The organism is Bradyrhizobium sp. 76 (assembly GCF_023073025.1).
In the GTDB taxonomy this organism is placed as follows: Bacteria; Pseudomonadota; Alphaproteobacteria; order Rhizobiales; family Xanthobacteraceae; genus Bradyrhizobium.
Map to the genome: position 1 here is coordinate 1 of NZ_JADPIS010000017.1, position 173,923 is coordinate 173,923.

The window sequence follows — 173,923 nt, forward strand, 5'->3', positions numbered from 1 at the left end:
TCAACGNCGCCGCGGTCACCGCCGGTCAGTTCGGCAGCAATTGGGTTATCCTCGGCGCTGAGGCGGTCTCAGGCGGCTATGATGTGGCCTGGAAAAACACCACCACCGGCCTTTCCAACATCTGGAGCACTGATACCCACGGCAACCACGTCGTCGATCTTCTTGCGGGTGCATCGTCGACCAGCAGCGCGCTGCAGTCCTTCGAGACCATCTTCCACCAGGACCTCAACGGTGATGGCACGATTGGCTTAGTCAAAACCACCATCGAAGCGCTTGGCAGCACCAGTCTCTCGCAGGTTGGACAAAACTACTTTCTCGATCCGGTCGGTGGCACTGGTGGTCCCGAGCTCAAGCTCAACGGCGCCGCGGTCACCGCCGGTCAGTTCGGCAGCAATTGGGTTATCCTCGGCGCTGAGGCGGTCTCAGGCGGCTATGATGTGGCCTGGAAAAACACCACCACCGGCCTTTCCAACATCTGGAGCACTGATACCCACGGCAACCACGTCGTCGATCTTCTTGCGGGTGCATCGTCGACCAGCAGCGCGCTGCAATCTTTCGAGACCATCTTCCACCAGGACCTCAACGGTGATGGCACGATTGGCCACACGGCGGGGTGGACCATAATGGCGTAGGGCTTCCTCAGGTAGCTCTTTATGCGCCGGTCGATCGCGTTGATTTAATGCCTTTCACGGGGGCGGCGTATTGTCGCGTCAACTTGGTACACAAAGATACCTCCCGCTCAAAGCTGCGGCGGGGATCCCATGACAATGCTCTGGTCCGAATCCATCAGCCGTTTCTACAAGCTCGAGGTAATCCATCGGCGCGGACCACGGCGCCGCTTAGAGGCCATCGGGTTCGCGACGCTGGAAAGCGGCTACATACCGCTGGCCGAAGCCGAGCAAGGCTAATAGACCATGCTGGATCCGACCATAGCGGCAGAAAATTAAACTCAATTACCCCCGGCAAGTGCGAGGCGGCTCATATTGAATGACTACCAGGGGCCATTAATGATATCAGTCCTACACACTTTTAAATCCATGTCCGAGGGCTTAATAGAGGGTTAGCCTCAAAGTCATTAGCAGCTTAGAGCCGCTCGGTTGTATCGCGTAGGACGGATCCAAGTCAGGACGATGATACCATCCCCTAATTGGTCGCGGCGCTTCGACAAGCCAGTCGAGCTTCCCGATGGGAGCAAAATTGAAACATTGCGAGAGGCAATTAGATGGCTGATCGATCGGACCCCGAGATCTGAACATGGCACGCCCGCCATCGCGAATGTAGCTCAAGCGATAAAGGACGCGGCCGAGAGCAATGGCTCCATGGATCTGGTGAGATCCGAAATCAAGCGCGTCGCGAATCGCTCAAACTTACTGTCTATCGGTCAGCCCAAGGAAGAACACGCTCATGTCCGGGCAAAGCGCCGCCATACGCGTGTCGCTCACTTAGACTTTAGCCGCTTCCTTGACGACCAGCGGCTGCTCTGGCGGTCGCGTCAACAAGCAGCCGCTCGTTTGAAGAACAAGGAACCGTCTCGAACAGATCCAGTCGTCGGGGAGCTTTTGGCAAAGCTTCGAGACGCGGAGGGAACTATCTACTGGAAAAGCGCTCACGAACCAACACTAGAGGGACTAGACATCGCATTACGGCTCGGTTTGGTTGTGAGGTTAAGTGGACCTTCTTATGAAGGACTAACGCTCACCAGGACCGGACGAACGGCTGTCGGGATCGGCGGACCGCTATCGGCCACAAATTGGGTCGCGCTTAAAATATCTCACCTGCAACAAAGCCGATACACGATTGCGAGCGTATATCAGCTTGCACGAGATGCGCTCGTAGTCGATTCCCTCCCACCCCTCAAAAACGTGTTAAGTGCAATCACCGATCCGTATGTAGGCCTGGTTAGTCGGTTGTTACGCCGACGCTTTCGAAAACCTTGTGAGAGTCGCCTTGGCGCAATTGGTACCGCTGCTCCGGATCAGCAACGCATCCAGCAAGAGAATACAACGTTTTAGCGCGCCACCAACCTCTGCGCTTCGTGGGTCCCTGATGCATTTGCGTCAAAGTATCCTCAATGACCTTCCGGCCTTTCCTTTCGCTCATTGCCATGAAACCAGCGCCATTCAACAACGGGTCTGATGACCCCTCAATGGTGGTTCACCGCCTTGTATCCTACTGTACGAATTCTGAATTCTCGAACCAGAATGTTCGACCTAAATCCACAAATGTGCGCCAACCGCATGGCACATCTTTGTGCTCGATCCGCTGCTCTGCACGGTCAAGTGACGTGATTCGGCCAAGCTGTCGGCGAGGCTCTTGACGAGTGGCTTCTACCGTCTTCTCGGTCGAGCATTGAGGGCAGCCGCGAGGGGTGACCTCTTCGGCGCTAAGGACCCTGAGGTCAGTGCCTTTCGGGAAGTACTGACGCAGCAAGCCATTGGTGTTCTCCTTAGTGCCCGCTGCCAAGGGCTTTACGGATCGCAGAACTAGACCTGTACCCCTGCATCGATTTTGAGACGATCGTATTGGGCCATTTCGGCTCCCTGGTCCTAAGTGAAAATGAACGGCGCAGTTCTTCCGGCAGGGTGATGATCGTGCGAGTGATCGCGTCGCGCACGGCTTCAGCGCAGCGCCCCGCGAGCGCAGGTTCGTTCTTGATTTGCGGAGCTTCGCCATGCCTCACGAGGCGGGGAAGATGCAGCAGCATCGTCAAGCCCGTTGTACGCTCGACCAATGTACCTATCGTTGAGCTCCCGAGACCAAGAACGAAGTCTCCCTCTCAGTGGCCCGGCACTGCTCGATCAGCTGCATCGGCGGGCGTTGACTGATCATGATCTCCGGCGAGACAACACTCTGGGCACTCTTAACACGCGCTCCGTTCGCAAGCAGGCCGTCAATTCGCGGCGGAGCGCCCCTCGACCTTGAACGAAGAGCGCCTGATAGATGGCCCGGTGGCTGATCGTCCGGGAAGTCGATCGGCAAGCGTTGGGCAATCTGCTCCGGCTGCAGGCCTTGGCTCACCGCCGATTTTCTTCGGGGTCTATGCCGGCGCTTTCCACGGAACGGCGGCCGGGAACGAGGGCGCCGCTCGGCGTCACGACGAGCGCCGTCTCTCATCCACATAAGTGCGCAAAGTCTTGTTGAGCGCAAGCTTGGTCAGTTTCGGCCGACAGGCCGATCGGTCCGCATGCCATTGGGCAGTTTGTCGCATATGCTAACTGACCCTTCGGGTGGTCGCGTTGCGCAGTAGTTCACGCGCGATTATCGCGGCGGACCGACCTAGGGGCGCGGATCTCACGTATAGAAAAGCCCCTGCCTTGAGGAGTGCGATTTCCTCGCGCTCTGCCGACAAGTACCCCCCGGGGAGCAGCTTTTGCCGAGAGCCTGAACATTGGTTGTGGCATACCGCGCGCCTCGGATTAATCTCGTTCTGACAAGGCTGCGATATGCCAGCTACGAGCGCATCATCTTCGCTGTCAAGTCCCGCGGCAATCCCTCCCGGCGACGGCAATGGCGCTCGTCCAGATCGTGCCGATCTCCGCCCTCAAAAGCTCATCGCAATCTCCAATTCCAGCGTGTTGCGATGACCGTTTCGATCCGGCCAATACGTCTCTATCAAATACACCGAGCGCCTGACTGAAGCTGACGTGGAGCCTTCGGCCGGCCATGTCGAAGATTCCTATGAAAATGCTCTTGCCAAAACCATTAACGGTCTCTGCGAGGCAGAGGTCATCCATCTGCGTGGACAATGGCGCAGCTTCGAGGCCGTCGAGTTCGCGACCCTGGAACGGGTGAACTGGTTCATCAACAGAAGCCTCCTCGAGCCCATCGGCCACATACCGCCGGCCGAGGCCGGCAAAGCTGCAGCGCCATGCTGGAAAAACCGGCTATGGCGGCATAACCTAAACAAATGGGCTCCGGCAAACCCGAGGCGGTTTGATGTAATGAGCGACCGGATCTCACTCCGTCTATCAACCCTTGGTACGAGCTTGCGCGTCGCCGATGAACGAAGACTACGAGCCCCGCGCAGTCGACCCGACAGTATTTCTGTCGCACTACTAAATTGTATTCCTTCCCGCCGATTGCTGTAATCGCTATTAGGATTGCATTCCACTGATCTCGCGCCCGAACGAGCCCGAGAATTGGATCGGCTTTTTTCAAACTACCGCCGTCTTCTTAAGGTAGCATGTGATGAGCCGGCCGGACGACCAGGCCTTCTTAGGAAACGTTCATGAAGGTGAGCTAGCTTTGAAAGAGGATCACTCCTTGCCTCGCGGAATAGTACTCTGTTCGATGATTGCATTCTCTGTGATAGCGATCGGACGAACCACAGAAGCCGCCGAAAGGACCACTGCCGAGACGCGGGGGAGCGCCCGCCCGGATGGCGTGCGACTTACGACGACCTGGCCAACCCCAATCATAAGGCAAGGCGAGACGATCGTTAACACGATCGATGTTTACAATGCGGTGGCAGGACACAAGATCCGCATTCAGAACAGCAACCACGGCGCAAGCTACTTCACGACAAGCTTTAGTGCCGCGGTACAGGCCGCGGTCTCCGCCATACCGGGGCTCTCGCAAACTCCGATAAATACGCAGCAGATGGAGATCACTCTAACTGCAGGCACTTACAAGATTGACATCGATCAGACCGTCACGATGCAGGGCATTCCGGGTAATATCGACGACGCCCCGTGGGCGCCTGGCACGCAGCTTCAGACCGACTGGATCCTGGCAAGCGCGCCGTCCAATGGCGCTCCTGTCGAGAACGGGTTTGCCGTCGACTCAAAGTGGATCACTTACACAAACCAGGCGGCTTCTCCCGGAGCCAATAACCAAGGCGCCAGCTCTGATGCGTCTCAGGGGCCAGTCCCTGAGGAAAAGCGGGAGAGCGCCGTGTCCGACGCACGGTGGTCGCTTCTACGCTCAGCTCCAAGCATTGGCACAGGGGGCGTCGTGACGTTCGAAATTCACAAGACCAATTACGCGCTGACGTCGCCCACGACGCTGCATATCGCCGTCGACAGCGCGAGCACGGCAACCGATGCGGACTTCACGCAGGGGCTTGATGCATCAGTTAGCGCCGCGTTGAATAGAAATGTCACCTACGACACACATACCGGCACCTTGACCTTTAGTGAAAAGGCGGTCTTTCCGTTCGTGTTCTCAATGACTGCCGCAAGCGTTAGCAGCAACAAGGATTATGTTCTCGCCATCAGCAACAGCCATGTTGGTGCGATCGACGTTGCACGCGCGGGCGTTCGACTTGGAACTCTTTCTATCCCTCCGACAAAGCCGCTGCTCGGCCTCAACGAAGCTTCTGGCGAGTTCGGCGTAGGCAGCCATAACTTCAAGTACACCTACCCGGGCAAAGACCGGCTCGCCTGGGCCGCGGCACAAGGTTTTGGCATCATCCGCGTGCCCTTCATATTTCAAAACGTTCAGGCCTCGTCGTCGGCCCCGCTCAACGAGGCCGCCATGCGTCCACTCGATTCGGTCATGAACGAATGCGCCATACAGCGCCTCGTCTGCCTTTTGGATCTGCATAATTACGGCAGCTACTTCTCCGATGCTTCGGCAGCAAGTCAGGGGTTACCGGGCACGGTCGGTGTCTCCAATGCGAGGCTCGCCAATTTTTGGGCGCAGATCGCCAGTCGATACAAAGACAACCCGAGCGTTTGGTTCGACCTCATGAACGAACCAAACAAGCAGTCTGCGCTCGAGTGGGTTAAGACCAGCAACGCCATTGCAGCCGCTATTCGAGCGACTGGGGCAACCAACAAGATTGTTTTCCAAGGCACCGCGTGGGACGGCGCCTGGACATGGTCGAGAAGCGGTAACGCGATGCACATACTGAAGGCTTACGATCCCCGCAACAATTTCGCGTTCGAAGCGCATCAATATCTGGACGGCGACGGATCGGGCACTTCGCCCAACTGCGTGCTTGGCTCTGGAGCAGAGCGTCTCGACCAGTTTACGACGTGGCTTCAAAAAAATGGTTTGCATGGCATCCTTGGTGAAGTTGGCTGGGCTGCCAATGATGCCTGCACGGTCGAAGCAAGGGCTCTTCTTGACGATTGGCGGAGCGCGGCTGCATCGGCTACTGCCGGTGGATATATCGGGCTAACCTATTGGGCAGCCGGACCATGGTGGCCCAATGATTATATGTATCTCGCTGAGCCACGGCCGTTCCCAACCGGTGCCGATCCAGCGCAACTCGAGACGCTTAAGAAATATCTACCAACTCGAAAATAAAGTGGACCGAGCTTTGCAATAGTGACCGTTGATCGAACGACGGAAAGCCTTCTAACCCAAAGCGGTTTCTAACATGGAAGAGACTAATTCTGACGATAGCCAACGCCGCCAGCATTCAAATTTTCTTCCAGCAGCATCATGTCATTTTTTCAATTGTGTAGCCGCCTTCATGGATTCACTGGTTCTGAGTTCGCCTTGACCGCTATATCGCGCCGTGGGTAGCAGCCGCTCGCCGCTTAGAGTTCTTATGAACCTCAGCTCTTAAAAGTCTCGAAGCTCGCCGATTTATCATCTAGTCACTGAGCAGCTTCTGAGCTTCGTTTCGGCCAGGATAAACTTTATTGAGAGTATCTTTAATTATTCCTTGCCCTTTCTGGTTTTCCCCTAAGGCGATCAAGACGGCCCCCAAATGGAAACGCAGTTCCGGGTTCGACGATTGATCAGCATTCGCGAGATCCAATAGATCCTTTGCCTTTTTATAGTCCCCAAGACGGTAGTCTGACCAGGCGAGCGTATCGAGGATCGCTTGATTTTTGACGACCGCATTTTTCAGCAACAGATCGCGGGCCTCTTGCAACGCGGCCTTGTCGAGGGGACTCTGGTCCGCGAGCATAGCTGCAAGCTCGTTGGCGGCGATAACCGACTTTGGGTTGATACGGAGGACACTCCGATAGACATCAAGCACAAGATCCCCCTGTCCATCAGATTTCTGAATTTCCGCGCGTGCGAGCAACAGCATTTCTTTCGGTGCGCCGGCCGCAATGCCGCGGTCGAGAATGGCAAGAGCCTTGGCAAAATCTTTCTTGCGTGCCAACTGTCCGGCCTGCTGAAGATACGGCCCCGGGGCTGCTGGGGCTATCTGAATAGCGGATTCAACTAGGGCCTGGGATTCGCCTAACTTTCCAAGACTGTTATTAAAAGCGGCAAGGCCTAGATCATAGGCAGCAAGATCGGCGGGCGGGACGTTTTTTGCGAACTGCGAAAGCGTCTCAAATCCTTCGGAACTTTGTCCCGCAGCGATCGAAGCTCGGACAAAGGATACAGCAGCCGAAACATCGAACTGACTGTTGCCATTCCAGACAATCAGCCGTCTATAAAGCCCCGCAGCGTCTGAATTCTGGCCCCGCGCCTCCTTGAGCTCGGCATCCAGAGCGACAGCCTTTTGTTCAGAGCCGGGAATTTGGCGGAGATTGGCAAGCGCAACATCGGCAGCAGAAAAATCCTTACTTTTGATTGCAAGCCTTATCTGCATAATCCGCCCGTCCAATGAAGCGGGGTTACGAACCAAAAAGTCCGAGACGGCCCGGCCTGCGTCGGTAGATTCCTCAAAGCTGCTTTGAATGTCGACAATTTGGCGAAGGATAGTCACATCGGAAGGCATCACGCTCAAAGCACGTCTGAGCGCAGCAACCGCTTCCTTGCGCTGGTCGTTTTCCAAGTACGCTTCTGCTAGCGACGTGAAGGCTGCCGCATTTGCAGGTTGACGGGCGATGATAGACAAAAAATCTCTGATGGCAGACGTCGGGTTATGCTCTTTCAACATCAGATGGCCGCGAACGGCAAGCACCTCATCGTCCGTCGGTTTCGCTTTGAGCATCGTGTCCAGAATAGACCCGGCGCCCGCAATGTCGCCATGCGCGAGCAGGAGGCGGGCGAGCGCCAATTGCGCAGAAGCATGCGCCTGCCCTGGCCGCGTGCGGGCCATGGCATCATTCAAGACTTTCGCGGCAGCGTCGACGCCGCCGGAACGCGCATAGACCTCGGCCAAGGCGATGTCATAGACAGTGGATTCTGGCGAGCCTGCGATCGCGGAAAGGAGCTCAGCCACCACTGCTTTCTCGTCCCGATGCCGGGCAAGAAAAGACACCAATTGCATATGCATGTCGACGCTGTCGCGCGCCGTCGCAATTCCCTCGCGGAGAACTTGCTCACCCTGCGCAACTCCCAAAGTTTTCACGAGCAATTCGGCAAGAGCTGCCCGGTAGCTGGATGTCGTTGGATCGGCTGCCACCAACGTCCTGTAAATTTCGATAACTTTTTCCGTCTGCCCACGTTCTGAAAATACATGGGCCTTCAACTGCAAAAGGGCCGAATTAGATGGATCTGCAGACAAACCGGCCTCGATCATTTTCGAGGCGTAGTCGAAATCATTTCGGGTAAGGGCCTCTTCAGCGAGGACCGCATTGGCAATTACGTTTCCCTTGTCTTCGGCTAAAATAGCTTCCGCGTCCGCCCGCGCCTTTCGCTTATCGCCAACGCGCTCTGCCAAAAGAGCCCGATAGGCTCTCATACTTCTATCGTTCGGCAGGCTGGCAAGGCATTTGGCAATCCATTCTTCAGCCTGGCTGTACGCACGTGCGCGAATTAACAAGGCAGCGACCGCAATTCGTGCCTGTTCGGAACCGGCCGCAACATACTCGTCGAGCGCCGTTTTCGTGTCACCCAACTTCTCCGCAATCTGACCGGCGAGTAAATGGGCCTCGCTCACCTTTGGTTCGGCCTTGATCGAGACCTCAACCTCGGTGCGCGCCGATTGAAACTGTCCCGCTTCGTAAAGCTTTCGCGCGTTGGCCAGAGAAGCGGGGGCGATTTTTGCATTATCCTGCGGTTGCTTTCCACACGCCGCCAGCAGCAAAAGAATGGCGCACATAAAAAAGCTAAAATAGAAACGCATCGAAAGTCACCCTCTCATCGAACACAGGCGCGCTTGTTCGCGAACGATCACCGGAAGATTGTTTCATACACTGAGATCTGGCCAACCTATCCAGATCAACCTCGCGTTCGGACCGACTATCAATTAGGATTCATTCCGATCAAACCCGGAGTTTTCGTGGAAGCCGTTAATCGTCGTGCCGATTGGCAAAATTTAGGTGGCGTATTTGCAGTTGTTGTCTGCACGGGCGCAATCACGGCTGTGTGGCGGTCACTTGATCCTCTTTTTCTCGCCTGGAGCCAACCAGAATACAGCCATGCTTGGTTTATTCCGCCCTTGGCCGTGCTCATTTTCATTCACCGGTTCAACTCGGCTCGCCTAGGGGGGGCGACAGCGCCCGGGGTCCTCGCCGCAATATTGTCGATTACGATCATGCTGTTGGCTTGGGCAACGGGTAGCTATACCGCGTCTATTTACGGGGCGATATTGGGTATTATTGGATTTGTCTGGTCATCCGTGGGCTCGAGGGGCATGAAGACCTTGGCGGCTCCCCTCGTCTATCTCTTCTCTATGGTTCCGCTTCCGGTCGCCATTTACATTTCCACGTCTGCGGAAATGCAGCTCTTGTCCTCGAAGCTGGGCATGGTCGCGATCTCGCTTTTTAACGTGCCTGCATCGCTTGACGGTAACATCATAATCCTACCCTCCGCGCGACTTGAGGTCGCAGAAGCCTGTAACGGCCTGCGCTACTTATTCCCCTTGGTCAGCTTCGCCTTCTTGGTCTCAATGGTGGTGGAGGACTGCTTTTGGAAAAAAGCTCTCGTGGTGCTGTCGAGCTTTCCGATCGCTATCATCATGAATGCAGGTCGTATCGCGATGATCGCTGTGATGCTGGACCGTTTCAATATTGATACGTCAACGGGGGCAGCCCACGCTTTTGAGGGCTTTGCGGTCTTCTTGCTGTGTATTGTGGTCCTGTTCTTGGAGGTTTGGTGCCTGATCGGCATTGGGAAGACGCGTGGGCGGTTCGTCGTGTCCGACTTGCTGATGTTCGATCCCGGTACGCTCCAGCGGCTAATGTCGTGGCCGATGTCACGGACATCGCTGCTGGCGGGCACCATGCTGTTGGTCGGAGCCAGCGCAGTCGGGAGCCTTCCGGCCAGGACGGAAATTATCCCGAACCACCAGCCGTTCGCGCTATTTCCCATGGACTTCGATGGCTGGCGTGGAACCCCACAGACGCTAGACGCGGACACCCTCAATGCCCTGAGGCTCAGCGACTACCTACTTGCGGAGTTCACCGGTAACGACCTAAGCGCTGAAGCTCCCCTGAGCCTTTACGTTGCCTATTACGCTTCGCAGCGGGCCGGGATACATGCGCACAGCCCACGGCTTTGCATACCCGGCGGCGGATGGAGCATCATCAGCCAATCGCTCATTGATATGCCGTGGGCGACGGGGTCCATAGCCGCAAATCGCGTCATTATCGAAAAGGGAGGCGTGAGACAGATCGTTTACTATTGGTTCGAGGAGCGAGGTCGTCACATCGCGGATGAGGGGGAACTCAAATATTACGCGCTTAAGGATGCGCTATTCGCTAACAGATCGGACGGCGCCCTTATACGCGTAGTAGCCCCGATCAACGACGGCGATGAAGCCGCTGCAGATTCAATGGCAAGGAAATTCGTGGGGCAGGCCGGCGCGCTTTTGCAGTATTTCGTCTCTGGTCGAGTTTCCTAATTCAAAGCACAGCCCGGGATAACAGAGTTCCGGTTTGGAGTATGGTTAATAGGGCCTTTGCTTTCTCCGTTCGGCGGGGTATGGTAAGCGCCAGAGGCGGAATTCAACTTAGTTCTCAGGGGCCAGAAATGTACAAGCTTTTCAAGGCGTTAGGGCTTTTGGCGGCATTAATCTCGTCGGTGGGCCAGGCCTCGGCTTTTTCATCGAGCATTTTTCCGGTGACACTTACGGGTACTCCCGAACAGGTCCTGATTTCGTACACGAGCTCCGGTACTTTTAACCTGAACAGTTTGTCGCTACAGTTAGGATCATCGGCTCCCTTTGGACCCAATGTTCTCCTCGGTGTCGTTGGCCAATTGACGCCATTCACTACGAGCGGTGGAGCGAGTCTCACCGGGTCTGGCCAGCTGAGCGAGATCATTACAGCACCTGCAGGCAACTATACTTTTTCGTTCAACACAGGTTCGGACTCTCTTCGTCTAACGGTGTCTCCCGTTCCTTTGCCAGCGTCCTTCCCCTTGTTCGCGTTAGCCCTAATTGGCTTGGGTGCGCTTGGCTACCATGCGGCGCGTAAGAGTGGCCGAACGAGCAGCATTCCGGTTTGAACTTCGAGCTTGACTCTTCGCTCGAATCCGTTCTTCAAAAGGGATAGTCGGAGACTCCGCGATTGCGGGGTCTCAAATTATTTTGGGTGTTCGGCCGATTTCGCCACGTCGCAAATATAGCGCGCATAGGCGCTCTTGCCGAGATCAACGCCAAGCTGTTCGAGCTGATCGCGATCGATGTACCCCTGGTTAAAGGCAATCTCTTCAGGACACGAGATTCGGAACCCCTGTCTTCGCTCAAGCGTCGCGACGAATTCGCCGGCCGCCAGGAGGCTGTCGGGAGTGCCAGTATCCAACCACGCAAATCCCCGTCCCATGCGCTCCACAGCCAGCTGCCCGCGTTCTAGATAGACCCGGTTTAGGTCGGTAATCTCAAGCTCGCCGCGCGCCGATGGCTGGATATTTGAAGCAATGTCGGCAACGTGCCGGTCGTAGAAATAGAGACCAGTAACGGCGAAGTTCGACTTAGGTTGGAGCGGCTTTTCCTCGATCGACGTCGCACGTCCATTCTCGTTGAAAGCGACTACGCCGTATCGCTCGGGGTCCGAGACATGATACGCGAATATCGTCGCGCCGGTGGTCCGATTGACCGCATTGGCAAGCAAGTCCGGTAGGCCATGCCCGTAGAAGATATTGTCGCCCAGAATCAGCGCGGAAGGGCCACCTTGCACGAATTTCGCACCGATAACGAAGGCCTGTGCCAGCCCCTCAGGCTTCGGTTGAACGGCATATGACAGCGAGATCCCCCAGCGATTGCCATCGCCCAGCAGCGTCTGAAACAGTGGCAAATCCTGTGGAGTCGAAATGATCAGAATCTCGCGGATGCCTGCGAGCATCAGCGTGGTTAGAGGATAGTAGATCATTGGCTTGTCGTAGACCGGCAGCAACTGCTTGGACGTCACCAATGTCATCGGATACAGGCGCGTACCGCTACCGCCGGCTAGAATGATGCCCTTCAAGCTGATTCTCCCATTCAGATCTTTAGAAGACAATCGAGACAATCCGCGAGCGAACGTTCCAGCGATGGCAGGCGGACATCAAATGCGGCCGCCAGTCTTGCGGTCGAAAGCCGCGAATTGGCTGGCCTCGCTGCAGGCGTCGGATAATCGGATGTAGCTATTGGGCTGACCCGAACGCCACGGCCACCGCGCGATGCTGCGCCACGGACGATTTCGTTTGCAAAGGCATACCAAGTCAGCGGCTGGGGGCCGGCGAGATGTGTCGCGCCGGCGAATTTTGGGTTCCAACCCTCACTGATTACCTTCTTCGCGACGGCGATGGTCGCCGCGGCGATATCGGGCGCATAGGTCGGGCATCCAATTTGATCATCAACCACGCGAAGGTGGTCCCGCTCTGCTGCCAAGCGGAGCATCGTACGGACGAAATTTGTCCCGAAGGGCGCATAGACCCACGACGTCCTCAGGACGATATGCCGGGGGTTTGCTGCAGCGACGGCCAGTTCCCCCTCAAGCTTGGATCGTCCATAAACGCTTCGTGGATTGACGGGGTCGCTTTCGACATAGGGGGCATCTTTAATTCCATCGAAAACATAATCGGTGGAAAAATGGATGACGGGCGCCCCCTGATTTGCAGCCGCCGCCGCGACGGCGCGGGCTCCGTCCCGGTTAAGGGCAAATGCCTGTTCCGGCTCGGATTCGGCTTTGTCGACCGCGGTATAGGCGGCGGGATTGACGACGATATCGGGCCGAAAGTCCGCTAGCGCCTGCGCAATGGAGGCCGGACGGAGCAGATCGACATCTGGGCGTTGCCCACAGCCGAAAACGATGTCGTTATCCCCTGCTGCGGCTTCCCGCAGTGACCGGGCGACCTGCCCCTGCCCACCGATGACATACAATCGCATCCGCGCCTCAGGCTTTCACGAGGCCAAGGCGCTCGCCGCTGTAAACCTTTTCCCGCAAGGGCTTCCACCAGTCGCCGCGATCCAGATACCACCGGACGGTCTTCTCAATCCCCGTCTCGAACGTCTCACGCGCGCGCCATCCCAGATCGGTTTCCAGCTTGGTCGCGTCGATCGCGTAGCGCTGGTCGTGCCCCGGACGATCGGTCACGAATGAAATAAGCTCGTGGCAAGGCGCGTCAGCCTGGTGAAGGCGATCCATCCACAGACAGATCTGCCGAACTACGTCGATATTGGCCCGTTCGTTGCGTCCGCCGACATTGTAGGTATGGCCAGGGCATCCCTTGGCCAGGATTACCCCCAGCGCAAGGGCATGATCCTCGACAAACAGCCAATCGCGGACATTCGAACCGTCGCCGTAGACCGGCAGCGGCTTGCGATCCAACGCGTTCAGGATCGTCAGCGGAATCAGCTTTTCGGGAAAATGATAGGGTCCATAATTATTGGAGCAGTTCGAGACGATGACCGGCAGCCCGTAGGTCCTCTGCCACGCCTTCGCGAGATGGTCCGAGGCCGCTTTCGTCGCCGAATAGGGCGAACTTGGATCGTAGGGCGTCGTCTCCGTAAAAAGACCGTCGTCACCGAGCGAGCCATAGACTTCGTCGGTCGAGACATGAAGAAAACGGAAATCGGCCAAACCCTTGTGGCCCGAAGCCACATATTTCCGCGCGGCCTCGAGCAGCGTGAAAGTGCCGAGAACGTTGGTTTTCACAAAGACGTCCGAGCCGGAAATCGAACGGTCGACATGGCTTTCAGCCGCGAGATGCACGACGGCGTCAGGCCGGTATTTCGCAAAAATCGCATTTACCGCATCGACGTCGCAAATATCATGCTTTTCGAAGGCATAACGCGGATCAGCGGCAACCGGCGCGAGCGATGCCAGATTCCCCGCATAGGTCAACTTGTCGATGACGACGACGTCATGACTGAGATCCTGGATGAAGTGACGGCACACCGCCGAACCGATGAAGCCGGCACCACCCGTGACGAGGACCCGCATCCCACAACTCCCTAGCGAACGAACTGAAAAGCCGGCGCAGCATCCGAAAGCCTCGGATGCTTTTTGTCCTTTTCCGACAAAATAATGCCATCGACCGGAATGCGCCAGTCGATCCCCAGAGCTGGGTCGTCCCACGCGATGCCACGGTCGCACTCCGGCGCGTAGTAATCCGTGACCTTGTAGACGACCTCACAATCATCCTGCAGCGTGACATAGCCATGGGCGAAGCCCGGCGGCAGCCAGAGCTGATGCCAGTTTGCCGCCGAGAGTTCGACGGCAACATGGCGGCCATAGGTCGGCGAACCGACCCGGATATCCACGCCAACGTCGAGGATGGCGCCCCGCGTGCATCTCACAAGCTTGCCCTGCGCGTGCGGCGGCACCTGGAAGTGCAGGCCGCGCAGCACGCCCTTCTGGGCTGAGAAGGCGTGATTGTCCTGCACGAAGGTCGCTTCCACGCCACGCGCCGCAAAGGTATCGGCGCGAAAGGTCTCGGAAAAGAAACCCCGCGAATCGCCAAGCCTGGCGGATGTCAACAGCAGGATGTCCGCAATTTCCAAACGTTCAATTTTCATGGCCGCATTCTGATCGAATTTTCGGTCTTTTATGAGACAGTGGAATACTCGCCTGTGGGGCTACCGGCGTCAACGCGGCGTAGCTTCCGCATATAACATCCCTCCCACAGAAAAGCGATTGCCTAAGCCGTGGTCGTTGCTGAGCAGAAAATAGACGTGCTCCCCCAAGCGCTCCGAATCAGAGAACTTCATGAAACGCTGCATGTCCGAGACACCTTTTGCCATTAATATGGTCGGCGCGATTTTTCCTCTTGCCGGCGTACCGACTGGACCCATTTTGGGCGCCACTTCAATTGTATCGGAATGATCATGGTCAATACTGAAGACCGATGAAACAGATTATTTCGATCCAGTATCTGCGAGCAGTCGCCGCGCTAGCGGTTGTGTATCATCACGCCTTTGAAAATCACCTTGCTTCAGACCTTCGTCCATATGCGTTCGGAATTTGGGGGGTCGACATCTTTTTTGTCATCAGCGGATTCATCATGTGGGTGACGACCGCAAATTCTTCCACGACTGCGCCATTATTCTGGCGCAAGCGAGCGATACGCATCTACCCGATCTACTGGGTGGCGTTGAGCATCTGGATCATTTGCAGATTTATCGCTCCAGACAGGCTGGCGAATGTAGATGTCACCGCAAAAACAACCATCCTTTCCTATTTTATCATCCCACATTATCATTCGGTTTTCACCAAGCACGTCTGGCCCATTCTCATCCCGGGCTGGACCCTGCAATACGAGCTTTTCTTTTACCTGATATTCGGGCTCGCTCTTTCCATCGTATCCAGACCCTTGCGAGCAGCCGCTATATTGGCCTGCCTTGCTTTTTTGGCTGTCGTGGGCTGCATAGTCGAACCGGCAAACGCTCTGCTGACAATCTATACCGATCCATTGTTGCTCGAGTTCGGCGGCGGCGTCATTCTCGGAATCATTTACCTGCGCGGCAGATGCTTGCCTCGATGGCTGGCACTCGCGACAGTTGTCTTTGCCATCCCGGTCCTCGTGATTAACGAATATCTGTTTTCGGAAAGCCGCCGCTTTCTCTTTCTGGGGGTACCGGCGCTCTTGGCTGCATTCGGGGCTGCTTCACTTGAGCCGGCGCTCGCCAGACGGCCTAACGCGCCAATGATCTTGCTCGGCGACGCCTCATACGCCCTTTATCTCTTTCATCCAATCGCAATGGGCCTCGTCGCCGCTATTTGGCCTCGGCTGGTGGACAACTCACATCCCGCAAGCTTCGTCTGCGTTGCGATCGGAGCGTCAATCCTGAGCTCCATCTTCGTCCACGTTAACGTAGAAAGGCCTTTGACTCGCTGGCTCTCCGAAGCCAGCGTGAAAGTGTCTTCGCAGATATCGGCTTGATTTCTAGGCAAGGTGATTGCCAAAAATGCCGATGGAGTCTCCAATTGCGGTTTGGGCGCAACGTACAGCGTGCGACGACCTGCGCCCGTTTCCTCAGGCTGCAATGAGGATCGAATGAAGCGGCGGGCGTCCTTAGCGGCTACTGCGGCGATGCTCGTTTGGCCACGGCTTTGCGGGCCCAAGGTACGCCTCGCCGGATTGGATGCTTTGGCATTTTGGACAATTTGCCAATTATTCTCGACGCGTGGCACAGCGGCTTGCGAAGTCGCCATCTCATTCGAGTGTCGTGTCGGCACGAGAGAACGCAGCGCCAGTGGATTTTGAAACCTAATCTTTTGGCAAACTACCGTGTGGGGATTGCCGCAAAGGATCAGAACGAGAATCATTTGAGCGTGTCAAACTTTTCGGCCAAGAGAGACCCGTGACGGGTCGAGATTAGTCTTAGCGCTCGCAAAGTAAGAGTGAAAGTTGCGCGCCGAAAATCCATAGAATTTATCAAGGCGAGAACAATCCCGACCAGTGCGGCGGCAGTGGCGACCGCGAAGCTGACCCAAAGATCCGATCCAAGATACCTGACGACGACGTGTGAGCCCACCAACAAACAAAGCGGTAGAACAATCGCCTGCAACAGCGCGCGTCGCGGGATGGCCGCCGCCCAAAACAGACACGCAGCATCCACAGCGCAACGCAGGCTCCAAGCCATTGCTGCGCCGTTAATCCCATAAGCCGATGTCAGTGCCCAAAGAATGCCAAGAAAGGGCAGTATTTCGGCAGCATGAAATTTGCCAGTGATGTCAGGACGCCCCTGGCTTTGAAGCAATCCGTAGGGCACAAAAGCCAGACCGTTGATCCAAGCCCCCAAAAATAGGATTTCTGCAACTGGTGTCGCCACCTCCGAGAAATCAGTCCCGATCCAATGCTGGAAGAATATCGGAGTTAGAATAATGGCTGGAGCACAAAGCGCGCCATAACCATAGGCCAGCAAAAGCAGTGCGCGCGAGGCCAAGCTGCGCGCTTCCTCTGGCTCAACGCTCGACATACGCGGAAACAGGGTCCGCGATAGGGCGCTGGCAAAAATCTGGCTGCGTGTGACCAAGGTCATTGGCACCGCATAATGGGTAACGGCAGACACGTTTAACACCGAACCGATCACAAGTTGGTCGAGCGAGCTTAAGATTGGCGAAATTATCCCGGACACGCTAATCCAGCCGCCATAGCTCAGAAGTTTTTTGACCTGATGTCGATCAAAATCAACAAGCGATAGCGGCCCCTCGTCGCGATAGACTGCTATTAGGATGGCCGCCGCAGTTAGGGCGCGCGCGATCGCAGCGATCGGGACTACGACGGCAAGCGACGGGCTGTGCATTACCGCAACCACGACTGGCGCGATCTGCCCTAGGCTCGAGCCGGATATCTGTAGAACATTCGCAAGAAGAAAACGTTCGCGAGATTCCAACGCACCAATGCCTACCCCAGATAAAAGTGCCAACGGGAACAAGCCGACGATCCAGGGGAATGCCTCCACTATCTCCGGCTGAAGCGCCTCTGGCATCGTGAGTAGATGCTGCAGCAGATAGCTACCGAAGATCGCGAGGCATAGGCCACCGAACAGTCCCAGTCCAAGATTTAGCAGGAGTGTAGTGACCAAAACCCGCGCTCGCGCCTCCTGCGGCGCGTTGCGCAATCGCGCTAAGGCATTAGCAGCCGCGCGCGAAAGCCCCAAGTCGAGAAAGCCCAAATAACCGAGCATCACCCAAACGATCGAGAGTATGCCGTATCGCGCCTCACCGATATGACGGATATAGATCGGTACGGTAACCAGTGAGATGGCGAGCGGCACGATGGCGCCGAACACGTTGATGACGAAATTGGTTTGCAATGCACGGGCTTTCATGACGTCCTTTTTAATGCACTCATTATTGGACGTCAAAGACGAGGCTGGCGCGCGCCAATTTTGGGCACTCATGGCGAATTTTCGCGCAGAAGTTATGGCACTCAAATGACAGTTCCAATTCTCTTGGAACTACTTGAGATCGCCAGGCAGCCATGCGACGATCATACCGGGAGAAAAATGCAGGTTGCCTAAATCGGCTTGCTCGCGTTGGCTCCAAGCTAAGGACGAAGCCCCCCCAGACATCCAATCCGAGTTTCTGCTATGGCACTAAGCGTTTCAATAGCGATGGCAACCTACAATGGGAGCAAATTCATAGCGGAACAACTTGGCAGCCTGGCCAATCAGACTATCCCCCCGTCCGAGGTGATCATCTGCGATGATCTTTCGACAGACGATACGCTGCAGACGGTCGCCAAATTGAGAGAAAGTTTGCCGTTTGTCGTACACGTCCACGTCAATCAAGAAAGATTGGGACACGCCGCAAACTTTATGAAGGCAGTGTCTTTATGCACATCCGATGTTATATGCACCTGCGATCAGGACGATATTTGGTTCCCGACGAAAATCGAGCGCGCGCTAACCGTTCTCGAAGACCCAGATGTGATGCTTGTTCATCACAATGCGATTGTTGTCCGTGATGGCGCCGAACTCGGAAACCTCCACTTGCAACCGTTTCCTGCGCGCACTGAACGACTAAAATGGAGTCCTTGGTGGAACGCCTATGGCTTCACGCTTTCTTTCAGACGCTCTATCACGCGCTTCTCTCACTTATGGTTGCAAACAATAGACGCGCACCTTGATGAAAAACGGATGATCAACCCAAGAGTTGAGTGCCATGATCATTGGCTTTCATTTATATCTTCGGTAGTAGGGGCCATAGTTTACATCCACGAACCGTTGGCCTTTTATCGGCAACACGGCAGCAACGCGGCGGGCTGGGGCGGGAAAATCACGCTTCTCCGTAAAGTTGGTCACATGCTGGAGCGCAGAGGCACAATTTACGCTCACTGTCATAGAGCAGCGGCCATCCGAACGAAGTTGCTAACTGACGCCTCATCTATTGCCACGAGCGATATCGAACGTGAGCAGCTTATTGAGGCTGCCGATCATTATGCCAACCTTGCGGAATTATATAACCTAAGGGCAGAGTGTCACTTAGGGAGCAGTATTTTTCATCGGGCTTCGTCTTTCTTCAAATTAGTTGCCATGGCAGGATACCGTTACACTGGATGGTGGACTTTTCATCCAAAAGGTCTCGTCAAGGATTTGGTCTTGGGGGTGGTGTGGGGAAAGGTGATGCGAAGATTTGGGCGAACACCGGCCGGAAGCGACCCAACCTGCTCTGCAGTATGAGTCTCGTAACGCTTCGTTATGAAGATTTTCGAACCAAGCCAGCCATCAAAACGGCAAATAAATGACGTTGTTTCTCTGATAATCAAACGCGTGCCTCACGCTCTAAGCGACATATAAACCTTAGTAGACGCTAAATACATGAGCAGAAAATACTGCAGAACAGACAATCGCTTGATGACGTGCCTTGCCGAAGAAGTTGGCGACAGCCAATACCGATGGGAAGGATCGACTTCATGGTCGAACTATTTTTGCAGCCCTGCGCGCCAGTCGTTGCGGGTAAGGAACGGGGAGCGAGCTCATGCGGGGCCTCCCAAATCTTATTAGCGAGGAAAGTTTGTATGCAGGCGCCCATTGAAGCTTGTCTCGCATGCGGTCACGATCACTTTGAAGAACCAATGACGCTGCGTGAAATGATGTTCGGATTTCGGGAAGAATTTAAATATCACGTTTGCAGCTCGTGTCGCACCATTCAAGCCTGCTTCGACATAGGCCCCGACCTCGCTAAGTATTACCCCGTAAACTACTATTCTTTCAATTCTCAAACCATTAGCGACAGCGCATTGAAACTTTTTCTTGTTCGCAGGCGGTCACAGTTGTTTTTCGCAGGTGGATTGTTCGCCGAATTAGCTAGGCGAGTCAAAGACGATGCATTCCTAAGAGAGATGATCGACATCGGCGTAACGCCCAAAATTAGGATTCTTGACGTAGGATGCGGTGATGGCTCGCGACTCAAGGAGCTTGCGCGAAGAGGCCTCAAAAATCTTGTCGGCATCGACCCATTTATCAAGAATGATATTTTGCTGCCGAACATTACCGTAAAGAAGGGCGATCTTACATCCGTGAGAGGTAAATTCGATCTGATAATGTTCAATCACTCACTGGAGCATATACCAGATCCAGTTGAGGCGATGAGGCATGTCAAAACTATCCTAGCGGATGATGGACAGTGTGTGGTCCGCATTCCGACATGTAGCTCTGATGCTTACGAGCGATATGGAAAAGATTGGGTCCAACTCGATCCACCCAGACACTACTTCATTCCATCACTGGATGGAATGAAACGACTGGGTCAGAGATCTGGTCTTAGGCAAACCAATGTGATCTTTGACGGTCGCGGGTGGACTTATCTAGCGAGCGAACAATATAAGCGAGATGTTCCGCTTTTTGGCCCAACGTCGCAGCACGACAATCCATCCGTAAAGCTATTTACTCAGGCTGAGATTGCAAATTTCGAAAACTTATCGCTAGCGGCAAATAAAACCTCTCGGGGCGATCAAGCTGCTTTCGTTTTCCGTCACTCCAATGACAGCTAGGTGGCTAACGACTGCACAAAGTGCTCCAAGGCGATGCCTAAAAAGGTGCGATGCCAATTTCGGCTCCTACCCCCTCAGGAACCGGATGAACGTGAGCGCGTAGGAGACCCCACGTCGCGCGGATTGTTTGAAGAGCAGAGAATCTCCTGGTGATTTGTCCAAGGAGACTCCTGTGAACAAACCTATGTCGGATAGCAGAAGCTTCGAAATTCTCACAGCGAGCCCTGTTTGGCGTATCCCTCCGGCGGCGGCCGCCTTGTTTAGTTTGGGAGGCGGCCCGAGGATTTGACCTTAAGTCTAGCTTTAAGGTCACGTGGCGAATGCAGGTCAATGTGTTGGGCGCCGAACGTCGGCGGCGATGGAGTTACGGCGAGAAGGTCCGCCTTGTCGAAGAGACCTTGCAGGCTGGTGAGACAGTCTGCGGCGTCGCGCGCCGCCACGGGATGGCTCACAGCCTGCTGTTAACGTGGCGTCGACAAACGCGCCAGGTCGGCTGGGCGGAGATTCCGTGCCAGCTCTCGTTCCCGTCGAGATCACGCCGGTGGCGTCTCCGATCTCGAGTGACGCAACCGGCCTCTTCCCCGCCGGCGCAGCGCGCAAGGACTGGAATCATCGAGATCGAGTTTGGCGGCGGCTGTCGCGTGCGCGTTGACCGGGACGTAGACCGAGACGCTGCAGCGGGTTCTTGAAGTTTTGAGACGACGATGATCCCGATCCCAAGCGGCGTCAGGGTCTGGATCGCCACTGGCCACACCGACATGCGTCGCGGCATGCAAAGCTTGGCTCTCACGGTTCAGGAGAGTTTGAAGCGCGATCCTCATGCCGGCGATCTCTACATCTTCCGGGGCCGCCGCGGTGATCTGGCGAAGATTCTTTGGCATGACGGGTTGGGCATGTCGCTCTATGCCAAGCGCCTGGACCGTGGCAAGTTCATCTGGCCCTCGGCGTCGGACGGTGGGGTGTCGATCTCGGCGGCCCAGATGGCTTACATGCTAGAAGGCATCGACTGGCGGAATCCGCAACCGAGCTGGCGGCCACAAAGCGCGGGCTGAGCGCCGAATCTGTAGCTTCTTGCATTTTGGGGAATCCCATCGCGTCTAATCTGTGATTCACTGCGTCGCATGCATGCTGATCGCGACGCTGTTCCGGATGAGGTTGCCGCCCTGAAGAAGGCGCTGGCAGTCGAGCGCGCGAAGGCTTTGGAGATCGCCGCCATGCTCGCGGTCGCCCGCGCGAAAGCGTCGGAAGACGAGGCGCTGATTGCCCAGCAGAAGCGGCAGATCGCCAAGCTGAAACATCAGATCTACGGACAACGGTCGGAGCGCTCGGCGCGGCTGATCGAGCAGTTGGCGCTGACGTTCGAAGAGCTGGAAGCTGACGCTGCCGAGGACGAGCTGGCGGCGGAATGGGCCGTGGCCAGGTCGACCACGGTGCGGGGATTTACACGCAAGCGCGCCGAGCGCCAGACCTTCCCCGAGCACCTTCCCCGGGAGCGGGTAGTGATCGACGGACCTACGGCTTGTGAATGCTGCGGCAGCAATCGTCTTCGCAAGCTCGGCGAGGACGTGACCCGCACGCTAGAAGTGGTGCCGCGCCAGTGGAAGGTGATCGAGACGGTCCGCGAGAAGTTCTCCTGCCGCGACTGCGAGAAGATCAGCCAGGCGCCAGTGCCGTTCCATGCCGTTGCTCGGGGTGGGCTGGTCCGAGCCTCTTGGCCATGATTATGTTTGAGAAGTTCGGCCAGCATCAGCCGCTTAACCGCCAGGCGGAGCGCTACGCTCTGGAAGGCGTGCCGATCGCACTGTCGACCATGGCAGATGCCGTTGGGGCGGTCTGTGCCTCGCTGGATCCTCTGCTGCGCTTGGTGGAAGCCCACGTCATGGCGGCCGAGCGCCTTCATGCTGACGATACGACGATACCGGTCCTGGCCAAGGGCAAGACCGACACCGGACGGTGCTGGATCTACATCCGCGACGATCGGCCATTTGGGGGCACGGACCCGCCGGCGGCGATGTTCTACTACTCGCGCGACCGCAAGGGCGAGCATCCCCAAGCGCATCTGGCCCGGTATGCCGGCATCCTGCAGGCCGACGCCTATGACGGGTACAACCAGCTCTATCTGCCGGGACGCCAGGCCGGGCCAATCCGGGAGGCTGCCTGCTGGTCGCATGGACGGCGCCCGTTCTTCGCGATGGCCGACATCGAAGAGAATGCCCGGCGCAGGGCCACCGGCAAAAAGGAAATCCCGCTCTCGCCGATCGCGATCGAGGTCGTGCGGCGGATCGATGCGCTGTTCGAGATCGAACAGTCCATCAACGGCAAGAGTGCCGAGGAGCGCCTTCGGGTTCGGCAGACGCTGAGCCGGCCTCTGGTCGAGGACCTCCAGGTCTATATGCGGGAGCAGCTTGCCAAGCTGTCTCGGGGGCACGACCTGGCTAAGGCGTTGAACTATATCCTGAAGCGCTGGGCGAGCTTCACCCTATTCCTCGAGGACGGCCGCGTGTGTCTCTCCAACAATGCCGCCGAACGGGGCTTGCGAGGCATCGCTCTCGGGCGGAAGTCCTGGCTGTTCTGCGGATCTGATCGCGGAGGGCGGCGCGCCGCAGCTATGTACAGCCTGATCGTCACAGCCAAAATGAACGGCATCGATCCGCAGGCGTGGCTCACGAATGTCCTCGCCCGCATCGCCGCTCATCCGGCTCATCGGCTGGACGAACTTCTGCCCTGGAATTGGACGTCAGCGTCTGCGCTCTCCGCTCGAGCGGCGGCATGACCACCCAGGTCAACAAGGTCCATCACGTCACCACCATCACCAAGGTCGCCAAAGACCTCGGCGAAGACGAAGATTGGCTGTGGGACATCGCCAACGAGATGGAGATCGAGGATGGCGTCATCTGGGTCTATGGCGTCGGAGAAGACGGCGTTCAGGCGTTCATCGACTTCGGCATCGACAACCTGATCGAGCTCATCAAGTTCTATAAAGAGAACCCTGGACTACTCAGGCGGTAGCCCTGCGGCCTACGCCGAATGGATACTGTTCGGCTGTCGTGCAGTCCGGCGGTCCGGCGCGCAGTGACCGGTCATGGTCTGATTAGGAGAAGTCCAAGGATCCTCGGAGGGACGTTGGGTTGCCGGCGTGAACGTGTCGGCGATTGCGCGGTCGAATGGGCGGATCCGTCGCAGATTTTGGCGTGGCGTCGCAAGGCGATGGGTTTGGGAGTGGCTGCGCCACTGGGCGGATCGCCGACCCAGCCGGTCAAGTCACGCGCGTTGAATCGATGCGGAGCGACACGGTTGTCGTCCGTGAAGGGCGGCTAAGCGAAATGAGCGGGAACCGCGTTCCAGCACGAGCGCTCGGACCTGAGCCACTGGCGCAGGCGGCTCGGCGACAAGCTGTTGCTCGCCGAGAGCCTTGCGGGTGGCGCACGAGGCCCGCGCGTTACGCAGCCAAGACCTCAAGCGGGTCTCGGTCGATACCACGATACCACCATACCACCGTGCAGCCGAAGGTGATCACCTTCCCGAGCGACGCCAAGCTGCTGCAAGTGGCGATCAAGAGGGCTCAACCGCCTGGCGAGGAAGCACGGGGTCAAGCTGCGGCAGTCCGATCTTCGCATTGGCAAAACCGCGGCAATGATGGCGGGATACTCCGCCCATGCCAAGCAATTCAAGGGCATCAGCACAGGTTGCGCATCCTGCGCAGCCGGCTGGGCCGGATCATCCGCGATATCCGCCGCAAGATCGAAGGTCAGGCTGTGCTCGAGAACGCGTTCGCCCTTTCGCTCAGACGGGCCTCGCAGATCCGCGCGCAGCAGCAGCGCCAGCGCGGCTGGAAGCGCTATTCCTCCCATGCCCCGGAGGTGGAGTGCGTCGGCCAGGGCAAAGCAGCCGCGCCTTACGAGTTCGATGCGAAAGCCTCTATCGTCACCAACAACCGCCGGGCTCCCGGTGGCCTGTTCGTGCTGCACGCCAAGGCGCCACCCGCTAACCCGTACGACGGTCACATCCTGCGGGAGCCATCGACCGCACCGAGACACTCACCGGCTGCGGGATCAAGCGGGCCTATGTCGACAAGGGCGCACAAACTCCCCGTCGCGTCTTCATCTCTCGCCAGAAGCGCGGCGTCTCCGATGTCATCAAACGCGAGCCGCGCCGCCGCTCCGCCATCGAACCCATCATCGGACACCTGAAAGTCGATGGTCACCCCGGCCGCAGCCACCTCAAAGTGTGCCGGCGAGCGGCCAACGTTACCCCTCCGCCGTCGGCTATAACTTCCGCCACATTCTCGCCTGGCTCTTGGCTCAGGAACCTCTTGGGCTTCGCCTTGATCGTCCTTTGGCGCGCCTTCGCAACCCCCCTCGCCCTCAATTCCGCTTGTTAACGGACGACACGGTAGAAATCGTTATCGGCGATGTGGTGGTGGGCGCCGGCGGGGACGTCGAACCTGATCGGCTTGCCGCCGTGATCCGGGCGGTTCGCGAGGCATGATCTCGGCTGCGGTGCAGGTGTATGTGGCGGGCATGCCGGTGGACTGGATGAACTCGCAGAGGCATCTCTCAAGGAGGCCGCAGGCGTTCGATCTCACCTTATTGATCACCCGATACTCTATCCAGGTCCTCTCGGACATCTAAAAAGCATCGCGAACACCAAGCTTGCCGCTCCACCCCTCTCGGATCGCCCGACTGAGCAGACTCAACCGCGCTCCGAAAGAGCGCATGGAGTGCCCCGCCGTGAAAGACCAAAAGAATAGAACTGTCAGAGCAACTATCATGTTAGCGACGTAGATCATCCGCGAGGAACATAGACGTTTTTCCAAGAACGTCTGATTGCGCACGCTGTAATAAACTCGCAGCGGCGGCGCGCTCGGGCTAAAAATAGAACGAGCTCCCGGGTCCTTCACACTCCAAGATTGATCAAGGTCCTCGAGTTCGCTCGTTGCGCAAAGATAGATTCGTCCCTGTGTATTTGTGATGCGATAGGTAAATTCATAATCATCTAAGTAAACAAAGAAGTCCGGGTTTGGTAGGCCAACTTGCTCGACCCAGTGCCGCGATAGCAGCAGTCCGCCGTACGGGGCACAATCAATCTCGACACAGGGAAATCGTACACGAGTGTTTTTAGAACGCGAGCGGAACTGGTTCAAGAGCTTGCGGGGTATGTTCCGGACATGAAGCCCTTGGAATGAATTTGGTATAATTCCCTCGAACCGCCCTTCGGTCGCGGCGATAACATACTGGTATCGATCACCGCGATAAGATTGAAGAAGGACGCTGGGATCCTCTCCCATCATTGAATAGGCAGACAGCAATCGATCGAGGGCACCTGGTCGGGGTCGATTGTCATCATCAAGCAACCAGAGCAAGCGAGCGCCTGTCTGCATCCCTGCCTGAAGGCCTGCTCCAAATCCACCCGCCGACCCAGCATTTTGGTTTAATCGGACTACCTTTACCTTCGGAGCCCAGCCGCTTTCATCTACAAGTTCAGAGATTGGCTCTGCCGAACCGTTATCAACGACGATTATCTTGCTAATTTTCTCGTGGTGGCTGACCAACTCATGGAGTACCTGTCGCAGCAGATGCCACCGTCGACCATAAGTTACCGTGACTACGCAAACATCTGGTTCAATCAATTGCTGTCCGTCCTTGGCTCATGCTTGATCGAAATCCCAGACGAACCGTCTCCGACTCCGAGGATATGCGTTGAAGAGGATTGGCTTCACTCGTCAGCCACCTCGGTGCCAGGTTGAATCGCCCCCTATAGGCACACGAAGTTTTCGTAGTGCGAGATTGGAATTGTGGCTCATTCTTGAACTGCCTAGGCGAGTACCGCTCCACGACGCTTAATCCTCGAACCCATAGCGTTCATAATAGCTGGTCTTGTAGTTATCTTGCGCATTGCGCGAATAGTTGCGCATCACTTCTAGATCCGCCTTGTTCAGAACAACCCCCATAAGATTGTCATAAACCAGGGGCGCCGATGACAACGCGCGTTCCACGGATTCGACGCTGGTCTGTCCCCATTCGATGACAAAGAGATAGGAATCGACGATCTGATTGGTGGAGCGGACGTCGACCACGGGCGTCAGAGGCGGTAGATCGATCAGAATATAATCATAGACCTCGCGCAGTGCATCGATGAGCTTTTTCATGCCAACGGAGGCCAATATCTCATTTGTGTGTGACAGGCGCGTTTTCGCAACCATGGGCAGGAAAGCGAGTGAAGTCGAAGGGTCGGTCCAGATGACGTCTGTCAGCAATCTTTTTCCCGAGACAACGTCCAGCAAGCCAAGTTCTGCGCCGGGCGCAAGCGCCCGGGTGAGAGATGGGTTCCGGAGATCGCAATCTAGCAATATCGCCTTTCCGCCGGCATGAGCGATCAACCGAGCTAGGTTCGCGGAGACCGTGGATTTTCCCTCATTCGGATGTGTTGACGTAATACCGATGGACTTGGTCAGCTTGGAAAGAGCAAATAGATCGATGCTGACCTTGATCGTGCGAAACGCCTCTGCAAATCGCGAGAAAGGCGCGCCAAGCACGCTAAACAACGCACCACCTTGTCCAATTTGCCTCGAACTATCCTGACCTGGCTTACGGGCAGCGCCAAGCGTCTCGGCCGCAAGCTTAATTTGGGGAACAACCGCCAAACAGCTCGTCCGCAATTCCTCTTCGACCTGCTCGCTTGTTCGAAATCCACTTTCCGAAATGTCGATCAGCAGAGCGACACCGAAGGCAAGCATCAATCCGCTCGCCGAGGCCAACATCATCACCATCAAGGAATTGGGCTGACTCTTCGCTCGCGGTGGGACGGCGTGGCTGATCACACGCGCTTCCGTATAGGGAAAGGATTGCTGCTGAAGCGACTCCATGTACTTTTGCACAAATGTGTCATGAATGGCCCGAAAGGTTTGGGCCTTGCTATCCAGACTCTTCAGTGAAATCTGGGCCTGATTGGTGTTTTGGCTTTGCGCGACCGTTTCCGCGAGGCTCTTTTGGACACTCTGCTCGCGCGCCAGCGCGATTTGATAGTCGCTCTTGAAGGTTTCTTCGATCCGTCTCAGCTCGTCGAAAATTGACTTGCGCATCTCGTACATTTGATTGCGGAGATTCACCACCACTAGATGGTCGCGGCCAAGCCGGGCCGAATAGATCGCCTCCTGATTCGCAGTATCCAGGAATTGGCTCCGGAGCTTGCTGATGACATCACTGCGAAGAGAATCTGCAACCGCCGGATCTGGCGACTTTATGACGTTGTCGATATTGGCAAGCCCATTCTTGGTGATTTCGCTGATGCGATCGAGGCGTGCTTTCGCTTCGGCCGTTGCTGTGCGCGCTATAACAATCTGGCTGTTCAACTCGGCAAGCTGCTGTTCACCGATCAGGCGCCCCCCCGTGTCAACGATGTTGTTCGCCTTCTTGAAATCCAACACAGCTTTCTCTGCGGCCGACGCCTCCTGCTGCAACTCTTGGATTCGTTCCTGCAACCAGACTCCCGCCCTTCGCGTGACCTGGTATTTGGCCTCAAGCTGATCATTGACGTAGGCATCCGCCGTTGCATTCGCTATCTGCGCAGCCCGTTGCGGACTGAGTGAGCTAAATCCAATGTCAACGACGTAGGTTCCTGGTACCCGCTTCGGCAAAATCCCGGCCCGAAAGACGCCTTGTGCCCTCTGTTCGAGATCAGCTTCTGAGGGAGGAGCAGTATTCGCCAGAAAGCTCAAAATGGATCCAAGAATGCCTGGCTTTGAGGCCCCAAACTCCGGGTCGTTGGTCAGGTGAAGCTGTTTGACCACGGCGGCGGCAATAGCTTCCGACTTCAGCACTTCGATCTGGCTATCAACGCCGGACGCGTCAATCGTGGAATCGCCCACCACCGATTGCTGCTGGAAAAGCTGGGTCTTCCGGGTGTCGATCAGAATCGACGACTGAGCGAGGAACTTCGGCGCTGCGACATAAAGATAAATGCCGCCACAAAGCACGCAGACAGAGAATATCAGCGCGATAGTCCCGAAACGCCTTCGGGCCAAGCTCGAGAGCGACGCCAGAAGGTCGCGCGGCGAGATCGCCGTTGTAGCCGCGGCACTGAATCTCGCTACCGGCTCGGGGTTACGAATCTGCAGCATGAGCTTTTTGGCCTCTCGATCCAGTTATATCGCAACCGGGTAATATCTGTGCCATCAAGTTCCCTTTGGATCTTCGTCTCAAACGCTTCGTTCTCTCTCGCCTCGTGCGACCTAATTCGGACCGTATAGTTCAAGAGGCATAGTACGCAAAAGACGTGCCACCCCGGAGTAACGGCTTCTGATTCAATAGCTTGCACGGTCCACTATGGCCAGTGATGATCGCAAGTTCCCAATCATCCGAATCGAGGTGAAAACTGGCGCCAAAGGGCACCCCAGCACCATTTTTCCCTTCAGCGAGGGTCGCCATGAGGGATCTACCGGCCAACCACCTTGAATTGGCCAGTAATGACGGTCCTAAAATTGCTCCTTCACCGCGTAACGGAACATCTGCATGGCGGGAAAGACGCCGATGACCTGTTCCTTACGTGATTTGCCAAGCACTTCCACATCCGTGCAATGATCCGTTCCGTAATAGCAGACCTTCGCCTTGATCCGGTCAACGCAGTGATTGTCGAGGACCACCGAGTGATTGAGGATCTTTGGGTTCGAAGCTAACGGACGCGACAGTCCCCTCGTCTCTAGGCAGGCCTTTCCGGCAAAATCCCGATGCTGCGGGCTAAAGCTGTCGCTCCCAACAAATCCCTGCGCCCTCAGAACCTCTGAACAAAACACTGCGACGAGCAGCACCACAGGGCAGGTCCAACGCATTTATATGCCCTCGCGACTGTGCTTTGCCGTCAGATAGCCGATAAGCGTGCCTGTTGCCCATACCAGCCTCGAAAGCCCGTAGACGAACCGCAATCGAGCAGCGGCCCAAACGGCACTGATGATAGAGCGCCCGATGCGATAGCAGCAGTACATAAAACCATATTCTTGCTTTTTTAAGACGTAGCCAAAGCCCAGGGAGTACATCCACGCTCGCTTCAACTCTTTGCGTGCTCCAGCGTTCTGGACCTGGTCATGACCAATCTTCAAGTAATTGACATACACCGGGCGGGCTTTGTTTTTCATCAGCCTCAATATGAAATCCGTTTCCTCTCCCGATTGGTAGCGGCTCGGTGCCCCCACGCCAATTTTTTCGTCAAATGCGCCGGTCGATGGAATCGCGTCTTTGCTGACAAACAAGGTGTTCGAATTGCCTGAAATCCAAATATTGCTGCGGGTTACAGTTCCGCTTTCCATCCTTAAAGGGTTAAGCGACGGCTGGTCGAATTCATCCACAGTCCTGCCCAGCAAAATATCAATTGTTGGGTTCTGGCAGAAAAACGACACGACTTGCATCAGCGTATCGGGAAAGTACCAGCAATCGTCGTCGGGAAAGCCGACAATACCGCCCGTTGCAGCGAGAAGCCCGGCGTTACGAGCGATAGAAAGACCTGGATCTGACCTGACGTGCCTGAGCACTAATCCACTGCACTCGGTTTTCAAGATCTCATCCAGATAGCCAGGAGGATTTTGGTCGACGAGAACCACTTCGAACGCTTTGAAGGTTTGATCGGCAAGCGATCTAATCAGTCTCGTAAGCTGTCTTTTTCTATTCCCTAATGTGCATAATATCAGCGAAATGGTGACAGCCGGTGCGTTTGCGGTTGACAGCTCGTTACGCAGGTCCGCACTTCTTGTTTCACGCAAATCCGGAAGAAAACAATCCGGATAGTGGTGCGGACAAAGTAACCGCTGCGCGAGTTCTCGCCACTCCAAGGGTTTGGCCGCAGGCACAAACTCACATTTCAGGGCGGCGCCGATAGCGCGTTCGATGCTTGTTTTGTCGGCTGGTATATATCCGAAACGGTTCCGGGAGTTCCCGACCGCGAAGGCGGGGCAAACAGCAGGAATTCCGAAATACTCGTATTGTTTAAGCTTGAGGCTGGAAGTCGCCAAGTAGCTCGCGTCTTCGACGGCACGATAAGGAGCGATGCCAAACGAGGCATACTCTATGTATCGCAGAGTGTCCTTGAACGCCATTTCATCGTAGAAGGTAACGTTTGGCGGCGCTTCGAAATCCCCTCCACATCCGATCACGTGGAACTGAATATCAGGAAAGCGAGTTGCAGCCGTTTCAAAAAACGATCGGTCGAACAACATCGACCCAACCGAAACCGCATTGATCGACGCGCTGTAAGGATTAGGCCCGTTATCCTTGAACTCGTCGGCGTCAATTCCCAACGGCACGCAAAACGTCTTTTCCCTTGCCCATGCGAACTCGCTCGCCATGTCGGCTGAGAGCAGACAGATCCAATCAAATTTTTCCGCATTTTTCTCCAGTTCGGATTGAAGGGTATTGGACGCGCCAATCGTGCTTAGTTTATCAGAGGCCCGATAGATGATTCTCGCTTGGGGATTCAGCCGCCTTGCTCTTTCTGAGAACAGGATGCCCTGACCTGACTCAATTACGATAAAGTCGGCACCGCGAAGTTGGTCATCCAAAAACCTGCTCTTCCGTCGTTTGTGAAAGAAATAATGGGGTCGAAGCAATGATTCAAAAAGCTTGTTTTTTGACTGAAAGGGGTGAACGACGGTAAACCAAAGATAACACAATACGCCATTTACTAGCTCCGGCCTGTTTGATCGTCGCAACAGGAAATTTCTTGAATCGCCTTTTATCAAGCTGAGTAAGCTAAATCTCAACGAGATAAACGTTACTGCATACCCCATTTTGGCCATAGCAGATGCCAGCGATTGGATGCTGCCGCGCTTCAGCATACGGAAATCATGGACGGCAGAGAGGAAGACAACCTTCTTCTTGGAGTCCAGACAAGCGCTTGGAGTCAACTGTCGCGCAGACGCCATGTTCGGGCTTGCGTTCGAGCTATCGATTGTCCTCTCGTTACGATCCATGGCATCGATCAATCTTGTCGCGAGACGCGAAATCAGTGTTCGCGTTGAAAACATCATGCATGGAGCCCTGCAAAGCAATGAACCCCGCAAATTCTTCGGGCTTTGCGAACCGACGTGCTCCTGGCACTGAACGGTCTCGGCGCTCGCCGACTCGCAACGATTTCAGACTAACCATGGAAATTGGCCTTCCTAAGGAGCACTCTTTGTCGGTGCGCATCCAGGAGCCCATTTTCCGTCGGAACGCGAACCTCAAGATCAGGAAGTGGCGGCGCTTCAATGGAAACATCTTTCAAAAAGAAATAGCCAAAGCAAAACCACATCAGGGATGCCACCTTTATGGAAAAGAAGGAATAGCTCACCATGAGGTTCAGCGGAATGAATATGGCGATCCCGTGCACATACAGCCGTGTAGAGTACTCGCGACCAGCAGGAAGCAAACAAACCGCGAGCCAGATGATGACCACCCCAATGAAAGACTGCGTCACGATGAAGTAGGTTATTCCGCTATCTCCGGCGAGATCTGACGACTGGGCGTCCAGCCCAAGAAGGCCGAAGAAATCCACTCGGGAAAGCGTGCCAATGCTCCCGGCCACTCTGCCAGAAAAATTATCTTGCGTAGGATCGACGTTGGAGTTCAAAACGAAGAGCACCGACAACAGCAAGACTATCGGCAGATAGAAGACTGACCATCGGCTTGATAACTGGCGAACAAAAAAGACGCCGATCAAGATGATCACGATTGAGGCTGCTGCGAGCCTACCATCGCAGCCAACGAGGAGAGCGAACGTTGAGGCAGCCAGATAGAGCCTGACGCCGTTGCCAAGCTGGCGCCAACAGGCAATCAGAAAAATGGCAACGATGACGCAATAATTGCCAAGCGAAACAGGCTCTAGAAATATTGAGGACAGGCGATGCAAATTGACAAATCCGAAGAATCTGTCGCCCGGCCGCGTCGCGCTGACAAACAACGTAGACTCGCTATTCCAGAATGACTTTTCGGCAAAATCCCGCGTGTTCACGTAATACTTCAGGATTTGGAAAATCTCCGAATAGGCATCGGGACGCGCTGCCTCCAGCAGGCCCACGGCGAATACGACGGATTGGAGAATGATGATGGGTCGTGTCAAGCTTTGAGCGTTGTAGGTCATTCCCAACATGATGAAGATTGGGATGACGAGTACGTCCCGCATATATTTTGGATTAAAAGCGCCATTACCCAAAGAAAGCAACAGGCCGTTCAGTACGATGAAAAACGCCAATAAAAACCACGGCAACATTCTTCTGTCGGCATTAAATACCAAAACCGCAAGTACAGCTGCGTAGGTTGCGATTTCGGCGAAAGCGACATGCCCGCGTTGCAACGTCACGCCATGGCCGTTGAGGATGGCGAGGATGGCATTGAAGCACACTGCCAGGATCAGAACACCTTCGGTGACCGCAGGGCTCATGTTTATCGCTCGGTTAGTAGATATCTTTGCGACCATCAAGCGAAGTTTTATTTGACCGATTACGCCCGAAATTCCTGCACACGACAGCGAAACGACGTTTCATAATTACACTCGAGCACCGGACAGCCACTGATTGAGGACGCGCAAAAGAAAGATTGGATTACCAAGCACGTAACGTCGCCAAAGCCGCCCAGGCTCGCGCAGCAAGCGATACCCCCATTCAAGGCGAGCCCAGCGCACCCAAGCCGGCGCTCGCGGTACGTCTCCCGACAGAAAATCAAATAGCGCGCCCACGCCAAACCCCAGCCGGCAGCCAGTGGTCCCAAGATTCTCGGCAAGCCACATCTCCTGCGCTGGATTACCCATCGCAACCAGCACGATATCCGCCTCGGAGGCGAGAATTTTGGCCACGATCGCCATGTTGTCGCCGGCACGAGTATAGCCATTTTGACAACCCGCAATCTTGTGGCGGCCGCACATCGCCACCAGTCTGCTCGCCGCGCGCTCTGCCACACCCGACGAACTTCCCAGAAAAAAGATTCGGTAGCTGTTCTTGGTATTCTTCAAATAGTTCGGCACAAAGTCAGTCCCGTTCAGATTCTGAGGGAAAGCGGCCCCAAACAGAATGCGGCTCGCAGCATCGACACCGGCACCATCGTTCATCACCAGGCATCGCCTGAGAACCGCACGAAATTCGTCATCTGCAGCCGCGACATTGAGCAAATTGGCATTTCCAAACGCCACGATCGTAGATACGCGCTCGTCATACCGGGCATCAAGGTGCTGGGTTGCCTCAGCTTCCGTGCCCACAAACATCGGGACATCCAGAATAGTCCGGCGTCGCGCACCGAGCACATCGTCGTACAGCGCTTGGTATAGCCGCGATACATTCTGCCAGCTGTAACGAGAGGCAGCCTCGATACATTGCGCCCGCACCCTCGTATGGTCTGGTTCGATCATTCGCCAGTGATCCAGAAAAGAAACCGCCGAGGTGTTGACGTCATCAAAATCCAGGTTCAATCCTACGCTAGTTTGAGTCACCAGCCGCTTGAAAGGCGCAATATCGCTGAGCAGCGGAAACAGCCCCGCTGACATCCCCTCGATGGCGGCAAGCCCAAAGCCTTCGTAGTCCGAAGCGCTCGCAATTACCGAGCATCCGCCCATCAGCCGTTTGATCTTAGCATCTTCAGGGGACTCGACCACCACCAAGCTTGTCTCAACCCCTGCTGCGACCGCGAGCTCCTTGAGCTGCGGCACGTCTAAGTCCCAAGGCTGTCCTGCAATTGTCAGCGTCCACTCTGGGTCGTTCCGATGTACCGCGGCAAACAACAAGATTAGCCGATCGAGCCGCTTGTTCTTTGAGAAGCGACCGATCCAAAGCATTGCTTTCATCGGTCGATTAGACGCAACATCGCCAAATTTGTGGATATTGACTCCGTTTTCGATGCAGACGAGACCGCGACGCCGAATCCGGGCGAATTGAGCCTGATCGGCGGTGCTGACGGCAGCGACCCCATCGTACCAAGCCATAGAAGCCCGAGTGACTATCGCGAAATAGATTCGCTTCAGCCTGGCGGCATAGTCGGTGTGAAAGAATCCGCCATGCGTCGAAACCACCAGCCTCTTGCGATGCAGCGGTCGGGTCCACGCAAGGAAATCGAAGAAGAAGTCGATAGCATGCACGTGGACGATATCGGCTCCTCCCAAATGCTTGAGGACCGAGACCGCCAGCGGATAGCGCGTTGAACCGAAGAACGGGACTCGAACAATCTGGATACGTTCAACGGTTTCCCTGGCCGCAAGCGTACCTAACCCCTTGTCCCTAAACAGGCGATCCAGCGTCACAACCCTGACTGTATGACCCGCATCGACTTGAGATTTCGCGAGCTCGTAGACGACGCTCTCGAAGCCTCCGACGGCTGGATAGAATTGTCGAACAACGTGGACGATGTGCATGCGTCGCCTAAAGCCTCACTCGGACCGCTTAATCAATCCTGCCCCGACCATCGCATAAACCAAACACGAAGATCAGATCGATTGAACAGGGACTAATAGGCATTTCTGCGACGAATGACTTCCGTTACGGTTCGAAAGATGATCAGGAGATCGAGCCCGAGGCTCCAGTTGCTGATGTACCAAAGGTCGAAATCGAGCCGCTTCTTCATTGACGCGACTTCGGCGGTCTCACCTCGGCAGCCGTGGATTTGCGCCCAGCCGGTAATCCCGGGTTTGACATGATGGCGAAACGCGTAGTCTGACAAAAGGCTACCGTAATATCCATCATGCGCGATCGCATGTGGACGAGGCCCGACCAGCGACATATTGCCGAGCAGCACATTGAGCAACTGCGGCAGCTCATCGATGCTGGTTGCCCTCAATAGACCACCGAGCGTGGTAATTCGCGGATCGTTCCGCGTGGCCTGCACGACCTCCGCTCCATTTTCCATGACCGTCATGGTCCGGAATTTGAAAATGGTAAATAGGTTGCCGTTAAAGCCCGTCCGCTTCTGCAAGAAGAACACGGGGCCTCGTGTTTCGAGTTTGATAGCAACAGCTGTCAGCACACATAGCGGAGACAGCAAAACTAGGCCGATGCCAGCCCCCAAGATATCGAGGAGACGCTTAGCGGATTGCTCGAGCCGCGAGAGCGGTGCGCGCTGAACCTCGATCGCGAACGAACGGCGCAACGAAAAGGCCGGATTGCTGGTGAGACTGCGAATCTTGTGGTCCGGCAGCAATTGAACCGGCAATGGTGAATTCCGGAATCGCTCGCGGATGAGATCGATGCTGCGGGCGTCAGTCCAGGAGACGGCAAGCACAATCTCTTCAGCGCCACCCAGGCGTGCAAGCTCAAGCGCACGATCAAGCAAAGCCAGTATGCTCTTGTTGGCGGCGAGCGACCAATTCCCGCTGCTAGGAAGCTCGATCCGCCCGACCTCCGTCAAGCCGAACCGCCGTAAGAGATCCATTTGGCTTAAGGCCGGCAGCTCATTGCGCAGCCCGACCGTAACAACACGACGCCCCTGGACACGTCCGTGACGGACGGCTGAAGCTAGAGCCATTTTCATCAGATCGCGCGATGCGAACAGCAGCGGCAGCGCGAGGATCGAGAAGCACATAATCGAGCCACGCGAAAATTCAACGCCGATTCGAAACAGGAAGGCCAGGAAGGCGAGCAGAAGGCTTGTCAGGAACCAGTACCAGACGATATCCCTGGTGTTCCGGCGGGGCGAGAACAGGGCATCGACCTGATAGAACCCAGACGACCGACCGATCAGGATGTAAAGCGTCGCGGCAGCAAGACCCGCACCGATGTGCAAATCGAGGTTGAATGGCACGCCTGATAGCAGGAGCTGGTACCCCCCCGCCCCGAACAGGCTCGCAACGACAACAGCCACCGCATCGGCTGCCGCGAAAAAGCCACCGACTGCGGCACATGGGATTTGCACCGACTGACGCGACGCCAGGTCGTCATTCGCAACCGAAGGGCGAGGTTGATCTTTGGGATCGTTCTTCGTACCGAGCTGGCCATCAACCGGAAGCGCACCAGCGGCATCAACTGGGAAGGCGTCAGCTCGGGATCTGGACTGCTCGGAATCGCCTACTCGGAGCGGCTTACGTCCCATGCGGTCAGCAAGAAGTGCCATAAGCCCCCTCCTCGACCAAAACCAGGGAAAACCACGCACGTGTTGATAGTACCGGGAACGATCCGCCAAGGCGGATTCCTCGCTGTGAAGGCCTCATCCAAGCCGACCCTTTTCTGACTTTTCGACTGCCCCACAACCCTCACAGGTTGAAATATATTCTTAAAGAAGAGGTAACCTTAAGGCACGTGCAACGCAACTTGAAAAATTGTGCGAGGCAAAATAACACGGGGCATTTGCACAGGTTCAGCGTATAACCAATTACAATTCATAAACAGGAACTTCAATGGTTAATCGTGCGAATTTCCGCTTAGTACTGCGGGTATTTTAATTGTGCAACGGCCAACGACATCGGCTAAATTTTGGACGGCGTCTTTACAATGTTTTTGCCCGCGCGAAAACCTGATACGGTTTGGAACGTGACGTTAGCTTTCCGCCTTTTGTCGCTTCTGGTGGCCGGAACCCCGGTGCTTGCGATGAGCTATGGTGGCGTAGGACCCCAGTTCCTGACAATCGTCGTCGCGGTCATCTTGGTGATGTTGCCGGCTGCACCTCGGCCTGACATTGCCCGCACGGCCGGGGTGTTTCGGGGTATCGTTCTCGCCGCCGCGTTTCCGGTGTGCTGGATTGTCGTACAGCTGCTGCCGGCCCCTTCTAACGAGCTGGGACACCCAATCTGGCGAAGCGCAGCAGCAGCACTTTCAGAGCAATTTGCAGGTCACATTACAATCGATCTTGGGATCACACTTCGTGCCCTTTTTGGCTATGTGACGCTTCTAACCCTTTGCTTTGCAACTGCGGTTTTGACACAAACTCGCGAACGGGCGGAGACCCTGCTGTTTGCTCTGTGTGCAATCACTACGTTCGGTGCCATTGAGCTGATTTTGTTTCGCGACTTGTCCTTCATCAAGCCTGGTGGCGATTACACCAGCCCACTTGTCGCATGCGCTGTTTTCGGCACGATCCTGAATGTCACTTTGATTATCCGAACGCTCGAACGGTATGAAACGCGCGGCAATCAGTCCGGCGGACCACAATTGCTTGCTTCGGTTCTGGGCGGAATTGCAGGAGCCGTGATCTGCGTCACAGCGCTCATCCGCGTAGCCTCCCTCGACATCGTGCTTGCGATGACATTAGGAATGTCGGTTCTTTTCCTTGTCGGCCTAATCCGCCGCCTGGCCTTACGACGCTGGACCGCAGCTGTCGTCGGCGCTGCTGTCCTGACGGCTAGCGCTGGGATAATAGCTGCTCGATTGTCGCTGAATGCTAGCGTAAGTCCGTTATTTCGCTTCGCAGGGGCAGACGTCGCAAGCGTGGATGCAACGGCGCGCATGTTGTCCGACGCAACCTGGTTTGGATCAGGCGTAGGAACGTACCCGGCGCTGGCCGCGATCTATCGAGATGTTGAAGGATTGCCTGGTGCAAATGCTCTCAATTCCGTCGTGGTCGTGGTGTTGGGTTGGGGCCGTTTAGGTCTCCTGATCGCTTTGGTTTGCCTGCTTGTTCTTTTCGCCGTGCTTTTCAAAGGGGCGATCTCGCGCGGTAGGGACTCGTTTTATTCAGCTGCAGCGGCAGCCTGTATCGTAGCCGGAGTAGGCGAAGCCTTTTGCGATACAAGTTTCACCGACTCGTCCATACAGATGCTCTCCACAATCATTGTCGGTCTGGGTCTTGCACAGACCGTCAGCCATGCGAGCAAATGATCCACCGAAAGCACCTGCGATGACGGCGCCACTGACGCTTCATACATCAGCGAAGATCGCTAGATCTCGTTTGGTATTCGCCGCGCCTTCCAAAGCTTTGGGGTACAACATCCGCCGAACGATGATCAGCCATCCTGTCGAGTTGAGATGGTGCTAGAAGCCGGGATGCAGTCGCGACCTAAGCCGAGATTGCCGGATGGAATTCGGATCTACGCCATCGGAGATGTCCACGGCCGGGCAGATCTGCTGCGAGCCGTTTTCGCAGCGATCGACCTCCACCTTTCTCGCTCAGGTCCCGCGCGGGCTTTGCACGTATTTCTCGGTGATTATATCGATCGCGGTCCCGAAACCGCGGCGACAATCGACCTATTGATCGACAGAAGTCAGCGCCATGAAACGGTGTTCCTAAAGGGCAACCACGAAGCCTTTTTTCTGGAGGTGGTTCAGGACCCGCCTAAATTAGACGCCTGGCGGGAATTCGGGGGGTTTCAAACCCTGATGTCCTATGGACTGAGGCCATCTATCAAGCCTGATCGAGACGAACAGGACTATTTGGTCAAGGGCCTGCTCGATATCATGCCACGTCGCCACCAGCACTTTCTATCCAATCTGAGACCCTGCTTTGCATGCGGCGACTTCTTCTTTGCACATGCTGGCGTCAAGCCAGGGGTTCCATTAAGACAACAACGCGAAGAGGATCTGCTTTGGATCAGAGACGAATTTTTGCAAAGCGAACAGAATTTCGGCAAGTATGTCGTGCACGGGCACACACCCGTTGCAAAACCTGACATACGTCCGAACAGGATCAACATCGACACCGGAGCATATGCCAGCGGCATTCTCACTCTGCTGACAATCCAGGATGAGCGCATGTTTGCGATCTAACACGTGAAGAAGCAATGATAGCGGACAAAGACTACAAATTGCCTCTCGATCGTCCTCGCCTGTTTGCGGCTGTCGTTTGGGCACTTGGGAGTGTGCTAGGATTGTACGCGGCCGCGACGATTTGCGCAGAGACGCTGACCCCTAAGACCCGCCCCTATTCCTTTGATCCCACAAACCAGACCCCTGTACGTCAAGGGTCGGCCCTATCCAACTTTGCGTCCTCCCTCGTGCCATTCCGTGGGGATTTGTTGGCGAATGTGGCCTTTGCCTCTGCGGGTCCGGCGGTCGACTTGCTCAGCCCGAAAGTCTCTCCAGCCACAAATCCGGACCGGGCTCTCAAATCGGCTGAGCATTCCCTTGCAGCAGCTCCGCATGCTTCCGACGTTTGGTTGTTGCTAGCCGCATTACAAGAGACGAACTCGCGATCCCGGTTAGAAGCTTTGAAGATGTCTTTTCTCACCGCTCCAGGCGACGCTGCACTGATGCCTGGACGCCTTCTGGTTCTAGCTACCTCGAGCTCGATTAATGACCCCGATTTGCAGAGCTTGGCACGAGGCGAGATCAGATTAATCCTAACCCGCCGTCCCGATCTGAAGCCCTCGATCATCCGCGCCTACCGAAGTGGCACACCGGATGCGAAGGCTTTTCTGGCCGACGTTACTAAATCGTTGGACATTGATTTCGCGGGAACGCTGCCGCGCGAATAAACTTCCTAGATCGTTTTCCTCGGCGGCACCCATCATTGGCGGAGGCAGGACCATCGGTTTTCGAACCGCTCCAGCCAGTAGCAATTTCAGTGCGCGTGGTCAGTTTGCATCATCGGCAGGACGCGCTGAAGTCTGAGTCAAAGGACGCAATGAACTAGTTGCTGCAGAGCTAATTAAGAGGCACGCGCTTCTTGGGACGTTCGAAGCCATGCCACCCAAGATAATGCTAATCTTCGAGAGTGTCGGATCTAGTTTGACCTGCCAAAAGACCTGTCGGCTAGGCCTCCTTCAAGACATTACTTAACAAGCTCGTCAGTTGGCACAGTGCGGGACTGCTCGGCTCTCGCAAGGATTTGCCCCGACCCAGATTTGACTGTAACACTGTAGGTGTAGACCCCAGGGTTACACGGACCAAACGTGCGGATTGTCCCAGTTGGTAGGACGCCGTTACTCGGAAGCGCGACATCTTGTCCACCCATGTCTGTTCCTTTTTCCGAAAGGGCTAGCCTGGCCGACGTTGCTCCCTTTGGGACATTTCGAAGACGCATTTCCGGGCTCTGAAAATACCCAGTGCACCCGTCTTTCGAGCCGCGGAATGAAAAGTCCACACTCATCGGTGCGCTGTCCTGCGCATTCGCCGAAGAGTAGGCAAATAGCACAAAAATCGATATCGAAATGAATTTCATATCACTTGATAGCATGTAATCGCAGCAGCATGCATGCATTTGGTTAGCTCACCCCCTTGGTCGAGCAGAGAAAATTCGGGATGCAATTCGGACATTGCAGCACGCAGGACATACTCTATTGCGATGCCGCTGTTCAATTTATCCGGTGGGAAAGGCTTTCCCTCTCGAACCTGCAGAGAACGAACGCGATCAGGGTGCCTTGTTCAAGCAAACGGCTGAATGGCAGCCGATCTTGCCCAATCGAGCCTGCCCATTGATGATGAGTGCCATTGGCCGCGGGGGACTTCCACTTACGGCATAAATCATCAAATTGGTGCATGATTTCGGTGCCAAGCCCGCTCGGTAAGCAGCTCCTTGCGACAGTCCGGCATCCCCCGCCGCTCACACTTCAATCGAAAAGCGAACCTGATCATGCGCCCTCCCCTGTCCGTGCTACGCTTCGAGATATTGCTATATGCCGCGCTTGCGCTCGATGCGATTTCGCTGGTTTTCGCGGATCGTAGGGCTACCACGCTTCCAGAAGCACTGACCGCATCGGCAATGATCCTGCTGCAGGCTTATTTTGTCTGGCTTTCTGCGCAGCAAAGATACGCATGGCCACGCCTGGCTCTGGCGTTGTGCCTTGTTGTTGCGATTTTCTCGCTGGTTCAAATCACCGCCCAGCAGGGCGTCGAGGTCAGTAGCGCAATTGGAGGCGTTTCGTGCGCACTCACCGTTGCAGGACTTTGCTTCGCGTTCTCTCGAAGCACAACCAACTGGTTTTCTGAATGAGAGCGTTACTTCGCCAGGATATTTCATCCTGCGCTTTCGCCGTCGTCGGTTGATCACGACAGACTTCACCGATTGAGAGTGTCGCCGTCAGCCCTCGGGCCTCCCCCGACCCGTGGTCAACCGGGGCCCCTCAGGTTTCGCTGAAACTGCCGCCTAGATTGGACGCGCGTCGTTGCCCCATTCCTGTCCCGGAGTGGTGGAACAGCAGCTCGCATTCGCTACCAGGCTCTTAGACGCGCCGGCGCGGTTTCCGGCGGCTACCTTGAACGGCGACAATGTTCGCCGAGCGCACCAACATGCGGTGGCTTTCGACCAAACCGCCAACAGAAATACCGACCTGCTTCCATGGAGCCCACGCGATGCGCCGGCGTAGCTGCTTGATGTGGTGTTGGCCGGAATACTATGCGGATAAGCGGCAGCTCTATAACACGGCACCGCTTACCAGTTGGCCAGCGTTTGACCCTGCTCTCACTCGCTTTCCACCACCGAACATTACCTCCAAGGTCAGATCATTGCGCCTCCAAAGATTGAGGCCTCAGCAGCCGGTAAACCGCGAGTCCGGTCCCTCGTGGAGCTCCTTCAAATAAGCTCGCGCAAAAACGACCAGCCGCCGCGGGTCTTTTTGCCCTGCGGACGCAATCGTAACGACGTATTTGGATACCTTTTCTCGCGCCTGAGCTATGCGCGCTCGATCAAGGGGATAGATGCGATTGTAGTCTTTGAGAACCTGATCAACAATTTCCTTCATGACAACCCTATCATGGTTGACGCCATGCAATAGCTGCACTGCAACATCCGTTTTCATGGCCGTCAAGTTGAATCTGACGGCGAAGAGTGGTTCCATTTTGGGCGTCATGACGCCGCAGAAGAACATTCCGCAAGCATTCCGCTAACAGCCGCAGCTCCTGACTTGCGGGTCATTCATCCCTGGTCAAGGTGTTGAGCATCGAACACGCCCTCGTGGAACTGCATCCAATCTAAGAGGGTAGCTGAGAAAAAGACAGCAGTCTCAACCTTCAGGCGCGCCACGGCAGCCTCCAACAATCTCTCGATCAGCTGGCTGATCATTCATCGATGAAAGTAAGTTTGTATCAAGGTTGCGACGTGCAGCGCGGCCGCCTCGACGTGGTTCAGCATGGATATGAAAGTCATCTGAGTTGACCTGCTACGATCGGGAAGCAGGCTTCGCAGAGCCGCCGTGCAACTAAGCGTCCCTTAATATATACCTCCTAAGCTGCGCGCTTATGTATGACCCTGCTCCTCGCTCCCCACGAAGAGAGGCGCGACGAAGCCGCCACCAATCCGCATGGATTATTCTAGTAGGTGGGGCTCATCGCGAATGCAGAGTAATGGATTTGTCGGAGAGCGGCGCTAAGCTGTTCGCAGTAGTTACGGTGGACCTCCCCACCAAATTCGAACTAGCATTCGTTCAAGGCGGCACTCGCCGACGTTGCGACGTTATGTGGCGGCGCGGGAAGATGTTAGGCGTTCAGTTCGCGTAGAGCCCACGACCCTCGTCTCATCCCGCCAGAACTGGACCGACCCTGCGGTCGTAGGATGGCACCAATTCTCGGGCACTGAGCCCAATTGATAACGCCAGCGAGGATGACGCTTATCCATGGCTCCATGGCTCCGGCTCGAGATCTCGGCCATTGAGCTGCTGCCGATTTGATTGACATCGAGATTGGGTGTTTCATGAAGCCGGAGGTAGGTGATGCAGAGACGGAAGTTCAGTCGAGAGTTCAAGGTCGAGGCGGTCAAGCTTGTCATGGAACGCGGGGTCTCGGTGGCGCAGGCAGGCCGCGACCTGGCGTCCATGAGAACGTGCTGCGCAAATGGGTGAAGGAGTTCGGCTCCGCCCTGGTGCAGGTCTTCCCCCGGCCACGGGCAGATGAAGCCTGAGCAGCAAGAGATTGAGCGGTTGCGGCGCGAAGTCAACAAGCTGAAGGCAGAGCGGAAGTTCTAAAAAGGCCGCTGCCTACTTCGCGAAGGAATCTACAATCCAACCCGACGTCAATCCACGATCGGATACATCAGCCCGTTGAGTTCGAACGCAAGGTGGGATTAGCTTAACCCGGTGTCCATCGAACCGGCAGCAGCTCACATTGTCGCAATCAATGCTGTCGCAGATGAGCTCTTCTACTGAGTGGTCCGAAGGGACGGAGGTATTCTTGCAAGGGAGGGCCGCCAGTCTCACCCGAACCGAAGGTTCTCGGCTGATGACTCCCCGTTCCTACCGGTGATGAGTTCGTAGCTCACCTTGGCTCCTTCAACGAGACTCGTGTAGCCCGCCTCTGGACCGCTGATTTGTGCACGAATACGTCCGGCCCCCCGTCTTGCGGCTGGATGAAACCAAAGCCCTTCGTTGCGATAAACCATTTCACTGTACAGTGAGCCACCGTCAAAAATCTCCAAAAGCAAGTGATGGATCGGACCATAGTTTCCCGCTACCCCGTCGACAAGCAAAACTCCGGTTCTTGTCGGGCGACTGGGAGAGCTCGCAGCGCTCACAATACCTTCTCATTCTCGGACGTAGTCTTCTAGCTTAGCTTCACGCGATCAATTACCGCCACCATTGAACCAAAGTGACTTCGTTACCCTCTCGAGGCAGGGACGAGTGCGATCGGCTGCGCTACTATCATTACGGCGGTCATCCCACATGTCGCGGGCGGGCATGTTGGAGAAGCGCGCGGTGCTAGCAAAGCTCGTTCGCGTAAATCGATCCGGTAATGCTCCAGACAGTTACCGATGCTTGACCGCTTCGGGCCGGGGAAGCTCAACGTCGCGCGGCCCAGTACGCCTCCCCTCGCTAGAGGTAATACAATACCAACCACCACTGCCGCGCGTTACCGTTCGAGAAAAGGCTGGCTGGTGAGCACTCATGGAACTCAATCTTCGGGCAGAGCGTTGTTCGGTCCTGGAGGCACTGGTGATGACGATTATTGAAAACATCATTGCAGGTTGGGTCTTTGCGAACCTGGCACTCCCGATTTGGCTGTTATGGCGGCGCTCGCCCCATTTCCGGCATCGCCTATACCTGTACACACTCGGTGGCCTTCATCCCTCCAGAGATCGGGAACTTGCACACGTCCTGATCGAGACGGCCCGTCAGCGAGGCAGCTTGCACCGATGTAAGCGGCCGGCTTAACGCGGTTTTCAAAAAGCGTTCCCACCGGACTTGAGACGCCGACCCGGCCTGAAACAGGAGCGGGTCGGACGGTTCTTTGTTTTTGCCGCTAGGCGTTGGCCGCTAGTCAATCGGGCTGCCCTGACGCCGACCACCAGGCTCGACGGCCGGTCGAGCTTGAGCCGACCATGACGCTTCCGCGAAGACCATTACTCTTTAGCCGCTTGCGGCCCTCCCCGGAAGCGCGTGAACGCGGTCCAGCGCTTGAGCATGTGGTCCAGGGACCTTGGCAACGTCATTGCCCCGCTAGAGCTTGGCGCGCTGTTCCCTATCCAAGACGATTGTTCCCGCAACATACGTATCAGGGCATAATCCCGCTGAGATCAAAGAGGCTATATCTGCCTTCGCCGAACCGCCATTCGCCACGTTTCGGTTTCCATTCACGTACCTGCACGCCGTCGGCACCGAGGAGAGGCTCAAGCGTTTGCGAAAGAGCGAGTCTAACAAATCAGGCCTCAGCGGCGTCCCTTAGACGAACAACATCCACATTTCTGTTGCGTCTTCCACGTGAACCACGTCGCGGCCTACATCACTGAATAGAACCAGTATAGGCTATTGCAGTACTAGGCGGCGCCGAGCGCTTACGCTAAGCTTCGCTTTTTGGGGTCTCTTTTGGAAATGGAAATTCGCTATCCTCTTGCTGCGGTTTTAACGGCAATACTTATAACTTATGTCGCCGGCGTGGGTGCGGCTCGTCTGATTTACCGGGTGGGCTTTCGGCCGCACGCGGGAAAGCGGATCGGCTGTATCGACGGTCTGCGCGGCTATCTTGCTCTGTCCGTGCTGATTCACCACTTCATAATTTGGGTGCAATTGACGCGTTTGGGAGGCGGATGGTCGCCACCGACGGTGAACCTTTTCAATAGTCTAGGGTCGGCGGCTGTGGCTCTGTTCTTTATGGTCACAGGATGTCTGTTCTATCCGATCGTCCAATTGGGCTTTCGATCGACCCCATGGTCCGCTGTCTACCTTAAACGGCTGTTTAGGATCATGCCGCTCGTTATGTTATCGGTAATGATGGTGTCAGTAGTCGTCCTGCTGCGATCTCCAGTTCCGAATATCGCGCTGAGCGATGCGTTACGATTTGCGAAGTGGGTCACCTCTTGGGGAGAGCCAGACCTTTTCGGTTATAGAGACACGGGTCGCATAAATGCTTATGTATTGTGGTCGCTATGGTTCGAGTGGGTCTTCTACTTGGCCTTGCTGCCGTCATGTGCTTTGGCCGCGGACTATTTGCGCGGGAAAGTTCCAAGTTTAGCTGTTCCTATACTATTCCTCGTAGTGGGGCTCGCGCTGCGCTGGGCGGATTTAGCGATCGCTCAATTCCTGCCCCTGTTCGCGATCGGGATGATCGCGTTTGAGATTCAGGAGTCGGCCCCGACTAGGCTACTCAAAAGCAATTCAGCCGGGCTTTTGGCCGCAATAGGAATGGTCGTCGCAGCCAACGCTTGGAGCTTTCCGTATGGAGTGCCCGCACTGTCGTTGTACGCCTTCTTCTTCATCTGCGTCGTGAGCGGCAATACATTCTTTGGGCTGTTGTCGTCACCTGCCGCCCAGGTATTAGGCGAGTGCTCCTTTGGAATCTATCTGCTGCATGGAATCATTCTCAGCGTTCTATTCACCGATGGAAGCAAGCTAGTTGCGCTTATACCAACTCCTATGTTGTTCGGAATTTTGCCTATCCTTTCATGTTTCGTCGTCTTCGTGGCGGCCATGGTTTTCCGCTTTGCCGAACGGCCGATGATTGGGCTCGGTGGAGATATAGCGAAGCAACTCCGTTCAAGCGTACTATTGCTCCGTAGGGGAGCACGTCCGCTCTCTTAAGGTTTGTAAAAAGTAGTTCCGTCGGTCATTCCCCGAAAACCCAGCCGTTCAGCTCGTCAAGTGCGTGGGATTGGTCGCATTCATTGGCGACGATAACCGGCTTGATGCTGCCGGGTCCGATGAGGGCGGTCGGCGTGCGGCTGCCGTCTACAGCCTCATCACCACCGCCAAGCTCGATGACATCGACCCACAGGCTTGGCATGGTAAAGTGCTGGCGCGCCTGCCGGATCACCCTGCCAAGCGCATCCAAGAACTCATGCCTTGGAATTGGCGACCTCAGAATATCTCTCACGCGCGTAAGCGCGGCTACCCATCCGCTCAAGAGCGCCCAACCAGGGGCCATCACCGGACGCGTACGGTAAAATCGTGTTGGTCCATATGCAAGCTTGAGGTTTACTTAACGATTAATCCTCATCGCGGTACTGGCAGCACGGATATTCGGATGTCAGCCTGCAGCATCGTAGCCGTTGGTTGGATTGGATCGAACGCTCTCCGCTATGGACGCGCAACTCGAGACCAGGTTTTCGGGCCAAGCTTTTTCGATGGGTTTTGCGCGAACGGCCACCCACATCTGGTCGAGCGCAGACACATCGCACTCGACACTTTGCGCAATGGCGCGAAACCGTTCTGTCTCTATACGGCTTAGACGAATCGAATTGAAAAGCAAACGTCGAAGCGCCTCATTCTCTGCTGCCTTGTAGGCGCCATAGGCAGCCATCGATAAACCATGCTTTGCGAAACTGACCATCCGGCCTTCTCCAGTCTAAGAATAGCAATTATCAAACTAGCGCATTAACATCCTCACCACTTGGACCAACATCCATTGATGCGACGCTGACCACTTTGAAAAGATGCAATGTCCACCTATCTAAAATCTACACAACCGAAAGCAATGCTGCTGGATTGGAGTGGCTGCGTCCCCGCGCTGAAACAGTCTGCAAAGACTCGCGCACCGGACGGGAGCGACCACTCTGCCTGGCTCCCTCATGCATTTTAGAAAAAGGGGCAGAAGGCCGAACTCAAAATGTCATCAAATAGGACGGCATTAGCCCGCTATTAGCGCGCACCGCGACCAGTTTTTTGCATTTACCAAGGGGGCACCATCGGCGCCCCTCGGACAGGGAGAGTAGCTTCTCGGCCGTGAAAGCCCTCCAAAGCGGGAGATTCAGCCATGTCACAGGATGGCGCTTCGGCTCCTGACCATGTACGACAAATAGTGTGCTCGGCCAAGCTGGACCTTCATCGCAGACCGGCAGACCGTGCGGACCCTTGCAGATGGGGCGCGTAGGCACCTTGCAATAGCTTCTGGTAGCCAAAGAGAAATGGACTCATTCAGGCAGTAGCGAGAAACCGATTGCGCCCTTCCAGTCTAGTGGGGTGGGATATTGAGCGATGACCTTTGATTGATGGCAGCACTTCGCTGCAACGAAGTCGGGAACTTCAGCAGAATTATCTGGTAGGTAGCTTAATGCAAACCGTTTCGATAGTTATGACCACCTACAATGGAGGAAAGTTTCTGGGCGAACAGCTTTCAAGCTTAGCTGACCAGATTTACCCAAACTTGGAACTGATCATATCGGACGACGGCTCAACCGATAATACGATGGAGATCGTTGATGAGTTCCGGCGAACCGCTAAGTTTCCCGTCGTCGTTCGCCGTAACAACGCGCGTCTGGGATATGCCGAGAACTTTCTTAGTGCAACAAAGCTTGCAACTGGCGAGTTCTTAGCGTTCTGCGACCAAGACGACAAATGGCGACCGGAAAAACTCGCAATCGCAGTTGAAGCTCTCATGCAATCGAAAGCCGATTTATTTGTTCACGCAGCAACCCTTATCGATGCAACGGGATCCGAGATTGGTTACTTTTCTCAAGGAATATGCAAAAGCGCAACCCTCGAGCCGCTCCAGCTGGGTCCCTGGGCCGTATTCTACGGCTGCTCCATGGTTTTTCCTCGCCAGCTTCTTGAACTGATCGATTCTTGCTACCGAGGAGCACACACTTTCGAATTCGAGGGGGCGCTTTCTCACGATCTATGGGTGTACTTTCTGGCGACAAGTTTGGGACGAGTGGTTGTAGATAGCCGCCCTTTGATTGCTTATCGACAGCATCCGTCAAACCAAACTCCACATGTACGAGCGTCGTGGCTTCGCGCATGGTGGTCAGCCGCCGGCGTCGCTGCGCATCCGAAGCTTGCAAGGAGCTCAATCGCCCATCATCGGGGTAGGCTTTTAGAAGATCTAAGTAAATCGACTAGCAGACCAATAGTACGGCAAGCCGCAATGCGCGCGGCTCAATATTGGAGACGTATTTCGAGATATGAACACATGAGAGTCGAATTTTATGCAGCGGCGGGACTTTCAAGGCGCACTTTTGGCTGGACTCGCTTAGTTTTGGAGGGTGGTTATTTGCGTTTTGAAAAAGGAGGACTTGGCTGGCAGCTTTCGGTGAAGGACCTTCTTGTCGGAGTATGGAGAGCGCGCCGTCCGAAGAGGAAGATGAATGTCGTCAACCAGCGCTAAAAATAACGCGTTCTACAACTTAGCTGGAGCGATCATACCGGCTGTTGTCGCAATTCTTACAATCCCACCCTACCTTCGAGAAATAGGTGAGTCGCGCTATGGGGTACTGTCAGTCCTTTGGCTGATATTTGGGTATTTCGGCCTCTTTGATTTTGGATTATCGCGGGCAACTGCGCATCGGCTCTCGACTCTTCGAAATAGCGATCCGCAAAGTCAAGCTACGCTCTTTTTCAGTTCGGTGCTGTTGAACGCTGGACTTGGACTATCTGTCGCTGCTGTGTTTTACGTTATTGCCATTCCAATCCTAAATATGAGTACTGACCTCGCTGGGGAGCTACATTCTGAGATGCTCCGAGCTCTACCATGGATTACAGGTTTTTTTCCAATAGCTCTCCTGAATGGAGTTTTGGTTGGGTGCTTGGAGGCGCGGGAGCGTTTCTTTCAACTCAACTTGCAACAGGTTGTCGGCGCGATTCTTCTACAGTGCTTGCCGCTTGCTTTCGTTTATGTGCTTGGATCGAATCTTGAATATGCAGTGGCTGGCGCGGTAGCGGCGCGTACATTAGCCGTTGCTTGGATGGCTTGTGATTGCCTAGGTTGGGCATTCACCTCCGGAAATCCGCGGATCAATCGCACGTACGTTAAGGAGCTCCTTCGCTACGGCGGGTGGATCACCATTTCAAACGGAATAAATCCAATTCTTGTTGGCGCGGATCAGCTTTTGATCGGCCTCCAACTAAATGCTGCTGCAGTGGCTAATTATTCCGTCCCGTCCAGCATGGCCTCAAAGTTGTTTATTTTGCCAGCAGCCCTCATGCGAGCCCTGTTCCCTCGCTTGGCAAATTCAAAGGCAACAGAGGCGCGTGACCTTAGCCACAAAGCACTAATAATCTTAAGTGCGACGATGACACTCATTTGTGTCCCGGCAATCCTGCTCGCCAACGCTGGACTTAGAATGTGGATCGGAAATGACTTCGCCCAAAGCTCGCACGTTGTTGCTGAGCTATTGCTGGTAGGAACCTGGGTAAACGGATTGGCGTTTGTGCCATACACCCTCCTGCAGGGGCAAAACAAGCCCGCAATCATAGCAAAACTCCATGCTGCGGAGGTTGTGCCATATATTTTGGTACTATTGTTGTCTATTGAGATATTCGGTGTTGCCGGCGCAGCACTCGCTTGGTGCCTGAGAGTTACGGTGGATGGCTGTCTCATGTTTTACTTTGCCGACTTTTATGCCGGCGACCTAAAACACTTGGTCGCCCCTGGTGCAGCGCTTTTGATTGCATTTTTGGTCGCCGAAGCTGCCGCACCGGGCTTACTTTCTGCTCTTGGTTGGTCTGCGGCTATCCTATCTTTGCTTTTTGCTTTTCTACTTACGCGGGATGAGATTATAATTTCGTTGATAAGACCAATGATCCTCAGAATGACCAAATAAGGCTTATTCATATAACGCCGAATATGTGAGCTGGTCCCAGTGGAGTGTCTGCCGCTGTTAGGCCGCTGTGCGGATTGGCGGCTCGTTGAATAGGATTCATTTGGTGTGCTGCCGTCAAAGCTCGAATGTCGACGTCGAGCATAGCAAAGTCCAGGGATCGAGGCGCGAGCGCCAGCGACAGTTCGTAGTCGCAGGTAGACCTCCTCATATTTTCCGGCTTTGCCAAAGCCGCTCGACGAAACACCCCCGCGGCTACTTACCGATCTCGCTTTAGCACGGGAGGACGGCCACCACTCCCGCTGCTGCTCCCTATCGACCGCGTCGCTCTCCTCATCTTCGAGGACTGAGGCCTCGAGCCGTGCGACTCCGCGGCCCGCTACAACCAGTTAGAGATCATAAGGAGCCGCTAGGGCAGCCGTAAGCATCCGGTGGCCGAAGATCGAAGACGGCGTGATGCGCTCCCCCAAAGTGGATCTTTTCGTCTTTAGACGCAGCCTGTCTCTGTGCTTTTATGACTTTTAACTCTTCCTCAATGCTCCGGGGCGCAAAGTCATAAGATTTTTAGGCATATCTATTAGTCGCTATTTTTCTTTTCTCTGTATGCAAACGACTCTGCTAAAAACTTGGGCCCTTTGACCAGGGACTGAAGCATCCATTTCTGTTCTTATTGCAACGGCAGCTTTTTTGCATAGCTCTTCTGACTCAAATGGTGCCACGAGCGTCGTCGTTGGCACGCCTGGGCTACCCAACACTATCCATTCAAGGGAAATCAAAAGAACCCATTCCACGCGAATACCTCAAAATTGTCTCGAAACTAAAGCAGCGCGCAGCTCGAGCTTGACGAGTTTGCTTTAGGAGGTCGGAGTAAGATAGGGCCGAAAGCTACAGCCCTGCCGGCACATAAGTTTATGTACGAAATGTTCGGGTGCGATCGCGAACGGGCCGACGTTCGCGCAAAACCCACCAGAAAAGCGTCGCCCGAAAACTCGGGCTAGAGCGCCGGGTTAGGAGCGCTCCGAATAAAAGGGCATTCGATCCTACCCATCCAATCGTTAAGATGCTCCAGGCTGACATACAATTGTCCTTGCTGCTGAGGCATCGATAACGGGCATTTCTTAAGCAATCTTAAAGGCTTGCCTTAGGTTCCTACTAAACGGATTATGAATTGATCCGCGGTGTACGTCTTCCAAAAACGGATTATAATCAATTACTTAAACTTCCGCCTGCTTCGCAGAGGGCGTTCACAGGTGGGTCTGAAACTCGGGACCATCGCGGAGAGCCAGCGGCGAGCACCTCATCTTCGAGGGCGAGGGCTTGGCACAATTGGCACGCCTTGCCTTGTCATAACCTGCGTTGTTCTGCTATTTCGGTACATCAGAAGGTGACCTCTGTCGATTTGACACTGGGTGCCTCCATTAGAACGTTCGCGTATACGCCAACGCTCTTAGCACTTGGAAGTCGCCGAAGAGATCCGGCTAGTATGGAAATGCAATCCCAGTTTTCCGATACGTGAAGGCGACTTTATGAAGCTCGTTTCTATTGTTATGGCTACATACAACGGAAGTCGCTTTTTTAGGCGAGCAGCTCGCGAGCTTGGCCGCTCAAACCTACCCTGCGCTGGAATTGATAGTTTCAGATGATGGGTCCACCAACGACACGCTGGCGATCGTTGAGACATTCAGACGCGTTGCGAGATTTCCCGTAGTCTTAAGGCGAAACGGGACGCTAAATTAAGCCGAAAACTTTCTCGCTGCTGCGACACTCGCCACCGGAGCTTATTTCGCGATGCCGGCACCAATGAGAGCATCCCAAATTGTGTCTTAACTATTCTCAAGCGTTGCCTTAACGACTAGTCGATCCAAAACGAATTGCGCGCCGTCCTGTCGCCTGCAATATTGTCAATCGTCTACATTTGAGGAGAATTTGTTGTATGACAAGCACCTCGATTAATCGTGATAGAAGTCTTGACGGACTGCGCGGCATCGCGGCTTTCTCTGTTGTCATCTTTCATTTTCTATCCGCATATTGTCCAGCGCTTATACCACGCGAGGGCTTCTCGTCTTGCTGGATTGCAGATACACCAATTGCCATTCTTTGGAACGGTCATTTTGCTGTGGCGATTTTTTTCGTCTTGAGCGGTTATGTCCTTGCACTCTCTTGTCGACGAAAAACAGTTAGCTTCATTCAACTCGTGGCTAAGCGTGTATTGAGGCTGGCAATTCCAGCCACAATATCTCTTGTGTTCGCTTGGTCCCTCCTGGTTGTATTTTCACCGAGCCTTGCTGAGTTACGGTTCATATCTGACGCCAGATGGTTGGAATACACCACCATTGATCCACCATCGTTTATTCCGGCAATCGTTCTCGGCGCGGTGGACGTCTTTCGCGGAGGTCACTCCGACCTCAACAATGTTCTTTGGACCATGAAGATTGAGCTTATCGGCTCAATTATGATTTACCTGATTTATTGCTTCGTCCCAACTCGTTTTCGGATCCGAGCCCTCGTCTGCCCGCTGATGCTCGCGGCCTTTAAACCAGCGTACATTGCGTTTCCTCTTGGGGCTTTGATCTGCGAGGCCAGAGCATCTAAATTTGAACCGAAAGCAGGCACTGCAACAGTCGAAATTGGGTTCGCAATAGGTCTTCTACTTGGGGGACTCTACCCGGGTGTCGGTGAGCGCGTATTTTCCGCGGCTATCATAGATCGCGCTGGCTTTGGCGCGCCGAATGGCGTCATCTCTGTGTGCGCGGCCGCGCTAGTTGTAACGGCTGTCGCCTTTTCGCATCATTTGAAGCGGCTGTTTTCGAGCAGGATACCCGTTTGGCTTGGCGACATTTCATTTCCACTTTATCTAGTTCACGTGCCGATAATCTGTACGATAGGGGCTGCTGTCTATGTTCACTACTTAAACACGTTTACAGCGGCGGCGATCGTCTTGGCACTGTCCCTTTCGATCGCGCAAGTCTTCAGGCTGCTAGTAGATGATCCCTTACTTAGGGTACTGCGAAGATTTGGACAAAACCCGATTCCGTCGACGGTCACAACGGCGTTTCCAAACTGATGCGACAGCGCAAAGCCACATCGCCGCCGAGAGGTTGTCGGAACTATTCCGCACTGGAACTTGACCGGGCCGTGAATCGTGGATGACCGACAGACCGCCAAGCTTTCTCAAAACCATTACCAATCGCTTTTGCGGGACTTTTTGTCTTCTATTTCCATTAATCTAAATCAACGCCGCGTCGTCGAAACCGGCAGCATTTTTCCATTATGAAAACTAGTCCGGCAGCGTATGATCTCGGAAGCCTAATAGGATGCCCCCCATTATGCGAATTTTGCATTTGCTCAATCATACCAAGCGCCTCAATGGGCACGTGCACGCAGCCGTCGATTTGGCGTGTGCGCAGGTTCAATTGGGACATAGCGTCGCAATTGCAAGCGGGGGCGGCGACTTCGATGCGCTGCTGACTAGCAAAGGTGTCGAAAGCAAATTCCTTAACCATGATCGAAGGCCATCTGCGCTGCCCGGGGCGCTAACCTCGCTTCGTCAGCTCGAGCGCCAATGGCGCCCGGACGTTATCCATGCCCACATGATGACGAGTGCAGTTTTGGCGTGGCCAATATGCAAAATTGCGCGCATTCCCCTTGTCACAACCGTACATAATGAATTTCAGAAGAGCTCTATCTTGATGGGTTTGGGCACCCGAGTCATTGCTGTGAGCGACGCAGTTCAACAATCCATGGAGAAACGAGGAGTTCCTAAGACCAAGCTCAGGGTCGTCCTGAACGGAACTATCGGATCTGCGCGCTTCGAAGGGAAAGATCGCAGTCCGCAGCGCCTGGATGGCCCCTCGATCTTGTTTGTAGGCGGACTCCATCCGCGCAAAGGGCTTCCAGACTTGTTTAAGGCGTTCGATATTGTAAGCGGACAGAATCAAGCTGCCCGACTGTACGTCGTTGGGGACGGTCCGCATCGAGCTGAGTACGCTCATTTGGTCAGCACTTTAAACTGCTCCACCGCGGTGACATTCTTTGGCGCACTAGACGAACCCTTTCCATTCCTGATGGGAGCAGATATCTTTGTGCTGCCCTCGCATGCGGACCCAGCACCGCTCGTTCTGTCGGAAGCCCGCGAGGCAGGCTGCGCGGTTATCGCAACAAAAGTCGATGGCATTCCACAATTGCTAGAATACGGGAAGGCCGGCATTCTCGTTGCAACGCGGGATCCTGACGCTTTAGCTCGCGCAATCTGTTCGCTCCTACAGTCGCCTCATGCCTTGCAAGAGTGGAGGGATAAGAGCCAATACAACATCGATCATCTCACGATTGCGCGTGTAGCGCGCGACACGCTTGAGATATACGCAGACGCTTCGCGCCAAGTGAGGGGAAGGTCTGAAATGCGAGCGAACCCTAATCAGGCATGACCCAAAATAGATCCGATAGTACCGTGATTCGTCCACTTCTTCGCGACGAAGTCCCACGTTTGGCGATCATTGTTACCTGCTACAATTATGAAACCTTCGTTCATCACGCTATTCAAAGTGTTCTCGACCAAAATCGAGCGGACTGTGAAGTTATCGTCGTTGACGACGGCTCGACCGACGGATCGTGGGATGTCATTCGACAAACCTCCGTTTCTGCGTTTAAGATCGAGAACTCCGGTCAACGCGCTGCCTGTCTGTACGGCTTCGATCAGAGTAGCGCGCCCTTCGTTTTGTTTCTCGATGCCGATGACGAATTGAAACCAGGAGCTCTCGGCAAGATCATTAGTCAACTCGATCCGGGGGTCGCGAAGCTGCAATTTCCACTTACGCAGATTGACGCAGACGGCAACGACATTGTCGGCACGCAGTCGTCACTCGAGACGTTTCGTAGTCGTGATGACTTGGCACATCAGGTCCTTAGAACCGGCGTTTACAAGACCCCACCAACTTCCGGCAATGTCTTTCGCCGCGATGTCTGTGAATTGCTCCGAGAAGTGGACTACGATCGCGCAGTTGATGGAGTGATCTTGTTTGCAGCGCCATTTTTTGGTGATGTGGTAAGTACATCAGAAGCGTTGGGACGCTACCGAATTCATGGCCATAACGACTCCGGATTGGGGCGGCTGCCGGATCCCTGCTCTCTGAGACGCGAACTTGATCGCTTTCTCCACAGAATGGATCATCTGCGCCGAATTTTGCAGCGCCTCGCCCCAGACGGAGGACTAGTCAACGCACAAGACACATTCTTTTTTCGTGATCGCACACTGTATCTCGAAGTAGCATCGGGTAGACGGCCAAGGCTGACCGCACTGCCGGGCTTACTCAAACAACTTCATAATGTTCCAATCCCGGCAAAAAGCAAAATTGCGATGGCCGTGTTCTATTTTCTCGCGACAATGTTGCCTAATAAGCGCAGCAACAAGTTGCTCGCTTATAGGCTCCAAACTGGCGAAAGATCAGCCTGGGGGTTCGCGAGCGCCATCTTCGGGCGATAAATGGGTCTTTTCTCTACAAATCAAGCGGCGAATACCTCGACGCCAGTCTCGACTAACTCACGCGAAGCGCAGCCTCTGCTTTGAGCGTCGTATCGCGAGCTGTCGGCTGGTAATCAAAGGCTCCTTGGCGGCCGAGCGATTGAACGCCGAAGTTGCGGAGCGCGGCAATGATTTCCGCCGCACGTTCATCCGCCCCATTGGTGTATATAGGATAAGCGTTCGAGACCACGTGACTCCCTTCAAGCTGTAAATCTCCCTTGAACAATCCGTTTTCCATCGTGTGCTGCCTAAAATCCTTTGCTCCAATTTCGGCAGAGTTAGAAACGTGATCTGCGTTGACCTCGACAGCAAAAAACTCCCGACCAGCCGCTGGACCGTAAAAGTCGGAATAAACAGTTAGGCGCTTCCAGGCCCCGCTATGAGAGAAATTATACAGAATCGAATTTTTAAAGCCTCGGTGGCCTGAAAAACTAAAAAAAAGAGTAATCAACGTTACCGTCCTAAGCTTCACATCCAACGCAATCCCGCAGAGCTCCTGAGCACGTTCAAGCGGAATCGTTGACACTACTCGCTGTGCGCGGATCTGCCGATCGGCAGTCTGCAAAACGAACCTTCCATCCGCTTTCGACAAGCCTTCCAATTTCGTGCCAAGCAAAAATTGAACCCCGCTTTGCTTCATCCGTCGTATTGCAGCATCGTACAGATGCGCAAAACCCTCCCGAGGACGGGCGAGTTGCCTGTTTGGACGGCCACGAGGATCGCTCCCCCTGGTCCAGCGCGGGAGATGGATATAGCGGCGGATCATTGCATGCTCCTTGATCCACAGCATCCGCTTCTCTGCGAAGCGGATATCAATCTGCTCCGGCGGAAGCCCGTAAAAACGCTCCATGTACCTCCCCAAGCCTGATCGATGAAGCAATCTGGCGCCTATCCAAAACTGGGCAAAGTCTTTTGCATTACTGAGACGACGCCTAAACAGGCGAGCAAAGGCAACTGAAAGCAGAACACGAACCCATTCGATTGGTCCGGCTGCGATCAAATCATCCTTGATGGAGATAGGATATTGCGTCACGACCCCCTGAGGATTTAAACGCCCCCAGGTCGGCTCGATCGGTACATACAATGGCAAAATCTCGGGCAAATGTACCAACAACGGCGAATCGTCTTGGAATATAAAACTACCGATGTCGAATGTGTATTCGCCCACGCTGCAATCGATGTGATTACCTCCGACGTGATCATACTCGTCGACGACAATGATGCTCTTATAACCTTGCTTGAGGAGCACAGAGGCAGAAACAAGCCCGCTGATGCCCGCACCAAGTATCACAATATCAATCCCATCTTCCATAATTCACATTATTTTAAATCGTAGACAATGCACAAGCCTAATATCTTCGCAGCTTAACCGAGCATAAATTATGGTAGTTTCGACGATTTCGGGAAAACAAAAATCGCCTTTCAATTTCATGAACTCACTAGCTTTTATAGTCGCGACTGTACGGCCTCCAACCGGTTCATAAGCCATAAAGCCTGTTTTAGGGGCCGAATAGCGCTTCCGATGCTGGGCGATCTTCGCCAACTTGGCTTCAGCCGAGCCGCTAGGCTGGTCCGTCCCCGGTGTTGGTGTAGCTCGGTAGAGCAAAGCCGCCTGTACGCGCGCCTTCACATAGCGCCGTAGCGGGCGGGCGGCTTTGCGATGGTCACCGGCAGTTCTCCGGTAAGATCGGGTTGCGACACGCCGACGCAACCGAGGAACCACCGATGACCGACGACATGATGAACCTGCGCACGCTCGTGGAGAAGACCCCTGATGCCGATCTGTGCGCGAGATGATCGGAGTTGCTGCTCAGCGTCTGATGAGTTGGAAATGGAAAGCCAGACCGGGGCAGCCGACGGCGAAAAGAGTCCCCGAGCGTCTGGCGCAGCACAACGGCTACCGCGACCGGATCTGGGAGACCCGCCCCGGCGCGGTCGCACTGCGCATTCTCAAGCTGCATAAGGTGTCCTACTTCCCTACTTCCCGGCTTCCTGGAGCCGCGCCGCATGACCGAGAAGGCGCTCACGGCGGTGGTGCGGGAAGCCTACGTGCAGGGCGTCTCGACCCGTTCGATGGACGATCTGGTGCAGGCGATGGGCATGACGGGCATCTCCAAGCGCCAGGTAAGCCGGCTGTGCGGCGAGATCGACGACAAAGGTGAAGGCCTTCCTCGCCGGCCGATCGAGGGCGACTGGCCATATCTGTGGATCGATGCCACGTACGTTAAGGTGCGCCAGAATGGCCGCATCGTCTCGGTCGCGGTGATCGTCGCGGTCGGCGTCAACAGTGACGGCCGTCGCGAAGTTCTCGGCATGGATAATGGCCCCTCCGAAGCCGAGACGTTCTGGACGGCCTTCCTGCGCAAGCCCGCCGGGGGCTACCCGGCGTCAAGCTGGTCGTCTCCGATGCCCACGAGGGCATCAAGACCACCGTCGCCAAGGTGCTCAACGCCAGCCGGCAATGCTGCCGCGTGCACTTCATGCGCAACGCGCTGGCTCATGCCGGCAAGAGCGGGCGCCGCGTCGTCTGCGGCTTCATCGCCGCCGCCTTCGCCGAGGACGATGCGGAGGCCGCGCGAAGCCAATGGGCGGAAGGTCTCCGATCAAGTCCCGGCCCAAGCTGCCGAAGCCGGCGACCTTCCTCGACGAGGCCGAGACCGATGTGCTGGCCTACATGACGTTCGCGCCGCAGCATCGCACCAAGCTGCACTCAACCAATCCTATCGAACGCCTCAGCGGCGAGATCATACGGCGGACCGAAGTCGTCGGCATCTTCCACAACGAGGACGCCGTCGTCTCCCTCCGCCGACGGCCGCCTTGTGGAGTTCGGCGGCGTTTTTGAGGATATGACCTTAAGTCTAGCCTTAAAGTCATGTGGGGAATGCAGGTCAAGGTGCTGGGTGCCGAGCGTCGGCGCCGATGGAATTACGACGAGAAGGTTCGTCTGGTTGAGGAGACCTTGCAAGCTGGCGAGACTGTGTGCGGCGTTGCGCAGCGGCATGGAATGGCTCAGAGCCTGCTGTTCACCTGGCGTCGGCAGGCGCGCCAGGGCCGTCTAGGCGGCGAGGCTATGCCGGCTCATGTTCCCGTCGAGATCACATCCACGTCGGCTCCGGCATCGGCGTGCGCACCGCCGCCGTCATCTTGGCTTCCTGCGCAGCGCGCAAGGGCCGGAATAGTTGAGATCGAACTTGGCGGCTGTCGCGTGCGCGTCGACCGTGACGTGGAAACCGAGGCGCTGCAGCGGGTCCTTGAGCTCCTGAGGCGGCGATGATCCCGATCCCGAGCGGCGACCGGGTCTGGATCGCCACTGGCCACATCGACATGCGCCGTGGGATGCAAAGCCTGGCTCTTGCGGTTCAGGAGAGCTTGAAGCGCGATCCTCATGCCGGCGATTTCTATATCTTCCGGGGTCGTCGCGGTGATCTGGTCAAGATCCTCTGGCACGATGGGTTGGGCATGTCGCTCTACGCCAAACGCCTGGACCGCGGCAAGTTCATCTGGCCCTCAGCGTCGGCCGGCACGGGGGTCGATCTCGGCGGCGCAGATGGCCTATATGCTGGAAGGAATCGACCGGAGGAATCCTCAACTAACGTGGCGGCCAGAGAGCGCGGGCTGAGCAAAAGAAAATTGTGGGGTGCCGGCCATTTTGGGGAATCACAACGCATCCAATCTGCGATTCACTGCGTCACATGGATGCTGAGCGCGAAGCGATTCCGGATGACATTGCCGCCTTGAAAGAGGCGTTGGCGCTCGAGCGTGCGAAGGCCCTGGAGTTCGCGGCAGAACTCGCGGTCACCGGCGCAAAAGCCTCAGACGACAGCACTGATCGCGCAGCAGCAGCTTAGGATCGCCAAGCTCGAGCGTCAGATCTACGGATAGCGCTCGGAGCGTTCGTTGCGGTTGATCAACCAGTTGGCGCTAACGTTTAGGAGCTTCAAACCGACGCCACCGAGGACGAGCTTGCGGCGGAACGGGCTGTCGGACGGTGCGCGGATTTACGCGCCAACGCGCCGGGCGCCAGACGTTCCCGAGCATCTCCCACGCGAACGGGTGGTGATCGATCCGCCGACCGCTTGCGAATGCTGCGGCGGCACCCTCGGGCGCATCTGGCGGGGGTATGCCGGCATCCTTCAGGCCGACGCCTATGACGGATATAATCAACTCTATCTGGCGGGACGCCATCCCGGACAGATCCCGGGAAGCTGCGTGCTGGGTCCATGCGCGGCGCCCGTTCTTCGCCATGGCCGATATTGAAGAGAACGCGCGGCGCAAGGCTGCCCGCAAAAAGGAAATCCCTCTGTCTCCGATCGCGATCAAGGTGGTGCGTCGGATCGATGCGCTGTATTGAGCTCGAGCGCTCCGTCAATGGCAGGAGTGCCGAGGAGCGCCTGGAGGTGCGGCAGACGCTGAGCCGCCCCCTGGGCCGCGGCAATGTACAGCCTGATCGTCACCTGCAAAATAAACGGCGTCGACCCGCACGCCTGGCTCAAAGATATCCTTGCTCCCATCGCCGCCCATCCGGCTCTCGGCTGGACGAATTGCTGCTCTGGAATTGGACGCCACCGACCGCAACGATCTCCGCCTAAGGAGCATGACCACGCACGTCAACAAGGTTCATCACGTCACCACCATACCCCTGTGGCCGCCGACCTCGGCGAGGACAAAGACTGGCTGCGGGACGTCGTCAACGAAATGGAGATCGAGGACGCGTCATCTGAGTCTATGGCGTCGGAGAAGATGGCATCCAAGTGTTCACTGAATTCGGCGTCGAAAACCTGATCGAGCTCGTCCGGATGTACGAAAAAAAATCGACATGGCTCAAGTGCTGGCAGCCAGAATAATCCAATCAGAATGCGGCCTACGCCGGAGGCGTCCCCATCGTCGCTCGCTACATGACGCTGGAAACCATCGCGCCATTAAGCGATGATCCGACTGTCAGCCTTCAGGCTATCGCCAGCTGATCAGCCCGGCTCCCGCCGGCGAACGCGGTGACCCGCCGCCAGCTACACCACGCTAGGGGACACGATCGCCAGGCTTTTGCGGAGGCTTGAGAATCGATAGTTTGAACATAGAACGCGACGTCAGCAATTCGAAGGATTATAGCGCCGGCCGAAGCGAACTTAGCCATTGTAGGCGCGTCTCCTGGCCCCTCAACTAAAAACATCGTAGAAAGCTCGAGGCCAAAAGTGCCTCAAATTGGTCGCATCACGGCTAATCTAGTGTCGTGGCAGATACAATCGACTTACATAGGAGGCGAAACGCTTTAGTTGAACTTGGCTATTCCGCCAGGACCATTAGGGAATACCCTCCAAGAAGTCGGACCGCCAAATCCGGATTCACCGCGAACATCATTTGCCGAGGAAACCGCATGATCTTGCTAGAAAGCGCCTGGTTTGGCAGCTCTAAGCGGCTCGCCGTGTAGAAATGGTCGATGATCTTGTAGCCACAATCTTCGAGCGTCGCTAACGCAGTCTGTTTGAAGAAATAGTGGATGTGTCCCACATTACGCCGGAGCTCAGAAATCGGCCAAGATCGAATGACCGACTGCGCGGAAATGTCGAGCGGAATGTGAAAGATCTTGTAGGTCCCAAATGATTTGAGCTTCTTGATGAATGAAATGTAGTCTTCGACATGCTCGATAACATCGATAATTAGTAACACATCGAATTGCGGACCGCCTTGAGCCAGCAAATCCTTGAGATAGAAATGTGTGCGCGCGGTTTCCTTCGCCTCAGCACGTTTAAACGCCTGCGGGGAAATCTCGTACCCGGACAGCGTCGCTTGCGGAAATGCCTTTTCTAAATTCAGCAAAATTTCGCCTGTCCCGCAACCGATCTCGCATATCCGGCTGTTTGATATATTATTCTTTTTGATCATCCTTTCGATGTGGCCTGCCTTCCACGGGGAATCTTCCTCGTGCCACGTGGGATTCTTTTCGGCGTAGACATCGCTCTCGTACATTTCCTTCATGACAGCCTCCTATCACCTTACTCTCGTAGCCGAATCGCTGGATGACGATGATGTTCGACAACTCTGGCATGACAACCCTGGAAGCACTGTCGCCAGACGGCCTGCGAGCATCGCGTCCTACTTTACTCCTGCTCCGTCCATCCGGGCTTCCGCCCGGCTACTTCACGGAGCGATCCCGCTAGACGCTCGTATAAGATCCTCTTGTCATAGTGGATTCTTACAGTTTTCGTCGCTTCGAAGCCTAATCGCTCGCGATGAGTCCAAGCATCGATGATTCCGGACGCCAAGCCCTTGACGTCGCCAACCTCTACAAGCCGACCGTTGACACCATCATCGACCAGTTGCTCAAACGCCCGGATGCGACTTAAAACGACCGGCGCACCGCAGGCCATTGCCTCCAGCACCGCCAACGCAACGGCTTCGTTGGCCGACGGCATGGCATAAACGCCGCAGCTACGAAAAAACTGACGCACTTCTTTGCGTCCGAGAAAGCCGTGAAATTTGACGCGCGACGACAACCCAAGTTCCGCAACAATATCTTCCAACATCGACTTATCGGGACCTGTACCAACGATGTCCAAGGTCCATTCCTGCGGCAACTCCGCCATCGCTCGTATCAGATCGCTCGTTCGCTTTTGTCTATTAGTGAGCCGCGTTACGGTCAAAACGGTCTTTTTTCTCTCGACACTCAGATCGGGGAAAAATTCCGAGACGTCGCAGCCGTTGGGTGCAAGCATAGCGCGCCCACCGTATTGCTCAACGATACGGCATTCGTCATTCGTCTGGGCATAACACAACGCGGTTTGCCTAAAGGCCGCCGGCTTAAACAATTTGACCACGCGATCAGACACGCCACCATGATCGGCGCCGACTATCGGCAAATCGATCCGAGCCGCAATGTGATCAAATCTACCACTCCAATATTCTTGCAAATACAGTAAATCGACCTGATCCTCAGCGAGTGCGTCTTGCAATGCGCTCATAAATGCAATGGTGTTAATACGCTCTTCCGCGTACAACGACCAACGTGTCCTGCGACTAAGCCGCTTGACCCAAACAGTTTCGAGAGGTCGATACCAATTACTAATCGGAAGAAATCGAACTGAGATCCCCAGATCGGTAGGGTATTTTCCCCTCTCGTGTAAGGCCGGTATGTAGATTATGGGGGCAATGCCGTTTTCTTTTAGACCCCGAGCATAATACCACGCGAAATCGTTCCGGTAAGTCTCAAGATAGCTTTCCCGGGTTTGCCCCTGAACCCATCCAAAGAACCCCTCAAACGAGCCGCAGCTAAGGAGCATGGCCACATTCAAGGCAGCTGGCATATTCGCCGCCCCCTTCTTAGAATCCTCGACCATTTTCCAAACCGAAAAAATATTGTCCAAGCAAGAATATCCTCAGGGGGCGCTTCGCGTAACAGTAAACTTCTTGTCCGACCAAAGATGAAAACACCGCCTGCCCGCCCGCTGTGTGACAGACCAGCAGCGGCGCTGGTGAAGTCTCCCAACTTTCGGGCAGCGAAAGTAGTTGTATTCGCGAGCCAGTTACGTACCGAGATCGTCCGAGTTAACTACAAAGCAGCTGCCGTGCTGTAACTGCTAGTGGGTTGGACTTCCAAGTGTCGATAAACTAAACTCTCTAATCAGCACCTGGAGCATATACCTATGCAAGCTTGGCGGCAGACTGTAAGATCTGAGCCCTAAACTTCAAGTTCATGGTTTGTCATCGCTTAGATGCTCGAGTAAGACGCTATGAGCGCATATTGTCAATCGCGCGGAGCCGAGGCTAGCGCCCTTCCTTCCATGAAAAACTTTCCGCTCGCAGTTTTGGTTAACCGCACCGACAACTTAGAAGCGATCTCGACCGATGTTTTTGACACCCTGCTATTGCGCAATAGCCGGTCGGAACGTGCGCGCATCGTCATGGGTGAGCGGCTCTTTTCCAGGCAGCTTGAACAAGAAGGTCGGACTGTCGAGACAGACCTTCTTGCAGAGGCGCGCATGCAGGCGCAGCGACTTGCATTTCGTGGATTATCGTTGCGACGAAGGCCAGGTGAGGTACGACTTGTCGACATTATTAGTCGTCAATTGGCTCTTCTTGGTCTGCCACAAACTCTCATCGGCAAGCGCTATCAAATTGAGTTGGAGGTGGAGAAAACCTCGCTCACGGCTAACCTGGAACTTGCAAAGTACCTAAGGACGCATCGGGACGCGGGGGTGCGGATCCTCGCCATCAGCGACACGACGCTTTCGACACAAGCCGTGCGTGAGCTAATCCATCATTTCCACGGGCCAGATCTCATAGACGCAGTTTATTCTAGCGCCGACGTCGGACTGACCAAACGCGCGGGAGGCCTATTCGCAGCCGCAATGAAGTCAGAGGGCATTTCGCCCCATCGACTGGCCCACATTGGTGACGATTTGCTGGCCGACGTTAAAATTCCATCTGCCATGGGCATTAATGCCTGCCATGCGCCGCGGCCTGTAATCCGCAAGTATATTCGGTATGCGAGCGGCATATCGACGGAAGTTGGCAAGTTCCTGCGTAGCCAATTAAGGGCAGCGAAACTTTCTACCTCGTATGGCGACAGTGCCGGTTCGTTCGGTCGACACATCTTCGGACCGATCATCACCCAATTCTGTCTGCTGATATGGCTGTACGTACTGGAAGCGGGAGGTGACAGTAATCCCTGCCTGATGTTTTGCGCTCGAGGTGGTGTGGGAATTCGAGAAGCTTTTGAGCGGGTCGTTCTTCGATTGGGTCTCCCGATTCAAGTGCGGCGAGAGAACATCATGATATCACGCTTGATAGCTGCGCGGGCCGCACTTCTAGCGCAAGACAATTCGGCCGCGGAGGAACTAGATCGCGAATTTAGCGGAAGCTCGATGGCCGAAGTAGCGGCGGCTCTCGGTGGAAAGACTTACGAACTTCCAACAGAGTGGCACCAGCCAATGTTCGGGCCGACATTTGTCAAATTGCTTTTCGACAAATCGGGAACGGAGGTGCTCGCCAATATTGATTTTCAGCATTCCTTGTTCGTTCGCCACTTCGAACAGTTGATAGGCGATTCCGATCGGATCATATTATGCGACACAGGACTTTATGGAAGCACGCAGCGCCTCCTCGCGAGCGCATTCCCCGACGTACGCTTAGAAACAATTCAATTTGCACGATCAAATTACAAAGGCCACAGCGAAGAGCACTTTCCTAAAGTTAGCGGTTTACTGGTCGAGCAGAATTTTTACAGCCCTCTCAATGTTCGCTCTGTCGTTTTGCGGTATTGGCATCTTATCGAAGGCTTGTTCGAGCCGGATGTGCCGTCGGTCCGTCTCTTTTTCGAAAGCGACGATGGCCAGATCCGAGCAAACTGCGGCGACATAACATTTGGCGTTGTTGATCCAACTACTAAAAATGCTCTGCTTGCTGGCGCTCTATCGTATATCGATTCCCTGGCCGTTTGTGATGGGGCTGTTGCGCTAAACGATGCTGAAAGTGCGTGGCGTCAATTAAGGCGTGCTATCACGCGACCAACAGAAGCCGATCTACGCTGCCTCGGCGTTGCTGATCGTTCAGTTGATTTTGGGCGCGCTGAAGTACTCTCTATCTTTGTAGCAGAAAAACAAGGAACGCTCGTTCATCGAATAAAATCACTGAGATCGCGCCTTTGGCGAGAGGGTGCGATCTCCCGCGAGTTTCCCATGCTGAGGCACGTGCTGCTTCCAATTTTATCGATTTCGCTGTCAATTAGAGGATTGATAGCTCGTGAATTCTGATGCGTCAGCCTGGGTCCCAGATCGTGGGTAGTGTGCACAGCGCGCCGCTCGAGATGACATTCAAATCATCTATCAGTTGAACAACAGCGGCCCGCAAATGGGAATTGCAGAATGAGTATAGAGCCAATCGGCCTTCTGACACTGCTCATCGGCCTGATTTGCTTGCAACTCGGGCATAGAGCAACCTTCACAGCGTTTTTGATAGCAGCACTACTTGGCTCTGCGGCTGCCCTGCTGATTGGGAGCGCAAATATACAACCCGCACACCTACTTCTTGGGTTTGTGGCCATCGCAGTCTTTCGACGCAAAGACGAGTCAGCCACTGCGATGCACGCCCTAGGTTTGCCCAAGCCGGGTTTCTGGTTAATGTGCTTAGCTCTATATGGCGTCCTGACTGCGATTTGTGTGCCACGATTGCTCGCGGGTATCACGTCAATCGTTCCGCTTGGTACTTCTGAGTACGCAATGACTAACTCCGGCGTTCCGCTTGGACCGGTCTCCAGCAACTTTACCCAGTCCGTCTATATGATCGGCGATCTGATCTGCTTCATGATGACTGCCGCGATCGCATCAACAAGAACCGGCTTCCTGGCGATAACAAGCGCGATGATTGCTTCCGCGGCCGCTAACCTCGCGTTTGCTGTACTGGACATTGCTACGTTTTCGACCGGCACGCAATTCACACTGGAGTTCATACGAAACGCTCAATACACTTTACACAACGAAGAGGAAATTAGCGGACTTAAACGCATTGTTGGTTCATTTCCCGAAGCATCTGCATTTGCGCGCGAAACACTTGGCGCCCTAGGATTTACCGGCACGCTATTTTTATGCGGCTACCGTCCTGCGCTGACTGGCGCTATCGCACTGGCTTCGCTGGTGGCCGTCGTACTATCGACGTCCTCGACGGGACTCGCAGGAACTATGCCGGCTCTCCTTATTTTATACGCTGTATTAGTCGGCCGAGGGTTTAATTTAGCTGCCCGTCCCTATAGCTCGGCCGCAATGATATGCGGCCCGCTATTTGTGGCTGTCTTGGGAACCGCCATACTCATCGATGACAAGAGCTCGCAGATCGTACGCGATTATTTCGACTTGCTCATTTTTAACAAATCGACATCCAACTCTGGCATCGAACGTGAGACGTGGAACAATTTTGGACTGCGTAATTTTTTTGATTCTTATGGAATTGGCGTGGGCCTTGGTACTGTCCGAACCTCTAGCCTACCGTATGCGCTGCTCGCAAACGTTGGAGTACCAGGCTCGCTTTTTTATGTTATCTTTCTAGTTTCTGCCCTGTTCAAGCGCCGCGGCGCGAATGGAACATTCCCGTCTGTTGTCCGTCTTGCATCGCGTAATGCCTGCCTTAGCCTCATAATTGGCGACTGTTTTGCCGCCCCCAACGTCGAACAAGGCTTGATATTTTACGTGCTGGCTGCATTGGCCTGTGCCGAGCCAGAACACGACATTCGAATTGCCACTTTCTCTGCTCGAAGACCGATTGAAGTCATAACATGATCGATTCTGCGTCTTTCGGGGTCAATGGTCGCTTTCTCACGCAACCCATAACGGGCGTACAGCGGTATGCCTGGAATGTATGTTCTGCGATGAACGCCTCGCTTCTGAACTCCGGAGCCCGTGCATCAATAATCGCTCCAACGTCGGCGCAGGATCCCGGCTTTGCCGCCATGCCGCTTATTGAAGCAAAGCCATTCTCGGGACAGCTCTGGGAGCAATCGGTGCTCCCCGCGAGATGGCAGGGCCGCCTGCTTAATCTCGGAAATTTAGGCCCCGTTTCAAAGTCTGATCAGGTCATTTGTATCCATGACGCCAATGTTTTCGTTAAGCCCGAAAGCTATGGGCTGTCATTCCGTCTGGTCTATAGCGCCCTGCAACGCTTGCTTACCAGGCGCGCAGCTCGGATCACTACAGTTTCCGCAGATTCGGCACGCCAAATAGCGCGATTTTTGCCAATTCGCGCTGAGGAAATAGCGGTGCTGCCAAATGGTCATGAGCACGCGCTTGCATGGGATCCCACGCTGGCCCAGAGGGCTCGTTTAGCTATCAGCGATCAACGAGACTTCGTTCTTGCCCTAGGGTCGCGAGCACGCCACAAGAACATCCAACTTCTCATGCGCATTGCTCCTGAGATCGAAGCAATGGGTCTCGACCTAGTGATTGCCGGTGGAGGTTCCGGTATCTTCGCCGAAGAGGCGCTGCCTTCCTTGCCGAACGTGAAGATGATTGGTCAAGTTACTGATCACGATCTGGCTTATCTAATGGATCATGCTTTTTGTTTGGCGTTTCCCTCTTGGACTGAAGGCTTTGGCCTCCCGATCGTCGAAGCGATGGCACGCAAATGTCCCGTGATTTCGTCAGACCGAGCCAGCTTACCCGAGGTCTGCGGCAATGCGGCATTGATGGCGGCTCCCGATGACCCAACGGCCTGGATAAGGCACCTGCGTCAACTCGTAGCTTCATCGCAGCTTAGACAAGAACTCATCGCACGAGGATCGGCCCGGATAAGCCTCTTCTCTTGGAAAAAAACAGCCGCAGGATATCTCGAGCTCATGCGCGATCCTAAAACTTCGTTTCCTGTCAATCTTGCTCAAACTCAGTTGCCCAAAATTGCAGTCGTGATCGCAACATTGGGGCGACCAGCAATCGTTTCGGCTACGTTAAGCTACCTTCTCAAGACCCAAAGCTGCACGCCGGCCATCGTCATCGTGTCTTGCATCACCCCCGAAGACGCCGGCGATGCAGCAGACCTGCCCACCGTCAAAATCGTAACAGGCCGAGCCGGACTGCCAGCGCAACGCAATGCCGCCCTTGCCGCATTACCCCCGGGGATTGATGTAGTCGCTTTTTTTGACGACGACTTTGTTGCCGATGCAAGTTGGTTAGCAGCGGCTGCTCAAACATTTCGTGACGAACCCGAAGTGGTTGCGTTTACCGGGCGCGTGCTGGCTGACGGAATCAAGGGACCCGGCTTGAGCTTCGACGAGGCGGTTCGCATCGTGGAGAGTTTCGATCATCGCTCTGATTGGTCTTGCATCGAACCATACAGTCCTTATGGCTGCAATATGGCATTCCGGTTGGCAGCGATTAGGGAGCTTGCATTCGACGAGCGTCTCGTACTTTACGGTTGGCTCGAAGATCGCGACTTTGGCGGAGCTCTGAGCAAACGCGGAGGGCGGCTCATTAAAAGTGCAAGCGCTTGCGGCGTTCACATGGGTATTAAGAGCGGCAGGGTGGCAGGCGATCGGCTTGGCTATTCACAAGTCGTTAATCCCATTTACCTTCTTCGTAAGGGGACTATGAGTCTCGGACAGGTTGCTAGTCACCTCTTCAGAAATATCTCAACTAATGTCGCACGTTCGATCTATCCAGAACCATTCATCGACCGCCGTGGACGACTTTTGGGCAACATCCGAGGTCTTGCAGATTTGCTGCGCGGTCACGTTGAGCCCGATCGGGCGGCAACCCTAAGAAGGCGAAATCGCTAGCTCGACCTGGCTCTGCAAGGACTTCGGACTTGTCGACGGGCAGGCTTCGCTTGATTTGAGGAACGGGATGCGGACGCCCTCTACTGCCAGAATTCTTCTGGAAATCTCCGCTTGGTAATGGGAGCTTCACGATGAGAGAAAAATGTCTAGCTTTGATTGCAGTCGTTCTAGGTGCGCTAACTCTCTCACTTTCCTGCAAAGACGCGATAGCGGGCGCCAATTCTTGCGAATTACAACCGGTCTTGCTGGAAGATTTCGATTCACAGAGCTTCGCGTCCAGCCGGATCGGCCCCGCGCGTTGGACTGCGCATACACCGTGGGGCGGCGATTTTGGTGACGCAAGGTTTTTAGATCCAGGCCCCTACGGACCATTCAAAGTAAAAGATGGAATTTTATCAATCACTGCTACAAAGGATCGAGAAGGGCGATGGACTTCTGGGTTGCTTGCGGCGGCGGACGCGTCGGGCGCAGGGAGTGGAACCCGCTATGGGTATTTCGAAGCCCGTATGAAAATGCCGCCCGGACCAGGATTGTGGCCAGCATTTTGGCTCGCGGCGTTGAAGCCGACAAACCTCACGGAAGGCAATGTCGAAATCGATGTTATCGAATATTATGGTCAATTCACATCGGCATACCAAGCGGTGGTTCACGTCTGGTATAAGAATGAGCCAACCAAAACTCGTGGAAAAAATCAACGTATTGATTTCGCAGAGGGCGCTCTAGTTGCCGATTTCCACACATTCGGAGTCGACATTTCTCCGCAAGCTATTGTGTTCTTTCTCGATGGTAAGAAAGTGTGGAGTCAGCCAACACCGCCGGAACTTGATGGCCCTTTGTACCCGCTCATAAACTTAGCTTTAGGAGGTGGATGGCCAATCGATCGGGCACCGGACCCATCTACTCTTCTTGTCGATTACGTTCACGTCTACGGCCGTGATGCCGGGCCACCTGAGGGCTGCCCTCCTGGACCGCCGCAATCACGCTGAGACAACCAAGTAACACCGCGAAAGTCCACGCCGCAAATGGATTATAGGAAAGATCCGTACTAAACCTGCTGAGCATCATTCAAATGTAGCTGCCGTGTTTGCGGTCGAAAATCGACGTCAGCTGCTCTCTTACGCTCGCCGTGCTTTATTGCTTCTTCACTGGAGCCCATTGCGGGAGCATGGCCCCTTTGCTCGAAGCCGCCGCGTCGGAGGAAGATTCCTGCAGCCTTCATTAACGAGCCCACAGGTGAGGTTGCACCGTGCAGCGCAGTCGCCGCTACACCTCTCGATTTCTCGTAAACTACGCCTCCTCATCGCTGCGGAGATGGCCGCAAGAAATGATACACTAATCCGGCCTTATATACAGCACGCCTTTCGAAACCTCGTACACATTGTAGCCTCGTTCCAGTTCAAAACAGACAGTGTTTGCATCCTGAGTGACTGCTTTCCAATCGAGTAAATTCCAGTACAGCGAATTGCGTTTGAGCCGTGCTACCAGAACTTATCATAAAAGGATAAAGGGCACTTCATGAGAGTCGCGATCATTCACTACTGGCTAGTCGGAATGCGCGGCGGAGAGAAGGTCGTCGAAACTCTGTGTGACATGTACCCGCAAGCCGACATCTTCACTCACGTATACGTCCCGGAGAAAATCTCAGAAAAGATTCGCCAACATAAGGTCATTCCAACCTTCATAAACTCTTTGCCGCGCGCCGCGCGGATGTACAAGAGCTACCTGCCCTTGATGCCAATCGCGTTGGAGCAATTGGATTTGCGTGGCTATGACTTGGTCATAAGCAGCGAATCCGGTCCCGCCAAAGGCGTCGTAGCAGCACCGGATGCCGTCCACATTTGCTATTGCCATACGCCAATGCGCTACATCTGGAATATGTACGCGGACTACCGGGCAAGCGCCGGATTGTTAACCCGCTTGGTTATGCCGCTGTTGGCCCACTATCTGCGGCTGTGGGACGTCACGTCCTCTTTACGAGTCGACCACTTCGTCGCGAACTCGACCGCAGTGGCGTCTCGGATCAAAAGATATTATGGGGCAAATGCTGAGGTCGTTTATCCCCCTGTCGATACCAATGCATTTTCAATTGCTTCGGCCGAAGAGCTTGCAGATTACTATCTCATGGTCGGCGAACTCGTTTCGTACAAGCGCCCCGATCTAGCGGTGCGCGCGTTCAATAAGATGGGACGCAAGCTCATCGTGATCGGCGGGGGCGAGATGCTGGATGAGATTCGTCGTCTTGCAGGGCCCACGGTTACAGTCCTTGGCCCGCAACCGTTCGACGTTTTACGACACCATTACGCAAGATGCCGTGCCCTCATTTTTCCGGGCGAAGAGGATTTTGGTATGGTTCCCGTCGAGGCAATGGCTAGCGGACGCCCCGTACTCGCCTACGCGCGCGGCGGCGCTCTGGAGACGGTAGTGCCAGGATTGTCCGGCGCTTTTTTCACGGAGCAAACTCAGGAGGCTATAATAGCGACTGTAAACGGCTTTCAAGATCAGGACGTCGATTCCCAGAAGATTGTTGCACACGCTCAAAGCTTTGGACCGGAACACTTCACCACAAAAATGCGTGCGAGCATTGATCAGCTGATCAAGGATAAAATAAATACGCCGCACGTTTAGTCATCAACGGTATCAATGATTGAAATCTGGTCGCGCTCGAGCACCAGACAGGTCAATCGGCCCGAACTGAACGCACCAGTATCGATGTTTATTCTATTTGATTTAATATCAACACGTTGAACCGGGGTATGACCATGAACGACAATTTTGCCGAAGTCTTCCTGCGAAGAAAGGAATTCATCACGTATCCAGAGCAGGTCTTCTTCTTTCTGTGCAAGCAAGTCGATCCTGGGACGAATTCCTGCATGGACAAAAAAGAAGTCACCGCAGATCAAGTGGTTTTTCAGGCCGGCAAACAGTCGAAAATGGGACGGCGGGAGAGCATTTTGAAAAGCGATCTGGGTGGCCATGACGTGTCGCCGTTCCGGGCTGATGAACGGAACCACACCATAGGATTTCAAAGTTTCTAAGCCGCCCAACCGTAGCCACTTTGGTATCGCCGATAAATCGGTCAAAGACTTCATGGCGATGTGCTCGTGGTTTCCCTTTAAAAAAACGCACTCGTATTTAGCCGCCAGCTCAATGAGCCGAGTGATGGTCCCTTGAGATTGCGGTCCCCGATCGATGTAGTCGCCTAGAAAGACCAAGAGTGGACGCCGATAAGGTCGCTCAGAAAAATCCTGTTCGATCTTACCCAGGCAAATGTCGAGCAAATCGCAGCGCCCATGAATATCTCCGATCGTATAGATTCGTCGATTGTCGGGCAGCGAGCTCAAGCTGCGCCTCAGAATGGGCCATTCATCCAAATTCAACAAATGAGATATCTGCGCCACAGAGTATCGCCCGCCTTAATCGTTTGCCTGATCTTCGTCAGTCCCTAAAAGGACTTTCGATCCTTGTATTCGCCTCGGCACGCCAAGGACCTGAAAAGTGCAAAACTCGCCAGTTCACTTGGCCTACGACAAATGATTGCATAGGTATCTCGGAAAAATGGCGACTTTTTATCGCACTGCAAAACACAGAATACGAAACGAAAAATACCGAAATATCAGTGGCTTATGATCAAAACAGCAGTCGCTCGGGCAACTGCAATCAACCATACACTAAAACGTCGATTGATAGGTCCTTTGCGGTGATGTAGTTAGTAGGGTGAATTGTCCCTCAGAAACAAATAGTTGCGTGGCTTCCATGATCTTCAAAAAATTCGCATTATGTGTTTTGCCGTTCGTGACCGTTCTAACCAGCAATGCGTGGTCGGCTTGTCTGTCGCCTCCTATTTCTGGGGAGGCAATAGCTCAGTTCAAAACCAATCCAAAAGCACTGCTCGCCCCCGATATGGACGCGCGAACCCTTGAAGCGACCACGCGTGATCTTTCTGGAACAGATGCTTCGCTCGCAATGGAGCTCGTTGGTCTCGCTCATGAGGCGACGCCTCGGTTGCAGACTGCAATCGCGGCCGGCTTGGCACAGGCCGCCGCCGTTTGCGTTAGTACGGATCAAAATGCAGCGCTGCAGATCCAACAAGCCGTCGCAAGCTTTGAAGATGGCCAATTTCAAGCATCATTTGCCGCGGTCGCCGGAGACCTTTCAACCGCAGCGACCGAAGCGGCGGCAGCAAATGCGAATGGTTCTGCCGGAAGCGTAGTGATGGTCAATCCTAACGCTGCGCCACGACCGAACGTAGCTAGTCAGGGCGGCGCTATTTCGACGTTAGTTCAGATCTCAACGATCGGCCTAAGCGGCAGTGCCAAAAATTCAATCGGGTCCGCGACAGCAGCAAATTCTGTCAGCCCGACGCGGTGAACAGCTTACCACCCGCGCGGTTGGTGCGCTCGAAGGACGTTAGATGAATATTGCAGGTCAATTTTCACCATACACTTCGCCGCATGACATTACCCAACCCGCCGCTTCAATGTCCTTGTCGCAGATTAGAGATTTCCTAAGCCGGCAGTGGCGTCTTATATTCTCGGTCACCGCGTTGTGCGTTCTCCTCGGCGTGACATACATTGCTATTTCGCCGTTCAAGTACACCGCGCAAGCGGATATGCTAATCGATACCAAACGGGTGACTTGGTCGCAGTCTGAAATGGCTTCGGAAAACAGGTCAGTCGATGACGCGCAAGTAGAAAGTGAGATTGAAACCACGAAATCTGAAAAGGTAGTTACATCTGTTATTCAGCGATTGCACTTGGATCAGGATCCAGAATTCGTCGGGGCCGGCGATGGGATCTTGCGCCGAATTCGAATTTTACTCAAACTGCCCGTCGAAAAGCCCCCCGAAATTACCGACAGCGAGCGCCTGCGTCGTGTCGTCAATACGGTCAGAGCCAACCTGAAGGTAACCCGTTTAGGAAGGAGTTACATTCAGCAAATCGCGTACACTTCCTCGGACCCTCTCAAAGCCGCAGCGATAGCGAACGCGTTTGCTAATGCGTATATCGAAGACCAACTTCAAGCAAAGTTTGAGGCAACTCGCCGGGCGAGCGTGTGGCTTGAGGACAGGATCGGGGAATTGCGCGAACAGGCAAGCAAGGCCTACAAAGCCGTCCAAGACTTCAAGGGGGAAAACAACATCATCATTGGGGTGGATGGCAAGCTAGCGAGTGAAGTTGAATTGGATCAACTTGGCATTGCTCTAGCGAAGGCACGCGCTGATACTAGTCAAGCACGCGCAAAGCTAGATCGTATATCTCGCGTGCTGGAACAGCGACCAGTTACAGACAATCTCAAAATCCCCGACCCGATCGTGACTGATGCTTTAAGCAACCCGGTCATCACCAAGCTTCGACAGCAATTTCTCGACGATCAAAATAAGGAATCCGAATGGAGCGCGCGCTACGGGTCCGACCACCAAGCAGCACGGAACCTTCGCGCGGAAATGGCGGCCCTTCAACGAGCTATATGGGACGAAATTGGGCGCATCGCTGAAAGTTATAAAAGCGAACTCCAGATAGCGAAGAGCCAGGAAGATTCTATCGACAAGAGGATGATCGAGGTTTTCGAAAAATCAGGGGCTGCAAGACAATCCCAGGTACGTCTGCGCGAACTGGAAACCGCGGCGACCACGTATCGCGGAATTTACGAAACTTTCCTCTCTCGATTTACGCAATCGGTTCAGCAGCAGTCGTTTCCGTCGACCGAAGCACGTGTTGTGAGCGAAGCATCTCAACCTCGAACGCCGAGTTCACCCAAAATTGGCCTTGCCCTTGCGCTGGCAACTCTTTGTGGGCTCTTCTTGGGCACTTCTGCTGCATTCGCACGAGAGCAAATGAACCGCCAAATACACACCCGGGCGCAACTCGAGGGCTTGCTCGGCACAACTTGCTTGGCTGTTATACCAGCCGTTACGGTCCCCAAGAAGCCGGTACTAAGAAGGAGGGGGGCGACCATTGATAGCACCGCGTTCCGGCAGATTAGCGAGGTCGCGCCGTTTTCCGCCACAGCGGAAGCGCTTCGATACATTAAGGTGGCAATAGATCTCCACCCATCTGGAGGCAAAGTCATCGGAGTCGTCTCCGCGCTTCCGGGCGAGGGAAAAACAACCGTCGCGGCAGCTTTTGCCGCATTCGTTGCGAAAAGTGGAGCGCGTACCTTAGTCATTGATGCAGATCTAAGAAACCCGTCGATGACAAGAGCACTGGGCTATGCCGGCGCACCGGGTCTGCTGAATTTGGTTGCAGAGAAATCCGAGTTCTCGGATCTGGTCATTACCGATTCTAAGTTTAAGTTCGATTTTCTTCCATCATCAACGCAAATCAAGCCGTCGAATAGTTCAGACATTCTCACCGCACCCGCTATGAAGGAAATGCTCAAGTTCGCTGAGAAAGAGTACGATTATATTTTAGTTGACCTTCCGCCGATTCTGCCCGTCGTCGACGTGAAAGCCGCTGCGGAGCTTTTCGACGCGTTCGTCCTGGTTGTCGAATGGGGTAGCACATCAGCAGACGAGATTCTAAAGGCTGTAAACACATCTCCAGTGCTTGCTGAGCGACTGCTCGGAGCTGTTTTAAATAAAGCGGATGAAGTCGTCATGCGGAGATTCGAAGGATATTCGGACCGACAATATGATTACTACACGAATGATGCGACCACCGGGACCACCTAAACTTGGTGCGGTACATTGCTCCTCATTCAGATTTCGAAACTTCTGTTCGCCGGGCAATTGTCCTCGCATTTTGCACTATCGCTCTGTTTTGGGCGGGCCGTACGCTTTCAAGAAGTATAGCGGTGGTCGGCTTTGAGACTGTTGAGGCGGAGTTACTGAGTCTCGAGAAATATAGCGCCCGTGCGCTAGCAAACATGCTCACTGAAGAAGCCGCGCTGAACTTCGACTCGTGCGATACTCGCGCTCAGCGCGCGTTGCTGCTCGCCGAAATTCCCCTGGTCGAACTCTCGCTGAAAAACGGAGCCGCGTCGGAGTTCGACTCACACATGCATGCCCTTGAAGTTCGCACTCAGCAAATTCTACGTTGCGCGCCCCGTGATGCTTTTGCCTGGTTGGTGGCTTTTAATCTCCGCATCATCCACGGACAACTTGACGACCGAACGTTTCAATTTTTGGATATGTCCTTCGATAACTCGCCGAATGAAGCTTGGATAGCGATACGACGATCATTGGCTGCGATGCCGTTCGCGGATAGGGCACCATCAATCATCCGCGTGAAGGTTGCAATCGACTTTGGACTTCTTATTCGCAACGGTTACTTCGAAGAAGCTGCGCGATCCTACTTGGCCGCGTCTGATCCGATGCGCGCCACGCTAACGATCGAACTTGAGAAAACGACACAAGTTCAGCAAAAGCGCATGCTTTACGCGTTAGAAAATCTTCCGCAATCCAACCGGTCTCCGCGAACAAATTAAGCCACCGTGACCAGCCGCTTATTACGTCACGAATTGATGCCGCAACGCCCTTCAAACGTCCCCCTGTCGGGCAAAGGGGCAAGCTTTTGATGTCTCTGGATCGTGTCCCCTGCCGTGGTGTAGCTGGCGGTGTGTCACCGCGTTCGCCGGCGAGAGCCGGGCTTGTCAGCTGGCGATTGCCTGAAGGCTGACGGTGGGATCATCACCCAACGGGGCGATAGTTTCCAGTGTCATGTAGCGGGCTCGCTGGACGGCCCATTCGTCATTTTGCTCGAGCAGGATCGCTCCGATGAGGCGGACGATGGCATCCTCGTTGGGGAAGATGCCGACCACCTCGGTCCTTCGCTTGATCTCACCGTTGAGGCGTTCGATCGGGTTTGTCGAGTGCAGCTTGGTCCGGTGTTGCGGCGGGAAGGTCATGTAGGCCAGCACGTCGGTCTCGGCCTCGTCGAGGAAGCTGGCCAGTTCGGGCAGCTTGGGGCGGAGCTGGTCGGCGACCTTGCGCCATTGGCTTCGTGCGGCCTCGGCATCGTCCTGGGCAAACGCGGTGGCGATGAAGGCGGAGACCACGCGCCGGCCGCTCTTGCCGGCATGGCGAGTGCGTTGCGCATGAAGTGCACGCGGCAGCGCTGCCAACTCGCGTTGAGCACTTTGGCCACGGTGGCCCGGATGCCCTCGTGGGCGTCGGAGACGACCAGCTTGACGCCGCGCAGGCCGCGGCGGGCGAGCTTGCGCAGGAACGCGGTCCAGAACGTCTCGGCCTCGGAAGGGCCGACGTCCATGCCGAGAACTTCGCGCCGGCCATCGCTGTTGACGCCGACTGCGACAATCACCGCGACTGACACGATGCGGCCGTTCTGGCGCACCTTTACGTAGGTGGCATCGATCCACAGATACGGCCAGTCGCCCTCGATCGGCCGGCCGAGGAACGCCTTCACCTTGTCGTCGATCTCGGCGCACAGCCGGCTCACCTGGCTCTTGGAGATGCCAGTCATGCCCATCGCCTGCACCAGGTCGTCCACCGAGCGGGTCGAGACGCCCTGCACATAGGCTTCCTGCACCACGGCCGTGAGCGCCTTCTCGGCCATGCGGCGCGGCTCCAGGAAGCCCGGGAAGTAGGACCCCTTGCGCAGCGAGCAGCGCGGCAGGCGATCAATTACTGCCTCAGCCGCTGGGATGCATTTACCCGGTTCCTTGATGAGGGACGGCTTTGAATGTCGAACAATGTCGCCGAGCGCGAGCCACGGACTGTCGCTATCGCTCGAAGATTGGACTTTCGCCGGCTTGTATGAGGGCGGCCGGCGTGCCGCTGCGATCTACACCCTCACGCCATCGCCAAACTCAACGACATCGACCCACAGGCTTGCGCTACCGATTTGCTGGCGCCGCATAAGCGCGTTTAGCCCATCCCGCCTGGGAGGAGGCCTCGTGTGCCGATCAAGAAAAAGTCAAAGTTCAGCCTGGAACCGCGTAGGCGTGGTGCAGACGGAACATAGTTAATGACATCAAAGACTTAATCATTTATATTAATAGCCGACTTGCCGCTAAATGAGGCTTGCCGGAATTGTGCACTGCGCATTTAATCGCTAAGAAAGAGTTAGAGATTGAAGTGAATTCGAAACATTAGTCTAAGTAGCATTTGAGGAGTGTGAGATGGGTAGTTTTGTCCATAGCGGCAGCAATTTGAAAGCTGCTGCGATCAGCCTCCCCCACCCTGTAGGCATGACGTCCAAAAGAGTAGTTGATGTCGTAATAGCTGCATCAGCGATATTATTCCTCGCACCCCTGTTCGTCGTTTGCTTCTTGCTAACGGTGCTGAGCTCCCCAGGCCCTGCGCTGTTCCGCCACAAGCGCGTCGGGTTCAATGGCCGCGATTTTGGCTGTTTCAAGTTCAGAACTATGGTCACCGACGCCGAAGAGCGTTTGAGCCACGTTCTTGAATCCAATCCCGCAGCTGCTGCAGAATGGGCCGCAACTCGAAAGCTCCGGAATGACCCGCGAGTGACCTTGATCGGTGCGATTTTGCGAAAATCCAGCCTCGACGAATTGCCCCAGCTCTTCAACGTCATCAAGGGTGATATGAGTATCGTTGGCCCACGGCCCGTCACCGAGGACGAACTCGCCATGTACGCCAGCTCGCAGGGCGCTTACCTGTCGTGCCGGCCCGGAATTACGGGCCTGTGGCAGGTGAGCGGCCGGAGTAGCACGACTTACAGTAAGCGAGTCGCATGCGATACGTTCTACGCTAGAAACTGGTCCATGGCTTTAGACGCCAAGATTTTTATCGTTACGATTCCGGCGCTCCTGCTGTCCGAGAATGCCTGCTGAGCGCGACGAGAGCTGTGGTGGAGCCTTCCGCTAGCGCAGCTCTCGACCACGCGGCGCACGATCAGCTTCTACTGAAGTGCTTTTTGCTGTTCATCAGGTTCCGTTAGCCTGAGCAGAACATGCAGCCGCGGATAGCCGAAGCTGCGCCGCTTGCAGGCGGTGGCCCTCATGCGCCGGCGACCGCAGTACCGTGGGTCGTCTGGTATTTCATCGTGATGCGGCATCAGCCGATAGATTCATCCTGCGCATCCGACCCGACCGAGAACATCACCCTTTTTGGTGTGAATTGAATGTTCAGCGTGCTCCGTTCGAGCAGACGACAGCTGCTACTCTCCGCTCCCGCTGTGGCCCAGATGTTTTGTCGCTGGGCTAAACGATAGCAAAGAATTAACTCAACCGTTTGCATGATGTCCCGAGAATGGCGCCAAGCCATGTAATTACTCGGACATTCATCGTGCGGGCTTGTAAATCAATTATCTTCGCGATGGTCGCTGGCTTTTCAGTCACCGGCTCATACGCACGAGAACAGCTGCCCTCCAATTGGAGCCCAGCGGCTCCGATTGTTGAGGGAAAGCCGACTTTGGCTCCCTTTCAACATGTTAGGTTTTGTCTCCGTTATCCGAGCGAATGCGATCCCGACTTATCAGGAAGCGACCGAATCGAGTTCGGCCCCAAGACGCTCGAACTCCTCAAGCGCATCAACCAAACGGTTAATGCGTCGATTTCTCCCACCATAAAGGATTATGGCCCCGAGCTTCAGGATGGATGGACGATCGCTCCGATAGCAGGGGACTGCAATGATTACGCGGTGACCAAACGGCATCAACTCGTCGAGAGTGGAATGCCGGCCAAGGCGTTACGCCTGTCTGTCGTCAAGACACCGTCCGGTATAGGGCACCTAGTCCTCGTCGTATCCACAACACAAGGCGATTTGGTTTTGGACAACCTCACCGAAGCCGTTCGAACGTGGCAAAGTACGGCATATTCCTGGATCAAGATACAATCGGCAAATAATTCGCGCTTTTGGTCCGAAGTGAAGCCTTCACAATCTGTCATCTCCGACGCATCAAGATTCCACCTAGCGAAGCGATAGCGCGTGACAAACACTCGGAGTGCCGCAGGGACTCTGGCCCCGAATCTTTTAGCGCCGAGCTAACCGCATCTTCGCGATTAAACGTCTGAGGTGTGCTCCTCTTTTTACTGCGGGCGTCCGGGCTCAGCATTCGCTGTGCCGTAGTCCTGCTCTCCGGGCGTGCACGACGACAAAGAAGGGCATCAGTCACGCTTTCCGCACTTGTCTGTGGAAACCCGCGCACATGAACCCGACCGGTACAGTGCGATAAGCGCTTAGTCTGGATTAAATGCGAAGGCATTCGGCGATTGGCCGCGGCGCCGAGCATCTGAAATGGGCGACGAAGCCGCTCTCGCGAGCCCCAGACCCATCAGTATCCCGAATGGTATGAAATAGCCGGGTATCTGCAATGAGAAATCAACGAGTGAATGAACATAACTAAGCACGGCGACACCTGCAATTGCCGCCAACGGTGCTGCAACCGATTTAGACTGCTGCATTGCCGCGCGTGACAGAAGAAAAACGGTCGCCAGGGCGGCCAACGCGATTATCACGGCAACCGGAATTCCCATTTCAACTGCGATTTCTAGAATGGTCGAGTGAGCATGATCCCACACTCCTGAACTTGGAAAGGTCGGAGAACGCAGCGACGGAAAGATGTCTTCAAAAGTCCCTGCTCCACTGCCAAACCAAGGGCGCCGTTGAACGGACTGCAAACATAGTTCGTAGACTGACCACCTCTGTTCATCGACAAGGCCTTGGCTCGCAATCCTTCCGATTTGAAGAAGCCATCCCATCAATGCAACGGCACCCGTGAGAGCTAAGAAGAAAAGGCCCTTGCGACTGACTTTGTCCCGCCCCCCAACTATAAGTAGCGCTAGAGTCAGTAGCCCGGCGCAGGATGAAATCAGAGCGCCCCTAGATCCGCTTGACAGGAGCGCGAAGAAGCAGACCAAAGCTCCGACCGTTTTGAAAAGCACATCGAACGAGAGCTTCTCATTTGCGGGATTCAGCAATAGCAGCCGAACAGAAGAGGTTCGAATGGCTTCCCAAGAAGACACGGCGGAACTAGCCCAAAGGATCAGACCAGAGCCAACAAGCGTCCCAGCGGTGTTGTGGTTGATGAACGTCGTCGTAAAGCTGCCGAGATAAGCAGACTTGGTCGCCCAGAGTGTTGTAGTCGGCGTAAACACTAAAGCAAATAACCCGTAACCCGCATAAGCGAGGATTGAAATGCGCGCAACTTTGATCAGCGTTGCGCTGTTCTCGCGGGACGTCCCTAGCAAAAAGCCATTCGTGAAAGCGAGAACAAAGGTAAAGAAGTGACCAATGGCAATGTCCGGGATCTTTTCTCGACTCGAAATCCTCGGGCCGACGCTGAGCTCGAGAAGCTCGTTTAACCGGTGCCAGCTCGGGTCGTTGAGGTTATTCAGTCCAAGAGGGAGGATTTGAATCGCGGACACAACGGCGTAGCAAAGGAAAACTCCAAGCGCGCCCCGAAAAATTAGCGTTTGCTGAACATTAAGTTCAAAGCCGGCACCACAACCGGCAGCGATCGCAAGCGCAATTGTCCAGCAAACGACCCATACCAGATCGACCGATCCGAAAAAAAAAGGCGCCAACACAAGGACAACTGACGTTGTCCATAGCTGAACAGATCTAAGCGTCAAGAAGGCAAAATATCGATCCGAAAAAGATCGGGATTTACGCCGTTCAGTTTGAGCCTTTGACCGAAATTCGCGCGGCATTCACATTGGATACAGTATTTGCAGTATTGGAGACAGTGTTAGCCGTATTATTGATGAGCGTCAGCAGCTTGTAGTAATCAACGACCTTTGCGTTGGCTACATAAAGCACGTCCTTCGAGCGCATCTGGAATCCGGCAGCAAGCAGCATGCCCGACGGATCTCGTAAATTCACCCGATAAATAGTCGGTATCCGGTCGTAGACAAACCTTGTCGTGTCGACGCCGAGCTTTTGAAGAAGAGGACGATCTTCGAACCTATAGACAAAGATTTCGCTCGAGTCGGATTGATTGTCGTTGAGGCCGCCTGCCTTGCCAATAGCTTGAGTCAGAGTCAGCGTCTCCACATCAAAACTGATATCCGAAATTTGTCCGAATACGTTCTGGTTAAGAGCTCCAAGCGCCGTGAAGGTCGGCGACTCTCGCGTAACAAAAATAACATCATTCGGTCGAACAAAGATATTCTCGCGCGGATCGTGAACCACTCTGCTCAGAAGCACTCTGACGCGCTTGCCATCCCGCTGTAAGGTCACATAGCTCTCGATAGCCTCGTACTTTGGCCCACCCGCCCGCGCGATCAATGCGAGGAGACGCTCTCCAACGCTGTTCAGAGCCAACACTCCCGGGGTATTAACATCCCCCAACACACTCACCACACTGGAGTGCTGTTGATTAAGACTGATGACAACTTGGGGCTCGATTGCGCGATTTCGCAAGCGGGCGACGACAGCCTGTTGAATCTCAGGGATCGTCCGTGCGGCCGCCGGAATTTCGCCCGCGTAAGGGACGTAAATACTGCCTTTTTGATCGACCGCCTGCGCCGGCAAGTCGACAAAGTTACCAGGACGGGCGCCGGCCGCCTGACCAGGGGTAAAAAGACCGCCGGGCGCCGCTTCAAAGATGGATATATTGAGCACATCACCAACGCCGACAACTTGGTTGGGCTTTGGGCGCTTGTCCGGGAATTCGCCTTTGAAGCTTATTATATTGGGCTGGGACAAAAAGCCGATCGTGTCCGCGGATACATCAACTAGCGCGTACGGTAGCGAGGCGCCGGATTGGATCCCTGCGGTTGCGTCGGCCTTGATGTCATCGCTCTTAGGCCCGGTGCTCGGAAGGAGGGTGCAAGACCCTAAACCAACAGCAAAAACAGCGACAAGCAATGATGGAAACAGTCGCCCCATAACAACAATCCCGCCCCGACTAACGCTACGTCCAGTCATTACTCGCAGCCCTGATTATATGCACAGCAGCAAACGCTGAGGATCATCTGCCGACAAACAGTTGCGAGCACGAGCTTCAATATGACCCCCTTCGGCCCGCCAGTGGTCAAAAAGCGTAAAAATTGACCCAGTGGACTCGATCAAGCGATTTGAAACTACACGGCACGGTAGGGGCCTCATAGCATTGATTGCTCTGTCCGATAGTCTTTTGCCGCAAGCGTGGCACTGAAGTCACAGTAGCCACCAACTCCATCTAACTATTTGATAACAAATGAGGAATCTAGAACCGCGCCCCCTGACCTCCCAGGGAGCGAGCCTCCGCAAAGCTACGCCTTTATGGTTACTAACCTACTACTACGAAGCAAATTACGAGCTCAGTCAGGCTCACCATCTGCAATTGCGCAGTCAAAGAATAGGCTCAATGTAGAGCCGAGCGGAAAGCGGCTGAGAAGTGTTCGGAACGGCCGGGCAGTACAATATGGACCGCTCGAGCCTGCACACCACCGGCTTGGCGAAGCGACGTATGACGTCTAGTATGAGCCAATTCCGCGGAACGAAGACTCAAGGGGTTGGTTATGTGGCGATTGATGACCGTGTTTTTGGGGAGCGTTCTTATCGCTTCCACAGGAGCAGCTACGAATGAAGCCAGCGCTCGCGGGGCACATTATCCCCTCACGCGTTGCGGTCCTGAGCTAGCTTATCTGTGCCCCATCCACGGCTATTTTGATCTCGTACCCTTCCATTATAATTTAGCCATTTATCCCGGCTGCATCCGATCAGTACCCGTCGAAACACCCCGCGGCGTACGCCGCCAACTCGCTCTAGTTTGCGGCTGATGGCTTAATAGCTTTGGAAGCCTCGAACATGTCAGCATGACGTTGGCGCAAATCGCACCAAGTCAACTCAGCCCAGCTGCAGACAGCGCCTTAATTGGGGTCAGAGCAGGCTTGCAATTCCGCCAACGTCGGCGGATGCCAGCGGACGGAAGCACCGCGTCTACTATCGCAGTCCTTGAATCTTGAGCCAGTGATCTTAGGCCCAAAATGGCTTGGATAGTTGCATCCCAGGTAACCGAATTTACCTAAGGATCCAGCCTGCCAATCAGGGGCTGCGGTTTCCAGCGTGTTCGTGGCGCAACAGTCACGCACACGGAACTGAATTAATCAGTTGGTCATTTTTGACTCCAAACTGCGGCTATTTTCTGCTTTCAACGTCTCGGCAAGGACGCGGGACAGAACGATGTCGAAAACTAAACAAAAAACGCCGATCGAGCTAACCGTTCTTGAAGCAGCTATAACAACTGCCGTACGAAGATCAGACCCCAATTGTGAGGGATTTGTCGGCGTAGTCGTAGGCGAATGCCATCGTAAGTCGATGCAAGATTCAAATTGGACGATTCGTGGAATCAGATTCGGTACAGCCAAACGCGAAAGCTGCAATTCGGCAATTTCGCTGATTGTCGACCGTCTACAGCAACAATTCGAGATCAAGGCGCAGTAATTAAGAGTGTCATCGAGGCCACGATAGCGCGCCCCAACTGGCTCCAAAACGCTGTCAGCCGATCAGCCGGCTTGCGATCGAGCCGATTAGTTCAGAGCGCAGCCGCTCAGAACTTTTTCGACTTCCACAATTATCATACTAGCCTTAGCCGAGAAAAGCGCCCTTAGGCCGGCGCTGGCTTGTCAATTGTCGCCCCTCGTCCCTATTTCGGGAAATCGCGTAGCGAATACTGCCGTCAAAAATCGCAGATGCTCCATCGTCACTTTCAGTTGGCCGAGCCGGCGCTGACCATTCAGGAGCTCTGTGTCAAACAAATTTTGATGGTGCTCATCCAAGGCTGCTCGATGAAGGTATTCATCATCCCCGTTACCGATCGTTACTGCTGCACGCTCGAGCACGTCGGATACCCGTTCGTCGAGACCAGCATATTCTCTTTCAGCAGCGACCAGCGCTGAGTTGATAGCCTGGATGATCGGGGCAAGGCGATTTTTATCGGTTTCAGCGTCCCTTGTCGCCGAACGAGCTCTAAATTGGTTCCGGCGCGGCCCGAGCTTCGACATCCGATGAATGCTAGCTCTCAAAGAAAACTGAAACATGCGTTCATCTTTCGATAGGTACTAAGCCTGCAATTGGACCATCGCCAAAGGTGGTTAACAAATGATCAATAAACTTGGAGCGACAGCGCTGTAGATGTCCAGCCGAGGCTGAAGCAATTCATTCGTCGGGGTCTCGGTCTCTGCGGTCCCCAGACCGCCATCCTCGCATCCGCGTCTCCGAACATACCCAAGCGCGCAACGAGCGCCCGTGCGCCTGGCAAAAGCGGGCGTGGAGCCCACGCGGCGTCTGAACTGATCGCGCGATTGATCATTCGGGAGTTGAGAAACAAAGTGCTGCCAATCTTATGGATCTCTCGCATTGACAGTACATCGCGTATCAGAGGAGTCGTTAGCACAGCTATGCCGGCGACATTTACAATGTCGCTTCGCAGTTAATGCTAATCCCGGCGTGACGAAGCGCATCTGCCAACGAACTTCGGTTAATGCTACGGTTCTATGCCTACGCGACCGACCATTTAACCGACTGCCCTCTTCAACCATCGCTGCTGTGCAAATGTCCCGCCAATGCTGGTGGACCTCACCGGCAACAGGCGACTGTCGAACTACCCTGCGGGTTTGCAACAATCGGAGTGTTGTAGCTTGACCGCGGCTAGCGTTATGCAAGACCTACCTCGATTGCTAAAATCGCATGCTTACACCGAGTTTCGCGCATTAAGCTACTCGCAGTAAGGTTGAGCGGTTAGCTTAATCCGCGTTGTTTATTGCAAAGTCTCACAGATCGCTTATCCACCTCTGCACCAGGCTTCCCCAAGGCCTGGCCCCACCCAAGCAAAGCCGTCGAGCGAACATGGGTCGCTTGGCGGCTTTGTCGTTGTGTTGTTGCAAGAGGAGAATCTCAGTTATGGCGCGCAAGCCCTGGTCGTTCAAAGAGGACCGCCGGCTCATGGAGCTGGCCAAGTCTTCGACGTCGCTCGAAGAAGCGGCTAAGCAGCTCGGGCGTTCGCCTGACACGATCAAGCGCATGGCCTTGCGTCTCGGCCTAGCGCTTAAGCCTAAGGCCGGAAAGAAGGGTTAACTGCCGGTAGGGAACCGCTACCGAGGCTTTACTACAGCCGCTTCGGTGTTGTTGCAGCAAGAACTTGCTGGCCGAGCGCTCATTATTGCATTTTTGGAATAACGATCCTGCTGGCTTCTTAGCGCTGCTTTTTGTCGCGCTACGCATCTGGGTCACGGACCCTATCGGCCATCGAATCTATGAACGCAGATGTTAATCTCGTGAAATCCGGGTAAGGCGGCGTTCTGCACAGCTGACCCGTACCCGCAACATTTGAAGCAATCTCTCCGTCAGTTCACGCACCAGTCGACTGACCGATGTGGCTGGCTCAAATGTAACGCGACAAGCGCGGCTCAAATATTGCCAGGCGAGCATCACGTCACGAGCACTTAATCTGCAACGCCCCGATATTAACGCTTTTCCCGGTTTTCGAGAGCTACACGCCGGTCGAAGGGTATAGTGTTGGAATGCGTCGTAACCATTTCATCGCGGCCCTGGTCGTCTGCCTGGCGCTTATCGCCTACGCCACGCTTGCACGTCTAGCTGCCAGACCAGTGCTCGTGGGTCATTCGGAAGCCTATTGGGTTGTCGTCATCGAGCGCTTCTCCGCCTATGGCGTCTTGGGCTTTCTTCTATCCTTTCTGCTGCCGGGACGATTCGCTTTGGCCTGCTCGCTTGTCGTGGCCGTCGCAATCGCGCTTGAACTAATGCAGGCGCTGACACCCGATCGTGATCCGGCTTTCCTCGATGTGGTGCAAAAAGCGACGGGGGGCACCGCCGGTGTCATTCTCGCCCAGACAATCCTGGCCTTCTTACCAAGGCCAGCGTCCTGAATTAGGCGGCCCCTGGCATAAAACAAGTCGTCAGGGACGTAAAATCGGCCCGCGCAGTGCATCGCTTGGTTTCGCAGCCGTATCTTTTCTTTGCGAACACTTTGAGCCAACAAATTGGGAGCCTGGGCTTCGGGGAGCATCGCACTGCCTGGGACGGGCTTTGGATCGTTCGAACGGCAGCGCGATGTCGGCGTTCCTGCTGGCCCCCACGGGCCTTTGCAATGAGCTCCCATCGCGGACCCGTCAGGCCGGCATAGGTGACTTTGAAGGCGACAGTTTTGGTCTCGGCATCGTGGGTTGCTTCTGCCTTGCCCATTCGGGCGAATGGTTCGGGGGGCACTTCACTGCTTTTGTTGATCGGCTTACGGCTTCTTGGCTTCTGCGTGGCCGTTGTCGCTGTCGGCGATTAGCAGCCCAACAGTCCGCCGTCCCCGATAGTGTGACTCAGGTCCGATAGGCGGCTTTCCTAATGACACCCTTCCGCGGCTCCCGGCCATTATTGGAACACCGGCGCAGGCAAAACTTCGGGATGCGGATTTTGCCTGATAAGAAACAACGGTCGCGGGATCTCATTGCCCGGCCGCGCAGGGCCTTCCCCCGGGTAACGCAGCGGCTTAGGCCATCCCGCGTCTGCCGCGGGCCTCATTTGGGGTCAGCAGCTCCGCCATCTGCCGGTGCGTGGTCTGGAGCGCTTCGATGGCGCTTTCGAGGTCGAAATCTGCCTCGCGAACAGACGCAAAGAATTTGGCTGTCAGCGCCAAGTCCAGCTTGACCCGCGTTGCGCCGTCGCGACTTTTCTTACGGTCTAGGGACAGATGAATGGCTCGCAACCTCGCGTCACTGCTGCTGCATTCACAAAGCGTCGCGAGTTCGTCATATGTCATCCAGATCTGAGGCATGTCCCTGTCCATTTCCTTGTATGGGCCTCACCCTAAATTTCAGTTTTAAAGATAGAGTTGCTGCGGCGTGGTCCTACATCTTTTTAGCGGCAGAATGGTCAATTGAAGCTAAATCATGGGGCGGTCGACGTGCTGCGCGAGGGAAGAAGTGTCGGGCCCGCGGGTGGGCGGACTGCGCGTAATGGCTTGCTAAGGAGCAAGGAGCAGAGTGGGAATTTTGCCCTCAATAGAACCAAATAAGCGCAAGAAGTGATCGAATCGTCGACGCGTTCCTGAACAGGCATACTTGCATGCGGGCGCGATAATTCTATGCTTGGGTTGTTTGCTGCCGGTTAGGGCTTCCATGTTTCCTGGCGAGAGGTATTTGCTTGTGATCGCTGAATTTCCGTCTGCTGCTATTTCGCTGGAAGAGAGTTGTTCCAACGTATCCTATGCGAAGCAGCCTTTCCGCCGCCTGCGCCGCAAGAAGCTTGGGCGGCTCTCGATTGTGCTGCTTGTGATTTGCGCGGATCTACTGCTAGCAACGACGGCCTGGATGATCATTGCGTTCGTTTGGGGTAAGCAAACATGACAGACCGACCGACCGTCCTCGTCACAGGAGGCGCGGGCTATATTGGCTCGCATGCCTGCCGCGCCCTGATCGCCGCCGGCTACCAGCCCGTCGTTTATGACAATCTCTCGACAGGTCATCGCAGTTTCGTTGCCGGCCCGCTGGTGACTGGCGATCTGCTCGACGGCGCGATGCTGGCGCGCGCCTTCGCCGAGCACAAAATCACGGCGGTCATGCATTTCGCGGCGGCAAGCCTCGTCGGCGAGTCAATGACCGATCCGCAAAAGTACTACATCAACAATGTGCAGGGTACGCTGTCGCTATTGCAGGCGATGCGCAATGCGAGTTGCCATCGCATCGTGTTCTCCTCGACCGGCGCCGTCTACGGCAACGCGGACTCCAAGGAACTGCCGGAAGACTTCCCTTGCGCGCCGATCAACCCCTATGGCGCATCGAAATGGATGATCGAGCGCATGCTCGCCGATTACCGGTCGGCCTACGGCTTCGGCGCGTTCTGCCTACGCTATTTCAACGCCAGCGGCGCCGATCCGGTCGGCGGCATCGGCGAATTACGCGACAACGAAACCCATCTCATTCCGCGCGCCATGATGGCGTTGCAGGGCCATGTGGATTTTGCCGTGTTCGGTGAGGACTACGACACGCCCGATGGCACCGCGATCCGCGACTACATCCATGTCACTGACCTCGCCACGGCGCATGTCGCGGCACTGAAACTGCTGGAACAAGGGCATGCCGGCGGCAGCTTCAATCTGGGCACCGGCTCCGGCTTTTCGGTGCGGGAAATCCTGACTGCCATCAGGCAGGAGACCGGGCGCGAGGTGCCCCACACCGTCAAACCGCGCCGCGCCGGCGATCCCACCTATCTGGTTGCCGATCCATCTGCAGCGCGAAAAGTGCTGAATTTCGTGCCGCGACATTCGGATCTACCGACCGTGATCCGCACGGCCTGGGCCTGGCACCAGAGGGCTCATCCGCTTAAGCAGTCCTGACAACATCGTCGAAGTCGATCAGGCGGGATGAGACGTTGCCTTATGGTCTATTCCGTTCCGAGCCAAGCGATCCCGGCGCAAACGGATGGCGCGATCGCGAACGGCCGTCGAGCCCCTTGGGCAGCTTGTCGGCATTGAGCTTCACGACCGCACCTCTGGCGTCAGCGGCCAGCACCTCGTCCTGGCTGTAGATCAGCGTCGCCTCGAAGGTCACATCGGGGGCCTGCTCGGCCGTACCGGAACAGGTCGCCATCGCGCCGCTGCACACGCCCGAGAGCTTGACCTCGACTTCGTCGAGCCCGAACACAGTCGGCGGCCCCTCGGCATGTCGCCGCGTGGTCAGAACCGCCGTGAAGCGCTGCTCGTCGATTCGGTAAGAGCCGCCATAGGTGAAGAAGCTATCGCTGCCGGAGATTCGTCCCTCCGCGAGATGCACGACGCCCGTGCCCTGACCGCGCGGGGTCCTGAACCAGGCCGCATATTTGCCGTCTCTCAGCATGAAAATATCCGCGGTAAAACTCAGGACGCATTTGCAACCAATACTAGGGCGCGACAATGATCCGCGCGGAGAGCATTCCGCCACGGTTAACACCCTGGAAAGCGAGCCAGTCAAATTGCTACCGACGCGCAGCGACGTGGGCAGCGCAGGCTCCTCCGCGCAGCGGGCAAGAAAGCTGGACCTCGTTGCATACCGCGCTAAAAACGATCGGCGTGCCGACCTCGTTTGGCAGCTTGCATATAACCGCTATCAACTCAGCCTTCGTGACAGCTAGCCTTCCTGTCGCGCTGGGAGGAAGTGGTCGAGATCGCCGCCGGTCAGCAGGCGACGCCGTATCAGAAGACCGAGGCCACGCTCGCGCCCATTACAGGTATAGAGAGTGCAGCGGAGGGCCACCCGGTCGAGGCCGTCCCAGCCGAATGAAATTATCCATCCGGCCAACAGCTTGCCGGCGCACTGTTTTCTCCGGTCGCCGGTTTGAACCTCTTCCTGATAGAGTGCACCAATATGTGAGAGTGATTCCGGTCACACTTGCCTGGGCGTTTCGCTGCTAAGCATCGGCCCTGGACGGGGACCGGGCAAATATCGGTCGAACTGGATGAGATTTCCCATGAAAAGCCTGATCGGCGCTGTTGTCGGCGCGTGCTGTCTTGCTGCCCCCGCTTTGGCGGAGACGCCGGCCGCCATCGTCGAGGACGTGCAAGGCAAGGTGGACGGCGTCGCGTTCATGGATTATGTGGCGCCGGGCAAGATCATCAAGCTGGGCCCCAAGGCAACCATTACGCTCAGCTATCTCAAATCGTGCCAGCGCGAGACCATCAGCGAAGGCGTCGTCATGGTCGGCGCCGAGCAGAGCACCGTGCAACTCGGCGACGTCAAGCGCGAAAAGGTGCCCTGCGATACCAACGCGGCAAAACTGTCGGAGCGGGAGGCGAACCAGAGTGCCGCGACCACCTTCCGCACCATGCGGTCGGATGCCAAGGGCAGCGCTCCGGCCAAGCTGCCGACGCTCTACGGCATCGCGCCGTTGGTGCAGGCCAAGAGCGGCAGCACCCTGGTGATCGAACGCACTGATGGCAAGGAGCCCACAATCAGCGTGCCGCTCAAGAGCGAGACGATGGTCGGCGGCAAGTTCTATGACTTCGCCAAGGCCGGGAAGTCGCTGACGCCGGGCGGCAGCTATCTCGCCATCCTCGGCACCAAGCGTTACGCCTTCCAGGTCGATCCCAGCGCCACGTCGTCGCCGACGCCGATCGTCGGGCGCCTGCTGCGGCTCGAATAGGCAGCTAGCGACGGGGCGATGCGGCGGATCGGCAGACGGGACATCGTTGCAGCGATCCTGATTGCGCTTCTTGCAGGCGCCGTCGTCACGTCTCCACCGCTCCAGACGCTGCAAGGCCTGTCTCTCGACATCCTCACGGCACTGCGCGGCAAGCTCGTCGGCGACCGCCGCGATCCCGCGTCATCACCGGTCGTCGTCGTGGCTATCGACGGCGAGACCTACGAGACTCCGCCGTTCAAGGGATCGCCAACGCAGACCTGGACGCGCGAGATCGGCCGGGTTCTCGGCAGCATCGACGACGGCGGCGCCCGGGCGATCGGCTTCGACGTCATCTTCCCGAGTTCGATCGAGCAGTCTGAGATTCCCTTCGGCGACGCGTCGCTGGGCAGCCGCATGAGAGGCTTCGATCGGGACTATCTCATCGCCCTGCGGAAGCTTTCCGACAGCGGAAAGCTGGTGCTCGGCGAGATCCTGAGCAACGACCATCAGGAAAGGCCCGACCGCGCGCAGCAATTGGCGGTGAGAAACAATATCCGCGCCCTCAACGTCCATACCGACACCGACGACGTGATCCGGCGGATGCCGCTGAGCTTCTCGATCGACGGCAAGCCGGTCCCCGCGATGGCGGTCGAGCTCGCCGCGCGCGCGCTCGTAGTAAAGCCCGAGATTGCACCGTCCGGCGCGACCGAATTGTCCGGTTATGCAATTCCGAACGCGGTACCGAATACACTGGCGCTCAATTTTCGAGGACTGGGCCGCGACATTCCGACTTTCTCCTTCGCCGATCTGCGAGCCTGCGTCGAAAAAGGCGACCGCGATTTCTTCCGTCGCGCCTTCGGCGGCAAAGTCGTGCTGCTCGGCACCGCCCTGAATTTCGATGATCGCAAGCTCACCTCGATGCGACTGTCCGGCGGATACGACGGAACGCCGGGGCCACGATGCGCCCAGCCCGCTCCGGCAAGCACCGCACAAAAGGCCCGCAGCGACATCGCCGGTGTCTTCGTGCATGCCAACGCGGTGCGAAATCTGATCGAACGCGATGCGGTGACCGAGCTCGGCTTTCCACTGCGGAGCATTCTCACCATCGTGTTCGCAGCGATCGTGGCCTGCGCGGCCTGCGTGCTTGCACCGGGTGGCGCACTGATCGCATGCCTCGGCCTCACCGTGGTATACGCCGCCGTGGCCGTCGGTGCATTCGTCTATGCCTTGGCGCTGCCGCTGACGGAGCCGGCACTCGCAAGCCTTGCCGCGCTCGCGATGATGATCGGCTACCGTTTCGTTTTAGCCGATCGTGACGAGCGTTTCCTGCGCAAGAGCTTTGCGTTCTATCTCGCCCCCGAAGTGATCGACACCATGGTTGCCTCCGGCAAGATGCCGGCGCTCGGCGGCGAAATGCGCAACGTCACCATGTTCTTCTCCGACCTGAGCGGCTTCTCCTCCATCGCCGAGACGATGACGCCGGGCGAGCTGGTGACGTTGATGAACGAATATCTGTCGGCCATGACCGACATCATCGAGAGCCATGGCGGCTATGTCGACAAATATATCGGCGATTCCATCGTCGCCATGTTCGGTGCGCCCGCCGACGATCCCGCGCATGCGCGCCACGCCGTCCATGCCGCGCTGAAATGTCACGAAAAGCTGGCAGAGCTCAACGCCGGCAGCGCCGCTTTCTCCGGCCGCGGCCTGTCGCACCGCATCGGGCTCAACAGCGGCGAGGCCGTGGTCGGCAATATTGGCTCCCGCCGCCGCTTCAACTACACCGTGATGAGCGACACCGTGAACGTCGCTTCGCGGCTCGAAGGCGCCAACAAATACTACGGCACCGCAATCATGGCCTCGGAATCGACGATGGCGCAGACCGGCGACGGCTTCGCCTGGCGGGAACTCGATGCGATCCGGGTGCTGGGGCGCGGCGAGGCCATCAGGGTATTCGAGCCGCTCGCGGACAAAGGCGCGGAGAGCGCCGGGCAGAAACAGGTGGCCGCGGCTTACGCGGAAGGGCTGGCCTGCTGGCGGGCGCGGGAGTTCGCAAAGGCGGCTGACGCGTTCGAGGGCGTAGCCAAGACTGATCCGCCATCGTCAAAGTTCGCGAAACGCGCGAGGGCGCTCATCGAAAATCCTCCCCTGCCAGAGTGGACGCCGGTCAATACGCTGGAAGGGAAATAACGCTCGTCACTCGGCACGACGTCATCACTCACCTCGAGAGAAAGCATCCGCGTTCGCATCCTTAAAACGGCAGCCCCACATAATTCTCCGCGAGCAGGCGCTGTGCCGTCTCGGACGAGAGGAGATATTCCAGTTCAGTCCGCTGGAGCCGGTCCTCGTATTCGAGCCGGTCAGGGAAGCGATGCAGCAGCATCGTCATCCACCACGAGAAGCGTTGCGCCTTCCAGATCCGCGCCAGCGCCTTGGCGGAGTAGCCCTGGAGCCCGGAATCATCGTCGTTCTGATAGTGCGCGAGCATGGCGTGGTAGAGATAATAGATGTCGGAGGCGGCGCTGTTCAGTCCGCGCGCGCCGGTCGGCGGCACGATGTGGGCGGCATCGCCGGCGAGAAACAGGCGGCCGTAGCTCATCGGCTCGGCGACGAAGCTGCGCAAGGGCGCGATGCTCTTCTCGATGGACGGTCCCGTGACCAGGCGGCCGCCGACCTCGTCCGGCAAACGACGCTTCAGCTCGGCCCAGAACGCATCGTCGCTCCAGTCCTCCACCTTGTCGGTGAGCGGCACCTGGACGTAGTAGCGGCTCAGCACTTGCGACCGCAAGGAACACAGCGCGAAGCCGCGCTCGTGCTTCACGTAAATCAGCTCCGGCGACACCGGTTTCGTGCGCGACAGCACGCCGAGCCAGCCGAACGGATAGATCTTCTCGTATTCCCGCAGCACGTCCTTAGGGATCGACTTGCGGCTGACGCCGTGAAAGCCATCGGCGCCGACGATATAGTCGCAATCAACGCGGACGGTCTCGCTGTTCGAACGATAGGTCACGTAAGGCCGGTCCGAGGTCAGCTCATGCGGCGTCACGTCCTCGGCGTTGTGCACGACGTTGCCGCCGAGGCGGTCGCGCGCCTCATAGAGGTCGCGCGTCAGCTCGGTCTGGCCGTAGACCAGCACCGAATTGCCGCCGGAGTGCTTATGGAGGTCGATCTGGGAGAGCACCCCGTCATGGGCGATCTCGAATCCCTTGTGGATCTCGCCCTCGCGGTCCATCCGCTCGCTGCACTGAGCCTCGCGCATCAGCCTGGCGAAGCCGTGCTCGAGCACGCCGGCACGGATCCGGGCAAGCACGTGGTCGCGGCTGAATTTTTCCAGCACGACCGTGTCGATACCCTTGAGGTGCAGGAGCTGGGACAACAGCAGTCCGGACGGCCCACCGCCGATGATACAGACCTGGACTTTCATTTTTTCGTCCTCCTCTGCACTTTCTTGCAGATTCAGCGCCGCTGACCGATGGAGGCTTTCGTCTTCGTCTTGTACTATTCGAACATGAGAAGCGCAGCCCCCGCGATCCGGGTCTACAATCTGTTCGGCGAGTCCGGCGATCTGCCCGATGTCGTGCATTGCGAGACGATAGCGTCGCGCTCGGTGCTGCACGATTGGACGCTGGCCGTGCACCGCCATGCCCGGCTGCACCAGGTGCTGCTGATCGACCGCGGCGGCGGCGAAGCCACGCTCGACGGGCGCGTGGTGCAGCTGAAGCCGATGCAGATCGTCAACGTGCCTGTCGGCAACGTCCATGGCTTCCGGTTCGTGCCTGACACCCAGGGCTGGGTGCTGACCATCGCCGCGGAAATATTGGACGAAGCGCTGCTCGCCTCCGAAGGACTGCGCGGTGCCTTGTCGCGCTCGGCCGTGATACGCGGCACGCCGCAGATCCGGACCACCATGAAGCAGATCTTTGCCGAACACGCCGCGCGCGATTTCGGCCGGGCGCATGTGCTGCGCGCACTGTCGGCGGCCATGATCGGGCTGGTGGCTCGCGCGCTCACCGGCGAGAGCGGTGGCAACGGCACGGCTGAAAGCGGACTATTCCGCCGCTTCGAGGCGCTGCTGGAACAGCATCATCTGGAACGCTGGAGCGTTGCGGACTATGCGGGCGCGCTGTCGATCACGCCGACCCATCTCAACCGAGTGACGCGGTCAGCAACCGGCGACACCGCCTCGCACCTGATCCTCAACCGGCTGATCCGCGAAGCGCGGCGCAACCTCGTCTACACCAACTTGCCGGTCTCAACGATCGCCTATGCGCTGGGCTTTGAGGACCCCGCCTATTTCAGCCGGGTCTATGCCGCCGCCACGGGCGTGTCACCGCGCGCCTTTCGCGCGCAGCTCCACGGCGAGGAGACCTGAGACGATCACACGTCGAAGAACACCGTCTCTTCCGGCCCCTGCAAATTGATCGTGAAGGAGTACACGATCTTGCCGGCGCGTTCGCTGCGCTTTGCGATCAGAGTCGAGCGCCGGACCGGCTGCTCGATCAGGTTGAGCACGGGGTCGGCGGCGTTGGCGGCCTCTTCGTCCGAGAAATAGAGGCGCGTGTTCAGACCGATGTTGATACCGCGCGCGACGATCCAGACATTGATATGCGGAGCGCCTTTGCGGCCCGTCTTGTCGATGATCGCGCCCGGCTTGATGGTCTCGAAGGTGACGAGACCACTCTCGAAGTCGGAGCCGGCGCGGCCCCAGCCACGAAATTCCTCGTCAATTGCGCCGGTCGACCGGTCGGCCGGATGGTTGTAGCGGCCGGCCGCGTTGGCCTGCCAGATCTCCAGCAGCACGTCGCGCAGCGGCGTGCCGCTGCCGTCGATCACCCTGCCATCCAGCGTGATGCGTTCGCCTTGCGTGTTTGGCGTCACCAGCACGTTGGAGAAATTCTTCTCGAAAATGTCGAAGCCGGCCATGGCCGGGATCAACCCGATATGCACGTAGGGCCCGGCCGTCTGCGAGGCGGTTTCCTTGAGGTAGTTGAGCGGCTGCGGCATGGACCTAGTTCCCTGCGGTGCGATTTTCAAAGTAGGTGGAGCGCTGGCCGCGCAAGACGATGTCGAAGCGGTAGGCGAGCGAGTCGAACGGAGCCGATTCGTTGAGGTCGAGCGGCGCGACGAGGCGCTCCAGCGCATCCTTGTCCGGGATCGTCGTCAGGATCGGGCAGACCGGGATCAGGGGATCGCCCTCAAAGTACATCTGGGTGATCAGACGCTGTGCAAAGCCCGAGCCGAACACCGAAAAGTGGATGTGAGCGGGACGCCAGCTGTTGACGTAGTTGCGCCAGGGATAGGGTCCCGGCTTCACCGTCCGGAAATAATAGTAGCCAGTGTCGTCGGTCAGCGCGCGACCGCAACCGCCGAAATTCGGATCGATCGGCGCCAGATAGGTGTCCTTCTTGTGCCGGTAGCGGCCGCCGGCATTGGCTTGCCAGAACTCGACCAGCGTATTCGGCACGCCGCGGCCGGTCTCGTCCAGCACGCGGCCGTGGACGATGATGCGCTCGCCGACGGGATCACCGTCCTTGGCGTAGTTGCGGATCAAATCATTGTCGAGCGCGCCGAGGTCGTTGTGACCGAACACCGGCCCCGTAATCTCCGAGACCGAGTTCTCAAGCGACAGCAGCGCCTGGCGCGGCGAACGTAGCACCGATGATTTGTAGCCCGGCGCGTGCGCGGGCGGATGCATGGAACGGTCGCGCTGGAAGAAGCCGCCGTCACCGAGCGACGGCGTGAACGGCTCGGGGTGGTTGAGGCGGGGATCCCGCGAGGCTGGCGCCTGGGCATGCATCGGCGTTGTCTCTCCCTGTGGCGCTCCCGTTGGGGCGCACGACTTATCGGGAGATGATGGCGCCGGCTATTCTCAAGATAAATAGATTGATTATAATGAATTCCATGAACAAAATCGATCATTTGGCGCTTGATGGCCACGCGCTGGAGCTGTTCCTGGCGGTGCTGGAGGAAGGTTCGGTGACGGCGGCCGCAACGCGGCTCGGCCTGACGCAATCCGCGGTCAGCCACGCCCTCAACAAGCTGCGGCGGATCGTCGGCGATCCGCTGTTTGCCAAATCCGGCCGCGGCATTGTGGCCACGGCGCACGCCCAGGCGCTCGCGGCAAAGGCGCGAGCGCTGATCGACGAGATGCGGAGCTTTGCCGGCGGCGTCACGTTCGAGCCGGCGATCGCGCAGCTTTCGCTGACAATCGCCGCGAACGACTTCCAGCGCGACCTGCTGCTGCCGCGGTTCTTCGATCATGTCGCCGCGCAAGTGACGAGCTTGAACCTGCGCGTGATCCCCTCGCAGTCGCCCTCACCGGCGATGCTGCGGGAAAACCGCTGCGATCTGCTGATCACGCCGCTGCCGCCATCCGGCGTGGACATCGTGCAGAAGCGCCTGCTGCAAGACCATTACGTTTGTTACTACGATCCCAAAGCGCGTGCCGCGCCGGCAACGCGCGGCGCCTATCTCGCGGCGCGTCACATCACCGTGGTCTACACTGACAACGAGCGACTCGACTTCGATCGCCGGCTTGCAGCCAACGGTTTCCACCGCGACATCGCGATCTCCGTGCCGAGCTTCTCCGGCGTGCCGTCCTTCCTGCGTGGCTCGCAGATGCTGGCGAGCATGCCGAGCCTGCTGGCGCCCGGCGTGATGCACGGCTTCGCGCAGGTACGGATTCCGCTGGCCTCGCGCACGCGAACCCTGGCCGAGCTGCCGATGTTCATGGTCTGGCACCAGCGCTATCAGAAGGACCCGGCGCATCGCTGGATCAGAAGCCAGCTCGAGACCGTGGCGGCGACGGCCTCGCACCCCTGAACACGCGGGCTGCGGCGCATAAGCCACACCCAAGTCCGGAAACGACTCTTCGAATGCGGTAGCCGGTCGAGTTCAACCGAACGGTTGATGCACGTTGTGTGATTCCGCGCCACGGTCGCGCAACTGGTGCGACGAGGTGAATATAATGAAGAAGAATCTTGCGGCGCTCATGCTCGGCGCGACCGCGGCATGGACGGTCACCAGCGCCACCGCCGGAGAAATCGAAGACGTCAATGCGCGCCTCGAGGTGCTGGAAAGGCAGAACGCCGCGATCCGCAAGGAAAATGCCGCGTTGCGCGCGCGAACCAGCAGTTGCGCGAAGAAAATACGCGGCTGAAATCGCAAGGCGAACGCGCAACGAGCGAACCTGCCAGGACTGGGGCCCGATCACACCAGGACAATTCCGCATCCCGGGCGGTCACTGCTGTTTCGCAACAGGCCAGAAATCCGTTGCAGGCGTATGCCGCAGACCTACCGGTCAAGGCACAACTGCTTGCCGGTCCGGGACAGTTCAGGGCCTGGATCGAAGGCGGCGCCATCTTCAGCGGCGGGGATCCGATATCAGACACTTACGGTCTCACCGGACAGTTCGACCTGACGCCAAAGGTCGGATGGGAAACGGCTACTGGCTTCGATTATCGCTTCGCCGGATCTCCCTGGCACATCAGCGGCCAGTTCCGCTACGGCGAGGGAGGCAAGAGCACCGGCCTGGACTCACTGACGCAAACAATCGTCGTTGGCGCTGCGAGCCAGACAGGCACGGAAATCTTCGCCAATACCTACAAGGAAACCCGCTGGCTCGCCGATCTCGCGGTGGGACGCGACATCGCCGGCAGCGGACCGAGCACGCTTCAGCTGAAGGGCGGCCTTCGCGTTGCCGAATTCGTCACCCGGAGCTCAAGCTCGGACGTTTAGGCCGCGACCAGCACTGGTGTTGCGTTGCCTGGCTTTCCGGCGATCACCAGCTTTTCCACAACGCTCTCGACGTTGCGCGATACGCGCGCGAACTTCCTCGGCGCGGGACCACTCATCGGTGTCGAGGGCTCGGTCCCATTTGGCGGCAAATGGTCGTTCGATTATGCCGGCGACGCCGCCCTGCTACTCGGCCGGCAACAGTCGGCGACCAGTTCGTCGACCCTGTTCTCGGTAACGCCGTCGGTCCTTTCTCCCCTCTTTCCAGTCGCGAATACGCTCTCGACGAGCAACGATCGGTTGTTTGCCGGGGTGCTCAGCGCCGACATTCAGGTTGGCGTCTCCTATTGGATGACGCAGAACCTGAAACTCGGCGCAGGCTATCGGCTCGATGCGTTCATCAATGTGTTCAACCAGGCAGGCTCCTCCAACTCCGGTCTGACGCCCGACCGCTACACGCACGGCCCCCGCGTCACGCTCACGGGAGCGTTCGACGCCATGTAAGCCACCCGGACCGTCCCGTAGAGCGGTTCGCGAACGGGCTCTCGGAGCGATTTCGGGCCGCCCTCGCACAGCCGGATGCTCGGCGGTGGCCTGCCCTTCGCCAAATCCACTGGTTGCGCACGGGGAGCCACGCTAGAATTCTACCCATGACAGTGACCGACATTGCGAGCCGGACCTACAATCACAGCTGGCGGCTGGATCCCATCATCCGCAGCCTGCTTGATACGGACTTCTACAAGCTATTGATGTTGCAAATGATTCGGGAATCCTACCCGAATCAGCAGGTGACATTCTCGGTCATCAACCGATCGCGCCATGTGCGGCTCGCCGAAATCATCGACGAGGGCGAACTGCGCGCCCAGCTCGACCACGCCCGCACCATCCGCTTCACCAAAAAAGAGCTGATCTGGCTTGCCGGTAATACTTTCTACGGCAAGACCCACATGTTCTCGGCGGACTTCATCCGCTGGCTCGCCGAATTCCGGCTGCCCGAATACGAGCTGCGCAAGGTCGAAGGCCAGTACGAGCTGCACTTCCACGGGCCGTGGAGCCATACCACGATGTGGGAGATTCCTGCGCTCGCCATCCTCAACGAATTGCGCTCGCGGGCAGCGATGAAGGGCCGCGGCCGCTTCGAGCTCGACGTGCTCTATGCCCGGGCCAAGGCCAAGCTGTGGACCAAGGTGGAACGCCTGCGCAAGCTGGATGGCTTGCGGCTCTCCGATTTCGGCACCCGTCGCCGCCATGGCTTCCTCTGGCAGCGCTGGTGCGTGGAGGCCGTGAAGGAAGGCCTGGGCCCGTCCTTCATCGGCACTTCCAACGTGCTGCTCGCGATGGACAATGATCTCGAAGCCATCGGCACCAACGCCCATGAGCTGCCGATGGTCGCCGCGGCGCTCGCCAAGGACGACGAGGAGTTGCGCTGGGCGCCCTATCGCATCCTCGACCAGTGGCGCCAGACCTATGGCGGCAACCTCCTGATCGCGCTGCCCGACGCTTTCGGCACCAAGGCTTTCCTGCGCGATGCGCCGGAATGGGTCGCCGACTGGACCGGCTTCCGTCCCGACAGCGCGCCGCCGATCCAGGCCGGTGAGGAGATCATCAAATGGTGGGAGCAGAAGGGCCGCAATCCCAGGGACAAGCTGCTGGTGTTCTCCGACGCGATGGACGTGGGCTCGATCGAGGAGACCTACCACCACTTCACCGGCCGGGTGCGGCTCTCCTTCGGCTGGGGCACCAATCTCACCAATGATTTCGTCGGCTGCACGCCGGACGGCTCGTTCAACCTCGATCCAATTTCGCTGGTCTGCAAGGTGTCGTCGGTCGACGGACATCCGGCGGTCAAGCTCTCCGACAATCCCGAGAAGGCGACCGGCCTGCCCTCGGAGATCGAGCGCTATTTGCGCGTCTTCGGCGACGCCGGCCGCGTGCGCAAGCCGGTGCTGGTCTAGCGGCAGCATTGTCTCTCCATCAGGTAAACCACTTTGGGGCGAATGCGCGACATCGGCTCGCGATGCCGCGTCAGTTCCGGTTCGGCGGCATTTGCGACGATCTGCAAGCATCCACTTCACAACGCCTTCACCTTGCGACGCGGTCTCCTGGCATTTTCAAGTCGAGTTAAGCACCTTTGGCGCGTAATCCGCGTTATGAGCGGATCGCTCCGCTGGGGTCGTTGAGCGACTTGGGGAACGCAACGTGTTTCGCAGAACAGCGCCATCAACGAAGGGACGCAACTTCCTTCACGTCATCAAGCTCGTCTCGCCTTTCGTCACGGTCGTCCTGCTGCAGGCGGCGATCGCCGGATTCAGCCTGGAGGTGATGTCCTCGGTTCGCGCCTATGTCGCGGGCGAAGCGCTATGGTCCCGCTCGCAGAAGAACGCCGTCTATTTTCTCAATCTCTATCTGCATTCGGGCGACGCCGGCCAGTTTGCGCAATATCAGACCTCGCTGGCCGTTCCCATCGGCGACGAGTTCGCGCGCTGGGCGCTCGAGCGCGATCCGGTCGACGTCGAGGCCGCCCGCATCGGCTTCCTGCAAGGCGGCAACCATCCCGATGACGTGCCGGGACTGATCTGGCTGTTTCGCTACTTCAAACAGGTCAGCTTTCTCAAGGAAGCGATCCGCGAGTGGGCTGCCACAGACCCCATGCTGCTGGAGCTCAGCGTTTTCGGCGAGGTCATCCGGTCAGAGCTGAAGAACGGGCCCGTCCAGGACAGCAAGCGCCTGCACTTATTGTCGTCGCGGCTGTCGGAGCTTAACACCCAGTTCACGGTGCACGCCAAGCGGTTCTCCACCGTTCTCGGCGAAGGCTCGCGCACTATCAAGATGACGCTCACTGGCGTCAATATCGTCACAGCCATGACGCTGATCCTGCTCCTGATCTGGCACACGCGGCGATTGGTGCTGCAACGACAGGCGTTCGAGGATGCCTTGCATGCCGAGAAGGAGCGCCTGGCCTGGCAGGCGTCGCACGACTGGCTGACCGGCTTGTCCAACCGCCGCGCGTTCGAGGCCCGCCTGCAAAGCGAGTTGGACGGCACCGCGGCGGGTTCGCTGGGCCTGATCCTGCTCGATCTCGATCAGTTCAAGGACGTCAACGACAGCTGCGGTCACCTCGCCGGCGACCGCCTGCTCCGCCAGATTTCGCGCCTCCTGCAGCAGGAGCGGCGGCCGCATGACCTGGTCGCCCGGCTCGGCGGTGACGAATTCGGCCTAATCCTTCCGCAATGCACGCCGTACGACGCCGTCGATATCGCCGAACGGCTGCGCCGGGCGCTCGAGCTATCCGTCTTCGCCTGGGACGATCATTGCTTTGCAGTGACGGCCAGCATCGGCGTTACCTGCATCAGCGACGGCAACACCACGCTCGAGGACGCGATGCGGCGCGCGGATGCCGCCTGCTATCGCGCCAAGGAGAACGGACGCAACCGTGTTCAGGTCGACAACGGGACGACGGACGTCATCGTCGTCACCTCTCGGCAACGCAAGTCCGCCAGCGCATAGCAGCGCTCAGCACTTTATCGTATGGGCAGAATCCCGAGCCCCGCGAGATGCGCATCCAGAAATTGTTCGACCTGCTGGCGCAGCATTTGCGGCGGTACGGCCACCATACGCTCTTCGAGGCCGAGCGAGATGATCCCGTGCACGGCGGAAAACAGGGTGCGTGACAGCAGCGCGATCTGCACGTCGTCTGCATTCGGAAGCAGCCGCACCAGGGGCGCATGCATCAGCGCGAAGGCGTCCATCACCATCTGAAGGATGTCATCGGGGTAAGGGCGGTCGTCCTCCATCCGATGCTCGAACAGCGAGCGCAGCAGATTGGCGTTCGTCGCGAAGAATTCGAGGTAGGTCGCGGCCAGCCCGTAGAGCTGGCGAACGGGATCCTCGGCCGGAACCTGGCCCAACCGCAACGTCAGCGCCTTAACGGTCTCCCGATTCACGGTCAGGATCACCCCGTCGAAGTCGCCGAACTCGTTATAGACGCTGCCAACCGAGCAGCCGGCGGCGTCCGCGACGTCCCGGACTTTCAACGATTTCAATCCCTTAGCTGCAATAATGCCGCGAGCGATCTCCACGATCTGCTGCCGCCGGCGAGACTTTTTTCGATCCCGCAACGATTCATCTTGAACATTGTTCATTTTCAGGATACTCATTTGAACAATGTTCAATTTAACCCGGAGACCTGCAAAATGCAAACCCTCGCTGTTGATATCGCTTCCACCTTCGTCGATGACGCCACAGCTCTCGTGACCGGATTTGGCCGCGCCCTCCTGCGGTTCGCGACGGGGCCGATCGATCGTATCGCAGATGCCTGCGACATCGCCGGTGTCCTGACTGAGCGCCGCGCGACCTTCCGGATGTGGCGGGCCAACCGCGGCCGTGCCCGTCATGAAGGCCGCCGCATTAGCCTGCTCGGCCGCCTCTCGCCCTTTCGCCGCCTCGCCCACCTCACCTGAGGCGAGCGCAGCCGGCACGTTCGGGTCGCCCCGAATGCAATATCAAACCGCAAGGAAGGACTTACCATGTCCCGACATTCGAGCCGATGCCGCGGCCTTCGACGATGCGGTTCAGGTTTCCCTCAGCGCCCTGAGCAATATCCTGGCAGGCGCAGCCTGTCTGGATAAGGCCGCAACCGAACCATTGCGAACCAAACCACGCCACGCGGAGACCAACAGGATCGGAAGGTAAGCGCGCAGAGCAGGCCGGGGCGACTGTCGTCAACCCACAATAGCCCGTCGCATATCCTCTGGACCCAAAGTCCATCCGACAATGAAACTTCAGGCAGCCTTTCCAAAACAGGACTAGTCATGATCAGGGATTTGATGTCGTCACGCCGCTTCGCGCCGCTGTTCTGGGCGCAATTCTTCTCGGCGCTGAACGACAACGTGCTCAAGAACGCACTCGTCATCATCCTGCTTTACAGTGCCGCGACCGGCCACGGCGATGCGCTGGTGACGGTCGCAGGCGCCGTCTTCATCTTCCCCTATTTCATTCTGTCCGGGCTCGGCGGCCAGCTCGCCGACAAATACGTCAAATCCGTCGTCGCAAGGCGACTCAAATTCGCCGAGATCTTTGCCGCGGGCTTTGCCGCGGCCGGCTTCTTCCTGCACTCGGTGCCGCTGCTGTTCGCAGCACTCGCACTGTTCGGCGTCATCGCCGCGCTGTTCGGTCCCGTGAAATACGCGATGCTGCCGGACCAGCTCGAGCTCGGCGAGCTCGCGACCGGCAACGCGCTGGTCGAAGGCGCGACCTTCATGGCCATCTTGCTCGGCACCGTTGCCGGCGGCCAGTTCGTGGCCGGCTCCGCGCATATGGGCTGGGTCGCATCGGCCGTGGTCGTGCTGGCCCTGCTGTCCTGGGCCTTCGCCTCCCGCATTCCAGCGACGACGCCGTCTGCACCCGATCTGCCGGTCAACGCCAATCCCTGGACCTCGACGCTCGGCCTGTTGAAGACGCTGCACGCCGATCACCGGCTGTGGGACGGCACCGTGATCGTCTCCTGGTTCTGGCTGGTGGGCGCCATCGTGCTCTCACTGCTGCCGGCACTGGTCAAGGAGGTCATCGGCGGCACCGAAGGCGTGGTGACGTTGTGTCTCGCGATCTTCGCAATCGGCATTGCCATCGGCTCGCTGTTCGCCGCGAATCTGAGCCACGTTCGCCCGAACCTCGCGCTGGTGCCGATCGGCGCCATCATGATGGGGTTTGCCGGCATCGACCTCGCTTGGGCGATCGGCGTGACCGCCAAGGGCCAGGACATCACCGCCGCCGACTTCGCGACCTCGTTCGCGGGCCTGCGCATGCTCCTCGACTTCGTCGCTTTCGCATTCGGCGGCGGCCTGTTCGTCGTTCCGTCCTTCGCCGCCGTCCAGGCCTGGTCCGCCCCCTCCGAGCGCGCCCGCATCATCGCCGCCGGCAACGTGCTACAGGCCGCCTTCATGGTGGCCGGCTCGCTGTTCGTCGCGCTGCTGCAGGCCGGCGGATTGCACATCGGCTGGATCTTCTTCGGCCTCGGCGTCGCCAGCTTCGGCGCGGTCTGGTTCGTGCTGACGAAGTGGGGCAAGGAAGGCGTGCGTGACTTCGGCGGGCTGCTGTTCCGCGCGCTGTTCCGCACCGAGGTCCGCGGGCTGGAGAACCTGCCGCCTGCTGGCACGCGCATGCTGATCGCGCCCAACCATGTCAGCCTGATCGACGGGCCGCTGCTGCACGCCGTGCTGCCGATCGACGCGAGCTTCGCGGTCGATACCGGCATCGCCAAGGCCTGGTGGGCCAAGCCGTTCCTGCGGGTAGTCAAGCACTACACCATGGACCCCAGCAAGCCGCTGGCCGCGCGCGACCTCATTAAGCTCGTCGCCGCCGGAGAGCCGGTGGTGATCTTTCCGGAGGGACGCATTACCGTCTCCGGCTCGCTTATGAAGGTCTATGACGGCACCGCGATGATTGCGGACAAGGCCGACGCAGTCGTCGTCCCGGTCCGCATCGAAGGCGCCCAGCGCTCGCATCTCAGCTATCTCAACGGCAGCCAGATCAAGCGCTCGTGGTTTCCGCGGGTGACCGTCACCATCCTGCCGCCGGTCAAGCTTCCGGTCGATCCATCGCTCAAGGGCAAGACGCGCCGCAACGCCGCTGGCGCAGCACTTCAGGACGTGATGATCGACGCCATGGTGAAAAACGCCATGCTCGATCACACCCTGTTCGAGGCGCTCGGACACGCTTACCGCGATCGCGACACCGGCAAGGTCATCATCGAGGACGCGCTCGGCACCAAGCTGACCTATCGCAAGCTGATCCTAGGCGCGCAGGTCTTGAGCCGGAAGCTGGAGAACGGCACCGTCATCGGTGAGAATGTCGGCGTGCTGCTGCCGAACTCCGCAGGCGTCGCCGTCGTTTTCATGGCGCTGCAAAATATCGGCCGGGTGCCGGCGATGCTCAACTTCTCGGCCGGCCCGGTCAACGTCCTCGCCGCCATGAAGGCCGCACAGGTCAAGACCGTGCTGACGTCCAAGGCCTTCATCGAGAAGGGCAAGCTCGACAAGCTGATGGCCGCGATCTCCGCGGAAGTTCGCGTCGTCTATCTCGAGGATGTCCGCGCCTCGATCGGCACGGCCGACAAGATCAAGGGCCTGCTCGCCGGTACTACGCCGCGCGTCGTCCGCCAGGCGAGCGATCCAGCCGTCGTGCTGTTCACGTCGGGCTCGGAAGGCACACCCAAGGGCGTTGTGCTGTCTCACCGCAATATCCTCGCCAACGCCGCACAGGCGCTGGCGCGGGTCGATGCCAACGCCAATGACAAGGTGTTCAACGTGCTGCCGGTGTTCCATTCCTTCGGGCTGACCGGCGGAATGATGATGCCGCTGCTCGCGGGCATTCCGATCTACATGTATCCCTCGCCGCTGCACTACCGGATCGTGCCCGAGCTGATCTACCAGACCGGCGCCACGATCCTGTTCGGCACCGACACGTTCCTCACCGGCTACGCCCGCTCGGCGCACGCCTATGACTTCCGCACCCTGCGTCTGGTGATCGCCGGCGCCGAGGCGGTCAAGGATCGCACCCGGCAGGTGTTCATGGAACGCTACGGCATCCGCATCCTCGAAGGCTATGGCGTCACCGAGACCGCGCCGGTGCTGGCGATGAACACGCCCATGGCCAATCGCCCCGGAACGGTCGGCCGCCTGTCGCCGCTGATGGAAAGCCGCCTCGACCCGGTCCCCGGCATCGAGGAAGGCGGCCGCCTGTCGGTGCGCGGCCCGAACGTGATGCTCGGATACTTGCGGGCCGAAAGTCCCGGCGTGCTCGAACCGCTCGCCGAGGGCTGGCACGACACCGGCGACATCGTGGCGATCGACGCTGCCGGCTTCATCACCATCAAGGGCCGCGCCAAGCGCTTTGCCAAGATCGCCGGCGAAATGGTCTCGCTGTCGGCGGTCGAGAACATCGCGACGACCCTGTGGCCGCAGGCCGCATCGGTCGCGGTTTCGATCCCGGATCCGCGCAAGGGCGAGCGTATCGTGCTGCTGACGACGGAAAAGGGTGCCGAGCGCAGTGCAATGCAGGGCCAAGCCAAGGCCATCGGCGCATCCGAGTTGACCATTCCCGCGGCGATCATGGTGGTGGACAAGGTGCCACTGCTCGGCACCGGCAAGACCGACTACGTCACCGCAACGACGATGGCCCGCGAGCAGGCGTCTGGACCAGAGCGCGAGGTGGCATAAGCGAGATGCACGAGGTGCCTCAATCAGGCGACGCGCGATGCCCAGGAGTGGTTCTGCTTCACGGCATCGCGCGAACCTCGGCATCCATGAAAAGTCTTGAACGGGCGCTCCGGGCAAGCGGCTTCGCAACGCTCAACACCGACTATGCCAGCCGCCGCAAGCCGATCACCGCGTTCGCGAACGATATCCATCCAGAGGTTGCCCGCTTCGCCGAACGTGACGCGCCGCTGCATTTCGTCGCGCATTCGATGGGCGGTCTGGTGACGCGCGCCTATATCGCAAAATACCGTCCGGACCGGCTTGCCGGCGTGGTGATGCTGGGCACGCCGAACGGCGGCAGCGAGGTCGCCGATCTCCTCAGCCGATATCGCCTCTATAGCGCATTCTACGGCCCGGCCGGACTCGAGCTCACCACCACGTCCACGCCGCGGCCCGACGCCCTTCCCCCCGTGGACTATCCCGTCGGCGTGATCGCGGGAAACCGCTTCATCGATCCCGTCGCAGGTCTTTTCGTTCTGCCGAAGCCGAATGACGGACGGGTCTCGGTGCAAAGCACGATGGTTGCCGGCATGGCCGACCATATCGTCGTGAAGGCGTCCCATACCGGACTTCCGCGTCACGCCGCCGCGATAGAACAGACGATCGCTTTCCTGCGCGACGGCCGCTTCCGACCGTCTGAATCTCAGGAGCCTGCTTCACTGCGCCGCTCCTGCGCGTAACGCACCAGTGCTGCGAAGCGATAGATGCCGTGCACGAACTTGCCATAGGGCATGGTGATGAAAAGCGCGAAAACTGCGCCCAAATGCAGCGCCAGCAGCGGGCCCATGGCGGCGGTGTCCCGCAAGAGCAGAAGCAGCATGCCGGTGAACCCGGTCAGGAACAGCATGGCGATGAAGCCGACATCCATGCCGTAGCGCTGCTCGTCGAGCAGCGCCGGATCGCGCCGCATCTTGGCGACAAACAGGCCGATCGGCCCGATGATCAGGCCGATGCCACCGAGCGTGCCGAGCACCACCGGCAGATCCCACCACGGATACGGCGCCTCGCGGCCGAGCAGATAGTGATACAGCGTGGCGACCGAGGTCGCGGCGAAGCAGAGCAGGAAGCCATAGAAGGTCAGGTGATGGAAAAGCTTGCGCCGGTCGGTCGGCTTGTCATCCTCATTGTAGCAGCCAACGCCGCCACCGTGGAGATAGCGCAGCTCACCAGCGTCGCGTATCGCCTGAAAGATCGAGCGACCGTCCGCACGGCCGCCGATCGGCGGACCGATATCTCGGCAGAAGGCACGCACGCTCATCACCAGCGCGAAGATCGCATAAAGGATGGCGGCGCTGAACAACGCTGCCATCGCGTTGTGCGGCATCAGCTTGTAGAACGCGCCGGGGCCGGTATGCACGCCAAACAGCACGCTGCGGTCGTTCAGGGCAGCGAAGCCGAGGATGAAGGCGGCCATGCTGAGCGCGGCGACGATGCTGATGACGAGACCGTTACGCGCGAAGGCACCGGACAGCGCGTGCGGCCAGGCATAGGCCGCGTAGGATTCTGCGCGCGCGATCGCCAGCGTCTGCGGGACGTTGACGTTGAATTCGTGCGGCGGCGAGAACTGGCAGTCGACGTAGCAGGCGCCGCAGCCATGGCAGAGATTGGCGAGATAATTGAGGTCGCCATCAGAGAAGGCGCGCCGCATCTCCATGGCGGGAAACACCGCGCAAAGACCCTCGCAGTAACGGCAGGAATTGCAGACCGTCATCAAGCGGTCGGCTTCGTCCAAAATTCTGGTTCCGTGCATGGCTTTACTTCGTCAGACCTTTGCCCTCGAGCCATTTCTGAATCAGGGCTGCGACCTCGAGGTTGTTCTTGTCCATCATCACCATATGCGAATTGCCTTTGATGCCGGCCTGTGGGAGATCGATGATGTCGACGCTGCCCCCGGCTGCCTTGATGGCGTCCGCAAAGGCGATGCCATTGGCGCGGATCTTGGGCCAGCGCGAATCGCGCTCGATATAGTCGCCGTAGATGATGAGGGTCGGGATGTTCTTCAGCACATCCGCCTTGGCGGGATCGCCGATGCCGGCCGGCTCAATCGCAATCAGCGCCTTGACCTTGTCGGGACGGGCTTGCGCGACCTTGAAGCCGAAGGTGCCGGCTTGGCTGTGGAACAGAAGCACTGAGGGGCCGACGCGATCGATCTCGGCGATATAGGCGGCGATGGTCGCATCGTCGGTCGTGGTCCAGCGCGGTACGTTCTGCTTGACGAAATTCTCGTAACCCTCGACGGGGAACTGGTTGCCCGGCAACAATCTTCGCTTGGCGGGATCGGGATCGTAGGAGTTCGGCCCATCGCCGATGCGGAAACGCTCGAACGGATTGGCCGTGGTCAGGAAGACCGGCTCGCCTTTGAAGATATCGGGGTATTGCGCCCAGCCCGCGCGTCCGCGCTCTACCGCGTCGGAATTATAGACCGCCCACCCCTTGCGCAGAAAATAATTCAGCCAGCCTTCGCGTCCGTCCGGCGTGGTCTCGTAGGTGACGCCGGTCAATCCCCCGCCGTGCCACATCAGCAAGGGATAGGCACCCTTCTCGTTGGCGGGCAGGAAATACTGCACGTACATCTGCTCGACCTGATACGTGCCGTTGGGATCGACCTTGGCCGGCACGCCGCCGGGCGCGAACACGACCTCCCTCACCGGCTTGCCCGAGATTTCGACAAGGCGGCCGCCGACATGGAACGAACCCATGTCTCGTAGCGTGATCGGCTCGGCCGCCTGGGCGTGGCCGACGATCAGCAGCGCCGCGATCGCGGCGGTGGCAATGCGTGACATGGTTTCTCCCTCTGCCTTTCCTTCGCCTAGTTCTTGGCGTGGCGCGCCGCTTCCCGTCCTGCAATCCGTCCGAACACGCTGCCGATGGTCATGCCCATGCCGGCGGCATAGCCCTTGCCGAGCACGTTGCCGGCCATGATCTCGCCGGCCGCGAACATGTTCGCCGCCGGCTTGCCGTCGGCCATCAGCATCCGCGCTTCCCTGGTCACGCGCGTGCCGAGATAGGTGAAGGTGATGCCGGGCCGCACCGGATAGGCAAGATAGGGCGGCGACTCGATCCGCCGCGCCCAATGCGTCTTCTGCGGCGTGATGCCTTCGGTGCGGCAATCGTCCAGAATGGTGTGGTCGAAGGTGCCGGGCTGCACCGCGGCGTTGAATTCGGTGATGGTCTTTTCCAGTGTGGCCGGATCGAGATCGAGCTTGCCGGCGAGCTCAGCCATGGTCTGCCCGGCGATCGGAGGAAACAGCGTCGGCATGAAGCTGGTGACAACGGTCGAGTCGAAGACGATGTAGGCGATCTGGTCGGGCTGCGCGGCCACCAGCCGACCCCAGATCGCGTAGCGCTTCGGCCAAATGTCCTCACCCTCGTCGTAAAAGCGCTGCGCGTGCTTGTTGACGACGATGCCGAACACGACCGAATCGTGCCTTGTGATGATGCCACCGTCGAATTTCGGCGCGCGGGCGTCGATCGCGACCGCATGGCATTGGGTGGGATCGCCGACCTCCTGCACGCCCTTGGCGAGCAGCATCTTCAGGATCGAGCCGCGGTTATAGGGCGTGCCGCGGATCAGGAAACTGTCGGCGGCGTCGCCCCAATATTGCTTCAGCCATTCGATGTTGGCCTCGAACCCGCCGGCGGCGGCGACCAGCGATGTCGCGCGGATCTCGGTGTCGCCCTTGATCGGCCGCTTGAGACGGGCGGCGAGAAACATTCCGTCCTCGATCACGAGGTCGGTGACCTCGGCATCATATTCGACCTCGACGCCGAGCTTCTCGGCGGTGAGGTAAAGTGCGTTCAGCATTGCGCGGCCGCCGCCGAGGAAAAACGAGTTGGTGCGGCCGAGGCTCAGCGTGCCGCCGAGCGAAGGCTGCCAGCGCACGCCCTGCTCCACGATCCAGTTCAAGATGTCCTTGGACTCGCGGATCATGTGCCGGGCGAGCACCTCGTCGGTCTGGCCGCCGGTGACGCGCAGGAGATCTTCCCAAAACTCCTCCTCGGTGTAGGGGCCGGTGAGGATTTCGGTTGCCTCGTCATGGGCGCAACGCATGTTGCGGGTGTGGCGCGTGTTGCCGCCGCGATAGAATTTTGGCGCGCCTTCGAGCACCAGCACCGATGCCCCACCGCGTCGCGCGCTGATCGCCGCACACAGCGCTGCATTGCCGCCGCCGATCACCAGCACATCGTATTTGCCGCTCATGCCGTCTGCCCGATGCGACGAAGTTGGAGACATTCTGCCCGCCGGCGGCCCGGTCAATCCGGCTTGCGATTGCGCACCTTTGTATACAAAGATATACAGAAATCCCAGCAAGCGCCATCGCTGCATGGGCAGGATGCGCGAGCCCACGGGGACGCATGGCAAGACGCCCGACAAAGGCAGGCGGCTCGATCGCGCGCGGCGGCGGCGTGGCGCTTGGCGAAGCCGTGTTCCGCTCGCTCTGCGAGGCGCTGCAGGCCGGCAGCTACCGTGCGGGCGACCGCCTGCGCGAGGAAGAGGTCGCCCAGCGGCTGAAGGTCAGCCGCACCCCGGTGCGGGAAGCTCTCGGGCGGCTTGCCGCACGCGGGTTCGTCGAACCTGCCGGCGGCCGCGGCCTGATCGTACGCAACCTCGACATCTCTGAGGTGCTCGAACTCTACGCCATGCGCGAGATCATGGAGGGTGCCGCTGCCCGACTTGCGGCCGAGCACGCCTCGACGCCCGAAATCGACGCACTCCGGGATATCGAGCAGGCCTTTGTCGAAGCCTCCGAGACCGATGCGGCCGAGACGGCAGGAGACATGGCAAGGCTCAACCGCGCCTTCCACGAAGCGGTCTGCCGCGCCGCGCGCAACCGCTATCTCGATAACGCATCAGGCGAATTGCAGGACTGGATCGCACTGCTCGGTCCAACCACGTTCACGGTATCGGGCCGCCCCTCGACCAGCCACGGTGAGCACCAGGCCATCATCGAAGCCATCGCGGCTCGCGACTGCGGCAAAGCGGAGCAGCTCGCGCGCACACACATCCGCGAAGCGCTGCGCTGTCGGTTGAAGCTGTTGCAAAAGCAGTAGCAGAGCCCCGCGCTCAGGCGACCAGTTCTGCGGCAATCGCCTTCGAGACATCCCGCACATCGCCTGGACTGAGCCGCACCTGCAGTCCGCGCTGACCGCCATTGACGTACACATAGTCATGCGCAAGCGCGCTCTGCTCGATCACGGTGCGCACGGGCTTCCGCTGCCCGAACGGGCTGATGCCGCCGACCTTGAAGCCGGTGAGGCGCTCGGCCTCCGGCGGTTTCATCATCTGCGCCGACTTGCCGCTAACAGCAGCGGCGAGCTTCTTCATCGAGACTTCCTGGTCGGACGGGACGATCACGCAGACCGCCTTGCCGTCGACCAGCGCCATCAGCGTCTTCAACACGCGCGCTGGGTCTTCGCCAAGCGCAGCAGCCGCCTGCAGGCCGATGCTTTCGGCGTCGGGATCGTAGTCGTAGGTATGGACGGTGAAGGCAACACCGGCGGCTGTGAGCGCCCGTGTGGCTGGGGTGGCTTTGGACATGGACGATGTTTACCACCGCCATTGCGAGGAGCGAAGGGACGAGCACGGCGCAGTCTCTCCCCGAGTCGTCCTGGCGAAAGCCAGGACCCATTACCCCAGGGAGGCGTTTTGGGAAGACTCTTAGTGCGCCAGGACGACGCCGGGGTGTTAGGATTGATCCCCGCGCCGCCTAACGACCGCCGCTGTCCTACTCCGCCGCGTCGCGCAACTCGGCGCGCTCGGCTCTGGCCGCGCAAAACTTGAACTCCGGGATCTTGCCGAAGGGATCGAGCGCCGGGTTGGTCAACAAATTCGCCGCCGCCTCCGCGTAGCAGAACGGCATGAAGACCATATTCTCGGGAACGTCGCGGTCGGAGCGGACCTTGACCTCGACCGCGCCGCGGCGGGTCTCGAGCCGAATGAAATCGCCGGGCGCAAGCTTCTTCCTGTGCATGTCCTTTGGCGACATGAACGCGACCGCCTCGGGCTCGATCTGGTCGAGCACCTGCGCGCGGCGGGTCATGGAGCCGGTGTGCCAATGCTCCAGCACGCGGCCGGTCGAGAGCACCATCGGATATTCGGCGTCGGGGATCTCGTCCGGCGGGATCACGTGAGCCGGAACGATCTTGCCGCGGCCGCTCGCGGTCGGGAAGCCCGTGGTGAAGATGATCTCGTTGCCGGGCATGTCGAGACCATCGACGGGATAGGTGACCGCGCCCTCGCGGACCAGCCGCTCCCAGGTGATGTTCTTCAACGACGGCATCAGCTCGGCCATCTCGGTGAAGACATCGCCGGGACCGGCATAATTCCACGGCAGGCCCATGCGCTTGCCGATCTCCTGGATGATCCAGAGATCCTGCCGCGCATCGCCCGGCGGCTTGATCACCTGGCGCGCGAGCTGCACGCGGCGATCGGTGTTGGTGAAGGAGCCTTCCTTTTCGGCAAACGCCGAGGCCGGCAGAATGACGTCGGCGTGGAAAGCAGTTTCCGTGACGAACAGATCCTGCACCACGAGATGATCGAGCATGGCGAGCGCCTGGCGCGCGTGCTGGAGATCGGGGTCGGACATCGCGGGGTTCTCGCCCTCGATATACATGCCCGTGATCTCGCCGGCATGGATCGCGTTCATGATCTCGACTACGGTCAGGCCGCGGACGGGATCGAGATCCTGGCCCCACAGCTTCTCGAAGGCACCGCGCATGTCGTCGCGGCCGACCGGCTGATAGTCCGGCAGGAACATCGGGATCAGACCGGCATCGGAAGCGCCCTGCACGTTGTTCTGGCCGCGCAGCGGATGCAGGCCGGTGCCGGGGCGGCCGACCTGGCCGGTGATCAGCGCCAGCGCAATCAGGCAGCGCGCATTGTCGGTGCCGTGGACATGCTGGCTGATGCCCATGCCCCAGAAGATGATCGACGATTTTGCCCGCGCATAGGTTCGCGCGACCTCACGCAGGGTCTGCGCCGGGACGCCGCAGATCGGCTCCATCTTCTCCGGGGTGAACTCCTTTATCTTCTCCTTGAGGTCCTCGAACCCCTCGGTATAGCCGGCGATGTACTGGTCGTCGGTCAAACCTTCCGTGATGATCGTGTGGATCATCGCGTTCAGCATGGCGACGTCGGAGCCCGGCTTGAACTGCAGATGCTTGGTCGCATGGCGCGACAGCGTCTGCCGGCGCGGGTCCATCACGAACAGCTTTGCGCCGTTCTGCTTGACCGCGTTCTTGATGAAGGTTGCTGCGACCGGATGGTTCACGGTCGGGTTGGCGCCGATCACGATGATGACCTCGGCGTCCATCGCAGCCGAGAACGGCGCGGACACCGCGCCCGAGCTCAGACCTTCGAACAGCGCCGCGACCGACGAGGCGTGGCACAGACGGGTGCAATGGTCGACGTTGTTGGAGCCGAAGCCGGTACGCACCAGCTTCTGGAACAGATAGGCCTCCTCGTTCGAACCCTTCGCCGAACCAAAGCCGGCCAGCGCCTTCACGCCCTTCTCGTCGCGGATCTTGACGAGGCCCTTGGCCGCGATGTCGAGAGCTTCTTCCCAGCTCGCTTCGCGGAAATGTGTGAACGGATTGGCGGGATCGACCTGGTCGTTGGAATCCTTCTTAGCGTTCGGCAGCCGAACCAGCGGCTTGGTCAGCCGATGCGGATGGTGGATGTAGTCGAAGCCGAAGCGGCCCTTGACGCAAAGGCGGTTGTGATTGGCCGGGCCATCGCGGCCCTCGGCATAGATCACCTTCTCGTCCTTGACCTCATAGGTCACCTGGCAGCCGACGCCGCAGAACGGGCAGAGCGAATCCACCTTCTTGTCGGCGTAGACGACACGGGTTTGCGCCTCATCCAGCATCACGGCCGGCATCAGCGCTCCGGTCGGACAGGCCTGCACGCATTCGCCGCAGGCGACGCAGGTGGACTCGCCCATGGGATCGTCGAAATCGAACACGATTTTCGAGCCGTGGCTGCGATAGGCCATGCCGATGACGTCGTTGACCTGGACCTCGCGGCAGGCGCGCACGCACAGGCCGCACTGGATGCAGGCGTCGAGATTGACGCGCATCGCCGGATGGCTGGCGTCGGTCGCCCAACGCTCTGCGGCGGGGAAGCGGCTCTCGGTGACCCCTGTGGTTTCGGCCCAGTGCCAGAATTTGGACTCCGGATCGTGCGAGGTCTCGCGCGCCGGCTGATCGGCGACCAGCAGCTCCATGACCATTTTTTGCGCGGACACAGCGCGCGCGCTCTCGGTCTTCACCTTCATGCCGACCGATGGCGTGCGCTTGCAGGACGCCGCGAGCACACGCTCGCCCTCGATCTCGACCATGCAGGCGCGGCAATTGCCGTCGGGTCGATAGTCGGGCGCGGGCGAATAGCACAGATGCGGAATCTCGCGGCCCTGACGTTTTGCAACTTGCCAGATCGTCTCGCCTGAATTGGCCTCGACCTGCTTGCCGTCGAGCTCGAACGTAATCTTCGTCATTCGGCCGCTTCCTTGAACTCGTCAGGGAAATATTTGATCACAGTGGACAGCGGATTCGATGCCGCCTGTCCAAGCCCGCAGATCGAGGCATCGCGCATCGCCTGGCTCAATTCGTCCAGGAGAGCGCGGTTCCAGACCGGTTGCTGCATCAGCAGCGCGGCCTTCTGGGTTCCGACGCGACACGGCGTGCACTGGCCGCAGCTCTCGTCCTCGAAGAACTTCATCAGGTTCAACGCGGCCGCGCGCACGCTGTCCTTCTGCGACAGGATCACGATCGCGGCAGAGCCGATGAAGCAGCCGTATTTTTCCAGCGTGCCGAAATCAAGCGGGATGTCGTCCATCGCCGCCGGCAGGATGCCGCCGGACGCACCACCCGGCAGGTACGCATAGAACTGATGGCCGTCGGCCATGCCGCCGCAATATTCGTCGATCAGCTCGCGCACGGTGATGCCAGCAGGCGCGAGTTTCATGCCGGGATTGTTGACGCGGCCCGAGACCGAGAAACTGCGCAGGCCGTGCCGCTCATGGCGGCCGTGGCCCTTCCACCAGTCGGCGCCCTTCTCGACGATGTCGCGCACCCACCACAAGGTCTCGATGTTGTTGATCAACGTCGGCAGCCCGAACAGGCCGACCTGGAATGGATAAGGCGGCTTGTGCCTGGGCAGGCCGCGCTTGCCCTCGATGCTTTCCAGCAGCGAGGATTCCTCGCCGCAGATATAGGCGCCCGCGCCGCGGCGCATGTGCAGCGTCGGACCGCCCGGCGGGAGCTTTGCGATCTCGCGTTCGAGGATTTCGCGCGAGGCTGGATATTCGTCGCGGAGGTAAATGTAGATATCCGAGGCCTGCACCACGTGCGCACCGATCAGCATGCCCTCGAGGAAGCGGTGCGGATCGCTCTCGAGATAGACGCGATCCTTGAACGTGCCGGGCTCGCCTTCATCGCCGTTGATCGCCATCAGCCGCGGGCCTGGTTCACCAAGCACCGCACGCCATTTGCGGCCTGTGGGGAATCCAGCGCCGCCGAGACCGCGCAACGAGGCGTCGTCGAGTGCCTTCAGCAGGTCGTCCGTCGCTAGCTCGCCGGAGCGCAGGCGATTGAGCAGCTTGTACCCGCCGCCGGCGACATAGGTCTCATAGCCGATATATTCGGGCAGATGCGCGTGGGTGTCGCCAGCCTTCGCCGCCGCCGTGACACTGGCGACCGTCGCATGGTCAACAAAGTTGTGTCCGACTTCCGCGGCCGGCGCCGTGTCGCAGCGACCGACGCAGGGCGCACGCACCACGCGGATGCCGGGACCGGACGCGTCCTGCAAATCGGCGAGCAGCTTCTCCCCGCCGAGCATCGCGCAGGTCAGCGAATCGCAGACGCGGATCGTCAGCGGCGCGATATCGGGCTCGCCTTCCTTCACCACGTCGAAATGCGCATAGAAGGTTGCGGTCTCGAACACCTCGGCGAACGCGAGCTTCATCTCGTCGGCGAGCGCGGCGAGGTGCGCGGCTGAGATCTGGCGATACTTGTCCTGGATCAGATGCAGATATTCGATCAACAGGTCGCGCCGCCGCGGCCGGTCGCCGAGCAGCTCCTCGATCTCGTGCGCTGCAGCAGGATCGACCTGCCTCCCCTTGGGCGTGGACTTGGCGCGCTTCCGTCCCTGGCCGGGATGTTCGAACTCGCGAACCTTGTGAACGTCTTCGTTGCTGCTCATGGAGACGTCGCGTTCTCTTTAAATGCGTGATCAGTCTAGGCCGGATCGCCAAAGCGATCAGCCTTCGTTTCCCGATTCGATCAGCGGAACCACCGGTTCTGCGTCCCGCCGACCAAGCCAAATTCGACGCAACTCTAGTCTCTGGTATGCCAGATGCAAGACAATTTAGAGCGTCTCTAGAATGATTTAGGAGGCAGGCGGTCGCCCACCATGCCCCTTTACGCGTGCGCCAGACGGAACCCGATCTCAGGTTTTGCTCATGCACTCTTCGATGTAGAACCAGCGGTCATCGCCGGCGAGGCCCTTGGCCTTCACGTCGGCGCGGCAGGCTTTCAGCTTCGGCTTGTTGGCTGCCCATTTCGCCTTCATGTCTTTCAGCTTTTGCATGGTGAGTTTCATCTTGCCAGGCTTGGCTTCGGTCGTTGCAGCAGGCGCCGCCGGTGTCGTTGTCGTCTGCGCGGATGCGGCATGAAGGCCAGCGACGAGCAACACGGCCGCAAGGCCAATTCGAAGGCAAGTTCGGGTGCGAATCATTTCAATCCCCCTAAGTCCCATTCTTGATGATGTCTGAAGGCCAACGAAGCGGAACGCCTGATGACATCCCGCTTCTGTCTCAACGGCGGATCAGAAGATTTTGACCGCGCTCTCCAACGTCTTCCAGACCCCCCAAAGCAGGGGGACGCCGACGAAGGCCCAGAACAGCGCCGCCTTGGCGTCAAGCCCGCCAAATCCGATGCCGTAGGAGCCGTGCGGCCCCGCGGCGGCGGCGTTGGCGCTTGCCGCCTGCAACTTGGCGACATCAGCCTCCTTCATGTGCCATTTCGAATCGACCGGCTTGATCAGGTAGTTGCAAATCAGGCCCGCGATCAGCATGGCGCACAGGATGTACATGGTGGTGTTGTAGAGCTGGTCGCGTGGCACGCCTGCCGCGAGTTGGAACTCGCGGATGTAGTTGACGACGACGGGGCCGATGATGCCCGCGGTGGACCACGCCGTCAGCAGCCGGCCATGGATGGCGCCGACGAACTGGGTTCCGAACATGTCGGCGAGGTAGGCCGGCACGGTGGCAAAGCCGCCGCCATACATCGACAGGATGATGCCGAAGCCAAGCACGAACAGCAGCTTCGAACCCATCGCCGCAAAAGTCGGCGCCAGCGCGTAGAGCACGATGCCGAGGATGAAGAACGTATAGTAGGTATTCTTGCGCCCAATCTTGTCCGACAGCGATGCCCAGAAGAAGCGGCCGCCGATGTTGAACAGCGACAGCAATCCGGCGAAGCCCGCGGCGATCGCGGCAATCTGCGCCTTCTGTCCCGCATCAAGCGCATTGAAGCCGACGTTAGGCAGGCCGATCAATTTACCGGCGAAGATCTCCTGGAGCATCGGCGAGGCCATGCCGATCACGCCGATGCCGGCCGACACGTTCAGGCACAGCACCCACCAGATCAACCAGAACTGCGGCGTCTTGTGCGCGTCGTTGAGATGGACGTTGGCCTTCGAGATCATCGCGTTGGCCTTCGACGGCGCGGTCCAGCCCTCGGGCTGCCAGCCAGGCGGCGGCAAACGATAGCGGAACGCGCCGATCATCATGAACACGAAGTAGATGACGCCCATGGTGACGAAGGTCTCCCAGACGCCGACTGAGGTCGGGGTCTTGAAGTAGTTCATCAACAGGTTCGCCAGCGGTGCGCCGATCATGGCGCCGCCGCCGAAGCCCATGATGGCCATGCCGGTCGCCATGCCGCGGCGGTCCGGGAACCATTTCACCAGCGTCGACACCGGCGAGATATAGCCAAGGCCGAGACCGATGCCGCCGATCACGCCCGAACCCAGCCACAACAACCAGAGCTGATGGGTGTAAACCCCGATCGCACCGAGGAAGAGGCCGCCGCACCAGCACAGCGCCGAGACGAAGCCGGCCTTGCGCGGGCCCACGCGCTCCAGCCAGCCGCCCCAGACCGCAGCCGCGATACCGAGCAGCACGAAAAAGAGCGTGTACATCCATCCCATGCTGGCGACCTTCCAGTCGCAGCTGGTCGTGAACAGCTCCTGAAACAGCGACATCTCTGCGCACGCCTTCGGCGCGGTCACTCCGATCGCGCGCGACAGCGGCAGCCAAAACACCGAGAAGCCGTAGGCCATGCCGATGCAGAGATGGATGCACAAGGCGGCCGGTGGCACCAGCCAGCGATTGAACCCCGCGGTCGCGATGGTCCGCTCGCGATCCAGAAAACCTGCGCCGGCACCCGAAAGTGTTCCAGCGCTCTCGATGGTAGACATGCATTCCTCCCCTGAAGCCGCCCTTCTGAACGGCCTGCCACGACGGTCCTGTTCCTCAGCCTGCAGCGCAGCCTTTGTCCCTGCTGCTCCGCACAATGATCGACGCGCGCCAGGATCGTCACGCGCATCCGAGACGTTAAACCCCTAACCTCGGGGGCTATGCCCGACGCCACGGCCGGGCTTCTTTCGATGGCCCATTTGCTCCGCATATCGCAGGCAAGACTCGACCTCCGCGTCTCGGCGGAGGAACTCAATTGGGGCAGAAGTGGTGATCGATGTCGATAGACAAAAGGTAGGTATCAACCGAGTGACCGCCGGCTAAGTGGGCGGCGCACCATTGAAATTTTCTATCGATCGATTGGCCTTCTCAATCAAAAACACGATACGCGCGTCGTTGCGCTCGGTGATCTCCACCGTGTCGCCGGTCTCTCGGATCAGGTTCGGAATGTCAATCACCGACAGGGGATCGGTGCAGTACACTTCGAGCTGATCGCCCGGCTGCAACGGCTTCAGCGCTTTGCGCGTCTTCAGGGCGGGCAGCGGGCATTTCAGTCCGGTGAGATCGAGCGTCGTTCTGGTCATCGGCGCAACATGGCGGGAGGGGTCGATGGCGTCAACGCTTGGACAGCGCCAACATAGCACTCAGACTCAGAGCAAATCGGCATAGGACAAGAAACCCACGCTCTGCCCCGGCTCGACACGCGTAACCTCCTCATCGAGCTCGATGAGGCCGTCGGTGTCGACCAGAGAGGATAACAGCCCCGCGCCCTCGCGTGGAAACTTGATTGCCTCGAGTGCGCCGTCCTGCATGCGCCGCAAGGAGGCGCGAACATACTCGCGACGCCCCGCCTTCTTCTTGTAGGTGAATGCCGCGCGCACCGGGATCGGCAACGGCGGCGCCTGCAGGCTGCCCGCAAGCGCCAGCACCGTCGGCCGCACCACATGCACGAATGTGACGAAACTCGCGACGGGATTGCCTGGCAATCCGATCAGCGGCGTGCCCTCGATGATGCCCATCGCCACGGGCCGGCCAGGCTTGATCGCCATCCGCCACAACACCAGCGAGCCGATGCTCTCGACTGCCGCCTTGACGTGATCCTCTTCCCCGGTCGATACGCCGCCGGTGGTGAGGATCAGATCGTGCGTGCCGGCGACTTGCTTGAGGCCATTCGCAAGCGAGATACGTTCGTCGCGCAAAATGCCGAGATCGCTGACGTCGCAGCCGAGCCGGCGCAGCATCGCCATCAGCATGAAGCGGTTGGAGTCGAACAGCTGCGAGGCCGCGCGCGGCTCGCCGGGCGAGGCCAGTTCGTCACCGGTCGAGAACACCGCGACGCGGATGCGCCTGACGACGTCGAGCCTGACAAAGCCGAACGCCGCTGCGAGCGCGACATGTTGCGGGAGCAAGCGCTGGCCTGCACGCAGCGCGATGTGGCCCTGGGGGATGTCCTCTCCCGCAGGGCGGACATTGGCGCCCGGCTTCAGCCCCGGCGGCAGCACAATTCGGCCGGCATCGTCGACGCGGACGTCTTCCTGCATGAAGACGGTTTCGGCATCCGGCGGCATCGGCGCGCCGGTGAAAATGCGCGCGGTGTGGCCGGCCTTGATCGGCGCCAGTGCCAGACCGCCGGCCTGGATGCGGCCGTCGAGCGGGAGTGCCCGCTCGGCGCTATCCGGAAGATCTGCGTTGCGCACGGCGTAGCCGTCAACAGCGGAATTGGTGAAGGGCGGCAACGGCAGCGGCGCCGCGATATCGCGGGCCAGCACCCGCCCATCTGCATCGACCAGCGCCACGGTTTCGAGATCGACAATCGCGTTGACGCGCGTCGTGATCAGGCCAACGGCCTCGGCGACCGACATCATCGGTCCGCCGAAGGCAAAACAATCGTCCGACAGTTGCGCCATGGTGCCTCGTCAGCGCATCGCAGCGCTTTTCGCGACCGCTTCCTCGACCGGCATCGCCGCGCGCAGCAGCAATTCCGCGGCAGCGGCGATATCGCCGAGATGGACGGTCGGCAGTCGGGTTTCAATGGCAACGTCGGCCGCGATCCCGAAAATTCCGGGATCATCGGGAAACAGCAACGGCTTGTCGTTGGCGGCGCGATGCACCTCGATCTTGCGATGCGGCTCGCGCTTGAAACCCTCGACCACGACGAGATCGACGGCCGACAATTTGCTCAACAGTTCCGGCAGACGCGGCTCCGGCGCTCCGCGCAATTCGCGCATCAGCGCCCAGCGATTTGACGAAGCAACCAGCACCTCGGCCGCGCCGGCCTCGCGATGGCGCCAGGAATCCTTGCCGGGCACGTCGACGTCGAACTGGTGATGCGCATGCTTGATGACAGAGACGCGCAAGCCAAGCGCATTGAAATGCGGGATCAGCCGCGTCAACAGCGTGGTCTTGCCCGCACCGCTCCAGCCTGCAAGGCCGATGACTTTCATTACAATGTGATCTCCGCCAGCCGCATTGCGGGGCTGGAACCGCCCGTTCCGTCATTGCGAGCGCAGCGAAGCAATCCAGAGTGCCTCCGCGGATAAATTCTGGATTGCTTCGCTGCGCTCGCAATGACGAGAAGAGACATTTTCGCTTTCCACCGCCATGCTTATATCGGCTTGACCCGAATGTCATGCTAACGTCGCAGCCATGATGAAGATCGACACCGCTCCGCCGCCCCTGATCGTCCCTGACACCGACGACCCGCGCCTCACAGAGAGCGTGACCGGGACTGACCAGTCCGGCGCCAGGATCGAGATCAAGGTGCCGGTGGAGCGCCCCCTGACGCTCTACCTGAATTCGCAGGAGATCGTCACCATGATGACGATCGGCGACTATCCGGAATATCTGGCGCTGGGCTATTTGCTCAACCAGAATATGCTGAAGTATAATGACGCGGTCACCGAGGTCGAATACGACGACGACCTGCAGGTGGTGGTGGTGCGCACCGAGCACCACACCAATTTCGAAGCCAAGCTGAAGAAGCGCACGCAGACATCGGGCTGCGCGCAGGGCACCGCCTTCGGCGATCTGCTGGAGGCGGTCGAGAGCGTCGCGTTGCCGAAGGCGGAGCTGCGTACCTCCTGGCTCTACCAGATGACCCAGACCATCAACACCATGCCCTCGCTCTATCTGGAGGCCGGCGCGATCCACGGCTGCGTGCTGTGCAGAGAGGGCGAGCCGCTCTGCTATACCGAGGATGTCGGCCGTCACAACGCCGTCGACAAGATTGCGGGTTGGATGTACCGCCACGGCGTCGATGCATCCGACAAGATCCTTTATACCACCGGACGGCTCACCTCCGAGATGGTGATCAAGACGGTCCGCATGGGAATTCCGATCTTGGTGTCGCGCTCCGGCTTCACCGCCTGGGGCGTCGATCTCGCCCGGCAGGTGGACTTGACGCTGGTCGGCCGCGCGCGCGGCAAACGGTTCATCGCCTTGTCGGGCAAGGAGCGCATCGTCTACGACCAGAACCTCGCTTACGTCGAGGAGGAATCGGCCAAGCACAAGCGCAAGGGTGAAGGTGGTGACGATTAGCTTTCCGACCACGCAAGGCGTGCTGCTCGCCGGCGGCCTCGCGCGGCGCATGGGCGGCGGCGACAAGCCGATGCGCACCATCGGCGACCGCACCATCCTGGAACGCGTGATCGCGCGCTTGAAGCCCCAATGCAGCGGACTGATCCTCAATGCCAACGGCGATCCCGAACGCTTCGCTGCGTTCGGTTTGCAGGTCGTTGCCGACGACGTGCCCGGCTTTCCCGGTCCGCTCGCCGGCATCCTTGCCGCGCTCGACTGGACCGCGGCGAACCGGCCTGAGGTGGAATGGGTGCTCAGTGCCGCCGGCGACTGCCCGTTCCTGCCGCGAAATTTGGTCGCGCGCTTGCATGAAGAACGCATCGCGGCGAATGCCGAACTCGCCGTTGCGGCGTCAGGTGGCCAGTCGCATCCGGTGATCGGCTTGTGGCGGGTTGGCTTGCGCGACGAACTGCGTCACGCGCTGGTGGTCGAAGACCTCCGCAAGATCGATCGCTGGACCGCGCGTTATCCGCTCGCGACCGTGACGTGGCCGACGGAGCCGCTCGATCCGTTCTTCAATGCCAACACGGTCGAGGACATCGCGGAAGCCGAGCGGCTGGCCGCACTGGATGCGGCGTCCTAACCAAGCTCTACGCCGGCCGGAATCCGGCCCGCTCCAGCGCGGCGCGCGCTTCGTCCGAACCGAGTGCGGCGAGAAAGGCCTGTACCGCAGGACGCTGCTTGCGCGCCGTCACCAACGCGAAGTCATAATGTTCCTCCGCGAGCGGAATGAAACCGAGGCCGACCGCGTTGGCGACCGGCGCAATGGTCACGCCCCAGTCGGCGCGGTGCTGTGCGACTGCCGCGGCCACCGCATTGTGCGAGCGGGGCTGGTTCCAGTAGCCTTCCGGGCGCGCGCCACCGAGCAAGCGATCGATCAGGATGCGCGTGCCGGCGCCCTGGTTGCGGTTGACCATGATGCAGGAGGAATCAGCGAGCGCCGCGACGATAGCGTCCTTCGCGCTGTGGCCTTCGAAACGCTTATCGCCTTTGCGGAACACGATGCCCTGCATCCGCCGCCAGCCCGGCACGAGCTCGAGTCCTTCGACGAGGTAAGGCGTATTGTAGGTCTCGCTCTTGTCGTCGAACAGATGGATCGGCGCCAGATCGCATTCGCCGCGCCGTGCCGCCGCAAGTCCGCCGAGACTGCCGACCGCAATCGAGCGCACAGTCAGGCCGGCATGCGCGAGTTGCGCCGTGACGAGATCGAGGCCGGTGCAATGGCTGCCGACGATGACGAGATCGGGCACCCGCACATGCGGCGTGAAAAGCGTCACTTCGGCTTCGCTCCCGGCCGGCATCTGGTCGGCGAGCGCGTCGATGCGCAGAAAACCGTCGGCCTGCGCGAATGACGTGATCGCACCGGCCCCCTTGCCGGAGGGATAGGCGATCAAGCCGTCCTTGCCATCTACCAGCGAGACCATGACGAATTCTGTGCGGCCGAGCTCGGAAGCAATGCGCACCGGCACAGTCGCGCTCACCCTGGCATCAGAACGCGGCGGCAGTCCGGCCATTTTGCGCAGCACCGGCACGATCATGTCGTGAAAGGTGAACATCGCCGAGGTCGGAAAACCCGGCAGGATCACGACCGGCTTGCCGTCGCACACCGCAAGGCACAGCGGCTTGCCGGGCTTGAGCGCAATGCCATGCGCGATGATGCCGGGCTTGCCGAGCCGGCCGATGATGCGATGGGAAAGATCGCCGGCGCCTTTCGACGTGCCGCCGGAGAGCACCAGCATGTCGGCGTCCGCCAGCGCACGCCGCATGGGGGCTTCGAGCTGGGCTTCGTCGTCGGGAATGGCGCCGAGGAAAACCGCCTCTCCGCCGTTCTCGTCGATCGCAGCAGTGACGATCGCGCCGTTGGTGTCGTAGATCGCAGCAGGCGCGAGCACCTCGCCCGGCTGAACCAGTTCATCGCCGGTGGAGATCACGGCAACACGAGGTTTGCGCACGACGCGCACCTCGGCAAGACCGCAGGCCGCCAGCATGCCGACCTCGCGCGAGCCGATGATCGTGCCGGCGCGCAGCAGCGCCTCGCCGCGCGCGATATCGGACCCTGCGTAGGATATGAATTGCCCGGGCGAGGTCGCGCGCCGGACGTCGATCGCACCGGATCCCGCCGGCTGAGTATGCTCGACCATGACCACGGCATCGGCACCGCGCGGCAGCGGACCGCCGGTGGCAATCGGCGTTGCCGTTCCCGCAGCGACTTGCAGCGCCGGTACGGTGCCGCAGTGAATAGTCTCGCCATTCAATCCAAGGCGAACCGCCGCGCCTTCGCCGGCTGTCGCAAGGTCCGCTGAGCGCACCGCGAAGCCGTCGACATTGGAACGGTCGAACGGCGGTACGTCGATTGGCGCAGTGATGTCTTCAGCGAGCGACGCACCGAGCGCAGCACCGAGTTTGCGCATTTCACTCAGAAGCGCGCGCGGGAACAGCGCGCCCTCGAAGCGAGCCAGGGCCTCCTCGCGGGAAAGGATTTTGAGGAACTGTTCCTGTTCGAGCGCGCTGCGGACTTGCGATTGCGGGATCATGGTCATGCTAAACCCATATCATTCCCACATCAGATAGGCATCGACCGGCGCGCCCGCTGCAAATCCCTCGTGACTGGCGGGAACAAGCAGCCATGCATCCGCGCGGGCAATTGCCTGGAGCGGCCATTCTCCTACCGCAAGTGGCACCCACGCATGATGTTCCTCGGCCAGCAGGACCATTTCGGCGATGCCGACGCTGGATGCAATTTTTCGCGCGAGCGGCAAGGTTACCTGTCGGCGTGGCAGCCGAGCCGACAGAAGGTCGACGAGCGGCAGCACGAGCGCGAGCCAGACCGCGAGCGCGTGATCCGGTGATCCGGGCAAGGCGACGACAGGAATCGTTCCGAGCCGCCCGATCGCGGCGGAGCGTCCGGGCTGGAGCGCAAGACCATGGGCGAGCACGTCACCATGCTGGGCCAGAGCGGTGACCGCTGCATCCTTGCGACCGACACCGCTGCCGCCGATCGTCAGCAGGAGATCGCAGGTAGGCGTCCCCAACGCCTCCGCGATCGATCCCGCGTCGCGCGCACCGGCCTCGCTCGTTTGCACATCCAGTCCTGCGGCGCGTGCGATGTCCGCAATCAGATGCATGGTCACCGTTGCACCTGGTACATTGATGATGCGCAGTCGCGGACGGCGCACGCTCAGCCGGTCCAGTCCGGCGGCACGCGCGAGCAACAGAGCGGCAGGACCAAGCGCATTCCCCTCTGCCGCGGCAGGCGTGCGTCCGTCGATGTCACTTCCAGCGCGCCGGACGCCCAGCCCCGGCACGCCCTCCGCCAACACCTGGGCGAGCGGACCAGACACCTCGACCGCGTCGGCATCGAGCACACAGTCGCATCCCGCCGGCATTGCGTCGCCGGCATCGACCCAAGCGGGCGCTGTTGCGAGAGGCAGCGGTGAATAGGAGGACGCGCCGACCAGATCATTGGCGCACAATGCCCAGCCGTCCGCGGCAGCGACGTCACGAGACGGTCGGGCTGGGAGCAGCGGATTACCCGCCGCGATGCAGCCGGCCGCTTCAATCAGCTGCAACTCCATCGGCGCGAGCGGATCAAGCCCTGTCAGCAACGCGGCGAGCGCGGTGTCGAGCGGCGTCAGCGATGGCGGCAGGCGCTGGGTCATGCGCCATGATGGATCATGCATCGCCCGGTTTGGCAACCGCTCGCGATACGAACGTCAGCCGCCCGACTTGTCCGCGTTGGGGAAGAACAGCTGCTGTCCGTCGACCTTGTATCCGGCGATCGCCGCCTGCCCGCCGGGCGAGATCAGCCAGTCGACGAAGTCTTGCCCCAGTTCCTTCTTCACGTTCGGAAACTTCAAAGGGTTCACCAGCATCACGCCGTACTGATTGAGCAGCCGCTTGTCGCCTTCGACCACGATGTCGAGATCGCCGCGCTGCCGAAAAGCGATCCAGCTGCCGCGGTCGGACAGCACATAGGCGTTCGCCGTGCGCGCTGCGTCGAGGGCGGAAGCCATGTCCTGCTTGGCCTCGCGATACCAGGCGCCCTTGGTGCGGACGATGTCGATGCCGGCGACGATCCAGAGCGCGAGCTCCGCGGCATGCGTGCCCGAGCGGTCGCCGCGCGTCACGAACGGCGCGCCCTTGGCCTCGATCGCCTTCAGCGCGGTCGCGATGTCCTTGCCCTTGACGCCGGCGGGATCGCTCTTCGGCCCGATCAGCACATAGTCGTTGTACATGACGTCGAAGCGCTTCGCGGCAAAACCGTCGGCCACGAATTTCTCCTCCTGCGGCCGCGCATGCATCAGCACGACGTCGACTTCGCCCCTTCGCGGCCCCTCGAGCACCTCGTCTGCGCGCCGCGCGATCACGGTCACGTCGATGCCGGTCTTGTCACGGAAGATCGGCAGCAAATAGTCGAGCAGGCCGGACTCCTGCGTCGCTGTGGTCGTGGCGAGCACGATCGCGCGTTCCTCCGCGGATGACGCCGCAACGCCCGCGGCGAGACCGCAGAGAAGTGCGAGTGCAACGGAGAGGCGGCGGACGGCCATGATCGGGTTCCCACTGGCTATGACGCGATCATGATGATGATCGATTGCGCCGCACTCGTGACGCGTTTGCTCGTTGCAGCGTCGGATGCGAACAACAATAGATAGAGCGCGGGTCAAACCACTACCGGCGACAGACTTTACCCTTCGCGTCGGGCGCCGACGACTCGGGAAATCTCGGCAACGCGCGGAGCGGCATATGCCCATTGCAGTTGCGCGCGCGACAGCCTGCAAGATGGGCACCACGCGAGCGATTCAGGATCGTTCACCAAAGCAGAGATCGCGCGTGGGGATGTGTTGCAAAGCAGCGAGATGATCGGGCATGGTCGTGGCGGACAAAACTGGAAATGCAGAATTCCACCTGCGTCGAGCACCAAAAAGAAGCAAGAATTTGCATAGGAATGCAGGATGGAATTCCTGACGACCAGCGAAGCCGCCGACTATCTTCGGCTCGGCGAACGCAAGCTTTACGAACTCGTCACCACCGGCGCGATCCCATGCACCAAGGTGACCGGAAAGTGGCTCTTCCCGCGGCACGAGCTCGACCTCTGGGTGCTGTCCGGACTGGCGCGTCCGGCCGGCATGCTGATCGCGGAGCCGCCGCCGGTCGTCGGCGGCAGCCAGGACGAGCTGCTGGATTGGGGGCTGCGCGAATCCGGCTCGGGCCTGGGGTCGATGAGCGAGGGCAGCGCGCGCGGGCTCGAGCGCTTGCAGCGCGACGAGGTGATGGCCGTGGCCGTGCACTTCCACAGTCTCGATGCCGACGCCAATGCAACCGTCCTGCGTGACGCTCCGGACCTGCATGATGCATTGCTGGTCGCGTTCGTGCGTCGCGAGCAGGGTCTCGTGCTGCCACCGGGCAATCCCAAGCGGCTGCGCGGCCTTTCCGACGTGCTCGCGCTCGGGGCCAAGGTGGCGATGCGGCAACAAGGTACGGGCGCGCAGATGCTGCTCGATGTGCTGCTCAAGCGCGCCGGCGCCTCGACGCGCGATTTGCGCCGGATCGAGACGCCCGCTCTGACCGGGCCGGATCTCGCCGACATCGTCCGCGCGGGACAGGCCGATTGCGGCATCGCGACGCGTGCGTCCGCGCGCTCGGCCGGCCTCGATTTCGTGCCGCTGGTCTGGGAGAACTTCGACCTCGCGATGCGGCAGCGCAGCTATTTCCGCCCCGCCATGCAGGGCCTGATCCGATTCCTCAGCGAAAAGCGGTTGCTCCAGCGCGCCGAGGAGCTGACCGGCTACGATCCCTCCCCGGCCGGACAAATCCGCTTCGCCGCCTGACGTTGACGCCCGCCCCCAAATAGTTGCAAAAGAAACCAATTCAGCCGGGCCATACCCGGAGGGCACACCGGCCAACGCGCCGGATCAGGGGAGGACAAGCATGAAGCCAACAAGATTTGGACTACCGGTTGCTGCCGGTGTTGCAGCGACATTCCTGGCAGCGCTGATGCCGGGCGCCGCAATGGCGCAGGTGTCCGACGACGTCGTCAAGATCGGCGTGCTCACCGACATGAACGGTCCGGCCTCGGCGCCGACCGGCCAGGGCTCGGTGACGGCGGCGCAGATGGCGATCGACGATTTCGGCGGCACCGTGCTCGGCAAGCCGATCAGCATCGTCGTCGGCGACCACCAGCTCAAGGCCGACATCGGCGGCGCGATTGCGCGGCGCTGGTACGACGTCGACCAGGTCGATCTGATCGTCGACGTGCCGGTCTCCGCGGTCGGGCTCGCGGTGCAGAACATGGCCAACGAGAAGAAGCGGCTGTTCATCACCCACTCCACCGGCACCGCGGATTTCCACGGCAAGTTCTGCTCGCCCTATGCGATCCAGTGGGTGTTCGACACCCGCGCGCTCGCGGTCGGCACCGCGGACGCCGTGGTCAAGCGCGGCGGCGACAGCTGGTTCTTCATCACCGACGATTATGCCTTCGGCCATTCGCTGGAGCGCGACGCCTCGGCGGTGGTGACCGCCAATGGCGGCAAGGTGCTGGGCTCGGTGAAGCCACCCTTGGCAACGCCCGACCTCTCCTCGTTCGTGCTGCAGGCGCAGTCCTCCAAGGCCAAGATCATCGGCATTGCGGCGGGTCCGCCCAACAACATGAACGAGATCAAGACCGGCTCCGAGTTCGGCGTGTTCAAGGGCGGCCAGCAGATGGCGGCGCTGCTGGCGCTGATCACCGACATCCACGGCCTCGGGCTGCAGGCAGCGCAAGGGCTGTTGCTGACGACCTCGTTCTATTGGGACCTGGACGACAAGACCCGCGAATGGTCGAAGCGCTACTTCGCCAAGATGAACAAGATGCCGTCGATGTGGCAGGCCGGCGTCTATTCGAGCGTGATGCACTATCTCAACGCCATCAAGGAGACCGGCACCGACGATCCGCTCAAGGTCGCAGCCAAGATGCGGGAAAAGCCGATCGAGGATTTCTTCGCCCGCAACGGCAAACTGCGTGAGGACAATCTGATGGTGCACGACCTCTGGCTGGTGCAGGTGAAGACGCCGGAGGAGAGCAAATATCCGTGGGACTATTACAAGATCCTCACGACGATCTCGGGCGACAAGGCGTTCGGTCCGCCGGACCCGGCGTGCGCGATGGTGAAGAAGTGAGGGTGTAGCGAGGCGCGAGGAAAGTCGTCATGGCCGGGCCTGTCCCGGCCATCCACGATCTCCGAGCGGCGCCGAGAACGTGGATGCCCGGGACAAGCCCGGGCATGACGATTGTGGGTACAGCCGCGCCCTACTTCACCACCCCGATCTCGCGGAAATACTTCATCACGCCGGGATGGATCAGCTCGGGCTTCGGCGCGGCCGCGACGGTGTTTGCGGCCGTGGTCTCGCAGGCCTGCGCGAGCTGCTTGCAGAATGTCGGCTCGACACCGTGAAGCGTCTTCGCCAGGCGATAGGCGATATCGTCGGGCAGATCTTCGCGCGTCAGGATAAAACTCCAGGACCCCAGCGAGGCGATCGGCTCGGACTGGTTCGGATAGCTGCCGGCCGGCACGGTGAGCGGCTTCAGGAACGCGTGCTTGGCGCGGATGCGGGCGATCTCCTCGGCACTGGGCGCGATGAAGCGCGCGCCTGACGCGCTCGAGGCCACCGCTGCAAAGCCGGGCCAGCCGATGCCGGCGCCCCACAGTGCTGCGACGCGGCCATCCTCGACCATCGCGGGGCCGTCGCCGGCGCGGTCGAGATAGATCGCCTTGAAATCCTCGTCCTGCTTCAAGCCGAGACCATCCAGCACATAGCGCGCCAGGATCGGCAGGCCCGAGCCCTTGGCGCCGAACGCGACGGGCTGACCGACGAGATCGCGAATGGCCTTATACGGACTGTCGGCGCGCACCACGAACATGCCGGGGTTGGAATAGATCGCCGTGAGAATTTTCAGCGTGACCTTCGCGCGGCCGATGCCGGCGAAGGCCTCATAGGCCGGCTCGCCCGCGACCAGGGCGAGATCGAGCTCGCCTTTCTCCAGCAGCGGAATGTTCTCGTTGCTGCCTTTGGTGTTGCGCGGGGCGATGATCACTTGCGGATCGGCCGCGTTCATCGCTTGCGCAAAGGCGTTGCCATAGAGCGGAAAGCCGCCGCCGGGCGTCGCGGTGCCCAAGCTGATCGTCAGGCTAGGTGTCGTGGTCGGAATGGCGTTGCCTCCGGTTTGAGCGGCGGCGGGGCTCAGGAGCAGCGCCGCGCCGTGAACAAGGGTGATCGCGAATCTCATGGTTGGTCCCGGCGGGGGCGCGTCAACATCGACTTGCGGCGATGTAGGCAGCGCCCCGATTTTGTGAAAGCATGCAGCCCCAACGACAATAGAACGACAATAGAACAATGGGAGGCGTCATGTTGCGAATTTTGCGTAACAGTGTTTTCGGGCTGGCTTTCCTTTCAACGCTGTTGGGCGCCGCACCTCCCGCCTCCGCCGCTTATCCCGACCGTCCCGTGCACTGGATCATCGGCTTCTCCGCCGGCGGCCCGGTCGACATCGTGGCGCGGATCATGGCGAACTGGCTGTCGGACCGCTTCGGCCAGCAATTCATCGTCGAGAACCGCGCCGGCTCCGGCGGCAATATCGCGGCCGGCGCCGCGATCAATTCGCCGCCGGACGGCTACACGCTGCTGTTCGTCGCGCCCAACAACGCGATCTCGACCTCGCTGTACAAGAAGCTGCCGTTCGACTTCCTGCGCGACACGGTGCCGGTCGCGAGCATCATGCAGCTTACCAACATGCTGGTCGTCTCCAACGCGTTCCCGGCGAAGACGGTTCAGGAGTTCATCGACTACTGCAAGGCCAATCCCGGCAAGATCTCCTTTGCCTCGTCCGGCAACGGCACCTCGGTGCACATGTCGGCGGAGCTGTTCAAGGTGATGACCAAGTGCGACATGGTGCACGTGCCCTATCGGGGATCTGCGATCGCGTTCCCCGACATCATCTCCAACAAGGTGCAGCTGATCTTCGACAACCTCCCCTCCGCGATGGAGCAGGCGAAAGGCGGCAACGTCCGCGCGCTCGGCGTCACCTCGCCGCAGCGCTGGCCGAGCGTGCCCGACGTGCCCGCGATCGCCGAGACTTTGCCCGGCTTCGAATCGGTCGGCTTCTACGGCATCTCCGCACCGAAGGGCACGCCGCCTGATGTGATCGAGATCCTCAACAAGGCCGTGAATGAGGCGCTGAAGGACCCGAAGCTGGTCGCGCGCCTCACTGAAACCGGCGGCATCCCCAAGCCGATGACGCCGGCCGAGTTCGGCAAGCTGGTCACCGACGAGACCGAGAAGTGGCGCAAGGTGGTGGAGTTCGCCGGCGTGTCGGTGGATTAGCTCGGGAACTGCCGCGCGCCTGCAGCGGCCAACGCGACATCGGAGGGGATCGGAAGACCCCTCCCAACAAAATGTGCGAAAACAACCCCATGCACAGTAGAAACATCGAACGATCACAAGGGGTTACGGAATCGAAAAAACGAGCCCCCGCTGGCGCGATTGCCAGAGGGTGGGGCGAAGGCTCGGCGAGGTGGGCTTGCACCGTCGGGTAAAACAGGGCTATAAGGGCACCGTCGCGAATTTCGGTTATTCAAAAATATCAGGCCTTGCTGCGCCGCGCGTTTCCTTATCGCCAGAGCCAGCATTGCACCCCCGCCTTCGCCCCTGTAAACGAACCGCGCACCGTTGCCGGCCGCAGCTTTCCCGGCCGTCTTGCGGCGGGGCCTGTAGCTCAATGGTTAGAGCCGGCCGCTCATAACGGTCTGGTTGCAGGTTCGAGTCCTGCCGGGCCCACCAGCGGGATCAAGCGGGTAGCGGGCAATCCGACGTGTTCGAAAAGTTACCGCCACATTTACCGCCACAGCTATGTGCTGGATCTGTTATCAAAGCGTTCTCGGCTTCGGGCTGGGCCACCCCTATCGACAGAGTGCTCTCAGGAGCCGCGCGCGACCCTGACGGTAGGAATGTGAGCTACATGGATGAGTTCGTCCGGAAGCGTCATTGACAACCTCTGGACGGCGATAGCCCGACGAAAACGGTGATCCCGGCCGGTTCTGCTGGCCGCTCCCGTTCTTCTTCCATCATTGGAAAACAGCGCTGCAAAGCAAGCATCCCCCGCCTTCGTGGCGGGGAGAACGGCGCGCTGGTGGTCTTTCTTGCTGGGACGCATATCGTGGTCGCGGCAACACCGCTATGTGGCGGAGTTCGATTTTCCTTTGCAGGAGCCTTTCCTATGTCCACCTATGCCGAGGTTCCCAAGTCCCTAGATTTGCCAGAGCAAATGCTGATTTGCATTGGCAAGCTTATCGCTGAATGGGCAAACTGCGAAAGCTGCTTCTACGTGGTTTTCTTTTGCCTCACAGGCCGCCCCAACGGGAACGCAGATGTTATTTGGGCTTCAGTTCAGAGCACTAGGCGGAGAATGGAAATTATTTCAGACCTGATCCGGTACGAGGTAGGACTTGATCCCGAGTTGGCATCTAGCCTTCAAAAGTGCATCGCGCGCTTTGTCCCAATCACCGCCCTGCGCAACTACTACTGCCACTCAATCTACCACGCGGACGCCAACGGCATGATGTCACGGGTGGATAATTGGCACATCCCACAAGTACCAGCAGACCCAACGCAAATCATCGAAACCAAATCTAAGCCGGTGTCAAAGGCGACGATCAACGAGATGTGCTGCACAATTGACCGATGTATGGAGCTTGCAGATGACGTTTTCAAGCTTCTCCACAAGCTGCGGGACGCGTTGCAATTGCAGCACGTAGTGCTGCCTCCACTGCCTAATCAGTACCAAGCTTGAAACTCAAGATATCATCGTCCCAGCGGTGCGCTGCCAAACCCTGTGCAGACTTTCGCCACCCGTTAGCAGCGTCTCCTTGGCCCGTCTGATGCGGCATCGGTTCTTTTTCGTTGGACAGCGGTGTGACCCCACGGCTTTGAGACCGCTTTGAGGGAGGGCTGGCCTCCCCTGCAAGCGCCGACCTGAGCACTCTTACGGGCTACGGTACGCGGCAGGCGGGCCGCGCCTACGCATCCAATGTCGCCATCGGCTTGCCACGCCCCCGCTGTACAATGAACGCGCGTTACTGGCTGCCTTTGACAAATGTGGTTTTTGGAACTCCAGAACGCCGGTACCTTCCCCGCCGGGCTGAGGGGGAGGACATTCGTGGAAGCTGCGCCTACAATATTGGTCGTGGAGGACGAGTACTTCATTGCAGTGGCGATTGAAGACGCTCTAACCGACGCGGGATTCGAAGTTGTTGCGGTGGGCAGCGCTGATGAAGCAATCTTACTGTTGAAGGATGCTCTCGCCTTCCGCGCTTTGATCACTGACATCAATGGCCTTGGCGACATCGATGGTTGGGAGATAGCCAAACGTGCCAGAGAGATCGATGCGTCGTTACCCGTGATCTATATGACTGGTGCCGCCGCTGTGGACTGGTCCGCCAGAGGCGTACCGAAGAGCGTCTTGATCCCCAAGCCATTCGCGCCAGCGCAGATTGTCACGGCCGTCTCTCAGCTTTTGAACGGAGCAGGTCCGTCGGCGGGAGGGCCGTGAGGCCGCCGGGCACCGGTGCGAAGCTGGCCGACGACGCAACCCGGAAGGAGGAGCTTGCCACGCCTCTCACGAATGGAGTCCCGGCGAGATCTCGCGTTTAATCAACACTTTTTGTCCATTATGCATTGCTCGTACTTCGATATCAGCGCTTCCACTTGCCAACGACGGATGTTCAGGTCACTGATCTCCCGCTCAAACTGAGAGATGTTTCTATCTGCGCTGGCAATGTTCTGCCTCCAATGATCTTGGATGCCCTCTTTGCCAATTGATCCCTCGTACACCTCTAAGGCCCGCACCACTCGTTCCCTGTACCGCTCTTGGCCCACAATCGAGTTGCGCTTGGTTTCGATATCGGCGTTGATTTTGGTCAGCTCACCTCGATATTCACTCAAGCGCTTTGACGCGCCGTCCCCTTGAAGGATAGCGTTGAGAGATATCAGTCCGAGGATGATCGCGATGAGAGCAACCACAAAAGTGAGCGCGAGTAGCTTTCGCGAGCGCAGATTGAGCTCTCGAACTGCAATTTGGTATTGTTGAGCCTTGGTAAGATTTTTTGCCTCCACACCAAAGGCGTTTAGTTGCTTCTCCAGCACACCTCCTCGCTCCGAAGGCGGGACGGCTTCAATCAGCTTGATCCGGCTCTTCAAGTGAACACGATACGCAGTGAGGCCCGCCGTGACCATAAACGCCACCAGCGTTAGACCTGTGGTTACATGCCCAACCGCATCCCACATCATTTTAAGGGCCGCCTGACCGACTGCCGAAATAGAATCCGATCACCACCAAAGCGATGTCCTTGAGCCACGAGGCCGGTGCATCGCTCAGAAATGCGGCGAGACAAAACGCAGCGACAACGGAAAAAGCTAAGGTAGTTTTGATGTCCGTCGCTCCGAAAGCGGCGAACGACTCCTTCGTCAGACCAATTGTTTGCGAGAACCAATAGATCACGAAGAGAATGATAATGAGTTGAAGGATGGGGCGGACAAAATTCCATACGCGCAACATCGCGCTGGTGATGTCGTCCGCTATTCCTCGAATGATGGCATCCGTGCCGTCAAATTTGCCCGCCCTCCACCTCAAGTAAACCGTGAGTCCGTAGAGCGAGACATATGCTATTCCGAGGAAGAACAAGGCTGTGATCATCCAGCCCACTACATATTGGGGATCGTACTTCATCTCTTCCAAAACCCCTGAAATACACTTGTCGGATAAACACAATCCAAAAGTGTAGCACGTCGGCAAAAAAACGGAAGAGTGCCGCTAGGCCGCGCGCTGCCGCCACTGCTCGATAGAGCCAGCCATTACCTGAGATTGAAGCGACAGTGGCCCCTCAGCGTGATCATCTTCAAGAAGAGGCACTGACCAAATGGGGTGGGCCTCTAGCGCTCGTCAAGCGGACCGCTCTAGCGAGCATCGAGAATTCTCTCAGCATCGGGAATGGAGACGAACTCCGGGTGGATCTTCATAACTGGATCACCCGGTCCCGCGCTCGGGGCGGCACAGCAGCCGAATGGGACGCCCTCGAAGCCGCGCTCCCGACCAATGGTCAACACCCACTGGCAGATGTGCGAGAGGAAATCTCCGTCCATCAGTTAGATGATGTGCTGAGATTTTGGCTAAAGGAGGTGGGAGACGTTTCTCTTCGCGAAGGGTGGCTTGAAGGGCACCTTCGCGGGGTTGCGACTTACGAAAGGCTAGCAGGCTACGCGTTTTTTGGTTCATTGGCGACGCGCGCTCGCTTAGGGGTCGCCTAATGACTAACAACCGCGATCGTGAACCGTCGCTCTATTGAATCCACGAGGACGCAATCGGAATTCCCGTGACTCCTACACAATCTTTGTCCGTGTCTGAAAGGGTCGATTGTGCGCAGTACGGGCGTGGGGCACCCGTTAGTTCAATATGGGTGTGCTTCCGAGAAACCAGCCCGTGACTGGTTCGATAATCCCGTTTGACAATTCAAACTGCACCGGTAATATGTGAACCATCCAAAATAGACTTTAGGGCTATGCTGATGTTCGTCAGGGCCTATTTGCGCGCGAGTACGAATGAGCAGGATGCCAGCCGTGCCCGGGGGCAACTCAAGGCCTTTGCTGGTGAGCGCGGGCTGAGGATCGCGGCGTGGTACGTCGAGAACGAGAGCGGTGCGAAGCTGGCCCGCCCAGAGTTATTCCGGCTCATTGCGGATGCCGAGCCTGGGGACGTTCTGCTGGTCGAACAGGTGGACCGGCTTTCCCGTCTAACAGCGGCCGACTGGCAGAGGCTGAAAGCGGACCTTACGGCGCGCCAATTGCGGGTGGTGGCTCTCGATCTACCTACGTCTTGGATGATGGCCACCAAGACCGCTGACGAGTTCACCGGACGCATGTTCGAGGCCATCAATGGCATGCTGCTAGACATGCTCGCTGCGGTCGCCCGGAAAGACTACGATGACCGCCGCCGTCGGCAGGCCCAAGGTCAAGCTAAGGCCAAGGCTGAGGGCCGTTACAAGGGCCGTCCAGAGGATGTCCAACGAAACGCTGCAATCGCACGCATGCTCGCAACAGGCCAATCATGGGGCTCTATTCAGTCTGTCGCGGGCTGTAGTCGAGCAACTATCGCTAAGATCGCAAAGCGCGGGAAGGCCGCAGCTTGAGCCGTCTCAATAAGCGGGGGTTATCAACAATGTCGGCTTCCGGGCGACAAGCTGACCTCATGCGCACTCGGGCCATTTCGGCTTGTGACCCTAAGCGGACTTCAACAGCTTGAGTAAGCTGCTTTCATGGGGCTCTGCTTTTTAAGCGGTGCATCAACACTTCATAGATTTCGATCTGATCTTGCCGGAACAACCGTAGGAAGGTCGAAAGCGCTTCAAAAATGAGCTTAGCGGCAAACAACGTTCTGAAGGGTTGACGCGCAATTCTTCTCAGTTGCGCTAGCTTGGCGAGCTTGCCGCCGAGGTTCCCGCTTGTAAAGGATCGACCGTACCACACAGCAGCTCTCAACTGGCTCAAGCGCCCATCTCGTGATTGATAGTGCGTTCCAAGCCAAAATTGCGCTTTCCAGTTGCCCTTAACAGCGAGCTTGCGAAGTTCACGTAACCCTTCCGGCACGCCGCGAAGCTGAAGGAAGCGGGCTCGATGCAAAACACCCTTCTCTTGGCCGGACGAAGCGGCACGATCAAACCAGTTCCATGCCGTCACGAAATCCGGGTCAACGGCGCCGCCTCGGGCATACTCCCAGGCGAGAGCCAACTGAGCATCAACGTCGCCGGATGATGCAGCAGCAATCCATTCAGGAATTTTGCTGCGGCGTTTGGCGCGATCATCAGCGCGGGTTGGTAGTGCTAGTCGCATCGTTTAAGCAATGCCTCCATGGTCCGCGGAGTGTCACTCACACGACATTAACGAAACATCACTCTGCGACTGGCAATTGGAAGCGGCGTTCGTCCGTTCTTAGCCCGTAGCTGACCTGCCACCCTCAGCCGGTGGAGGCCGCTTGTGACCCCGTAGCCGACCTGCCGCGATAAGTCGGTGCAGGACCGCTTGTGACCCGAAGCTGACTTTCGCGCCTTTCAGCGGGGCGCTCTCGCCTTCATCAAAACCAAAAGGTGAGAACCAGCGGCGATCAGTGAGAAAAGGACTATCCCTAACTCAGCACCATGCACATGCTGCGGGGCATATGTCGAAGCCAACCAGATGAAGAGGCGAACGACCGCCATGAAGGCGATCATCCCCCACAAAGCGAGCCATCTCGGAGCGTTCCAGGTTGGTTCGCCATTCGCGCTCCACTGCATAGCGACGCGCCCGCTCTCGATACGCGGGCCAAGATAAAGGTTTAGCGCTACGACCAATGCGATAGCGAAGCCAAAAACGTAATCTGCCGGTACCATTCTCTGCGCTTTCCGAAAACCGATGAGGCTATCCAGATCTGGCGAGGCGTCCCACTCTTGTTTAGATGGAACTGCTCGCGCATACGCCGTTAACCGGCTCTGCGGCTTTCATCTTCGAACGGCGGACGACTGAGATGTCTCGCGAGACGCCCCTCATTGCCCCATCCGTAGCGCTTTGCGAGTGGAACGTACACAAGGCAGGCTAGGCCTAACGCTATCAGTACCACGACGAGGCTGAGGCCAAGGAACACGTAGGCGCTTGACGTGCCCCCAACGACGAGGACGAGCATAAGGATGGAGCGAATGCTGAAAGGCGACATGCCCGCTAAAGTAGCACGAGGCCCCTCTTAGTTGGCAGCTCTGTCACGATTAGGGTTTGCGGACGATTAAATCCCCTTATGGCCCGTTGCTGACCTTCGCTTACAGGCCCGCCATGTCTGCCTTCAGGAGATAAGCCGAGCCGAGGTCAAGCAGGTGCCGAAGTCAGCCTGCGACCCAAGCCAGACATACATTGCTTTTTCAATAGCACGTTGAGCCCTCCTAAATCCTGAGGTGGTAGCTCTGTTGCATGGAATGGATTTTCGCGCTTCTAATTTTATTGTTTCTTTACCGTCGCACGACGCGTGCTGGCGACCGGCTTGCGGAATTGAAGCCAACGGGCATGCTGCGTTCGCCGCTATTCTACGCCCAGACTGCGCTCCTTTGCGCTCTATTGATGCTCATGTTTGCCCCGGCTTATTTGCCGCACGAACAGTCGGCAGTCGTCGTGTATCTTGTGGCCCTAATCACCGTGATCACAGCGCTCCTTTTTGTGCGCCGCGCATTGAAGTGGCGCTACCCCATCTGAGGCGATCACTTCGGCAATTGGCCCATCGCTTCCGTTGGCGGGGTATCGGTGCATGTCGGATCACAGGAGCAGACCGGAAGTTCGCACCCGAGCGCCAGTTCGTCGCTGGTGACCCAAATCGGACGATGAGCTTGCCCGCCTTTGAGCCCCATTGTGGGAGTTCACTTACGCGGTTCTCCTATCAATGGATGCGCAAATGAGAATTGCGGTAACGCTGTTGCTTGCAATCGTGCCTTGGTCGGCTTCGGCAGAGATAGGGCAAAACGAGAAGCTGCGTGAGATCATTACCAATCTCAAAGCTTGTGTCCGAACGCACGCACCTGAGGTTCAGGAGCCCGCCGACAAGGTAAGCGGCAATGCCGTCGACTACTTCATCAAAGTGTGTAGTCCTCCCCTAGCTGATCTTGACTCTGCAAAAGTGGGCGTTGCCCCTCCTGGCGTACTTCGAGTCACGATTACAGAAGAGTGGAACACCATCGAGGGAGAGACACGCACACGCTGAGGGTCAACGGCTTCGCTCTTGAATGTCGCCTTTTGGGCCCATCGCGTCGTTTGGCGCACTGCATCGGCAGGTCTGGAGTCAGGAGCAGAGCAGAAGTAGTTGTCTCCGACGCGGACCGCCGCCTTTGACCCGAAGCGGAAGTTAACAAAGCGCAATCACCCGCTGCTTGGAGGCAAGGGCACCCGCAACAGTTTCTTTGCAATCGGTGCCCTAAACAGAAGCAGCGCCGCCTGGGGAACTTGTATGTCAGCAGTCGCCGCAGTTTTTGCTGTCTGGCTCTTTCTGTTCGGAGTTCTTATGGTCCCCGGCGGCTGGGCAGGCACCTGGATCGCGGGACAGACCAAAAGCTTGCTCTTCGGCTACCTGCTCTGCATTACGTGCGCTCAATTAGTTGTCGTCTGCTCCGCAGTCGTTTTCGCATTCGCGAGGTTTTCGTTCCTTCCTCATTTCAACTCGGGGTCTTCGCAGATCGGGTTCGCCAACCTCATTTTTTTCGTGCCGACGTGTTTCGCTCTTATGCTCGGTTTTCGTCGCGCAAAGTCGCTGGGCATTGAACCGAAGCAGCCCGCTTCACCGGTTGTTATCCCTCCGCAACAAACCAATACTGCGCTATCATTTATAAGATCAACGCTCCCTGTTCCGATCCTGTATGCGCTCGTCGGCATCGCCGTATTTGGCTTCTTGGACGCGGCAACTGGGCGGTTCTTCCGCCAATTCATTTCCGATAGTCTAGTAGCAATCGTGCTGTCGGCGTTGGCGGGCGCGGTGATAGGTTATTTGTTTGGGTGGCATAAAGTCAGCGCGATTGGGCTTCCGCGTAGTGCGACGCCTTACGAGATGAACGCCGCCCTTCGAAAGCGCAAGCAGGACGCTCCCCCGTCCGAAGTGTGAGGGTCGAACCCCCAACGTCTCCTTGTGGCCCGTTGCGGACATGCGCATCGTGTCGGCCGGCGTCTGCTTCCGAGAGATAAGCTGACGGGCCGCGAGATGGCGACCACTTCGCGTTTTGACCCTAAGAAGTCATCATTGCGCTCCAGAAAACGTTCACCGACCGGCTTTCTTAGTGCACACCGGGTCACCCTTGGGCATGACTTTGCAATCCCAATCTGGACCGAAGCCGGTCGCCTGGTGGAAATAGGGAAATCGGATGACAACGAAAGCGAACAGACACGCTACGAGAAGGGCAAATAGGACGCCCACTATGTCGGCGCGCGTTGGATACCACTGAGGCCATCGCATCTGTCGATCCACAACTCTCCCAATGCGAGCCAAGCCCATTAGAGCTTGCTCCTGATGTCGCGCCAGTACTCTTCTGCCACGTCGGGTCGATTTCAACAGGCGAGGAGCATCCGGCGTAGAGACGGTCTTTGCCGTCTTTTCGCGGTCCTGAAATCCAGAACCTTTCTCCCGTCTCTGCGTCGAAATAATTCGCCTTGAACCCGCTCCCCTTCAAGCTTCGGAAAGTGCGCTCTCCATAGCTGATCGATTTGCCTGTTTTCGAGAACGTGACGCGGCCGATCCGCGCAGGCCCATTCAGCGATGCGGACTTGTTCTCGATATACATGATGCGCGTCTTCGGCATGCTTGAGCCCGAGACCCATCCGTTGGCATTTTCCTAATGGCTGAATAGCACGGCAGCATCGCCGGGCAGAGGGCCTGTCATTCAATCACAGCGGGTATGCCTAACAAGTTGCTATGGCACTTCAGCAACGAAAGAGCGATCACAGCATTTGCGGGCGTGGTACTGACAACATCGACCCCTTCTCCAGTTTTCGAATGTCTCTTCTTGGCCCTTCGCTGAAAAAGGCCAAGCCGATCTGGACGCCTGCTGTTGGCAGGAGACCGGACGCGGGCCGCGCTCACCCGGACTGCCGCCTTTGACCCGAAGCAGAACCTGCGCCCCTTGAGAGCTAATGAGCTATTGAAGCGATTTTGAACATCCTTGGCAGTGAAGAGATAAAGTAGATCTGGTATTGTTGCGGTCCCATCAGCGAGGCAATACGCTCGTGTTCAAGGTGCTGGACTGGTTTAGATCGCACCCCGTTTTGATCGGCCCCGCTCTATTGCTGACATCAATCGCGGCGGTTCTCTATTTGTTTATTGACCCCATCGCCGCCCTGTTTGTCGCGATAATTTTTCTTACCGCTGGTTTCGCCGCGCTTGTTGATCCAAAGACATACTCCCGTAAGCGCTCGCTAGGAAACCGTGCGCCTCTGGATCCTGTCCGATCGTCACGTCGAGCTCACCCGCGGCTGGGACCTTCGTCCGTTTTGGGCAGGGGCTTACGCCTCGAAAACACGCCGCGAATCTTACCGCAGCGGAGAGAGTGGGACTCTCTCCCCCAGGCCGGAAATGCGCGAAAACCCGCGGAAAACAAGGATTTCCGAAAAGGACGGTCGACGTTTGTGACCACCGCTGTGTACCACTCGCGCGGCCGATTCGGCCGTCAATCTCGGCCGATTTCGAGGTGAATTGGGGCAAGGATCGGCTTATTCATCAACGGCCCAGACTAGACCGGCAGGACTACAGGACCTGCAGGGTGCCGTGACCGCTGATACGGCCGGTTATCCGAGAGTCTCAGCACCTCGACCGTTCTTGGAAGAGGCGCTATTGCTCCGCAAGTACGGGTGGCTCGTCCAGGTCTCGTGGCATTCCTCACGCTCCCGTAGGCACGCCCCTCCGGGCCGATACTAAATCGCGCCTGTGAGGAGCCTTGCTATCTGTCCTCACCGTCCCGCTCACGGAAGGGATCGGCGACATCATCGTGGCCGCTGCGGCTGCTGAAAAACATCAGCGCCATTAGCCCGCAGCCGATAAGCAGCGAGAAGAAAGTTCCGAGGCCAAGCGCTATCCAGCCATGCTTCCCCATTTCTACCCCGGTGCTGGCGCCCCAGATCGAGACAGCCCAGACGCCCGTTAGGATCAACATGGCTCCCAGAGCAATCAACAACACGAGTTGGCCGGCACTGATCTTTTTCATGGCTGCTGTGTTGCCTGATGAGGGTCAATTGCGAGGAGCGAGAAGGCCTTCCTGAAACGATGCCAAACGCATGAGTGGCTCTTCTGAGTTCGGTCAGAAACGCGCTTGGCAATCATCCGCGAAGCTTGGGAGAGCGAGTTGTTGCACGGCAGCAACTCCCGTTATAGGCGGGCCGGGCCATCGAAATTCATACGATGGCCGATCCGGGCGCGCCGTCCTCGCGACGGCACGCCCACGTCGCAAGACGGCGATGCTCGATGACTTAGCGTACGGGGCTTATTCGGAAACAGCAAGAACGGTCAGGCCTCTAGTACGCTTGTGGGGTGTCTCGAAGTCGATCCGCTGCCCCGGCGATAGGCCGATCAAGGCCGCTCCTACAGGTGTCAGGACCGAGACCCGATTGAGCTCGATGTTTGCCTCATGCGGATAGACCAGCACGATCTCTCGACTCGCACCCGTCTCGTCATCGCGATAGGTCACTCTCGAGCCCATCCTGATCACGCCTTCCAAATTATTCTCGTCCGTCACCGTGGCACTGTGGGTGAATTACGATGCACAGAAGGGCTTGTTGATGATCCATGTTCTCGACCTGGTCGATGAAGCCGAGTGGATCCGCACGATCAAGCAGCGCTACGAACGCCATCTGCTGGAGATATTCGAATGAGCCAGCTCTTGCTGATCTACGCGCTTGTCGCGGCGCAGGTACTTCTGGTGTTGGCTATCGGCTGTGGCGCGGTTCGCATCTTTCGGGGGCCGCGAGCACAGGATCGCGTTCTGGGCTTCGACACGCTGTCCGTGAACGCGATGTTGTTGCTTCTGACGTTCGGGATTCGACCCGGCGAAACGCTCTATTTCGAGGCGGCTCTCGCCATGGCTCTCTTCGGCTTCGTGGGTACGGTCGCGCTGGCGAAGTTTCTGCTGCGCGGCGAGGTGATCGAATGAACGGCATCGAACACCTGCCGCCCTGGGCTGCTGCTCTCACGGCACTTCTCGTTTTTGCTGGCGCCATCGTCACACTGGTCGGTTCGCTGGGCCTTTTGCGGTTCGGCACATTCTACGAGCGGGTCCACGCGCCGACGCTCGGGACGACGCTGGGCACCGTATTCATTGCAGCTGCTTCAATCGTTTGCTTTTCGGTACTTCAGAGCAGGCCCGTGCTGCACGAAATCCTGATCATCGGGCTTGGCGTCGTAACCACGCCTGTTGCATTGACCGTATTGGTGGGTGCAGCGCGATTTCGCGATACCGCCGAAAAGAATGCGCAAGTTCGCGGACCAGAGGGCAATTAGGCGCGAGATGCGTGATTTTTTGCGGCAGGTTCCTTGACCGGCCAGTCGGCCAATCCCAGGCTAAGTGTCGCATTTGATTTCCTGCATCGCATGCCCACCTCTAAGTACATGATGCATGGCGCTGAGCAGTAGGCGAGTTCGCCGAAGTCTTTGCATGTTGGCCGCCTGATCGGAGGCAATCAGCCCCGAGCTCAGTCCATGCCACGTTCGCGAGGGCTGGAAGCTTGGCGCCTGGCACAGTAACACACATGCCACTCGCAACTAGGCCGCACCTCAACAGAGGCAGTGATGACCACAACACTACGACCCCGAATTAATAGGACCCAGCTGCAGATCCGCGGGTAACCCGGACGATTCCACATCGTCCGGGACGGTACCTTATTAGTTCTGCAACCAAAGCCAGGAGCTTCTTATGTCGGTGTTCTTCGCGCTGCTCGTCCTGACCTCATGGGTCATGTTCATCTGGATTTCAGATCCCGATGGTTTCCGCGAGGCATTCGCTCGCCGCCGAGCGCCAAATCCTCACGATCCTAAAAGGTGACCCTGGGAGGTTCACCTCCCATCACCGCATACAACAGTTGCGTATGAGAGAGAAAGATATTGTACTCCGCAGCTCGCGGTGCGCGATGCCTGTTCCTTGTCGGCTCCAGATCGTCGGTCCAAGCCAAATTGCTGGATCAGACGACTGGAGCCCGCCCGCAGCAGCATCAAAGGCCCTTCGCAACAGAACCCAGTTGCCGCGCTGGTCGATTTGGCAAGCCATCGTTCTCGCGGCCCTTCGCAAGCATAAGGAGTCTGACATGAACATCGTCGCCGCGACAGATTTCTCGACGCGGTCCAATCGCGCTCTGCGGCAGGCCGGCCTCTTGGCGCGCTCCCCTGATGCAAAACTGCACCTTGTTCATGTCGTCGACGAGGATCAGCCAGCGGAACTGGTCCGCATCGAAGAGCGTGAGGCGCAACGGATGTTGGTTGAGCAGATCGCGTCCATGCCGGAATTGGAAAACGTTCATTGCTATCCGATCGTGGTCAAGGGCTATCCCTTTGACGGGATACTGCAAGCGGCTGCAGCAGCCCACGCGGATCTCGTTGTAATGGGAGCCCATCGTAAGCAGTTTCTGCGCGACATCTTCACAGGCACCACAATCGAGCGTGTAATTCGCGGAGGCAAGTATCCGGTCTTGATGGTGAACAACGAGGCTCAGCGGCAATACGAGCGCGTTTTAGTGCCGACGGATATGTCAAATACATCGGCCGATGCGATCCGAATCGGCCTGTCCGCCGGATTTCTTAGAGACGACCGGACATCGCTGCTTCACGCCTTCTCGGCAATGGGAAAAGCACGTCTGAAGACCTCTGGTGCGGACCCCTCCATCGTCAGCGGATATGTCGAGAACGAGCGCGAACGAGCAATGGAGGAGCTGAGTAAGTTTCTGGTTGCGAATGGCTTTGACGGTCGACCCTGGTCTCTGCGTGTCACGGAGGGTGTGCCGACGCAAGTTATCGCTCGCGCCGTTTCAGAAGAGCAGCCAGACTTGCTTTTGATGGGTACGCACAGCCGGACGGGACTGCTCCGAGCATTCATCGGCAGCGTAACGGAGGAAACTCTGCGGTCTGTCGACGTGGACGTTCTGGCTGTGCCTCCTTTGAGCCATGAGGTTCAAATATCCGAATCGGCGAGCTCCTCCCTGTAAAGCCGGCGAAGGCGGATGCGCGCAGTGACGCTTGTGGTCGTAGGGCCGGCTTGATAGGCAGCTTGATGGCGGCGGAGCCGATCAACATCAAACGAACGCTGCGTCTAAAGAAGGGGTCTCTATTCTAGGATTGATTTGACAGGCGAGGAAGCAGGTCTTGCAGGCGCTACCCTATTTCTTGGACCTTGCAGGTACGTTCGTCTTCGCCTTGAGTGGAGCAATCGCTGGCGTCAAGCGCAAGCTGGACCTGTTCGGTGTGCTTGTGCTGTCATTCGTGGCAGCGAACACCGGCGGGATCACGTTCTTCTTTCCCTCCGCAGTGGTGCGCCGCGCTGTACTAGTATTCGACGCCGGGAGGCTGGCTCTCTTCGCGGTGTCTGGAGCTGGCAGATATCCCTGTCGTGCTGCGCGCAGAGCTGTACGCTGTCGCGGCGCTGCTCGGAGCCGGCATTGTCGTGCCTGCCGATAGGCTCCAACTTGCTCCTGCACCGGCCGCACTTTTTGGAGCGGCCCTTTGCTTCAGTCTCCGCATTGCCGCGCTGAAGCGGGGTTGGAAGCTCCCAATCGCCACGATGGGGCACACGAGCTTCTGACGATAAAGATAGTACATGTGGGTGAGGAAGCGTTGGAGCCAGAAATGGAGGAATGCGACAGCTTCGAAGCCCCGCCTCCAGTAGGACAGCACCAGTGACCATTGGTGCGTGACAGATGTAAAACGTCGGTTCGTTGACAATCATCACGTGCGTCATAGTATTGGGCAACCTTCGACGCGGGCGCGGACACGAAAGGTGAGGCTGTGGTTATTATGTCTGCCTCGGTTCATGCGAAGGCTATTCACCCCCTTCACGCGGTTCTTCTTGCTTTTCCATTTCCTCTCTTCCTGGGTGCGCTATTCAGCGATCTTGCCTACTGGTCAACTGCTCAAGTGCAATGGGCCAACTTTTCGTCATGGCTCATCGCTGGCGGATTGTTCGCGGGCGCTTTCGTCGTGCTTTGGGCCTTGACGACTCTCGGCAGCGGTAGCCGGGCAGTCCGTTATTTCCTCGTGCTCCTGGCAATGTGGCTAACGGGCTTCGTCAACGCTCTCGTCCACGCGAAGGATGCATGGGCAATAATGCCTGAAAGCCTCTTGCTGTCGGCGGTAGCCACCATTTTATCATTCGCTGCTGCTTGGATCGGCTATTCCGGATTTAGCGCTGGAGGCCTCAAATGATCCGCATATGCGTTTTGGCGGGCATTCTCCTGACCGTGTTGTCGGGCTGCGACGAGGCGCCGAATCCGATTCAGTACGGTTCAAATCCTGAATTGCCGGCACCCCAGCGCGGCTTTCTCCCAGAGATGGTCATCGCTAGGCCGATAGATTGGGGCAATGATCGTCCAACCGTACCGCAGGGCTACAAGATCGTAGCGATCGCCACTGATCTCCAGATTCCTCGTCAGACGCTAGTTCTTCCCAATGGGGATATTCTGGTGGCCGAGGGGGCAGGCGGGGGAGCACCTGTGTTGCGACCTAAGGATTTGATCGCGAATTACATCAAGAGCCTAGGCAAAAGTTCGGTCAAGGGTGGCAACCGGCTGACATTATTGCGGGACACTGATGGAGACGGGGTCTACGAAATCAGGAACGTATTTGCCGACAATCTGAATGCACCGTACGGACTCGCCCTGATCAATGGAGCCATTTACGTCGCGAACCAGGATTCGCTAGTTCGCTTTGACTATCAAGACGGACAGCTCCGCGCGAATGGCCCCCCCGCCACGATTACGGAACTGCCGTCGGCGATAAATCATCATTGGACCAAAGCGATGGCCGCTAGTCCCGACGGTCGCTTTCTCTATGTCGGTATCGGATCCAACAGCAACATCACCGAACGCGGAATGGACGCTGAAGTGGACCGGGCCATGGTTTGGCGGATCGATCCACAAACCGGCGCCCACAAGGTTTACGCTACCGGCCTTCGCAATCCTAGTGCTCTTGCCATCCAGCCAAGAACGGGCCAGCTCTGGGCGGCCGTCAACGAACGAGACGAAATTGGCCCCAATCTCGTCCCGGACTACCTGACGTCTGTGCGAGAGGGAGGCTTTTACGGCTGGCCTTACAGTTACTGGGGACAGACAGTCGATCCGCGGACACAGCCGCAGGACTTGGAAAAGGTGAGAACAGCCCTTCGTCCCGACTATAGTCTTGGATCGCATGTAGCGGCGCTTGGCCTGGCATTCTCCACTTCGGCCATGGGTCCCTTCGCCGAAGGAGCGTTTGTCGGGGAACACGGGAGTTGGAATCGGCGTGTCCCAGTCGGTTTCAAAGTTGTTTTCGTGCCCTTTCGCGACGGACGGCCCGCGGGCGAGCCGATCGACTTCGTGTCAGGCTTTCTAAACGACGACGGGAGGACACGTGGCCGGCCCGTGGGAGTGACGATCGATCCTCGGGGCGCCTTGATTGTTGCAGATGATCTGTCAAACACGGTCTGGAGAATTACGCCAGGTTTACCTCGCGTCGGCGCAGCGTCGCCTCCGGGCGAGGCTCGTTCAATTCAAACTCACTAATGCGTACTGAGCATCTGCAAACATTGGCGAGGGTGCTTATTCAAATCGAAGTGCGAGGCGCAATATGAACACGAAAATGACAGGACGCCTAATCGCGGCAGCGCGCGCCCTAACCGGAGTCGATCGTGAGAGTTTCGCGCAAGCTGCCGGGATGCCGGCAGAAACCCTTGCTCTGATGGAAGCGAACGGCAGTGCCCGCCTCGATTCGGCAGCTGAGGTGGACGCGATCACCCGCGCTTTCGACAGTTTCGGCGTCGCCGTTATTGATGAGCAGGACGGCATGGGCGCCGGTGTTCGACTAAAATTCACTCGGCAGGACGTAAGGCAAATCCAGCGACTGGAAGGGGAAGGCGGTATCGTACGTTCAGACGATGCGCCTTGACAGGGGGCCGTTTCAGCGACCTCCGTGAGTCGTCGCATTCATTGGGGGGCAAATAACCTGACCCGCCCATGCTGCACGTGGTGGCTCACCACCTCCCCTCGTCGCAATTGCGGGTCACACGTCCAGCTTTCGGTTGTCAATTGGAGAGAGAGAAATGGCTGACTTCAGTGGTCGCAGAGAGGCATTCGAACGCAAGTTCGCGCACGACGAGACTTTGCGATTCAAAGCCATAGCCCGCCGGAACAAGCTTTTTGGTCTGTGGGTGGCGGCTCAGCTAGAAAGACCGGGAGCGACGCCGAAACCTATGCAGATGCCGTGGTCGTAGTTGACCTCGAGGAACCCGGAGACGGTGACATCATCCACAAGGTGATGAGCGATCTTAAAACCGCAGCTGTCCCTATTGATGAAGACCAGGTTCGTGGCGCCTTGGAGGGCTTCATCGACCGTGCGGTTGATGAGATCAAAGCTGGCAAATGAGCACGTCGCTTCGAAAATCCTGGAACTACCACCCGAGGCGAGGTTGCGCTCGATGGCCTTAGGCAAGGTCGGCCGCGACGCCCTGTCCCGTGCACCCACCATGTGGCGCTGATCCGGAGCCGGGGCGTGAACTTCCAGGTGACGGTCCTCAAGATCCTGGTGAGCTATCCGGACGGCTTCGCCGTCATGGAGGACCTCAAGCGCGACATGGCCATCCTGGCGACCAGTGGCCGCGATTGGGCGGACCGGACCAAGCGCCTCGCTGCACGGGTGCCCGATCTCGACATCTTTTCCCATGGGCTGGTCGAACGCATCAGCAGCGGATGGCAGATCACTGCCAAGGGACGGGCGGTGCTCGAGTTCATGGAAGCCCGCCCCGCTGCGACCGAACCGATCCAGGCACCTTTGGTCGAGGAGGCTACGGCTCCGGTAGTCGCTGCGACGCAGCTTCCTCCGCTGCGGCAGCCCGTTGATCGAGCCAAGCGGCGGCGCGAGCGTCGCGAACGTCGGCGCGAGGCGCGCGAACGAGCGAGGGCGAACGCCTCCTGAAGTGGTCCTACAGAGCCGGCAAGGCGCGAAATGGCGAGGACGGGAGCCGAACCCGGGCGCTATGCCCAGGCACGACCGCTCCGCCGACCCTGACCACGCCCAGCACCCCGCATTTGAATGGAGGGCCTGTTTCTGCCGACGAGAGCACCTGTCGTTTCAAACCGGAAGCGTTTAGCTCCGCGCTGCAATATCGGCGGAGAGCGGCTCCTTCCGCCGGCCTTGTGCTGAGCGGACGCTTCCTTGCCTCCTTGCCACCTTGCAGCGCAGCTTAAAAAAAGTGCGGCCTTAGCAGAAACAATCCGTCGGCCCGCTCGGTTGAGGAGAATTGCCACGAGGATATGCCATGCGTAAGTCAGCTTCAGCGACCGTTCTGTTCCTCTCCTCTTTCCTAGTCTCCGGCTTCGCCCTTGCTCAACAACCCGAGACTGCACCCGGCTCGAACGAGACCCAGACGACTCCTGTTCAGCCGGACCGTACGCCGCAGCAGTCCGATCAGGCGCGCGAGAGGGAGCGTAAGGCCGCTGAAGATACCCGCGTTAAGCGAGACTGGACAACACAGCGCGATGAGGATCGCACGGGTATGGACCGCATGCGTCAGCAGCATATGGGACGTATGATGGAAGATATGGACCATCGCACCACGGGCGGCAATTGGCGGACGCAGCGCGATGATGAAGATATGGACCGTCGCTCGCGATTCCGCGATGAGGATCGGCCGCGGCGCCGCGTCAAAATCTGCTTTGAATATGAAAACGGCGACGAATTTTGTCGTTACCGCGAGTGAGTTGAACGGACACGCTGTCCTCACGTAATGGTCGCCGCTCCGGTGTCGGGTTGCGTCCTGGTCAGTTGCGAGGTCCCTTGAGGATGTTACCCATCCCGTTCTCGCCCCAGCCTTGGCTCCGCTGAAGTGGCCGTGCCTCGCGCCTCTTAGGGGCGTCAAGGTAGATGCTTCCGTGAGAACCGCTGATCTCGCAGCTCCCTTCGTGATCAGTTGTGGAACGCGCATCCGGTTCGAGCCGAGCTCGACAGCTCCTTCTCCGAGCGCCAGTTCGTCGCCTGCGTGCCGATTGGAGCACTAGACTACCGCGATCGAGGTCATCTGCTCGGCCTTGAACCGGCAGCCGATCGGTCATCCCGCGAATGCTGCCTTCTCGGCCCCCGAGGTAGTTCCCGCACCCCTCTGTAAGGGACTTCTCGCGACGCGTGAGGTTCTGGAGCAGTGTGTGCTGTATCTTTGGGCCTCTGTGACGTCGCGGTAGGGCCATGGAGTTCATGTGTCACACCAGGTCACCAACAACAAGGCCGCGACTGAGCCAGAGGTATTTCACCTCGCGCCGGTGAGCTTGGCCATCCTCGATGCGGATCTGAGATATGTTTATTGCAACCACCTCCTGGCAGAGATGTGCGGAACGCCAGCGTTTGGCATTCAATGTCCGGCTTGGGTCAAGGCGGCTGTCGGGCCCTGAGTGGGACCACTTCCACTCTACCTATCGCTCCAGGCCTACCGCTGCGGTTTGCCAGCGGCGATGGGCAACACGCGACGCCACCGACGCGCGACGCAACGCCGCGGCAATCGAAGCGGGCGGGACCGGCCGAACAAGAAACCGCTGAGTGAACTTTCGGGCTACTGCGAGCGCGCTGCCCTCGCACGTTTCGAGCGCGATCTTCTGGGCCAGCATGACGTCTCCAATCGGAAGGCCGCCAACGGGCAGGAAACACAAGCCGATCCTTGGACGGCCGTTTTCGCCGATCTCGCAGACATTCGCAGCCGCTCCCGCATAGATTCTGTAGCGGTTGCCCGTGTCGCCGCCGATTACCTCGAAATAACCCTTCTCCGCGAGTTGCCGCCGTTGGACAGGCGAGAGGTAATGCCGCAGCAGCAGCGCGCGTCCTTCCGGAGTCCACTCGGCACCGTGTCTAATGAACAGCGCCTTTGCAGCCCTCATCCGTGAGCGTTCACCCGGCCGCGACCGCCTGAACAGCCACACGGCTCAGCGATTCAGCCGCCGACCAGCCTGGGGAAGAAGAGAGTTTCTTCCGCAGTGGGGTCGAATGATCGGATCCGCGACACCTGACCTGAACCGGTCCGGATCGCGGCGGTGAAGCCGACGTTCGTCAGCTCGCGGAATCGCTGCTCCGCCTTGGCTACTTCCCCGGCATCGTTCGCATCGAAGAAGTGACGGCTGTCGCCGGTACTGTCCATCACGGTCTGGATCGGCATGCGGATCCCTCCTTGTTGATCATGACAGAATATTGTTGAAGCTCCGAAGTTCCTCGATCGCACCAAAGCTACTACCCTTCGCGCCTCGTAACCTAGGCTTCGGTATGGTTGTACGCAGATGGCCCGCAAGCCGGGGCGCAGGTTTTGGACTTCGGCGAACAGCATCAGCCCGCCACAGCGTCACCGGATATGGCCATTGGTCGAAAGTTGGTCCGCATCCTTCAAGGTGATCGAGATGGCAAAGCCGAATGCCGCAACCAGTTCGGTGGCTCGCGACATAGTAGCGGAGCAGGGCTGGGGGCGTGGACGGTATCCAGCAGCTTGCGCGAAGTTCGGCGGAGCTTCAGCGTTTCTGACTGAACAGGTTCCGGGCTCTTGCGCGAGGATTTGGAACTTGGCGGCCTAAGAGGCCGTCGTCGCACCGGGCCTCGGCACTGAAAGAAGGGCAATGTGTGAACTAGCTCATTTGGGGTTGAAGGAGACCATGTCTTAACACGCTGGCGAGTCCGAGGATTGCACCAGGAGACGGGCAATGCCAATCACAGCGGAAACGACCTCGTTCACCAAAGACATCCAAGGCCGCTATCTCTGCAACAATCTCGCGGAGGTCGATTCCTGGAAATCCGCAGGCGGGCGTCCGTTCGATTTCATCATCGTGGGAGGCGGGACGTTCGGTTCTGCGATGGCCGAGCATTTGTGGTTCCGGCAGAAACAGACGGGTGGCGGATTGAGGACGCTGGTCGTCGATGCCGGGATGTTCACCGTCCCTGAGCACGTTCAGAACACGGGGATCCAAGGGTTTGCCGATCCGGCTAATCCGTTCTTTTTGAACGAAAGCCTGCCGCAGCCGGAGCCCCCACGCAACGAGGTCTGGGGAATTCCATGGAAGTCGACTATTCCCTTCAAAGGACTAGCGTACACGCTCGGGGGCAGATCGCTCTATTGGGGCGGTTGGTCGCCTCGTCTGCTGGACGAGGAGATGTTGGGTTGGCCCGCAAACACCGTAGCCGATCTGAACAGCCGCTATTTCGATGAGAGTTCTCGCCAGATCGGTGTCGACGAGGCGAACGACTTCATTTTCGGCGAATTGCAGAATGCGCTGCGTCGCCGGCTCTTCGACAGTTTGTCGAGCGTGCCCGGAGCGTTCGCGCTCGACGCGCTCCCGCCATCTCCGCTGCTGAAGTCGGGCGCCGACCCCGCACAGTTGCTTGGCCTGTCGTCGAGCGGCGGACTTTCGCAAAACGACCTGCTAAACCTGCTGAAGCTGGAAGCGCCGCTCGCTGTGCAGGCGCGCCCACCACACGCGGGATTCTTCCCGCTGAACAAGTTCAGCGTCGTTCCGCTGCTGATGAAGGCGGCCCGGACCGCGGCGAGCGACTCCAACGGCAGTGATTCCGTCAAAGAATTCATGGTACTGCCGGACACGCATGTGTTGACGCTGCGCAGCGTTCCTACCTCGGCAGGGACTTGGCGCATCTCGGGCATCGACACCACTCGAGGTCCGATAGATCTGGCACCCGGTGGTGCCGTCGTCATCGCGCTCGGCACGATCGAGAACGCGCGGCTGGCTCTCGCATCGTTCGATGCCACCGGACTTCCGACCCTGTCGCTCATCGGCAAGAATCTGATTGCGCACCTTCGCTCGAACCTTGTCATCCGCGTACCACGGTCGGCGATTTCCGGGCTTTCGCCGGCGGTGAACGAGCTGCAGACCGCGGCCCTATTTTTGAAGGGACGAGCCACGCGCTCGAATGGTGATCTGATCGGCCACTTCCACCTTCAGATCTCCGCAAGCGGCGGCGGCAACACCATCGGCGCCGAGGACGAGCTCTACCGCAAGGTGCCCGATGTCGACTTTTTCGATCAGCTGAAGACCTCGACCGACACGCATGTCGCAATTGCAATCAGAGGGCTCGGAGAAATGGAGCCCGCCGATCCGGCCAATTCCGCCGCTCATCCAAGCCGCGTTGATCTGAGCTCGCGGGCCGACGAATACGGCGTTCGTCGCGCATCGGTTGCGCTGACACCGACGCAGCGCGATCAGGATCTCTGGGCCGCCATGGATGCCGCGATGCAGAAGGTCGCCGCCGCCTTCGCCAACGGTCAGCCCATGCAGGTGCTCCAGAGCAACCAGGACGGGCTCGGGACGACGCATCATGAAGCCGGGACGCTCTGGATGGGCACCGATCCGACCGCGAGCGTCACGGACGGCGACGGACGCTTCCATCACACCGAAAACCTGTATGCGGCCGGCCCGGCGCTATTCCCGAGCATCGGTTCGCCCAACCCGATGCTGACCGGGATAGCGCTATCGCGCCGCACCGGCGACATGATCATGACGCCTCCAGCCTTCGTGGCCGAGGCGGGTTTCGAGACGCTGTTCGATGGCACCTCTCTGGGGGACTGGACAATGTCGACGATCAGCAACCAGCCGGGTCGGGACGACCCTGGCTCGTTCCGGGTACGGCGCGGCGTTCTCGAGGCACGAACGGGGACCGATCTGGGGCTGCTCTGGCTGAAGCGCCCGACGCCACCTCGCTACGTTTTGCGGCTGCAATGGATGATGACGGCGCCGGACGACAATTCGGGCGTCTTCATCGGCTTCCCGGACCCCCGGAACGAGGGCTACGACAACACGGCCTATGTCGGCGTCAACTTCGGCTTCGAGATTCAGATCGACGAACTGGCCCGGCCGGACAATGCGCCCATCCACAGGACGGGTGCGGTCTACTCCTTCAAGGGGCCGACCGACGGTCCGCTGACGGTCCATCCGGTGGGAGAATGGAACAGCTATGAGATCACCGTCGATGGTGCGGACATCACCGTCGCGCTGAACGAGCAGACGGTGAACATTTTCCATTTCGCGGGCGATCCGCAGTCCCCGCGCCGCGGGCTGCCGTCCACCGCTCAGGACCCGCGCTTCATCGGCCTGCAAACTCATACGGGTCGCGTGCTCTTTCGCAACATTCAGTGGAAGTCGTTGGAGGGTCTCGTGGCATGAACCTGATGCCACTCGGATCGTTGGGCGCCGTGGAAAGCAACGGCGCGGTGACGTTCGGACTCTGGATGCCCTGGGTGTCGGCGGCCGACGGCAACGTCGTCACCGTGAAGATCATCCATGAGGCGGACCAGTTCCTGCAGGAGATGCCGGCCCGGGAGTTTGGGCTGGCGCACAGCGTTCGTGCTCCATATGGCGACTTCTGGTCGGTCACGGTCCCCGTCGCCGGGACGCCGCCCGCGGTGCCGGGCTCGGCCTGGGGCAGTCCGGGCCGCTATGTCTATCGCTACACCATCACCAACCCGAACGTCGGAACGCTCGACTGGATCATCGATCCCTTTGCGCGCGAGTTCGGTGCCGGCAGGCAATCCACCTTCACCCTGGCCTATCAGCCCTACCTCTGGAGTGCCGGCGAGGCGCAATGGCGTACGCCGGCGCTGGCAGACCTGATCCTCTACGAGGTGAACATCGCCGAGTTTGGCAACGACCTCGACCGCGCTCGCGGGCTGGTAGCCTACCTCGCCGACCTCGGGATCAACGCCATCGAGATCATGCCGCTGTCCAACGTCGGCAACTCGGTCGATTGGGGCTATCTGCCGATCGGCTATTTCGGCGTCGACGAGCGTTTCGGCAAGCGGTCGGATTTCCAGCAGCTAGTCGACATCTGCCACCAGCACGGGATCGCGGTGATCGTGGACGTCGTCTATGGCCATACCGGCGTGGATTTTCCGTACTACGACGCGTACACGCGGTTGCGGTACCGCGATAATCCATTCATGGGGCCGTTTGCCAAGGACTACTTCAGCAACTTCGGCAAGAGCACGGATTTCAATCGGGCGATCACGCGGGACTTCTTTTACACGGCAAATCACCATTGGTTGGAGGTCTATCACGTCGACGGCTTCCGTTACGATTGCGTCCCGAACTACTGGGACGGGCCGATGGGCGTGGGCTATGCGAGCCTGGTCTATGAGACGCACCAGCTGACCAAGGCGAACATCGCGGCAGGTCGCCCGTACTGGAGCCGCTTCGACGGAGCGGCAGGCAGGCCGCTGACCCTCGTGCAGATGGCCGAACAGCTCGAAGCTCCGGAGGACGTGCTGCGCTCGACCTATTCCAACTGCACGTGGCAGAACGGCACCTATGGCGCGGCACGCGCGGTAGCCCAGGGGGATCGCGGCTGGCTCGCCGACCTCGGCCTGCAGCTTGGTCTCTTCGGCTACCCCGACCGGGAGACCGTTAACGGCGACGACATCCCCAAGACCGCGCTCCAGTACATCGAGAATCACGATCACGAGCGCTTTCTGTGCAATTTCGGCACCTCCAATCCCGACGAAGCTGGCAATCCTCTGTTCGCCGAGGGCGACCGGGCGCGCTGGTACATGCTGCAGCCCTATTTAATCGGCCTGCTGATGAGCAAGGGGATTCCGATGCTCTGGCAAGGTGAGGAATTCGCCGAGAACTATTTTCTGCCCGATTTCGGAATGGGCCGCGTCTCGCTCCTGCGGCCGATGCGGTGGGACTTCTTCTACGATGCGTCCGGCCGGTCGATCGTGAGCCTGGTCCGCAAGCTGCTGCGCATCCGGCGGCAGCGCGACCACATTCGTGAGGGCACGTACTTCTTCTTCAATGACTGGGACCGGTATCAGCAGTTCGGTCTTCTTCTGTTCGCCCGCTACGACGCAGGTCGCTACACCTTGGTCGCCGTGAATTTTGGAGACACTGACCGGATCGTCCCGTTCTGGTTTACGATAGCCGGGGACTACGTCGAAGAGCTGCATGGTGGCACTCTCGATCTGAAAAACGTTCCTGCGCTGCAGCAGATCTGGTTGAACATTCCCTCGCACTACGGACGGATTTGGACACTGACGTAGGCCCCAAAGTGCCATGACGAGGTCGCGCTCGGCCGCAATGTTTGATGCCGCAGGGCTGCGATGCGGCACGTTCCAAAGCAATTATCGGCACCACGATCGAGCGAAAAGAAACCTGACGGCGAGCCTGCGAAGCGGCCCGTGCCCGAGCTGACGCCCAGATAGCAATAGGGCTCTCGCTCGCATGCTTTTGTGCGGTCCTACCTTCGCGGGGTCTGCCTATCGACGAGAGGCAAGGGTTGGACCCAAGGCCCTTGCTTCTTCAGTGGAGCCACTCTGCAGCGTCGCTCGCCTTTCCGCCATGGCATGGTTGAACAGCTCTAGTAACAGACCCAATGCGGTCAATTCCTCTTGTTCGATCGCCCCATCATCGTAGCAATTGAGGGTTTCGCCGACGATCGCGTCGACCTCTCGCTGCCGCGTCAGAAGGTCCTGTTCGGACCCTGCCACGCGAACCGGCGGTTCATGCGTCATTCAAGTCTCGCGGCCCATGTGACCCTGCCACCGGGGACAACTGTGAGGTGGAGAATGTCTGGTTTGGGAACTGGGTTCGATCCCATCGGAATCGTGATCGATTGGTTGGACGCGTGTCGCGAGCGTCGTCTGGAGGATTTGCTGGCGCTCTATGCGGATCAGGCGACGCTTGATTGCTGCAGCGGAGAACGGTTCATCGGACGTTCCGGCTTGCTTCGCTATTGGCCAGGCAAGCTCCGCGGCGCAACAGAAGCGGCGTTCGAACTCGACGAAGTCCTTCCGGAGCAGGAGTGCGTTCGCCTCGACTACCGCGATTACGACGGCAGCACAGTAAGTACGAAATTCTGGTTCGATGCTCAAGGTGGCATCACCAGAACACTCTGCGTACCTCTCGGGCGCAAGAGCGCCAGAGTTAAGGCGGCCTAGCCAAATCGGGTTACGCGTCAGCGATCCGATCCTCTGGCGTTGGCGAACGCGGACCCGACTACTGAAGCAGACGGACGACCTTCGAGCGACGTGCTTGCGGCGATGGCCGCCAGCCCCGGCGGCTTCCGCCGAAGAAGGACGCCCTGGGTTCGCAAGCACGCGGAGACTCATCCGCAAAGAAGGCGGCCAACCAAGCCGAGGACGATGCCAGCCGACCAACGGTTGGCGTTGGACCCGCTTGACTTCTTTGCCGGCGGCTGGCGGTAAACGGAAGGAGTTTTGCTTCTGCAGACGGAGAGGCCGCGCCCGTCCGGAGCGCGGCCCGTTCGGCTCGTGTTCACCAGCGGTGATGGTGCCAGCGGTGCCCCACGACCGGATATGTTCCGCGGTAATAGGCGTAAGCGGGCCGCACGGCTCGGCGGTGCCGGTAGCCGTAGGACACGGGCGCCGTGTAGTAGGTCGTGGTCGCGTAGCTACCACCCCAGCGATAGGGCTCGTCGTAGCCGTAGTCGTAGGCATAGGGGCCGCCGTAATAGCCTGCGCCGTAGTAACCTGAGCCACCGTAGTAGCCGTAGCCAGGTCCCCATCCATAAGCCGACGAGGCAAGCCCGCCGATTACGGCGCCAGCCAGCAGACCGCCCGGTCCCCAGCCACCTCGCCAGTGGGCTTCGGCAGGAGAGACGGTGGCCACCGAGGACAGACCAAGAGCGCCGACCATCAGCGCCGACATCGCGATCTTCTTCATCGAGATTCCTTTCACATTGCTCGCGCCCTACCGATAACGGGAAAAAGAGGCAATGGTTGCAGCTGCCCGGGCGGCGCGGGCCATGGAATCCTCGCCGCCAGAGACGGCGCGCGAAGCTCCAGTGCGGAGCCGACCGCCGCAACCCCGACGACTACCACCTTGCATCCAGAAGGTCCGGCCGAAGCCAACGCCTGCAGCGCCGGCGTGCGGCACGTACGCGGGCGCATGTCAGAGCATCCTGAGCTTCCTTCCTTCGTCTACTGTCGGGAAAATCCGGAAACTTTCCGGAGCGCCTTGAGTTGGCAGCGACTGGGTTCGGTCTCTGGAGAGAGTGAGTATGGTCGACGAAGTCGTCTTGAAGAACGCCGCGGAGACCGCCTGGACGGTGTACCGGGCGCGGCACCCCGAGGTCGATGCGCACGACAGCCGGCGCTGCCTGCTGGAGCGTCACCTCCACAGCAGGTCGGAAGCGCGCGCAAGCGATAGCGAAGAGCTCGCAGGCTTCGGAATAGCCTACCTGCAGCGGCTTTCTCGAGACGGATGTTGACGGCCGTGAAGGCGCTCGCAGCGCGCGTGGCAGGGGGAAGCACGAGGCCCAATTGGACGCTGCTTGCGATTTCGTCGCTCATTTCCGCGACGATCGTGACGGTCCTGCGATTCGTGTTGGGGGCCTAGCCGATGCGGATTGCCCAGCTTGCTCCGTTGGCCGAGAGCGTACCTCCAAAGCTCTACGGCGGCACCGAGCGCGTGATCGCCTGGCTGGTGGACGAACTGGTCGAACTCGGACACGACGTCACTCTGTTCGCAAGCGGGGACTCGAAGACGAAAGGAAAGCTCCAGGCGGTGTGGCCGCGCGCGCTGCGGCTGGGGCGGAAGGGTGCGGATCCGAACGCCGCCTGCGCGCTTCTGATCGAGGCCATCGCCGAGCGCGCGCGCGATTTCGACGTGATTCACTCCCACGTCGACTGGCTGCCTCTTCCGGTGCTGAGCCGGACCGGCGTGCCTTTCCTGACGACCATGCACGGCCGTCTCGACCTTCCCGGTCTGCCGCAGCTAATCGGCGCCTTTGCGAACGCTCCGTTCGTCTCCATTTCCGCCGACCAGCGTCGGCCGCTTCCGGAGGCAAACTGGATCGCGACGATCCAGCACGGACTGCCCAAAGATATGTTTCGGCCCTCCTACGAACCAGGTTCGTACCTGGCCTTTCTGGGGCGGCTGACGGCGGACAAGGGTCCGCAGGACGCCATACGCATCGCGCGCGCGGCCCGGATGCCGCTGCGGATGGCCGCCAAGATCCCTCGGGCGGAGACGGCCTACTTCAAGAACAAGCTCGAGCCAAACATCGATGGCCAGACGGTTCAGCTCGTCGGCGAGGTCGACGACGCGAAGAAGCAGCCTTTCCTCGCGAACGCAGCGGGCCTGCTGTTTCCGATCAATTGGCCCGAGCCGTTCGGTCTGGTCATGATCGAGGCGATGGCGTGCGGGACGCCCGTAATCGCCTATCGATCAGGCTCGGTGCCGGAGGTGGTTGAGGACGGAGTGACCGGCTTCATCGTCGATGGTGAGGAACAGGCGATCAGGGCAGTGAAAGAACTGGGCCGGCTGGACAGACGAGTGGTCCGCGCGCGGTTCGAGGAGTGCTTCGCCGCAAGCCGGATGGCGAAGGAGTACGAGGCCCGATATCGCAACCTGATCGCTCGTGGAGGACCCTCCGCGTGAGAGATTTTTCCGCGGCTGACTTATGAGCCGGCAGGAATCGAATCCTGGGCCATCCGTTCGAGTCAGGGGCAAAGTGGAATTCTATGGTTGAGGTCGGCTCCAAAGGGGCGCGGCTTGGGACGTACTCCGCGATCGCTCGTAATACGTTCTCTCGGGAGCGCCCGCGAAAAGCATTTCACGGAGTATGCCGGAGACCATGGTTCCTAACGCGGAACTTTTTGCCCCAACACAACATTGTGGTCGGTGGTAGAGGCTAAAATCATGAGACACGAACCATCGCCGATTTCAAAATTCTTCGGTGACTTGGCGAACAAGACTTCGCTTGCGGCAGGGCGCGCCTCGACCTTCCTGTTAGCCGCGGGTGTGGTGGTCGTATGGGGCATCAGCGGCCCGCTCTTCCAGTTCTCGGACACTTGGCAGTTGGTCATTAATACTGGGACCACAATCGTAACTTTCCTTATGGTATTTCTGATTCAGAATTCGCAAAACCGGGACAGCGCCGCCATTCAGGTAAAGCTTGACGAACTCATTCGCGTGAGCGCAGCGCGCAATAGTCTCGTGGGAATCGAGCACCTCACAGACGATGAGATTGAGGAGCTTCGCTCGAAATGTGAAGCGCGTGCCAAGGCCGAAAAAGCCGGAGATGAGACACTCGACCGGACCCGACAGTCAGCGCGGCGAGCCGCCGAGCGGATCGCCACCTGACCATGTCAGCGTCGGCATCATCGAAAAGACCGGTAGAAAATATCGACGCCATCCTGCGCCTTGAAAAGCAGGATGAGGAAAAGATCGCTCTTCATCATCGTGTTTTTCATGCAATCGGATCGTTTGCGGGAACTCCGCAGTTCGTTGTGCTGCAGTGCGGGGCGGTGGTGTGTTGGATGGCGTTCGGCGGGGTATTCCCCGATCGCGCGCTTGATCCATTCCCGTTCCCGCTGCTCGGGACATTCCTCGCGCTGGAGGCGGTACTTCTCACCTCCTGTGTCCTCATTCGCCAAAATGCAACCGACCGCATCTTGGAGAAGCGGGATCGTCTAGAACTTCAGATTAATCTGCTCTCTGAACGGGAGGCGACGCGATCTTTGAGAATATTGCAGAAGCTTGCCAGGCGGCTGAATGTCGATGACGAGGATTGCCAACAAGACGAATTGGCGCAGGAGACGTCTGTTGATCAACTTGCCCGAGGCTTGCGCGAGCGCGAGCAGGCTGAAAAGACTCAATGAGATGTCCGCCCGGAAGACGACATGGGGGTCGCTCTGATGCCATCTGCGCCATCGTGTTCATCTGCACGAGCTCTTCCTGGAGCAGAGTCCGTGCGATGCGCACGGTGCTAGAATTTTACCGTCGTCCTAAGACCGAACACCGACGCGTTTTTGAGGACCTTTCCGGCGAATGGCGTCGCCGGCCCCGTAGCGCCGCCGCCGGGATGGATGATGTATTGGAAGTTCGGCTGCAACGACCAGCCGTCCTTTATCTGGTATTGGTAGACCGTCGTCAGCAATCCCTCAAAGTTTCGCGAGGGCCAGTTGGGATTCACCAGCGTGCGGTAGTCGGCGTCGAGCGCCTGCGCCCGCTTGGACACATGGGCATAGCCCGCGGCGATCCCGAACTTGTCATCTGGCCGGTCATCACGAAGCCCGATGAACTCGACGCCGGCATCAGCGTAGAGATCGATCAGGTTGCGATCAGCGGGCGCGCCGGCGGTCCTTGCGAACACACCGATCCCGCGATCGTCGCTGTGAGGCACGCGGTAAATCTGTTGCTCGAAGACCGCCCAAGCACCGATGTCTCCTGCCAGCGATAAGGGCTGGCCGGTGCTACCGGAAGCGGCGAGCGAGCTGCCGTTCGACGCGAACTGTTGATCCGCGAAAGGGCCGAAGTGCCGCCAGCCGCCGAACTTGATCTGGCCGGTCAGGTTGGGATCGCCCTTCTTGTTGTTCCAGGCGTACTGGATCTGACCCAGTAACAACGGCGGATCGTTGACGCGGAAATTGACGCCGTAGCGGTTGCGCTCCTGCGGATCGCCCGGTCCGGGCCCGGCTTGGTCGCCGTCGAAGATCCCACCCAGAACGGAAAGCTGGTCGGTCACGTTGACCAGTAGCCTTGCGCCCATGGCCGCCAAAGGTGGCGAAGGTCCCCCGCTGGGCAGATTGAGCGACGTGATCGCGGGCCAACCCATTGAGGCGTTGGTGAACACGTCTGTATATTTGGTGTTGAAGAATTCGCTGTCGGCGGCGAGCTGACCCACTTTCAGCGAGATCCTCTTTGCGCCCCACCGCTTCTCGAAATACGCTTCGTAAAGACGCGTTGAGGGTAGAGCCTCGATTCCGCTGACGACAAAGAAGTTCTGAAGATTGCTCCGGGACAGGCCATCGCCATGGATCTGGAACATGTTGGCGTGAAAAGTGAGCTTGTCGATGCCGACGAGCTTCTGCAGATCGACATCCACCGCGAGGTTGAGACGGCCTTCGTAGATAGCGCCCTGTTTCAGGCCGCCGGAAGCGTTACCAAACGCCTCGCCGATGTAAGTGGCCGCGAACTTCACGCCGTACTTCTGCAGCGGATTGGGCAGAATGCCGAGCGTCTTTTCCTCCACGGTGCTCTCACCCGTGTCCGGATCGGCCGGCTTGTCGTCGTCGGTCTTCTTATCCTCCTGGGCCGCGGCGCCGGCTGCCAGAACTAAGACAACCGATGTCGACAGAACGACCTGCCTATAAAATCGCTGAGGTCTCCACATGCGAGTTCCTGATCTCGAAGATAGCCTTACGAATTGCCCGATCTTGCAAGGCAAGTCTACCGTGCAGGCATCTTCCAAAGGTACGGTCAGACCAGCTGGCTTGGCCTATCGCGATCGAAACTTTGTTGAGTCGCGCCGTGCGAAATGTTGGCTATAGTGGGACTTTCGCTTTCTGGGGAGCATTGATGTTCGATGCGGCAACCACTGCGCTATTGCACGCGGTCTTGGACGAGGTCTGCGAGCGTTTCGCAGCGCGAGATCGGACCGCGTAGCCATGTCGCCTCAAAGATACTGGAGGCGGCGACCAGAGGCGAGGTATCGCAGGACGAACTCACGCAGCCGGCCGTGACGCCCTTTGACGGGCGCCCACGATGTGGCGCTGATCGGTCGAGGCGGGCGTGAATTTCCAGGTCACGGTGCTGAAGATCCTGGTGAGCTATCCGGACGGCTTCGCCGTCATGGATGACCTGAAGCGCGACATGGCCATTCTGGCGACCAGCGGCCGCGATTGGGCGGACCGAACCAAGCGCCTCGCTGCGCAGGTCCCCGGCCTCGACATCTTTTCTCAAGGCTTAGTCGAGCGCATCAGCGGCGGCTGGAAGATCACGGCAAAGGGTCGGGCAGCGCTTGAATTCATGGAAGCCCGCCCGGAGGCATCCGCACCCGTCCAAGCTCCTTTGCTCGAGGACGCTGCGGCTGTGATAGCCCCTCCAAGTCACGTTCCTTCGTTCCGGCAGCCTGCTGACCGTGCCAAGCGGCGGCGCGAACGCCGCGAACGGCGTCGGGAGGCTCGCGAGCGAGCAAGGGCGAACGCTTCCTGAGGCGAGATCGAGGGCGAGAACTAGCCCCAGACAAAGTCCGGCGGCTTAGATTGGCGCGGACTATCCATGAGTCCCGAGCCCGAAGCGTACCTACGCGACGGCGGCTGACCTCTAAGCCGCGCCTGAAATCGCAGGTGGGCCGACAACACCTGATTGATTCAGACGGCGCCTAACGCCCTTCTACGTTTCGCCGAGGTTAGAAAGCGCGAAGGCCGCGAGCAAGCCGACCACCACGAGCACGCCGGCCAGCTTCTGTTCGCCTTCGACAGCTTCCGGCACCATGGTGTTTACCACCATCGTGAGAAGAGCGCTCGCAGCTAAGGCACTTACGGTAGCAACGACCTGAGGAGCAGCGCCGCCAGGAAAGCTGCTCCTAAGGCGGCGGCAACTCCCGAAAGGATGGTGATCGCGCCCCAAAATCCAAAGATATAGGTAGCCGAACGGCCAGCGGCCCGCATGCCGAGCGCACTAGAAAGCCCCTCTGGGAAGTCGGACAGAAAGATAGCGGCGAGCATCGCGATGCTGATGCCCTTTCCGCTCAACAGCCCCAAACCCAGGACAACGCTTTCCGGAATACCGTCGAGAAGTGAGCCGACGGCAATCGCCAGGCCTCCGCCTTCGCCGGCGTTGACCTGCTGGCCGCCGGACCGCTTGCGCAAGCGCGCTCCTTATACGAATGCGACCGCTGCTCCCAGGAGCAATGATGAGGCCCCAAGCAGCCCCCAAAGACCCGCAGTAAGCCAGATGGCCATGGGAGCTACGGCTACTTTTCGGGGCGTAGCGGTCGCGAGGTCTGGCTCAGTGCTTTTTCCTCTTTTCTATGACCCTTTTTCGGAGAGATGGATTGGCGCTTCAGAGCGGACGCCAGTGCTCTCGCTACCTCGCGGGCGATCTTGCCTGCGCCCATTGCGCGTGCGCCATTTGGCAATGCTCATTCCTCCTGTTGCCGAAGGCCCCATGCCGCAACACCCGCATGCTTTGGCCGTTCCGATTGAGCCCCCTACACTTTCGTTGCGAATCGTAAGCTTTGGCTATCCCCCGCTTGCAAAGCCCGGGAAAAGCATCATGCCGCCGTCGATGAACAAGGTGGTGCCAACGACGTAGTCGGCCGCATCTGAAACCAGCCAGGCGACCGCTTGGGCGACATCATTTGGCTCACCGATGCGCCGATAGGGGACGAGTGTCATCAGGCTGTCGTAGGCTTCCTTGGTTTCCCAGGCGGGTCGGTTGATCGGGGTACGGATGGCTCCAGGCGCGACGCCATTGACCCGGATCGCCAGCGGAGCAACTTCCTGCGCCAGGCTTCGCATCATCTGCATGACGCCGCCCTTTGAGGCTGCATAGTTCTCATGACCCGCCCAAGGGATCTCCTGATGGACGGAGCTCATGCAGACGAGTTTGCCCGCTGCCGCTGACACGTTCTTCACTACACCTCGTCTCTTGAACTCACGGATCGCTTCTCTGGCGCAGAGAAATTGGCCGGTGAGATTGACGCCGATGACTTTGTTCCACTGTTGGAGCGTCATCTCGTGAAACGGCGCATCACGCTGCAATCCGGCATTGTTCACCGCGATGTGCAGCGTTCCAAAGTGACCTATAGCGCTGGAGAACATCGACTGGACGTCCTCCTCGTTGCTGACGTCGGCCTTGATAGCGATCGCCTTCCGGCCAAGCGCTTCGACTTGATGGGCCACATCGTCCGCTGCTTGTGCGTCAACGACGTAGTTGACAACTACATCAGCGCCAGAGGCCGCGAGCCCAAGGGCCACCGCGCGCCCGATTCCCGAGTTCGCTCCCGTCACCAGCGCAGGCTGGCCTTCCAGCACGAGCGGAAAGCGAACCGGACCTTGAGGTCGCGCCTCCGGACCGGCTGAGGCAGCAGCATCAATCGGCTTCTCTGTCATACTTGCCTCCTCGTGGTGCCCTTACTTTCCTGCTCCTTGCTCGGAAGCGCTTTCTTGCCACCGCGATGCTCGGAAGGCTTTTCGCGGTGAGTGAGATTATGAGCGGTGTTCACCAGGGCGATGTGAGAGAAGGCCTGGGGGAAGTTGCCGACCAACCGATTTCGCTCTGTGTCGTACTCTTCCGACAGCAGCCCGACGTCATTGCGCAGAGTAAGAAGACGCTCGAACAATGCCTTGGCGTCAGCATCGCGGCCGATCAGGTGATAGGCATCCGCGAGCCAGAAGCTGCAGGCCAGAAACATGCCTTCGCCAGGCGGCAGGCCGTCCTTAGCCGCCTTCGTATCGTATCGCTGCACAAAGCCGTCCTTGAGCAACTCGCGTTCGATAGCTTCAATGGTCGAGATCACCCGTGGATCTTCGGGCGGCAAGAAACCTATCGCCGGGATCAGCAACAGGGATGCATCGAGCTGGGACTCACCGTAGACCTGAACGAAGGTCTTCCGCTGTTCATCGTAGCCGCGTTGGCAGACATCTTCCTGAATGGCGGCGCGCTGCGCTTTCCAATCGTCCACGGGACCGTGCATCCCGAACTCGTCGGCCGATTTGATGGCGCGATCGAAAGCGACCCACGCCATTATCTTGGAGTAGGTGAAGTGCTTGGCGCCGCCCCGCACTTCCCAGATACCTTCATCCGGCTCTGTCCAAATTCCTTTGAGATGATCGAGGAGGGCACATTGGATTGCCCAGGCTCGCTTGTTCTCGCGCAGGCCGCCGCGGCGCGCCTGGTATAAAGCGTCCATCAGCTCGCCATAAACATCAAGCTGAAGCTGAGTGTGGGCAGCGTTGCCGATACGCACAGGTTTTGAGTTCTCATATCCCGAAAGCCAGGGTACCTCCCACTCGGTCAACCTGCGCTCGCCTGTAACGGCGTACATGATCTGCAGCTGATTTGGGCTTCCCGCCACGGCGCGGATGAGCCAGTCTCGCCAAGCCCGCGCCTCGTCGTAGTAGCCGGCCCCCATAAGAGCCAACAGCGTGAGCGTGGCATCGCGGACCCAGCAGAAGCGATAATCCCAATTGCGAGAACCGCCAATTTGCTCTGGAAGCGAGGTTGTGGGCGCAGCGACAATGCCGCCGCTCGGTCCAAACGTCAGCGCCTTTAGAGTTATGAGAGATCTCAGAACATGGTCCGAATAGGGCCCCGCCGCTTCACAGCGGCTGGACCAATCGCGCCAGAAACTTTCCGTACGATCCAGGAGAAGCGACGGATCGCCAGGGCAGGCTGGGTCTTCATACGATGTCTGATAGGAGAGAACGAAGGCAACACGTTGGCCCGGTCCGACGGAGAACGCGCCGACTGTCTTCATCGATTTGCCGTGCAGCGGCACCCCCGTTCTTAGCACCAGCATGGACGCTCCCGCGACCAAGCTGACCGCACCATCCTCCAGGCGGCTCACCCAGGGTACACTGACCCCATAGTCGAACCGTGCGACCAGCTCGCTCCGCATCTCGACGGATCCTTCAAGGCCCTCAACGATCCTGACGACCTTCGACACGCCCGTCTTGGGTGGCATGAAATCCACGAGACGTGCACGGCCCGTCTCCGTCGCGAAGACGGTCTCCAGGATCAACGTGCCCGGTGGGTAGCGACGTTCGTTCGTATATCCGTCGACCGGGCGAAGGCTCCAGTATCCGTTTTTCTCGTCTCCCAGGAGCCGCCCGAAGCAGCTATCGGAATCGAACCGCGGGAAACAGAGCCAATCGATTGAGCCGTCGCGCCCGACCAGTGCGCCGGTCTCGCAGTCGCCAATAAGCGCGTAATCTTCGATCCGGGCCATCAGGACACCCTTGGTGGTCAATGGAAAGCCGCGCCCTCCAGTTCCGCGTTCAGGTGGTCCCGAGCATGTACTTTCGTCTAGAGCGCTGGCAACGCGGAAACAGAAGGGATGGTATCAGCACCGCGCCGTATCGCCGCCGTAACATGTCCGCCGGCCCTCACCACTCCCAGCACCCGCATTTGAATGGAAGGCCCGTTTTCGCCGACGAAAAGAACCCGCCGTTTGAGGCGTGCCTGGCAGCACCGAGGAGTAAGCAGGCCTCTGGAGAGTGGTACAGGAGCCTAGGCGGGAGCCTTCAGAGAATTGAGACGCTTGCGCAGAAATGCCAACACCATGATCTCGTCGGAAGTGAGCTTGGCGTGCTGGCGCTTGAACTTCTGCGCGATCTTGGCTTCAATCATCTTCACGAGGGCACCGGACATGTAGGCGTTCAAGACTTCCGGGTGCACGTAGCACTTGCGGCAGATCGCCGGTGTGTTGCCGAGCTGCTTCGAGACGCTCTCGATTGCCGCGACTACGTTGCGCTTCGCCTCGGCCTGGCTATCGTACTTTTTGAACTCCGCAAGCGCCAGCGCCGCCAAGACCGTCCCTGCCCAAGTGCGGAAATCCTTGGCGCTGAAGTCCTCTCGCGTGATGTCCTTGATATAGGCGTTGACGTCGCCGGAATCGACGGTACGGGGCTGTCCGTCGTCATCGAGGTACTTGAAGAGCTCATGTCCCGGGATCTCGGCGCAGCGCTTCACGATCGCGGCTATCCGCTTGTCCTCGACGCGAAGCTTCCATTGTTTGCCCGACTTGCCCGTGAAGTCGAAACGAAGGACGCCGCGCCCGACCGCGACGTGCTTGCGGCGCATGGTGGTGAGCCCGTAGGAGTTGTTTTTCTCGGCATACTCGGCATTGCCGACCCGGATCAGCGTCTTTTCCAGAAGACTAACGATCGTGGCCAGCACCTTCTCGCGGGGCAGTCCGTCCCGCTTCATGTCGGCGGCCCCCCGCTCCCGCAGCGCGGGCAGCGCGGCAGCGAACAGGATGATATTCTCATACTTGTTCTGGTCTCGCAGCTCGCGCCACTTCGGATGGTAGCGATACTGCTTCCGACCCCGCACATCGAGCCCGGTCGCCTGGATGTGGCCGTTCGACGACGGGCAGATCCACACGGATTCGTAGGCCGGCGGGATGCCGATTGATTTGATGCGTCGGATGACGGCGGCATCGGTGATGCGCTTGCCGTCCTTGTCGTAGTAGCTGAAAGTGGTTCCATTCCGCTTGCGCGTGTAACCCGGCGCGGAGTCGCTGACGTACCGGAGGCCTTCTTCCGCGATGGTAGCCGCCACTTCGACGGTGCGGTCCAGAACCTGTTCGTCGTTGCCGGTCTGTCGGAGCATGGGCCTGTCCCTCGGAAGCACCCTGGGATCGAGGCTCCACTCCTCCCTAAAGGGATGAAGACCCCGGTTAGTTCCGTTCTGAGAACGGTGGAAGCAATCCGTCTCAGGTGAAGGCCGGGCCTGTTGCTTTTCGACAAGGCGCTGCGAGTTATTCGGCGGCGTAACTTAGCTTCAGACAATCGCCACAAAGTTCACCGACACGCTCCCCACAGTCAGTCTCCACGAAAGCTTCCATGTCCCGATATTCCCTCGATGTGCTGCGTCAGCGCTATGTCGTCGAGAAAAGACCGCTCGAGGTCAGTGTCGAGCAGATCTTGCGGGCCGACACCCGAGCGGGAGCCCGAGCCATCCTGGCTTCGATCGACAAACGGCGCTTCGAAAACAGGTCCGAAGGGCAGCGCCTCCGCAAGATGCTCAGTTTCGAAACCTCTCTCTGGGAGAGCGGCCTTCATGCCGTGGCGGGCGTGGACGAGGCTGGAATGAGCCCGCTCGCCGGGCCGGTCTCCGCTGGCGCTGTGATCCTGAAACCCGGCACGCGGATAGTCGGGATCGACGACTCGAAGAAACTCGACGCCGCGGCTCGCGAAGAACTCGCGAAGGAGATCAAGGCAAAGGCAGAGAGTTGGTGTGTGGCGTTCGTAGAGGTCGAGGAGATCGACACGATCAACATCTATTGGGCGGGCATCCAAGCCATGCAGCGTGCGGTCAAGGGACTAGGATTGACGCCGCAGCATCTGCTGATCGACGCGAAGCGATTGAAGGAAATCGACCTCCCTCAGCAGGCCATCGTCAAGGGCGACGCCAAGTCCGCCAGCATCGCTGCTGCGTCAATCCTGGCGAAAGTCGAACGCGACACGGTCATGCGGACTCTCGACATTCGTCACCCCGGCTACGGCTTCGCGGATCATAAGGGCTACCCCGTGCCGGCTCATTACGAAGCTCTTGCCAGGCTTGGTGCATGCGCAGTTCACCGCCGGTCGTTCGGACCCATCCGCAAGGCTCTCGGGTTGCCGCCCCTGCCGCCGTGGCCTTCGGCAGCCGAGCGCGAAGCAGGCTAAATCCGAGACTTTCCGCCTCCGCTGCCCTTATTTTCGCGACCAACTCTTTTCGCGAGCGACGTCCCTGGCCTTCTTGTCGGACCGCAGGCCGAGATAGACCGGCTGACGCAGCTCCTCCTTGCTGGTCCACTCGGCGAACTTCACTTCCGCGACCAACGAAGGACGGACCCAGGTGGTGACTTGCTCATCCTTCACCTTGGCGGGGAACGGGGACTTGCCTGTCTTGAGCTTCACGAGCTTGCCGTGAAGCTCTTCGAGAACCTGGTGACTGAAGCCGGTGCCGACGTGGCCGATGTACCGCCATGCGTCGCCTTCGCGTACCGCCAGCACGAGGGCGCCGAAGAATGGCCGGGTTCGCCGCGGCGCCGTGAAGCCGGCGATCACGACCTCCTGCCGCTGCGCCGTTTTCACCTTCAGCCAATCGGCGGTCCGGCGTCCAGACGCGTACGGGCTATCGGCGCGCTTGGCCATGATTCCTTCGAGATGCCTCCGCTCGGCTTCTGCAAAAAACTTCGTTCCCTTGCCTTTGCGGTGGTTGCTGAACGCGAGCAGCTTGTGGCGCGGCAGGATCGCCTTTAGCCGCTTCTTGCGCTCGAGGAGTGGCAGCGCGCGCAGGTCCTCGCCCCCCGCGAACATGAGGTCGAACGCGCAGTACAAGAGCTTGGCCTCGTGGCGCAAGGCGTTCTGGAGCAACTGGAAATGGGATGCGCCGTCCTTGCCGATCGCGACGAGCTCGCCATCGATTACGGCGTCCGCCTTCACGCCCTCGAGCGCCTTCGCGACCTCCACGTAGGAGTGGCTGATGATCTTTCCATTGCGGCTGTAGAGCGCGACCCGACCACGCCGGATTTCCGCGACCATGCGGAAACCATCGAATTTGTCCTCGAAGACCCAATCGGGATCGTCGAACGGCGCATCCGTCAACGTGGCCAGCATGGGCTGCAGGCGATATGGCAGGGCCGATTTGCGAGCCATGGTTGGGACTTTCTACAAGGCCGGCAGAGGCCGAAACGAGGAGGACGGAAGGCGAATCCGCGCAGTATCATCAGCCGCGACCATCCCGCCGGCCCGTACCACGCCCAACACCCCGGATTTGAATGGAGGGCCCGTTTCCGCCGACGAGAGCACCTGTTGCTTAAGGCCGGCCCGGAAGCGGTCGATGAGGACACAGGGCGTCCGGAGACCGGTCAGCTCGACGACGGCCATGGGACCTAATTCGATGAGGGTGCCGAGCGGCATCCGCTCGAGGGCCAAGCCGGCGGTGCTGATGTTCTCGCCGAGGTCGCCGGCGCCGACCTCGAAGCCGGCCTTAAGTAGCGTCGCGAAGAGTTCGGACGGGATCAGGTGAACCTGCCGGAGATTGGGCAGGCGTGGCCGGCGGCGGGCAAGGTAACGGTGCCGGACGAATGGGCCGGCGTGGGCGTCGCCTTGGACGCCGTGGCCTTCCTCCAGCACGATCCGATCCTGAGGGGGCTTGCTGAAGTGGTGACCGCGATCGGCGGCAACTGCGACCACTGTGCCCTCCAAGGAGAGCGGGTGCGGCTTCGGCATCAGGCGGCCCGGGCGAATGAGCGCCGCTTCTGGCGGAGGTAGCGCGTGATTTCCGGAAGAGGCATCGCGTTGAGGACGCGGTCGGCGGGGACACCGCCCTTGCGCGCCATCTGGACGCCCCAGTGCATGTGGTCGAGCTCGAGGATCGAGTGCGCGTCCGGATTGATGCTCAGCATGCAGCCGAACTCCAGCGCCGCCTGGTGCCAGCGCCAATCCAGGTCGAGGCGCCATGGATGGGCGTTGATCTCGACGACGACGTCGTGCCTCGCGCAAGCGCGCAGCACCTTTTCGACGTCGATTTCGTAGCCTGGCCGCCGCGGGAGCTGGCGCCCGGTCATATGGCCGATGATGGTGGTGTGAGGATCGGAGACGGCGCGCAGCAGCCGCTGCGTCTGCGCCTTGAGGTCCAGTTTGAAGCGGCCATGGATGCTCGCGACCACGAAATCGAAGCGTTCCAGCACCTCATCCGGATAGTCGAGCGACCCGTCCGCCAGGATGTCGGACTCGACACCCTTGAGGATCCGGAAGCCCTTGCCGAAGCGCTTGTTCAGTCGGTCGGCTTCCCGGTGCTGCTGCGCGATCTCCTCAACGGAGAGGCCGCCGGCATAGTGAGCGGACTTGGAATGGTCCGCCACGCCGAAATACTCGAAGCCCCGCTGGCGCGTGGCCTTAGCCATGGTCTCCAGCGTCTCGGTGCCGTCGGAGGCATCGGTGTGGCAGTGAAGGATGCCACGCAGGTCCTGGTCGGTGATGAGCTTCGGGAGCTTGCCTTTCAGAGCCGCCTCGATCTCGCCGCGCCCCTCCCGGAGCTCAGGGTCGATGAAGGGGAGACCGAGGGCGCGGTAGATCTCAGCCTCCTCGCCGGCGATCAGCGTGCGGCCCTTGTGCAAGCCGTCGGCATCTAACCGCAGACCCTTCTCGGCGGCCAAGGCTTGAAGCTGCTTGATGTGGCCGGCGGAGCCCGTGGCGAAGAGAAGGGCGGCGCCGAAGTGCTTGCGGTCGGATACTCGGATTTGCAGCCCGTCGGCCGATGGTGTCGATGTCTTGTCCGGCTTGGCAGCCTCCGCAACGATCGCGAGATCGCCGACGAGTTCGCAGCCCCGGCGGAAATCGCCGGCGATCGTCACACGCTTGAGTTCGGGGCGGGACTTGCGGATCGAATCCTTCGCATGCGCCAGCAGCGCGGCCGCGCGGTGCAGGTGGAGGCGGCCTTCTCCGCTTTTGGCGATCGCGAGGTTCTGCAGGATCTTGGCTTGCAGCGCGGCGCCGAGTCCTTTGGCCTTCTTGATGCGGTCATCCTTGGCGGCGGCCTCCAACTCCGAGAGCGAGCCGATGCCGAGATCCTTGTACAGGCGCAGCACCTTCTCCGGACGAAGGCCGGGTACAGCGAGCATCTCGAGCACGCCCGCGGGAATCTCCTTCCGCAGCTTCTCGAGGCTGGGATGACTGCCCGTCTTGTGAACCTTGGTGATGATGTCGGCAATAGCATCGCCGACGCCCGGGATCTCAGTAAGTCGATCTCCGGCGACGAGCACGTCCAGAGGAACGGTTAGGGCCGCCAGGCTGTCAGCAGCCCGAGAATAGGCTTTTGCCCGGTAGGGGTTGCCGCCACGCAAGGCGGTGCGCTGCGCATATTCCCGCAGCAGGCTTGCTACACCACGAGTGTCGAGGGAGGCCATTTAACTAGCCCCCAGTCCCGCGTCCTGCGACCTCGGCGGATCAAAGCCACTCCCAGCGCCCGAGCCTTCGCCTGGCGGACGGTCGAGAGACCTTTCAAGCTTCTGCGCTGCCCGGAAGTCCTCGAGATGCTGCGTGTTCGGTCCGTAGGCGGCCTCTTTCTTGAGGAGATTGTAAATTCGTCCGGCCAGCAGCTGCAGATGCTTCATCCTGCCGTGCGGCATAGATCGGGCCTTGCACAGAGCGCGGACAGCGTAAGCCCGGAAGTAGTCGAATGCGTCTGACATAATGTCGATAACGCCTGGTCTCCCCCTATAGTTCGGTTGCTGGCCTCGGCCCTGCTGAGAGGGCGCCCCCAAAGTCCTCGCACATTCCCTTGAGAACGGATGCTGCACCTTCCCGCCGGCCGATTTCGTCTGGTCCTCAATCTCGCCAGCCGATTCGGCTCGACCCAATGTCTAGGAACGAAACGCAGCAGCGTGGCTTGGTCGCTAAAGGAGCCGCGCCATGAAACGCTCTGGCATTGCACTTGTCTTAGCTCTCGTCATCCCTTGCGCAGCATTTGCCCAAGGTGGGGG

General features: G+C 58.5%; 138 protein-coding genes, 1 tRNA gene and 18 pseudogenes. 92 read left to right on the forward strand and 65 right to left on the reverse strand.

The window, feature by feature from the left end:
• Nucleotides 1-632, forward strand: a pseudogene (locus tag IVB48_RS05615) (protease); the annotation flags it as partial.
• Between the two features lie 144 nt (nucleotides 633-776).
• Nucleotides 777-908: pseudogene (locus tag IVB48_RS05620) on the forward strand (IS3 family transposase); the annotation flags it as partial.
• Nucleotides 909-2,327: 1,419 nt separating this feature from the next.
• On the opposite strand, the pseudogene IVB48_RS05625 reads toward IVB48_RS05620, so the two are convergent.
• A pseudogene (locus IVB48_RS05625) lies at nucleotides 2,328-3,508 on the reverse strand (IS30 family transposase).
• Between the two features lie 91 nt (nucleotides 3,509-3,599).
• Here IVB48_RS05625 and IVB48_RS05630 point away from each other — a divergent pair.
• Together IVB48_RS05630 and IVB48_RS05635 are read left to right on the forward strand one after the other, a co-directional pair.
• Nucleotides 3,600-3,898 (forward strand): annotated as a pseudogene (locus IVB48_RS05630) (IS3 family transposase); the annotation flags it as partial.
• Between the two features lie 290 nt (nucleotides 3,899-4,188).
• Nucleotides 4,189-6,252 carry a glycoside hydrolase family 5 protein gene (locus tag IVB48_RS05635; RefSeq protein ID WP_247398238.1) on the forward strand — a complete coding sequence of 688 codons (2,064 nt, stop codon included), beginning with the start codon at nucleotides 4,189-4,191 and terminating at the stop codon, nucleotides 6,250-6,252.
• A 292-nt stretch (nucleotides 6,253-6,544) separates the two neighbouring features.
• Here IVB48_RS05635 and IVB48_RS05640 read toward each other — a convergent pair whose 3' ends face one another.
• Nucleotides 6,545-8,926, reverse strand: a complete 2,382-nt coding sequence (locus IVB48_RS05640) for a tetratricopeptide repeat protein (protein ID WP_247398240.1) — start codon at nucleotides 8,924-8,926, stop codon at nucleotides 6,545-6,547.
• Nucleotides 8,927-9,082: 156 nt separating this feature from the next.
• On the opposite strand from IVB48_RS05640, the gene xrtD reads away from it, so the two are divergent.
• Nucleotides 9,083-10,645 (forward strand): VPLPA-CTERM-specific exosortase XrtD, encoded by a 1,563-nt coding sequence (gene xrtD / locus IVB48_RS05645; protein WP_247398242.1) that lies wholly within the window; start codon nucleotides 9,083-9,085, stop codon nucleotides 10,643-10,645.
• 682 nt (nucleotides 10,646-11,327) lie between these two features.
• Here xrtD and rfbA read toward each other — a convergent pair.
• The 5 genes from rfbA to IVB48_RS05670 all read right to left on the reverse strand — a co-directional run bounded on the left by rfbA (nucleotide 11,328) and on the right by IVB48_RS05670 (nucleotide 15,019).
• The gene (gene rfbA, locus IVB48_RS05650; protein WP_247398245.1) at nucleotides 11,328-12,209 is read right to left on the reverse strand and encodes a glucose-1-phosphate thymidylyltransferase RfbA; all 882 of its coding nucleotides are present in this window, start codon (nucleotides 12,207-12,209) and stop codon (nucleotides 11,328-11,330) included.
• Nucleotides 12,210-12,223: 14 nt separating this feature from the next.
• Nucleotides 12,224-13,111 carry a dTDP-4-dehydrorhamnose reductase gene (gene rfbD / locus IVB48_RS05655; RefSeq protein WP_247398247.1) on the reverse strand — a complete coding sequence of 296 codons (888 nt, stop codon included), beginning with the start codon at nucleotides 13,109-13,111 and terminating at the stop codon, nucleotides 12,224-12,226.
• A gap of 7 nt (nucleotides 13,112-13,118) precedes the next feature.
• The gene (gene rfbB, locus IVB48_RS05660) at nucleotides 13,119-14,168 is read right to left on the reverse strand and encodes a dTDP-glucose 4,6-dehydratase (RefSeq protein WP_247398251.1); all 1,050 of its coding nucleotides are present in this window, start codon (nucleotides 14,166-14,168) and stop codon (nucleotides 13,119-13,121) included.
• 11 nt (nucleotides 14,169-14,179) lie between these two features.
• Nucleotides 14,180-14,743, reverse strand: a complete 564-nt coding sequence (rfbC, locus tag IVB48_RS05665) for a dTDP-4-dehydrorhamnose 3,5-epimerase (RefSeq protein ID WP_247398254.1) — start codon at nucleotides 14,741-14,743, stop codon at nucleotides 14,180-14,182.
• A gap of 69 nt (nucleotides 14,744-14,812) precedes the next feature.
• Nucleotides 14,813-15,019, reverse strand: a complete 207-nt coding sequence (locus IVB48_RS05670; RefSeq protein ID WP_247398257.1) for a hypothetical protein — start codon at nucleotides 15,017-15,019, stop codon at nucleotides 14,813-14,815.
• A 53-nt stretch (nucleotides 15,020-15,072) separates the two neighbouring features.
• Between IVB48_RS05670 and IVB48_RS05675 the strand changes: the two genes are divergently transcribed.
• Nucleotides 15,073-16,107 (forward strand): acyltransferase, encoded by a 1,035-nt coding sequence (locus tag IVB48_RS05675; RefSeq protein ID WP_247398260.1) that lies wholly within the window; start codon nucleotides 15,073-15,075, stop codon nucleotides 16,105-16,107.
• A 382-nt stretch (nucleotides 16,108-16,489) separates the two neighbouring features.
• Here the strand turns inward: IVB48_RS05675 and IVB48_RS05680 are convergent, their stop codons facing one another.
• A complete protein-coding gene (locus IVB48_RS05680) occupies nucleotides 16,490-18,001 on the reverse strand; it encodes an oligosaccharide flippase family protein (protein WP_247398263.1) in 1,512 nt (503 codons plus the stop codon).
• A gap of 261 nt (nucleotides 18,002-18,262) precedes the next feature.
• Between IVB48_RS05680 and IVB48_RS05685 the strand changes: the two genes are divergently transcribed.
• The 7 genes and pseudogenes from IVB48_RS05685 to IVB48_RS05715 form a co-directional block, all read left to right on the forward strand.
• Nucleotides 18,263-19,354: a glycosyltransferase gene (locus IVB48_RS05685; protein ID WP_247398266.1), complete on the forward strand. Its 1,092-nt coding sequence runs from the start codon at nucleotides 18,263-18,265 to the stop codon at nucleotides 19,352-19,354.
• Nucleotides 19,355-19,587: 233 nt separating this feature from the next.
• Nucleotides 19,588-20,667 (forward strand): class I SAM-dependent methyltransferase, encoded by a 1,080-nt coding sequence (locus IVB48_RS05690; protein ID WP_247398268.1) that lies wholly within the window; start codon nucleotides 19,588-19,590, stop codon nucleotides 20,665-20,667.
• 320 nt (nucleotides 20,668-20,987) lie between these two features.
• Nucleotides 20,988-21,143, forward strand: a pseudogene (locus IVB48_RS05695) (transposase); the annotation flags it as partial.
• A gap of 228 nt (nucleotides 21,144-21,371) precedes the next feature.
• Nucleotides 21,372-21,719, forward strand: coding sequence for an IS66 family insertion sequence element accessory protein TnpB (gene tnpB / locus IVB48_RS05700; RefSeq protein WP_247398271.1), 348 nt, complete (start codon nucleotides 21,372-21,374; stop codon nucleotides 21,717-21,719).
• Nucleotides 21,720-21,788: 69 nt separating this feature from the next.
• Nucleotides 21,789-23,440, forward strand: a protein-coding gene (locus tag IVB48_RS05705; protein WP_247398275.1) for an IS66 family transposase whose coding sequence is annotated in 2 segments (ribosomal slippage) — nucleotides 21,789-22,356 and nucleotides 22,356-23,440 — 1,653 coding nt in all. Because the reading frame shifts where the segments join, the coding sequence is not laid out codon by codon here.
• Entirely contained in the window at nucleotides 23,437-23,676 is a 240-nt protein-coding gene (locus IVB48_RS05710) for a hypothetical protein (protein WP_247398280.1), read from the forward strand. The genes IVB48_RS05705 and IVB48_RS05710 overlap by 4 nt, the downstream gene beginning before the upstream one ends.
• A 330-nt stretch (nucleotides 23,677-24,006) precedes the next feature.
• Nucleotides 24,007-25,048, forward strand: a pseudogene (locus tag IVB48_RS05715) (IS5/IS1182 family transposase); the annotation flags it as partial.
• Between the two features lie 246 nt (nucleotides 25,049-25,294).
• On the opposite strand, the gene IVB48_RS05720 reads toward IVB48_RS05715, so the two are convergent.
• The 7 genes from IVB48_RS05720 to IVB48_RS05750 all read right to left on the reverse strand — a co-directional run bounded on the left by IVB48_RS05720 (nucleotide 25,295) and on the right by IVB48_RS05750 (nucleotide 36,719).
• Nucleotides 25,295-26,296, reverse strand: coding sequence for a glycosyltransferase (locus IVB48_RS05720; protein ID WP_247398283.1), 1,002 nt, complete (start codon nucleotides 26,294-26,296; stop codon nucleotides 25,295-25,297).
• A gap of 210 nt (nucleotides 26,297-26,506) precedes the next feature.
• On the reverse strand, nucleotides 26,507-28,786 hold the full coding sequence (locus IVB48_RS05725) for a polysaccharide biosynthesis tyrosine autokinase (protein WP_247398286.1): 2,280 nt from the start codon (nucleotides 28,784-28,786) through the stop codon (nucleotides 26,507-26,509).
• Nucleotides 28,787-29,140: 354 nt separating this feature from the next.
• The gene (locus IVB48_RS05730; protein WP_247398288.1) at nucleotides 29,141-29,476 is read right to left on the reverse strand and encodes a hypothetical protein; all 336 of its coding nucleotides are present in this window, start codon (nucleotides 29,474-29,476) and stop codon (nucleotides 29,141-29,143) included.
• Between the two features lie 18 nt (nucleotides 29,477-29,494).
• The gene (locus IVB48_RS05735) at nucleotides 29,495-31,636 is read right to left on the reverse strand and encodes a glycosyltransferase (protein WP_247398291.1); all 2,142 of its coding nucleotides are present in this window, start codon (nucleotides 31,634-31,636) and stop codon (nucleotides 29,495-29,497) included.
• Between the two features lie 155 nt (nucleotides 31,637-31,791).
• Nucleotides 31,792-33,072 carry a hypothetical protein gene (locus IVB48_RS05740; RefSeq protein WP_247398293.1) on the reverse strand — a complete coding sequence of 427 codons (1,281 nt, stop codon included), beginning with the start codon at nucleotides 33,070-33,072 and terminating at the stop codon, nucleotides 31,792-31,794.
• Nucleotides 33,073-33,177: 105 nt separating this feature from the next.
• Entirely contained in the window at nucleotides 33,178-35,028 is a 1,851-nt protein-coding gene (locus IVB48_RS05745; protein ID WP_247398295.1) for a WecB/TagA/CpsF family glycosyltransferase, read from the reverse strand.
• Nucleotides 35,029-35,120: 92 nt separating this feature from the next.
• Nucleotides 35,121-36,719, reverse strand: a complete 1,599-nt coding sequence (locus tag IVB48_RS05750) for an undecaprenyl-phosphate glucose phosphotransferase (protein ID WP_247398298.1) — start codon at nucleotides 36,717-36,719, stop codon at nucleotides 35,121-35,123.
• A gap of 377 nt (nucleotides 36,720-37,096) precedes the next feature.
• Here IVB48_RS05750 and IVB48_RS05755 point away from each other — a divergent pair, with 377 nt between their 5' ends.
• The 4 genes from IVB48_RS05755 (at nucleotide 37,097) to IVB48_RS05770 (ending at nucleotide 41,468) form a co-directional block, all read left to right on the forward strand.
• Nucleotides 37,097-38,419 carry a hypothetical protein gene (locus IVB48_RS05755; protein ID WP_247398300.1) on the forward strand — a complete coding sequence of 441 codons (1,323 nt, stop codon included), beginning with the start codon at nucleotides 37,097-37,099 and terminating at the stop codon, nucleotides 38,417-38,419.
• Nucleotides 38,420-38,566: 147 nt separating this feature from the next.
• A complete protein-coding gene (locus tag IVB48_RS05760; protein ID WP_247398303.1) occupies nucleotides 38,567-39,304 on the forward strand; it encodes a metallophosphoesterase family protein in 738 nt (245 codons plus the stop codon).
• Nucleotides 39,305-39,750: 446 nt separating this feature from the next.
• On the forward strand, nucleotides 39,751-40,011 hold the full coding sequence (locus IVB48_RS05765; protein WP_247398306.1) for a hypothetical protein: 261 nt from the start codon (nucleotides 39,751-39,753) through the stop codon (nucleotides 40,009-40,011).
• 1,097 nt (nucleotides 40,012-41,108) lie between these two features.
• Nucleotides 41,109-41,468 (forward strand): hypothetical protein, encoded by a 360-nt coding sequence (locus IVB48_RS05770; protein WP_247398309.1) that lies wholly within the window; start codon nucleotides 41,109-41,111, stop codon nucleotides 41,466-41,468.
• Nucleotides 41,469-42,003: 535 nt separating this feature from the next.
• Here IVB48_RS05770 and IVB48_RS05775 read toward each other — a convergent pair.
• Entirely contained in the window at nucleotides 42,004-42,312 is a 309-nt protein-coding gene (locus tag IVB48_RS05775) for a hypothetical protein (protein WP_247398312.1), read from the reverse strand.
• A 400-nt stretch (nucleotides 42,313-42,712) separates the two neighbouring features.
• Here IVB48_RS05775 and IVB48_RS05780 point away from each other — a divergent pair, with 400 nt between their 5' ends.
• Both IVB48_RS05780 and IVB48_RS05785 read left to right on the forward strand, forming a co-directional pair.
• A complete protein-coding gene (locus tag IVB48_RS05780) occupies nucleotides 42,713-42,970 on the forward strand; it encodes a PilZ domain-containing protein (protein WP_247398315.1) in 258 nt (85 codons plus the stop codon).
• A gap of 212 nt (nucleotides 42,971-43,182) precedes the next feature.
• Nucleotides 43,183-43,431: pseudogene (locus IVB48_RS05785) on the forward strand (transposase); the annotation flags it as partial.
• 230 nt (nucleotides 43,432-43,661) lie between these two features.
• On the opposite strand, the pseudogene IVB48_RS05790 reads toward IVB48_RS05785, so the two are convergent.
• Nucleotides 43,662-43,867: pseudogene (locus IVB48_RS05790) on the reverse strand (cold-shock protein).
• Nucleotides 43,868-45,273: 1,406 nt separating this feature from the next.
• On the opposite strand from IVB48_RS05790, the gene IVB48_RS05795 reads away from it, so the two are divergent.
• Together IVB48_RS05795 and IVB48_RS05800 are read left to right on the forward strand one after the other, a co-directional pair.
• Nucleotides 45,274-46,479, forward strand: a complete 1,206-nt coding sequence (locus IVB48_RS05795) for an acyltransferase (protein WP_247398586.1) — start codon at nucleotides 45,274-45,276, stop codon at nucleotides 46,477-46,479.
• A gap of 112 nt (nucleotides 46,480-46,591) precedes the next feature.
• Nucleotides 46,592-46,753, forward strand: a pseudogene (locus IVB48_RS05800) (transposase domain-containing protein); the annotation flags it as partial.
• Nucleotides 46,754-46,924: 171 nt separating this feature from the next.
• Here the strand turns inward: IVB48_RS05800 and IVB48_RS05805 are convergent.
• Nucleotides 46,925-47,227 (reverse strand): hypothetical protein, encoded by a 303-nt coding sequence (locus IVB48_RS05805; protein ID WP_247398604.1) that lies wholly within the window; start codon nucleotides 47,225-47,227, stop codon nucleotides 46,925-46,927.
• A gap of 720 nt (nucleotides 47,228-47,947) precedes the next feature.
• Here IVB48_RS05805 and IVB48_RS05810 point away from each other — a divergent pair.
• Nucleotides 47,948-49,000, forward strand: coding sequence for a glycosyltransferase family 2 protein (locus IVB48_RS05810; protein WP_256468869.1), 1,053 nt, complete (start codon nucleotides 47,948-47,950; stop codon nucleotides 48,998-49,000).
• Nucleotides 48,981-50,435 carry a flippase gene (locus IVB48_RS05815; RefSeq protein WP_247398320.1) on the forward strand — a complete coding sequence of 485 codons (1,455 nt, stop codon included), beginning with the start codon at nucleotides 48,981-48,983 and terminating at the stop codon, nucleotides 50,433-50,435. The genes IVB48_RS05810 and IVB48_RS05815 overlap by 20 nt, the downstream gene beginning before the upstream one ends.
• A gap of 89 nt (nucleotides 50,436-50,524) precedes the next feature.
• Here the strand turns inward: IVB48_RS05815 and IVB48_RS05820 are convergent.
• Nucleotides 50,525-50,675: pseudogene (locus IVB48_RS05820) on the reverse strand (IS3 family transposase); the annotation flags it as partial.
• Between the two features lie 1,690 nt (nucleotides 50,676-52,365).
• Here IVB48_RS05820 and IVB48_RS05830 point away from each other — a divergent pair.
• The 3 genes from IVB48_RS05830 to IVB48_RS05840 all read left to right on the forward strand — a co-directional run bounded on the left by IVB48_RS05830 (nucleotide 52,366) and on the right by IVB48_RS05840 (nucleotide 55,911).
• Entirely contained in the window at nucleotides 52,366-53,496 is a 1,131-nt protein-coding gene (locus IVB48_RS05830) for an acyltransferase (RefSeq protein ID WP_247398323.1), read from the forward strand.
• A gap of 262 nt (nucleotides 53,497-53,758) precedes the next feature.
• A complete protein-coding gene (locus tag IVB48_RS05835; RefSeq protein ID WP_247398326.1) occupies nucleotides 53,759-54,856 on the forward strand; it encodes a glycosyltransferase family 4 protein in 1,098 nt (365 codons plus the stop codon).
• Nucleotides 54,857-54,879: 23 nt separating this feature from the next.
• The gene (locus tag IVB48_RS05840) at nucleotides 54,880-55,911 is read left to right on the forward strand and encodes a glycosyltransferase (protein ID WP_247398330.1); all 1,032 of its coding nucleotides are present in this window, start codon (nucleotides 54,880-54,882) and stop codon (nucleotides 55,909-55,911) included.
• A gap of 52 nt (nucleotides 55,912-55,963) precedes the next feature.
• Here IVB48_RS05840 and IVB48_RS05845 read toward each other — a convergent pair whose 3' ends face one another.
• Complete coding sequence (locus IVB48_RS05845; protein ID WP_247398333.1) at nucleotides 55,964-57,262, reverse strand: NAD(P)-binding protein; 1,299 nt, start codon at nucleotides 57,260-57,262, stop codon at nucleotides 55,964-55,966.
• A 413-nt stretch (nucleotides 57,263-57,675) separates the two neighbouring features.
• On the opposite strand from IVB48_RS05845, the pseudogene IVB48_RS05850 reads away from it, so the two are divergent.
• The 4 genes and pseudogenes from IVB48_RS05850 to IVB48_RS05865 form a co-directional block, all read left to right on the forward strand.
• Nucleotides 57,676-58,744, forward strand: a pseudogene (locus tag IVB48_RS05850) (IS256 family transposase); the annotation flags it as partial.
• 87 nt (nucleotides 58,745-58,831) lie between these two features.
• Nucleotides 58,832-59,224, forward strand: coding sequence for a transposase (locus IVB48_RS05855; RefSeq protein WP_247398336.1), 393 nt, complete (start codon nucleotides 58,832-58,834; stop codon nucleotides 59,222-59,224).
• Complete coding sequence (gene tnpB, locus IVB48_RS05860; RefSeq protein WP_247398339.1) at nucleotides 59,221-59,688, forward strand: IS66 family insertion sequence element accessory protein TnpB; 468 nt, start codon at nucleotides 59,221-59,223, stop codon at nucleotides 59,686-59,688. Before IVB48_RS05855 ends, tnpB (IVB48_RS05860) begins: the two co-directional genes overlap by 4 nt.
• Nucleotides 59,643-60,539 (forward strand): annotated as a pseudogene (locus tag IVB48_RS05865) (transposase). The gene tnpB (IVB48_RS05860) and the pseudogene IVB48_RS05865 overlap by 46 nt, the downstream one beginning before the upstream one ends.
• A 691-nt stretch (nucleotides 60,540-61,230) precedes the next feature.
• Here IVB48_RS05865 and IVB48_RS05875 read toward each other — a convergent pair.
• Both IVB48_RS05875 and IVB48_RS05880 read right to left on the reverse strand, forming a co-directional pair.
• Nucleotides 61,231-61,923: a class I SAM-dependent methyltransferase gene (locus IVB48_RS05875; RefSeq protein ID WP_247398341.1), complete on the reverse strand. Its 693-nt coding sequence runs from the start codon at nucleotides 61,921-61,923 to the stop codon at nucleotides 61,231-61,233.
• Nucleotides 61,924-62,045: 122 nt separating this feature from the next.
• Entirely contained in the window at nucleotides 62,046-63,308 is a 1,263-nt protein-coding gene (locus IVB48_RS05880; RefSeq protein ID WP_247398343.1) for a glycosyltransferase family 4 protein, read from the reverse strand.
• Nucleotides 63,309-63,725: 417 nt separating this feature from the next.
• On the opposite strand from IVB48_RS05880, the gene IVB48_RS05885 reads away from it, so the two are divergent.
• The 5 genes from IVB48_RS05885 to IVB48_RS05905 all read left to right on the forward strand — a co-directional run bounded on the left by IVB48_RS05885 (nucleotide 63,726) and on the right by IVB48_RS05905 (nucleotide 71,827).
• Nucleotides 63,726-65,696: an HAD family hydrolase gene (locus IVB48_RS05885; RefSeq protein WP_247398344.1), complete on the forward strand. Its 1,971-nt coding sequence runs from the start codon at nucleotides 63,726-63,728 to the stop codon at nucleotides 65,694-65,696.
• Between the two features lie 111 nt (nucleotides 65,697-65,807).
• Complete coding sequence (locus tag IVB48_RS05890) at nucleotides 65,808-67,214, forward strand: hypothetical protein (RefSeq protein WP_247398345.1); 1,407 nt, start codon at nucleotides 65,808-65,810, stop codon at nucleotides 67,212-67,214.
• Nucleotides 67,211-69,202 carry a glycosyltransferase gene (locus IVB48_RS05895; protein ID WP_247398346.1) on the forward strand — a complete coding sequence of 664 codons (1,992 nt, stop codon included), beginning with the start codon at nucleotides 67,211-67,213 and terminating at the stop codon, nucleotides 69,200-69,202. Before IVB48_RS05890 ends, IVB48_RS05895 begins: the two co-directional genes overlap by 4 nt.
• 131 nt (nucleotides 69,203-69,333) lie before the next feature.
• On the forward strand, nucleotides 69,334-70,188 hold the full coding sequence (locus IVB48_RS05900; RefSeq protein WP_247398347.1) for a glycoside hydrolase family 16 protein: 855 nt from the start codon (nucleotides 69,334-69,336) through the stop codon (nucleotides 70,186-70,188).
• Nucleotides 70,189-70,717: 529 nt separating this feature from the next.
• Complete coding sequence (locus IVB48_RS05905) at nucleotides 70,718-71,827, forward strand: glycosyltransferase (protein WP_247398348.1); 1,110 nt, start codon at nucleotides 70,718-70,720, stop codon at nucleotides 71,825-71,827.
• Here IVB48_RS05905 and IVB48_RS05910 read toward each other — a convergent pair.
• On the reverse strand, nucleotides 71,824-72,543 hold the full coding sequence (locus tag IVB48_RS05910) for a metallophosphoesterase family protein (protein ID WP_247398349.1): 720 nt from the start codon (nucleotides 72,541-72,543) through the stop codon (nucleotides 71,824-71,826). The genes IVB48_RS05905 and IVB48_RS05910 overlap by 4 nt on opposite strands.
• A gap of 412 nt (nucleotides 72,544-72,955) precedes the next feature.
• Here IVB48_RS05910 and IVB48_RS05915 point away from each other — a divergent pair, with 412 nt between their 5' ends.
• From IVB48_RS05915 to IVB48_RS05925, 3 genes are all read left to right on the forward strand, one after another.
• Nucleotides 72,956-73,570 carry a hypothetical protein gene (locus IVB48_RS05915; protein WP_247398350.1) on the forward strand — a complete coding sequence of 205 codons (615 nt, stop codon included), beginning with the start codon at nucleotides 72,956-72,958 and terminating at the stop codon, nucleotides 73,568-73,570.
• A gap of 43 nt (nucleotides 73,571-73,613) precedes the next feature.
• Nucleotides 73,614-75,872 (forward strand): polysaccharide biosynthesis tyrosine autokinase, encoded by a 2,259-nt coding sequence (locus IVB48_RS05920; protein ID WP_247398351.1) that lies wholly within the window; start codon nucleotides 73,614-73,616, stop codon nucleotides 75,870-75,872.
• A 122-nt stretch (nucleotides 75,873-75,994) separates the two neighbouring features.
• Nucleotides 75,995-76,627 carry a hypothetical protein gene (locus IVB48_RS05925; RefSeq protein WP_247398352.1) on the forward strand — a complete coding sequence of 211 codons (633 nt, stop codon included), beginning with the start codon at nucleotides 75,995-75,997 and terminating at the stop codon, nucleotides 76,625-76,627.
• Nucleotides 76,628-76,792: 165 nt separating this feature from the next.
• Here the strand turns inward: IVB48_RS05925 and IVB48_RS05930 are convergent.
• Nucleotides 76,793-77,778: pseudogene (locus tag IVB48_RS05930) on the reverse strand (IS256 family transposase); the annotation flags it as partial.
• Here IVB48_RS05930 and IVB48_RS05935 point away from each other — a divergent pair.
• From IVB48_RS05935 to IVB48_RS05945, 3 genes and pseudogenes are all read left to right on the forward strand, one after another.
• A pseudogene (locus tag IVB48_RS05935) lies at nucleotides 77,758-77,841 on the forward strand (hypothetical protein); the annotation flags it as partial. The pseudogenes IVB48_RS05930 and IVB48_RS05935 sit on opposite strands and share 21 nt — an antisense overlap.
• 439 nt (nucleotides 77,842-78,280) lie before the next feature.
• Nucleotides 78,281-78,955 (forward strand): sugar transferase, encoded by a 675-nt coding sequence (locus IVB48_RS05940; protein ID WP_247398354.1) that lies wholly within the window; start codon nucleotides 78,281-78,283, stop codon nucleotides 78,953-78,955.
• Between the two features lie 484 nt (nucleotides 78,956-79,439).
• Nucleotides 79,440-80,048, forward strand: coding sequence for a transglutaminase-like cysteine peptidase (locus IVB48_RS05945; protein WP_247398589.1), 609 nt, complete (start codon nucleotides 79,440-79,442; stop codon nucleotides 80,046-80,048).
• A 254-nt stretch (nucleotides 80,049-80,302) separates the two neighbouring features.
• On the opposite strand, the gene IVB48_RS05950 is transcribed toward IVB48_RS05945, so the two are convergent.
• A complete protein-coding gene (locus tag IVB48_RS05950; protein WP_247398357.1) occupies nucleotides 80,303-81,649 on the reverse strand; it encodes an O-antigen ligase family protein in 1,347 nt (448 codons plus the stop codon).
• A gap of 91 nt (nucleotides 81,650-81,740) precedes the next feature.
• A complete protein-coding gene (locus tag IVB48_RS05955) occupies nucleotides 81,741-82,955 on the reverse strand; it encodes a polysaccharide biosynthesis/export family protein (protein ID WP_247398359.1) in 1,215 nt (404 codons plus the stop codon).
• A 1,278-nt stretch (nucleotides 82,956-84,233) separates the two neighbouring features.
• Here IVB48_RS05955 and IVB48_RS05960 point away from each other — a divergent pair.
• The gene (locus tag IVB48_RS05960; RefSeq protein ID WP_247398361.1) at nucleotides 84,234-84,494 is read left to right on the forward strand and encodes a hypothetical protein; all 261 of its coding nucleotides are present in this window, start codon (nucleotides 84,234-84,236) and stop codon (nucleotides 84,492-84,494) included.
• A 182-nt stretch (nucleotides 84,495-84,676) separates the two neighbouring features.
• On the opposite strand, the gene IVB48_RS05965 is transcribed toward IVB48_RS05960, so the two are convergent.
• Nucleotides 84,677-85,090 (reverse strand): hypothetical protein, encoded by a 414-nt coding sequence (locus IVB48_RS05965; protein WP_247398364.1) that lies wholly within the window; start codon nucleotides 85,088-85,090, stop codon nucleotides 84,677-84,679.
• A gap of 862 nt (nucleotides 85,091-85,952) precedes the next feature.
• On the opposite strand from IVB48_RS05965, the gene IVB48_RS05970 reads away from it, so the two are divergent.
• A complete protein-coding gene (locus IVB48_RS05970) occupies nucleotides 85,953-86,126 on the forward strand; it encodes a hypothetical protein (RefSeq protein ID WP_247398366.1) in 174 nt (57 codons plus the stop codon).
• 446 nt (nucleotides 86,127-86,572) lie between these two features.
• Nucleotides 86,573-86,938: a VanZ family protein gene (locus tag IVB48_RS05975; RefSeq protein ID WP_247398369.1), complete on the forward strand. Its 366-nt coding sequence runs from the start codon at nucleotides 86,573-86,575 to the stop codon at nucleotides 86,936-86,938.
• A gap of 614 nt (nucleotides 86,939-87,552) precedes the next feature.
• On the opposite strand, the gene IVB48_RS05980 is transcribed toward IVB48_RS05975, so the two are convergent.
• Nucleotides 87,553-87,837, reverse strand: coding sequence for a hypothetical protein (locus IVB48_RS05980; RefSeq protein WP_247398372.1), 285 nt, complete (start codon nucleotides 87,835-87,837; stop codon nucleotides 87,553-87,555).
• 364 nt (nucleotides 87,838-88,201) lie between these two features.
• Between IVB48_RS05980 and IVB48_RS05985 the strand changes: the two genes are divergently transcribed.
• Together IVB48_RS05985 and galE are read left to right on the forward strand one after the other, a co-directional pair.
• Nucleotides 88,202-88,408, forward strand: coding sequence for a hypothetical protein (locus tag IVB48_RS05985; protein WP_247398373.1), 207 nt, complete (start codon nucleotides 88,202-88,204; stop codon nucleotides 88,406-88,408).
• The gene (gene galE, locus IVB48_RS05990) at nucleotides 88,405-89,397 is read left to right on the forward strand and encodes a UDP-glucose 4-epimerase GalE (RefSeq protein WP_247398376.1); all 993 of its coding nucleotides are present in this window, start codon (nucleotides 88,405-88,407) and stop codon (nucleotides 89,395-89,397) included. The genes IVB48_RS05985 and galE overlap by 4 nt, the downstream gene beginning before the upstream one ends.
• A 40-nt stretch (nucleotides 89,398-89,437) precedes the next feature.
• Here the strand turns inward: galE and IVB48_RS05995 are convergent, their stop codons facing one another.
• The gene (locus IVB48_RS05995) at nucleotides 89,438-89,896 is read right to left on the reverse strand and encodes a hypothetical protein (protein WP_247398379.1); all 459 of its coding nucleotides are present in this window, start codon (nucleotides 89,894-89,896) and stop codon (nucleotides 89,438-89,440) included.
• 610 nt (nucleotides 89,897-90,506) lie between these two features.
• Here IVB48_RS05995 and IVB48_RS06000 point away from each other — a divergent pair.
• Together IVB48_RS06000 and IVB48_RS06005 are read left to right on the forward strand one after the other, a co-directional pair.
• Nucleotides 90,507-91,178: a hypothetical protein gene (locus IVB48_RS06000; RefSeq protein ID WP_247398381.1), complete on the forward strand. Its 672-nt coding sequence runs from the start codon at nucleotides 90,507-90,509 to the stop codon at nucleotides 91,176-91,178.
• 18 nt (nucleotides 91,179-91,196) lie between these two features.
• The gene (locus tag IVB48_RS06005) at nucleotides 91,197-93,347 is read left to right on the forward strand and encodes an adenylate/guanylate cyclase domain-containing protein (protein WP_247398383.1); all 2,151 of its coding nucleotides are present in this window, start codon (nucleotides 91,197-91,199) and stop codon (nucleotides 93,345-93,347) included.
• Between the two features lie 61 nt (nucleotides 93,348-93,408).
• Here IVB48_RS06005 and pobA read toward each other — a convergent pair whose 3' ends face one another.
• Nucleotides 93,409-94,581, reverse strand: coding sequence for a 4-hydroxybenzoate 3-monooxygenase (gene pobA / locus IVB48_RS06010; protein ID WP_247398386.1), 1,173 nt, complete (start codon nucleotides 94,579-94,581; stop codon nucleotides 93,409-93,411).
• 48 nt (nucleotides 94,582-94,629) lie between these two features.
• Here pobA and IVB48_RS06015 point away from each other — a divergent pair, with 48 nt between their 5' ends.
• Nucleotides 94,630-95,529 carry a helix-turn-helix domain-containing protein gene (locus tag IVB48_RS06015; protein WP_247398388.1) on the forward strand — a complete coding sequence of 300 codons (900 nt, stop codon included), beginning with the start codon at nucleotides 94,630-94,632 and terminating at the stop codon, nucleotides 95,527-95,529.
• Between the two features lie 5 nt (nucleotides 95,530-95,534).
• On the opposite strand, the gene pcaG is transcribed toward IVB48_RS06015, so the two are convergent.
• Both pcaG and pcaH read right to left on the reverse strand, forming a co-directional pair.
• Entirely contained in the window at nucleotides 95,535-96,161 is a 627-nt protein-coding gene (gene pcaG, locus IVB48_RS06020) for a protocatechuate 3,4-dioxygenase subunit alpha (protein WP_247398391.1), read from the reverse strand.
• A gap of 4 nt (nucleotides 96,162-96,165) precedes the next feature.
• A complete protein-coding gene (gene pcaH / locus IVB48_RS06025; RefSeq protein ID WP_247398394.1) occupies nucleotides 96,166-96,954 on the reverse strand; it encodes a protocatechuate 3,4-dioxygenase subunit beta in 789 nt (262 codons plus the stop codon).
• A 95-nt stretch (nucleotides 96,955-97,049) separates the two neighbouring features.
• On the opposite strand from pcaH, the gene IVB48_RS06030 reads away from it, so the two are divergent.
• The 6 genes from IVB48_RS06030 to IVB48_RS06055 all read left to right on the forward strand — a co-directional run bounded on the left by IVB48_RS06030 (nucleotide 97,050) and on the right by IVB48_RS06055 (nucleotide 102,398).
• Nucleotides 97,050-97,979, forward strand: a complete 930-nt coding sequence (locus IVB48_RS06030) for a LysR family transcriptional regulator (RefSeq protein ID WP_247398397.1) — start codon at nucleotides 97,050-97,052, stop codon at nucleotides 97,977-97,979.
• A 145-nt stretch (nucleotides 97,980-98,124) separates the two neighbouring features.
• Nucleotides 98,125-98,316 carry a hypothetical protein gene (locus IVB48_RS06035; protein WP_247398408.1) on the forward strand — a complete coding sequence of 64 codons (192 nt, stop codon included), beginning with the start codon at nucleotides 98,125-98,127 and terminating at the stop codon, nucleotides 98,314-98,316.
• A gap of 113 nt (nucleotides 98,317-98,429) precedes the next feature.
• A complete protein-coding gene (locus IVB48_RS06040) occupies nucleotides 98,430-98,894 on the forward strand; it encodes a hypothetical protein (RefSeq protein ID WP_247398409.1) in 465 nt (154 codons plus the stop codon).
• Between the two features lie 72 nt (nucleotides 98,895-98,966).
• Nucleotides 98,967-99,395 (forward strand): Lpg1974 family pore-forming outer membrane protein, encoded by a 429-nt coding sequence (locus IVB48_RS06045; protein WP_247398412.1) that lies wholly within the window; start codon nucleotides 98,967-98,969, stop codon nucleotides 99,393-99,395.
• Between the two features lie 146 nt (nucleotides 99,396-99,541).
• The gene (gene pncB / locus IVB48_RS06050; protein WP_247357174.1) at nucleotides 99,542-100,846 is read left to right on the forward strand and encodes a nicotinate phosphoribosyltransferase; all 1,305 of its coding nucleotides are present in this window, start codon (nucleotides 99,542-99,544) and stop codon (nucleotides 100,844-100,846) included.
• A 244-nt stretch (nucleotides 100,847-101,090) separates the two neighbouring features.
• Nucleotides 101,091-102,398 (forward strand): GGDEF domain-containing protein, encoded by a 1,308-nt coding sequence (locus IVB48_RS06055; RefSeq protein ID WP_247398414.1) that lies wholly within the window; start codon nucleotides 101,091-101,093, stop codon nucleotides 102,396-102,398.
• A 14-nt stretch (nucleotides 102,399-102,412) separates the two neighbouring features.
• On the opposite strand, the gene IVB48_RS06060 is transcribed toward IVB48_RS06055, so the two are convergent.
• The gene (locus tag IVB48_RS06060) at nucleotides 102,413-103,033 is read right to left on the reverse strand and encodes a TetR/AcrR family transcriptional regulator (RefSeq protein WP_247398592.1); all 621 of its coding nucleotides are present in this window, start codon (nucleotides 103,031-103,033) and stop codon (nucleotides 102,413-102,415) included.
• A 51-nt stretch (nucleotides 103,034-103,084) separates the two neighbouring features.
• Here IVB48_RS06060 and IVB48_RS41290 point away from each other — a divergent pair, with 51 nt between their 5' ends.
• From IVB48_RS41290 to IVB48_RS06070, 3 genes are all read left to right on the forward strand, one after another.
• Nucleotides 103,085-103,351, forward strand: coding sequence for a hypothetical protein (locus tag IVB48_RS41290; protein ID WP_346658967.1), 267 nt, complete (start codon nucleotides 103,085-103,087; stop codon nucleotides 103,349-103,351).
• A 351-nt stretch (nucleotides 103,352-103,702) separates the two neighbouring features.
• A complete protein-coding gene (locus IVB48_RS06065) occupies nucleotides 103,703-107,107 on the forward strand; it encodes an acyl-[ACP]--phospholipid O-acyltransferase (RefSeq protein WP_247398417.1) in 3,405 nt (1,134 codons plus the stop codon).
• Between the two features lie 5 nt (nucleotides 107,108-107,112).
• Nucleotides 107,113-107,826, forward strand: coding sequence for an alpha/beta fold hydrolase (locus IVB48_RS06070; protein WP_247398419.1), 714 nt, complete (start codon nucleotides 107,113-107,115; stop codon nucleotides 107,824-107,826).
• Here the strand turns inward: IVB48_RS06070 and tcuB are convergent.
• From tcuB to tcuA, 3 genes are read right to left on the reverse strand one after another with little or no spacing between them, the layout of a single operon-like run.
• Nucleotides 107,790-108,896 carry a tricarballylate utilization 4Fe-4S protein TcuB gene (tcuB, locus tag IVB48_RS06075; RefSeq protein WP_247398421.1) on the reverse strand — a complete coding sequence of 369 codons (1,107 nt, stop codon included), beginning with the start codon at nucleotides 108,894-108,896 and terminating at the stop codon, nucleotides 107,790-107,792. The genes IVB48_RS06070 and tcuB overlap by 37 nt on opposite strands.
• A gap of 4 nt (nucleotides 108,897-108,900) precedes the next feature.
• Entirely contained in the window at nucleotides 108,901-109,929 is a 1,029-nt protein-coding gene (locus tag IVB48_RS06080; protein WP_247398423.1) for an esterase, read from the reverse strand.
• A gap of 26 nt (nucleotides 109,930-109,955) precedes the next feature.
• Nucleotides 109,956-111,347 (reverse strand): FAD-dependent tricarballylate dehydrogenase TcuA, encoded by a 1,392-nt coding sequence (gene tcuA, locus IVB48_RS06085; protein ID WP_247398427.1) that lies wholly within the window; start codon nucleotides 111,345-111,347, stop codon nucleotides 109,956-109,958.
• 155 nt (nucleotides 111,348-111,502) lie between these two features.
• On the opposite strand from tcuA, the gene IVB48_RS06090 reads away from it, so the two are divergent.
• Entirely contained in the window at nucleotides 111,503-112,198 is a 696-nt protein-coding gene (locus tag IVB48_RS06090) for a GntR family transcriptional regulator (RefSeq protein WP_247398431.1), read from the forward strand.
• Between the two features lie 13 nt (nucleotides 112,199-112,211).
• Here the strand turns inward: IVB48_RS06090 and ybaK are convergent, their stop codons facing one another.
• The 8 genes from ybaK to mobB all read right to left on the reverse strand — a co-directional run bounded on the left by ybaK (nucleotide 112,212) and on the right by mobB (nucleotide 122,069).
• Nucleotides 112,212-112,685 carry a Cys-tRNA(Pro) deacylase gene (ybaK, locus tag IVB48_RS06095; RefSeq protein WP_247398434.1) on the reverse strand — a complete coding sequence of 158 codons (474 nt, stop codon included), beginning with the start codon at nucleotides 112,683-112,685 and terminating at the stop codon, nucleotides 112,212-112,214.
• A gap of 187 nt (nucleotides 112,686-112,872) precedes the next feature.
• Nucleotides 112,873-115,641: a formate dehydrogenase subunit alpha gene (gene fdhF, locus IVB48_RS06100; protein WP_247398438.1), complete on the reverse strand. Its 2,769-nt coding sequence runs from the start codon at nucleotides 115,639-115,641 to the stop codon at nucleotides 112,873-112,875.
• Nucleotides 115,638-117,347, reverse strand: a complete 1,710-nt coding sequence (locus tag IVB48_RS06105; protein ID WP_247398442.1) for an NADH-ubiquinone oxidoreductase-F iron-sulfur binding region domain-containing protein — start codon at nucleotides 117,345-117,347, stop codon at nucleotides 115,638-115,640. The genes fdhF and IVB48_RS06105 overlap by 4 nt, the downstream gene beginning before the upstream one ends.
• Before the next feature lie 246 nt (nucleotides 117,348-117,593).
• On the reverse strand, nucleotides 117,594-117,881 hold the full coding sequence (locus IVB48_RS06110) for a hypothetical protein (RefSeq protein WP_027567852.1): 288 nt from the start codon (nucleotides 117,879-117,881) through the stop codon (nucleotides 117,594-117,596).
• A gap of 90 nt (nucleotides 117,882-117,971) precedes the next feature.
• Entirely contained in the window at nucleotides 117,972-119,627 is a 1,656-nt protein-coding gene (locus IVB48_RS06115; protein WP_247398445.1) for an OFA family MFS transporter, read from the reverse strand.
• 318 nt (nucleotides 119,628-119,945) lie between these two features.
• Complete coding sequence (locus IVB48_RS06120; protein ID WP_027567850.1) at nucleotides 119,946-120,209, reverse strand: sulfurtransferase TusA family protein; 264 nt, start codon at nucleotides 120,207-120,209, stop codon at nucleotides 119,946-119,948.
• A gap of 66 nt (nucleotides 120,210-120,275) precedes the next feature.
• Nucleotides 120,276-121,532, reverse strand: coding sequence for a gephyrin-like molybdotransferase Glp (gene glp, locus IVB48_RS06125; RefSeq protein ID WP_247398449.1), 1,257 nt, complete (start codon nucleotides 121,530-121,532; stop codon nucleotides 120,276-120,278).
• Nucleotides 121,533-121,541: 9 nt separating this feature from the next.
• Nucleotides 121,542-122,069, reverse strand: a complete 528-nt coding sequence (gene mobB / locus IVB48_RS06130; protein WP_247398452.1) for a molybdopterin-guanine dinucleotide biosynthesis protein B — start codon at nucleotides 122,067-122,069, stop codon at nucleotides 121,542-121,544.
• Between the two features lie 202 nt (nucleotides 122,070-122,271).
• On the opposite strand from mobB, the gene fdhD reads away from it, so the two are divergent.
• Both fdhD and mobA read left to right on the forward strand, forming a co-directional pair.
• On the forward strand, nucleotides 122,272-123,162 hold the full coding sequence (gene fdhD / locus IVB48_RS06135) for a formate dehydrogenase accessory sulfurtransferase FdhD (protein ID WP_247398455.1): 891 nt from the start codon (nucleotides 122,272-122,274) through the stop codon (nucleotides 123,160-123,162).
• Nucleotides 123,149-123,784 (forward strand): molybdenum cofactor guanylyltransferase MobA, encoded by a 636-nt coding sequence (gene mobA / locus IVB48_RS06140; protein WP_247398458.1) that lies wholly within the window; start codon nucleotides 123,149-123,151, stop codon nucleotides 123,782-123,784. Before fdhD ends, mobA begins: the two co-directional genes overlap by 14 nt.
• Before the next feature lie 7 nt (nucleotides 123,785-123,791).
• Here the strand turns inward: mobA and IVB48_RS06145 are convergent, their stop codons facing one another.
• Genes IVB48_RS06145 through IVB48_RS06155 form a run of 3 tightly spaced genes read right to left on the reverse strand, consistent with a single transcriptional unit; the run spans nucleotide 123,792 to nucleotide 127,748 of the window.
• The gene (locus tag IVB48_RS06145) at nucleotides 123,792-125,741 is read right to left on the reverse strand and encodes a molybdopterin biosynthesis protein (protein WP_247398461.1); all 1,950 of its coding nucleotides are present in this window, start codon (nucleotides 125,739-125,741) and stop codon (nucleotides 123,792-123,794) included.
• 12 nt (nucleotides 125,742-125,753) lie between these two features.
• Nucleotides 125,754-126,860, reverse strand: coding sequence for a molybdopterin-binding protein (locus tag IVB48_RS06150; protein WP_247398464.1), 1,107 nt, complete (start codon nucleotides 126,858-126,860; stop codon nucleotides 125,754-125,756).
• A 54-nt stretch (nucleotides 126,861-126,914) separates the two neighbouring features.
• The gene (locus IVB48_RS06155; protein ID WP_247398467.1) at nucleotides 126,915-127,748 is read right to left on the reverse strand and encodes a substrate-binding domain-containing protein; all 834 of its coding nucleotides are present in this window, start codon (nucleotides 127,746-127,748) and stop codon (nucleotides 126,915-126,917) included.
• A gap of 405 nt (nucleotides 127,749-128,153) precedes the next feature.
• Between IVB48_RS06155 and IVB48_RS06160 the strand changes: the two genes are divergently transcribed.
• The gene (locus tag IVB48_RS06160) at nucleotides 128,154-129,029 is read left to right on the forward strand and encodes a helix-turn-helix transcriptional regulator (protein ID WP_247398470.1); all 876 of its coding nucleotides are present in this window, start codon (nucleotides 128,154-128,156) and stop codon (nucleotides 129,027-129,029) included.
• Between the two features lie 100 nt (nucleotides 129,030-129,129).
• On the forward strand, nucleotides 129,130-130,356 hold the full coding sequence (locus IVB48_RS06165) for an ABC transporter substrate-binding protein (RefSeq protein ID WP_247398472.1): 1,227 nt from the start codon (nucleotides 129,130-129,132) through the stop codon (nucleotides 130,354-130,356).
• A 130-nt stretch (nucleotides 130,357-130,486) separates the two neighbouring features.
• Here the strand turns inward: IVB48_RS06165 and IVB48_RS06170 are convergent, their stop codons facing one another.
• A complete protein-coding gene (locus tag IVB48_RS06170; RefSeq protein WP_247398476.1) occupies nucleotides 130,487-131,464 on the reverse strand; it encodes a TAXI family TRAP transporter solute-binding subunit in 978 nt (325 codons plus the stop codon).
• A 119-nt stretch (nucleotides 131,465-131,583) separates the two neighbouring features.
• On the opposite strand from IVB48_RS06170, the gene IVB48_RS06175 reads away from it, so the two are divergent.
• The 4 genes from IVB48_RS06175 (at nucleotide 131,584) to IVB48_RS06190 (ending at nucleotide 134,782) form a co-directional block, all read left to right on the forward strand.
• Nucleotides 131,584-132,558 carry a tripartite tricarboxylate transporter substrate binding protein gene (locus IVB48_RS06175; protein ID WP_247398481.1) on the forward strand — a complete coding sequence of 325 codons (975 nt, stop codon included), beginning with the start codon at nucleotides 131,584-131,586 and terminating at the stop codon, nucleotides 132,556-132,558.
• A 380-nt stretch (nucleotides 132,559-132,938) separates the two neighbouring features.
• Nucleotides 132,939-133,014: transfer RNA gene (locus IVB48_RS06180), tRNA-Ile, on the forward strand.
• A 436-nt stretch (nucleotides 133,015-133,450) separates the two neighbouring features.
• Nucleotides 133,451-134,023, forward strand: a complete 573-nt coding sequence (locus tag IVB48_RS06185; RefSeq protein WP_247398484.1) for a hypothetical protein — start codon at nucleotides 133,451-133,453, stop codon at nucleotides 134,021-134,023.
• 366 nt (nucleotides 134,024-134,389) lie between these two features.
• Entirely contained in the window at nucleotides 134,390-134,782 is a 393-nt protein-coding gene (locus IVB48_RS06190) for a response regulator (protein ID WP_247398486.1), read from the forward strand.
• 101 nt (nucleotides 134,783-134,883) lie between these two features.
• Here IVB48_RS06190 and IVB48_RS06195 read toward each other — a convergent pair whose 3' ends face one another.
• Both IVB48_RS06195 and IVB48_RS06200 read right to left on the reverse strand, forming a co-directional pair.
• Nucleotides 134,884-135,519: a hypothetical protein gene (locus IVB48_RS06195; RefSeq protein WP_247398489.1), complete on the reverse strand. Its 636-nt coding sequence runs from the start codon at nucleotides 135,517-135,519 to the stop codon at nucleotides 134,884-134,886.
• 1 nt (nucleotide 135,520) lies between these two features.
• Nucleotides 135,521-135,958, reverse strand: a complete 438-nt coding sequence (locus tag IVB48_RS06200; protein WP_247398490.1) for a hypothetical protein — start codon at nucleotides 135,956-135,958, stop codon at nucleotides 135,521-135,523.
• 835 nt (nucleotides 135,959-136,793) lie between these two features.
• On the opposite strand from IVB48_RS06200, the gene IVB48_RS06205 reads away from it, so the two are divergent.
• Nucleotides 136,794-137,414 carry a recombinase family protein gene (locus IVB48_RS06205; protein ID WP_247398596.1) on the forward strand — a complete coding sequence of 207 codons (621 nt, stop codon included), beginning with the start codon at nucleotides 136,794-136,796 and terminating at the stop codon, nucleotides 137,412-137,414.
• A gap of 124 nt (nucleotides 137,415-137,538) precedes the next feature.
• On the opposite strand, the gene IVB48_RS06210 is transcribed toward IVB48_RS06205, so the two are convergent.
• Entirely contained in the window at nucleotides 137,539-138,114 is a 576-nt protein-coding gene (locus tag IVB48_RS06210; RefSeq protein WP_247398492.1) for a hypothetical protein, read from the reverse strand.
• A 1,104-nt stretch (nucleotides 138,115-139,218) separates the two neighbouring features.
• On the opposite strand from IVB48_RS06210, the gene IVB48_RS06215 reads away from it, so the two are divergent.
• The 3 genes from IVB48_RS06215 to IVB48_RS06225 all read left to right on the forward strand — a co-directional run bounded on the left by IVB48_RS06215 (nucleotide 139,219) and on the right by IVB48_RS06225 (nucleotide 140,890).
• Nucleotides 139,219-139,497 (forward strand): hypothetical protein, encoded by a 279-nt coding sequence (locus IVB48_RS06215; protein WP_247398495.1) that lies wholly within the window; start codon nucleotides 139,219-139,221, stop codon nucleotides 139,495-139,497.
• A gap of 196 nt (nucleotides 139,498-139,693) precedes the next feature.
• Entirely contained in the window at nucleotides 139,694-139,999 is a 306-nt protein-coding gene (locus tag IVB48_RS06220) for a hypothetical protein (protein WP_247398498.1), read from the forward strand.
• Nucleotides 140,000-140,242: 243 nt separating this feature from the next.
• Nucleotides 140,243-140,890, forward strand: coding sequence for a hypothetical protein (locus tag IVB48_RS06225; RefSeq protein WP_247398501.1), 648 nt, complete (start codon nucleotides 140,243-140,245; stop codon nucleotides 140,888-140,890).
• A 1,825-nt stretch (nucleotides 140,891-142,715) separates the two neighbouring features.
• Here the strand turns inward: IVB48_RS06225 and IVB48_RS06230 are convergent.
• Both IVB48_RS06230 and IVB48_RS06235 read right to left on the reverse strand, forming a co-directional pair.
• Complete coding sequence (locus tag IVB48_RS06230) at nucleotides 142,716-142,979, reverse strand: hypothetical protein (RefSeq protein WP_247398504.1); 264 nt, start codon at nucleotides 142,977-142,979, stop codon at nucleotides 142,716-142,718.
• A 276-nt stretch (nucleotides 142,980-143,255) separates the two neighbouring features.
• Nucleotides 143,256-143,507, reverse strand: a complete 252-nt coding sequence (locus IVB48_RS06235) for a GreA/GreB family elongation factor (protein ID WP_346658966.1) — start codon at nucleotides 143,505-143,507, stop codon at nucleotides 143,256-143,258.
• 7 nt (nucleotides 143,508-143,514) lie between these two features.
• Between IVB48_RS06235 and IVB48_RS06240 the strand changes: the two are divergent.
• The 12 genes and pseudogenes from IVB48_RS06240 to IVB48_RS06290 form a co-directional block, all read left to right on the forward strand.
• A pseudogene (locus IVB48_RS06240) lies at nucleotides 143,515-143,643 on the forward strand (Na+/H+ antiporter subunit E); the annotation flags it as partial.
• The gene (locus IVB48_RS06245; protein ID WP_247398512.1) at nucleotides 143,640-143,921 is read left to right on the forward strand and encodes a K+/H+ antiporter subunit F; all 282 of its coding nucleotides are present in this window, start codon (nucleotides 143,640-143,642) and stop codon (nucleotides 143,919-143,921) included. The pseudogene IVB48_RS06240 and the gene IVB48_RS06245, both read left to right, overlap by 4 nt.
• Nucleotides 143,918-144,268 (forward strand): monovalent cation/H(+) antiporter subunit G, encoded by a 351-nt coding sequence (mnhG, locus tag IVB48_RS06250; protein WP_247398515.1) that lies wholly within the window; start codon nucleotides 143,918-143,920, stop codon nucleotides 144,266-144,268. Before IVB48_RS06245 ends, mnhG begins: the two co-directional genes overlap by 4 nt.
• A gap of 412 nt (nucleotides 144,269-144,680) precedes the next feature.
• Complete coding sequence (locus IVB48_RS41110; RefSeq protein ID WP_256468868.1) at nucleotides 144,681-144,809, forward strand: hypothetical protein; 129 nt, start codon at nucleotides 144,681-144,683, stop codon at nucleotides 144,807-144,809.
• Between the two features lie 259 nt (nucleotides 144,810-145,068).
• Nucleotides 145,069-145,962, forward strand: coding sequence for a universal stress protein (locus IVB48_RS06255; protein ID WP_247398518.1), 894 nt, complete (start codon nucleotides 145,069-145,071; stop codon nucleotides 145,960-145,962).
• Nucleotides 145,963-146,170: 208 nt separating this feature from the next.
• The gene (locus tag IVB48_RS06260) at nucleotides 146,171-146,431 is read left to right on the forward strand and encodes a hypothetical protein (protein WP_247398600.1); all 261 of its coding nucleotides are present in this window, start codon (nucleotides 146,171-146,173) and stop codon (nucleotides 146,429-146,431) included.
• A gap of 336 nt (nucleotides 146,432-146,767) precedes the next feature.
• Nucleotides 146,768-147,175 carry a DUF2231 domain-containing protein gene (locus IVB48_RS06265; protein ID WP_247398520.1) on the forward strand — a complete coding sequence of 136 codons (408 nt, stop codon included), beginning with the start codon at nucleotides 146,768-146,770 and terminating at the stop codon, nucleotides 147,173-147,175.
• On the forward strand, nucleotides 147,172-148,509 hold the full coding sequence (locus IVB48_RS06270; protein WP_247398523.1) for a sorbosone dehydrogenase family protein: 1,338 nt from the start codon (nucleotides 147,172-147,174) through the stop codon (nucleotides 148,507-148,509). Before IVB48_RS06265 ends, IVB48_RS06270 begins: the two co-directional genes overlap by 4 nt.
• A gap of 64 nt (nucleotides 148,510-148,573) precedes the next feature.
• Entirely contained in the window at nucleotides 148,574-148,891 is a 318-nt protein-coding gene (locus IVB48_RS06275; RefSeq protein WP_247398526.1) for an XRE family transcriptional regulator, read from the forward strand.
• Between the two features lie 154 nt (nucleotides 148,892-149,045).
• A pseudogene (locus tag IVB48_RS06280) lies at nucleotides 149,046-149,368 on the forward strand (DUF1476 domain-containing protein).
• A 126-nt stretch (nucleotides 149,369-149,494) separates the two neighbouring features.
• A complete protein-coding gene (locus tag IVB48_RS06285) occupies nucleotides 149,495-149,917 on the forward strand; it encodes a hypothetical protein (RefSeq protein WP_247398529.1) in 423 nt (140 codons plus the stop codon).
• 343 nt (nucleotides 149,918-150,260) lie between these two features.
• Complete coding sequence (locus tag IVB48_RS06290) at nucleotides 150,261-150,701, forward strand: hypothetical protein (RefSeq protein ID WP_247398534.1); 441 nt, start codon at nucleotides 150,261-150,263, stop codon at nucleotides 150,699-150,701.
• Nucleotides 150,702-151,493: 792 nt separating this feature from the next.
• Here the strand turns inward: IVB48_RS06290 and IVB48_RS06295 are convergent.
• A pseudogene (locus tag IVB48_RS06295) lies at nucleotides 151,494-151,866 on the reverse strand (hypothetical protein); the annotation flags it as partial.
• Between the two features lie 53 nt (nucleotides 151,867-151,919).
• Nucleotides 151,920-152,141: a hypothetical protein gene (locus IVB48_RS06300; RefSeq protein WP_247398537.1), complete on the reverse strand. Its 222-nt coding sequence runs from the start codon at nucleotides 152,139-152,141 to the stop codon at nucleotides 151,920-151,922.
• Between the two features lie 532 nt (nucleotides 152,142-152,673).
• On the opposite strand from IVB48_RS06300, the gene IVB48_RS06305 reads away from it, so the two are divergent.
• Nucleotides 152,674-155,142, forward strand: a complete 2,469-nt coding sequence (locus tag IVB48_RS06305; RefSeq protein WP_247398539.1) for a family 16 glycoside hydrolase — start codon at nucleotides 152,674-152,676, stop codon at nucleotides 155,140-155,142.
• Nucleotides 155,139-157,013 carry an alpha-amylase family glycosyl hydrolase gene (locus IVB48_RS06310; RefSeq protein ID WP_247398541.1) on the forward strand — a complete coding sequence of 625 codons (1,875 nt, stop codon included), beginning with the start codon at nucleotides 155,139-155,141 and terminating at the stop codon, nucleotides 157,011-157,013. The genes IVB48_RS06305 and IVB48_RS06310 overlap by 4 nt, the downstream gene beginning before the upstream one ends.
• 216 nt (nucleotides 157,014-157,229) lie before the next feature.
• Here the strand turns inward: IVB48_RS06310 and IVB48_RS06315 are convergent.
• Nucleotides 157,230-157,466, reverse strand: a pseudogene (locus IVB48_RS06315) (TRAP transporter substrate-binding protein); the annotation flags it as partial.
• Nucleotides 157,467-157,538: 72 nt separating this feature from the next.
• Between IVB48_RS06315 and IVB48_RS06320 the strand changes: the two are divergent.
• A complete protein-coding gene (locus tag IVB48_RS06320; protein ID WP_247398551.1) occupies nucleotides 157,539-157,910 on the forward strand; it encodes a nuclear transport factor 2 family protein in 372 nt (123 codons plus the stop codon).
• A gap of 337 nt (nucleotides 157,911-158,247) precedes the next feature.
• On the opposite strand, the gene IVB48_RS06325 is transcribed toward IVB48_RS06320, so the two are convergent.
• Complete coding sequence (locus IVB48_RS06325) at nucleotides 158,248-158,655, reverse strand: hypothetical protein (protein ID WP_247398552.1); 408 nt, start codon at nucleotides 158,653-158,655, stop codon at nucleotides 158,248-158,250.
• A 337-nt stretch (nucleotides 158,656-158,992) separates the two neighbouring features.
• Between IVB48_RS06325 and IVB48_RS06330 the strand changes: the two genes are divergently transcribed.
• From IVB48_RS06330 to IVB48_RS06345, 4 genes are all read left to right on the forward strand, one after another.
• A complete protein-coding gene (locus tag IVB48_RS06330) occupies nucleotides 158,993-159,202 on the forward strand; it encodes a hypothetical protein (protein ID WP_247398554.1) in 210 nt (69 codons plus the stop codon).
• A gap of 131 nt (nucleotides 159,203-159,333) precedes the next feature.
• Nucleotides 159,334-160,374: a glycosyltransferase family 4 protein gene (locus IVB48_RS06335; protein ID WP_247398556.1), complete on the forward strand. Its 1,041-nt coding sequence runs from the start codon at nucleotides 159,334-159,336 to the stop codon at nucleotides 160,372-160,374.
• A gap of 261 nt (nucleotides 160,375-160,635) precedes the next feature.
• Nucleotides 160,636-161,079, forward strand: coding sequence for a low affinity iron permease family protein (locus IVB48_RS06340; RefSeq protein WP_247398558.1), 444 nt, complete (start codon nucleotides 160,636-160,638; stop codon nucleotides 161,077-161,079).
• Between the two features lie 2 nt (nucleotides 161,080-161,081).
• On the forward strand, nucleotides 161,082-161,597 hold the full coding sequence (locus IVB48_RS06345; RefSeq protein WP_247398559.1) for a DUF1003 domain-containing protein: 516 nt from the start codon (nucleotides 161,082-161,084) through the stop codon (nucleotides 161,595-161,597).
• 107 nt (nucleotides 161,598-161,704) lie between these two features.
• Here the strand turns inward: IVB48_RS06345 and IVB48_RS06350 are convergent, their stop codons facing one another.
• The gene (locus IVB48_RS06350) at nucleotides 161,705-163,111 is read right to left on the reverse strand and encodes a carbohydrate porin (RefSeq protein ID WP_247398561.1); all 1,407 of its coding nucleotides are present in this window, start codon (nucleotides 163,109-163,111) and stop codon (nucleotides 161,705-161,707) included.
• Nucleotides 163,112-163,509: 398 nt separating this feature from the next.
• On the opposite strand from IVB48_RS06350, the gene IVB48_RS06355 reads away from it, so the two are divergent.
• Nucleotides 163,510-163,932, forward strand: a complete 423-nt coding sequence (locus IVB48_RS06355; protein ID WP_247398564.1) for a hypothetical protein — start codon at nucleotides 163,510-163,512, stop codon at nucleotides 163,930-163,932.
• A gap of 326 nt (nucleotides 163,933-164,258) precedes the next feature.
• Here the strand turns inward: IVB48_RS06355 and IVB48_RS06360 are convergent, their stop codons facing one another.
• From IVB48_RS06360 to IVB48_RS06375, 4 genes are all read right to left on the reverse strand, one after another.
• Nucleotides 164,259-164,591, reverse strand: coding sequence for a hypothetical protein (locus IVB48_RS06360; protein ID WP_247398566.1), 333 nt, complete (start codon nucleotides 164,589-164,591; stop codon nucleotides 164,259-164,261).
• 372 nt (nucleotides 164,592-164,963) lie between these two features.
• The gene (locus IVB48_RS06365) at nucleotides 164,964-165,836 is read right to left on the reverse strand and encodes an SDR family oxidoreductase (protein WP_247398569.1); all 873 of its coding nucleotides are present in this window, start codon (nucleotides 165,834-165,836) and stop codon (nucleotides 164,964-164,966) included.
• Nucleotides 165,833-167,677, reverse strand: a complete 1,845-nt coding sequence (locus IVB48_RS06370) for a glycoside hydrolase family 15 protein (RefSeq protein WP_247398602.1) — start codon at nucleotides 167,675-167,677, stop codon at nucleotides 165,833-165,835. The genes IVB48_RS06365 and IVB48_RS06370 overlap by 4 nt, the downstream gene beginning before the upstream one ends.
• 278 nt (nucleotides 167,678-167,955) lie before the next feature.
• Nucleotides 167,956-169,059, reverse strand: coding sequence for a DNA topoisomerase IB (locus IVB48_RS06375; RefSeq protein WP_247398572.1), 1,104 nt, complete (start codon nucleotides 169,057-169,059; stop codon nucleotides 167,956-167,958).
• A gap of 233 nt (nucleotides 169,060-169,292) precedes the next feature.
• Here IVB48_RS06375 and IVB48_RS06380 point away from each other — a divergent pair, with 233 nt between their 5' ends.
• Nucleotides 169,293-170,117, forward strand: a complete 825-nt coding sequence (locus IVB48_RS06380; protein WP_247398574.1) for a ribonuclease HII — start codon at nucleotides 169,293-169,295, stop codon at nucleotides 170,115-170,117.
• A 27-nt stretch (nucleotides 170,118-170,144) separates the two neighbouring features.
• On the opposite strand, the gene ligD is transcribed toward IVB48_RS06380, so the two are convergent.
• The 3 genes from ligD to IVB48_RS06395 are packed head-to-tail and all read right to left on the reverse strand — an operon-like array spanning nucleotide 170,145 to nucleotide 173,347.
• A complete protein-coding gene (ligD, locus tag IVB48_RS06385; protein WP_247398577.1) occupies nucleotides 170,145-171,092 on the reverse strand; it encodes a non-homologous end-joining DNA ligase in 948 nt (315 codons plus the stop codon).
• A 12-nt stretch (nucleotides 171,093-171,104) separates the two neighbouring features.
• A complete protein-coding gene (locus tag IVB48_RS06390; RefSeq protein ID WP_247398580.1) occupies nucleotides 171,105-171,668 on the reverse strand; it encodes an MOSC domain-containing protein in 564 nt (187 codons plus the stop codon).
• A complete protein-coding gene (locus tag IVB48_RS06395; protein WP_247398583.1) occupies nucleotides 171,668-173,347 on the reverse strand; it encodes a DNA polymerase/3'-5' exonuclease PolX in 1,680 nt (559 codons plus the stop codon). Before IVB48_RS06395 ends, IVB48_RS06390 begins: the two co-directional genes overlap by 1 nt.
• Between the last annotated feature and the right edge of the window lie 576 nt (nucleotides 173,348-173,923).

Coding starts and splice junctions, on each gene's coding strand:
- IVB48_RS05635 (WP_247398238.1), top strand. CDS start 4,189: ATGAGCCGGCCGGACGACCAGGCCTTCTTAGGAAACGTTCATGAAGGT.
- IVB48_RS05640 (WP_247398240.1), bottom strand. CDS start 8,926: ATGCGTTTCTATTTTAGCTTTTTTATGTGCGCCATTCTTTTGCTGCTG.
- rfbD (WP_247398247.1), bottom strand. CDS start 13,111: ATGCGATTGTATGTCATCGGTGGGCAGGGGCAGGTCGCCCGGTCACTG.
- rfbB (WP_247398251.1), bottom strand. CDS start 14,168: ATGCGGGTCCTCGTCACGGGTGGTGCCGGCTTCATCGGTTCGGCGGTG.
- rfbC (WP_247398254.1), bottom strand. CDS start 14,743: ATGAAAATTGAACGTTTGGAAATTGCGGACATCCTGCTGTTGACATCC.
- IVB48_RS05670 (WP_247398257.1), bottom strand. CDS start 15,019: ATGGGTCCAGTCGGTACGCCGGCAAGAGGAAAAATCGCGCCGACCATA.
- IVB48_RS05675 (WP_247398260.1), top strand. CDS start 15,073: ATGAAACAGATTATTTCGATCCAGTATCTGCGAGCAGTCGCCGCGCTA.
- IVB48_RS05680 (WP_247398263.1), bottom strand. CDS start 18,001: ATGAAAGCCCGTGCATTGCAAACCAATTTCGTCATCAACGTGTTCGGC.
- IVB48_RS05685 (WP_247398266.1), top strand. CDS start 18,263: ATGGCACTAAGCGTTTCAATAGCGATGGCAACCTACAATGGGAGCAAA.
- IVB48_RS05690 (WP_247398268.1), top strand. CDS start 19,588: ATGGTCGAACTATTTTTGCAGCCCTGCGCGCCAGTCGTTGCGGGTAAG.
- tnpB (WP_247398271.1), top strand. CDS start 21,372: ATGATCCCGATCCCAAGCGGCGTCAGGGTCTGGATCGCCACTGGCCAC.
- IVB48_RS05710 (WP_247398280.1), top strand. CDS start 23,437: ATGACCACCCAGGTCAACAAGGTCCATCACGTCACCACCATCACCAAG.
- IVB48_RS05725 (WP_247398286.1), bottom strand. CDS start 28,786: ATGCTGCAGATTCGTAACCCCGAGCCGGTAGCGAGATTCAGTGCCGCG.
- IVB48_RS05740 (WP_247398293.1), bottom strand. CDS start 33,072: ATGAGCCCTGCGGTCACCGAAGGTGTTCTGATCCTGGCAGTGTGCTTC.
- IVB48_RS05745 (WP_247398295.1), bottom strand. CDS start 35,028: ATGCACATCGTCCACGTTGTTCGACAATTCTATCCAGCCGTCGGAGGC.
- IVB48_RS05750 (WP_247398298.1), bottom strand. CDS start 36,719: ATGGCACTTCTTGCTGACCGCATGGGACGTAAGCCGCTCCGAGTAGGC.
- IVB48_RS05755 (WP_247398300.1), top strand. CDS start 37,097: ATGTTTTTGCCCGCGCGAAAACCTGATACGGTTTGGAACGTGACGTTA.
- IVB48_RS05760 (WP_247398303.1), top strand. CDS start 38,567: ATGGTGCTAGAAGCCGGGATGCAGTCGCGACCTAAGCCGAGATTGCCG.
- IVB48_RS05765 (WP_247398306.1), top strand. CDS start 39,751: ATGTCTTTTCTCACCGCTCCAGGCGACGCTGCACTGATGCCTGGACGC.
- IVB48_RS05770 (WP_247398309.1), top strand. CDS start 41,109: ATGCGCCCTCCCCTGTCCGTGCTACGCTTCGAGATATTGCTATATGCC.
- IVB48_RS05775 (WP_247398312.1), bottom strand. CDS start 42,312: ATGGAACCACTCTTCGCCGTCAGATTCAACTTGACGGCCATGAAAACG.
- IVB48_RS05780 (WP_247398315.1), top strand. CDS start 42,713: ATGTATGACCCTGCTCCTCGCTCCCCACGAAGAGAGGCGCGACGAAGC.
- IVB48_RS05795 (WP_247398586.1), top strand. CDS start 45,274: ATGGAAATTCGCTATCCTCTTGCTGCGGTTTTAACGGCAATACTTATA.
- IVB48_RS05805 (WP_247398604.1), bottom strand. CDS start 47,227: ATGGTCAGTTTCGCAAAGCATGGTTTATCGATGGCTGCCTATGGCGCC.
- IVB48_RS05810 (WP_256468869.1), top strand. CDS start 47,948: ATGCAAACCGTTTCGATAGTTATGACCACCTACAATGGAGGAAAGTTT.
- IVB48_RS05815 (WP_247398320.1), top strand. CDS start 48,981: ATGTCGTCAACCAGCGCTAAAAATAACGCGTTCTACAACTTAGCTGGA.
- IVB48_RS05830 (WP_247398323.1), top strand. CDS start 52,366: ATGACAAGCACCTCGATTAATCGTGATAGAAGTCTTGACGGACTGCGC.
- IVB48_RS05835 (WP_247398326.1), top strand. CDS start 53,759: ATGCGAATTTTGCATTTGCTCAATCATACCAAGCGCCTCAATGGGCAC.
- IVB48_RS05845 (WP_247398333.1), bottom strand. CDS start 57,262: ATGGAAGATGGGATTGATATTGTGATACTTGGTGCGGGCATCAGCGGG.
- IVB48_RS05855 (WP_247398336.1), top strand. CDS start 58,832: ATGCAGGTCAAGGTGCTGGGTGCCGAGCGTCGGCGCCGATGGAATTAC.
- tnpB (WP_247398339.1), top strand. CDS start 59,221: ATGATCCCGATCCCGAGCGGCGACCGGGTCTGGATCGCCACTGGCCAC.
- IVB48_RS05875 (WP_247398341.1), bottom strand. CDS start 61,923: ATGAAGGAAATGTACGAGAGCGATGTCTACGCCGAAAAGAATCCCACG.
- IVB48_RS05885 (WP_247398344.1), top strand. CDS start 63,726: ATGAAAAACTTTCCGCTCGCAGTTTTGGTTAACCGCACCGACAACTTA.
- IVB48_RS05890 (WP_247398345.1), top strand. CDS start 65,808: ATGAGTATAGAGCCAATCGGCCTTCTGACACTGCTCATCGGCCTGATT.
- IVB48_RS05895 (WP_247398346.1), top strand. CDS start 67,211: ATGATCGATTCTGCGTCTTTCGGGGTCAATGGTCGCTTTCTCACGCAA.
- IVB48_RS05900 (WP_247398347.1), top strand. CDS start 69,334: ATGAGAGAAAAATGTCTAGCTTTGATTGCAGTCGTTCTAGGTGCGCTA.
- IVB48_RS05905 (WP_247398348.1), top strand. CDS start 70,718: ATGAGAGTCGCGATCATTCACTACTGGCTAGTCGGAATGCGCGGCGGA.
- IVB48_RS05915 (WP_247398350.1), top strand. CDS start 72,956: ATGATCTTCAAAAAATTCGCATTATGTGTTTTGCCGTTCGTGACCGTT.
- IVB48_RS05920 (WP_247398351.1), top strand. CDS start 73,614: ATGAATATTGCAGGTCAATTTTCACCATACACTTCGCCGCATGACATT.
- IVB48_RS05940 (WP_247398354.1), top strand. CDS start 78,281: ATGGGTAGTTTTGTCCATAGCGGCAGCAATTTGAAAGCTGCTGCGATC.
- IVB48_RS05945 (WP_247398589.1), top strand. CDS start 79,440: ATGGTCGCTGGCTTTTCAGTCACCGGCTCATACGCACGAGAACAGCTG.
- IVB48_RS05955 (WP_247398359.1), bottom strand. CDS start 82,955: ATGGGGCGACTGTTTCCATCATTGCTTGTCGCTGTTTTTGCTGTTGGT.
- IVB48_RS05960 (WP_247398361.1), top strand. CDS start 84,234: ATGTCGAAAACTAAACAAAAAACGCCGATCGAGCTAACCGTTCTTGAA.
- IVB48_RS05965 (WP_247398364.1), bottom strand. CDS start 85,090: ATGTTTCAGTTTTCTTTGAGAGCTAGCATTCATCGGATGTCGAAGCTC.
- IVB48_RS05970 (WP_247398366.1), top strand. CDS start 85,953: ATGGCGCGCAAGCCCTGGTCGTTCAAAGAGGACCGCCGGCTCATGGAG.
- IVB48_RS05975 (WP_247398369.1), top strand. CDS start 86,573: ATGCGTCGTAACCATTTCATCGCGGCCCTGGTCGTCTGCCTGGCGCTT.
- IVB48_RS05980 (WP_247398372.1), bottom strand. CDS start 87,837: ATGCCTCAGATCTGGATGACATATGACGAACTCGCGACGCTTTGTGAA.
- galE (WP_247398376.1), top strand. CDS start 88,405: ATGACAGACCGACCGACCGTCCTCGTCACAGGAGGCGCGGGCTATATT.
- IVB48_RS05995 (WP_247398379.1), bottom strand. CDS start 89,896: ATGCTGAGAGACGGCAAATATGCGGCCTGGTTCAGGACCCCGCGCGGT.
- IVB48_RS06000 (WP_247398381.1), top strand. CDS start 90,507: ATGAAAAGCCTGATCGGCGCTGTTGTCGGCGCGTGCTGTCTTGCTGCC.
- IVB48_RS06005 (WP_247398383.1), top strand. CDS start 91,197: ATGCGGCGGATCGGCAGACGGGACATCGTTGCAGCGATCCTGATTGCG.
- pobA (WP_247398386.1), bottom strand. CDS start 94,581: ATGAAAGTCCAGGTCTGTATCATCGGCGGTGGGCCGTCCGGACTGCTG.
- IVB48_RS06015 (WP_247398388.1), top strand. CDS start 94,630: ATGGAGGCTTTCGTCTTCGTCTTGTACTATTCGAACATGAGAAGCGCA.
- pcaG (WP_247398391.1), bottom strand. CDS start 96,161: ATGCCGCAGCCGCTCAACTACCTCAAGGAAACCGCCTCGCAGACGGCC.
- pcaH (WP_247398394.1), bottom strand. CDS start 96,954: ATGCATGCCCAGGCGCCAGCCTCGCGGGATCCCCGCCTCAACCACCCC.
- IVB48_RS06030 (WP_247398397.1), top strand. CDS start 97,050: ATGAATTCCATGAACAAAATCGATCATTTGGCGCTTGATGGCCACGCG.
- IVB48_RS06035 (WP_247398408.1), top strand. CDS start 98,125: ATGAAGAAGAATCTTGCGGCGCTCATGCTCGGCGCGACCGCGGCATGG.
- pncB (WP_247357174.1), top strand. CDS start 99,542: ATGACAGTGACCGACATTGCGAGCCGGACCTACAATCACAGCTGGCGG.
- IVB48_RS06060 (WP_247398592.1), bottom strand. CDS start 103,033: ATGAACAATGTTCAAGATGAATCGTTGCGGGATCGAAAAAAGTCTCGC.
- IVB48_RS41290 (WP_346658967.1), top strand. CDS start 103,085: ATGCAAACCCTCGCTGTTGATATCGCTTCCACCTTCGTCGATGACGCC.
- IVB48_RS06065 (WP_247398417.1), top strand. CDS start 103,703: ATGATCAGGGATTTGATGTCGTCACGCCGCTTCGCGCCGCTGTTCTGG.
- IVB48_RS06070 (WP_247398419.1), top strand. CDS start 107,113: ATGCACGAGGTGCCTCAATCAGGCGACGCGCGATGCCCAGGAGTGGTT.
- tcuB (WP_247398421.1), bottom strand. CDS start 108,896: ATGCACGGAACCAGAATTTTGGACGAAGCCGACCGCTTGATGACGGTC.
- IVB48_RS06080 (WP_247398423.1), bottom strand. CDS start 109,929: ATGTCACGCATTGCCACCGCCGCGATCGCGGCGCTGCTGATCGTCGGC.
- tcuA (WP_247398427.1), bottom strand. CDS start 111,347: ATGAGCGGCAAATACGATGTGCTGGTGATCGGCGGCGGCAATGCAGCG.
- IVB48_RS06090 (WP_247398431.1), top strand. CDS start 111,503: ATGGCAAGACGCCCGACAAAGGCAGGCGGCTCGATCGCGCGCGGCGGC.
- ybaK (WP_247398434.1), bottom strand. CDS start 112,685: ATGTCCAAAGCCACCCCAGCCACACGGGCGCTCACAGCCGCCGGTGTT.
- fdhF (WP_247398438.1), bottom strand. CDS start 115,641: ATGACGAAGATTACGTTCGAGCTCGACGGCAAGCAGGTCGAGGCCAAT.
- IVB48_RS06105 (WP_247398442.1), bottom strand. CDS start 117,347: ATGAGCAGCAACGAAGACGTTCACAAGGTTCGCGAGTTCGAACATCCC.
- IVB48_RS06110 (WP_027567852.1), bottom strand. CDS start 117,881: ATGATTCGCACCCGAACTTGCCTTCGAATTGGCCTTGCGGCCGTGTTG.
- IVB48_RS06115 (WP_247398445.1), bottom strand. CDS start 119,627: ATGTCTACCATCGAGAGCGCTGGAACACTTTCGGGTGCCGGCGCAGGT.
- IVB48_RS06120 (WP_027567850.1), bottom strand. CDS start 120,209: ATGACCAGAACGACGCTCGATCTCACCGGACTGAAATGCCCGCTGCCC.
- glp (WP_247398449.1), bottom strand. CDS start 121,532: ATGGCGCAACTGTCGGACGATTGTTTTGCCTTCGGCGGACCGATGATG.
- mobB (WP_247398452.1), bottom strand. CDS start 122,069: ATGAAAGTCATCGGCCTTGCAGGCTGGAGCGGTGCGGGCAAGACCACG.
- fdhD (WP_247398455.1), top strand. CDS start 122,272: ATGATGAAGATCGACACCGCTCCGCCGCCCCTGATCGTCCCTGACACC.
- IVB48_RS06145 (WP_247398461.1), bottom strand. CDS start 125,741: ATGACCATGATCCCGCAATCGCAAGTCCGCAGCGCGCTCGAACAGGAA.
- IVB48_RS06150 (WP_247398464.1), bottom strand. CDS start 126,860: ATGACCCAGCGCCTGCCGCCATCGCTGACGCCGCTCGACACCGCGCTC.
- IVB48_RS06155 (WP_247398467.1), bottom strand. CDS start 127,748: ATGGCCGTCCGCCGCCTCTCCGTTGCACTCGCACTTCTCTGCGGTCTC.
- IVB48_RS06160 (WP_247398470.1), top strand. CDS start 128,154: ATGGAATTCCTGACGACCAGCGAAGCCGCCGACTATCTTCGGCTCGGC.
- IVB48_RS06165 (WP_247398472.1), top strand. CDS start 129,130: ATGAAGCCAACAAGATTTGGACTACCGGTTGCTGCCGGTGTTGCAGCG.
- IVB48_RS06170 (WP_247398476.1), bottom strand. CDS start 131,464: ATGAGATTCGCGATCACCCTTGTTCACGGCGCGGCGCTGCTCCTGAGC.
- IVB48_RS06175 (WP_247398481.1), top strand. CDS start 131,584: ATGTTGCGAATTTTGCGTAACAGTGTTTTCGGGCTGGCTTTCCTTTCA.
- IVB48_RS06185 (WP_247398484.1), top strand. CDS start 133,451: ATGTCCACCTATGCCGAGGTTCCCAAGTCCCTAGATTTGCCAGAGCAA.
- IVB48_RS06195 (WP_247398489.1), bottom strand. CDS start 135,519: ATGATGTGGGATGCGGTTGGGCATGTAACCACAGGTCTAACGCTGGTG.
- IVB48_RS06200 (WP_247398490.1), bottom strand. CDS start 135,958: ATGAAGTACGATCCCCAATATGTAGTGGGCTGGATGATCACAGCCTTG.
- IVB48_RS06205 (WP_247398596.1), top strand. CDS start 136,794: ATGTTCGTCAGGGCCTATTTGCGCGCGAGTACGAATGAGCAGGATGCC.
- IVB48_RS06210 (WP_247398492.1), bottom strand. CDS start 138,114: ATGCGACTAGCACTACCAACCCGCGCTGATGATCGCGCCAAACGCCGC.
- IVB48_RS06215 (WP_247398495.1), top strand. CDS start 139,219: ATGGAATGGATTTTCGCGCTTCTAATTTTATTGTTTCTTTACCGTCGC.
- IVB48_RS06220 (WP_247398498.1), top strand. CDS start 139,694: ATGAGAATTGCGGTAACGCTGTTGCTTGCAATCGTGCCTTGGTCGGCT.
- IVB48_RS06225 (WP_247398501.1), top strand. CDS start 140,243: ATGTCAGCAGTCGCCGCAGTTTTTGCTGTCTGGCTCTTTCTGTTCGGA.
- IVB48_RS06230 (WP_247398504.1), bottom strand. CDS start 142,979: ATGAAAAAGATCAGTGCCGGCCAACTCGTGTTGTTGATTGCTCTGGGA.
- IVB48_RS06245 (WP_247398512.1), top strand. CDS start 143,640: ATGAGCCAGCTCTTGCTGATCTACGCGCTTGTCGCGGCGCAGGTACTT.
- mnhG (WP_247398515.1), top strand. CDS start 143,918: ATGAACGGCATCGAACACCTGCCGCCCTGGGCTGCTGCTCTCACGGCA.
- IVB48_RS41110 (WP_256468868.1), top strand. CDS start 144,681: ATGTCGGTGTTCTTCGCGCTGCTCGTCCTGACCTCATGGGTCATGTTC.
- IVB48_RS06255 (WP_247398518.1), top strand. CDS start 145,069: ATGAACATCGTCGCCGCGACAGATTTCTCGACGCGGTCCAATCGCGCT.
- IVB48_RS06265 (WP_247398520.1), top strand. CDS start 146,768: ATGTCTGCCTCGGTTCATGCGAAGGCTATTCACCCCCTTCACGCGGTT.
- IVB48_RS06270 (WP_247398523.1), top strand. CDS start 147,172: ATGATCCGCATATGCGTTTTGGCGGGCATTCTCCTGACCGTGTTGTCG.
- IVB48_RS06275 (WP_247398526.1), top strand. CDS start 148,574: ATGAACACGAAAATGACAGGACGCCTAATCGCGGCAGCGCGCGCCCTA.
- IVB48_RS06290 (WP_247398534.1), top strand. CDS start 150,261: ATGCGTAAGTCAGCTTCAGCGACCGTTCTGTTCCTCTCCTCTTTCCTA.
- IVB48_RS06300 (WP_247398537.1), bottom strand. CDS start 152,141: ATGCCGATCCAGACCGTGATGGACAGTACCGGCGACAGCCGTCACTTC.
- IVB48_RS06305 (WP_247398539.1), top strand. CDS start 152,674: ATGCCAATCACAGCGGAAACGACCTCGTTCACCAAAGACATCCAAGGC.
- IVB48_RS06310 (WP_247398541.1), top strand. CDS start 155,139: ATGAACCTGATGCCACTCGGATCGTTGGGCGCCGTGGAAAGCAACGGC.
- IVB48_RS06320 (WP_247398551.1), top strand. CDS start 157,539: ATGTCTGGTTTGGGAACTGGGTTCGATCCCATCGGAATCGTGATCGAT.
- IVB48_RS06325 (WP_247398552.1), bottom strand. CDS start 158,655: ATGAAGAAGATCGCGATGTCGGCGCTGATGGTCGGCGCTCTTGGTCTG.
- IVB48_RS06330 (WP_247398554.1), top strand. CDS start 158,993: ATGGTCGACGAAGTCGTCTTGAAGAACGCCGCGGAGACCGCCTGGACG.
- IVB48_RS06335 (WP_247398556.1), top strand. CDS start 159,334: ATGCGGATTGCCCAGCTTGCTCCGTTGGCCGAGAGCGTACCTCCAAAG.
- IVB48_RS06340 (WP_247398558.1), top strand. CDS start 160,636: ATGAGACACGAACCATCGCCGATTTCAAAATTCTTCGGTGACTTGGCG.
- IVB48_RS06345 (WP_247398559.1), top strand. CDS start 161,082: ATGTCAGCGTCGGCATCATCGAAAAGACCGGTAGAAAATATCGACGCC.
- IVB48_RS06350 (WP_247398561.1), bottom strand. CDS start 163,111: ATGTGGAGACCTCAGCGATTTTATAGGCAGGTCGTTCTGTCGACATCG.
- IVB48_RS06365 (WP_247398569.1), bottom strand. CDS start 165,836: ATGACAGAGAAGCCGATTGATGCTGCTGCCTCAGCCGGTCCGGAGGCG.
- IVB48_RS06375 (WP_247398572.1), bottom strand. CDS start 169,059: ATGCTCCGACAGACCGGCAACGACGAACAGGTTCTGGACCGCACCGTC.
- IVB48_RS06380 (WP_247398574.1), top strand. CDS start 169,293: ATGTCCCGATATTCCCTCGATGTGCTGCGTCAGCGCTATGTCGTCGAG.
- ligD (WP_247398577.1), bottom strand. CDS start 171,092: ATGGCTCGCAAATCGGCCCTGCCATATCGCCTGCAGCCCATGCTGGCC.
- IVB48_RS06390 (WP_247398580.1), bottom strand. CDS start 171,668: ATGCCGAAGCCGCACCCGCTCTCCTTGGAGGGCACAGTGGTCGCAGTT.
- IVB48_RS06395 (WP_247398583.1), bottom strand. CDS start 173,347: ATGGCCTCCCTCGACACTCGTGGTGTAGCAAGCCTGCTGCGGGAATAT.